Here is a 230,686-nt window from a genome sequence, read left to right on the forward strand (position 1 = left end):
TTGACGCAACTGCCAGAGATGAATTTGGATTAATTGAAAATCGTGGTTTTATCTACTTCATGCATTATTTGGAAGTGAAACCAAATAAACAATTGGAAATTAAAAAACCACACAAATTTCCTTACTACGGTATTAATGAAAAAGCAGATTTCAGCGCTCAAAACAATTCTGGTGCTTTAAAACTGACTACGACTTACAAAGGAAATCGCGCGAATTACATGCGTAAGTATTTTAAAAACACGAACAAAAGAGAAATCATCGACAGCTGGAATAATTTCTTGTTTTATACTTTAAATTATTCGAATGACCGAAATGGAACTGATATAAGAACCATTTTTCAAAATGCTGCAATTGATATTGTTAGCGATGATAAAAAATTGAACGAATTTACGATTCAATATAAAGCTTCTATTGAAAATCCTTATTTTGTTGATTCGCAAAAGAATCGTTTTTTAATGTATTTTGACCGAAATGTGGTAAAGAATAATGCGAGGGATTTTATGCACACAGACATTCCGTTCTGGCATAATTTTGATAATGAAAGATATGAAATCAATCTTCAAACTGATCAAAGAATAGATACAGAAGAGAAATTTACCATTCAAGAAAGTACGATCAATAATCCTTATTTTGATTTTACAAGCCGTAAAAAAGTAACCAAAAACGGAGCATCGATTGTGATTGATTTTAAGCCTTTAGTGAATTTAGAAATTCCTACTAATGATTTCGAAAAATTCAGAAATGATCATCACACCATCGCTGATAGTAATTTCGGAATTGGAATTGATATTATTGAACAAGGTTTTATGAATCTTATCAAATTCAATTTTAAGAAACGTCTTAAATAATTGTAATAAAAAAGGGGCTTATTTAATGCCCCTTTTATTTTATTATTTTGCCAATAATTCAAAATCAGATCTTAATTTAATATCTGCAGATGAAGCACCGATCATTACTTCAAAATCTCCTGGTTCAGTTCCCCATTCTAATTTATTATTGTAGAAAGAAAGTTTTTCTTTGTCAATTGTAAACTCGATAGTTTTAGATTCTCCAGCATTCAATTTTACTTTTTGAAAATCTTTTAATTCTAAAACTGGTCTTACCACAGATCCAAATTTATCTTTCAAATACAACTGTACGACTTCTTCTCCAGCTACTTTTCCGCTATTTTTCAATTGGAAAGAAACTTTAATTGTTTCGTTGTTTTTCATTTTAGTTGAAGATAATTTCAATCCTGAATAATCAAAAGTCGTATAACTCAATCCATATCCAAATGGGAATTTTGGAGAGTTTTTTAAATCGATATAAGCCGAAACATAGTTAAATGAATTCTCATCTTTAGCTGGTCTTCCTGTGCTGAAATGATTGTAATAAATTGGCACCTGTCCTACTTCTCTAGGAAAAGTCATTGGTAATTTCCCAGACGGATTATAATCTCCAAATAAAACATTTGCAATTGCGTTTCCAGCCTCAGAACCTAACCACCAAGTGTACATAATCGCAGGAACATTGTCTGCTGTCCAATTGAAAACCAAAGGTCTTCCAGCATTAATTAAAACTACAACTGGTTTTCCTGTTGCCTGAACCGCTTTGATCAAATCTTCTTGAACACCTGGCAAATGAATATCACTTCGGCTTTTTGCCTCACCGCTCATATCATGTCTTTCACCAACACTCAAAATAACAACATCAGCTTGTTTTGCCGTTGCAACAGCTTCTGCAAAACCATCTTTATTGTCGCCAGTAATTTCACAACCTTTTGCGTACAATAACTTTGTGTTTTTACCTACTTTGTTTTGAAGGCCATCCCATTGCGAAACTACCCATTTATCATAATTTACTTCTGGTAATTCTACAGCCCAAAATCCCATATTGGCTTTGTACTCTTTTACCATCGGACCAATAAAAGCAATTGTCTTTACACTTTTAGAAATTGGTAAAGTCTGTTTTTCATTCTTTAATAAAACGATACTTTTCTCTGCCATTTCGCGAGCTGCTTTTCTATGCTCTGGATTATTTAGTTCTTTTTCTTCACGTTTCCCATCCGAATATTTGTAAGGATCATCAAATAAACCTAACTCGAATTTCTTGCGAAGAATACGTCTTACAGCATCATCAACCAAATCAATAGAAACTCTGCCTTCTTTTACTAATTCTGCTAAATGTTTACGGTAGGCATTACTTTCCATATCCATATCACTTCCTGCAGTAATCGCTGAGTAAGCTGCTTCTTTCAAATCTTTTGAGTAACCGTGTGCTACCATTTCTCCGATTGATCCCCAATCTGAAACTACAAAACCTTGAAAGTTCCATTTTCCTTTTAAGATATCTCTTTGTAAATGTGCATTTCCAGTTGCAGGAATTCCGTTAATATCATTAAAAGAGTTCATAAAAGTTGCCGCACCAGCATCTAAAGCCGCTTTAAATGGAGGCAAATAGGTTTCTAAAAGCATTCTTTCACTCATATCTACAGAGTTGTAATCTCTTCCTCCAACTCCTGCTCCGTATGCTGCAAAGTGTTTTACGCAGGCCATAACGGAGTTTAAATCTCCTAATTTATTTCCTTGAAAACCTTTTACTCTCGCATAAGCAATTTTAGAACCTAGATAAGTATCTTCTCCTGCACCTTCCATTACACGTCCCCAACGTGGATCACGACCAATATCTACCATTGGTGCAAATGTCCAATGAATACCGCTTGCTGCTGCTTCTGTTGCCGCAACTCGCGCTCCTAATTCGATTGCAGCTAAATCCCAACTTGCTGCTTCTGCTAAAGGAAGTGGAAAAGTCGTTTTGTAACCATGAATAACATCTTGTCCGAATAACAACGGAATTTTAAGTCTTGACTGCATGGCCAATTCTTGGTATTGTCTGGTATATTTTGTTCCGATAACGTTTAGCATCGAACCAATTAAACCTTGTTTGATTTCGTTTTGTTTGTTCGGATTGATTGTAATTGGTCCAGTTGCCTGATTGTCGCCAGTATACTGATTTAGCTGACCAATTTTTTCTTCAATTGTCATTTTCTTCAATAGATCATTGACTTTCTGATCTATTGACTGTTGTGCCGACGCAAAGAGCGAAAGCATAAACAGTGTAATTGTGGTTACTTTTTTCATAGTTTAGGCTGTTTACCAAACGTAAGTAGCAACTGCACCTGCGTTTAGCGTAGTTGAAGTTTGTTGTTGATTGTATTTTATATTAAAAGTTTCTGCCGAAGCTCCGTCATTTTCTACAATTAAAACAGTTTGTCCTGATGGAGTTTTGAAGGCAACATTGTATAAGTTTCCTGAAATATTACTTGCAATTCGCACCGAACCTTCTGGAACAAATTTAGAAGCATGTCCGATAATATAATATCCTACTTCTCTTTTGATGTTTTGATTTTGATCAATCATCAAAGCACCTTTACAAGTTGAACATCCTCCTGGCGTGAAAGGTTTGTAAAACTCATCATTTGCTAATCCCCACGAAAGTGCATTTTTACTCCAATTTCGCATTGAACCAATTACCACATTTTTCACACTCCATTTTAAATCCGTTTCAAAATTGGTTCCTGTTCCTGTATATTGTTCCGTAAAATACAAATCTTTGTTTGAAAATGCATTATGAACTGTCGTTAAAGCACTAATGTCTCCTTCATATAAATGAAAAGCTGATCCACTCACAAACGGATTTGCTTTCGGATCTTTTAAAATCGTCAACGGATATTCTGGTTTGTTGCAATTGTGATCGTAAACAATGATTTTGGTTTTGATTCCTGCTTTCGCGAAAGCGGGACCTAAATTATTTCCAATAAAATCGGCTTGCTGTTCTGCCAACATCAGTAAGCTCGGATTATTTCCAGGATGTAACGGTTCGTTTTGAGGCGTAATGGCATCAATAACAATCCCGTGTGATTTCATCGCTTGAATGTATTTCACAAAATATTCGGCATAAACCTGATAGTATTTTGGTTGCAAACTTCCGCCTTTTGAACTTCCGTTATCTTTCATCCAAACGGGTGGCGACCACGGAGAACCCATTATTTTTATCTTCGGATTTATGGCTAAAATTTCTTTTAAAACCGGAATAACATCATTTAAATCTGGTCCAAGATTAAAATGTTCCAGATTTAAATCTGTTTGGCCTTCTGGCATATCATCATACGAAAAAACTTTTTCATTCAAATCTGATGCTCCAATACTAATTCTTATATAACTTAAACCAATTGCATCTTCTTTTCTAGAAAACAATTCCTGAAGCAGTGCTTCTCTTTTTGGCTTGTCTAGTTTTAAAATCGCTTGAGCACTTCCTCCGGTTAATGAAAATCCGAAACCTTCAATGGTTTGAAATTTCTCTGATGGATTTACTTCAATGGTTTGATTTGAATTTGTTTCTGAAGTAAAAACCAATTCAGGTTGTTTTTTAAGTTTCGAAGTTTCATCTGTAGTGGTGATCCAAGAAGAAACTTTTCCAGTATTTTTTACAGCATTTGTTGAAGATCCACAGTTGAACTGCATTGCAATTAAGGGCAGTAAAACCAGGATTTGAAGTTTTTTGTTGATGTTTTTCATTTTAATCTATTTCTATTAAAACAGGCAAATGATCCGAGGGATATTTTAAATCTTTTGAATCACTTAACACTGCATGTTTTTGAATTTTTAGACTGCTATTTTTTGAGACAAAAATGTAGTCTAGCAATAATGTTACAGGTTCATTGTGTTTGAAATCGTTGAAAGTTCCAGATGGACCAAAAGGTTTTTCTTTAGAAACATCTTTGGTATCATCCATTACTTTTTTGATTTCCATAATCTGTTTTGTGTCTGGTTCTGAGTTGAAATCACCCATTAAAAAAGCTGGATAATTTTTAGTGTTCAATGCTGCTATTTTAGAAAGAGCAAGCTGAACACCTTTTACTCTCGCCTCTTCTCCCATATGATCTAAGTGAAGATTGAAAACCCAAAATGTCTTTTTGGTTTTTAAATCTTTAAAAAGTCCGTACGTACAAACTCTATTGCAAGCAGCGTCCCAACCTCTAGAAACTTTTTCTGGGGTTTCAGATAACCAGAAAGTGTTGGATTGTTCGACTTTAAAACGGTCTTTTTTGTAATAAATCGTACACGCTTCACCTAATCCGTTTTCTTCTCTTCCTATTCCAAATCGGTCATAATTGGTCTGAGCCGATGCAATATCTAAAACTTGATTTGGCGTTGCTTCCTGCACTCCAAAAATATCCGGACTGTAAAATTTGATTTGACCATTAAAATAATCCTTTCGATTAGGCCAAGCATTTTCTCCATCTGATGCTACATCCAGACGAATGTTATACGTCATAATTTTTAGATTTTGACCATAAAATGAATTTCCTGCTAAAAGGAATACGAATGCTAAAACAAGTTTGTGTATCTTTTTCATGTTAAAAAATTTTAATCCGTAAAGCTACTGTTTCCGTGACTTCAGCGAAAAAAATCTATTTAAAACTTATGTTAATTATACACTCTCACATAATCAATTTCGTAAGTTGAAGTTTTAAAGTTTGGATCAACTGCTCCTCCAAAATTTCCACCCATGGCAAAATTTAGAATGATAAAAAACTTAGCATTAAATGGTGTTGTACTTGAGTTTTTGTAAGTGTAAAACAAATTATCATCTACATAAAACTTAATATTTTCTGCACTCCATTCTGCAGCATAAATATGATACGCCGTAGCTGAAGTTGGATTTGTAGTAGTTGCAGTATCAGGAGTATTTCCAGAACGACCTGGAGAATGCAAGGAGGAGTGAATTACATTTGGATTATTCCCTACTGATTCTAAAATATCAATTTCGCCACAGGCAGGCCATCCAACCGTATCCAGATTATCTCCCAAAAGCCAAAATGCAGGCCACGTTCCACCGCCAACAGGCAGTTTTGCACGAATTTCTGCTCTTCCGTATTTAAATGAAAATTTGCCTCGAGTAAGAATTCTTGCAGAAGTAAATTGACTTCCCATGTAGTCTTCTCTAATGGCTTTGATTTTTAAAATTCCGTTTTCGATAATGATGTTTTCAGGACGTTTGGTATAATATTCCAATTCATTATTCCCCCAACCGTCTCCTGTTCCTGTATTATAATCCCATTTATCAGGATTTGGTGCACCGTTAACATCAAACTCATCAGACCAGATTAGTTTTCTTGCTACGAAAATATTGACTTTTGTAGAAGCATATGTGTACTTTATTCCATTAAAAGCGGTTATATCTATAGTGTATTCTTTAGTTCCTGGCTGTGTAAACTCGTATGTAAAATCATTGGTTTTAAACTCTTTCGTTTCATTGTTCACAACTACTTTATATGATTTTGCATCGGCCGCTTTAATTGTTAGGCGTATTTTTCCGCTTCCGTCTCCATTTGGCATTTCGGCAGTTTTACCTAATATATCAACTTGAACAGAAACTTTATCAGGGGTTATTACCTCAGGATTATCGCTTGTATCGTTACTGCTGCTGCAAGATTGAAACACGAATAACAGAATTAAAGTAAAAATTCCTGCTCTATTTGCGAGATTGATCATTTTCATCTTTTTATTATTTAAGTGGTTTAGTTAATAAATTGAATATCAAGATAAATAATATTTCTTCTACTTTTTTGTTTTGAACCTAACAAAGTCAAAATCTTAAGATTTGAAATTGTTTACAAGTATCTATTTCCAAGTATAAGTTCCCACAGATCCGCCTTCAAGAGAAGTGGCAACCCATTTTCCATTAAATTTAATATTGAAAAATTCCGTTGTATTTCCGTCATTTTCAACAATTAAAACCTTTGAACCAGAAGGCGTTACAAAAGCCACGTTTTGCAAGTTTCCTCCAGAATTACTTTCAATTCTAACAGAACCCATAGGAACAAATTTTGAAGCGTGTGCGATGATATAATAGGCAACATTACGCTGAAAACTATCGCCAGAAGTTATGGTTATAGCTCCTTTACACGTTTCGCAACCACCAACTGTATGAGGACCAAAACTTGAATTATTTGCGACATTCCATTCTAATGCATTTTTACTATAATTTCTCATCGAACCGATAATTACATTTCGAAGATGCCATTTTAAATCACCTCCAAACTGACCTGTAGAGGAAGTCCATTGTTCTGTGAAATAGACATTTTTAGTTGGATATGAATTATAAACATTTGTCAATGCACTGATATCTCCTGCATACAAATGGAAAGCAGATCCGTCTACAAAAGGAAAAGCATCTGTATCTGCTAAAATTGCTTTTGGATAATTTGGATTATCACAATTATGATCATAAGCAATAATTTTTACATTTAGATTTGCTGCTTTAAATGCAGGTCCTAAACTCTTTTTAATAAAGGCTCCTTGATCTGCTGCAGACATATACATACTTGGGTTATTTCCGTCGTGAAGTGGTTCGTTTTGAGGAGTTACAGCATCGATTGTAATTCCTTCTGCTTTCATTTGCTGAATGTATTTTACAAAATATTTCGCATAAACGTCGTAATATTCTGCTTTCAGTTTTCCTCCTTTAAAACTGTTTACGTCTTTCATCCAAAGAGGTGCTGACCAAGGTGTAGCTAAAATCAAAATCTTCGGATTAATAACTAAGATTTCTTTTAACATCGCAATTAAATCTTTGTCTTTTTCTAAACTAAATTTTGCCAGATTTAGATCTGTTTCTCCTGTAGCAAGATCATTATAAGTAAAAGGTACGGCATTTAAATCTGAAGCTCCAATACTTATTCTGATATAATTTACTCCAATTGAATTTTCGCCAGAACCAAATAATTCCTGTAAAAGAGCTGTTCTTTTTGCTGGGTTTAATTGATTAATTACTTCGACACTTCCACCTGTTAATGTATAACCAAAACCATCAATAGTCTGGTATTTCTGAGATTCTTTAACCTCAATATTGCTATAAGTATTTGCTGTAGTGCCAAAACCTAATGTTCCCGATTGTTTGGCCAATAAAACGCTTTGATCTCCTTTTGTTAGCCAAAAATCCACATCGTTTGTAACCGTTACAGGAGGATTTACAACTGGTGGATCTACTGGAGGTTTTTCTACAGGATCACTTGAAGAAGAACACTTTACCTGAGCTAATACAGCTGCCATAAAGAGGAATGTTCTTATGGTATTTTTCAAATTTAATTTCATTTTCTGTGGTTTTTAGTTAGCAATAATTGTTCAAAAAACATTTTTTTTAATCAAAGCAAGAGAAGACTAATGTGGATGATTCAAATTAGTCCTCTTCTACACTTTACTACAAAATATTAATAAACAAGCGTTTGTATAGCTCGTGGCGGAATTTTAACGACTGCTTTTTCAGCTCCAATAATCAAATTATAAGTAAGCTCATTTGCAGATTGGTTCATTACAATTGTTGCCATTTTCCCATCGGTGTTTAAAAATGAAGTACTTAATAAAGCACTTTTGCTTACTGCAGTACTCACTCGAACAGCATTGAGACGAATGAATTTAGAAAAGTGTCCAATGTAATAATAAGACGGAGTGTAAATTAACTCTCCTGTCCTGGTATCTGCATGAATTGGTGCAAAACAAAAGTTCCCAACGTGATTTGGACCTCCATTTTGATCCAACAAAATATTCCAATCTGTCCAGGCAACCGTTCCGTTATTAAAATCGTTAATCATATTGATTCCGTAACGTTCTGCGTTACCCCAAAATTGATATTTTGCTGCATCAAATTTTTCGATACATCCTTCGGTAAACATTAACTTTTTATTCGGATAGGCCTCATTTACTTTGGCAACATTATCAAACATCGGCGCACCTCCTGACCATGTTTCGTACCAGTGAAATCCCATTCCCCAAACGTATTTTGATGCTTCCGGATCTGAGTAAATTACATTGGCACGGTAATTCATTAAATCACGGTTATGATCCCAAACGATAATTTTTTTATCTCCTAAGTTTTCTTTTTTCAAAGTTGGTCCAAGATAATTTTTGATGAAATCTCTTTCCGCTTCTGCTGTATAAATACAAGATTCCCAGGTTTGAACTGCCATTGGCTCATTTTGTGTAGAAGTTCCCCAAATTGGAATTCCTTCTTTTTCGTATGCCTTGATAAACTTCACATAAAAGTTTGCCCAGGTTTGATAGTATTCAGGAAGAAGTGTTCCGCCTTTTAATACATTTTTGTTGCTTTTCATAAAGGCATTTGGAGACCAAGGCGCCACATAAGTAGTCAGTTTTCCTCCAGCTTTTTGAATCGCTTGTTTTATTAACGGAATTCGGTATTGTCTGTCATGATCAATAGAAAAAGTTTTGAGTTCTTTGTCTCCTTCTTCTATATAAGAATAACTTCCACTACTAAAATCAGAACTTTGAATCGTTGTTCTTAGTATTGAATAACCAATTCCTTTTTGCTGATCATAATAAGCATTTAAAAATTCTGCCTGCTTTTCTTTTGAAAGTTTAGCAAATATTTCGGCACTTGCATCTGTAATGGCACCACCAATTCCCATAAAAGTCTGGAACTTTTTAGCAGGTTCTACAAATACAGAAGTCTCGGTTTCTAAAGGTTGTTTTGCTGCAGAAAAAGTTAAATTATCTGTTGATGTCAATCTTAACTTTGAGTTTTCTGCTGTGGTATAAACGGTTATTTTTTTACCATTGGTTGTAAATTCTTTTTTTGTTTTTGGCTGTTGCGCAAAAGTGGCAGCTGTAAACAAAAGGCATAAAATTTTTAGACTATTTTTTTTCATTTGCTTCCAATTATTATTGTTTTAATTGAAGTTTTTAGGAGAAAATCTAAACCTGATTTTTATCTTTTAAAGAATTTAAAAATAGCCCATACTCATAATGATTACGGGCTATTTTACAACCAAACTTAAACTTAAACTTAACTTAACTCTTTATTTTCCTCTGAATTCAATTTTTGAAACAGTAATTGGTTCGTTACCAGTCGCATTACAACCAGATCTAATTAAAAGATATATTTTTCCGCTTTCAGAAAATTTAACCACATTAGAAACTGTACCAGTAGCATCGTTTTTCACACATCCAATTCCAGATAATCTTCCAGAAAATTTTGATGTTCCGCAGCCATCCCAAGTACTTAATCCCATTACTTTATTGTCTTTATACTCAACACCTGGTTTTGGTACCGATTTACCAGCGTATACTTCAAAAAAAGTTTCTTTTAAACCGCTAGGACAAGAAACTGTCATATCGATAGTGTATTCTCTATCTTTTACAACATCAATTGCCTGATAAATTCCTTCTTGAGCCCATCCTCCAGGAGAATGAATCGTGGCACTGTTATTAGCATAAGACCAAAAAGCCGCTCCTGTTGCGCTTAAATTTGCGCTTATCCATTTTGCTTGATCAGCTGCAGTAGCAAAAGTTCCACCCTGAACTAAATTTCCTTTTGCAGGATCTGTCTGAGCAACAACTATTTCTTTAGAGGCTGTTGCCATAGTAGCACCAGCTCCAACTGCTGTATGTGTAATTGTATACTTTCCAGCATCAGGTAAAGAAATTATCTGATTCATTTTTCCAACTGAAGCACCATCTCCAGTATCCCATTTTGATAAGATTACTCCTTTTGTCTGCGCTGTTAAAAGATAGGTATTCATGGCTCCTTCAACTGGTGTGATGGTAAATGAAGGATCAATATCGGTAGCTGTAAGCGGATTTGTATCAACACTGTCATCACAGCTATTTAGTGTGCCTAATGCTAAAACTAGCATTAGGTATACACTCTTTCTTAAATTTATATTTAGATTCATTTTTTATGTTTTTGGTTAATTAGAATACTATTGATAATTAGGGTTTTGTTTCAATTTAGTACCGTTTAACTCTTTGAAAGGAATTGGAAAAATCTCATCTGTACCTGCATCAAAACCTCTGTCTGATAATGCTGCAGCAGCATCTCCCCATCTTACTAAGTCAAAGAATCTGTGTCCTTCTCCAGCCAATTCCATTCTACGCTCATTTTTAATAGCTGCCAATGTTACAGGAACAGAAGCAAGTCCAACTCTCGCTCTTACGGCATCTAATAATGCTTGTGCTCTTGCTCCAGATCCTAAAGCTTCTGCTTCCATTAAGTACGTATCTGCAAGTCTAATTACATAAGAGTTTTGTTTGTAATTCAACTCTGCAGCTCCTCCTCCAGTTCTTACATCAGATTGTCTTGGAAGGTATTTATTCAGGAAATAACCTGTATCCTGATAAGCTGGGATATAATCTGCTTTACCAGCTGCTTTTAAAGCTTTCAAATCAAAAATAGTGGCTTCAAATCTTGGGTCCGTTTTCATAGCATCATACAATTTCTGAGTTGCTACGTTAAATGCCCAACCTGCAGGAAGATCTGGTGCGTCAGATCCGTCAGGTCTTGAATAACCTCTTGGTCCAACCATAACATTTAAAGAGTTTCCTTCATCTTTACCTTGTCCCCAGAAACCCCAGTCAGAATTACCAGCACTACTATGAGATACTTCTAATATAGATTCTGCATTAAACTTGTTTGATGTTACCCATAAATCACTAAACTTAGGAAGCAATTTATTTCCGTATTGATTTGTTGCTCCTGGAGTACCATTTACTTCAGCTAAAACAGCTGCAGCTTCAGTCTTTTTGTTTTCAAACAAATAAACTTTTCCAAGAATTGCCTGAGCAGTTCCTTTGTTAAATCTTCCAGATTCTGTTTTTGCATCAAGCGTATTAGGCAAAGCCGGGATAGCCTCTAATAAATCTTTTTCTATTTGTGCATAAATTACCTCTGGTGCAACTTGTTCCGGATCATAGATAGTCTGAGTGTTTAAAGGAACCAAAACCAATGGAATATTCTTGAATAATCTTACCAGATTAAAATAATAAAATGCTCTTAGTGCTTTTGCTTCCGCAGTAAATCTTGCTCTTACATTATTATCCATAGTTGCGTCTGGAAGCTTAGAGATTAACATATTAGCTCTTGAAACACCTTGATAATGATCATCCCAGTAACTAGACGGAATACTAATTGATGTAAGGGAGTGTTTAGAAAAATTCTGGATTCCGTTTCCATCTGTTGCGCTACCACCTCCGGCATAAAAATCATCTGAACCTGCATTTAGCATAGCTACCAGATTTTCGAAACCACTAGTGTTTTTTCTTAATGGATCATAAACTCCAATTAACGCTGCATAACATTGCTGTTCGTTAGAAAAGTAGGTACTTGAATCGAATTGTCCTTTTGGATCAATGCTCACAAAATCTTCAGAACAAGCTCCTGCTAAAGCTGCCAGTGCTACGGCAAAGTATATATATTTAAATTTTATAGTTTTCATAATTCTTTTAATTTTTAAAATTGAACGTTAGCTCCTAACAGAATAGATCTTGCTTGTGGATAAACACCTTTATCTACACCGAAAACCTGACCTCCAATTTCTGGATCATAACCAGTATATTTTGTGAAAGTGATTAAATTTTCTCCAGTTACGTAAAAACGAATTCTGTCTGCTCCAATTTTAGATGATAATCCAGTTGGCATTGTATATCCAAGAGTAACCACTTTTAAACGTAAATAGTTTCCGTTTTCAAGGTAGAAATCAGACATATTACTGAAGTTTTTATTTGGATCGTTGTTAGTCAATCTAGGATAATCGTTTGAAGTTCCTTCTCCAACCCAACGTCCTAAAGCTTCTGTTTGATAGTTTGCTGTTAACATATCAAGTCTTCTTAATCCTTGGAAAATTTTGCTTCCTGCAGCACCTTGAGTAAATGCCATGAAATCAAAGTTTTTGTAGTCTAAGTTTACAGTAAAACCAAAAGTATATTTAGGGATGTTAGTTCCTAAGTATTGTTTATCTTCATCTGTAATAGCTCCATCTCCATTATTGTCTACCCAACGGAAATCACCTGGTCTTGCATTTGGTTGAATTAAACCGCCTGAAGCATTTTTGTAAGCTTGAACTTCTGCTTCATTTTGAAATATTCCAGCAGTTTTAAAACCGTAAAATTCATTGAATGAATGTCCAACCTGAGTTCTTGTTACTTGCCCCATAGATTGGAAACTAGCATCACCTGCTATAAAGTTTGTATTAGATCCTACGTAAGTAACTTCATTTTTCAAATAGGCAAAATTGGCATTAACTCCTAAATTAAAATCACCAAGTCTTTTCTTGTATCCTGCTTCAACCTCAAAACCACTGTTGTTCATATCAGCAATATTTGCGGCTGGTGCATCAACAACCCCGACGTAACCAGGAATAACAACATCTCTTAAGATTCCAGTAGTTCTCTTTTTATAATAGTCTAAAGTAAGCGTGAAGTCATTAAAAAGTTTAGCATCAAGACCAACGGTAGTTTGTGATGTTTCTTCCCATCCTAAATCTGCATTTGGTAAAGTAGAGTTTCCGTAACCTGTAGTAATTGATCCTTCATTTCCAACAGAGTAATTGTATCCTCCAACAACTAAACCTCTATATTTAAAATCCCAAATATTATCATTTCCTACAACTCCATAACCTCCACGAAGTTTTAAAGTATTAACGATATTGTTTTCTGTCCAGAATCCTTCTTTCGAAATTACCCATCCTAAAGAGAATGAAGGGAAAACTCCAAATTTTTTGTTTTCTCCAAATCTTGTTGAACCGTCACGACGAACAATTCCTGTAAATAGATATTTCTCTTTGTAATCGTAGTTCAAACGGAAAAATAAAGAGGATAACTTATGCTCAATTTTATCACTTGCTCTACTAACCATATCATCTTGCGGAAGGTTAAAATTCCATGAAGCATCTTTATAACTTGTAATTGGCAAACCGTAGAATGTAGTACCAATTGTTTTTCCAATGTTTTCTACATAAGCACCTTGTCCTACTAAAGCATTAATAGAGTGATCTCCAAACTTATTAGAATAATTAAGAGTGTTTTCTATATTCCATGCAAATGCCTTTTCATTATTCTGGCTGTAATTGTTTCTATCCGCTTTCATGTTTGGATTTAGGTAGAAAGTTGGAGTGAACATTTCATTACCCCAGTAAGCTAATTTACCTCCAAGTGTAGATCTTACTTTTAAATGACTTGTAATATTTGCTTCTAAATAAGCATTCCCTACAAAATCATCAGACCAGTTATAACCTCCTAATCTAGTTTGTGTATAAGCTAATGGATTTGTCATCTCCTGTTGCACAACCGGAGAAATACCGTAAGGATTTCCGTGAGAATCCAAAACAATATTTGCACTATTATAAAAACCAGATCCAATTACTGAAGGATCCGCAACTATTGGAGTAATAGGATCTAAGTTAATTGCAGAACTTAACACCCCACCAAATTCACTATTAATATTTCCAATATCCTGTGTTTTTTGATGAGTGTATCCAAACGTTTGTCCAAAAGTAAAGTAGTCAGAAATTTTGTGTGTTGAATTTAAACGGAAGTTTTTCTTTGTATAATTTGAAATATCCGTTGCAACGATACCTTCCTGATCCTGAACTCCAAAAGAAGCATAGAAAGTAGATTTTTCTCCACCACCGCTAAAACTTAATTCGTGTGTATATCTAAAAGCTGAATTGTTAAAAACTGCATCCTGCCAGTCTGTACCTTTACCATAAGAAGCTGGATTTGCATACTTTATAGCGCCTCCATCTGCAACAGACTTTTCATTCATAATTGTTGCATATTGACTTGCATTCAACAGGTTTAATTTTTTTGCCGGAGCTGCAATTCCTGCAAAACCACTATAATTCACAGAAATTTTTCCTGATTTCCCTTTTTTAGTAGTAACTAAAATAACTCCAGTTGCCGCACGAGTACCGTAAATTGCAGCAGAAGCAGCATCTTTAAGAACCTCGATAGATTCGATATCAGATTGGTTGATAAAACCAACAGCACCTGCGTCAATAGCAATTCCGTCAACAACCCATAAAGGATCATTTCCTCCTTCTCTAAAAGTAGTTATACCTCTAATACGCACCTTAGAAGCTGCACCAGGCTGTCCAGAAGTAGCTGCAATCGTAACACCGGCAACTCTACCTTGTAAAGCTTGTTCAACACGTCCGTTTGGCACTTTTTCAAGATCTGCCGATTTTACGCTAGAAATTGCACCAGTTACAACAGATTTCTTTTGTACACCATATCCAACCACTACAACCTCATTTAAAGATTGTGATTCTGGTTTTAATTGAATTGAGAGTTTTGTTCTTCCATTTACAGCTTCGTTTATTGTAGTGTAACCGATAAATGTAATGGTTAATGTTCCGTTTGAAGGTACTTGTATCTGAAACTTACCATCAAAATCGGAAGCTGTTGATTTAGTAGTACCTTTTAATAAAACTGTTGCGCCTGGAACAGGCATTCCATTTTCATCATTTATCATTCCATTTACTGTGACATCCTGAGCCACAGCTATAACCGAGAATAATAAAGATGAAATACAAAAAACAAGTAATTTTGTTAATTTCATTTTTCTAAAAATTTTGGTTAATTAATTAGTAATTTGATGCAATACTAAAACTAAAATTTCAGTTTTCACATTTAATAATCCATACAAAAACACATCAAAACAAAAATTTTAATATTATAAAAACACATCAAAAAAACAATAATTAACTGATTTTAAATAATTTAAAAAAACAAAAAGTAGTACTAAAGAAAAGTTAATTTTAAAAATAAACACTACATATAGTATATGTAGTAAAATAGTATTAAAAACACCTAAAACTACAACGTAATAGTAGCACCTATTCACACATAATGCTTTATTTTACAAATATTTACAAGTAAAAACAAGATAAAACTCGTAGAAAAATCTAAATAGAGAATATGATATTTTTAATCTCTTTTTTTTCATTATTATCAAAAAATTTAACACAAGAAAAATCTTATATTCGAAATTACCGTATTATTTTACTTATAAAATATAGTTATTAAACAGTAAAGTTTAAGTAGTTGTTCCATCCAAAATTGTCAAAAAACGACGTTCTTTACTAAAAGGAGGGTATATTTCATTTCAAATAGAATCAGACAATGAAAAGGAATTAAAATCCAAGCGAAGATAAAATAGTATCTATATGATGTCATAAGTTAGATTTCTAAGAAAAAGAAATCTTTAAGAAGAGGTATTTATGGAATAAAGAAACGAACAGCTAATAACACATTAAATTTTACTGTTAATTAGCTTTGTAGAGGCTAAAAACACCCAAAGTCATTTTTTTCTTTATTTGAATGGGAAAATTATATATTCAACAAAGATTATCGGACGAATTAAAACGGATCTAAAATGCTTCAAAATGTCTTAAAAAGAACCATACAAACACTATAAAGCCCCATATAACTGCGATTAAATATTTCTATTCATTAAAACACCTTAATACACGATGATAATTGATATAATACAAAAATAATAGCCCATAATCGAAATTATGGGCTATCCAGGCAATAAACTTAACTTAAACTAACCATAGTAGTTTAACCTTTATACTATTTTACTCTGTTATGGAGTAAAATAAAATGTTGGAGAAATCGAAAAAGGAATTTTTCAATCTTCCTTTTTCGAAATAACTAACACAAAATATTATTCAGGTTTAAAAATAAATGTCCAACCTGTTTTATTAGCATCATTATTACTTAAATGAAGAACTAGTCTAGTTTCAGTAAGCTCAATAACTTCATATATACCATCTGCATTACCTGCTTCATATCCTAACATTTTAGAATTGAAAATGGTTAGTAGTTTATTCTTAATATCTAGCTTAAAAGTACCTTTTGTAGGCGTAGCTGTTTTTGTTGCATAATGATTATAGTTTGCTGCTCCGTTAAGGTCAAAATGCATTTTTCCACTAACATCAACAGGCACTTTATCTCCAGAACCACCGGCATTCCACCAAGCTACATCCCATTTATCTTTACCTCCATTGGCAATGTCTGGAGACATATACCACCAAAGTCTACCATCTCCTCCAACACCATCAAAGACCCATGTTTTTCCAGCAGATGTGTTCTCACTTACTAAATCATACCAATCTTGATCTAAACGTGTATCAATCCTGTCGACCTGAACATCAATAGTCTTTGTAAAAAACGTAGCTCCTAAAGTTCCAACAAAAGTAAAAGTTGATTTACCTGGAATTGGATAAACAATAGTTGCCTCATTCGTTAGTGCTTTGTCTAAACCATAGTCCCAATAACCAGTAACTCCAGGTGTATTCATACTAAGCGTAATTTTATTACCTCCAGGAGGAGATTGAGTAGCTACTAATTCTACTCCAGCAATATCGGTTGAATCTACTAAATGTTGTTCATCTACAATTGGATCACATGCCGAAAAAATCAGCATAAAGACAGCAATTAGTAAATATTTTATATTATGAATTTTCATCTTTCTAAATTATTAATAGTTATTAAAATATTACCAACCTGGATTTTGATTGTAAACTCCATTTAATAGTCTAATTTCGGTTTCAGGAATCGGAACTAACCCTTTAGTTTCAGATCTGTATTTTACACTATAATTAGCGGTAACTCCAGAGTTTCTTACTTGAATTACATCATTAAAAGCAGTATCAACATCTCCCCAGCGAACAAGATCAAACCAGTGTAATCCTTCGAAAGCTAACTCGTACAAACGCTCTTTTTTAATATTATCAAGAGAATATCCAACTGGTCCTAGTTTTGCTCTAAGTCTTACTGCATTCATACCGTCTGGCGTTTTAGTAATTTCAGAATGCATTAATAATACATCTGCAAAACGCATGAAAATAAAATCTTGAGCATGCATTAACTGCATATCTGTAATTTTCCAATCATACATCTGAACAAACATTCCTACATTTGACCCTTTACCATTATCGTGCTGTAATGAAACATATTTTTTATTAAAATATCCCGTTTCATGATCTCCTTTATCTGGGGCATAACCACCTGTTCCTTGATCTGCTTTACCTACTTCAAGTATAGACCCTCTCTTTCTTGGATCGGCATCATCCCATCCTGTAAATAATTTTGGATTTACAGTACACCATCCCCAACCTTCTCCAAAAGGTGCTAATGAATTACCACGCAATGAATTAAACAGAGCAAGTCTATTAGTGTAACTCTGACCATTTGTCCAATCCCAGTTACCAAAAGAATATCTTTGCATAAACATCGTTTCAAAGTTTCCTGTTCCAAAAGTTGGTGTAGCACCATCTTGACCTACCCATGACAAACCTTCTGCAGCAGCCCAAGGCAATACATTGTCATTTTTTGCACTTTTATTTACATAAGAATATGGCCAAAGATTTCTAAAATCAGATGCTAGCTTATAACCACTATTATTAATACAATCATCTAAATAAGCTCCAACTTGTGTTGCCGTTAAAGCACCGCCTTCAACAAGAGGCAAATCTGTCGTTGCTTGCTTTTCGATGTTGCTCATGTAACCTGTATAAAATAAAAACACACGTCCCATATATGCTTCCGCAACCCATTTATTAGCATGACCGTATCTTGCAGTCGGAATACTTGTAAACGGTGTGGAAGGCATAGTTTCGATAGCTAGTTTTAAATCAGATGCAATTTGTGCGAATGTCTCACTATAAGTTGATCTAGCAACTAATCTATCTCCATCATATTTTATAACCAATGGCACTCCTCCAAAGAATTTTGCTAATCTGAAGTAAAAGAAAGCTCTCATAAACAAAGCTTCTCCAAGAGCTTGCTTTTTAAACTCATCTGCTTGTTGCGGTGTATCAAAATACTTAGAAAAATCTGCATCTGGAACTTTTTCGATAATGGCATTTGCTCTCGAAATTCCATTATACGATTGTCTCCACATATCACGATAGGTATCTTCAGCAGGATCTTCAAAATTATCTACCCATTTTGCAGATTTATCATCAGGACCTCCACCGCCAAACATCATATTATCCATCAAGTTTGCAGCTACTTGTTCTTCACTATGAACATTCGCTGTATAGATAGCATTGTAAATACCTGCCATTGCTTCGTTTATATCAGTAGGAGATTTATAAAAACTTTCTAAACTCTTTTCTGAAAGATTCTCCGTATCCAGCTCATCGTTACAACTATAGGCTGCAAAAATTACCGAAATTGCTATTATATATCTTAATTTTTTCATTGTCAATGTTTTAATATTAGAAATCAGCACTTAATCCAAACATTACTGTTCTAGATTGTGGATATAAACCTAAATCTACTCCCGAAGCCCATGAATAGTTTGTATTATCTCCTCCCCAACGCACTTCTGGATCCATACCATCATACTTCGTAAATGTGTATAAGTTATTTACAGCAACGTAGAATTTAAGATTTGAAATAAATTTAATGTCTTTCAATAATTCATTAAAATTGTAACCTACTGTTAAATTGTTAATTCTTAAATAATCAGCATTTTGCATGTAGATGTCAGAAATATAATTTGTATTTCTATTTGACACAGAACTTAAACGAGGCATTTTGTTTGAAGTTCCCTCTCCGTGCCAACGATCAAATACATCTGAAGTATAGTTTTGTTTTGGACTATCAGCAAATGATCTGTACGATTGCATTACCTGCATACCGTATTTTCCTGCCATTGTAGTGTTCAAATAAAAATTTTTGTACTCGAAATTTAATTGAATACCTAATTGGAAGTTCGCATTTGGATCTCCAAGAATTACTTTATCTTTTTCATCAATAACACCATCGTTATTTTGATCAACAAAACGAACATCTCCAGGACGTTGGTCACTAAAATATGGCTGACCTGTAGGCCCTACATAAGCATCTACTTCTTTTTGGTTTTGCAAAATTCCAGCTGTTTTGAAACCATAGAAAGATCCAATTGGATAACCTACTTGCGCTCTAGAAATTTCTGATGTTCCTTGTGATAAAACGTGAGGCAAACCATTAATTATACCATTTCCGTTATCAATCCTTGTAACTACATTTTTGTTGAAAGCACCACTTACAGTTACACCATATTTAAAATCTCCAACTTTATCTTTCCAAGTTAAAGAAAGTTCAAAACCTTTGTTCTCAATATCTCCTCCATTTTTGTAAGGATCATCGGCACCAGCAGTTCCTGGCAATTGCGCTTTAACAAGCCAGTCTCTAGTTGTTTTCTTATACCAGTCAAATGTTAACCCTAATCTTGAATTGAAGAAAGTCGCATCTAATCCTAAATCTAATTGTTCAGATGTTTCCCAGCTAACAGTTGGATTAGGTACTGATGCAGGATATGCAGTCTGGCCAGAAACTGGTTTAGTATCTCCAAAAAAGTAACCAGGGAAAGCATATTTAATACTAGATGTATAATAAAAAGCATAATCCGTATATTGGTTACCATTTTGTCCCCAGCTTGCTCTCAACTTTAAGAAATCAAGGTATTTTGAAGTACCCGCCATAAAATTCTCTTTGGTAATAACCCATCCAGCAGCAACTGATGGAAAGTTCCCATACTGATAGTTTTTGGCAAAATTAGAAGATCCGTCACGACGTATAACAGCAGAAAGAAGGTATTTTTCTTTATAATCGTACTGCGCACGTGCAAAATATGACATAATTGCGCCTCCACCAGCAGCTTTATCAAAACCAGTGGTATTAATATCTGCTATAGAACCTGGACTTTTAGTATTGTCTAAATAAGCATATTTTGGATCATTAGGAAACGACAAACCGTTTCTTGAGCCATAAATATTATTTTCAACAATTCTTTGCCATAGCTCTGTACCAATTACAGCGTTAATATTGTGATTCCCAAATTGTTTTTGATAGGCAAGAGTATTCGTCCAAGTTGAGTTTGCACCAAAATACTGAGATTGTGTTGCACCATCAACCGCATCATCATAAAGCACTCCTAAATGATATGTTGGGTTCATTGTTCTGTTATAACCAAACCACGAATCAATTCCGTAAACCGTCTTAAATCTTAAATTGGAAATTGGTTCAATCTCTACAAATACATTTCCAATAATTTTATGATCTTTTGGGTAATTGTAATTACTTCTGTAATACATTACTGCCAAAGGATTTGTCTGGTTTGTATTTAAACCGTCTAATGTAGGAGTAAATCCGTATTCGTTAATATTTCTATCAATTGATGTCTGCCAATAAGCTGGTTGCAATGGGTTTTGAGTCAAAGCATTATGCAAATCATTTCCATAAATATTTCCGTTAGAAACATCTCTTTTTTGAATATTCGTGTACGTTAAATTTTCTCCAATAGTAATGATATTATGACTTTCGTTCTTTTTCAAAACCATTTGTGTATTCAATCTTGTTGTTAATCTTTTGAATCCAGCATCTACTATGTTACCTCCAATAATTCCATCCTGATCAAAATAAGAAATACCAAATGAATACGTGATATCTTCAGATCCTCCAGTGATATTGATAGAGTGATTTACTATAGGAGCATCTTTTTTAGACATTTCATTTATCCAATTAGTTCCTGTCCAGCCATTTTGCAGCTTATTCCAAATTTCTTCTCCAAGCTGTGTTCCAGCTCCTGGATAATTTCTTTCTAACCAATCATTACTAGTCAACATTGCTTTCCAATTGTTTGGAGCAAGTCCATCGTTAACCCTTCCTTCATCCTGTATATACATATATTCTTGCGCATTTAATGGATCCAGATTTTTGTAGATGTTTTGAATTCCGAAATAAGAATCATAAGAAATTCTTGCGGGTCTTCCTTTACGTCCTTTAACAGTGGTTACCAAAACAACTCCATTTGCAGCTCTTGAACCATAAATCGCGGCAGATGCAGCATCCTTCAAAACGTCAATAGATTCAATATCTGAAGGGCTCAGATAATCGATATCTCCTACAGCAACACCATCCACAATATACAATGGATTTGAAGATCCAATGGTACCAATACCACGAATAACTACTTTTGTTCCAGCTCCCGGCGCACCATTATTTCGTGTAATACTAATACCTGGCGCAATACCTTGAAGTGCTTCCATTGCAGAACCTGTATTCAATTCTTGAAGTGTTTCTCCTTTTAAGTTTGTAGAAGCACCAGTAATCAAAGCTTTCTTTTGTGTACCATATCCGATAACAACGACTTCATTTAAATTTTGAGACACTGCCTTAAGAGAAATAGAATGTGTGGTTTTTCCTCCTACTGCCTCATTTAAAGTTTCAAAACCAACGAAACTAATTACTAAAGTTCCATTTGATGGAGCACTAATCTGAAACTTTCCATCAAAGTCAGAGGCTGTAGCTTTATTAGTCCCTTTTACTAAAATTGTTGCCCCTGGGACGGGCAATCCACTTTCGTCACTAATGGTTCCATTTACCGTAATATCCTGAGCGAATACAGTAACAGAAAACAGTAAAGACGAAATACAAAAAACAAGTAATTTTGTCAATTTCATTTTTCTAAAAATTTTGGTTAATTAATTAGTAATTCAATGCAATTATAATGTTAAATTTCAATAAGAAGGAATTAAAATTCCTTACAAAAACACTTCAAACTAAATTCTAATACACTACAAAAACACAACATTTTTTTCTTAATAACCTAATTTACTGATATTTAAAATTGACAAAAAATTGTTATAAAAATGTTAATTAAAAAAAACGTATATTACATTGGTTTATCAACAACTATAACGTTGTAAATTAAAAATAATTTAAAAAAACAGATTTATTGAGATTGAATAATCAACATTTTAAAGACATTATTAAGCATTTATACTAAAAATACATTTAAAATTTTATGAAATTCATAGTTAGACCTTTAATACTAATATTGCTATTTTTCATACAAAATTCAGGTTTTTCACAAGTAAAAAACATCGGAATTCCTGACATAAAAAACTATAAAAGATCAGAATACAAAGGAGGAACTCAAAACTGGAGTATTGATCAGGACAAAAACGGCAATATTTACTTTGCCAACAATAGTGGGTTAATACAATTTGATGGCTCAAATTGGCACAAATATTCGCTACCCAATAAATCAGAGATACGAAGTTTAAAAATAGATGCTCTAGGAAGAATATTTGTTGGCGGAAATAATGAATTTGGATATTTTAAAATCGACGAAAAAGGGATTTTACAATATCATTCTCTTTACAATCTTCTTAGCCCTATTGATAAAGAAAACATCAATCTAATCTGGAGAATTCACCTCTTTAATGGTGAAGTAATTTTTCAGTCTTTCTCAAAGGTATTTTTCCTTAAAGGCGAAAAAATTACCACTTTAAATGCTCCTCACAAATTTCAATTTTCATTTTTAGTAAATAAACGCCTTTATTTTCAGGATAAAACTTTGGGTGTATTGGAATACAAAAACAGAAGACTAACAGCTGTTGAAGGCACAACGGTTTTTAACGATAAAGAAATCTGGTCTCTTTTTCCTCTTCCGAATAATCGTTTATTGTATGCCACTCTGGAAAAAGGTCTTTTTGTAGCCGAAAAAGGGATTATAAAACCATGGGAAACCGAAGCAAACGACTTTGTAAAAAAGAATACTTCTCTGGGTGGTTCTATTATTAAAAATAAATTTATAGTTCTTAATTCCGTATTAGACGGAGCAATAATTTGCGATTTAAACGGAAAAATACTCCAACATTTAAACAGACAAAAAGGACTACAAAACAATACAATTCTAGCTTCATTTATAGACAATAAAAACAATATCTGGCTAGGACTTGACAATGGTATTACATTTATAAACGAGAACTCTCCTTTTTCTTACTTTGACTATAGTTATAATATAGGAACGGTTTACGCTTCAACAACATTTCAAGGTAATTTATACGTGGCTACAAATCAAGGACTGTTTTATCATCCTTGGGGAACAGCATTTAAAGACAGTCCGTTTACAAGAGTCGAAGGAACCATTTCTCAGGTTTGGAATATTCAGGTTTTAAACGATGTACTAATCTGTGCCAGTAATAGTGGAGCTTTAGTAATTGAGAAAAACAGAGTTTCTAAAATATTAGACAACAAAGGATATTTTGGATTCAAAAAAATCCCAAATCATCCAGATTATATTATAGGAGAAAGTTACAACGGATTTTCTGTTTTCAAAAAATCTGCGACCGGATATGACTATTTGCATCAAGTAAAAGGTTTTGATGAAACAACTAATAATTTTTCTGTAGAAATTGACGAGAACTACCTTTGGTTAAAGAAAAATCCTTTCTTATATCAGGTTAAATTATCTGATGATTTGAAAAGATTTGATTTTATGAAAAAACATGTCAACATCTCAGAAAAATTCAAAGGAATTAACAGTTTACAAAACATCAATAATAAGGTATATTTTCAGGTAAAAAACCATTTCTACAGATATTCCGTTGAACAAGAAACTTTTTTTGAAGATAAAAAGATTACAGCTTTGTTTAAAGGAATTCCAACCATAAATACTTTAATCGAAGATCCGTCAGGAAATTTATGGTATGCTTTTAATGAATCTTTGGGTGTTTTAGTCAAAAATAAAAATGGTGTTTACACTCGAAAACAATCCATATTTTCCAATTTAACAGGGAATTTGGTAAACAACTATATATCTGTTAATGCTATTGATCCTCAAAACATTTTTATAGGACTAACAGATCGATTAACACATTACAATTCGACTATACCGAATACATTTATGACCAAACCGAAAGCTTTCATTGAAAGTTTTTCATTTCCAGGCGACACTATTTTGACAGGTAATCTTGCTAATAAAACAGAATCCTACAGCTTACCCTATAAATATAATCGCGTAAAATTCACCTTTGCTTCACCAACATACGAAAATCAGGAAAACGTAATGTACTCTTATAAATTAGAGCCTTTTGAAGAAAACTGGCGCGGCTGGTCTTCAACGGCTATTAAAGAATACACCAATTTAAGAGAAGGAAGTTACGTGATGAAACTAAAAGTTAGAAATAGCTATGGAATAGAATCTAACATTAGTGAAGTCGAATTTACAGTTTCTCCGCCATGGTACAGACACTTTTTGGCTTATTTATTCTATCTCATTCTTATTCTTTTGGGAGCTTACTTGATTTCCGTTAGAATTAAATTAAAGATTAGAAAAAACAGGTATTACGAAACCATTGAACAGCGAAGATTATATCTTGAAAAGGAATCCAAAATCAGACACGAACAACACGATTTGGAAAAAGAGATTGAAAAATTAAAAAATGACAAGCTTCAAATTAAAATCTTAGCCAAAGACAAAGAACTAGTAAACAACTCCTTACAGGTTGTAAAAAAGAATAAAGTGTTAAACGGAATTATTCATAAATTAAAAGACATCGATACCAGCATATTAGACGATACTACCAAGTCAGAATTTAGTAAATTACACAAAAGTATTGTAAAGGAAGTTAATACAGACAAGAGTTGGAAAGATCTCGAAAAGCACATCAAAAACGTACATTTTGAGTTCTTAAAACGACTTAAAGGACAATACCCAACAATTTCTCCAAGAGAATTAGATTTGTCAACTTATCTATTAATGAATATGTCTACTAAAGAGATAGCCGAAATTATGAATATTTCAACTGGAGGAGTCGAATTGGCTCGTTACCGTTTAAGAAAGAAATTGGGTTTAAACAAAAAAGAGAACCTTATCGGATTTTTAATGACTATTTAAAAAAGAAGCCATTCAATAATGAATGGCTTCTTTTTTTTAAGAAATATATTCTAAAGTTCGTTCTAGAGCCATTCCTCTTGAACCTTTAATTAGAATAGTGTTTGAGTCAAAATTGAAAGTTTTAAGAAATGCTGCAAAGGCTTCAAAAGTTTCAAAGAATTTCACATTCCCTTTTGTTACCTGATTTGCATAAAAGTCTTTCCCTATTAAAAAGCATACAGCCTCATCCTGACCAGCCAAAGAATCAACTATTATTTTATGTTCGTAAAGACTTTCTTTTCCCAGTTCAAACATATCACCAAGAATCATAATCTTATTTTGGTTATCCAATTGCAGAAAATTAGAAATCGCCACAGCCATACTACTTGGATTCGCATTATAAGCATCTAAAATGATCTCATTTGAACCTTTTTGAAGCATCTGAGATCTATTGTTCGCAGGAATATAATTTTCAATAGCAAGTTTAATATCGCTTTCATTTACTTCAAAATATTTACCAATAGAAACAGCAGCATTTATATTATTTGCATTATACAATCCAATTAAATGTGACTCAATTCTGAAATTATCATAATTTATAGCAACAAACGGATTTGCACTTATGTCCTGAATATTCAAATCAGCACTTTCTTTTTTTACACCAAAAGTAAAAGACTTAATCCCTTTAGATTTTTCAATTTGAATAGCATCTTCGAGATTTACAAAAACAGTCTTTTTATTTGCAGCAAGATATTGATACATTTCGCTTTTTCCTGCAATTACACCTTCAACACCTCCAAAACCTTCTAAATGTGCTTTTCCGAAATTAGTGATATAACCAAAATCCGGCTGTGCAATTTGACACAAGAATTCAATTTCTTTCTGATGGTTTGCTCCCATTTCTACTATTCCGATTTCTGTGTCTTTTGTAAAAGAAAGTAAAGTCAACGGAACACCAATATGATTATTCAAGTTCCCAACAGTAGCTTTTGTTCTGAACTTCTTTGACAAGACCACATTAATCAACTCTTTTGTAGTTGTTTTTCCGTTACTTCCCGTTAAAGCAACAATGGGAAGCGCCAGATAAGAACGGTGAAATTTTGCCAGTTCCTGAAGTGTCTGCAAACTATTTTCAATCAAAATAGTCCTCTCATCAATATAGTATGACTCGTTATCAACAACAACAAATAATGCCCCTAAATCTAGAGCTTCTTTGGCAAATGTATTAGCGTCAAAATTCTCTCCTTTAATCGCAAAAAACATTGAATTCTTTTCAATCTTTCTGGTATCAATAGAAAGTGAACTGCATTTCAAAAATAAGTTATGAATGTCCTGAATATTCATTTATAAAATTTTAAATAGACCATAAAAATAGAAAAAAAAACAATAAAAAAATTCCAAATTCCAGACTGAATATTCAGCTTTTGGAATTTGGAATTTTCTTTATTAGAATTTCTAAACCTTAGTTTCTAGGTGATTTTCTTTTTTCAGCTTTTGAACCTACTCTAGACATTGCACATCTGAAACCAATGTAATCAGTTGCCATATCCTGAGGGAAGTATCTTCTTTGAGCTGGATCTAACCAATAAGCTCTGTCTCTCCATGAACCTCCTTTGTAAACTCTTACTTTATCATCGATTAAGGTAGTACGTTTACTAGAATTATCATACTTTCTGATCATTTTCCCTAAACTGTCTGTTGTTACATTATGTTTAGGAGAATTGTACATTGCCTGATCTGCTTTTGCACCTGATTCAGGATCTCCAAAGTCAAAATATCTTGAAGATTGTTTATCACCATCTCTGTAGTTGATATTATCACTTGTACTGAAATTTTGTCTTAAATAAGTTTCTTGCTCATCAACCGGAACCTGAGCAATTTCTCCAGGAAGGTTTCTTGCAATAACTTTACCGTTACTTAAAGTATCATACTTAATAGTAGCAGTTGTAACGATTTCAATTTTACCATCTTTACCAATTTTGTTTTTAGCGTACTGGTTTCCTCTATAGTAGTTGAAATCATTTGCTTCATTATCAATAATTGGTCTGTAAACGTCAGCTACCCATTCTGCAACGTTTCCGGCCATATCATATAATCCGAAATCGTTTGGAGCATAACTTTTCACAGCATTTGTAATATCTGCTCCATCATCTGACCAACCTGCAATTCCACCGTAATCACCGTTTCCTTGTTTAAAGTTAGCCAATTGATCACCTTTGTTTTTACGTTTGTTAGAACGTGTGTAATCTCCAGACCAAGGATATTTCTTTTGTCCTTTGTAGATATTGTATTCTCTTTGTCCAACGTCTGCAGCAGCAGCATATTCCCATTCTGCTTCAGTAGGAAGTCTGTACTCAGGTAAAATAATTCCAGAAGAACGTTGTGCATAAACATTTTTTTCTTCAGGAACTACACCATCTTTTCCAGCTTTTGGTCTTCTTCCGTTTGGATTTTTCTTTAATACGATTTCTTCACTACCTCCACGAGAAGTACTTGGAGACATTAAATAACCTTCAGTATTAAATGCATTTTCAGCATTAACATCGTTAGTTTTAGCTCCTTTTTGAAGGTATCCGTTTTTCTCTAAAACTGCCTCGTTTACACGGTCAGTTCTCCATTTACTAAATTCTACAGCTTGAATCCAGTTCACACCAACTACAGGATAGTTAGCATATGAAGGGTGTCTTAAATAGTTATTAGTCATCGTTTCGTTGTAACCTAAACGATTTCTCCATACAAGGGTATCTGGCGATGCTCCTTCGTAAATATTTTTGTAATTTTCTTCTGTTGGTGGAAAAACTTTTTTCAACCACTCTAGGTATTCTAAGTACATACCGTTCGTAACTTCGGTTTCATCCATATAGAATGACTGAACGTGTTGTTGAGTTGGTGTGTTATTCCAATCGTGCATAACATCATCCTGTACTTTACCCATAGTAAACGTACCTCCTTCAACAAAAACCAAACCAGGACCTGCCTGTTGTTTTTTACCTGCATTTCTGGCAGCAGTTCCATTCTGACTATCTACATCCCAGCCGGTTGCTCTAGAAGCATGGCTCGAACTCGATTTTTTGCTACAACTAGCCGTGCCCAACATCAATACCATTGACATCATTAATTGCAAGACTACAATTTTGTTTACTTTCATACTCATTCTTAGGTGATAAATTTAGGTGCTGCAATATAATAATTAACATTTAATTGGCAACATCTGTTCTAATAATTTTATTTAGCTGTTTTTTTTACCAGAAAATAACCTTTAGTTACGAACGCAAAAATATACTTTTTATTATTTACTGTAACATGAAATACTATATTTTTACTTACTAATTATTTTTTAATTAAATTTCGTTTTTTTAACCAATGAAACAGCTTGTTTTTATCTATTTCTTTTTGATTCCGATCCTCGCATTTTCCCAGTCAAATGGGGAGATTACACTCAATTGGCAGAACAAAAAAGAGACAAATTACGGCGAAAATAAAATCATAATTCCATACTTCACTGGAGGAAGTTTTCGCTTAGATATGACAAAAAAAAGCATAACATTATTAGAAAATTTAAACCTCTCCAACATCTCAGTCGGCAGCTCCGTACAAATTAACAATGCCGTTTATGAGCCAATTTCCAGATCTGACCTAGGTGATCTCGCGGTTGAAAGTATTCCAGAAAAACTAAATGAATCTTTAATAATAACCAATGCAAGAGACTTAAAGCACACTTTTCTTTCCTTAAATCCGATTATAAAAGAGGGAAATGGCTTTAAACGAATCAAATCTTTTTCTTACTTTATTAGTAACTCTACCGCTAGAAATACCAACAGTAGTATTTTTCAAAAAACAGCGGCCATTTCAAACTCTGTATTAGCATCAGGAGACTGGTATCGATTCTATATTCAGAAATCGGGCGTTTATAAAGTAACCCGATCATTTTTACAAAGTTTAGGATTTGATCCGTCAAAAGTTGACCCTAGAAGAATAAAAATATACGGAAACGGAGGAAGAATGCTTCCTTTGGCGAACAGCACTTATTACCCTGACGATTTAACAGAAAATGCAATTCAGATAATTGGAGAAAGTGATGGAATTTTCAACAATGAAGACTATATTCTTTTTTACGCTGAAGGAGTTGAAAACTGGAACTCTGAAAGCCAAACCAACTTAAATCTATACGACACTAAGTCCTATTATTATATTACAGCTTCGGGTGCAGGCGGAAAAAGAATTCCAAATTTTAATCAGCCAACCGCAAACAGCTCATTAGAACTAAACACGTTTGATGACTATCAATTCCATGAAATTGATCAAACCAATATTGTTCACCTCGGACGTCAATGGCTTGGAGAATCATTTGACATCAATCAGGAACAGGAATTCTCTTTTAGTTTCCCCAACCTTGACACAACTGTACCCGTAAAAATAGACGTAAACACAGCATCTGCAGCCTTTACCGCAACGTCTTTTTTAATTTCTGCTAATGGACAAAATATAGGAAACATAACCTATACTCCCTTACTAACAGACTCAGACATAAAATATAAAACCGACAACCTACCTTCTAACACAACATTTACAGGAACTGACAACATTAAAATCAAGATTACATACAATAATAATGGTGTTCCTGGATCAAAAGGTTACCTAGATTACATTAATCTAACTGCAAAACGAAAGCTTTTAGGAACTGGTAAACAATTTCTTTTTCAATATAATGATGCGGGTTCTGTTGCAGGAGTTGTAAACTACAATATTGGTAATGCTACAGGAATTTCTCAAGTTTGGGATATTACAGACCTATATAATGTATCAAAAATTGAAAATGCAAATCAGTCGACTTTTAGCTTTAAAGCCAATTTAGGAGAAATCAGAAAATACGTTGCAATCGACGCTTCCGATTACTATACTCCTTTAAAAGAAAACCAGTCAAAAATTGCAAATCAGAACTTAAAAGGAGCCATTTTTAGAAATAGCCAAAATGCTTTTCAAGACATAGATTATATTATTGTCACACCAAAATCTCTAGCTTCTCAGGCAGAAAGACTAGCCAACTTTCATCGAACAAATTCAAACCTAAACGTCAAAGTCGTTTCGCTCGAAAACATTTATCAGGAATTTTCTTCAGGAAAACAAGACATAGCAGGAATTAGAAATTTTGTAAAATATATTTACGAAAACGCCTCTTCCCCAGATAAAAGAATAAAATATTTAAATCTGTTTGGCGATGCTTCTTACGACTATAAAGACCGAATTCCTAACAACAGCAATATCGTACCTATATACCAATCTCTAACAAGCAATAGTGTAGGCGAAGCTGGATTTGCATCTGACGACTTTTATGGTCTTATGGATTCAAATGAAGGAATAGTAGGATTTCCTTTTAACGGGATTGATATTGCCGTTGGTCGTATGCTTGTTTCAGACAATGCACAAGCACAAGAAATGGTAAATAAAGTTTTAGAATACCATGATGCAAAATCATATGGAAACTGGAGAAACAATTTTGTTTTAGTAAGTGATGATTCCGACAAAGCCGGAGACGAAACGTTACAGTCACGCCAAAACACACTAGCCGATTTAATTGCATCTGAAAAGCCTTTTTTTAATATCGAAAAAATATTTCTCGACGCTTACACACAAGAAGCTTCAGCCGGAGGATCAAGATATCCAAAAGCCAGAACAGATTTCTTCAACGCTTTTGAAAAAGGCGCCTTAGTTTTTAATTATTTAGGGCACGGAGGAGAAGACGGATTAGCCAGTGAAAGAATTTGGGAAAAATCAGACAGCCAAAACCTAAACAATCAATATAAATACCCTTTATTCATAACCATTACATGTGAATTTTCAAGATTTGACGATCCTACCAGACCAACAGCTGGAGAATATGTATATTGGAATCCAAAAGGAGGTGCAATTTCGATGTTGACTACAATTAGAGAAATCGGCCAAATAAATGGTGAAAATTTTAATGATGTCTTAAACAAAAACCTTCTTTCGTACGGCTCCAACCAATATAATAGCATTGCAGAATCACTACGTATTTCAAAAAACGAAAAACCTAGTTCTGGCAGCAATGTTGTTACCTACATTGGCGACCCTGCATTAATGTTAGCAATTCCTAAACCAAAAATTAACCTAACAAAGGTGAATGATATTGTAATTTCGCAACCTATTCCAGATTTTAAATCATTATCAAAGATTAAAATCTCAGGAGAAATTACAGACGAAAACAATATACTTTTAAGCAATTATAACGGAGAACTAGCAACCGCTATTTTCGATAAAATGATTACCAATTCAACTTTAAATAATGACGGATTCAGTCCTCCTATACAATTCAAAACATTAGGAGAAACTATTTTCAGAGGAAACGCATCTGTTACAAATGGCCAGTTTGAATTCAGTTTTGTAGTTCCGAGAGATATTCGAATTCCGGTTGATAATGGTAAAATCAGTTTTTATTCTAAGAAAAATGCTTCTTTAGAAAACCAAACTGGTTACAATAATACCATCAAAATTGGAGGAATTAATGAAAATGCCCCTCAGGACAATATTAGTCCAAAAGTTAAGTTATATATGAACGACGAAACTTTTGTATCTGGAGGCATTACAAATGAATCTCCTTTCCTTTTAGCTTTTTTAGAAGACGAAAACGGAATTAATACAGCAAGTGGAATCGGGCATGATATTGTTGCTATTTTAGATGGAGACGTAAGTAATCCGTACATTTTGAATGATTATTATCAAACCAAATTAGACGATTACACCAACGGAAATTTACGTTTTCCGTTTAGAAATTTAGCTCCAGGATTGCACACTATAAGTTTTACTGCTTGGGATGTTTACAACAATCCTGTTACAAGCGAGATACAATTTACAGTTGTAGGTGACGAATCACTGACATTATCACATGTTCTTAACTATCCTAATCCTTTCTCTACTTACACACAATTTTGGTTTTCGCACAACAGACCTTACGAGCCTCTGGATGTACAAGTACAGGTGATGACCATTACTGGAAAAGTGGTCTGGACAAAAAATCAAACTATTACAACAGAAGGATTTTTGTCAAGAGAAATTACATGGGACGGAAAAGACGATTTTGGAGACAGAATCGGAAAAGGAGTGTATATTTACAAACTGACTGTAAAATCAAATTTAACAAATAAAAAAGCAGAAAAGTACGAAAAGCTTGTCATCCTATAATATTATATATATTTGCACCACCAAAAACTTAAGTCCCTTAAATGAAAAAACTATCACTTTTATTAATTTGCCTTTTTACCCTTTTTAACTTAAAGGCTCAGGAATCAAGACCAATAGTAACCGGAGTTCCTTTTCTGTTAGTTGCAGCAGATGCGAGAGCAGCAGGTTTAGGCGACCAAGGAGTTGCTACTTCTGCCGACGTATTTTCTCAACAATGGAACCCTGCAAAGTATGCCTTCTCAGAAGATGCACAAGGTCTTTCCATCAGTTACACACCTTATTTGACAGATCTTGCCAATGACATTTCCTTAGGTCAGGTAACGTATTATAACAAAATTAACGAACGAAGTGCTTTTGCCGGAAGTTTTCGTTATTTCGGTTTTGGAGGAATTGAATTAAGATACACTGGAGACCCAAACGAAGCAGTACGTACAGTTAATCCAAACGAATTTGCTTTAGACGGATCTTATTCACTAAAGTTAAGCGAAGAATTCTCTATGGCTGTTGGAGCACGTTTTATAAACTCAAATTTAAAAGTCGCATCTGAAGAAACTGACGCTTCGGCAGCAAACACATTCGCTGTTGATGTTGCTGCTTTTTATCAATCAGAAGAAATTGCTTATCAGGATTTCAACGGAAGATGGAGAGCAGGTATCAACCTTCAGAATATGGGGCCAAAAATCAAATATGACCATGACGATTTAAGCTCGAATTTCCTTCCTGCAAATTTAAGATTAGGAGCTGGATTTGAATTTATTTTTGACGACTACAACAAACTTGCCGTAAGTACAGAGTTCACAAAACTTTTAGTACCAACACCTCCAGGAATCCAAGCAGCTGTTGACGGAAATGGAGATGGAGATTTTAATGATCCCGAAGATATTACACAACAACAAGCCACAGACGCAGCTTACAACAATTATAGAAATATCGGCTGGGTTCCGGGAATGTTCAAATCTTTTGGAGATGCGCCAGGCGGATTTAAAGAAGAAATGAAAGAAGTAACCTATAGTCTTGCTGCAGAATATATGTACCAAGATGCATTTGCAATGCGTTTAGGATATTACCACGAAAGCATTGAAAAAGGAGCCAAACAGTTTTTCTCTTTAGGAGCAGGTTTTAAATACAACATCATGAAAATTGACGTATCTTACCTATTCTCGGCTTCGAAAATAAAAAACCCGTTGGAAAACACACTTCGTTTCTCTTTAACGTTTAACTTTGGAGACAAATACGAGACGTATTAAAAACAGAATAAAATAAAAATAACATAATCCAAATTCCGGCATAACTGGGATTTGGATTTTTTTTCCCTTAAAAAGAAATGAAAGAAATCAATATTACAACTTCATTTACGATATATGATAATTTAGGTGAACTTCCTGGTGAAATTCAAGATTTAATGAATCAGGCTATCGAAGTCAGAAAAAAAGCTTACGCACCTTATTCCAAATTCAGAGTTGGAGCTGCTTTACTTTTAGACAATGGAAAAGTTATTTCAGGGTCTAATCAGGAAAACGCAGCTTATCCATCGGGGCTTTGTGCAGAACGAACTGCGATTTTTTACGCTGGGAGTGCATATCCTGAGGCAAAAATTTTAAAAATGGCCATTACAGCCGCTTCGGATACTAATCAAACAACTGCTCCTATTCCACCTTGCGGATCTTGTCGACAATCGATTGCAGAATACGAAATAAAGCAAGACACCCCTATAGAAATCTATTTTATGGGTGAAATTGGAGAGGTTTACAAATCATCATCATTGAAAAATTTACTTCCATTGATGTTTGATAAAAAGTTCTTGTAAAAAAAAGCCAAAAAGTAGCGTTTAAATTTTACTTCTTAAATGTAATGTCTTATTTTTGCATCCCGACCTTTCGGGCGCAAATTTGTGGGAGGAAACTATTTTGCGTTACAGGCACAATAATCGATAACACAAACAACTTTAGCAAAAGAAAGAATTCAGATGAAAGAAGTTACAAAAGAGGTATATTTAAAGTGGTATGAAGACATGCTACTTTGGAGAAAGTTTGAAGACAAACTTGCAGCATTATACATCCAACAAAAAGTTAGAGGTTTTCTACACTTATATAATGGTCAAGAAGCTGTATTAGCAGGTGCATTGCACGCAATGGATTTGACCAAAGATAAAATGATTACTGCTTACAGAAACCACGTTCAGCCAATTGGTATGGGAGTTGATCCTAGAAACGTAATGGCAGAACTTTTAGGAAAAGCTACAGGAACTTCTAAAGGTATGGGAGGTTCTATGCACATTTTCTCTAAAGAACATGGCTTTTACGGAGGTCACGGAATCGTAGGTGCTCAAATTCCTGTGGGAGCTGGTATTGCTTTCGCAGACAAATATTTCAACACTGGTGGTGTTACTATGACTTACTTTGGTGATGGTGCTGCTAGACAAGGTTCTTTACACGAAGCTTTCAACATGGCGATGTTATGGAAACTTCCTGTAGTATTTATCGTTGAGAACAACGGTTATGCAATGGGAACTTCTGTAGAAAGAACTGCAAATCACACTGACATCTGGAAATTAGGTTTAGGTTACGAAATGCCTTGCGGACCTGTTGACGGAATGAACCCTGTAAAAGTTGCCGAAGCAATGCACGAAGCTATCGAAAGAGCACGTCGCGGAGATGGACCAACTTTCCTTGAAATGAAAACGTACCGTTACAGAGGACACTCTATGTCTGATGCACAATTATACCGTTCTAAAGAAGAGGTTGAAGAGTACAAAAAAATTGACCCAATTACTCAAGTTCTTGATGTAATTTTGGATCAAAAATATGCTACACAAGAAGAAATTGATGTAATTGACCAAAAAGTTAAAGACTTAGTTGAAGAGTGTGCGAAATTCGCTGAAGAATCTCCATACCCAGACTTACAACAATTATACGATGTAGTATACGCACAAGAAGACTATCCATTTACACCTCATAAACTATAACATCATGGCGATTAAAGTAACAATGCCTCGTTTGAGCGATACAATGACGGAAGGAACGGTAGCGACTTGGCTTAAAAAAGTAGGCGATAAAGTAAGCGAAGGAGATATCTTAGCTGAAATTGAAACAGACAAAGCAACAATGGAGTTCGAATCTTTTAACGAAGGAACTCTTTTACATATCGGAATTCAAGAAGGAGAAACTGCTCCTGTTGATTCATTATTAGCAATCATTGGTAAAGAAGGAGAAGATATTTCTGCTCTTTTAGCTGGTGGTGATGCTCCTGCTGCTGAAGCTCCAAAAGCGGATGCTCCTGCTGCTGAAGCAAAAACTGAAACTGCTGCTCCTGCAAAAGCAGCTGAATTACCAAAAGGAGTTATAGTAGTAACTATGCCTCGTTTAAGTGATACAATGACAGAAGGTACAGTAGCAACTTGGTTGAAAAAAGTGGGTGATACTGTAGCTGAAGGAGATATCTTAGCAGAAATTGAAACAGACAAAGCTACTATGGAGTTTGAGTCTTTCAATGCTGGTACATTATTATACATCGGAATTCAAGAAGGAAGTACTGCTCCAGTTGACAGCTTATTAGCGATCATCGGACCTGCAGGAACTGACATTTCTGGAGTTGCTGATAACTTTACTGCTGGAGGTGCTGCAACAGCAAGCGCTCCTGCTGCTGAAGAAACAAAAACTGCTCCTGCTGCTGAAAAAGCTCCAGAAGCTGCCGCTGAAACTTCAAACGGAAGAATTTTAGCTTCACCATTAGCTAAGAAAATTGCTTCTGACAAAGGAATCCAATTATCTCAAGTTAAAGGTTCTGGAGAAAACGGACGTATCGTAAAAAGCGATATCGAAAACTTTACTCCATCTGCTCAAGCACAAACTGCTGCTTCTGCACCAGCTGCTAAGCAAGAAGCATCTGCTCCTGCTGCTCCAAAAGTATTTGTTCCTGCTGGAGAAGTTTACACAGAAGAGATCAAAAATTCTCAGATGCGTAAAATCATTGCTAAACGTCTTGCTGAATCTTTATTCACAGCACCTCATTACAACTTAGTAATCGAAGTTAGCATGGACGAAGCTATGCAAGCTAGAGCTGCAATCAATAGCGTTCCAGATACAAAAGTATCTTTCAACGATATGGTAATTAAGGCTTGTGCATTAGCATTGAAAAAACATCCAAAAATCAACTCTCAGTGGAAAGAAGATGCTATCATCATCAATCACCACGTAAACATTGGTGTTGCTGTAGCTGTTGAAGACGGATTAGTAGTTCCTGTATTGAAATTTACTGACGCTATGAGTTTATCTCAAATTGGCGGAAGCGTAAGAGATCTTGCCGGAAGAGCTAAAAACAAAAAATTGGGACCACAAGAAATGGAAGGAAGCACATTTACAGTTTCTAACCTAGGTATGTTTGGTATCACTGAATTTAATTCAATCATCAACCAACCAAACTCTGCAATCCTTTCTGTAGGTGCAATTGTTGAGAAACCAGTAGTGAAAAACGGTCAAATCGTAGTTGGAAACACAATGATGTTATCATTAGCTTGTGACCACAGAACTATTGACGGTGCAACTGGAGCTCAGTTCTTACAAACATTAAAACAATACATCGAAAGTCCAGTTACAATGTTGGCGTAATCGTTGTTAATTTTATAATTAAATCCCGTTTTGTTTATTCAAAACGGGATTTTTTATTTAATTTTCATCCTCAAATTCAAAACCTCACAAAATGAAGAGACTAATCCTTCTCACTTTGTTTCTGACAGCAATTGCCTGCCAGAAAAAAGAACAAACCGAAAAAACCAACGCTGTTGTTGATGAACACAGTTATTCTAAACCAGAACTTGCTGTTGCAAAACATCTTGACCTTGACATTAAAGTCGATTTTGATACGCAAACTATTTCAGGAAAAGCATCTTGGACTATTGATAATATTGGCAAAGGAAATGAGATCATCTTTGACGAAAACACTTTAAATATTACAAAAGTAACTTTAGGTGATGACGAAAAAGAAACGAAATTCGAACTTGGAAAAGACACTGAATTTCACGGAAAGCCGATTCATATCACAATTGAGCCGAATACAACCAAAGTAAACATCTACTACAGCACAACTAAAGATGCAGTAGCTTTACAATGGTTAAAACCAGAACAAACAGCAGACAAAAAGAAACCGTTTTTATTCTCTCAAGGAGAAAGCATTTGGTCTCGTACTTGGATTCCGTGTCAGGATTCACCAAGCGTTCGTTTTACTTATAATGCAAAAGTTACGGTCCCTAAAGATTTATTGGCTGTAATGAGCGCTGTAAATCCGCAGAAGAAAAATGATACTGGAGTTTATACTTTCAAACAAGACAAAGCAATTCCGTCTTATTTAATGGCAATCGCTGTTGGAGATATCGAATTTCAAGCGATCGACAAAAGAACTGGAGTTTATGCAGAACCTTCAATGTTGAAAAAATCCGCTTACGAATTTGCTGAACTAGGAAAAATGGTTAATGCTGCTGAAAAACTATACGGACCATACCGTTGGGGACGTTACGATGTTTTGGTTTTACCTCCAAGTTTCCCTTATGGCGGAATGGAAAACCCAAACTTAACTTTCTTAACTCCAGGAGTAATTGCAGGAGATCGTTCTTTAACCAGCCTTTTAGCACATGAATTAGGCCACAGTTGGAGCGGAAATTTAGTTACAAACGCTACTTGGGATGATATTTGGTTAAACGAAGGTTTCACCACTTATGTAGAACATAGAATCGGAGAAGCAATTTTCGGAAAGAAAGAATTTGAAATGCAAAATGTTATCACAAACAAAGAATTGACTGATAATGTTGCAGAATATGGAAATACAAGTCCAGACACTAGATTAAAAGTTAGTTTGACTGGAAGAAATCCTGACGACGGAATTAGTATGATTCCTTACGTTAAAGGTTATGCTTTTTTAAGAGTTATTGAAAATGCCGTTGGAAGAGAGAAATTTGATCCGTTTATTAAAAACTACTTTGATTCTCACGCTTTCCAATCGATTACAACAGAAGATTTTGTAAAATATATTAATGAAAATTTAATTAAAGGCGATAAAACTTTAGCTGATAAAATCAAATTAGACGATTGGATTTACAAACCAGGAATTCCTTCAAACATTGTTCCTGTAAGTTCTGCCGATTTTGATGCGATTGATGCGATCCAAAAAAGCTGGAGAGAAACTGGCGTTGCAGGTTTGAGCAAAAAAATCACAACTACGGCAGAGAAACAGCATTTTATAGATCACCTTCCTACTGATATTACAGTTAAAGAAATGGACGCAATTGACAAAGAATTCAACTTTACTAAAGGTGGCAATTTCATTATCAAACGTCAATGGTTTGTTCAGGCTTTGATTCATCAGTACAAACCAGCTTATCCTGCAATTGAGCAGTTCTTAATCGGAATCAGTAGAACTGGATCTGTAATGATGCTTTATAAAGAAATGGTTAAAACGCCAGAAGGAAAAGTTTGGGCAAAACAGGTTTTTGAAAAAGCAAAATCTGGTTATCATGCTACGACTATTCAGGCTGTTGAGGGTGTTTTGAAATAATTTTTCTTAAAACATAATTTTTAAAAGAGGTTGTCTTTATGAAGACAACCTCTTTTTTATTATTGATAAGTCCCAGCGGGACGAAATATTTATAGAAATAATTAATTTCAATTCAAAAAAAAGCTCCAGCGGAGCGACACATCTAGTTATCTCGATTATAAATATGTCGCTCCGCTGGAGCTTTTTTAAATATCCTAGACAATTAATCTATAAATATTTCATTCCTCCGGAATTTTTATTCCTAAAAAACATCTTATGAAAACGAGTGCCCTAGCCCAGATTGAAGTGGAAAGCCCGGAGCTCAAAAGCCTGATTTTTCTTGCCAGAAAACAGCGACCAACGGAAGCTCGTTTTATGGCTTAGAAAAATCAGGCTTTTGTGCGAGGACTTGAAGCGGAAAGCTGGATTAGCTCCTGAAAATAAAGCGAGGGAAAATTGTCCATCACATAGCGTCAATCCTCCATGTTCTAAAATCTGTCATAGTTGCAACTTTGTAATGTCAAAAGACAACAACAAATAACAACTTTAAAAATTAAATAAAATGACACGATTAACAGCATTAAACCCAGAAGAAGCAACAGGAAAAACTAAAGATTTATTCAACGCTGTACAAGCAAAATTAGGCGTTGTTCCAAACATGATGAGAACAATGGGGAATTCTCCAGCAGTTTTGGAAGGATATTTGAACTTAAGCGGCGCTTTGAGCCACGGAAAATTAAGCGCAAAAACTGGTGAATTAATCGCCTTGGCAGTTTCTGAAAGCAATTCTTGTGATTATTGTTTAGCAGCGCACACTTTTATTGGAGAGAAATTAGTAAAAGCAGATCCAGCGGTTTTACACGCAGCGAGAACAGGAAATTCTACAGACGCTAAAACAGAAGCTATTTTACAATTGGCGAAAACTTTGATCAGCAAAAATGGTTTAGTAAATGATGAAGATGTAAACAAAGCTAAAAACGCTGGAGTTTCTGATGCAGAAATTGCCGAAACAGTTGCACATACAGCTTTGAACGTATTAACAAACTACTTCAACAATTTAGCTAATACTGAAATTGATTTTCCTGCAGTATAATTAAACAGCACTTTCACAATAACAAAAAACAATGTATAAAGATAGCTCCGAATTTATTTGAGAGCTATCTTTATATTTCCAAAAACCGACAATATGAGCTCGCAGAATGTTTTTACTTTAATAAACCCGCAGAATGGAAATTTAGCGTTTAAGATTCTTTCTTTTGATGATAACAGCCATTTTGATTATTTACAGCGTAATAATTATTACTCTTTAATTTGGGTTACAAAAGGAAAAGGCAAAGTAAAAGCCGATTTTGCAGAACATCATTTTGAAGAAAACTCACTTCTCGCCTTTTCGCCTTATCAGCCGTTTATGCTTTGTACAAACGAAGAAATTGAAGGAATTGCGATTCATTTTCATTCTGATTTTTATTGTATTCACATGCATCAAAAAGAGGTTTCTTGTAATGGCGTTTTGTTCAATAATATTTATCAGCCTCCTTACGTAAAAGTTACAGAACAAGCTTCACTAACTTTTAACATGGTTATTGACCAAATGAAAACGGAGATTCAAAATGCAGAGTTGGCGCAGTACGAGTTACTTATTTCGTATTTGAAAATCTTTTTAATTACAGCTTCTAGATTAAAAACGGAACAATTAGAAGAAATGAAATCGGTTCCAGATACCAAAGAACCTGTAATTCTTCAAAACTTAAAAGATGCGATTGAGCTGAATTTCAAAACCAAACATTCAGCTGGAAATTATGCTGATTTACTAAATATTTCGCCAAAAGCATTGGCCAAATTATCCAAGAATTATTTCAATAAAACTTTAACCGATTTGATTTCGGAACGAATTATTATTGAAGCTAAAAGAGAATTATACTTGACCAATAAAACGGTCAAAGAAATTGCTTATGAATTAGGTTATGATGACGAACATTATTTCAGTCGTTTCTTTAAAACCAATGCTGATGTTTCGCCACAAATTTATCGTGAAACTGTTGGGTTTGGAAAAATGGACGCTTAAATTAGTTTTCAGTCGCAGTTTTCAGTCGCAGTCACTAGTTACTGCAAACTGAGACTGCGACTGAAAACTACTTATTTTTCTCTTCGATCCATTTTGACATGTACATTGTACTTTTGTACGCGTGGTGTTGCAATAAATTGCCCATAAAATTATGAAGACGATGATTTTTAGAATCTGCTAAAAGTGAATTTACCAATAAAATCAATTGATTGGAATAATTGCTTTTTTGATAACATTTATTGATGATTGCAATTCCGTTTTTTTGAGATTGTTTCCAAAGATTTTCATCTTGATAAAGTGCAATTGCTTTTTTAGCAAATTCAGTTGGATTATCTTCAATAAAACCATTCCAAGGTAAATCTTCATGCATGGCTTCAGAACCAATTGAAGTAGTCGCGCTTGGTGTTCCGCACTGCATGGCTTCTAATAATTTACCTTTTAAACCTGCACCAAAACGAATTGGCGCTAGAACAATTCTTGATTTCTTTACAATTTCATTGGCATCTTCTGCTCTTCCCATAATGTAAAAACCATTTTTAGGCTGATGCAATTGCAATACTTTTTGAGACGGATATGCACCGTAAACTTCTAAAACCGCTTCTGGGAAATCTTTTTTTATGGAAGGCCAAATCGCTTCTTTTAAATGCTGAACGGTATTCCAATTGGGTTCATGTAGAAAGTTTCCGATGAAAACAAAGTTTTTCCTTTCGTCAAAAGAAGGCAAATTTAAAAGTTCTTCTTCCTTCATTTCATCAACTAAAAACGGGAGATAAAACAATAAATCTTCATTAGTTCTGAAAACATCTTTTAATACATTCATTTCAAATTCAGAAATAATCAGAGACAAATCACATCTTAAAATACTAGCGATTTCTCGTTTTGCCACTTCTTCAGACAATAAATCTTGAATTTCAAAAGTTCGGTTTTCTTTAAAAGCTTTTTGTCTTGCTGTTCTCAAACAATGCAAATCTTCTGTATCTAAAATTCGGATTGCTTTTGGGCACTTTTCGATTACTCGCCATCCGAATTGTTCTTCAATCATAAAACGATCAAATAGAACAACTTCAGGATTTAGCTCCAAAACAAAATCATCAAAACTAGAAGAGTTAAGCTCTATACTTTTTTTGATTACTCCAAACTCAGATAAATCAACCATAAAATCACTGTCTTGCGCGGCGCTGGCAAAAGTAATTTCGAATCCGTTTTGTTTAAAAATCGAAATCAATTGCATCATTCGTCCGCCCGCAGCAGAGGAATTCGGTTCTGGCCAGACAAAGCCAATAATTAAAAGTTTTTTTAGCCGTTCCATTTTATTTGGTTTCATTTTACAAAATAATACTTTTTTGAACGTTTTTGCACCATACTTACTGACTTTTGGTTGAAAAAAAAGACTAATTTTGCAGCATATAAAATTACCGTTGTCATGTTAGGATTAAAATTAGCTACAGACCCTCGTTGGGTAAATATTGTCGAATCAAACATCGAAGAAATTTTAACGGATCATGCTTGGTGCGAGCAAAAAGCGGCATCAAACGCGATCAGTATCGTGACGTATAATTCTGAATTGGAAGAATTAGTAACTGAAATGCTTGAAATTGCCAGAGAAGAATTAGAGCATTTTCAAATGGTTCATAACATTATAAAACAACGCGGACTTACCTTAGGCCGTGAAAGAAAAGATCATTACGTGAATGAGCTTTTTAAATTCATGAAAAAAGACGGAAGCCGACGCGACGCACTTTGCGATCGTTTGTTGTTTTCTGCCATGATCGAAGCGAGAAGTTGCGAGCGTTTTAAAGTGCTTTCTGAAAACATCCAAGATCAGGATTTAGCCAAATTTTACCGCGATTTAATGATTTCTGAAGCTGGACATTACACTACATTTTTAGGTTTCGCCAGAAAATACCAAGACAACATCGACATCGATAAACGATGGAAAGAATGGATTGAATATGAGGGCTCTATCATTACCAATTACGGTAAAAACGAAACCGTTCACGGATAAATTGCGCTCTTTTTCTATAGTTTTTACATCTAAATACCACACAACTCGTTATGCAAAAAGGCAAATCCAAATCAATCGTATTTAAAATTGCGAAGTATTTCGGAATAACTTTCGCTGTTATTTTAGGATTATTATTTTTAACGCCTATCGTCTTTGAAGATCAAATTAAAGAGCAAATCAAAAAAACCGCTAACGAAAGATTGAGCGCAGAATTGAATTATTCGGATGTTTCAGTTTCTTTTTTCCGTCATTTTCCTTCTCTTACTTTAACCTTAGACAATTTAAGCTTAAATGGTTCTGCGCCATATAAAAACGAAAAATTCATCACTGCCAAAGAGGTTTCTTTCGGAATAAATGTGGCGAGTTTGATTTTCAGTAAATCGGTAAAAATTGACCAGATTTATTTATCTGATTCTTTTATCAATGTAAAAGTGAATCCGAATGGAGAAGCGAATTACAATATTTACAAGTCACAAGAACAAGCTTCACAATCCAAAGACAGTTCTGATACGGCTTTAAAACTGGAACGAATTGAGATTTTAAACAGTAAAATTGTTTATGATGACAAATCGACAAAAGTTCATTTTGATGCTTACGGATTCAACTATTTAGGAAAAGGAGATTTGAATAAAGCCGTATTCGATTTATACTCAAAAGCTAAAATTGAGAAATTAAATATTGCTTATGAAGATGAACCGTATTTAATGAATAAAAAGATTGATGCCGATTTGATTACCAAAGTAAACATCAACTCGCTTTCGTTTTTCTTTCAGCAAAACAACTTAAAAATCAATCAGCTTTTGGTCGATTTTAAAGGGAAATTTGATATTTTGAAGGATGGTTATAATATGGATTTTGTGATCAAATCTGACAATAGTAATTTATATGATGTCTTTACAGCGTTTCCACCAAAATATATTACTTGGCTTTCTCAAACCGAATTAAAAGGAAAAACCGATCTGCTTTTTACTTTGAAAGGAAAATATATCACTTCACAAAACTTAGCGCCAGATCTGAATTTGGATATAAAAGTAAAAGATGGATTTGTGAATTATAACAAAAGTGCATTTCCCGTATCCAACTTAAATTTAGACATCAAAACAACGGTTCCTTCTCTGAACCCAGATTTAGTTATTGTTGATGCTAAAAACTTAGCTTTAAATATCAATCAAGATTATTTAAAATCGAAATTCTTGGTTAAAGGAATCAATACGCCAGACATTAATGCTGATTTTAAAGCAAAAATTGACTTAGAAAAATTGACTAAAGCACTTGGAATTCCTGATATTGAATTAAAAGGAGCTTTAGCTGGAGATTTAAAAGCAAACGGAATATTTGATAAAAAAAACAAACGTTTCCCAGTTACAAATGGAACTATCGACTTAGAAAACGGATATTTAAAAACACCTTACTATCCAAATCCGATTACTAATATTATCATTAAATCCAAAATTGAAAATCAAAAAGGAACTTTCGAAGATTTAAAAGTAAGCTTAAAACCAACTCAATTTACTTTTGAAGGAAAACCAGTTTTCGTGCAAGCTGATTTAAGCAATTTTGATGATTTAAATTATGATGTAAAAGCAAAAGGCGAATTGGACGTAAATAAAATTTACAAAGTTTTCTCTCAAAAAGGTCTTGATTTAGATGGTTTCATCAAAGCTGATTTAGCCTTAAAAGGAAAACAAAGCGATGCTGAAAAAGGAAACTACAGCAAATTAAACAATAAAGGAACTCTTGAATTGAGAAATATCGGAATTGCTTCTGAATATCTGCCTCAGAAGTTCATTATTAAGGAAGGTATTTTTAAGATCAATCAGGATAAAATGTCTTTCAATAATTTCTTGGCCGCTTACGGACAGTCTGATTTTAAAATGAATGGTTATTTACAAAATGTCATCAATTATGTTACGACAAATACAGGCGTTTTAAGAGGTTCTTTTAAAGTTACGGCGCGCTATATTAATGTTGATGAGTTTATGTCTAGTACAGACCCAAACACTTCTGTAACGCAAAACAACGAACCAAAACCAGAAACAAAAGCGACAGACAACAAACAAACAGGCGTTATCATTGTTCCAACAAACTTGAATTTACAATTGTTAGCAAATGCGCAAAAAGTAAATTTCGACAAACTAAACCTGCAAAACGCAACTGGGAATCTAAGCATGAAAAATGGAAAGTTAACCATGCAGAATACTGGTTTCGATTTAATTGGTTGCAAGGTTTCTATGAATGCCAATTACCAAGCGGTAACGCCTCAAAAAGCCAACTTTGATTATTCAATCAAAGCAAACGATTTTGATATTAAAAGAGCTTATAATGAAATAGAAGTTTTTAGAAAAATGGCGAGTGCTGCAGAAAAAGCGCAGGGAATTGTTTCTTTAGATTATCAATTAAAAGGCCGTTTAAACGGAAATATGGAGCCAGTTTATCCTTCGCTTGCAGGAGGCGGAATTCTTTCTGTAAAAGACGTCAAAGTAAGAGGTTTGAAAATGTTTAATGCCGTGAGCAAACAAACCAATTCGGAATCGATGAAAAACCCAGATCTTTCGAAAGTAGACATTAAAACAACCGTTAAAAACAATATTGTAACTGTAGAGCGATTTAAATTTAAGTTCGCAGGCTTTAGACCAAGAATCGAAGGAACATCAAGTCTTGACGGGAAATTAAATTTAAAAATGCGTTTGGGATTACCTCCTTTTGGAATCTTTGGAATTCCGTTAACCGTAACAGGAACTCAAGACAATCCTAAAGTAAAAGTAGGTCGTAAAACTGAAGATCTGGAAGAAACTAAGGATACGGATAATTAAATTTCAATTTTAAAAAATCCCAAATTCCATTATAAAAACAAAAAGCCGAAGCATAAGCTTCGGCTTTTTGTTTTTAAGCTCCATATAAGATTTTAGAAACATATAAAATCCCTTTAGCCAACAACCACAATAAAGCCGCTGCTCCCAAAAGTTTCCAAGCCCAAGCTTTACTTCTTTTCCAATCTGAGAAAAAAGAAAATACCTCAAAATATTTAATGCCTAAATACACACTTGTTCCTATCAGCGAGAACCAAACAATTTCGTTTAAATGATAACTAAAGCCGTACAAGAAAATCAAACTTAAAAAAAGTACGATAAGAAACTGCAGATAGTAATAATTCCTAAAATTATATCTGTAATTAAACTTTGAAGACAAAATCAAAAACGATATTAAAAGCAAAACTATTAACGCCGAAATAACATTATAAAAAAGAGGATTACTTTGAAGAATAAGCACAACAACAGCAGCAAGCGCAATAACAGTACATCCTCCTAAAGAATTTATTTCCCTATCTCTTTTATTATCTTTAAAAGGAAACAAAATTGGATATAAATATTTTTCTAAAGTGCGCCAAAAAGGTAAAGCATAAATTGTCGCAATTCCTGCTAATACAATTTCGTAATTATAAAACACATCTTGAGGAACTTTGCATAACACATACACAAGCGCAAATGTTACACATAATGCAGGTAGAGAAATCGTCTTTACGGCTTCCCAAGGACTCTCAGCCCAAAAATTATTTCCTACTTTAAAAATGTACTTCTTAATGAAATACTCTCTGGTAAAAACAGCTGTTGTCTGACTCCACAACAAGCACAATCCGACATGAATAACGACTGTACGAAGTACAAATTCTTCGATAGAAACTCCATAATAAACACAGAAAGCTCCAACTATCAGCAATTCATAAGTCAATAAAATTGGCGAAAACAAATACCTAAACAAAGGCGCAAAATGCTTAATTATGAAAGCAATCAATAAATTCCAATATCTTTTAAACAAAGCTACAATAGCACAAATAGCAATAAATGCCGACAAATAAAACATCCAATTGGTTAGCGATTGCGCTTCTATCCAGAATTGAATAGCTGAATTTTTAGGCGGATTATATACTATTTGAGAATTAGTAAAAACTTCTAAAGCTAATCGATCTCTTACTTTATCATCAAATTGTGGAAATTGATTTTTATGTTTCAACCAGAATTGTTCTGTTTCAAAACCATTCTTTTTAAGAACCGCCAATTCATACAAAATATTTTTCTGCTCTTCATTTAACAAACTCAAATAATTGTTAGCATTATCTGAAACAACTTTTGCATATGTACTGAAACAACACAGCAGTACAAGTAGTATTATTTTTTTCAACTTTTAATATTTTAGGACATAAAAACAAACGCAAGAAGTAAATATAAGTTTTTAAAGTCTTTCTAAAAATATAAAAAACAAAAAACCCGATCATTTCTGAACGGGTTTTTTATAAAAAGTAATCTATGATTATTATGCCTCGAATGGGATAATAGATACATAAGATTTGTTATCTCTTTTCTTTTGGAACTTAACAACTCCAGCAACTTTAGCATGTAAAGTGTGATCTTTACTGATGTAAACGTTTTCACCTGGATTGTGTTTTGAACCTCTTTGTCTAACGATGATGTTCCCAGCAATAGCAGCTTGTCCACCATAAATCTTAACGCCTAGACGTTTTGATTCTGATTCTCTACCATTCTTCGAACTACCGACACCTTTCTTGTGAGCCATGACGTATGAGTTTAAATATTGTTATTATTCTTTAGTAGCTTCTTTTTTTGCTTTTGGAGCTGCTTTTTTTGCTTTTGGAGCTTCTACTTCTTCAGTAGCTGCTTCTTCTGCTACAACTGCTTTTTTAGCTGCTGCTTTTTTAGTTCCTCCTGCTGCAGTAATACCTTCAATTACAATCTGTGTAAGATATTGTCTGTGACCATTTCTTTTTTTGTATCCTTTTCTTCTTTTCTTTTTGAAAACGATAACTTTATCACCTTTTAAGTGTTGTAACACTTTAGCTTCTACTGAAGCACCTTCTATAGCTGGGGCGCCTAAAGTTACATTTCCGTTATCATCTAATAAAAGAACTTTGTCAAAAGAAACTTTTGAACCTTCTTCATTAGCCAAACGGTGAACATAAACCTTTAAGTCTTTGCTTACTTTAAATTGTTGCCCTGCTATCTCTACGATTGCATACATACCAAATTGATTTATTGATTTTTAAGGTTGCAAATATACAACTAAAAATTTACTGTGCAATCCCTGAAAGCAAAAATATTTCATTCGCAAAAAACACTGTATATCAAGCACTTTTAAAACCAAAAACGCATTTATTTAAAGTAAAAGATTGTTAAAATATCACGTAATTGTAAACAAATCTGTTATTGATAATTAAAAAAAACTATTTTTGATGTAACTAAAATCAACTCTTGTGTACCTACTCTTGTTTGATATATAAAATTATTAATCTTTATGAAAAAATCAATAATGATGTTAAGTGCTGCATTAATGCTTGGCGGAGTAGCTCATGCTCAAAAAGTAGCTTTTGAAGAATACAATTTAGATAACGGTCTACATGTTATTTTACACAACGACCCTTCTGCTCCTGTTGTTATTACATCGGTAATGTATCATGTTGGATCAAAAGATGAACGCCCAGACAGAACTGGATTCGCTCACTTTTTTGAACACCTATTATTTGAAGGAACCCAAAATATCAAACGTGGCGAATGGATGAAAATCGTTACCGCAAATGGAGGAGTTAATAACGCCAACACATCTGATGACAGAACTTATTATTATGAAGTTTTTCCTTCCAACAGCCTAGAACTTGGTTTATGGATGGAATCTGAAAGATTAATGCATCCTATTATTAATAAAATTGGTGTTGACACCCAAAACGAAGTAGTCAAGGAAGAAAAAAGAATGCGTTACGACAACCAGCCGTACGGAAATATTCTTTCAGAAGTTAAAAAGAACATGTTCAAAAAACATCCTTACAGATGGACTACAATTGGTTCTATGCAAGATTTGGATGCCGCAACTTTAGAAGAATTTCAAGCTTTCAATAAAAAATTCTATACTCCAAACAATGCCGTTTTAGTAGTTGCAGGAGATTTTGAAAAAGCCAAAACCAAAGAATGGATTCAGAAATATTTTGGGCCGATTCCTAGAGGTGAAGAAGTTAAAAAACAAACTTTCGTAGAAGACCCGATCACGCAGCCAATTAAAGCGACTTATGAAGATCCGAATATTCAGATTCCAATGATTGTTGCTTCATATAGAACGCCTTCAATGAAAACCAGAGATGCTAGAGTTTTAGATTTAATTTCTTCTTATTTAAGTGATGGAAAAAGTTCTAAACTTTACAAAAAAATAGTTGATGACAAAAAAATGGCCCTGCAAATTGGTGCCGTAGGATTCAGTCAGGAAGATTACGGAACGTATATTTTATATGGTCTACCAATGGCTCCAAACACAACTGCCGATATTTTAAAAGAAATAGACGAAGAAATTGTAAAAATTCAAACCGATCTTATTTCTGAAAAAGATTACGAGAAATTACAAAACAAATTCGATAACAATTATGTAAATGCAAATTCTAGCGTAGAAGGAATTGCAGAAAATCTTGCGTCTTACTATTTACTTTATGGCGATGTAAATTTGATCAATACCGAAATCGACATTTACCACTCTATAACAAGAGAAGAAATTAGGGAAGTTGCCAAGAAGTATTTAAATCCTAATCAGCGCTTAATTTTAGATTATATTCCGACGCCTAAATCTCAAAACTAAGAATATCGAATCATGAAAAAAATATATACTTTTTTAATCCTTTTATTCCTAACTGGAATTATGCAAGCACAAGATCGTCCACAACCTAAACCAGGTAACGCCCCAGTAGTCAACATCAAAAAACCACAGACCTTTGTTTTAGCAAACGGAATGAAAGTTTTGATTGTTGAAAACCATAAATTGCCTCGAGTAAGTTTTACACTTACTTTAGACAACGCACCATTTACTGAAGGCAACAAAAAAGGAGTTGACGAATTAACAAGCAGTTTAATCGGAAACGGAACTAAAAAAACAACCAAAGAAGCCTTTAATGAGGAAATTGACTTTTACGGAGCTAACATCAATTTCACTTCTCAGGGCGCTTATGCGAGTTCTTTATCCAAATATTCTGGACGTGTTTTAGAACTTTTAGCAGAAGGTGCTTTACAGCCAAATTTCACACAAACAGAATTTGACAAGGAAAAAGCAAAACTTTTAGAAGGACTTAAAGCAGATGAAAAAAGCGTTCCAGCTATTTCAAATAGAGTTGTTGATGTTTTAGCTTTTGGGAAAAATCATCCAACTGGCGAATATCTTTCTGAAGAAACTGTAAAAAATGTTACGTTAGAAGATGTTCAAAACAACTATAAAACTTATTTCGTTCCAGAAAACGCGTATTTAGTAGTTATTGGAGATGTAAAGTTTAAAGACGTAAAAAAAGCTGTAGAAAAATTATTTAATGGATGGAAAAAACAAGCTGCACCAAAAAACACTTATCCTGATCCTGCCAATCCTTCAAAATTACAAATTGATTTTGTAGATGTTCCAAATGCAGTTCAATCTGAAATTTCACTAGTAAATACTGTGAATTTAAAAATGAGTGATCCTGACTTTTTCCCTGCTGTTATTGCAAATCAAATTTTAGGAGGTGATTTCAACAGTTATTTAAATATGAACTTGCGTGAACAACACGCATGGACTTACGGAGCAAATTCAAGTATTGGCAGCGGAAAATATGTAACTAAATTCAAAGCTTCTTCGGCAGTTAGAAATACTGTTACAGATAGTGCCGTTGTTCAATTTATTAAAGAAATCAAAAGAATTCGTACTGAAAGAGTCGATCCTGAAGTTCTAAGAAACGTAAAAGCCGGTTATATTGGAAGATTTGTTATGCAGGTAGAAAAACCTCAGGCTGTTGCACGTTATGCTTTAAACATTGAAACAGAAAAACTTCCTGCTGATTTTTACGAAAAATACATTCAAACGATCAACAATGTTACCGCAGATGATATTTACCGCGTAGCAAACAAATATTTCTTATTAGACAATATGCGTATTGTTATTGTTGGAAAAGGATCTGATGTTCTTTCTGGCTTAGAAAAACTACAAATTCCGATTTCATATTTCGACAAATATGGAAATCCTACTGAGAAACCTTCAACAAAAAAAGAAGCTCCAAAAGATCTTACAGCTAAAACTGTTTTTGAAAATTACATCAAAGCAATTGGTGGAGAAAAAGCAGTTAGTTCTGTAAAAACACTTTTTATGAACGGCACGACTTCTATACCACAAGCTCCTACTCCATTGACTTTTATTTCTAAATCAGATGCAAAAGGAAAAATGACAGTTTCGCTTTCAATGGGAACAATGACCTTAATGAAACAGGTGGTTAACGAAAAAGGTGCTTACGTAGAACAACAAGGACAAAGAAAAAACCTTGAAGGCGACGATTTAGCTGAAATGAAAGCTAATGCTGCTCCTTTTGAAGAATTGCAACTAGCAAAAAGAACCGATTTAAAAGTAGACGGAATTGCACCAATTAACGGAAGCGATGCTTATGTCATCAAAGATGGCAAAACAACCTATTATTACGATGTGAAATCAGGTTTAAAAACCGCTGAGTCCAAAGTTCGTGAACAAGGCGGAAAATCAGCAGAACAAATCACCAATTTTAATGACTATAAAGAAGTAAAAGGTGTTAAAGTTCCTTTTAATTTAGTTCAGAATGTTGGTTTTGAATTGGATATTAAAATGTCTGATGTAAAAATCAACGAAGGAGTTTCTGAAAAAGATTTTTTATAATCTAAGAAACTAAGGTTCTGAGATACTAAGATACTAAGTTTTTTTTACTCATAGGCTTTGTCAAAGTTTTAAACTTTGACAAAGCTTTTTTTTTATAAAGCATGTAAGACCGAGCAAAGCAGAAAACTATTTTACAAATAACTTATAACTTACAACTCATCACTCATAACCAAAAAATTACTTTTTCGCCGATAAATAAACTCCAATCAAAATAACGAACGCTCCAACAGATTGAATTGGCGTTAGAAATTCATTATCCAATAATCCCCAGAAAAAAGCAACAATCGGAATTAAATACGTTACTGATGTTGCAAACACAGGCGATGACATTTGAATCAATTTAAAGAAAAGAATGTTGGCTATTCCAGTCCCCAGAACACCTAATATCATGACAAAAAATATAGAATGTTGCGTTTCTACAAAATGTATTTTCTGGCTGATATCAGTTGTACTTAAAATAATCAATGCTGGCAAAAATAAAACTGCAAAATTTCCTGTTGTAATACTAACCGAATTCAAATCATGCAAATATTTCTTAATTAGATTTACGTTAATTGCATAACTAAGTGTTGCAATAACCACCAACAAAACATACAAATAATTTTCAGTTCCACTTGAAGAATCGCCACTTAAAACCAAAAGCAAGCAGCCTACAAGTCCCACAAAAACACCTAAAACTTGTCGTTTTTGAAACTGAATCCCAAAAGCTATAATTCCTAAAACTAAAGTATTTAAAGGCGTTAGAGAATTTAAAATAGCCACAATAGAACTATTTACTTGAGTTTCGGCAATAGCAAAAAGATAAGCTGGCATAAAAGTTCCAAAAAAGGAAGTAATAGCAACATATTTCCATTGGCGTTTAGAGATTTTCTTTAAACTATTAAAGCCAAAGATCAACAGAAAAAGCGCTGCAAAAATAATTCGGAACGATCCTACTTGAATAGCAGTCAAGCCAATTAGTCCTTTTTTTATTAAAATAAAAGAACTCCCCCAAATAAGAGAAAGAATCGCTAAGTAAATCCACTTTAACTGTTTTGTATCCATAAATTGTAATTTACTGCAAATTTGTAATTATTTTACGAACTGAGCGCGCTCTTTTTATTAATTTTGCAGGAAAGTAATTCGCAATTTAAAATTTATATATAATGAAAATTTCAAAAATCTTAATCGCCGCAACAATCGCTGGATTAGTATTTGTTGGGTGTAAAAAAGCAGAAGACAAAAGTCTTGAAGTTGTAAATGCTGAAAAAACCGCTCCAAAAGAACACAAACCAATCGCTGCTGAAAATCTTCAAACAGCAAGTTTCCAAATTGAAGGAATGACTTGCGCTATGGGATGTGCTAAAACAATCGAAGAAGAATTAGCAAATCTTGATGGAGTTGACAAAGCAACAGTCGATTTTGACAAAAAAACGGCAACAGTAAGTTTCGACAAAACAATCCAAAATCCTGAGTCTTTAACAAAAGTAGTTCAAGAAACTGGAGACGGAAAAACATATAAGGTTTCGAATTTTAAATCTTAATTGATTTTAATTATTGGAAAGGCGTTCAAATGAACGCCTTTCTTTGTTTAAAAAGTAGAATAAATGACATCTTACGGCAAAAATCCAATTATTCAGCAATTTCTAAAATACGGAAATCTCAGCAATGAAGCCGCAAAGGAAATTGATAGCAAAACAAACTTTTTTCTTAAAAAAAAGAATGAACATTTTTTAAGAGATGGTCAAATTTTATCCAGCTATTTTGTAATCACCAAAGGATTAATCCGTGCTTACTTCTATAGAAATCAAAAAGAAGTTAACACTTGGTTTGGAGAAGAAAACCAAATTTTTGGCTCTATATTGCCAATTTACGCCAATAAACCATCATTTGAAAACATAGAATTTCTCGAAGATTCAGAAATCTATTCTATTTCATCAAATGACCTGAATGATTTGTATCGCACTTATCCTGAATTAAATTTAATTGGAAGAAAAATAGCCGAAGAAGTCTGTATTATTCTTGAAGAAAGGGCGGTCTCTTTACATACAGAATCTGCCGCAGAACGTTACAAAACCCTCATAAGACTACAACCCAATCTTCTTAATCGTATCAACTTGGGACATATTGCATCTTACCTAGGAATCACTCAGGAAACATTAAGCCGAATCAGAAAGTACTAAATGATTTTGATCTACATCAAAAAATAATTCAAGACTAGAAAGTTACTTTGCATTTCAATATTAAATTATACAAAATGAATTGGATTGCTTTAGTTATCGCAGGAATTTTCGAAATTGGTTGGCCTTTAGGTCTGAAAATGGCTCAACAATCAAACAGTAATAAATTTGGATGGATATTTATCGCTGTCCTATCAATGGTTATAAGCGGAAGCTTATTATTTTATTCTCAAAAAACAATTCCTATTGGCACGGCTTATGCAGTTTGGACAGGAATCGGAGCTGTTGGAACACTATTCGTTGGGATACTATTCTTTGGTGATTCATCAAGCATTCTTAGACTTTTATCCGCCTTTCTAATCATTATCGGAATCATCGGTTTGAAATTATTCTAACTATTATTATAAAAAAAAGGAATCCAAATTGGATTCCTTTTTTTATTTATTTCCATTTCAACGTTTCCATCAAACGCTGCATATCGTTTTTAACATAACTCGCAGCAGGCATAATCGAGTCAAAATTTGGTTTTGCGTAAAAATACATCGAACCAATTAAAAAGTGTTTTGTACTGTCGGTAACGTAAAACTGAGAATTTGTCGCTGCATTTCCATCAACTTGATAAAACATTCCGTAAACCTTTTTTTGTGGATTTAAATACGGTTGTTCTAAAATATCATCTGCCTTAATTACGTGTTCGTACGTTAATTTTTGGGCATCACGCAATAACTTATCGATATTACCATTTACAGGCTTATAAGTCAAATAAATTGTTGCTTTCATTTTTGGATAAGTAATTGCAAAACTGCATTCTTTTTCTCCTTTAATAATAGCATCTTCATTCATTTCAAAAGCAAACGGACAAGTATTTTCAAAATTCACATATTTCGCTTCTGGATAATCTAATCGCAAAAAACTTGTTGGCTTTGGCAAGACATCATTTTTACAGCTTATAACCGTTAAAGCAAGTAAAATTGCTGCTATTGAAAGTATTCTATTAAACATTTTTATTTATTGTTACTTTTATTTGTTTTACGCGCTTTTTATCAACTGTTTCTACTGTAAACACACAGTTTTCAAAAGGCACTTTTTGATCTTTTTTCGGAAAATTACCTAAAATTTCCAGAATAAAACCCGCTAATGTTTCTGCTTCTCCTTTATGAGATTCAAAAACATCTTCATCCACATCTACAATTCTGTAGAAATCTTTGAGGTTTATTTTTCCTTCAAAAAGAAAATTATTATCATCAATTTGAGAGAAGTTTAAATTTTCATCATCAAACTCATCACTAATATCTCCAACTATTTCCTCAATAACATCTTCTAAAGAAACTAATCCAGAAGTTCCTCCATACTCATCAACCACAATAGCCAAATGACTTTTTAAACTTTGAAAATCCTTTAAAAGATTGTCCAGCTTTTTATTTTCAGGAACAAAGAAAGCTTCTCTAATCAAAGACGCCCAATCAAATTCTTCTTTATCAATATGAGGCAGTAAATCTTTTACGAAAAGAACCCCTTCAATTTGATCGATATTATCACGATAAACTGGAATTCTAGAAAAACCTGTTTCAATTATTTTTGGATAAATTTCAGCAAATGATTCTGATATTTCCAATGCAAAAATATCAATTCTCGGACTCATTACCTGCTTTGTATCGGTATTTCCAAAAGAAACAATTCCTTCCAAGATTTTTTGTTCTTCTGTAGAAGTTCCTTCAGAATCGGTTAATTCCAAAGCCTGAGAAAGCTGATTGATTGAAAAATTATTTTTTTGTTTCCCTAATTTATGCTGCAAATATATAGTAACCGCACGCATTGGCAAACTTACTGGAGAAAGTACTTTATCTAAAAATGCCAACGGATAAGCCACGCGTTTAGCAAAACGAATACTATTTCTGCTGGCGTAAACTTTAGGAAGCACTTCGCCAAACAATAAAATTAGAAAAGTAACTAAAACAACTTCTAATGTGAATTTGAAAGCTACTGAACTTACACTGGCAAAAATATTCTGCCCCATATAAGCAAACAAAATAACTACGCCAATGTTAAAAAAGTTATTTGCAACAAGTAATGTTGCCAAAAGCTTTTTAGGTTTATCTAATAAATTGGAAATAATTTTACCTTTTGCAAGATTATCGTTAAGAGTATCATCAATGTCCTGCTGCGATAAAGAAAAAAGAGCGACTTCAGCCCCAGAAACTATAGCTGAAAGAAATAACAAAATAAAAATTCCGACGAAACCAATAATTAAATTAGCGTCAAAATTGGTAGAAAAAAGTAAACTGGGCTCTGGGTCCAAATTGCATAAAATTAGTTAAACATCTCTTAGAAAGGCAGATCATTAATCGGAAGCCCTTCGTTAGGAGCATCAAAGTTAGTATTTTTTGTTGGTTCTGCCTCCTGATTTTGTTTGGTATGTGCAGTTTCTTTTTTGGTAGTCAGAAAAGTAAACTCTGTAACTTGAATCTCTGTCGTATATTTTGTAGTTCCGTCTTCGGCTTGCCATTGACGAGATTTTATTCTTCCTTCCACATAAATCTTATCTCCTTTAGAGAGATATTTTTCACAGATTTCTGCTGCTTTATTTCTAACAACCAAATTATGCCATTCTGTGGAAGTTATTTTTTCATTGGTCGTTTTATTGATGTATACCTCATTGGTAGCCAGCTGAAAACGTCCGATGCAGTTTCCTCCATCAAAATAATGCATCTTCACATCATCGCCTAAATGGCCAATAAGCATCACTTTATTTAATGTTCCGTTCATAGTTTTTGGTGGTATTTCTACCAAAGATACATTTTTTTAGCAATTTATTTCCTGCTTTTCTATAAAATTGTAAATCACAATAGGAAAAGGAAAAGTTTTTAATTTTTCGGCATCAACTCCATTTTCAATTTTTTCTTTCACTCTAATTTTCCAAAACTGTATATGTAGGTGCTGATGCGAAAGTTTGTGTACAATCGTAGATTCATTATAATCTTCTATACCTATAATAGTATATTGATTAAACATTTCTTCTTTGGTTATTTTTGAAACGGTTTCAAAATCTGCAATCGATAATGTTTCTAAAAGCGGAAACTCATATAAATTATGCCAGATTCCTTTTGCAGTTCTTTTCTGAATTAAAGTATTACCGTAAACATCTTCTAATATTAAATAATTAAAGAAGCGATTAGATACTTTTATTTTTTTAGACTTAACAGGAAGCTGACTAACTTTTCCTTTTTGTAATGCCGCACAACTGTTATTAAAATCGCAATTTGTACAATCTGGACTTTTAGGCACACATTGTAAGGCGCCAAACTCCATTATAGCCTGATTAAAAACTGCAGGATTATCTTTAGGCATTAACTCTTGAGCCAAAGCAGTAAATTCTTTTTTAGTTGCCGGCAGCGCAATGTCAGACTCTACATCAAAATATCTAGACAATACGCGAAACACATTTCCATCGACAACAGGAACCGCTTCATTATAAGAGAAAGAAGCAATTGCGGCTGCAGTATATTCACCAACTCCTTTTAGTTTTAAAAGTTCTTTATAAGAATCTGGAAAAACTCCATTTAAGTCATATGCAATATATTGAGCTGTTTTATGAAGATTTCGAGCTCTCGAATAATACCCTAAACCCTGCCAAAGTTTCAAAACTTGCTCTTCTGAGGCATCAGCTAAATCTTTTACAGTAGGAAATTCCTTGGTAAATGCAAAAAAATACGGCATTCCTTGCGCAACTCTTGTCTGCTGAAGCATAATTTCTGAGAGCCAAATATGGTACGGATCGACCGTTTTTCGCCAAGGTAAATCACGCTTGTTTTGTAAATACCATTTTATCAATATGTTAGAAAAATCCATTCGAAAATACTTAGAATACAAAAGTAAATGTTTATGTAATTAAAATTTAACGAATTAGCTTGATTAATTATTTTTTTAATTCCTATATTTGCAAACTCAAAAAAATAGTACACCATTTATAAAATAAAATAGGAAAGAAAATGACGAAAGCAGATATCGTAGCGAAGATTTCAGAGAAACTAGGTCTTGAAAAAGGAGACGTTCAAGCAACAGTAGAAACTTTTATGGAAGAAGTTAAAACTTCTTTAGAGACTGGAGACAATGTTTACCTAAGAGGTTTTGGTAGTTTTATCGTTAAAACTAGAGCTGAAAAAACTGGAAGAAACATTTCTAAAAACACTACAATTAAAATTCCAGCACACAACATTCCTGCGTTTAAACCTGCAAAAGTTTTTGTAGAAGGAGTTAAAACAAACAACGAAGCAAAATAATATTAATTAACATAAATCAGACACGATATGCCAAGTGGTAAAAAAAGAAAGAGACATAAGGTAGCTACTCACAAACGTAAGAAAAGAGCGAGAGCTAACCGTCACAAAAAGAAAAAGTAGTTTTAAACTACTTTTTTCTTTTTAAAAGTTCATTGAAATTGGAGTTTGATAGTCTCGTCACAGTTTAAAGTTTGCAGCCTAAAACTGCTTACTGCCACTGAAAACTGGCAACTAACTCCTCCGGGTAAATACCTGTTAAAAATATTGTTTAATCCATCTGTAGATAAGATTTTAGATTTTAGATTCCAGATTTTAGATTTTTATTAAGTCTATTCTCTTTTCTCTTTTCTCTATTTTCTGAAAAAACAGATAAAAATTTACAGTGTGAATAAAGAATTAATCATTAGATCTAGTTCTGAAGCCGTAGATTTTGCCTTATTAAAAGATGGAAAACTAATTGAATTACACAAAGAACAAGAAACAAGCAACTTTCAGGTTGGTGATATTTTTATTGCCAAAATCAGAAAACCAGTTGCTGGACTTAATGCTGCTTTTGTAAATGTAGGCTTTGAAAAAGATGCTTTTTTACATTATCACGATTTAGGTCCAAACTTAGCTTCCCAACTGAAATTCATAAAACTTGTAAGCGCAGGTAAAATAAAAGATTTCTCCCTAAAAACCTTTCAGTTTGAAAAAGAGATTGACAAAGATGGCATCATTACTGATATTTTAAGTGCCAATCAATCTGTCTTAGTCCAAGTTGTAAAAGAACCTATATCTACCAAAGGTCCAAGAATAAGCGCTGAGCTTTCACTGGCAGGAAGATTTATCGTTCTGGTTCCGTTTTCTGACCGTGTTTCTATTTCTCAAAAAATAGAAGACAAGAAAGAAAAAGACCGTTTAAAAAAACTTGTTCTATCGATCAAACCTAAAGGATTTGGTGTTATTGTTCGTACAGTAGCCGAAGGCAAAAATACAGCCGAATTAGAAAAAGATTTGCAGAACCTGCTTAGCAGATGGACTGCAATGTGTAAAAAATTACCAACTGCTCATCATCCGTCAAAAGTATTAGGAGAGCTTAATAGAGCTTCTTCAATATTAAGAGATGTATTTAATGATACCTTCAGCGGTATTCAAATAGATGATGAAGAGTTGTACCATCAAACGAAGGATTATCTGCAAGAAATTGCGCCTTCAAAACAATCGATTGTTAAGTTTTATCAATCAAATGACACTCCGATTTTTGAGAAATACAATATAGAGAGACAAATCAAAACTTCTTTTGGCCGAACTGTTTCCATGAGTAAAGGTGCTTATCTTATCATTGAACACACTGAAGCTCTTCACGTTATAGACGTAAATAGCGGAAACCGTTCTAACAAAGCAACCAACCAGGAAGATACAGCCATGGAAGTAAATATGATTGCCGCTGCAGAAATCGCAAGACAACTACGCTTGCGCGATATGGGCGGAATTATCGTAGTTGATTTTATCGATATGTCTAATCCAGAAAACAGGAAAGTTTTGTTCGACTTCTTGCGAGAAGAAATGAGCGACGATAAAGCAAAGCATAAAATATTACCGCCAAGTAAGTTTGGTTTGGTCCAGATTACAAGACAGCGCGTAAGACCAGAAGTTAATATTAAAACCAGAGAAGAAGATCCAAATAAAGTCAATGGTGAAATTGAAGCACCAATATTAATAATTGACAAGATCACCTCTGATTTAGAAAGACTTTTAAAAACCCACAATAAAGTTGTGCTTAACACACATCCGTTTGTGGCTGCATACCTCAGTAAAGGTTTTCCATCATTACGTTCAAAATGGTTTTTTGAACATAAGAAATGGGTGAAAATCATACCTCGTGACGCTTACACGTACTTAGAATATCATTTCTACGATAAAAAAGGAAATGTTATTTCAGAATAAAACAAAACCGCCTTTCGAAAGATTGGCGGTTTTTTTTATGTAAAAACAATAATAAAAATATTATTTTTCTTACTTTTGAAGGTTAAATAATATTATAATGCCTTTCAATATCTCTCAGCCAAATTTTAAAGTTTTACTTCCTATTGTTTTTGCTTTGTTTTTATATCACTCAAAAATGTCTGCTCAAAATGATACGATCTTTTTTGATAAAAACTGGAAAGTCGTCAATAAAGAAAACGCTCTATATTACCGAATTAAACCTCTAAGAATAAATACAAAAAAAGCTGTCGGCTACAAAATAGAAAACGTCGATTCTCTTTTTGTTATTAAAGATTATTATCTGGACAATAATCAGTTACAATTTCAAGGTTATTCAAGTGACTTTGACGCTAAATACTTATTCGGCAAAGCCGAATGGTTTAATGCTGATGGAAAAATAATTGATGCAAACAATTTTAATTATAACCAAAATAAGAATAGAGGATTCAAAATCCCTGAATCTAAATTACCAATTTTTTATCTGGATTATAAAATAGCCAACAAAAGTCTCTTAACAGGAGGCATAGAATTTTGCCTGTCTTGTGAAAAGGAAAACAAATTATTAATCGGAGCAGGTTTTGGAATTACAAATAGTTATAACGGAAATTATTACGGACTGCCTGATATACATTTATACTACAGCAAAGAACTTCTATTTATAAAAACAGGAAGCTCTCATAAAAATGCCTATGTATTAGGCGGACTTACCTTTTTAAATGTAATTGATTTAGGCATTGGTTACTCTTTTCCATATACAAATGAAAATACAGCTGTATTTAAAGGATTTACTACTGGAATTACTTTAAGATTTAATGGAGAATCTAAAAATGCTTATCAAAAATTTAATATTATCCAGTAAACTACTCTTTCAAAATCTTAACTTTTCTTCTCCTCCATAGAAAAAATAATAAAGAACTTAGGGAAGAAACAAAAGCGACAAAATAAATTGTATATAATACATATTTTGTACCTCCATTTCCCCTTAATCTAAAGCTTCTAAAGTCAAAAAAAACCATACTTGACAAAAGAAGACTTGCGAGATAACTTATAGAAACAAATAAGAGATATTTATATAAATTTGAAGAAAATTTATACCTCTCAAAAATTACCAACATTGATTTTATTGGAAATATAACTGTATAAAGAAAAGACCATAGAATCATAATTTTTTCAGTATTTCCTCCAACGAATATAAGTCCAAATAATGTATAATTATTAAACAATATTGATAGAACGAGAATTACTAAGTATACGTATATTACTTTCATGGTTTCAATATTTATTATTCTCTTACAATTTCAATTTTTCTTCTAATTTCGTTTCCAGAAGCATCCACAACTGTAATAAAATGCGTTCCTGTTGTTGGCGTAATTGGCAATTCATGGAACGTTTTGGTTGTGGCTTTATACACATCGTCAACATACCAAAATAGCTCTTTATCCCTTTCAGAATACGCTACTTTTAAAATTACTGGTTGCACGTTACTATTAAAATCCTTTGTTAAATAGATTTTACTATTTGCTTTGGGGTAAATAAAATCCATTGTTGTGGTTTGCGTTCCTTCGCAACCTTCTTTAAACGGTGGCAACGGTAGATATTCTATATGTTGGCTTTTGTAATACCACGCCATAACCGGAGGTAATACAAACCAGTTTTTAGTCACAATGTTATCGATATTTTCACAACTGCTGTTAACCTGAAACTGTTCTTTTTTATCTAAATGAATCGTTTTATGATACGGACAAACTTTCGTAGATTTTCCTTTTTTAGGAACCCATTGTTTGATTTTTGGGCAATTATCTTTTGCCAGATAACCGCTTAATCGACAAACCTCAACTTCTGCTAAATCATGGTACGGAGTATCAAACCATCTTTGTCTTGGCAATAAATTAAAAACATCAAATAAAATTGGTGCCGCGCTGGTAACTCCCGTTAGAGTTGGTCTTCCCTCGCCTGTTGCATTTCCAACCCAAACTCCAACTACATATCTGGAATTTGTTCCAATAGCCCAAGCATCTCTATTTCCGAAACTGGTTCCTGTTTTCCAAGCAATTTTAAGCGAACTGTCATAAAACTTCCAAGCTTCGTCTCCTTCAGGTCTGTTGACTTCTTCCATTGCATTGTAAGTCAGCCAAATTGAACCTGCGCCCAAAATATTCTTTTGGTTGGTTTCTGATCCAAAATCGGGTTTAAAATCATTTTTATAATTGAGTTCGGTAAATTCGTTTGTTCGGTATTGCCCTTTATTTTTTGTGTAATAATTGACCGTAGACGAAAGATTCGCATATGTTCGGCATAAATCCCACAAATTACTTTCTGCACCTCCTAAAATCAACGAAAGCCCGTAATGATCGGGTGTTTTATTGATATTCCTTAATTTGAATTTCTGCAGTTCTTCATAAAATTTATTTACGCTAAAATCCTGCAACATCAAAACGGCAGGAATATTTAACGAACGTGATAATGCGCGATGTGCAGGAACTGCTCCGTCAAAAGTCAGATTAAAGTTTTGAGGTGTATAACCCGAAATCTGTGTCGGAATATCAGCAATTAAAGTATTCGGAAGCAATTCGCCATCGTCTAACATAGCTCCGTACAAAAGCGGTTTTAATATACTTCCAGTACTCCTTGGCGCATCGATAATATCGACATCTTTTTGATGATCTGCATCGGCTGGAGAATTTCCAACATAACTCATTACATTTCTGTTTTGAACATCAATTACCAAAATCGCCAGATTGTGAACTTCATTTTGTTTGTATTGATTGTAATAATATCTCGCAATTTGATTGACTCTATTTTGCAGCGCATAATCAATTGTAGTTTTTACTCTTGTCCCTTCTTCATTTTTAGCGACTCTTTGAAGCAAATGCGGCGCGATTTGAGGCAGATCATATGGTTTTTGAGGTAATGGCTCTTCGATCGAAAGTTCGTATGTCTGCTTGTCGATTATGCCTTCTTGATGGAGTTTTAATAAAAGTCGGTTTCGTTTATTTAATAGTTTAATTTGATTTTTTCCTGGATAAATCAAACTTGGCGCATTCGGTAAAACAGCCAAAACTGCATTTTCTGCCCATGATAATTGATTAGATTGAACGCCGAAATAGCGCCATGAAGCCATTTCTAATCCCACAACGTTTCCTCCAAATGGCGCATGAGCTGCATACATTTCGAGAATTTCATTTTTAGAATAGCCTAACTCTAATCTGGTCGCGAGAATAATTTCTATTATTTTTTCGAAATAGGTTCTGTTTTTTCCTTTTCGTGATAATCGAATTACCTGTTGTGTCAAGGTGCTTCCGCCTCTCACTACTTTTCCTGCTTTTTTATTTTGCTTGAAAGCATTGATCATTGCACCTGGATTAAAACCGGGATGTTTATAAAAGTATTCGTCTTCAAAATAAACAATGCATTTTTTGAACTTATCAGGAACACTGTCTTGTTCTGGAAAACGCCATTGTCCGTCACGAGCAATTTTAGCCCCGAGAAGTTCTCCTTCTTTGCTTTCTATAACGGTTGAATAGGGTTCTTTGAATAATGTTCGAGGTATCGAAAAATAGTAAATCAGCAAGAGCAGAAATGCAATTGCTGATTTTATTTTGTTTTTTTTAATCCAGTTGAAAATGCGCTGGAGGAATGCTTTAATTTTATTTTTCAATGCTTGTTTTTTTTAACCGCAAAGACGCTAAGTAATGCGCAAAGTTCGCAAAGTTTTTTCTCTCGCAGATTCCGCAGATTTTAGAGATTTCTTTTATCTGCTTGATCTACAAAATCTGCGAGAGACTTTTTAATCATATTTTTTTTGCCACAGATTACACAGATTAGCACAGATTTCTAAAAATCTTTTTAATCCTTATAATCTGTGGCTATATTAAGTTGCTCTATTTTTTTCTCTCGCAGATTTCGCAGATTGTGCAGATTTATTTTTATCTGCTTGATCTGCAAAATCTGCGGGAGGCATTTTAATCATATTTTTTTGGCACAGATTATAAAGATTAGCACAGATTAAAAAAAATCCTTTTAATACTTATAATCTGTGGCTAACAACTTTATTTCACCACCTCAACCCAGAAGCCTTTTGTTCTTGCTAAGAATGTATTATCGTACATTGCTTCGCATTGTAATCCAGGCAGGTAATAATTTCCTAAATAGGATGCGTTTAACAGAATACGGAAAACTTTCGTTTCTCTTGCTTTCATTCCGAAATAGAAATTTGTTCTGTCGTCGCGGATATCTATATAATCTGCAATGTTGTTTACTGCATCTCCATAATCCGTGAAACGAGTATTTACGATCTCAAATCCTGAAGGCAAAATTTGCGATAACGCAACGTTTTGAACACTTTCACCTCTTTGGTTTTTAATGGTAACCTCAGCAACAAATTCAGTTCCTTGGTTGATTTTGGAAACATTGATCACACTTCCTTTTCTGTCTTTGAACACAATCGAAGCCGTAACATCGCTTTGAACGGCATTTTCTTGTCCGATTGGCAAAATTCCAGTGTTCAAGACGCGAACATAAACCGTATTTGTTTTATTGTTTTTAAGCGTAATACTGTTTGTACCAGAAGCAACAGACAAACTGCGATCTGCAACCGATTTTCCTGTGTTGATTGTTTCTCCTTTTCCGTTTTTACTAAACTGAATATTGATTCCTTTTGGACCGTTGCTCACTGCAAATTTCGACATTGCATATAAACAATAAGCCGTTGTCTGCGTGCTCATCCATTGATTTGCTGACATTTCCTTAGCTAATTTCGTTGCTGTTACAAATGCTTTTTGTTTTTGATCCAATAAAAGCATTGTTTCTAAAGCCATTGCTCTATTTCTTTCGCTTGAACCATAATAGTAATAGCTGTAACCATCTGAACTTCCGTCAATACTTGTTTTCAAGAATAAACTTTGCCCTGCTGATTTTTGACCTGCTAAAACATAAGCTGCAGCCAAACGAAGCATACTTTCATTCGAAATACCTTTTGTTTCTCTTAATCTGTTCATTGCAGATAAATCGGCATTTCCAGCTAAAGCCAAAGTATATAAACGATATGCCTGTGCTAAATCATTTCCGTATTTCGGTTCAAAACGCCATTGTTTCGCTTCTTTTTGCTGATACGACAGCCATTTTGATTTGAAGTTTATTGGTAATACATATCCTTTTTTCTCCGCTTCAATCAAGAAATGTCCAGCATAAGAAGTTCCCCAATCGTCTGCAATTGCATTTCCTTGCCAATACGGAAGACCGCCATTTGACAATTGGAAATTACCCAATCTGGCAATTCCAGCTGCAATATTTTTCTGAATCAGATCTTTGCGTTTTGCATCAATATCTGCCACATCGCCTAAATACAATTGTGGAAAAACTGATGAAGTCGTCTGCTCCACACATCCGTGAGGATACTGAATCAAGAATTGTAATCTTCCGTTCAAATTCATAGATGGCATTGACGAAACTTCCAGTCTTGCTTTGTTGCTTCCTGCAATTCCAAAAGTTTTCCATGAAATTGTTTTAGTACTATTTGGCGTCAAAACAACATCGGTAAAAGTACTCGTAACCGGATTCGGATTTGTCATATCAATTTCCACATCGTAAACTGATTTCTCGCTTCCGGATGTTGCAATTACCTGAACTTTTGCAATTCCAGTCGCAGATCCTACGACCAAATTAAAATACGCCATTTTCTCGTCTGGTTGCGCAAAATTCAAACTTTGAACTGCACTTCCCATTACTTTTAATCCGTTACTTGTTTTTACCTGAATCGAAACATTTTTAATTTTGTTTTCAGTCGCAAAAACCGTTACCGGAAGCGTTACTTTTTCTGATGGTGAAATTTTTCTTGGCAACGAAGCCAAAACCATTAATGGACTCTTAACTTGTGTTGCTTTTTCAACACTTCCGTAAGCGCTTGTTTTTGCATCGCCTGCCACAACCATTGTACGAACTGATCCAATATATTTTGGCAATTTTAATTGATGTGATTTTGTTTCTCCTTTTTCTAGTTTAAATGGTCCATAGTACAATACAACAGGTTTGAAACGGTTTGCTTTTTTAGCTTTTCCTCCGCCTAAATCCTGGTCACCACCAATACTGAAAATTTGGTTTATTTTTCCACCATAAGCGCCAATTACATCATCGTAAATATCCCAAGTTTTCACTCCTAAAGCTTCACGAACATAGAAACTATCCCAAGCATTTGGTGTTTTAAAACGAGTTAAATCTAAAAGCCCTTCATCGACAACTGCAATGGTATAGGTCATTTCTTTACCTGATTTTTCGCCCACTTTTACTGTAAATGGCTGTTCTGGTCTTAATACATCCGGCATATTAAGAGTTGGTGCCAAAATGGTATTTTTATCTACTACTTCGATTGGCACAATTCCATACATACGAATTGGTGAATCGTTTTTAGTTGAAGCATGAGGCTGTAATAATGTAATATTGAAATATACATTTGGTGCCATTTCTCCCGTAATTGGAATTTCAACTTTGGTTTCTCCTTTTTTAGTTTCTGCCCAAATAGTCTGCACTACTCTTGATCCGTTTTCTACAGAAATCAAAGCACGTCCGCCTTCACTTGAAGGGAAAGAAATCTGTGCTTTTTCTCCAACAGCATAGTTTTTCTTATCTGTTGAGAATACTAACATATTAGCCGTTGATGCATCTCTATTACGTGTTTTTCCAGACCAGATTGGCCAGTCGATATTTACTGTTAAAGATGTAGCGTGACCATCTTCCTGATCGGCAACACGAATTAAATAACGTCCCCATTCTTCATCTGCTAAGGCAAACTGGAAACTTCCTTTTCCGCTTGAATCTGTATTGATTACGAAAGTTTTGTATGAAGTCGTTGCATTCGACGAGTTATAATTCGATAAATTATCGCTTGAAGAATCCCACCACCATCTCCAATCTACTTTGTAAACTCGAACTTCAAGATTACGAACCGATTTTGGTCTTCCGTTTTCATCAACTGTTACGACATCAAAACGATTGTTTGCTCTTGTTTCAAGCATACTATATTTGTTCAACTCTGGCGTTTTAACTCCAACATAGGTTTTGTATGGAGAATAAGTAGTTGACATTACATCCGTACTGAAATCTCCGCCTTCTTCATACACTTTTGTAATGAATGAAGCGCGCAACATTCCCGGTGCCTGACCTTGTAATCTTGGCTGAATGTTTATTGAAGCTTTTCCGTTTTCGTTTAATTTTCCTGAGAAAACATTGATTTCTTCTGTACTGAATTGGCGTGCTAAATCATCAAAAGTATATTTTTCGTATCCTTTGAAAGTTGTGCCTTGCTGAGAGAATTTAGCCTGCATTTCTACATTCAAATTCTTTGCAATTGCCCCATGAAGCCAAGTTACTTCCAGATTATCTGTATTTGGATAAGATGCAGAAAGTGTTTTTCTGCTAAATGTATTTTTGATTTTCAAACGATTTGGTTTGATCGTTTCAATTTTAATACTCTTATAGAATTTCGCACCTCCAACGCTTACCATTGCTTCCCAGTTTCCTGTTGGCGCATCTTGGTTTGTCGGCACTGTAAAGGCATAATGATTGAGATCATTTGTTTTCTGAACGGTTTGATAAACTGTTTTTCCGTTTGGATCGTTTAATCGGAACTTAATTGGATGTGATTTCGGCAGTTTATTCGCTGCATCATTCAAAATAAATGATAAATACAAATTATCTCCAGGACGCCAAACGCCTCTTTCTCCGTAAATAAATCCTTTTAAACCTTTTTGTAAAGTCTCACCTGCAACATCAAAATTACTTACTGATAAAGAAAGTCCATCATCCAACTTCACGTAAGTCGATTGATCTCCTAAAGTAACAATCGCAAAATAAGCGAATTTGTCTAATTGGAAAGACGCAATTCCTTCACTGCTTGTTGCTTCAGAACCTATTTTCTGCTGTTGGAAATTGTACAATTCTACTCTTGCATTTGAAACTGGTTCTGTTGTAACAATATTATTTACAGCAAATAAATACGATTTATTTTCTCCTCTTTTAGCAATAACTCCTAAATCTGTAGCTAAAATATTAGTCGCAATTCTGGCATTGTAATAGTATGAACCTGTACAAGGATCTTGGCTTTCTCTCCAGTCATAATCGTCATAATAATAGTAATCGTCGTAAGAGTTTCCGCTGTAGTTTACATCATTTTCGTCCACTTCTTCTTCCTCGGCTTCATCTTCATTATTGTCTGAAGTTTCACATTTATAAAGCGAATATTTCTTCTTGTATACAAATTCCACTCTGTAAATTGCTCCTGGTTCTGGTTTTATAATTTTAGATAAATCTAAAGCATAGGTATTCCATTTTGAGAGATTTACAAGTGTGCTTTCTCTTAAATTTAGCGTTGTTTTCGCAATCGGCTGCGCGACTTTTTTAAGGTTTTGTCCTCCGTTTAATTCATTGTATTGAAGAAATTGCAGAATGTTGTTTTTATAAATCTTATACACTTTTACATCAACAGCACTCAGATTCACCGCTTCAAAATTCAGTTTTAAATTGTTTGAACTTGGCAGAATCGTTCCGTTTTTAATAAAACGAATATTGGGTTTGATCTGATCAAATGAGATTTTCTCGCTGTAATTGTTTTCCAGCTTTTTACCGTACTGGCTTTCGATTCCCTGAAAAACTTCCAATAATAATTCACCTGTAACAACTTGTTCCGGTTCTGCATCTGGTATATATTCAACGGCTTCTTCTACAACTGCAGCGGCAGAATCCACTGCAACGGCAGCTGAATCAACCACAACTGCAGCCGAATCTACTGCTACTGCAACAGGTTCTTCTACTGCTACTGCTATTGGCTCTTCTTTTTTAGGCGCATTTTGGTTTGTAAAATATACTTTAAGTAAGTTTCCTTGAGTAGAGAACTTAAGGTTATTAGTATTTTGAATCGAAACCAATCCAGCAAAATCCTGTCCTTTTTCTAAAGGTTCAGAGAAGTTAATTAAAACCTGCTGATTGTTTCCGTCTGGAACTTCCACTTTTATAACCTTAAATTCATTGATGCTGGTGATTGGGAAATCGATCTGACCTTTCTGATCGATATCAAAATCATTTCCGTCATAAATAATCTCCAAATTTGAAGCTTCTGATTGACGCTGAATACTGTCAATTATAAAATGAAATTCTTTACCTAAACTCGGATTTTTATCAAACTTAATTTTAAGGTCATTTCCATTATGTTTGGCCTTTACCAATTTAATAGCGGTTTCCAAATCAATATTGTCTGCCGTTTTTAATGTACAGTTTAAATACTGATATTCTTTACTATACGACTGAATGTCGGCTGTATTGATGGTAAAATCCTGTTTAACAGTTTTAACTGTAAAGTTGAATTTTGAAAGTTCCTTTTCTTTCTCTTTCGGAATCGCAGTCAGTTTATCTAAGTTTAAAGTCACTTGATATTCTGTTCCTGCTTTTAATTTTTTCTCTGGAATAAAAGCTAATGTATTGGTAGAAAGCGCTATTACTTTTCCGTGAACACTTGGCGAAATATCGAACAAATCATCATCTAATTCCTGATTGGGTTTCCAGTCGTTTTTATCGAATGCCAAAACCACACGAATATCAGAATCTGCCGAAACGATACCGCCTGTAAAACTGGTAATGTAGTCTTTAAATAAAGAAAAATCGGAATTAAAATCTGCAGCTGATTTGCGTCCGCAGGATTGAAAAATAAAAAACACAAAAAATACGAGAAATAGTCCTTTTGCTTTCACTTTTATCTGGAGTTAATTGGTTAACATTTTTTGAAATTTAATAGGTGTCTGCTTTAAGCCATAACAGCAAAACACAAATTAAATTATGATAAAAGTAAAATATTTTTGTAATCTTTTAAGAAGAAAATTCTTTAGCAATGATTATTTAACTTTTGTTGAAGTTTTATGTTATTGGATCAGAAAAATATAATATATTTCTCACTTTTAAAATTTGATTTCATGACACGTAATTCACAAACATATTCTACTGAAAATGAATTTATTATAAAGAACAAAAATGTAATTATTTATTTGCTGGGTGTAATATCCTTTTTTGTTTTGATTGCTTTTGCAGATTATTACGTTTTACCTACTTCAAAAACTAATGATATAATTACTCATTACGCTGTTCAGACATCGGGAAAATCCAGACAAAAGGTTTCTTATCATTATTTTACGCAAAAAGGATTTACTTTTTCTACTGCAAAAGAATTTATCGATGAAAATAATATTACAATTGAAAGTTCTTTATTTTTCAAATCTGTAACAAATGTAAAGTCTAAAACAAATGATTACACCTCTTTACTTTCTAGTAGCCTAAGCATTAATGGAATTCAATTTTATACTTGTCTTGTCCTCCTTGTTTCGCTAGGAATAAGTATTAGAATATTGCTTTCAAAAAAGGGGTTTTCGGAGAATACTTTTTACAATATTGTTTGTTTTAATTGCTTTATGATATTCTTATGCGCTTACATGGGCTATCTGTTTTAAGCCAAAATATTCGTAAAAAAGTATTTTAAAGTTCTGTTCCCAGTTTAGACAAAACTTTATCCATTTCAAGAAAGTGGCTTTCAGTATTTGAAGCATAAAAAACCTGATTATTGCTCATCACCACAATAACGTCATCATCTTGGTTCCCATAAAATTGGACTCCCTCAACCCATTGCCTAAAAGAAACTCCTTTGTTCGAAAAATTTTGAGCGATGAAATCCAATTCATTCGGCTCGATTTCATAAAATGTATCACAAGTAAAATCTAATGCAAATCCAGCTTGTAAATATGCCATTGCAGTAAAAAAGTCTTTTAAAGTTTCCGTTTCCAGATTCCAAGTCTTTTCATCATAACTCATATACACAGGCGGATTCGGTTTTGACAAATCGTCTTTATGAATTCCCCAAACACAAACTCGTTGATTTTCTGCATAAAAAATCAAATAATCTTCATGCTGAAAATGTTTAAAATCGTTTGGAGTATTTAAAGAATCTTGCGTTTGATTTAAATTCTGAATTTTACCCAATTCAGTATAATAATCAACAAAAACTTCTGGAAGTTGTCCGAAAATATTTTTAACTTCCTGAATTTCATCTTTTGCAAAACCATTTGATTCACTAATGTGAAATAGCTTTTTTATTGTTGAGAAGTCTGTCATGCTATTTTTATTTACGTCTTTCCAGAAAAAAACGTTTCATTAAATCGGCTGCTTCATTTGCCATTACACCAGAAACAACAGTTGTTTTAGGATGCAGTTTTGTTCCCATGTTTAGAAATCCGCGTTGTTCGTCACGTGCACCAAAAACGATTTTAGAAATCTGACTCCAATACAAAGCACCTGCACACATTTGGCAAGGTTCTAAAGTAACATACAGCGTACAATCTTTTAGATATTTCCCGCCAAGGAAATTAGCTGCTGCTGTTATAGACTGCATTTCGGCATGTGCCGTAACATCATTTAGTAGTTCGGTAAGGTTATGACTTCTCGCAATTACTTTGTCAGCCACAACAATTACAGCTCCAACAGGAATTTCGCCTTTTAAGTAGGCTTCTTCTGCTTCCTGCAGGGCTTTTTTCATAAAATATTCGTCGGTGAAAGGATTTTCCATAATTGCAAAAGTAAAACTTTACACATTATTATTTTTATTACATTTAAATTTTGAAATTCGAACATGGAAAAAAAACATAAAATAACCATAGCAGAACCTTGCCATGAAAACTGGGATCAGATGACACCAAATGAAAATGGGCGTTTCTGCATGAGCTGTTCTAAAACGGTTATTGATTTTACTTCTATGCTTCCTGAAGAAATTCAACATTTTTTCATTCAAAATAAAAATGAAAAGATTTGTGGTAGATTTAGAAAATCGCAATTAGAAAGTATTACTATCCAAATTCCTAATCGTGTTTTATATACGCAAACCCATTATCATAAAATATTTTTGTTGGCATTATTTATCACTATGGGAACTACGTTATTTAGCTGTGCTGATAATGAAGGAAATAAGATAACAATTGACAAAATAGAAGTTGTCGAAGATAGTGGGCCAAAAGATCTTACCAAACCTAATAACGACAAAAGTTTATCGCAAAAACCACCTTCCACTCTTCCATCATCTATCAGCGTAGAGACTATAAATGGCGGTACTGCAGAAGCTGTTGGATATTACCATGATGATTATTCTGGAACTGTTACTGGTTTACCTGCTATTGAAAACTTTGAAATATCATCTCCTGAATATCCTGGCGGATTTGAAAGATTTAATACCTACATTAAAAATGAATTTCAAATTCCTAAAAAAGCCAGACGAATTACGGGAGAAATTGAGGTTTCTTTTGTGGTAAATAAATTGGGAACTTTGGAGCAATTTAAAGTTTTTGACAATATTGGTCATGACGTTGGAGAAGAAATGATTCGGGTTTTAAAAAATTCAAAAGTAAAATGGATGCCCAAAATATTTAATGGAAAAGCAAGCCCTGACACTATTAGAATGAATATTGTTTTGCAAAAAGACAGTCTAAATACGGAAAGAAAAAACAGAAAAATTTCAAAAATAGTTTCAATTAATCTTGTCAACAAGAATGAGAAACTTGTTAGTCAAACCAACTAAATTAGAGCATGGAAAACAAATACAAAATAACGATTCCTGAACCCTGTCAAGAAAATTGGGATCAAATGGCTCCAAAAGACAATGGAAGATTTTGTTTGAGTTGTACTAAAACGGTTATTGACTTTACTTCGATGCTTCCTGAAGAAATTCAGCATTACTTCATTCAAAATCAAAATCAGAAAATTTGTGGCAGATTTAAAAAATCACAATTAGATCGTATTACGATTCAAATTCCAAATCGTGTTTTATATTCTCAGACAAACTATCACAAAATGTTTTTGCTGGCTTTGTTTGTTGCCATGGGAACAACTTTGTTTAGTTGTGCAGATAAAGAAGGAAACAAGAAAAAAATTGATCAAATCGAAATTGTTAATAATACTACTCAAAATCAAGATGAAGATGTTTCATCATGTTATGGGCATCAAATTGAATCTAAAAAACAAAAACGTGTCAAAGAAAATCCAAATAATTTTGTAATTGGAAAGTTAATAATGCCCAAAGAAGAACCTTTTAGGTATTCTACAATTTACAATTCAAATGATTTAGACATTTTACCCGCTCCAAAAGGTGGAATGAAAAAATTCTATGCTTATGTCTCTAAGAATTACACTTCTTCAAAAAAAGGAGAAATGTCTCTATTATTTGTTGTAGAAAAAGATGGTACTTTGACTAATTTTAAAGTTACTAAAAACACATCTGCAGAAAATGAAAAAGATATTATTAAGATTTTAGAATCTGCTCCTGAATGGATTCCAGGTAAATTCAAAAACAAAACTGTCCGATCATCTTACATTTTACCACTTTCATTTAAAAATTAATATGAATAATAAACATAAAATCACGATACCAAAACCTTGTCACGAAAACTGGGATCAAATGACTCCAAATGAAAATGGTCGCTTTTGTTTGAGCTGTTCTAAAACGGTTATTGATTTTACTGATATGCTTTCTGAAGACATTCAGCAGTTTTTTATTCAAAATAACAATCAAAAAGTTTGCGGAAGGTTTAGAAAATCGCAATTAGATTCTATTACAGTTCAAATTCCTGATCGTATTTTATATTCACAAACTAATTATCGTAAAATGTTCCTACTTGCTTTGTTTATTGCTATGGGAACAACCTTATTCAGCTGTGCAGATAAAGACGGTAAAAAGAAGAAAATTGAAAAAATAGAGGTTGTTACAAAAACTACATCAACTGAGCCTATTATGGTTGGAGAACCAGCAATTGACGAAAATGATACCATTCATAATGTTGTACCTCCGCCACCTCCACCAAAAGTCAATAAGGTTAAGTTTGTCAATCCTAAAGGAACGGATAAGTCTGTATGCGTTAAATCTGAGAAAACAAACAACAACAAAAAGCAGGTTGCCAAAGAACCTATCTATATCAATGGAGAAGTTGCCAGTTATGTTAATGCCGAATTTCCAGGAGGAATTGATCAGTTCTATACTTTTTTTTCGAAAGAATTTAAAACTCCTGAAGATCAATATCTCAAAAATTCTAAAATAAAAATTTCATTTGCAGTAGAAAAAGATGGTTCAATGTCGTACTTACAATCTGAACCTGCGATTGACAAGAGTTTAGAACAGGAAATCATAAGAGTTTTAAAAGCGTGTCCTAAATGGCAGCCAGGTTTATTAGATGGAAAAAAGACCAAAATGCAGTATTCATTACCAATAGCATTTTAATCTCCATAAAAAATAAATTTAAAACCGTAAATTTGCTTTTTACCTTGATAATGAAAAGCGATTTACTTTCTAACATATACAATCCAGCCGATTTACGTCTTTTAAAAGAAGAACAGCTTGCTCAAGTTGCTCAAGAATTACGTCAGTTTATTATTGATGTCGTTTCTGTAAAAGAAGGTCATTTAGGAGCGAGTTTAGGTGTTATAGAACTTACTATTGCCTTACATTATGTTTTTAATACTCCCGAAGATTTATTGGTTTGGGATGTTGGACATCAAGCTTACGGACATAAAATCCTGACCGAGAGACGAGAAATTTTTCATACCAACAGACAAATAGACGGAATTTCTGGTTTTCCAAAAAGAGGCGAAAGCATTTACGATACTTTTGGTGTTGGACATTCTTCTACATCTATTTCTGCTGCTTTAGGAATGGCAATTGCTTCTAAAATTAAAGGAGATTTTGAAAAAGAACATATTGCAGTCATCGGAGATGCTTCTATTGCGAGCGGAATGGCTTTTGAAGGTTTAAATCATGCAGGAGTTACCGACTCTAATTTATTGGTGATTTTAAATGATAACGCAATCGGAATTGATCCGAGTGTGGGCGCATTGAAAAAATATCTTACTGCTGTAAAAGAAGGTAAAAATCCGAGAAAAAACAACATGATCAAATCATTGAATTTTGATTATTCAGGTCCGATTGACGGACATGATTTTCCAACTTTAATTGCCGAATTAAATCGTTTAAAAAAGATAAAAGGTCCTAAATTTCTTCATATTGTAACAACAAAAGGAAAAGGATTGCAACAGGCAGAAGAAAATCAGGTGAAATATCATGCTCCTGGAAAATTTGATGCATTAACAGGTGAATTGCAATTAAAATCGGAGGAAAATCTTCCACCCAAATATCAGGACGTTTTTGGTTTAACGATTTTAGATTTAGCCCGAAAAAATGAAAAAATAATCGGAATCACGCCAGCGATGCCATCTGGAAGTTCATTAAAGTTTATGATGGATGAACTGCCAGAACGTGCTTTTGATGTTGGAATTGCCGAACAGCATGCCGTAACACTTGCCGCTGGAATGGCAACGCAGGGTATGATAGTGTATTGCAATATTTACTCGACTTTTTTACAGCGTGCTTACGATCAGGTTATTCATGACGTTGCTCTACAGGATTTACCCGTAATATTTTGTTTGGACAGAGCTGGTTTGGTTGGCGAAGACGGCGCAACACATCACGGCGTTTTTGATATTGCCTATCTGCGTTCTATTCCAAATATGATGATTTATGCACCTCTTAATGAAATTGAACTCCAAAATATTCTTTACACTGCTCAATTAGGATTACCTCATCCAATTGCAATTCGATATCCGAGAGGACGTGGCGTTTTACCCAATTGGGAAGTAGAAAATTTCGGACATTATGAAAAAATACAAATTGGTCAGGCAAAATGCTTAAAAGATGGTACGAAAATTGCTGTTCTGTCGGCCGGAACAATTGGAAATAATGTTATAGAAGCTCTGAAAGAATCAACTCATTCTGAAACCATTGCACATTATAACTTTAGCTTTATTAAACCACTAGACATCAATACATTAAAAACTATATTTTCTAACTTCGAAAACATTATTACAATTGAAGACGGAGTTAAAAAAGGCGGTTTTGGAAGTGCCGTTTTAGAATTTGCAGCATCAAATAATTTCAAAAATAATATTGAAATTTTAGGTATTCCAGATGAATTTATAGAGCACGGAACTGTAGCACAACTGCAACAATTATGTAATATTGACGTTAAAAGTCTAGTAAATCTTTTTTCTAACGGTTCAAAATAAGTATTTTGCGACACCAAAACAATTACCAAATGAAATTATTACGTTCAACCCTTTTACTATTTTTACTACTAAGTAATTCGACAATCTTCGCCCAAATTATACAAACCACTTTAAGTCCGAATCAAGTGCCTAAACCGCCCTCGAACTGGGCACAAAAGAACCAATTAGGTTTTGACATTTCAGAAATTGCTTTTGTCAACTGGAGTGCCGGGGGAACAAGTTCTATTTCAGGTTTATTTAAAGGGGAATTTGGTAGAACTTATACAAAGAAAAATCATAAATGGGTTAACGAACTTATTGTAAAATACGGTTTAAACAAACAAGACGGAACTGAATTAAGAAAAACAGACGACGCTCTTCAGTTTAACTCGACTTACGGGTTTAGAAAAGATACTGCATCAAACTGGTATTATTCTTCAAAATTAAACTTCAATACACAGTTTACCAACGGTTACAATTATCCAAATAGAGAGGTCGCAATCTCTAAACCTTTCGCACCAGCGTATATCTTTCTGGGAGCTGGAGCCGAGAATGCAAATAAGAAGAAAAATAGAGTTTTTTACTTCTCACCTATTACGTTAAAAACTACTTTAGTATTAGATCAATATCTTGCAAACCAAGGTTCTTTCGGGGTTAAGAAAGCGGTTTATGCGCCAGATCCGCTAGATCCTACACAACAAATATTAATTGAAGAAGGTCAAAAGGTAAAAGCCGAATTTGGTATTCTTTTTACAGCTTATATGAAAAACGAAATCTACAAAAACGTTTTTTATGAGAACAGATTAAGCTTGTATACCGATTATCTAAATAAATTCGGAAATGTCGATATTGATTATGATACTCGTTTAGACCTTGTGGTTAATGCTTATGTAAAAGCCAATATCGGAGTTCATTTAATTTATGATGATGATATTAAAACCAAAAAAGACGTTGTCGATCCAACAACTGGAAACAAAACGCAAGTAAACGACGGACCAAGAATGCAGTTACGACAAGTTCTTGGAGTTGGTCTTGTTTACGCTTTCAAATAAGAAAACAAAATTTACAGCCATAAAAAAAGCTTCTTTATTACTTAAGAAGCTTTTTTTATATTTTCAAGTGAATGTTTTAACGCTTTTTCTGTCCTTGAATTGTTTCGTACAATTCCAATGCATTTCCGTCTGTTAGTAAAGAAACATAATGGCAGATATGCAATAAACGTTCATACAAATTACCTTTATCTAAATGATGCTTTTCTGGCAACATTTTCAAAATTAGTTTATCGTAGTTTGAAGCCGTTCCTTCGTATTTATTATTGAATGCAGTAATAAATTTATCTAATAAAGTTTGAATGATTTGGTAACCAACAATTTCTTTCTCAATAACTTCACGACTTTGGTAGATTTTTTCAACACTCAATTTGATGATGTCATTCATCTGAGCTTTATATTTGCTTTTATCTGTTAAAGCATACGGGAATTTTCCAGCCAAAATTGCTTCTTCATTTTCAATAAAAACCTCTACAGCATCATTAATTAACGAACCAATAGCAAGCGCACGTAAATAGCTAATTCGGTCTTCTTTGGTTTCTAATGTTTTGTATTTGGCAACACCAATATTATCTTTTACCAATTTGATAAGATATTCTAAAGCATAATCTTCAGACACTAAACCTAGATTTATTCCGTCTTCAAAATCGATTATTGTATAGCAAATATCATCTGCTGCTTCGACTAAATATGCCAACGGATGTCTTTCAAAACCAATATCATCTCCAGATTTAGATATCATTCCCATATCTTTTGCTACTTCTTCAAAAAATAATTTATCTGTTTGAAAGAAACCATATTTTTTGTCAGAAATATCATTTGTTGGCTTTTTAGGAAGGCTTTCTTTTGGATATTTCATAAAAGCGCCTAAAGTAGCGTACGAAATACGAAGTCCGCCTTCAATTCCTGGACGACTTGCTGTAAGAACTGAAAAACCATTAGCATTTCCTTCAAAATCAATTAAATCCTGCCATTGTTTATCGGTAAGTTGATTTCTATATTTCTGTCCGTTTCCAATCGAAAAATATTCTCCTATCGCTTTTTCACCAGAATGTCCAAAAGGCGGATTTCCGATGTCGTGTGCCAATGAAGCAGCAGCAACAATAGCCCCGAAATCATTCATATGATAACCGTGAATTTCTTTTAGATAAGGATATTTTTCAATGATTTTTTTTCCAACCAAACGCCCAAGCGAACGCCCAACAACAGAAACTTCCAAACTGTGTGTTAATCTTGTATGTACGAAATCCGTTTTAGAAAGCGGAATAACTTGTGTTTTATCTTGTAAACTTCTAAAAGCAGAGGAAAATATAATTCGGTCATAATCTACTTCAAACCCCAAACGAGTATCATCTTGTTCTACACGTAATCTTTTGCTTGTATCTCCCTGACGTCTTAAGGATAAAAGTTGTTCCCAGTTCATTTTATTATTTTAAATTTCTGATTTTAGATTTTAGATTGAGAATCTAGACCTCAAAAATACGTTTTTATTTTAGGATAATATTCAATAAAAATAGGCCAAAGATAATTTGCTTTAAAAGATAAAATGATTTGTTTGCAACGATCCTTTATTATTTTTTGAAGCAGAAAATTTCGTTTTCAAAACACGTTCTGTCCCGTTATCCGTTATATCTTTTGTGGCAAACCCTGCCACAAAAGGATATCACTCCTACCGGGGCTAAACAAGAACTTTTAGTTTTCATAAAACCTTTAGCAAACAAAAAAGCGCTCCAATTGGAACGCTTTTTATTATTTACAAAATCTAAAATTAGAAATTCTTAGAAATTCCAATATTAACTGTTTTACCAAAATTGAAGCCAAAACTTTTCACATCTGGACCATCGTTATCAAAACTTAGTGATTCATATCCTAAACCTCCAATACTGAAGTTCAGACCAAATCCTTTTTTCATATTGATAAAAAGCGCTGGAGTAATTCCTGCATAAAACCCATCTGCCTTAATTGTCGAATTACCTGTTCCATCATCTGTTGTTGTTTTCTGATTTTGAAAACCAGCTCCTAAGTCCGCAAATACTGAAAAAGTCTCATTTAATGGCATTGTATAACGCACAAATGCACCAAATTTATTAGCATTTAATTTTGCTTCTCCATTACTGTTCTCATCTTGCTGTTTTGAAGAAGACAATGTAAATTCACCTCCAACAGTCCAGTTGTCATGAAACTGGTAACCCACTCTTGGAGAAAATTCAAAAGCATCAGTTTTAAATTTGACTACACCGTAATCAACGGTTTGAGAAGTGTAACCAACATTTCCACCAACTAAAACTGTTCCCTTTTGGGCATTTGCAAAGCCAAATACTGACAATGCAAGAATAAGTAGCATTTTTTTCATAATTGATTAGTGTTTAAATTTTATAGTTATTTACCAACAACGATGCCATCAAAAAACAAAAAAGTAAGTACAAACTTATATTTACAATTAATTAATGAAGCCAAAATGCGCTCTTAACAAATACGACTTTTATTACAAATTTTGATGCAGTTAAATTTACATACGCATAAAAAAAGCACCCCGATTGGAGTGCTTTCTGAAATTGAATTTATAAAACCAAGATTAGAAGTTTTTAGAAATCCCAATATTAAATGTTTTACCGAAATTGAAGTAGAACTTACTGTAATCCTCTCCATTATCATCGTAATTTAATGTTTCATATCCTAAACCACCAATACTGAAGTTAAGACCAAAACCTTTTTTCATGTTGATAAAAAGCGCTGGAGTTACATCTACATAAGCACCATCTCCTTTATATCTTACATAGTTATTAGCATTGATATACTCTTTGTTTTTTACAGTTTGGAAACCTGCTCCCATATCTGCAAAAACAGAAAAAGTTTGACTTAATGACTTAGTGTAACGTACAAAACCTCCTGTTCTAAATTTATTGTTTTTGTATTTTTCATCTGCATTATCAACATCAGTTGAGCTTAATGAAAGTTCTCCTCCAACTGTCCAGTTTTCGTGAAATTGGTAACCTACTTTAGGAGAGAAAGTAAAAGTACTTGCTTTTGCTTCACTAAATCTGAATTCTGATTTTTCAGAAGTGTAACCAATGTTTCCACCTACTAAGATTGTTCCTTTTTGTGCGTTTGCAAAACTGCAGATAGCCAAAGCAGCCATCACTAAAATTTTTTTCATGATTTGGGTTTATTTTTAATTTTAGCATTCCTTTAACAATAACAATGCCGTGAATCCAAGGGTTGTTAATTTTTTTTAGAAATACTTTAGAAGGCAAAATGTAGTAATCGAAACTATTTCTCGTTACTTTTGTAACAAATAAAAAGTCCATGTCGATAGAAGTAAACAGCATATCAAAAAGTTACGGAGAGCAAAAAGCTTTAAATGAAATTTCTTTTAAAATTGAGAAAGGAGAAATTGTAGGATTTCTTGGTCCGAACGGAGCCGGTAAATCTACCTTAATGAAAATTTTGACTACTTATTTACTTGCCGATAGTGGCTCAGCCCTTGTAAATGGCCACGATGTCATGACAAAGACTAAAGAAGTACAACGTTCGATTGGGTATTTACCAGAGCATAATCCGTTATATTTGGATTTGTATGTTCGTGAGTATTTGGCTTTTAATGCCGACGTTTATAACGTGCCAAAAACACGAATTGAAGAAGTAATTCAACTGACAGGACTGACACCCGAAAGCCATAAAAAGATTAGTCAGCTTTCTAAAGGATACCGCCAACGTGTTGGATTGGCAAATGCTTTACTTCATGATCCAGAAGTTTTAATTTTGGATGAACCAACTACAGGTCTGGATCCGAATCAGTTAATGGAAATTCGTAATGTGATTAAAAATGCAGGAAAAAATAAAACTGTTTTTTTATCTACACACATCATGCAGGAAGTCGAAGCTATCTGTGATCGTGTCATAATTATTGACAAAGGAGAGATTGTTGCAGACAACAAATTAGACCATTTGGTTAGCGCCGATAAAGAGCAAGTTATTGAAGTTGAGTTTGATTATAAAATAGAAGAACAACTTTTAGCGAAGTTGGAAAATATTTCTTCATACATTAATACACATGACATGACATGGGAACTGACTTTCATCACTGATAAAGACATGCGCCCAGCAATCTTTGATTTTGCAAATGAAAATGGTCTTAAAACTTTACAATTGAATCAGAAAAATAAAAACCTAGAGGCTGTTTTTAGAGAAATTACTAAATAAGTATTCGGTTTTTAGTTACTGTTTTCAGTTAGAAAAGCGGTTTGTTTTAAATAAAACAAACCGCTTTTTTGTTTTTTCTTTCTCCTTCTTTCCACTACAAATCAGCAAATTAAGGTTTTTTCCATAAAAATATTTTCTATTTTTATTTAGACTTGTTATAAATAGTGTTATATTTGGCAAATCAAATTTTAAATGCCACGGTATGTTACTTACACTCCAAACCTTAAAAAAAACCATTTCTGTTGTTTTAAATCAAGCAATAAATCTTCAAAAAAGGTTTTCAGATAAATTAGAACAAATTGTTCTGCAATAAATTCTAATTCGAAAAATGACCCGATTACATTCTAAACAAAATTTAGAATTTGCCAAATTACAAACAACATGAAAAATATTATAACATCCATTATGCTTGCTTTTTCGGTATATGGATTTTCACAAGAAAAAGAAAAAACAGACAGCATTGTCGAAACCGCTATAAACGCACTGGATGAAATTGTGATTACAAAAAAGAAAGTTTTATATACGCAAAAATCAGATCGTCTTGTTTTTAATGTAGAAAACAGTATTGTGTCTGAAGGTGGTACCGCACTAGATGTTCTATCGCGCGCGCCAGGCGTTGTTGTATCTCAGGATGGTGATTTATCGATTCGTGGACAACAAGGTGTTGCGGTAATGATAAATGGAAAACTAACGCAACTTTCTCAAAAAGAATTAGCTAATTATCTAAAAGCAACTACTTCTTCAAATATTAAACAAATAGAGGTTATTACCAATCCTTCTGCTAAATATGATGCAGCTGGAAAAGCCGGAATTATTAATATCATTTTAAAGAAACCAAATGCATCAGGTCTAAAAGGAACTGCTTTTACGAGCTATGGTAGAGGCCGAAAAAACAGAACCAACTCTGGTTTCAATTTAAATTACAATAAAGATAAATGGGGTGTTTTTGGAAATTACAGCTATACATTCCGTGGTGAAGAAGAGCATAAAGAATTCAACCAGATTCAGTTTACAGATCTTACACGTCAGGAAATTGCGAGCAAGAATCACCAAACTTCGATTACGGACGAACCTTTAACTTCTAATAATTTCAAAATTGGAACGCAGTACGAAGTTTCGCCAAAAACGAATTTGGAAGTTTATGTTGATGCTAAAATCGGACGTTATCAAAATATGGCCGATGGAACCAATACAGTATTTAACACTGCTAATCAGCCTATTTTTGATGCTTTGACTTATAACGACAGTAAAGAAAAGTGGTTTGATTATACGTATGCTTTTTCTGGAGTTCATAAATTTAATACCGAAGGTAAAAACATGACTTTCGATTTTGAATATGAAACTTCTAAATTCAGATCTAATCAGTTTCAAAGTGCTAACAATAGAATTAGTTCAACAATTGTAAATGATCGTCGCGGTTACATTCCGTCTCAGTTAAAAGTTTTTACAGGAAAGGTTGATTTTGTAAATCCTTTAAAAGAGAAACAATCTATAGAATGGGGTTTTAAAGGAAGCATTAAAAATAATGACAACCCTTCTGTTTACGAATATTATGATAACAATCAATGGTTAATCGATCTTAATTCGACGAATCATTTTGAATACAATGAACAGATTTATGCCGCTTATGTGAATTATAAATATCAGCTGGAAAAGCTAAACATTCAGGCTGGTTTAAGAACGGAATATACTGCGATTAACATTGATCAGAAAACGCTAAACGAAGAGCATAAAGATGATTATATGAAATGGTTTCCGAGTCTTTCTTTGAAGTACGAGTTTACAAACAACCATTCTGCCCACGCTTCATACAGTAAAAGAATCAACAGACCGAGTCAGTTCGATTTGAATCCGTTTCGTTTTTATGATGATTCCTTCAATTATTCGCAAGGAAATCCAAACTTGATTCCAGAGATTACTCACGCGATGGAAATTGGTTATGCCTGGAAAAGTAATTTTATGGCTTCTGTTTATTTTAACAGTACCAAAGATATTTTCACGGAAGTGTACAATTACAATCCCGACACGAATACAACGGTTACCACTCAAATAAATGTTGACAACTCATACAATTATGGAATCAACATTACGAATACAGCAGAATTTTACAAATGGTGGTCTGTGAATACTTTATTCAATGTTTTTGAAAACAAATTCATGGGAAATACATTAAACAGTAACACCATCGATCCAATAATGACTTTGAATGTAAGTGTTCAGAATTCATTTACGATAAGCGAAACATGGAAAGCGGAAGGAAATGCTCAATATCAATCAAAATCAAATCTTGGAGTTTATCAGAGAGATGGTTTCTTTGATTTCAGCATTGGAATTTCGAAACAAGTTTTAGCTAAAAAAGGAAACATCAAACTGAATTTTACCGATGTTTTCAATACCAATAATTTTTACATTAAGTCTGTAGTTGCGCAAACGAGTATTGACAAAAGATATGATCTGGACAATCGTATTGCGACAATTGCATTTACATACCGTATCTAAAAGTTCGTTCTTTAAATACCTTGTTTTTTGTTTTTTTTTGTGTTAGTTAAGAGCCTGTTCCTTCAAACAGGCTCTTCTTTTTTTGTTTGTTTTTTTAGCCACGAATTCACGAATTTTTCTAATTACAGAACCCCTTAAATTACTCTCTCTTTAAATTTCACATATACAAATTGTTATTTAACTATGGGACGCAATTAAACACATAATCATAAACATTTGAAATCCTTAAAAATTAAATCTTAATCTGTTTTAATATAAATATAACCTTTCGATTAAAACCATAAAAAAAGTCTTTTCAAAGCTTATCTCACTTTAAAAAGACTCTTCAAAAACAATTGTAATTCCTTAGTTTTTCTTTGTTTTTTTCTTTCTTCCCCACCAGATATAAAAACCTGTAATTGGTAAACTGGCACAGATTAAACTCGCTGTAAAATAGAGAATTTTCGTTGTTATACCACCAATTGCACCTACGTGAAGACTGTAATTGGAACGACTCATCCAATCGTGGAATTTTTCGTCGCCTATATATTTTCTTGAATTTGGAAGCAATTCTAAAGTTTTCTGATCAAAATATAAATCTCTCCAATTTCCGTTATGCATGTCGGTACAGGCGTAAAAATTATCTTTTGGTTCGTCTGGAAAATGAATGATGACAGCTTCGGTATTATGCTTTGCAATTTCGTTTCTAACTTTATTAAAGATAATATCCGCAGAAGTCAGCATATCATATTTAGGTTTTGAAAGCGTGTCTGGTTTTATTTCCGATACCACTTCTTTTTTGTTCTTTTCGTTAGAAAAACCTCCTGTAATCCAATAGGTACTTTCGCGCACCCAATGAAAACTCATAATTAAACCTGTCAACGCAATCAAAAAGGCTAAAAGCAGGGAGTAAAACCCTAAAACGTTATGAAGATCATAATTCAGTCTTTTAAATTTGGCATTCCATTTAATTTTAAAACTACTGTTGACGGTTGTTTTATTCCATTTTTTTGGAAACCATAAAATGATACCGCTTATTAATAAAAAGAAAAAGATTAAAGTTGCCCAAGATGTTACCGTTGTTCCTATTTCTCTTCCCAGCCAGATATAACGATGTCCTTCATCAATTTCATGGAAAAAATCTTCGTGATCAACCATTCCGGTAATTTTTCCATTATAAGGATTTACATAAATCAAAGAATCGGATTCTATATCCACTTTTATGGTTTTATCTAAACCGTTATACCATACTCCGTGAATTTCTTTTGTTGGCAGTTCTTTTTTAACTGCCGCATATATTTTAGAAGGTGGTAAAACTTTATCTGCACTTTGGGCTTCAACTTTAAGCCACGGAGATGTCATTTCTTTTATTTCGTGTTCAAAAACCAAAATGCAGCCTGTAATTCCCATTATAAAAACTACAATTCCAGAAGCCAATCCGAGCCATAAATGCAGCCAGGCATTGATCTTACTGAATCTGGATTTTCCTTTATTTGGAGGTTTGTTTAAACGTTTTTTTAAAATATTCATGCCATTTAATTTGTAAAAGCAAAATGGCCTGAGGATTACGTTAATAATACCTCAAGCCATTTTTTAATGTAAAAAATTAGTATGTAAGTTTACCAATTGCAGGTAAATAAAGACCTTCTTTGATAAGCGCTCCCGCTTTTGCTACACCTGTTGCAACATCGATTTGGTAAACACGTGCCTCATCACCTGTAACAAAACTTTTGTATGCTTTTCCATTTTCAAAAAATAAACTTCCAATTCCAAAAAACTCATCTCCACCGTGATCAGGCAAACCAGTCACAGCAAGAATAGTCTGATTTGCTAAATCTAAAATAGCAGACTTGAAAATTGTTTTTGTATTTAAGAAACTGTAAACTGCATTTGCAGCATCAACATCATTAGGAATATAAGAGATAAAAACTTTTTCTCCTCCTACTGGATAAGCTGCAAGAACTTTTCCTTTTAAAGTACTTTCTTCTAAATTGAAGAAGTAACCTGGATCAAACTTAGCATCTCCTTTTTTGATACGTAAAACTCCTGATTTAGCAGATGTAACAGGATATCCTCCCGCACGTGCATTCGAAGAAAATGTATAAATATCTCCAGATTCTGTTTGAACAATTCCAGTATTGGTATAATACATTCCAATTGAAGTTGTTCTAGTATCTTTAATTGTGGTAACATATTCTAAAGAAGGATATTTGTACACTCTTATTGTAGCATCGGACGATAATACTTTATTTGTTCCGTCTGTTACATCTTTAGTATAAACTGGAACAAAAAGTTTATCTCCTGATGTAGAAGCTCCAGTTGGCCAGTATAAAATCTTTTTATTCTCTGGGTTTACAGAGAAATCATTAAACTTACGTCCTTCTACAGAAACAGTTGCAGGATTGTAAATCATAAGTTCATAATCTGATGAACTTCCGTCCCAAGTTGCACCAATATTGATTAGTTTTTTATCATCTGTATAACCAGCGGCGTAAGAAGATTCGAAAGCTAGTTTACCATTTTGTACTAATTTCCCTGAGCTGTTAAGTTTAAAAGAAGCAGCCCCTTCATCATCTGTGCTCAAAGCAAAAAATGTATTTTCAATAGGAAAACAAGTTCCGTTTTGTTCGATTCCAACTCCTTTAGCACTGATTTCACCGGTCATTAACTGATCTGTAGAATTGAAATCAAGAATATACTGCGTATAATCGTCAAGCCAATAAGAAGCTACATATTTAGTACCGTTTACAGTTGGTTCTGTTTGTTCTGGTGAATCATCACTACTACACGAAAAAATAGAAAGTGACAGACAAGTCAAAGCAAAGCATTTTGCAAATTTGTTTACAAACATGATTTAAAGTATTAAGGGTTATTATTATTTTAATTATTGAAGAAAATATCTAAACTTAACTGAGAAGGAACGACCCGGTTTTTGAACCTTGAAATAGTCATAAACCTTTACATCGGTAATGTTTCTGCATTCGAAAGCCAGATTATATGTTCCGTTTAAGAAAGAATAAGCAATCATTGCATTTTGTGTAAACTGTTCCGGAATTGCCTTTTTGGTTTCTAAGCTTCCTAAAACTGGCCATGTCAGATAAAAATCGTCTATGTAGTTTGCACTTGCGTTTAGAGAAAGTCGGTCTCCTTTTGATTTGACATTTTTAAAGTTGAAAGTCAGATCGGCATTTCCAAAAAAGATCGGAACGTTTGGTAATTGCGCATTATACAAAGCATCCGGACTTGTTGTGCCAGTCTTAAATTTGTTCTTATTAAGACTTTTTTGGTAAGTACCATTTACTTCGAAAGTAAGAAGGTCTTTATATCCATATCTTAGCACTCCATCAATACCTGTTATTTGTACATTTTGAAGATTCTCAAAAACGGTTTTATCTCCGTCTTGTCTTTCTCTGATAAAATCTTTTGCCTGTCTATAGATCAAACTAGTTTCGGCACTAAAATGATTTTTGGTTTGTTGAGTCAGAAATGCCAATCCGAAATTTGCATTATCGCTGCTTTCTGGTTTCATTCCGATATTGCTGTTGATTGTTAATCCGTCACCCAGCATTTCCGTCGCTGATGGTAAACGGTAAGCATGTTCATAAGAAGCTTTTATCTGAAATTTGTCTGATAAATGATAAGCAGAACTCGCTCCATAACCATAATTGGTTGACGACGCAGATTGATTAATCGAATTCGAAACCATTTTGGTAGACAATTCATAGAGCTTCCCAAAAGCAGAAATTGCAAGTCGGTTATCTAAGCCACTAAAATTGTAACCAAAACCTAAAATACTTTTGTCAATGGTTGGCTCACCAAGATCAATAACTTTTGCAAATTCTTCGGTTGCCTTTCTTTTGTATGCCAGATAGGTATAATTTAAAGCTATAGAATGCTGATCATTCAGCTGATATTTTAAATTGGAAGTTAGTTGCGCATTTGTTTCATCGTATACATAAATCGTTTTATTGCCCAATTCTCCTTTGTCTCCTGCATTTGCAAACTGTCTGTAAACATAATTTCCTGTCCAATCGTAAACTCTCGAAGAAGTATCAATCGAACGGTTGTTTACCAGAGCGTAGGTAGAATTAACATTCAAAGACAAACCTTTGGTAAAAAGATTGTCTTTTTTGTATTTCAAGGAACTGATAAAACTTTCGCTATCCGTAAAAGCTTGTCCAACCACTTTCTGCATGGTTCTTCCTTGTTGGATTTCTTTCTTATTTCCTGCCATTGCAAAACCAACAAGTAAATAATCTGCGAAACTTTTATTCTTAAATCCAGCTTCGGCCATTATTGTTCCTGATTTATAAGCATCGTGAAAATGTCTATACTTCTGTTCAGGCAAAAACTTTGATGTATTTTTATCAACTATGCTTACATCAACTTTATAATCGTTATCGGAGTAATTCGCAAATGCATTAATGTTGGCGATAAAACCATCTCTTCCAGAAAATCTCGTATTAACAGCAGCTCTGTGCGTATTAAACGAACCATAACTGTACGAAGCATCAATGTAACGGTTTACATTTTTGTTGGTTACAATGTTTACTGCTCCACCCAATGCGTCGGCACCTAATTCTATTGGCACGACACCTTTGTAGACATCAATTCTTTCCGCCATATTCACGGGAATATTATTCAGCGTAAGCGCAGAACCGTAACTGTCCATAGGAACTCCGTCAAGGAAAAACTTAACCTGATTCCCCGAAAATCCATTCAAAGAAAAATTAAACGCAGAGCCCAATCCTCCATATTCACGAATACGAACTCCAGTTGTTTTATTCAATACCTGATTTAAATCTGCAGATGTATTGTATGTTTTTTTAAGATCTACTGCAGTGATATTATAGGCCTGTTCGCGAACACGTTGTACTTTAGATTTCCCAGTGACAGCCACTTCGTTTAAAGTCGCCATATCTTCCTCAATAGTAATATTCTCAATAGTTTTACTGCCTTGTTTTAAAACAATCGCTTTCTCTGTTGTTTTAAAACCCGTATAAGCAACCACCAATGTATAGTTTCCAGGTGCTGCGTTAAGTTTATATTCTCCCTTACTATTGGTTAGCGTTGCGTAAGGTGTTCCCTTCAGCGCAACCGAAACCCCTTCTTCTGGTTTTCCTGCATTTAAAATAACTCCGTTTAAGCTTGTATTGTTTTTTTGTGAATACCCTTGAAATGAAGTCAGCAGAATTGTAATCAAGAGCAATAATCTAGGTAGTTGCATTAGAATTTTTTGATTTTGAAAATTAAATTGCCACAAAATTAAAGGGTTCACAACGTTTTCCCAAATCTATTTTTAATTATTCTAAATAAGAATAATATTTAACTTTTAGAAGAAGAAATCAATAAAAAATATCTCGTTTCTTAATAAAGAATTAAGATTAAATTAATATTACCTTAAAATTTTTAATACAAAAAGTTAAAGATTTCTATATTTCTCTCCTAGAAATCAAAAAAAAGACATAAAAAAAGCCTGCTTATTAGTGTAGCAGGCTTTTAAAATATTGCGGTTGTAATGTTAGATTTCCATCTTCGAAATAATTTCTTTCATTTCTTTAATTACAATTTTTATGTCATTTTCAGTTGTTCTCCAATTTACAAACGAAGCTCGAATTCCTTTCTTATTTTGATAAAAAGTTGGGGTCATAAATACTTTTCCACTATCATTTAATTGAATTAGAAAGTCATTTACTTTGTCCTGATTTTCATTTCCTTTTAAAGTAAAACAAACATTGTTTAATCGAATTGGCGCCAAAAGTTCAAAATGTTCTTGTTCAATTAAAGCATTTCCGAAGTGAAGTGCCAATAATGTGCTTTTCTCAATAATATCACAAAAACCTTCTTTTCCGTAAGCCATCAAAGAAAACCAAACCGGCAATGCTCTCAAACGACGTGAGTTTTCTGGAACTACATTTAAATAATTAAAATTCTCCAAAGCATTTCCTAAGTAGGGCGCATTTGAATTCTGAAACGTTTCAATCTGTAGGTTTATATGTTCTTTTTTGATTAAATAAAAAGCACTTTCATAAGGAACATTCAACCATTTATGACAATCAATTGTAATGCTGTCTGCTCCTTCCCAACCTTCTACTAAATGTTTATATTTATCAGAAACAGCTGCAAAACCACCAAAAGCGCCATCAATATGCCACCAAAAATTGTGTTTTTCTTTTAGTTTAGAAATTGCTTTAAAATCATCGAAATCAGCTGTGTTTACAGTTCCTGCACTCGAAATCAAGATAAAAGGTTTTCCGTTTAAAGCTTTGATTTTTTCTTCCAGATCAGCAACATCCATTGCTTCTCGATTGCCTTCAATTGTTTTTACAACAGTGTAATTCTGACTTCCTATTCCTAACATCGATAATGATTTTATAGAAGAAGAATGAGGTGTTGCTGTGAGAATAGTAATGGTTTCTGAAATTCCGTTTTTAGCAAAATCTTTTCCAAATTGTTTTCCAAACCATTGTCTGGCAACTCCTAAAGAAGTAAAATTAGACATTGTCGCGCCAGTTACAAATCCGCCCATAAACGAATCTGGAAGTGCTAATAATTGAAGCAATAAATTAATCGTTTCAAATTCTATTAAAGCTGAATTTCCACCTTGTGCTGCTACAGATTGCGTGTTTTGGTCGTAAACCGATGCCAGCCAGTCACCTGCTACAGAAGCTGGCGTAGAACCTCCAGTTACAAATCCCCAATAACGTGGTCCTGGCGAAGAAACCAATAAAGGCTCTAATCTTTGTTTAAATTCTTCTAAAGCTCCCAACGAACCTAATCCAGTTTCATTTAATTCTTTCTTAAGTTCAGTAGAATACTTATTTGAAGTTGGAATGTTTTCCAGATTATTTAGAAAATTAATTCCCTGCTGTTTTGTTTTTTCTAAAATATTTTCAAAATCGTTTAGATCTTGTTGTAATATTGAATTCATAAGTGTGTTGTATTAATATTTTCACGCAGATAGCGTAGATAAAAGCATATTAAAAAATTTATTTTTTGTTTGAGAAAGTTACCACTTCGTTTTCTCGGAGAATCGTGAAACGAGCATCGATGAAATTACATCACCATTAGCATTTAACAAAGTTGCAATTGGGTCAACCAATGTTCCTAAAATCATCGCAACAGGTAAAGCTTGTTCCATTGGAAAACCATAAACCGTAATAGCTAAAACTTCTCCAATGTAACCGCCATTTGGGATTCCGCCTTCGACAATCGAAACAATTATTGTAATTCCAAGTGCCAAAAGAATAGTTGAAGGTTCTGTGAAATCTTTTCCAAACATGGCAAAAAGAAAAGTGATTTTTAAGATGGATGACATACTCGAACCATCTTTGTGCAAAGGCGCTCCAAGCGGAATTACGAGATTTCGAACATGCGCCGGAATTCCCATTTTTTGTGCCGCCTCCAGATTTGCAGGAATCGTAGCAATACTGCTGCAAGTCCCAATTGCAGTTAAAGAAGGCGTAATATTATTGCTCCAGAAAACTTTGAAAGCTCGTTTTCCACCAGCAACAAGCGCATACAAACTGAAAAATGTAAAGAAATAAAAGATACAAGCTGCATAATAAACCGCCATAGGTTTTGCATAAACGCCAAATAATTGAGGTCCGAAAATCCCAACTTGATAAGCAAAATAAGCTCCTAAACCTATTGGTGCAAATTTCATGATAATATTCAGCAATTGCTTCATGACTTCATTCCCAGAATCTAAAAAGCTTTTAAAAGCATTTCCTTTTTCTCCCGATTGCAAAGTCGCAAAACCAATTAAAAAAGAAAATATAATAAGCGCCAGCATACTTTTTCTGGACAATAATTCGAAGAAATCATTTGTCGTAACCAACTTTGCAATCTGATCGCCAACAGATCCTGATTCAATATTTTCAAACGGAACTTTCGCAACAGCAATATCTTGATGAATCGGAAAAAGATAAACCGCAAAAATCATGACGATGGCAGAAATCAAAAGCGTTGAGAGAAAAACCAAAACCATAATAAAAAACAGTTTCCCCAACTTTTCTTTCTGTTCCAAATTGGCAATTGAAGATCCAATTGTAAAAAAGATTAAAGGAATAATTGCTGTGAAAAGCAAATTCAGAAAAATATCTCCAATTGGTTTTATAACCAGAACTTTTTCTCCGAAAACTAACCCCAAAATACTCCCAACTATAATACCTCCTAGAAGTAAAAGTATACTGCTGTAACTTTGTAGAAAATTGATTTTTTTAGTTTCCATAAATTAAATAAAAACAAAGAGTGAAAGTATTCAAAAAGAGATTACGGAAATCGATCTGTTTTTTTTGCCACAGATTAAATGATTTCAAATGATTTTTAAATCTGTGTTAATCTGTGAAATCTGTGGCAAAAAATATAATAATTATTTCTCTAGAACAATTGTAGTAAAAGCTCTGTCAACCAATTCTCCAGTTTTACTTTTTACTTTTTCGCTCTGAGTTTCGGTGTAAACAATTTGAAAAGCAGTTTTTTCAATTAATTGCTGCGCTTTTGCGGTGCTGTAAAGCTCAAATTCAAATTGAGTAAACGGAAGCTTTTTCATAAAATCTTCTTCGGCAAATGTCAGACAGAAATTTCCATTTGCTTTTAAAACTCTGTAGATTTCCGAAAGTAATTCTTCTGGCTTTTGCCAAAAATAAATGGTATTTACTGTAAATATTTTATCGAAAGATTCATCTTCAAACGGAATTTCGTTTCCGTCATAAAGAGAAAAGAAAGCCTGTTTTTGAGAAACAAAATTCCTGTTGATTTGTCGTGCTTCCTGAAACATTAATTCAGACATTTCGAGTCCGTAATATTTTAGGTTTTCTGCTTGTTCAAAAAGAAATTCAACGTGGCCTGCGTTTCCGTGACCTAATTCTAGAATTTTATTCTCCTTTGAAATATTTAGATTTTGAATGGAATGTTTGGTCATATTGATATTCGTTTCGTTCATCATATTTCCCATTTCGATTCCTTTTTCTCCTGATGGATTTTTCAATTGTGAGGCTATGGCTTGTAATTCTTCTTTTTCCATGATGTGAAAATTTTAAAAGTTCTAAATTACACAATATCTCAATTCAAATTCCAAATTTTGAAAATCCAAATTCCATTTTTACAGACTATACTTGAATAACTTTGTCAAAGTTTTGAACTTTGACAAAGATTTTAGGCTTCATTCTCCACAATCTTGTCATTTCGACGGAGGAGAAATCTTCGTAAGTAGCTCCGCAAAGTTTTTCAATCTTTGTCGATTTAGCAACGGAGATTTCTCCTCCGTCGAAATGACAAACTGTGCTGACAACTTTGTCAAAGTTTAAAACTTTGACAAAGTTCTATACACGTAAATTTAAAAAACCTGACTAGCAATCTGACGAATATTCTCAGATTTACCCATTGAATAATAGTGTAAAAACGGAACTCCGGCTGCTTTTAATTCTAATGATTGCTGAATCGCCCATTCAATTCCAACCTGTTTGATTTCAGCGTTATTTTTGCATTTGTCTACCGCATCGATTAGATCTTCAGGCAAATCGATTCTGAAAATTTGTGGTAAAACCTGTAAATGTCTTTGAACAGCAATTGGCTTAATTCCAGGAATAATCGGAATTGTGATGCCCATTTCTCTTGCTTTTTCTACGAAAGCAAAATATTTAGCATTATCAAAAAACATCTGCGTTACTACGTAATCAGCACCAGCATCTACTTTTTCTTTTAATCTTTTTAAATCCGATTGTAAAGAAGGAGATTCTAAATGTTTCTCTGGATAACCTGCAACTCCAATACAGAAATCAGCTCTGTTATCAGTGTCGATTACTTCATGCAGATATTGTCCGCAGTTTAAATCTTTGATTTGTTTTACTAAATCAATTGCATAATGATTTCCACCTGCTTTTGGCACAAAAGACTGCTCGTCTTTCATAGCATCGCCACGAAGCGCCATTACGTTATTGATTCCTAAATAATGACAGTCAACCAGCACGTATTCCGTTTCTTCTTTAGTGAAACCACCGCAAAGTAAATGTGGCACCGTATCAACATTGTATTTATGTTTTATAGAAGCGCAAATCCCAAGCGTTCCTGGACGCATACGAGTCAGTTTTTTATCCAAAAGTCCGTTACCTTTATCAATATAAATGTACTCTTCACGAGAAGTCGTTACATCAATAAACGGCGGATTAAACTCCATTAACGGATCAATATTATCGTATAATTCCTGAATGTTTTTCCCCTTTTGAGGCGGAATAATTTCAAATGAGAATAATGTTTTTCCTTTGGCGTTTTCTATATGTTCTGTTACTTTCATTATTTGTTTTTTGTTTCAAAGTTCCAAGTTTCAGGTTTCAAGTTCTCTGCAGCAACTTGAAACTTTAAACATGAAACTAAAATAACTTTTGTTAATCTGCTATATTAGGGTTTAACCATTTCATTGCGTAATCAAGCGGTACATTTCGGCGTTTGGCGTAATCTGTAACCTGATCTTCTTTTATTTTTCCTAGACCGAAATATTTACTTTTCGGATTTCCAAAATAATATCCTGAAACCGAAGAAGCCGGCCACATCGCCATACTTTCAGTCAATTTTACTCCAATTTGTTTTTCAACATCAAGAAGTTTCCAGATTGTTGGTTTCTCCAAGTGATCCGGACAAGCTGGATAACCTGGAGCTGGGCGAATTCCTTTGTAACTTTCTTTAATCAATTCTTCGTTCGTTAACGCTTCTTCCGAATCGTAACCCCAGAAATCTTTACGCACTCTTTCGTGAAGATATTCGGCGAAAGCCTCAGCAAAACGATCTGCAAGTGCTTTAACCATAATTGAATTATAATCGTCTAAATTCTTTTCATATTCTGCTGCCCATTCATCTACACCAAAACCAGTTGTTACACAGAAAGCTCCCATGTAATCTTCGATTCCACTTTCTTTTGGCAAAATAAAATCGGCTAAAGCAGTATTTGGAGCACCTTTTGTTTTTTGTCCCTGCACACGAAGCGTCAAGAATTTCTCTAACACTTTTCCGTTTTCATCACGCAATTCGATATCGTCGTCATCAACCTGATTAGCAGGGAAGATTCCGTAAATACCTTTTGCTTTTAGTTTTTTCTCTTCTAAAATAACTTTTAACATTGCCTGAGCATCTGCAAAAACAGAAGTTGCTTCTTTACCCACAACCTCATCTGTTAAAATTGCTGGATATTTTCCGTGCAATTCCCAAGTCTGAAAGAATGGCGTCCAGTCAATGTACGGAACCAAGACATCTAATTCTACTTCAATAGTTTGTGCTCCAATTACTTTTGGTTTAACTGGAGTATATTCAGACCAATCCAATTGTAATTTATTTTTACGAGCTTCTTCAATCGTTAAGAAGTTTTTATCTCTAGAACGATTTAAGAACGTTTCTCTAAATGAATCGTATTCTGCACGAATATCTGCTGCATATATTTTTCGGTTATGATCTAACAAGTTTCCTGCAACAGTTACGGCTCTCGAAGCATCGTTTACGTGAATTACAGTTTCTCTGTATTGAGGTGCAATTTTCACGGCTGTATGCGCGCGCGAAGTCGTTGCCCCGCCAATCATAATCGGGATTTTAATATTTTGTTTGTCTAATTCTTTGGCCAAATACACCATTTCGTCAAGCGAAGGCGTAATCAGTCCGCTTAATCCGATAATGTCTACTTCATGTTCGATTGCCGCTGCAATGATTTTCTCCGGAGGAACCATTACACCTAAGTCTACAATCTCGTAATTGTTACAAGCCAAAACAACCGAAACAATGTTTTTTCCAATATCGTGAACGTCACCTTTTACAGTCGCCATCAGGATTTTTCCGTTTCCTTGTTTGTCGCCTGCTTGTTTGCTTGCTTCAATAAAAGGCAATAAATACGCCACCGCTTTTTTCATTACACGTGCCGATTTAACTACCTGAGGCAAGAACATTTTTCCGCTTCCGAACAAATCTCCTACGACATTCATTCCCGCCATTAAATTGATTTCGATAACTTCAATTGGTTTCGTTGCTGCTAAACGTGCCTCCTCAACATCTTCTTCAATAAAAGCATCGATTCCTTTTACCAACGAATGCGTAATTCTATCCTGAACCGATCCTAAACGCCATTCCTGAACCGCTTTTTCATCACTTTTTACTTCGCCTTTTACATTTTCTGCAAAATCTAAAAGTCTTTCTGTAGCATCGTCGCGTCTGTCTAGAATTACGTCTTCAACGTGTTCTAATAAGTCTTTCGGAATATCATCGTAAATCGTCAACATCTCAGGATTCACGATTCCCATCGTCATTCCTTCTTTAATCGCGTGGTATAAAAACACTGAGTGCATTGCTTCACGAACAACGTCATTTCCTCTAAACGAAAACGAAACGTTACTTACACCACCGCTAATATGCGCATGTGGCAAGTTTTCGCGAACCCATTTTGTTCCTCTAAAAAAGTCCAATGCATTCAGGCGGTGTTCTTCCATTCCTGTAGCTACTGGGAAAATGTTCAAATCGAAGATTATATCTTGTGGAGGGAAACCTACTTTGTTCACCAAAATATCATACGAACGCGCACAAATCTCTACACGACGATCGTAATTATCTGCCTGACCTACTTCGTCAAAAGCCATTACAATAGCGGCCGCACCGTAACGTTTGATTAATTTAGCGTGATGAATAAAGGCTTCTTCTCCTTCTTTTAACGAAATCGAGTTTACAACACTTTTTCCTTGTACTACTTTCAGACCCGCTTCGATGATTTCCCATTTCGAACTGTCGATCATAATCGGCACTCTCGAAATATCTGGTTCTGCAGCAATTAAGTTTAGGAATTTAGTCATGGCATTTACACCATCCAACATTCCCTCATCCATATTAATATCGATGATTTGTGCTCCTCCTTCTACCTGCTGTCTTGCAATATCAAGTGCCTCGTCATACTTCTCTTCCTTGATTAATCGAAGGAATTTTCGCGAACCCGTTACATTCGTACGCTCACCAACGTTTACAAAAACGCTTTCTGGCGTAATAATCAAAGGTTCTAATCCTGACAATACAAGGTCTCTTCTTTTTTCAGTCATTTTCTTTAAAGTTGCTAAGCTTCTGAGAGGCTTAGGTTCTAAGTTTTTTTATTCTTATTTCTTTCCTTCAAGATTTTCAAAACCTTTTAGGTATTTACGTTTATTATTTTGGGCGTGTCCCTCCGGGTCGGGCTATCCGTTACAAGTCCTCGTCTCGTCTTAAGACAAGACTGCGGGCTTTTCACTTCTATCCCTCACGCAGACTCGGTTTCAAGACACGTTTTGTGTTTCCGAATTTTTCAAATTCATTTCTATTTCCAACGGAATAAATTCCGTTGCTACAAAATATTTCGTTCCTACGGAACTTTTTAAAGAGCCATCGGCTCGAACTATTTTGTAGGGATGGATTTTAATCCATCCTTTAATTGAGATATTTACTTACAGGTTCTGTATATTGTTTCATTTGTTTCAAAAGTCTATTAGGATCACGCAATTCTTTAATTGAAACCTTTTCGCCATCAATCAAACCTCCTCCTCCATTAATTCCAATTTTAGAATCATCAAGGTTAATTTTCGTAATATATTTAAATTTTTGTTTAAACACTTCTAAATCACTCTCTGTAAAATCCCCTGTTGACAAACCATATGACCCTGGTGCAATCATGTGATTACTAGTACAAATTAAATCTCCATTAATAAAATTATCTTTATTTAATTCTTTTTTTTCAGTTCTATCTAGCAATGCAACACTATACAAATCATAATCTTCATGTCTAATCAGGACAATACCGTAATATATTCCTTCCTCTTCATATGAAAAACACTCTCCTACTTGCAATGATGACTTTGAAATTATTTCTTCTTTATCATCGTTATTACTATCATACTTTTGGTTATTCCTCTCAAATTTCTGATAAGCATATACAACAAGCAATACTAGCAAAATTGAAATTATTATAAAGTGTGTTTTCTTATTAACCATCTAATTTTACTTATTTTTATTTTCAGAACTATTATTCCAAAACCGGCGCCACTCTAGGCTTATAATCCTTCGCAACTTCTGCCATTAATCGAATATGATCTGGAGTTGTTCCACAACAACCACCAATGATATTGATTAAATTATCTTCTAAATATTCTTTGATAAATGCCTGAGTTTGTTCTGGTGTTTCATCGTATTGTCCAAACGCATTTGGCAATCCTGCATTTGGATGCGCTGAAACATTAAAGCTTGTGTTGTGCGCTAATGTTTTTAAATACGGTTTCAACAAATCGGCTCCTAAAGCGCAATTGAAACCAACACTCAATAACGGAATATGCGAAACTGAAATCAAAAACGCTTCAACCGTTTGTCCAGAAAGTGTTCTTCCTGAAGCATCGGTAATTGTTCCTGAAACCATGATCGGAATATCGATATTGCGTTCTTCTTTTACTTCTTCAATTGCAAAAAGTGCTGCTTTTGCGTTTAATGTATCGAAAATCGTTTCTACTAAAAGCAAATCGCAACCTCCGTCCATTAAAGCTTCTACTTGCTCTTTGTACGCAATTCGTAAATCATCAAAAGTTACGGCTCTGTAACCTGGATCGTTTACGTCTGGCGACATACTTGCTGTACGGTTTGTTGGTCCGATTGAACCGGCTACAAAACGTGGTTTTTCTGGATTTTTTGCTGTGAATTCGTCCGCAACTTCTCTCGCCAATTTAGCCGATTCGTAGTTTAATTCGTAAACCAAATCTTCCATGAAATAATCGGCCATACCGATTGTAGTTCCAGAGAATGTGTTGGTTTCTACGATATCAGCACCTGCATCAAAATAGGCAGCATGCACGGCACGAATGGCGTGTGGCTGTGTTAGGGATAATAAATCGTTATTTCCTTTTAACGGATGCGGGAAATCTTTGAAACGCTCGCCACGGAAATCTTCTTCTGAGAAGTTGTAACGCTGTAACATGGTTCCCATTGCTCCATCAAGGATTAGGATATTTTTCTTTATTGCTTCTTGTATAGACATTTCTCTTTTGCCGCTAAGGCACTAAGGCACAAAGCTTTTTTTAATTATAATTTTGAAGGCTCTATTTAAACCCGACAGGTTTTAAAAACCTGTCGGGTTTAGTCTTCGATATTTTGTTCACATTAATTCCAAAAGTGCGCTATTGCTGGCTCATTAGCCCCGATTGAGCCGGTATCCTCGTAGTGAAACGGAGAGATATAGGCGAAAGCGGGGACTATTGACTGCAAAAATGCGCCAATGATTCGCTCTTTACTAAAATTGCTTTCAGTAAGTTATTTATATGTTGTCTGGAAAAGTTTTGAGAAATACGAGAATGTATTTGTGTTATCTATCTTAAATACCGTGTGTTTACGGTAAAAAGTAGAATTTAGCACCTTCTTTATAGTAAAGGGTTGCTAAGGTTTCATCGGGTCTATCCCTCCGCCTTTCGTGATAACGAACAATAAATTTTAAGAACAGTGCAAAGGTATGAAATGGCAATACGATTTGCAAATGTTTTTTTGAGGTTCTGAGGTTCTAAGATGCTGAGTGACTAAGTTTTTCTTTTTTGGTTTTATTTTTTGAGAATACTTTCATTATTTTCCAATGTCGCTTTTCTTCTTGCTTGCTTTTGCAATCGGATTAAAATCTAAGCAAAGTTGTAACCAAAACTCTAAATCTTGCTTTTTTGTCCATGCATTTTCTGTTACGAAAATATAGTTCTTCATGGGTTTCTCAGCATTTGGCATTGCGAGTATATCATCTTTTTCTATTGCTTCAGCATAAGCTTTATCGTCAATTCTGCAAAGCAAAAGATTTTCATTCAATTTCTTATCCAGACGGGTTCCGCAGCACATTTTGTTGTCTACCATAAAGACAATTCCGCCAAACATTTTCTTCTCAAAAAAATCTGCTTCTTTGTACTGAAGAAATGTTCGGATTCTTTGTGCATTATTTTCGTCGTAAGCCATTTTTTTCTGCTTTATATTTTGAGAATCTTTTCATCACTTCTTCATGTTCTACAAATTCATTTGCATCTGCCTGTTGAAGTCCAATTTCGATTTCTTCTCTTTCTTCTTTTGATAAATTTTCAAACCAATCTTTCATATTAAATTATTTATAATATGTTATCTCAAAATTTTGAACCTGATTCAAATAGAAGTAATTTGTAATTAATTTTTCTAGAATATTTATTTTATCCTTTAATTCTTTTGCTCTTTCGTTTGCTTTTTTTCTATTAACATGAAGATCCTCCTGATAATATACATTTTGACTTTCTTCATCTTCCACAAATTGCATTATCGTTTTAATATATAATTCCTTCTGTTTTTGAAAATCATATTCCTTTTCATAATATTCTTTTCCTGTTGCTAATTGATAAATTGAATATTCTGCAGAAGCATTTAATCTTTTATATTGATGACCAAAATAAGTTCCACCGTAATTCAATTGCCAGTAAATACTATTAATTGTCTGATATAAGTTAATTAATGTTTCTCTTTCTTTTTTAAACTTTTTTTCTCCATTTTTTTGTTTAAGATAATAAGCATATAACAAACAAAACTGATCTTCACCTGCCTCGCTACTAAAAGTTATACTTTGCTCTTTTCCATTTTGATCAATATAATTTTCCCATAATTTAATTGAACATGCTTCTTCTGGACTTGCAGGAAATTCAGCTTTCAATACTGGGAAAAGTTTTTCAATTCTATTCAACTCATTTTTTGAAAATAGCAAAGAATCATATTCTTCTGCATGAATAACTACCTTTTTCTTTTCAAGTTTAGGATCATCATAAAGATGCGGCAGGCATTGACTTTTAATATTATCTGCTTGTTTTATCTTTTTTATTGGTTCTTGTTTCTTTTTTTCACAACCAAACAATAAAACCAACAAAGAAAACAGTAAAAGTAATGAGTTTTTCATGTATGTATATAGTCGAATTTAATCCAATAAAGATATAGAATTACTCATTTCATTTTTAAGTTTTTATAAACAAAAAAAGCCCAAACTTTAAAAGTTTGGGCTTTACTATATTTAAAAATCTCAGCACCTTAGTCCCTTAGAACCTCAGCACCTCAGACTAAACAATTGCTTTAACAACTGCCTTCGGCGCCTCTTTACGAGTTCCGTCGAAACCGTCTACTCCTGATACTGTTGTATATTTCAATACATATTTTTTACCTGGATTAACGATTGAGTAAGCAGCCTGACACATTAAAGTTGCTTCGTGGAAACCACAAAGAATTAATTTTAATTTTCCAGGGTATGTGTTGATGTCACCAATAGCGAAGATTCCAGGAATGTTGGTCTGATAATCTAATGCATTGTTTACTTTAATGGCATTTTTCTCGATTTCTAGTCCCCAGTCTCCAATTGGACCTAATTTTGGCGTTAATCCGAAAAGTGGAATGAAATAGTCGCAGTCGATTTTGCGGTGTGCTCCGTTTTCTTCGATATCTAATGATTCTACATGTTCAGCGCCATTGATTCCGATAACTTCTGCTGGAGTGATTAATTTGATTTTTCCAGCTGATTTTAATTCCTGTACTTTTTCTACAGAATCTAAAGCTCCTCTAAATTCATTTCTACGGTGAATTAAAGTTACTTCTGAAGCTACGTTTGCTAAGAAAATTGACCAGTCTAATGCTGAATCTCCTCCTCCTGCAATAACAACTCTTTTATCTCTGAATTTCTCAGGATTTTTGATGAAGTATTTTACTCCTTTATCTTCATAAAACTCGATATCTTCGATAAGTGGTTTACGAGGCTCGAAACTTCCTAAACCTCCAGCGATTGCGATAACCGGCGCGTGGAATTTAGTTCCTTTATTTGAAGTTACGATGAAACTTCCGTCTTCTTGCTTATCGATTGTTTCTGCACGTTCTCCTAAAGTAAAACCTGGCTCAAATTGTTTAATTTGCTCCATTAGTCCGTCTACAAGATCTCCGGCTAAAACTTCTGGGAATCCAGGAATATCATAAATTGGCTTCTTAGGATATAATTCTGAAAGTTGTCCACCTGGTTGTGGTAAAGCATCTAAGATGTGACATTTCAATTTTAATAATCCTGCCTCGAAAACGGCAAATAAACCTGTTGGTCCTGCTCCAATTATAAGTATATCTGTTTTAATCATTATGGTGTTGTTTATAATCATTCTTAATAACGCAAAGAAACGAATAAATCCTTGTACTTTCAATGATTTTTATCATTAATTTCTTTCCGAAACTTTTTTACTCTTTATTTTTTAATGAAGAAGTGATTTCATTCATTCGTTTAACCTTCTCTTCAAAATTGCCTTTTAGCGTTTTTCGGTATTCGTTCAGATTCTCAACCATTTGATTGATATCTTCCGGAATTACTTCTTCGAAAAACTCTCTAAGCCTTTTGGCCGTTGTCGGCGATTTTCCGTTGGTCGAAATGGCAATTTTCACATTTCCTTTTGTTACGATACCGCCCAAATAATAATCACATAAATCTGGCGTATCGGCTATATTGCAAATCAAATAACGCTTTCTGGCTAAATCGTATACTTTTTTATTTACTTCTAAATTGTCCGTACACGCAATTACCATATGGCGCTTTTTGAGCATTTTCTTTTTAAACTTCGATTTTGTCAATTTTATCGAAGGATGCTTTTCTGCCAGAATTTTTATTTCTAAATGAAATTCTTTTGCTACTACCTCAACATTTGCATTCGGACTTGACTTTAACAAGAAAGAAAGCTTTTCCAGACCTACATTTCCTCCGCCTACAATTAGAACATTTAAATTGTGAAGCTTTAGAAATATTGGATATAATTCGTTTTGTTCCATTTTAATTTATTTTCATCCAATCAAAATTAAACGTTTTTATTGAATCGGATAACCAATCAGATGTTCCTAACGGAACATTTTTATTTGGAAACATTATTTTTTCTACCGACGATTTGTTCCTAACGGAACATTTCTTGAAACCGTCTTATTTTTTGTGCCAATGAATTGTTCCTGACGGAACAATTTTAAATCGATCATTTTTTACCAACGAATTGGTTCTGACGGAACATTTTATCCAACTCCTTTTTTTGACAAAATTCTTCGTAAAATCCTTTTAATTTATGGCTTTCGCGAACCACTTCGCCTAAAACGATAATGGCTGGAGAACCTAATTCTTTTTCTTTTACGATTTCCAGAATCGAATCGACTGTTCCTACACCCACTTTTTCTTCTGCTGTTGTTCCATTTTGAATGATGGCAACTGGCAGATTTCCTTTGTTTTCTTTTTGAAACAAATCGATAATCTGAGGCAGTTTGTGCATTCCCATCAGGATTACAACTGTTGCAGAAGATTGCGCTGCCAAAGCTACATCTGAAGATAATTTTCTGTCGGATGTTGTACCTGTAATCGCCCAAAAGCTTTCTGAAACCCCTCTTTTGGTAATCGAAATTCCCTGACTTGCGGGAACTGCGACTACAGATGAAATTCCAGGAACTACAATCGTTTCAATTCCGAAACTTTCTGCGTATTCTATTTCTTCGCTTCCTCTTCCAAAAATAAACGGATCTCCACCTTTTAATCGAACCACATTTCCATACGTCAGTGCATTATCGACAATCAACTGATTGATTTGATCTTGCGTGTAAGCATGGTTTCCAATTCTTTTTCCAACAAAAATCTTGATGGCGTTTTTTGGTGCGTAATCTAGAATTTCTTCGTTGGCCAAGGCGTCGTATAAAACCACATTAGCTTCAGCCAGTGCTTTTACAGCTTTCAGCGTCAATAATTCGGGATCGCCCGGACCTGCACCGACTAAAGTTATTTTTGGTTTTATATTAAGCATTTGCTAATTCTTGTGCTCTGAATGTTTCGATTTTATCAAAGAAAACAATGGCTTGCGCGATGTAATCTTTAGCGAAAGCTTCAGATGGTTCATTTTTATTGATTTGGTAAACCAAATCTTTAAAAGTTGAATTCAATTCGATTTTATTCGTATCAATAAAAACAGTGTCAAACAAATCAACGATTCCTGCGTGGTGGTTTGTTTTTTGGTTTTCAGATAATAACAAAGCTTTTGCTCCATTTACAAATCCTGCATAAGCGTGATAAATGGCGTCTGACCATTTTTTCTCGTCGAAAGATTCTTGAGCCAAAATCAATTTCTCTTTAGCTTCAAACAATAAAGTCGCTACTAAATCGATCACAACACCAGCACATTCTCCAACTCCAACTGCTTTTACGTAATTATCTGCGTTACCCCAATCTACAAAATCAGCTTCTGTTAGATTCGTTACATCAGATAATGGTTTTAAGATTTCGTAGAAGTATTTCTCTCCTTTTAAATCATAATAGTTTAGGAATTTTTCTCCATTCGCATTAGCGTCAAAATCATTTAAGATGGTACGCAAAGCTTCTGGTCCTCTACGGCTAGGAATTTTGATTACTTTATCAGCAAAACGTCCTTCTCCGTTTCCTAATCTTCCTCCACCCAATAAAACTTGTAAAGCCGGAGCTACTAATTTTCCTGAGTTAATAGACATTCCTTGGAAACCAATTGCTGACATATTATGCTGTCCGCAAGCATTCATACAACCTGAAATTTTAATTTCGATTTCGCGGTTGTTTAAATATTGAGGATATTCTGCGCTTAAAACTCTTTCTAATTCTTCGGCAATACCAGTACTGCTCGCAATCCCCAAGTTGCAAGTATCGGTTCCTGGACATGCCGTAATATCTCCAACTGAATTATATCCTAAATGAACAAAGTCTAATTTGGCTAATTCTTGATAAAAGAAAGGAAGATTTTCCTCTTTTACGTGACGTATTACAATATTTTGACGCAATGAAAAACGTAATTCGTTTGCTGCGTAATTTTTAATTAAATCTGCTAATAATCTCGCTTTATCAGTATAAAAATCTCCTAATAAAACTTTGATTCCGATAGCGTAATATCCTGCTTGCTTTTGTGCAATTACATTCGATTTTCTCCAAGCTTCATAAGCTGCTGAATCTTCGATTGTAACTTGTGGCACTTCCAAAACTGGTTCTGCAATCGGACCGTCAAAAGCAGTTGTATCAATTTCGTATGTTTCAAAAGCGATTGCTTTTTTCTCTTTTTCAACCAAATCAAGGAAAACATCTCTTCCCATTTCTTTGATTAAGAATTTCATACGCGCTTTCATTCTTTTTGCACGTTCACCGTATCTATCGAAAATACGAATGATTCCTTCTGCTGTTGGAATGATTTCGTTAACCGGAATAAACTCAGAAAGTAATTCTGCATGCGCTGGCTGAGATCCTAAACCTCCTCCAAAAACAACTTTAAATCCTTTTTGTCCGTCTTTGATTTTCGGAATAAATCCTAAATCGTGTAAATAACTCAAAGCCGTATCTTCATCTGAAGAAGAGAACGAAATTTTGAATTTACGTCCCATTTCCTGACAGATTGGATTTCTTAATAAGTATTGAAACAAACCGTGTGCATAAGGCGAAACATCAAATGGTTCGTTTACATCTACACCAGCTAATTCGCTTCCTGTGATATTTCTAACGGTATTTCCACAAGCTTCACGCAACGTAATATCGTCTTTTGCCAATTCTGACCAAAGTTCAGGCGTTCTATCTAAACTCACATAGTGAATCTGAATATCCTGACGAGTTGTAATGTGCAAACGTCCAGTAGAATATTTATCTGAAACTTCCGTAATTCTTCTCAATTGCTCGCTGGTCACTTTACCATAAGGCAATTTGATACGAATCATCTGAACGCCTTCCTGACGTTGACCGTAGATACCACGCGCTAAACGAAGGCTACGAAAACGCTCATCATCAATTTTTCCTCCACGGAATAAGTGAATCTTTTTTTCTAATTCGATAATCTCCTTCTGAACTACCGGATTTTCTATTTCTGTTCTAAAACTTTCCATTTTGTCTTTAGTTGTTGGTTGTTAGTTGTTGGTTGTTGGTTTGCTGGCAGATTAACTATCAACCAAAAAACATCAACTATCAACTAGCGAATGAATCCTACTCCTGCTGTTGTGTTCGTTGCTGTATCAATTAAGATAAAAGCTCCGTTTGATTTGTTTTCGTTATAAGCGTCAAAATATAAAGGCTTGCTTAATTTGATGCTTACTTCTCCAATTTCGTTTATCGCTAATTGAGAAGCTTCTGTTGTTCCTGAATAATCAGTTGCAATCGTGTTTTTAATGCTCTCTACTTTTGCTAAAACTCTGTTCGTATTGTGTTGTACTAAATATTTAGTTCCTGGAACCAGTTTTTTACTATCCATCCAGCAAACTGTCGTTGTAATATCTTTTTCAATTCTTGGAAGTTCGTCTGATTTTACAATCATATCCCCTCTCGTAACATTGATATCATTTTCTAATTCGATTGTCACTGATGAACCTGCAGAAGCTTCGTCAAATGATTTATCGAAGAAGTGAATTTTGGTAACTTTTGATTCTGTTAAAGAAGGAAGAACCGTTACAGCATCTCCAACTTTAATTGAATTTCCGTATAATTTTCCAGCGTAACCTCTGAAATCGTGGTATTCTTCAGTTTTTGGACGAATGACAGTTTGAACTGGGAAACGTGCTTTTCCTGGCTCGTAAACATCATGAGAATGTAATCCTTCTAAATGTTCTAAAACTGTTTGTCCGTTGTACCAAGGCATATTTTCAGATTTGTCAACAACGTTTCCACCGTTGATTGCACTTAACGGGATGTAACTTACGTTTTGTTCTTTAAAAGTACTTTTTGCATTTAATGCCTCAAAATCAGCTTTGATTTTATTGAAAACTTCTTCTGAGTAATCTACTAAGTCCATTTTATTGATGGCAACAATTACTTCTTTTACTCTCAATAAATTATTGATGAAAAAGTGACGATACGTTTGCTCAATAACTCCTTTTCTAGCATCGATCAAAATGATAGAAACCTGAGAAGTTGAAGCTCCTGTAACCATGTTTCTTGTATATTCTACGTGCCCCGGAGTATCGGCAATAATGTAACTTTTCTTTGCAGTCGAGAAATAAATATGCGCAACGTCAATCGTGATTCCTTGCTCTCTTTCTGCTACTAACCCGTCAGTTGCCAAAGAGAAATCCAAATAATCGTATCCTTTTTGTTTACTGCTTTTTTCGATTGCCTCAATTTTATCTGTAGTCAATGATTTTGTATCGTACAATAATCTTCCGATCAAAGTACTTTTTCCGTCATCTACACTTCCTGCTGTTGCTATTTTTAAAACGTCCATTCTGTAATATTTTGTTTCAGGTTTAAAGTTTCAGGTTTCATGTTCTCGCGAAACTTAAATCTGTATGTTTTTGTTTTCTTGATTTTTACTTTTAATAGTTTCTGAATTGCATTAACAATTAACAATTCATCATTAACAATTATTAAAAGTATCCTTGTTGTTTTCTTTTCTCCATTGCAGCTTCAGAACGTTTGTCGTCGATTCTGGCACCTCTTTCAGAAATTGTTGATGATCTGATTTCGCCAACCACTTCTTCGATTGTTGCTGCATAAGATTCAACAGCTGCTGTACAACTCATATCTCCAACGGTTCTGAAGCGAACAATTCTTTCTTCGATTTGTTCGTCTTCTTCTTGGTACACAAAAGGAGAATGCGACCAGATTAAACCGTCTCTCAAAAAAACTTTTCTTTTATGTGAGAAATAGATTGATGGAATCTCGATTTGCTCTTTTTCGATATAACTCCAAACATCTAATTCTGTCCAGTTCGAAATTGGGAAAACACGAACGTTTTGACCATTTTCAATTTTTCCGTTTAAGATATCAAACAATTCAGGTCTCTGATTTTTTTCGTCCCATTGTCCAAAATCATCACGAACTGAGAAAATACGTTCTTTTGCTCTTGCTTTTTCTTCATCACGACGCGCACCGCCAATACAAGCATCAAATTTGAATTCTTCAATTGCATCCAAAAGTGTCGTAGTCTGTAAGCTGTTACGGCTTGAATATTTTCCAGTTTCTTCAACTACTTTTCCTTCATCAATAGCGTCCTGAACATTACGAACGATCAATTCTAAACCTAATTCTTCTACCAATTTATCTCTGAAAGCGATTGTCTCAGGGAAATTGTGTCCCGTATCAACGTGTAATAGAGGAAACGGAATCTTAGCAGGGAAAAATGCTTTTTGCGCTAAACGCACCAATGTAATAGAATCTTTTCCTCCTGAGAAAAGTAAAACCGGTTTGTCAAACTGTGAAATTACTTCTCTGAAAATGTATATCGCTTCACTCTCTAAAGCGTTTGTTTTTAATACTGAACTCATTGTGTTTTTGTTTGATATTTTATTTGTTTCAAGTTTTAGGTTTCAGGTTCCAAATTGTTACCTCATCTAAAAATCTCCACTTCTTTATTCTATAATCTATATTCTATTCTCTACAGAGTCTTGCCTCTTGCTTCTTTCTTCTAAAAAATCTACTCTTTTTTAGCGCTGTGTAAACCACATTCTTTATGGCTTGATTCCCACCACCATCTTCCGGCTCTGATGTCTTCACCTGGAAAAATTGCTCTTGTACAAGGCGCGCATCCAATACTTACGAAACCTTGTTTGTGTAAAGCATTTTGAGGAACATTATTTTCAGAAAGATACGTTTCAACTTCTTCTAAAGTCCATTTTAATAACGGATTAAATTTGATGATTTCGAAACCTCCGTCGTATTCAAACAAACTTAAATCTTGTCTGTTTTCTGATTGTTCTGCTCTTAAACCTGTAATCCAAACTGAATTTCCTGCTAAAGCTTTTCTCAACGGAACCACTTTTCGAATAAAACAACATTCTTTTCTGTTTTCAACTGAATCGTAAAAGCTGTTCGGACCTTTTGTTTTCAGTAAATTCTCAACTGAAGCCGCTTCTGGAAAAAACACTTCGATTGGTCTTTTGTATTTTTTTAATGTTTTATGAAAAACATCGTAAGTTTCCTGAAACAATCTTCCTGTATCTAAAGTAAATACCGTAATATCAGTATTACTTTTTGCAATAAAATCAGTAATTACCTGATCTTCCTGACCGAAAGACGTAGAAAAAATCACTTTTCCTGGAAATTCTTTTGCTAAAAAAACTAAGGTTTCGTCAAGCGAAAAGTCTTTTGTTTTTTCTAATAATTCTTGTACAATACTCGCACTCATAATCTTTATTCCTTTCTAAAATTATCTTTTACAATAATTTAGATAATGTTTTTAAACTCAATACTATAATTAGAATTCCAACCGCAACCATCATTGGTTTTCTTTTGATTTTATTCACCAAAAATGCTGCTACTGGTGCTGAAATAACTCCTCCTAAAATCAATCCTATAATAATCTGCCAGCCGTGAATTCCTCCAAAAAGCATGAATGTGATTCCACTTGCAAACGAAATTGCAAACTCTGCCGCATTCACAGATCCTATTGTATATTTCGGATTTCTTCCTCTTCCTAATAATGTGGAAGTCACAATTGGCCCCCAGCCTCCTCCTCCAACAGAATCCATAAAACCTCCAAACACTGCCAAAATGCCTAGTTTTTTGGTTTTCTTTTTCTCTACATTTTTTCTAAGAGCTTTTCTGATGATTACAACCGCCAGAATAATCATGTAAACCGCAATAAATGGCTTGATAATATCTCCATCAATTACATCAGATAATAAATAAGCTCCTGTAATCGATCCTAAAACTCCAGGAATCAATAGATGTTTTACCAATTTTTTATTGATATTACCAAAGCGATGGTGCGAAAGCGCCGATGCTCCAGTTGTAAACATCTCTGAAACGTGAACTGCCGTACTACTCAAAACTGGCGAAACTCCATAAGCCAATAAAAATGATGTAGAAGTTGCTCCATATCCCATTCCTAAAGCGCCATCTACTAATTGTGCAAAAACACCAATTAAGAAAAACACTAAAAGGTTTTCATCAAATCCCTGAACAAAACCATCCCACGAAAACTCAGCGTGATGATTATAAATTAATGTAACTGCCAAACCTAACAACAAAACAACAGGTATTACAACCCACAATTTTTCTTTTAGTAAAGAATCACTCTTTACTATAGCGCTGTCTAACTTAAGTTCATTTCCCATATTTTTAAGAATTGTTTTTGTTCTTAAAAATCCATTACCCTATCGGCTTAGTAGATTACTTTGCAAAAGTACTATATATTTCGAAATATCAAAACAATATATTTACTTTTTTACACAAGCTATCCTCTTATAAACCAAGATAAAAGACATTTAAAAAAGAATTAGTGATTATTTTAACAAATTAAATGTTGCGACTTACTATTTTAACAACACACTCCAATTTTGTGATTCACAAAAATAAGCATTTAATCTCTACCAAATCTATAGGATAATTATAAAATTGTTATTATTTTAGCGCCAAATATTTTTTCATGGATTTTCAGATTGGTCTTGTAATAGCAGGTTTAGTAGTTGGATTTATTGTTGGGTTAACTGGTGTAGGTGGAGGTTCTTTAATGACTCCAATTTTATTGTATTTTGGTATTCCACCAACAAAAGCCGTTGGAACCGATTTGCTTTATGCCGCATTTACAAAAGCCGGAGGAGTATTTGTTCACAACAAAAAAGGAAATATCAATTGGAAAATTACAGGCTGGCTGACTCTAGGAAGTGTTCCCGCAGCTCTTGCAACTTTATGGATTTTAAACAGCATTAAAACTGATGTTGAAACAATAAATACTGTTATTAAACAAAGTTTAGGCTGGGCTTTGCTGTTTACTTCGGTAGCCATTATATTCAAAAAGAAGCTTTTGAATTTTTCTCAAAAACACGCAGGAGATAAATTCCACAATGAAAGTACCACTCAAAATATGCTGACAATTGGAATTGGAGTTTTATTAGGAGCAACCGTAACTTTAACTTCTATTGGAGCGGGAGCACTAGGAACAGTAACTTTATTTTTCCTTTATCCGCTTTTACCAACTCCTCGTTTGGTTGGAACCGAAATTGCGCACGCTGTGCCCTTAACTTTAGTTGCAGGTCTTGGTCATGCTTCAATGGGAAATTTAGACCTAGGATTATTGGGTCAGTTATTAATGGGATCGCTTCCTGGAATCTATATGGGAAGTATGTTAAGTGGAAAAGTGCCAGATCAATTCCTTAGAAATGCAATTGCCGTAATGCTTTTCATGGCTGGATATAAATTGATATTTTGATATAAATTTTTAAACCATATAAGTCATATAAGTTCATTTTAGACTGCGCAAAGCTTGATTAAATGAACTTATATGACTTATATGGTTTATTTTTTTTAGAATGCAATATCTGCTAAAGAATTACTTTCTAATATTTTAAGTGTATTATCACGAACTTCTGTCATTAAACGTCTTGCTGCACAAGTTGTTTCATCATCGCAGTCATCGCATCTTTCGTAAAAATTATGACTCGCACAAGGTAGCAACGCAATTGGCCCTTCTAAAATTCGATAGACTTTTGCCATGCTAATATCTTTCGGATCTTTAATTAAATAATAACCGCCACCTTTTCCTTTTTTTGCACCAAGAAAACCTGAGTTTCTAAGCAACAACAAAATACTTTCTAGAAATTTGATTGAAATATGTTCGCTTTTTGCTATTTCAGCTATTTGTACCGGTTCATTATTCTCTCTTCGCGCTAAATAGGTTAAAGCTTTTATTCCGTATTTTGTTTTCTTTGAAAGCATCTCTAGATTTTAGATTGTAGATTGCAGATTTTAGATTATTCCTAAAATAAACAAGCTTCATATTATTCTGCAACAAAAATAGACTTTTTAAATGAGAATAACATCTAAATTCTACTTAATCTATCTTATTTAAAAAACACCTTGTTTTTGAAGCATAAAAAAGACGATTTTCAATAGTAAACAATACTATCAAAAATCGTCTTATTAAATCGAAAATTGAAATATATAATTAAGCTAATGCTTGTTTTAAATCTGCAATTACATCTTCAACAGTTTCTAAGCCTACAGAAACACGAACCAAACCTTGCGTGATTCCTACTGCCAATTGATCTTCTTCAGATAATTTGCTGTGTGTTGTAGAAGCTGGATGTGTAACAATTGTTTTTACATCGCCAATATTTGCAGAAAGCGAACATAATTTAATCTTGTCTAAAAATTTCCTTCCAGCTTCAAGACCACCTTTAATTTCGATCGCAATGATATTACCACCTAAACGCATTTGTTTTTTGGCAATTTCATATTTTGGATGCGATTTCAAGAAAGGATATTTCACGCTTTGCACATTCGGATGACTTTCTAAAAATTCAGCCACTTTTAAAGCATTTTCACAATGCTTGTCTACGCGAACTGCCAAAGTTTCTAAACTTTTTGACAAAACCCATGCATTAAACGGCGACATTGCTGGGCCTGTATTTCTTGAAAACAAATATATTTTACGAATCAATTCTGCTTCTCCAACTGCAACTCCTCCCAAAACTCGACCTTGTCCGTCCATTAATTTTGTTGCTGAATGAACAACAATATGCGCTCCATATTTTATAGGCTGTTGAATATATGGTGTTGCAAAACAGTTATCTATGATTAAAATCAGATTGTGTTTTTTTGCAATTTGCCCCAACAATTCCAAATCAATTACATCTACACCAGGATTTGTAGGCGTTTCTGCATAAAGAATTTTAGTGTTTGGTTTAATGAAACTTTCAATTGTTTCTGGTTGATTGATATCAAAATAAGAAGTTTCAATTTTCCATTTTGGGAAATATGTCATGAACAAAGCATGCGTTGACCCAAAAACACTTCCAGCCGAAACAATATGATCACCTGATTCTAATAATGCGGCAAACGTAGAATAGATTGCAGCCATTCCTGTTGCAAATGCATAACCTGCTTCTGCACCTTCCATTGCACAAACTTTATCAACAAATTCTGTTGTATTTGGATTACTGAAACGAGAGTAAATATTACGAACTTTTTCTTCTGTAAAAGAAGCTCTCATATCCTCTGCATCTTCAAATATAAAACTTGAAGATAGGTACAAAGGAGTGGAATGTTCTTGAAATTGTGTTTTTTCTAAATGTGTTCTAATGGCTTGTGTTTCAAAACCAAATTCTTCTGTATTCATTGTGTTGTTTTTTTGTTTTAACACGAATTGCACTAATTGGCACAAATTCGATTTTATTTTTAAAATTTCACAAAGATTCGCAAACAGAAACATGGAGTTTCGCTAAGAATCGAAGTGGATTTTATTATTGGTTAAGTCAAAAGAATTATCTAATTGACTCATTTTCCAATTTTACAAAGCTTCTTTGTTTAAAACCACTTTGTATTTAATCGTTGCTGTTGGTTCAACCGTTTTGGCTACTGAGCAATATTTCTCAAAAGAAAGTTGTGCTGCTTTTTTTGCTTTTTCCGGATTAATTTCTCCTTCTAAATAAAAAACCACATCGATTTCTTTGAAAGGTTTTGCTTCTCCAACCTGAACACGAAGTCCTTCAACCTCAGCATCAAATGAAGTGATCTCCTGACGTTGTTTTTTCAAAATTGAAATCATATCGATAGCGCTGCATCCTGCAACTCCCATTAACACTAATTCCATTGGACTTGCACCTAAATCACTTCCGCCAAATTCGGCTCTGCTGTCAACGTCAACTATATGTCCGCGCTCATTTTTTACTTTGAAATGAAATGCGTCGTTTACTCTGTTTAAAGTTACTTTCATGGTATTTATTCCTAGTTATTTGTCTTTTTTATCTAATTTATTCCAATATTCTAAAACTTGTTTTTTAGATTCTGCATCTAAAGACTTAAAATTATCAGAGAATTTATCTTTTTTAAAATCATCAGAAACACTAGCTTCTATGGTGTAAAATTGATCTTTCTGCGAAAAGATTAAATGAACTGACTGCTGTTTAAAATCTGCATCATAAAGTCCGTAAATGAAAAGAGCATCAACACTTTTGTCTTTATTATAATCTCCAAAGGCTTTTCTGCTTCCCCATGCCGAAATAATTCCATTATGATCTACTTCTAAAATAGATTTCACCATCCATTTACCATTCACTTTTGTAAATCTTTGAAAATACATTTTGTCAGGAATTGCATTCTTTTCAATTTTAGAAAAGATAAACACATTATCCTCATTTCCAACAGAACTAACCTCATCTATTTGAATCGCTCTAACTCCTTTATAAGGAAAAACTTCCTGTGTATAACTGTCTTTATTTCTAATAACATTGGAAATCTGAGCAGTCAAAATATTTGAAAACAATAGTAAAATGAAGATCTTTTTCATACTTTATATTTAATTATTAAAATGTAAAGTTAAGATTTTTCTTTCTTCCTATTTGTCGTAAAAACAGCTTTTATCCTTTATCAGACAATCTCAAAATATCTCCGAAAACTCCTCTTGCCGTTACTGCAGAACCTGCACCCGCTCCTTGAATAACAATTGGACGATCTCCGTACGATTCTGTGTAAATTTCGAAGAAAGAATCAGATCCTTTTAATCCACCAAGTGCTGTGTCTGATGGAACTGAAACTAATTTTACTTCTAAATTCCCTTTATCATTCTGCAAATCTCCAGACAATTCACCTATGTATCTCAACACGTGATTTGGCTGTTGTTCTGCTTTTATTTTAGCATAAATTGGATCGAATTCTTTTAATTTCGTCAAGAAATCGGCTGCGCTTCCTTCACGTAAATGTTCTGGAATTAGATTCTGAATTGAGATTTCTTCAAACTCATTTTGTAAATCTAATTCTCTAGCTAAAATTAATAATTTTCTTCCAACATCATTTCCACATAAATCCTCACGCGGATCTGGTTCTGTATATCCGTTATCAATTGCTTCTTGCAAGATTTCGCTGAAAGGCGCCTCTTTTGCAGAGAAATTATTAAATAAATAACTCAATGTTCCTGAGAAAACTCCTTTAATTTTAGTGATGTTTTCACCTGAAAGATGCAACAATTTAATAGTATCAATTAACGGCAATCCTGCACCAACATTGGTTTCGTATAAATAATTCTTTTGGTTTTCTTCTAAAGCACTTCTCAATTCTTTATAAAAACCATAACTTAAAGTATTGGCTACTTTATTCGAAGAAATCAAGTCGAAACTGTTTTCTACAAGTGGAATATAATTTTCTACAAAACTTGCACTTGCTGTATTATCTACTGCAATTAAGTTTTCTAAATGATTCTCATTCGCATAAGCTATAATATCCTGAATGGTATACGCTTCGCCTTTTGTTTCAAGCTCGTTTTTCCAGTTATTAGTAACGCCGTATTTGTTTAAAAGCACTTTTTTAGAATTGGCAATCGCAAAAACATTCAACTTAATACCTTTACGATTTTCAATAGCTGCAGACGATTCCAAGATTTGATTAATCAAAGTTCCTCCAACCAATCCGTGGCCGATAATGGCAATATTGATCTTTTTAGAAACTCCGAAAATTTCTCCGTGAATAACATTTAAAGCTTTATTCAATTCTGATTTCTTCACAACCAAACTCACGTTTTTACCCGTAACGGTGTTGTTGAATAAAATCGGAACAATTTTATTTCGAATTAAAGCAGTATAAGGTTTATGGAAAGTACTCAAATCCTGACCGATAATCGAAATTACCGATACATTATCTGTAACCGTAATTTGATTAACGTCTTTAGAATAAAAGTCATTTTCGAATTCTTTTTCTAATTCCACAACCGCAGTTGTCGCTTTATCAGTTGCAACCACCAATCCGATTCCTCTTTCTGAAGAACCTTGAGAAATGATACTAACACTGATATTATGATCGCCCATTACTTTAAAAATACGAGCATCAACTCCCGCTTTTCCAAGTAATCCGCGTCCTTCAAGATTTACAAGAGAAACATTTTCTAAAACAGAAAGCGTTTTAATTCCTTCTTTAGAAGAATCTGAAGTAATTAAAGTTCCGCGATTTTCGTGGTTGAAAGTATTTAAAATTCGCAACGGAATATTCTTTTCTAACAAAGGAATAATCGTTTTGGCATGAAGAATCGTTGCGCCAAAATTTGCCAGCTCATTTGCTTCATTAAACGATAAATATTCGATTTTCTTAGCATCTGCCACCAAATCAGGATTTGCAGTGTAGATTCCGTCTACGTGCGTGAAGTTTTGTAATTCCTCAGCATTTAAATAATTGGCGATTAACGAAGCGGTATAGTTACTGCCATTTCTACCTAAAGTAGTTGTGTCGTTGTTGTTATTAGATCCAATGAAACCTGTAACTATATTAACCGTTTCTCCGTTATGTTCTTTAAAATAATTGACTACATTTTTCTTTGAAAGCTGCTCTAAAGGCTGTGCATCACCAAATTTAGAATCGGTTTTCAATAAATCTCTTGTATCTACAAAATTGGCTGGAATTCCTTTTTCTAACAAAATAGCTGTCAATAATTTAGCCGAAAGCAATTCTCCTTTAGACAAAATCTGATCTTTGATTTTTTTGCTATAATCACCAATCAAGCTTACGCCTTCAAAAAGTTTGTCTAAGACATTAAATTCTTCAGACAAATCAACTTGTGGATAATCTGAGATTTGATATTTTTTAAAATTTTCCAATAATTCTTTATAGCTGCCATTTTTTGCAGCAATGCTTAAGATAAATTCCAATTCGTCTGTTGCATTTCCTCGTGCAGAAACTACAACGGCAATTTTTTCACCTTGATTTACTTTATCAGCAATTATAGAAACAACTTTGTTAAGTCCTTCTCCGTTTGCTAATGATTTACCTCCAAATTTTAATACTTTCATTTTATTTCTTTATTGTTTCTGCCTTAAAAATGTCGGCAAGTAAATGATCTAATTGTTTGTACTCGATTAAAAAAGCGTCATGTCCGTGAACTGAGACAATCTCGCTATAGAAAACATTGTTTTTAAACTTCTTCAAATCTTCGTAGGTTTCTACGTTTTCTTTTGCTGTAAAAAACAAATCCGAATTGATTCCGACGATATGAATTGAAGCTTTTGTTTGAGACATTAAGTTTTCAAAACTTTCACTATTTCTAGTAATATCAATTGTTTTAAGCAACTGATTCATTAATTTATAAGAAGACAATTGGAATCTTTTTTGCAATTTTTTTCCGTGATGCGCCAACCAACTTTCAATATTAAAAATCAGCAAATCTTGATTGATCGTTCGCTGAAATTTTTCTTTGAATGATTCTGGCGAACGGTAACACAACATCGCGTGAATTCTTGCATCTTCGATTGGTTTTGAAGAATTATTCAAGATCTGCTCTTGCAAAAAGCAATTAGCAATAAGCCAGTCAGTAGATTTCCAGTCGCTCGCAATCGGAATAAGGTTTTCTGTAATATTTGGTGCCAATGCTAAAATTTCCCAAGCAATTCCACCACCAACTGAACCTCCGATAATCGCAAAAAGTTTTTCGATTTGTAAAGCTTTAATTCCTTCAATAAAGATTCTCGCAATATCTCTCGCTGTAAAATCAAGATAATTTTCGATCAAGAAAGAATTTGTTCCATTTCCAGGAATATCAAAGGCCAAAACGGTATAAACAGTAGTATCGATGGTTTTACCTTCGCCAATCAAGTCATTCCACCAGCCATTTTCGCCAGTAACTTGCGAATTTCCAGTTAAAGCATGATTAACCAAAACAATAGGTGCGCTGTGCAAAGGTTGCCCTGCCAACGTAAAACTTAATGGTATAGAATGATAAGTTGCACCACTTTCTGTGATGAAATCTTGAATTATAATGGGATTTGGTATATTTTCCAATTTCAAATCTGTTGTATTATTGATTTGTATATGGAAATATTAGAAAGAAAAACTAGGTTTAACTAGAAAAAATCTTGTTGTTATCTTTCCACGTTTGGCGTGGTAGAATGTAGCACCTTCTTCGTTTTACCAAAGGGTTGCTAAGGCTTCATCGGGTCTAATCCCTCGTCCTTTCTTTATAACATTTCAATACGTGTTTGAACTTAACGGTGCAAATTAACTACTAATTTCTCTAACAAACAAATTTATTCTAAAACTGTTTGTTAAATTTCTGAGACTTACTTTAGCAAAAACTATTATACGCAAAAATTTACCGAACAAAAATGCCCAGTAAAATTAAGCAGGTTTTAACCTAGTTTATGTCACTTCTCAATTTAGATGAAAAGCGTTTCATTTTCTTTTGAATACATCAAAAACAATAAAGAATTCGGTACATTTTTGATTGTACTTTTATCTGCCTCTGTCATTCCGAATCTTGGATGAGCCAATTCATTTGTTGGCGGCGGATTGTTGTTTTTTGTCCTTCTGTTTTTCAATTTAGAAATTTTTTCTGCTAAGTAGTTCAATGTGCTCATGATATTAAGTTTTAGTTCAGTTTGCGTTTTATAATCTTTATTTATTTTTTATGTTTTCGTTAAATCGTTTAGAAGAATAAAAAAACCCTTTTGGTTTTTTAGATACCAAAAGGGTTTAAGCTTTTAAACTCATTTATACTTTTAGTATCAACAGACCTTCACGCAAATAAGCGCGACAGCGAACATCTTGTTCATCTGTAAGGATTTATACATCTGTGATTTATATTGTGTTTTTAAATTCTGCATTTTCATTAAATTAAAAAGCCTCCTAAATATTTTTTAGGAGGCTCTTACTATATTATTATTGTATTCTTACAATTTTTCTAAGCAATAGACACTCCCGCCTCGGTCTTAACCGAAATGGCACAAAACATTTTGTTGACTTTTAAGTTCATTTGATTTCTAGTAGTTTTTGGGTACAACAAATATGCAACTATTTTTTTTATTACACAAATGAAATTCAGGAATTTAATTACAAAATTCGCTAAAATTGTATTTTTTAACGACAAAAAACATCTTACAAAAAAAATTAGAGTAAAAAACCTACAAAAAACATCATTTTCTTTCTAAATTTCGCTTGACAAATCAGTTTATCAAAGAACTTTACCGCAATCTTTTTCTTTTTTTCGGGAAAATCTAAAGCCAAACGGCTTCTTTATCTCTAATCTTTTCCGAAATTTTCAGAATATCAGTTATTATTCCTCTCGAAATTGCCTGCTTGCAGGGTGGCGCACTCTGAATTACAATTGGAACATTGGCATACGATTTTGTATAAATTTCAAAAATGGTGTCGGAACCTTTCAATTGTCCAATGGCAGAATCTACAGGTTCCGAAATCAGTTTGACTTCTAGAGTTCCTTTTTCTACATCAAACTCACCGACATAACGCAACACATGATTTTCTGCCTGTGTTATTTTTGCAATTTTAAAAGCCTTATCGATTGCATCTTTGTTTAGTACACCATTCTTTTCTAAATGCTCTTCTGTTATAAATGGTTTGATTGTAATGTCGGAAAGTTCAAAATCTTTTCCTATTTCTCTTGCTAAGATTAGAAGCTTTCGTGCAGTATCATTCCCAGACAAATCTTCTTTAAAAGTAGATTTCATTAAACCTAAAAGACTCGCATCTTTTAAAACCGATGAAAACGAAACCTCTTCTGATGAAAATCGATTAAAAACATAACTTAAATTATCAGAGAAAACACCTCGAATTTTCGTGATTTTTTCTCCCGAATAATATAAATCTCTTAAAGTCTGCAAAACTGGAATTCCGGTATCGACCGAGGTTTCATACAGAAATTCTTTGTCGTATTTTTTCAGATTTTGTCTCAGTCCTTTATACAAATCAATCGGAAGTGTATTGGCTTTTTTGTTAACCGCCACGATATTAAATCCGTTTTCAATCAACGTATTATAATGTTTTACCAATTCGTCACTTGCTGTGGCATCTACCGCAATTAAGTTTTCGAATTCATTTTCTTTAGCAAACTCAACAATATCTTCCACTTTAAAAGGAACCGCCAATTGTCTAAAATTGGTTTCCCAAGAATAACCTACACCTTCTTTCTCAAAAAAAGCAACCGTCGAATTGGTTATAATCGGAAAATGAAAATCGACATTTCTACTTTCAAGAAAAAACTCCTGACTTTCAATAATCTGATTAATCAAAGTGCTTCCGATATTTCCAATTCCGAAAAGGACAATGTTTATTTTAAGCTTTGACATAATTTCTATTTTTTTTTGAACCATATAAGTGATATAAGTTCATTTAATTCTTTTGTTACAATTTAGATAGATAGAAATATATCTTTATGAACTTACATGACTTATATGGTTTAAATTTTTATAAAGATGTTTTTCATAAAAAATTACCTTTAGCAAAACCACTCGCTAAAGGCAATTTTTCAAACAAAAAACAAAAAAACCTAATTCTTATTGATGCTGAACTGAGAAAGCGAAATGCTCTCAAAAACAGCTTGTAGATCTGCAATTAAATCTTCGATATCTTCAATTCCTACAGAAAGACGAATCAAATCTTTTGAAACTCCTGTTTCTATTTGTTCTTCATCTGTTAATTGCTGGTGTGTTGTACTTGCTGGGTGAATAATCAGTGATTTTGTATCACCAATATTAGCCAGCAGAGAGAATAATTTAGTATCGTCTACTACTTTTTTCGCAGCGTCAAAACCTCCTTTTAATCCGAAAGTGATAATACCGCTTTGTCCTTCTGGTAGATATTCTTTAGCTAAATCATGATATTTACTTGATTTTAGACCTGGATAATTTACCCAAACTACCTCATCTTGTTTCTCTAACCATTCGGCCAGAGCCAAAGCATTTTCACTATGTTTCTTAATTCGGATTGGCAGCGTTTCTAACCCTTGAATAATCTGAAAAGCATTAAATGGACTCAAAGCAGAACCAAAATCACGCAGACCTTCAATTCGGGCTTTCGCTATAAAAGCTGCATTTCCTAAAGCTTCGTGATATACTAATCCGTGGTATCCTGCAGATGGCTCGGTAAATTCAGGAAATTTACCGTTTGCCCAGTCAAAGTTTCCAGCATCAATGATAACGCCTCCTAATGAAGTTCCGTTTCCAGCGATATATTTAGTTAAGGAGTGAATTACAATATCGGCACCATATTTAATTGGGTTTAATAAATAAGGTGTCGCAACTGTATTGTCTACTATAAATGGCACTTTGAATGCTTTGGCTTCTGCCGAAATTCCTTTTAAATCCAATACATCTAATTTTGGGTTTCCAAGAGATTCCACAAAAAACGCTCTCGTATTTTCTTTAGCAGCTTTAGTGAAATTTTCCGGTTTTGAAGGATCAACAAAAGTGGTTGTGATTCCTAATCGTGGTAAAGTAACTTTTAGCAGGTTGTAAGTTCCGCCATACAAACTGTTTGACGCTACAATATGATCTCCAGCTTTTAGCAAAGTCAATAATGTTGTAGAAATTGCCGATGCTCCAGAAGCCGTTACAACCGCTCCAATTCCACCTTCCAATGCTGCCAGTCGCTGTTCTAAAACGTCATTTGTTGGGTTATTCAATCTTGTGTAAATAAATCCAGCTTCTGCAAGACCAAATAAATTGGCTGCATGATCGGCGTTATTAAATACGTATGATGATGTCTGATAAATTGGTACCGCTCTTGTTCCTGAATTTTTAGTAACATCGTGTCCTGCGTGTAGTGCGTTGGTTGCAAATTTTTGTGTACTCATGATTTCTTAGTTTTTTTAATATTGTTAATACGTTATATATTGTAATTTGATTTTTAAAATTGAATTTAGATTTAAGCAAAAAATTCTTCTGCTTCTTCTAGTTCATACATTTGAAGTAACAGTGATTTTTGATTCGCACTTTGCTCCTCGTTTATTCTTATCACTTCTCTTGCGATTTCTTCTGATGTAGTATTGTTGTTTTGAGAATTGTTTCTCAATAAATATTCTATTGCGATTGAATTTAATGTTTTCATGATTTTAATTTTAAATGAATTGAAATAAAAAAGCCCTTTCGGATGGCGACCAAAAGGGCTATAGTTTAACTATAACAAAGATTGTACTCTTTCACTTCTGGCAACAGCAATGCGGGATGCACATTTGCATCATTTTACAACACATTATATTTCCTTTTGCTATTGCTTTCATTTTGTATTAATCTTATTTTTTTAAACTCGACTATTTCTATAGAGTAAAAGTAGTAAATATTTTTAAACCACCAAATTAAAAATCGAAATTTTGTATTATTTTTTTTAAAATTTCTTTCAAGCCTTTTAAATAAAGGCTTGAAAGAGTTTCTATTAATTAGAATTTAAAGCTCAAACGAGCAAAACCAAATCTTCCGTTTAATCCGAACTGAGAAACTGCTCTTGAATAAGCAAACTGATTCGCATTACTCAAATCTGTACTCGGTGCCGGAGATAATGTCGGAGTTGTGTTTGTAAATGCAGGAGTTGACGGATTATTTCTATCTGGATAAACATCTCCTATATTATTAAAACCTATTGTTGCTCTAAAGTGCTCGTTAATCTGATATCCGAAAGATAAATCGGTAACCAATTTTGCACTGTATTCTGGATGCTCGTATACAGAAGAAAATCCGTCCAAGTTAACATCTGTCGCCCCTGGATCTGTTACTTTTCCAAAATAGCTGTTTCTTAAATAAATATCCAATTTTTTAATACTGAAAGTAGTCATTAAATTGGCTTTTAATTTCGGAATTGCTTCTTCTAAATAAACGCGGCTTGATTCTGGGAAAAATGAATAAATATAAGGATCTCCACCTGCATCAACTATCGATTTTGGTACATGTAAATCTCCCACTCTTTTGGTTTCATTAAAACTTAATGCAAAATCATTTCTGATGACAAAATCCTGAATTACATCATATTTTTGAGAAATCACCAAGTCAATTCCTTTTGTTTCAGAATCAATTCCGTTGGTCCAGAACGAAGCTCTTTCCACTCCTTTTAAATCAAATGCTTGTTGAAATAAAGTCAATGCTTCTGCCTGTTCTGGTGAAGTCGCAGCTCCAATCTGTGCATCGGTTGGTCTTGAGTATTGTCCAGAAAGTACAATTCGATCATTGATTCTTGTAAAATAAGCATCTGTTGCAATAGTTATGTTGGCTTCAGGAATTTTAAATGTAAATCCTGTACTGATGCTTTTTGATTTTTCTGGTTTTAAACTTTCAATTCCAATACTTTTTGCTGCTTGTGAATCATTAGTAAAATAGCCAACTTGATATGGAGAACCGTTTATAAACTGAGTTGAACTTGCTTCAAAATATCTTTGTTGTAATGAAGGTGCTCTAAAACCTGTTTGTCCAGAAATTCTCCAATTGATATTGTCATTTAATTTTAAAAGCGAAGCCAATTTGAAAGTAACTGTATTTCCAAAGTCTGAATAGTTTTCATAACGAGCCGCTCCGTTGATCAACCATTTTTCTGTTGCATTCAATTCTAAATCAACATATGCTGCACCACTTTTTCTATCTCTTTCTTTTGCATCTGAAGGTTGAAAACCAGAGAATCCTTGTGCTCCTGCTCCGCGTTTGTTTCCAAAAAAGTCTGTAACAATCAAAGGCGAATTACTTGGAAGAATTCCTGAAACTAAATCTCCGTTTACATCATACAATCCGTAAGAAGCTTCTTCACCTGCTTTAATCTGGTAATTTTCATATCTAAATTCACCTCCAAAAGCTACGTTTAATCCAGAAAGAACATCTAGTTTTTTACTGAAATCTAAATTGGTTGTACTTTGCAAAAATGAAACTTTTCCTGCATCAAAACTAAAAGGAGAATTGGTTCCTAAAGTTGCATTAATGGTATTGTTTACATCATAATTAAAGGAGTTAGTTCCTAAATTGGTACTTAAATCAGTATCAAATCCGAACAATTCTGTTGTTACACCAACTGCGGCAGAAGCATCTAAAATTTTAGATTCTATTTCTGGTAAAAATCCGTTTTGATACACTTGCGTGAAAGTTCCAGAGCCATTTGGTAATCTATTGAAAGCATATGATTCTCCGTTTCTATAAGATACTCCACCAAAAGAATACAAAGATGTAGTTTCCGTTAAAGGATATTTAGCATTGTAATATGCCTGTCCTGACGCCAGTTCTGACTGACCGACACTCATATTATAATCACTTCTCTGTTGACCTCTATAAGCCAATTCATTATTCGTTACATCAAAATTCAAAGCGGTCTGCATTTGTGCAATCGTTGTTGCAGACGAAATAGCATTTTGCTGTGCCGTTGTAAAATAACCTACTTGTGGCGCATATTGTTTTAATGATGATAAAATTTGCGCTGAATTTGAAGTCGTATTAATATTACTGAATAAAGAGTTGATTTCAACACCATTTTGTGCTGCCCTGTTTTCAACTGCATTATAAGCATTAAAAATTCCGTTACTTCTAATTCCTGCTCTACTTGTCGCTTGTCTTGTTACGGCACTACCTGTAACATTCAAATAACTCCCTGGTTTTCCTAAAGAAGTTCCGTAGTTTAAATCTACCTGAACAGTTTGTCCGTCGGCTCCTCCTTTAAAATTATTTGAACCTGAAGATAAATTAGTTCCGTACTGAATTCCTCCAGTTAGAAAATTAGCATTCTTTTTCAACACAATATTGATCACACCTGCAATCGCATCAGAACCATATTGTGCCGCTGCTCCATCTCTTAAAACTTCAATTCTCTCAATTGCAAAAGACGGAATTGCATTTAAATCTGTTCCAACAGATCCTCTTCCTGGTGATCCGTTTATGTTTACTAGAGAACTTGTATGTCTTCTTTTTCCGTTTACTAAAATTAAAACCTGATCTGGTCCTAATCCTCTTAATTGTGCAGGATCAACGTGATCTGTTGCATCTGCTGTCGAAGTTGCGTTACTCGTAAAAGATGGCGCAACATAATTTAAAATCTGGGTTACGCTGGTTTGTGGCGCTCCTTTGGTTATTTCAGTTACATTAAAAACATCAACCGGAACTGGTACATCTGTTTTTACTCTGTTTTTACTTCTTGATCCAATAATAGTAACTTCAGACAGTTCATTGTTTTTTAAACTATCCTGCTCTTTCTTATTATCCTGAGCATAAAGTCCTGAAAATGTCACAAGACCTAAAACGATTAGTACATTTTTCTTCATTTCTTTTACTGATTAATTAGGTTTTTAGGTTTTAGAAAAAATCTTACAGCTTTTAATTGTAGTCAAAAAAAAAACCTCCGCAATCTGCAGAGGTTCTATTTATATATTTTTGAAAAAAAAATTACAATAGCGTCTCTGCGGAGAACTCCGGCATCTTACAAGACATCATATTGTTAACTGTAAATTTCATGTGTTTTTGTTATTTTAACGAGGCAAATGTCTGAACTATTTTTGAATCAGCCAAACAAAAACCAAAATATTTTCTATTACCCTATCAAAATAGTATGTTATTGTTAAATTTCTCTCATAAAAAATAAAAAAAGTTGAACTTTGATTTGCAAATCAAAATGGTTTCATACCTTTGCACCCGAAACAGAGGAAAAATTTGAACTGATTGCAACCTCTTCATAATGAAATGGTTTCGTTATGAATGCTGAAAGATTCATTTCAGTAGTAAAAAATGCTAAAGCAGGAACTCTCCTTTAGCCCTTTTTAGCAATTCTTTTTCCCGCTTAATTTTAAATTAAAACATTATTATTAAATTATTATGGCTTATTTATTTACGTCAGAATCTGTTAGTGAAGGGCATCCAGACAAAGTTGCAGATCAAATTTCGGATGCATTAATTGACAACTTTTTGGCATTTGACGCTGATTCTAAAGTAGCTTGTGAAACATTAGTTACAACTGGTCAGGTTATTTTAGCAGGTGAAGTAAAATCGAATACTTATCTTGATGTACAGCAAATTGCACGTGAAGTAATCCGTAAAATTGGATATACTAAAAGTGAATATATGTTTGAAGCGAATTCTTGTGGAATTCTTTCTGCAATTCACGAACAATCTGCAGACATTAGCCAAGGTGTTGACAGAGCTAAGCCAGAAGAGCAAGGTGCTGGTGATCAAGGAATGATGTTTGGTTACGCTACAAACGAAACTGAAAACTACATGCCATTGGCATTAGATTTATCTCATAAATTATTACAAGAGTTAGCAATTTTAAGACGTGAAAACAAAGAAATCACTTATTTACGTCCAGATGCTAAATCTCAAGTAACGTTAGAATACAGCGATGATAACAAACCAACTCGTATTGACGCGATTGTTATCTCTACACAACACGATGATTTTGATGAAGAAGCTACGATGTTAGCTAAAATCAAAAAAGATATCGTTGAAATCTTAATTCCTAGAATTATCGCTAAAAATCCTGAGCACGCTCATTTATTTAACGATAAAATCAACTACCACATTAACCCAACAGGAAAATTCGTTATTGGAGGACCTCACGGAGATACTGGTTTAACAGGAAGAAAAATTATCGTGGATACTTACGGCGGAAAAGGTGCTCACGGTGGTGGTGCATTCTCTGGAAAAGATCCAAGTAAAGTAGACAGAAGTGCTGCTTATGCAACTCGTCATATCGCTAAAAACTTAGTTGCTGCTGGTGTTGCTGACGAAATCTTAGTTCAGGTTTCTTACGCAATTGGAGTTGCTGAGCCAATGGGAATCTTCATTGAAACTTACGGAACTTCTAAAGTAAACTTAACTAACGGTGAAATCGCTAAAAAAGTAGAAGCTATCTTTGATATGCGTCCTTACTTTATCGAGCAACGTTTAAAATTAAGAAACCCTATTTACAGCGAAACTGCTGCTTACGGACACATGGGACGTAAACCAGAAACGGTTACTAAAACTTTCTCTGCTCCAGGTGGAAACGAAAAATCAGTTACTGTTGAATTGTTTACATGGGAAAAACTTGATTTTGTTGACCAAGTAAAAGCTGCATTCGGATTATAATTCAATCTGAATTTCTAAATACAAAAAAGGCTGTCTATTCATTTAGACAGCCTTTTTTATTTCTTTTTAATTATAAAGTTAATATGTTCCGTTACTCATTTTAGTTAATACTTCTTTTATACTTGATGCGGTTTCTTCATCAACAGTATCATTTAAATATTTCACGGCCAATTTCTGCATTTCGATTGCTTTTTGTTTTTGTCCGTCTTTATAATACAATTGTGCTAATGTATCTAAATAATAAGGGCTGTTTTTAGTAAGCACTAAACTGTATTCAGACCATTTAATAGCATCTTTTAAATAATTTGCATTCATAGGATTTTCTACAACAGTCCATGCCGCATTATTACAAAGATCTGAATGGTAATATTTAAAAGAGTTCCATCCGTCATACGAATAACTTGAGCTGGAATCTAGTGTAGAAAAAATAGCATCCAATTTTTCTATCGGACTTCCACCTGCAAGAGTAGAATCGAAATAGGTGCTAAACTCTTTTAGGTACGTTGCATTTGAGCCATCATTCTCTGTAATTTGACCTAGATAACTAAAATAATTTCTATAAGCATCAAAATTTCCTTTTCCAGAATCAATGATTCTTTTATAAAGTGAATTCACTTTTTCTTTGTTTATTTCTCCAGAAACTCCATCTTGTGAAGCATACAGATTTTGTTGCAATGCATCTGAAATTTCAGAAATTGGATTCCCAATACTATGAAGTTCTCCTTCCTTGGTATTAAATCCAGATCGCATATTTTCAATTTCATCTGAATGTTTCAAAACATAATCGATTGCCAAGAAATCAGTATCGTTTAGGATTCTATCTGTATTAAAAAGCTGTTTTGTAAATCCTTGATTTTTGATTTCTTTCAAAATCGTTTCAACCAAATACATATTTACACTTTTATCTTTTTGATGCGACTCGATTAGTTTTTTCCAAGTTTGCGCTACTTCTTTTTGATTTAAATCAGTTTTGGTAATAACAAATTCAGTCGAGTTAACATCCTCTACTGTGTAAGCCGAATCATAATCATAAGTAGCTTCTAATGTTGCCCCTTTGTTAAATGCAGTAATCAAATCTGTATCTGATGTTTTTTTGTTTTTTAAAGCAGTATCTATAGAAAGAAAAGCATTTGCTCTTTGAAGTTTTCTATAAAGATCATCGTAGTAAGAAAAATGATATTGTTGTGTCGCTAAATCTGATTTTGCTATAGCCAACTGTTTTCCTTCTCCATTTAAAATAATGATTCTTGGATCGTCGTTGATATTATTGTTTTTAAGCCACTTTTTGTCGTCTGATCCTGCCAAATAAAAATTATAAATATCATAAAGAGCATTGTACGAATCGTACATATTGTATCCTGTCTGTGTTTCTTGTTCTTTTAAAAAAGCACCAAAGTTTTCTTTGATTGACTTGTTTTTACTATCAACTACTACAACCAAAAATTTATTGCTGGCTTTTTTTGTCGATTCAATTGCTTTTTTAAGATTGTCTTCAACTTTTAATTTGAAATTATAACCAGAACTATAGACTGGAGGCGCTGTTACTACAGCTGCACTATCAACTGCGACTGCTTCTCCATAATCATAACTTGAAGCATCTTTTCCTGAATAAGTCCAATTGACAATAGACTTCGTTTCTAGTGGACGAACTTTGGAATCTTTTTTAGCTGGCTGCGGATCTTTAGCATTAGTAAAAATCAAAGGATTTAAACCTGATTGTTCTGAAATTTTTAACTCATTTGTCGTTCTGTCAAAAAATCCGGTAATTTTCAAATCTCCTAAAACTGCCAGTTCATAAGTAATGGTTACTTCCGAAGCATCTTTAGGAATTGCATATTTAAAAACAGTACTTTCTGCTCCGTATTCTTCATACACTAAATACAGAAAGTCGGCTTTTTCAATTTCAAAATCTAAATCAACTTTAGAATAATCTGGATCAACTTTGGTTTTAATATCTGAAATTCTTTGATATTTAACATCCTCTTTCCCGTTTTGAGTTCCAATATAGAAAGCATAGTAAGCAGGATCTTTGAAGTTTACTTTTATACTTTTAGCTTTTTTATCGACTTTAAAAGAAAGATCAAAATTGGTTTGTGCTTCTGTATTTTTAGCAAATAACAAAGAATCGCCTTTTACCTCATAATCTCCCGAATAGAATACCAATTCGTATTTATTGTCGTCTAATAAATTTAATTTGATTTTCTGACCTTTATTTTTAGATAGATAAGTTCCTTTTTCGATGCCATTTGTCTGAGATGAAACGGTTAATATTCCAAAAAACAATAGCATTAAACTCCAAATAAAATTGCGCATAATTAAAATTTTGGTTTATAATTAAAACACAAAGATATCTGATTCTTTCGGAACTAAAGTTTAAAAAACCATCAATATGTAATTAAAATACTATAAATTATATTTCATTGAAAAGATAATATAACGTGGCTGAACTGTATATTGAGAAACTCTTGTAGAGAATTGCGTAAAATTATCGTCGTTAAGATATCTTGTATTCAATAAATTAGTTGCTGATACTTTGTACTCCCATTTACTGTTTTTCTTCTGATAAATTAAACTCGCACTTAAGAAATCATATTCATTATCGACTGATTTATCTCCGTTATAATAATGATAGAATTCATATTCAGAAACAAAAGAAAAACTATCTAAGAAATAATAATCTAGTTTTGCAAAAGGTTTGTCTGTGTAAAAAGTTGAACCGCTGTATTTATTAACTAAAAGATTGTATCCAAATTCGATATTCGGCAAATTTTTATAATTCGTTGAAGCTCTAACTGTATAACTCTGAACAAAACTTTCTGTCGTTCTTAAGTCTTCATTTTGAATGTTATTAAACTTTGACCAGTTCAGACTTGCATTAACTGAGGCTTTATAATTTTTTAAAAACGAACGTCCGTAAGCTCCCATTCCTGAGAAAGTTTCATCAGCTAAATTAGAATTGTATGGAACTGAAAACTGATTAACCCCATCAAAATCAGCTTTTGTTTTAATAGCATCCACTTTTCTGGTATAGGTTGCATTCGCAAAAATATTTTCAAAATTGAACATATTATATTTGAAATAACGAAGCGAATGTACTTGTGAGGTTGCATTTTCTAAATAACGATTTCCACGAAACAAACTGCTATAATTAGACAAAACATAACCTTCTGCTAATTGATTAATATCTGTAAAATCATTCGTTAAAGAGAAATTATATGTTAATGTTTCTGATTTTTTGATTTGATATAAAGCAAAGAAATCCGGCAGCACTTTTACAAAATTCTGAGAATAATCGGTTCCCAATTGTCCGTTTGTCATTTGGTAAGTATGCACACTTACACCAGGCGTTAAAGTAAATTTCCCTGTTAGAATTTTATAATGGAAACCTAAAAAGGCATCATTAAACCTATAATCTACATCATTGTTATTTGAGGAATCAGTCAAATCGTTTCTTGTTCCGTCATCCAACATCTGAAAAATGTGTGAATTGAAATTTTGATACGAATAGGTATTCCCTACAGTAATATTGATATTGCTTTTTGGCGTTACCATATAATAGTAATCCAATTTAGCATCCAATTTATTAGTTTTCACAAAACGGTTCTGATTGTAATCATTTCGATTTTGTCCAGAATTATATCCTGTCAAAAAATCATCACTAAAAGGTTGTGTGCGCAGATTAGCGTTATAAAAAGGATTTTCATCCTGATACAAATGCTGCATTTCAAAAGCAAAAATATTTTTAGTGCTTTGTGTATAATATAAATTCAGATTCTGATTTATAGAAGTTGGATCTTGTTTTTTTGTTGTAAAAATAGTTTCTGAAGTAGCCTGATTGGTTACAATCGATTCACGCAACAAATCTGAATATTCTTCTTGTTTTGTCAATTTGGTTAAGATATCATAATCAAACTGAAATTTATCACTTGGTTTATACGTTGAACTTAATTTAAAAAGTCCCAAATTATTCTTCTGATTTGTATTTTCATCACGTTTATCTTGATCTCCAGAACCCAAATACGTAGTCTGTGATTTGGTTTCCAATTCTGTTTTTGAAGTCGAAAGAATTCCGAAACCGCTTAAATTCCATGATTTATTGACTGAATAAGCGAAGTTTGTAGCACCAAATTTGGTCTCAATTTCTTTAGCTCGATTATTTCGAAGCAACGAAATTCCTAAATCATTTGAAGAAACATTAAAACTACTTCCTCCTTTTTTCATCATATTTTTGAATCCGCCAGTAAACTTAAAATAATCCTGCGCCGTTAAAGGCAATTCACCAATATTATTAAAATTGGTAATTACGTTAATACTGTATTTTGGACTATAATAAAACAACTTGGGATTAATAATATAACGGCTGTCCAATTCTGCAACTCCAATTCCTGCAGTAACATCTCCAAACCAAAAGTTCTTTTTACCCTCTTTCAGCTTAATATTCATAGCCACATTATCCTGATCGTTTTCCAAACCTTTTAGTGCGCTTACTTCGTTATAATTTCGCAATACCTGAATTTTATCAATAGCATCTGCTGGAATATTTTTAACCCCTAATTTAGTATCTCCATCAAAAAAATCCTTTCCTTCCACCATTAATTTGCTCACTTTTTTGCCTTCTACTTCAATTTCTCCGTCGGCATTTACCTCAACTCCTGGAAGTTTTTTCAGTACATCTTCCAGCTTTTTCTCCGTTCCAGATTTAAAAGAATCAGCATTGTAAACGATTGTATCTCCTTTGATAGAAACTGGCATTTCGCGTACAATTTCCACGCCTTCCAATTCGATTCCGGCACCATCTAAAACAACATTCTGAGTAATGTTTTCTGTTTTTGTGGTTACGGCAACATCTTTAGATTTCATTCCAAGATAACTTACTTTAATAGTATAAGAAGTATTCGGTTTTAAAGTCAACTGAAATTTTCCTTTATCATTGGTAATTCCGTAAGAATCCATTGCTTTTGTACCATTGTTGATAGCCATAATGTTGGCCATTTCCAACGGATTTTTCTGTTCATCCTGAATAAAACCATCAAAACGGACACTTTGAGAAAAGCATATAGAAGTAAAAAATAAGGCAAAAATAAAAAGTATTCTATTCATTATGAGAATATTGGAATTTGGAATTTAGATATTTGTAAACTTTGGAAGTTTTATCTTCCCATTGGAGGAGGCCCGCCTGCACGTCCTCGATTCATCTCTCTAAATTCTTCCATTTTCTTAATCACTGTTTCGTCATATTCTTTCTGAGAAATTACTTTTCCCTTTTTAGAAGGTTTAATTTCTGCTCTATCTTTAGGATTTAAAACTACTTTTGAACACAAAATAGTGGTTGTTCCATCATTAATTTCCAGAATTAAACCTGGAAGTCCCCAATAATTTTCAGGTCCTTGATTAACCGGAATTTCTGGTGTATACCAAGCTGTTACTACGATTTCTTTTGGTATTTCAAAATTGTCTGTAAAATTGGTTTTGGTATCTCCAGATGTTTTTTTGGCTTCATCCTTTTTATCATCATTATTTTTAGGCCTGAAGTTTCTAAAATCGGTTTTGCTCGCTTGCTTTACTGCTGTAGCTTTGTAACAATTATAACCTCCAATTTGCTTGGTTTCCTGTTCCATCTTCCAGTTTAATTTTGGCAGAGAATCCACAACCAAAAACTCTTTACCCATAAATTCTTTATCAACCGTATACGATTTTGCTTTTACATCTTTATAAAAAGTTCCTCCGCCTCCCGTTAATGAACCAAACATGACGCGAAAACCTCCTTGTTGTCCAGGAGTTTCCAATTTTTCTTCTTCTTTGTAAATAGATGCCGATTTGTCGAAATTTAAAATAAATGTTTTTTCAAGCATTTTTTTCATGCGTTCTTCCATGCTTTTCTGCATTTCGGGCGTTATATCTCTATTGCCACGCATTCCTTCAAACTTTGGCGCTTGTGTTTTTGACTCGTAAACAGCCATTCCCTGAAAATCTTTTTGAGCTTGGATCTGAGAACCAACAAGCATCAATGTCATATAAAAAAGTATCTTTCTCATTGTATTTTCTTTAAAAGTGAGTAAGCTGGAAAAAACTTACATTCAAATGTATTATTTATTTTAAAATCCTAAAAATTAAATATATTAATGCGTGCAGCAAATAGACAGAACAGCCTATTTTTTAGACTATTAGAATTAAGAAAGGTTTAAAAGGTAAAATTGAACTTCTAATGCCCGTTTTTTTGTAATTTGGTCTTCTTGAAAATCAATTTCTAATGCGTAAAATAGTGCAAAAATTATTATTCTTTTTATTCATCTTCTGTACTGCAAATGCAATATCTGCACAGGATTCTGGTATAAATCCGACAATAATTTCTCATTATAAAAATGACGCTGATGAATTTTTAAGTTACGATTCTTTTGGCTATTCGTACCAGATAAAAAACAATGTTTTCAGTAAAACGAAAGGGAATGAACTTTTTGAATATAAAAATGTATCGTTAGGAAATATTACCAAAGTTGATTTACAGAATCCGTTAAAAATGGTTTTGTTTTATGAAGATTTCAACAGTGTTGTTTTATTAGACAATCAATTGAATAAAATCACCGAAATTAATTTTTCGCAAAGTACAACACCTATTGTAACAGATGCAATCGGAATGTCAACACAAAATCAGTTATGGCTTTACAACACTTTAAACCAACAGATTGGTCTTTTTGATTATTTAAAAAATGAATATAAAACTGTTTCAATTCCTTTAACCGAACCGATCAAATATTACCAAACCGATTTCAATACCTTTAATTGGATCGACAAAAATAATAATTGGTTTTCTTGCGACATTTTTGGAAAAATCACTTCATTGGGTAAAATTCCCGATTTTGACAAAATTCAAATGATCAACAACAGTCAATATATTTTCAGTAAGAACAATTTTTTGTACTTTAAAGGGTTTAATAAAGCAAATTCTGATGTAATTTCTGAGATTAAAATTTTAGAAAAAACCTTTAACAATTTTTATTACAAAGACCAAATTTTATCTATTTTTACATCAACAGATATATCCAATTATAAAATCGTAACACCGTAATGCACATAGCAATAGCAGGAAACATAGGCGCAGGAAAAACCACTCTGACCAAATTATTAGCCAAACATTTTAAATGGGAACCTCATTATGAAGATGTAGTTGATAATCCTTATCTGGATGATTTTTACCATCAAATGGAACGCTGGTCGTTTAATCTTCAGATTTATTTCCTAAACAGCCGTTTTCGTCAAGTGCAGCAAATTCGCCAAAGCGGAAAAAAAATCATTCAGGACAGAACGATTTATGAAGATGCTTATATTTTCGCTCCCAATTTGTATTCAATGGGATTAATGACAAGCCGTGATTTTGAAAATTATACTTCTTTATTTGAATTAATGGAATCTTTGGTAAAACCACCAGATTTATTGATTTACCTAAGAAGTTCTATTCCGAATTTAGTAGGGCAAATTCACAAACGCGGACGTGAGTACGAAAACTCTATTTCTATCGATTATTTAAGCCGTTTGAACGAAAGATACGAAGCTTGGATTCAGACTTACACTAAAGGACGTTTATTAATCATTGATGTAGATAACATCAATTTTGTAGACAATCCAGAAGATTTAGGAGATATTATCAATAGAATTGATGCTGAGTTGAACGGACTGTTTTAAAACACAGATTTCACGAATTTACAAAAAATACAAAAAAGCCTCTAAAATAATTTTAGAGGCTTTTCTTTTTGAAGCTTTTTCAAAGTTTAAAACTTTGAAAAAGCTCTATTATTTAGCTGCTTCAACTTTTGCTAAAACTTCTTCTTCGGTTCCTTCGAAAACTTCTGTTGTTGTTTTGCCATTTTCAGTTTTAGTAACAGTTCCTGTAGTTTTTCCGTTTATATTTTTAACCTCAACTTTCACGGATTGACTTTCTGTATGAGCATATTTTCCATTTGCATCAAAGTGTGCCAGACATTTTGCTGTTTCTTCGGGAGAACAACCTTTCTCTTTACACATCTTAATACATTCTTCTTTTGTCATTCCAGACATATCTCCGCATTTAGAAAGGCCGCTCGCATGCATTTCTGTTTTAGCGCAGCAAGAAGCTTTTCCAGCAATGTCTGACGGAGCATGACCTTCACCCAAAATCGGAGCAATTACCAATCCAATCAAACAAGTTAACTTGATCAAAATATTCATTGAAGGTCCAGAAGTATCTTTAAACGGATCCCCAACAGTATCTCCGGTTACGGCTGCTTTATGTGCATCTGAACCTTTATAAGTCATTTCTCCGTTAATCATTACTCCTGCTTCGAAAGATTTTTTAGCATTATCCCAAGCACCTCCAGCATTGTTCTGGAAAACTGCCCAAAGTACTCCAGAAACGGTAACTCCTGCCATATATCCTCCTAACATTTCAGCAATAAGCTGATTGTTGTCTGCGTAAACCAATTTCCCAATAATGACAATCAAAATTGGAAATCCAATAGTTAAAATTCCTGGAAGCATCATTTCGCGCAAAGCGGCTTTTGTGGAAATTTCAACACATTTTCCGTATTCTGGTTTTCCAGTTCCTTCCATAATTCCGGCAATTTCTTTAAACTGACGGCGAACTTCGTAAACCATATCCATTGCGGCTTTTCCAACAGAATTCATTGCAAGAGCTGAGAAAACTACTGGAATCATTCCTCCAACAAATAACATAGCCAAAACTGGTGCTTTGAAAATATTAATTCCGTCAATTCCTGTGAAAGTTACATAAGCAGCAAATAAAGCTAATGAAGTTAAAGCTGCAGAAGCAATTGCAAAACCTTTTCCTGTTGCTGCTGTAGTATTTCCTACTGAATCTAAAATATCAGTTCTAGTACGAACTTCTTTTGGCAATTCACTCATTTCTGCAATTCCTCCAGCATTATCAGAAATTGGTCCGAAAGCATCAATTGCCAATTGCATTGCTGTTGTTGCCATCATTGCTGAAGCCGCCAATGCTACTCCATAAAATCCTGCTAAAGCATACGAAATCCAAATTGCTACAGCAAATAACAATACGGTTGGAAATGTAGAAATCATTCCTGTTGCCAAACCTGCAATAACGTTGGTTCCTGCACCTGTAGAAGATTTTTGAACAATCGCCAAAACTGGTTTTGTTCCTAATCCTGTATAATATTCTGTCACCGATGAAATTGCTCCACCAACTACCAATCCGACCAATGTTGCATAAAAAACACGCATTGATGAAATGGCTTTTGAACCTTCTCCAAAGAAAGTCATCTGCATGGTTTCTGGAAGCATATGTTTTACTAAGAAGAAACAAGCTACAGCCGTTAATATAATTGAAACCCAGTTCCCTATATTTAATGCTTTTTGTACTTGGGCTTCTCTTGCATTATCATCTGAGATTTTTACTAATGTTGTCCCGATAATAGAAAATAAGATTCCGAAACCTGCAATTGCCATTGGAAGCAAAATTGGCCCAATTCCGCCGAAAGCATCATTTATACTTCCTCCCATATCTTTTATCACATAGTTTCCAAGAACCATTGCTGCTAAAACCGTTGCGACATAAGATCCGAATAAATCGGCTCCCATACCGGCAACATCCCCTACGTTATCGCCCACGTTATCTGCAATTGTTGCTGGATTACGCGGATCATCTTCTGGGATTCCAGCTTCAACTTTACCTACTAAATCGGCACCAACATCGGCTGCTTTGGTATAAATTCCGCCTCCTACTCTGGCAAACAAAGCGATAGATTCTGCACCTAATGAAAATCCTGCAAGAGTTTCTAAAACAACCGTCATCGTATCGGTATCTTTCCAAACTCCATCAGAAAATAAATTAAAAAAGATTATAAAAAAAGCTGTCAATCCTAAAACTGCCAGCCCTGCAACACCTAATCCCATTACAGTTCCACCGCCAAAAGAAACTTTTAATGCCTGTGGTAAACTTGTACGCGCTGCTTGAGTAGTTCTAACGTTTGTTTTAGTTGCTATTTTCATTCCGATATTTCCAGCATAAGCCGAAAATAAAGCACCAAAAATAAATGCAATTACGATTAATAAATGTGTTTTTACACCTGGAATAAAAGTAATTCCTGCCAAGGCTAAACTGGCAATAATTACGAATATAGTTAATAGTTTATATTCGGCTTTGAGGAAGGCCAAGGCTCCTTCGTAGATGTAATCTGAAATCTCTTTCATCTTGCCATCTCCAGCATCTTGTTTTAAAACCCAAGTCCTTTTTATTCCCATGAAAAGTAATCCTAAAACTGCCATAACAATTGGCAGGTAAATCATAAATGCATTCATAATTATTAATGGTTTTGGTTAATAGTCAACAATCTAACTAAAACGAATTTAAACAAAAAAGCAATACTCCTGACGGCAGTATTGCTTTTTTTATATTAGAATGCGGTTAAAATTATTTAATGCTAAATAATCCTGCTGGTTTATTTTCAATGTCATCAAAACGTTTTGTACACTCAGCGATAATATCGTAAGCTTCTTTTACGTCTCCCCATCCTTCTACATCTACTTTTTTGTTTTCAAGGTCTTTGTAAACTTGGAAAAAGTGCTCAATTTCTTTTACTAAGTGTGGGTTAATATCAGAAAGATCGTTTAAAGAATTCCAGATTGGATCTGAAACTGGTACACAAATAATTTTCTCGTCTGGTCCTTTATCATCTGCCATGTGGAATACACCGATTGGTTTAACTTCCATAACACATCCAGGAAAAGTTGGCTCGTTTACCAAAACTAATACGTCAAGAGGATCACCGTCTAAAGCTAAAGTTTCTGGAATAAATCCGTAATCAGCCGGGTACATCATTGAAGAGAATAACATTCTGTCGAAACGCATTCTTTTAATTTCAAAATCGTATTCGTATTTATTTCTGCTTCCTCTTGGTATTTCGATTAATACATCGAAAGTCGTTAATTTGTCTGCGGTCATTTTCGTTTTTTAATGTTTCTATAATTTCGGTTGCAAAAATAACTAAACAATCCCTTTTTACAATAAAAAAAGTACATTAATCTATGCATTTTATCCATAAATTAATGTACTTTCTAAGTTATATAACAGAGAGTTAATAAAAGGTTTTACAAATTAACATCTTCAATCAGTTCATCGCTCAAAATACCAGAGCAAATTTCTCTAACTTCTCCTGTCATCCTGATATTAAAATCAGCATCAACATTTATTTTTAATGTTCCGCCCTGCATTTTAATCGTTATATTTTCGTCTACTAAACCTTTCTTTTTCAACACACTTGCCACTGCACAAGACGAACTTCCTGATGCAAGTGTAAATCCTGCTCCTCTTTCCCAAATTAAAACTTCAACTTCATTTCGGTTTATTACTTTGGCAAACTGAACATTGATTCTGTTTGGAAACATTTTATGATTTTCTAAAAATGGTCCAAACTGTTTTATTTCTTCGATATTTAAATCTTCTTTAAGAATAACACAATGCGGATTTCCAACAGAAACACAATTAACATCAAAAGATTTACCATTTGCCTCAATTGTAATGTTATCAACTTCTGGAGTTTCAAATTTTGTTGGAATAAGATCTGATTTGAAAATTGCCTGTCCCATATCGACAGTTATAATTTTCGCTTTATTACTTATCGTTTCTTCAATGGTCGCTTTTACGATTCCACCTTTTGTTTCAACAGTAAATTCATTTTTAGTTATTATTCCGTAATCAAAAACGTATTTACAAAATATACGAAGTCCATTACCGCTTTTCTCAGCTTCAGAACCGTCTGGATTAAAGATTTGCAAACCAATATCAGCACGATTAGAATCAACTAAAAGAAGAATACCGTCAGAACCTATTCCGAAATTTACATTACAGATTCTTGTTATCGCTTTTTGACTAAGTTCGAAAGCAATATTCTTGCTGTCTAGTACTATATACTCATTTCCTAATCCGTGAGTTTTTACAAAGAAATTCTTGTTCATTTGTTTCATTATATTTTATTAATCTGACTAGAAATAGAATCCAAAAGATCCTTTTACAGCAAATTTGTGAGCGTCTGGCATGTCTAAATAATTTCCTCTCCAAGAGAAATCAATACGGAATACTTTGAATATATTTCCAATTCCAGCGTGGTATTCATAATACACTTTTTCTGGAGCATTATAAGGCAATCCAGAAGCATTAATAGCGCGATTAGCATCGGAAATAGTTCCGTGAACGGCTCTAACTCCAATAAACTCTCTCCAATTTAATTTTCTCATAAATGGAATTCTAGCGAATAATCTTCCACCAAAATCATGATTCCATTGCAAAGTAGTATATTGATCGGTTACGAATTCGTAGAAATTCAAGTTACTAAATGTATTTTCAATTGTAAAATACGTTTGGTTACCCGGAATTACACTCATTAATCCCAACGGAATTGTTCCAAAAGTTTTACCTGTTTCAACAATAATATTTGATCTTCCTAAAGGTCCAATTATAATTGGTTGTTTATAAAAAACTTGAATCTTTTCATAAGCAAAATCACTATCCAGAACTCCTTTTAATCCATAACTGAAATTCACAAAGAAATGACTGAACGGACTATCCACTAAATCTCTTTCTACACCATAACCAATTGTTTTACGATTTGGCATATATTCAAACTGAATATTAGCTTCAGATTGTTTCACATCACTTTTGATAACTCCCATTGGATTGGCGGCAGTTGGCAACGTGGTGTAATAATCTAAACTAAAAGTCTTAGAAGCCGATTCTAATGTTCGATAAGAGAATCCTGCAGAAACAATAAAATTCTTCTTCGCCTCCATTTCAACTGAAAGGTTACTTAAATTAATGTTCGTTAATTTTCCGTTACTTCCTGTTGTAAACAATGCAGACGATGCAAAACTTCTCCCTAAAACATCATTTGTAGTCGTTAAACTCGCTCCAATTTGCTCAATATCACGTCTATTTCCTCCAGAAATAATGACACGGTTTTTCTTGTCCACCATCCATTTTCCAGAAACGCCATATTTGAATTTACTATCATCAAATCCGTAAGCCGTATAAGCTTGAATACGCCATGGATCATTTGGTCCAAAATAGGTTCTTCCTCCTACTCTTAGTCGTAAACCTTCAACTTCATTATATCCAAAAGTAGAATAAATAGGACCGTAGTCGAAGTTCTTAAATTCGACATAACCACTTCCTAAAATGGAGACGAGATTGTACAACTGCTTAAATCGCTTGACGGTCTGCAGTGTGTCGAGCATTTTATAAATACCTGCTTCGTCTTTATTTAATTTCTCGAAACGATTTTCTTCCCAGAACTCAGGCGGTCGCTCATAGACCGCATTGTCTATAAAATTGACTTCTTCTTTATAAAATTTCTCTGGTTTTTGAATATTGAATTTATGATTGCGATACAAAGTCGTTCGCTTTCCATAAACTCCTTTTGATTTTTCTTTTTTGTTTAAAGCAAAATCAGACATCATATAATCACGTGTCAGAAGGAAAATAGAATCATTTTCTACTTCAAATTCCTGCTCAATATAAATGTCTTTTACCCAGTTAATATTTGCACTTTTGGTAACGCCCATATTAATTTTTTTGATGGCAAAAGTGGTATCGTTTACCCAAAAATCTCCTTTAAAAGTCAATTCGTTTTTACGTCTTGGATAAAAAACAATATTAAAACACCATTTTTTGTCGATGTACGCACTGTCTTTCAGGACATAATTGTAAACATCAATCCCTGTTTTTGAAAGCGGACTTGTAAAACTTTTATCGAAAAACTTTAGGTGATTATCATAGATATTATAATCTGAATAAAGATCTTTTACAAAGGCTAAAATTTGCTGATTACCCTGAAAACCAGACATTTTATTCCCAGTAAGATTTTCTTTTACTTTCTTTATTTTATTATCACCGTAAACATCATAAACCGATTCGTTGATAAAAATTGGCAAGTATGTTTTTCCCGTAACATCTGAAGTATCAACATGATTAAAAACAAACTCCATTCCTTTGAAAAGTTTGTTTTTCATGAAGGCACTATCAATAGTGTTCATATCAAACTCTACCTTTTCATACTTCTGCATTTCATATTGATTGAATTGGTAAAGTCCATTTTTACGTTTTCTTTCCCAAATTTTCCTCAAAATATCCAGTGCCGGATTATTCTTTTTAGAAGTTTTTCCGGTATAAATTACAACCTCATTAAGAGCTTCGGCTTCGCCTAAAACAATTTTAAAATTATAATTAACTGCTTTGTCCAAAGGCACTTCCTTATCTGAAAATCCTGCAGAACTTACGATCAAAGCGGTATAAGTATTTGGAGATTCTAGATAAAAACGTCCGTCTTCGTTAGAAACGATTCCAGTATTAGAACCTTTAAAAACAACATTTGCAAAAGGTATAGGCTGATTTGATTTGTCTAAGACAATTCCACTCACTTTAGTTTGTGCAGTAGCAAGAGCCGCAAATGCGAATACAAAAAATACGCTGAGTAAAACTAATCTTTTCATTGTCTAGGCAAAAAAAAAACTTCATCAATTAACTATGAATGATGAAGTTTTGTGAGTATTTTAAATGTGTATTATTTGTATAATACTTTTTTAACTGCTTTTACTACATCACCTGCATTTGGCAACCAGTCTTTAAGCAATACTGGAGAGTAAGGTGCAGGAGTATCTGCAGTTGTAATACGTTGAATTGGCGCATCAAGGAAGTCGAAAGCTTGTTCTTGAACGATATAAGAAATTTCAGAAGAAAGGCTGGCAACTGGCCAAGCTTCCTCAAGAATCACTAAACGGTTTGTTTTTTTAACCGATTTTAAGATTGCATCTTTATCCATTGGACGAACTGTTCTTAAATCGATAATTTCACAAGAAATTCCTTCTTTAGCTAATTCATCAGCAGCAATAAAAGCTTCTTTGATGATTTTTCCGAAAGAAACAATAGTTACATCTGTTCCTTCACGTTTAACATCAGCAACCCCAATTGGAATTGTGTATTCTCCATCTGGCACTTCACCTTTGTCACCGTACATTTGCTCAGACTCCATGAAGATTACAGGGTCATTATCACGAATTGCAGATTTTAAAAGTCCTTTTGCATCGTAAGGAGTTGAAGGAACAATAACTTTAAGACCTGGAGTGTTAGCAAACCAGTTTTCTAAAGCTTGTGAGTGAGTAGCTCCTAATTGACCAGCAGAAGCTGTTGGCCCACGGAAAACGATAGGCACATTAAACTGTCCACCTGTCATTTGACGCATTTTAGCAGCGTTATTAATAATTTGATCAATACCAACTAAACAGAAGTTGAATGTCATATATTCTACAATAGGGCGGTTTCCGTTCATTGCCGAACCTACAGCAATTCCCGAAAATCCAAGCTCAGCAATTGGAGTATCGATTACTCTTTTTTCACCAAACTCAGCAAGCATTCCTTTTGAAGCTTTGTAAGCTCCGTTGTATTCTGCAACCTCTTCTCCCATTAAATATATGGATTCATCGCGACGCATTTCTTCGCTCATCGCTTCGCAAATGGCCTCTCTAAATTGTATTGTTCTCATATTTTATATTGTATGTTGAATTTTCTGAAGAGCAAAAATAAATATTTTAAATAACTTAAAAGCATAAATTGAATTTAAAATCGCATGAACTGTTGCACATCTTTCGCTTTTAACTTTTTTAAGTTTATTGTGATATTTACGAAATCGATATAATAACGTATAAATAACACTTATTTCATCACAAATATTTTTTAGACAAACTTTGGTCTATTTGTTGAAATTCTTATTCTATCCAAAATCCATTCATAGAACGCAAAAAACGAAAAGTTAGTATTTTTGTTACAAAATTTAAATCTTTACCTAGGTTGCAAATATTGCAAAATTCCTAACAATCAGGCGAAATGACTATTTTTTCATTTTTAAATCCCGACAAAAGCCTTCCAAAACCATACAATCTGCGAAATCGTAATAGTTTTAAAAAATATTATGCATGCATAGTATAATTATTCCAAATTAAATTCTAAATTTGTAGAAGCATATTATAAATTCAAAATATATACTTATGAAAATACTAGTTTGCATCAGCCATGTGCCTGATACTACTTCTAAAATTAACTTTACCAACGGCGATTCAGAATTTGATACAGCCGGTGTACAATATGTAATTAACCCTAACGACGAATTTGGATTGACTCGTGCAATCTGGTTTCAAGAACAACAAGGAGCAAACGTAACTGTTGTAAACGTTGGAGGTCCTGATACTGAACCAACTTTGCGTAAAGCATTGGCTATTGGTGCAAACGAAGCAATTCGTGTAAACGCAAATCCAACTGATGGATTTTTTGTTGCAAAACAATTGGCAGAAGTAATTAAAAATGGAGGTTACGATCTTGTAATTGCTGGAAAAGAATCTTTAGATTATAACGGAGGAATGGTTCCAGGAATGATTGCTGGAATTTTAGGTTCTAACTTCTTAAACTCTTGTACAGCTTTAACTGTTGACGGAAACAATGTAAAAGCAGTTAGAGAAATCGACGGTGGAAAAGAAACTGTGAGCACTACACTTCCATTAATTATTGGAGCTCAAAAAGGTCTTGTTGAAGAAAAAGACCTTCGTATTCCTAACATGAGAGGAATTATGACAGCAAGAACTAAAGCTTTAACTATCCTTGAGCCAGTTGATGCCCCAGTAAATACAAAAGCGGTAAAATTTGAAAAACCAGCTCCAAAATCGGCAGTAAAATTAGTTTCTGCAGATAATTTAGATGAGTTAATCAATTTATTACATAACGAAGCGAAAGTAATCTAGTAATCAGTTTTCAGTCGTTGTTTTCAGTTTTCAGTACTAACCTGAAACTTGAAACCTGAGACTAATAACCTCTAAACAAAAAAATCATGTCAATATTAATATATGCAGAATCTGCAGAAGGAAAATTTAAAAAAGTAGCTTTCGAATTAGCTTCTTACGCCAAAAAAGTAGCCGAAAGTTTAGGAACAACTGTTACTGCTTTAACAGTAAACATCAGTGATGTAAGCGAGTTAGGCAAATACGGAGTGGATAAAGTTTTAAAAGTAACCAACGATAAATTAGCTGGTTTTACAGCTAAAGCTTACGCTGATGTAATCAAACAAGCTGCTGAAAAAGAAGGAACAAAAGTAGTTTTACTTTCTTCTACAACAGATAGTATTTACCTTTCATCATTAGTTGCCGTAGCTTTAAATGCAGGTTTCGCTTCAAATGTTGTAGGATTACCTGTTAGTACTTCACCATTCCAGGTAAAAAGAAATGCTTTTTCAAACAAGGCTTTCAATATTACTGAAATCGCTACAGATGTAAAAGTTCTTGGTTTGGCTAAAAACTCTTATGGAATTTTTGAAAGTGCAGGAGCTGCAACAGCAGAAGATTTCAACCCAACTATCGGAGACAATGATTTTGGTGTAAAAGTAGAATCTGTAGAAAAAGTTTCTGGAAAAGTTTCTATCGCTGATGCTGATATCGTAGTTTCTGGCGGACGTGGATTAAAAGGTCCTGAAAACTGGGGACTAATTGAAAATTTAGCTGAAGTTTTAGGTGCTGCAACAGCATGTTCTAAACCTGTTTCAGATTTAGGATGGAGACCTCACAGCGAACACGTTGGGCAAACAGGAAAACCAGTTGCAACTAACTTGTACATTGCTGTAGGTATTTCAGGAGCGATCCAACATATTGCTGGAATCAACTCTTCAAAAGTAAAAGTGGTAATCAATAATGACCCAGAAGCTCCTTTCTTCAAAGTTGCTGATTACGGAATTGTTGGAGACGCTTTCGAAATTGTACCACAATTAACAGAGAAATTAAAAGCTTTCAAAGCTCAGCATTCTTAATTTAAAATTCTCTCTAAAAATATAGCTGCCTAAAAACAAGATAATCGTATCTTTGTTTTAAGGCAGCTTTTTTGTTCCATATTTTTTGACTAAAATTGCACCTTTATTTTTTAATCAAAAAAAGCATAAAACTGTGGTCTTAACTACCACTTTTACAAACATATATGAGTCTAGTAAAATTATCTATAAAAGGAATTTCATACAGCCAAACTCAAAATGGCGCTTATGCCTTAATTCTGAATGAAGTTGATGGTGAAAGAAAATTACCTATTGTTATTGGCGCTTTTGAAGCTCAATCGATAGCTATTGCCTTAGAAAAAGAAATAAAACCACCTCGTCCGTTAACTCACGATTTGTTCAAAAACTTTGCAGAAAGATTTGACATAGTAGTAAAACAGGTCATCATTCACAAACTTGTTGATGGTGTTTTTTACTCTAGTTTAATTTGCGAAAGAGACAAAATCGAAGAAATAATCGATGCCCGAACTTCTGATGCAATTGCATTGGCACTTCGTTTCAATGCACCGATTTTTACTTATAAAAACATCTTAGATAAAGCCGGAATTTATTTAAAATCAAATACGGCCGATACCGATCAGGGCGCTCAAGAAATCGACGATGTACTTTCTAATCCGGAGACTTTTGGACACGAAGAAGAAACCAATCAATCTGGTGATGTTTATGCAAAGCACACTTTGCAGGAACTTAACGATCTTTTAGATCAGGCCGTTTCTCAGGAAGATTACGAAAAAGCAGCCAAAATTAGAGACGAAATCTCAAGAAGATAAATTCAATGTTTAATCGTTGAACCGTTTATTCGTTAAATCGATTAAACAATTAAACGAATAACCGAATAAACAAACAAATGAAACAATATTTAGATTTAGTAAAACACGTTTTAGAAAACGGAAATCAAAAAGGAGACCGTACTGGAACTGGAACTAAAAGCGTTTTCGGTTATCAGATGCGTTTTGATTTAAGTGAAGGTTTCCCGATGGTTACGACTAAAAAGCTACATTTAAAATCAATCATTTACGAATTACTTTGGTTTTTAAAGGGAGATACCAATATTAAATATCTTCAGGAAAACGGAGTGAAAATTTGGGATGAATGGGCAGATTCAAATGGTGATTTAGGGCCAGTTTATGGACATCAATGGAGAAACTGGAATAGCGAAGAAATTGATCAGATTTCTGAATTAATTACGGAATTAAAAACGAATCCGAACAGTCGTAGAATGTTGGTTTCTGCATGGAATCCTTCAGTTTTACCAGATACTAAAAAGTCTTTTGAAGAAAATGTAGCTAATAATAAAGCTGCATTGCCTCCATGTCACGCCTTTTTTCAGTTTTATGTTGCTGCTCCAGATTTAGAAAAAGGAGAAACAAAAGGAAAATTATCTTGTCAATTATACCAAAGAAGCGCTGATATATTTTTAGGCGTTCCTTTTAATATTGCTTCTTATGCTTTATTAACCATGATGATTGCTCAGGTTTGCGATTTAGAAGCTGGTGAATTTATTCACACTTTTGGTGATGCTCATATTTACAACAATCATTTTGAGCAATTAGAACTGCAATTGACACGTGAACCAAAACCATTACCAAAAATGATTTTAAATCCTGAGATTAAAAACATTTTTGATTTTGATTTCAATGACTTTACACTCGTAGATTACGATCCGCATCCTGCCATAAAAGGAAGTGTCGCTGTATAATTATAAAAAAATCCGCTTAAAATTTAAGCGGATTTTTTTATACAACTAAAACACTATTTTCACTTCCGGCATAATCATTCCATTTGTAAAAATCGGCTTCTGGATCGTTCACATAAATTCCGTCGATTACATACTTAAACTCGTAAATCGCGTCTTTAACCAAATCATAAGTAGCTTTAAAAGTTCCGTTTTTTAACTTACTTAAAGTTCCTTCTGAAGGATTCCAGTTGTTGAAATCGCCTACGACTGCTGCCGAATCAGCGTCTTTAGCATCAATAGAAAATGTAACTTTAACAACAGGCTTTGTTTTGATAAATTGTTTCTTCAAAGACATAACTATTTAGTTTTTAGATTTATACATCTAAAATTAAATAAAATAGATCAAACCCTCACTACATTGCTAACCGATTTATCATAATACCAAAAACAGCACACTATTTTAGTTATATCTGTAATTTATAGCATCTAAAATTTTGCTTTTCAAATTCTTAGCTCAATTTAAGCCAAATAATCCATCTTCAAAATATTGACTTTCAAAAATAAATTTTAACTTTATGATCTCATTTTTATCTTATGGAAAAAGAAGTACACGAACAATACGAATACGCTAGACGCCGATTGAGACAAAAAAAAGTCCTATACCTACATTTTGTTCTTTTCCTTTTAGGAAGTTTATTTTTATTTGTTGCTAATAGATTTTTTGGGTTTGGAGAAGGTACTACTCAAAATTGGTGTATCTGGGGCATTACGATTTGGCTTTTTCTTTTTATTCTTCATTTTATAAAAGTGTACATTACCGACCGTTTTATGAATAAAAAATGGGAAAGAGAACAAATTGACCGATTAGTGGCTTTACAGCAAAAAAGAATCAGTCAGCTTGAATCTTCTATTAATGAAGAGAGTGAAAATAAAATTTAGTTAAGCATACCATGATTATAATGATAGCGGCTGCAGCCGAAAATAATGCGCTTGGAAAAAACAACGAATTGGTGTGGCATCTCCCAAATGATTTTAAAAGATTTAAATCACTTACTACAGGTCATCATATTATTATGGGAAGAAAAACTTTTGAGAGTTTCCCAAAACCACTACCTAATCGTGTTCACATTGTAATTTCACGTCAGGAAAATTATCATCCAGAAGGATGTATTGTTGTCGACAGTATAGAAAAGGCACTTGCAGCATGCCCTGAAAATGATGATAGCTACATTATCGGTGGTGGTGAGATTTACAATCTAGGCCTTCCATTTACAGATATAATAGAATTAACAAAAGTTCATCACACTTTTGAAGCAGATGCTTTTTTTCCAAAAATCAATAAAAACGAATGGCTTTTGGTAGAATCTGAAGAAAACTATAAAGATGAAAAGCATCTTTATGATTATACCTATGAAACTTACATTAGAAAATAAATAAAAAACATCCTCTTTTAGGGAGGATGTTTTTAAAATAATTGGTCTTTTGATCTGACTCGCTCAAGAAATCGTTTTTGTTTAAAAATCACTAATGTTAGAAACATTGGTAATAACTGAATAACATTTTATGTTATTTGAGACATAAAATCTCAAAACGCCTTTAATAACAAATACCACTAAGATATTAAAGGCAGAAAATTAAAATTTCCAAAAACAAATTTAATCCTAAGAACGTATTTTGCACTATTAATTAGTATTTCCCCCCAAGAACAATACTTACAAAACTTTTTCAAGAACAAATGAAATTACAAGCGCAAAAAAAGCAACCATCTGTTTAAGTCATCGCAATAATACCAATCATTAAAACTTTAATCATTTTTACTTTAGCAAAGTTGCTCATATTAGGGTAATTACACAATACCAAGTTTTAGGGATATTGCCAAAATACCTAGATTTAGGGATGTCTGAATGTTGCAGTAATTCATTCTCAAACAAATCCTTCAAAACATTTATTTTACAAATCAAAAAACTCAATTACAGTTAATCTAGATTGTTTATATTTGCCTAAATAAAAAAAATGTCTGAAAAAATAACTCCGTATAAAGACTCTTCACTAGGTAAAAAAGAGCAGGTAACCCAAATGTTTGACACCATTTCCGGGAATTACGACAATTTAAATCGTGTAATTTCATTTGGTATTGATGTTAAATGGCGTAAAAAAGTATTAAAAATAGTATCAGACAAAAAACCAAAGGTTATTCTTGATATCGCAACAGGAACTGGTGATTTAGCCATTTTATTAGCACAAACTAATGCTGAAAAAATTATTGGCCTAGATATTTCAGCTGGAATGCTGGAAGTGGGAAAAAAGAAAGTTCAAGAAAAAAATCTTTCTAACACCATTGAATTAGTTTTAGGAGATTCTGAAAACATGCCTTTTGAAGACAATTACTTTGACGCTATCACTGTTGGCTTTGGAGTTAGAAACTTTGAAAATCTTGAAAAAGGTTTTGCAGAAATCTTAAGAGTCTTGAAACCAAATGGTGTTTTCGTTATATTAGAAACTTCCGTTCCAGATAAATTTCCTTATAAACAAGGTTACAATTTTTACAGCAAAAATATACTTCCATTAATTGGAAAATTATTTTCTAAAGATAACGACGCTTATGGCTATTTATCTGAATCGGCTGCTGCTTTTCCGTATGGAGAAGCCTTAAACAATATTTTGAGAAAAACTGGGTTTATAGATGTTGTGGCAATGCCGCAAACTTTTGGTGTCGCAACGATTTATTCTGCATCTAAAAAATAGTATGAAAAAAGCTGTAATCTTAATTTTATTAGTCTTAACAACAAAAGGACACTCGCAATTTGCTAAAAATATGTTTAGCAAAGATCCTATTATTAACCTTGAAAACTGGCAAAAGCAGCGTGTCTATTTTGGCTATTTTTTAGGTTTTAATAGTTTTGACTTTAAGTTTGATTACAAAACTCCCGTACAAAATGATATTCAGGTAAAAAAAACTACCGGTTTTAACGTAGGAGTTGTAGCCGATTTAAGACTACAGGAATACATTAATCTTCGTTTTGAACCGGGATTGTATTACACAAAACGCGACCTTTATTATCCAGGTATAGGAAATTTGGAAAGTGACTATTTGAGAGAAGTAAACAGTACCTATATTCACTTTCCTTTATTATTAAAATTTTCTGCTTTACGTACCGGAAATGTTCGCCCATATTTAGTTGGCGGTATGTCAACTACTTTAAACTTGTCCAGTAATGCGAAATCTCCTGATGATAACTGGCAACAGAAATTTAGAGTTAAACAATGGACCGCAGCATACGAAGTAGGTTTTGGAATCGATATTTTTACCGAATATTTTATTTTTTCTCCTTCTGTAAGAGGTATGTTCGGTATTACTAATGAGATAATTCGCGATAATGTTACCGCAGAACATCCGATTAGCCCTTACACTGACAATATCGATTCTATGAAATCCAGAGCAATTTTAGTAAATTTCACTTTTCATTAAAACAAAATCTTAACTATTTCGTTTAAATTCACTAAGAATAATTGCTGTCGCAGTAGCTACATTTAAACTTTCCGTTTTTTGAAGCTCTCCGAATCTTGGAATTGTAAGACGAGAAGTCACTATTTTCTCAATCTCTTCAGAAATACCATTGGCTTCATTACCCATAATAATGATTCCATCTTGCGGTAATTGAGAATGATAAATATTAGCTCCGTCCATGAACGTTCCAAAAACAGGTAGTTTAGTTTGAGCAAGAAAAGTTTTTAAGTCAATATAATTTACATTTACTCTGGTAATCGAGCCCATTGTTGCCTGCACTACTTTCGGATTGTAGATGTCTACCGTTTCTTTAGAACAAATTACTTGTTTGATACCAAACCAATCGCAAAGACGCAAAATGGTTCCTAAATTTCCGGGATCTCTAATATCGTCTAAAGCCAAAATCAGACCTGAATCGGTTATTTTGTTTTCGGCTGGCATTTTAAAAACTGCCAAACAAGAATTTGGAGTCGATAAAGCACTTATTTTTTTTAGTTCTTGCTCATTAATTAGAGTTCGTTTTGAAGCTTGAACTGTTTCAAAATCATTCAGTGTGGTGTATAAATGTTCTAATTCAAAATTGGATTGCAGCAATTCTTGAATTACTTTTACTCCTTCAGCAAAAAATAATTGATTTGCAAAACGCTGCTTTTTTTGATGTAAACTCGAGATAAGTTTTATTTGGTTTTTACTAACCATAAAATAATGTACTTTTGAATTAAATATTAAAAAACACTTGAAAAATAATTCCACAAAAATAATAGCATTTCTTCTAATTGCAATATTAATTTGCGCTTGTAATGCCGTAAAAAGAGTTCCCGATGGAAAAAATCTTCTTGTAAAAAATAATATTTTGGTAAACGGAAAGTCAACAAATGACGAAACGGCATCTAATCAAATGTATCAAAAACCTAATGGGACACTGTTAGGCTACAAACTTCGATTAAATTTATACAATTTAGCCAATTTAAATCCAGATTCTACTTATCAGGCGAAATTCAAAAATAATCCTGGCAAGTATGAGCGCATGTCTAAACTATTGTCTGCAAAACAAGTTGATCGTTTGGGACAATCTTTTTATTACAAAGGAATTCATGAATTTTTAAAAAATACTGGAGAAGCTCCTGTGATTATTGATACCGCCAGAACTAAAAAGTCGTTATTGCGCTTAAAATACTATTATTTCAATAATGGTTTTTTTAATGTTAAAACCGATTACACTATAGATACGGTTGGATTTAAAAGAGCAGCAATCAATTACAACATTACAACAGGCCCTGCTTATAAACTAGACACTATCAGTACTAATATCCTGACTCCAGCCTTAGATTCATTGTATAAAACCAACAATGAACCTTCAGTATTAAAATCTGGAAGTCAATACAAAACTACGGATTTTGAAGAAGAGAAAAATCGTATTACGACATATTTCAGAAATCATGGCGCATACTATTTTCAGCCAACTTATGTAACATTTGACATTGATACAATTGGCAAAAAAGCCAAAGCCAATGTAACTTTAAACATTAGCAATAATGTGATTCAGGGAAGAGATTCGAGTAGAACAGAACCTTTTAAGCTATACAAGATTAGTGATGTAAATATTTATACAGACTATTCTGCCGCAAACTCAAAGAAAAAACCAACTGACAGCACAACTTACAACAACTTTAATCTTTACAGTTTCAACAAATTAAAGTACAAACCTAGAGCAATCACAGATGCTATTTTTATCACCAAAGGAAGCACTTTTGCTGATTTTAGAACAACCCTTTCTTCGCGATATTTAAACAACTTAAAGATTTTCAACTATCCATCAATACAATATGAAGTTGACAAAAGAGATTCTACAGCACAATCTCTTATTGCCAATGTTTATTTAACTCCACGAAAAAAATACAGCTTTGGGGCAACCTTTGACGTAACCCATTCTAATATTCAGGATTTCGGAATTGGAGCTAGTGTTTCCCAAACTATCCGAAATGTATTTAATCGTGCCGAAACTTTGGAGATTTCTGCCCGATTGAATATTGGTTCATCCAGAGATATGGCCAATCCAAACAATAATTTCTTCAATGTCTCGGAATATGGTTTGGATATGAAATTGAATTTTCCAAGGATTTTACTTCCATTTGGAACAGAAAAAATTATTCCTAAAAGTATGATTCCTTATACCTCGGTAACTTCAGGTTTTTCTAAACAAAGAAACATTGGTTTGGACAAAGAAAACTTTACGGGTGGTATTTCTTACAACTGGACACCTAAACGTTATAACACTGCAAAACTGGAATTGCTGAACGCTCAGTTTGTTCGTAATTTAAATCCGGATAATTATTTTAGAGTTTATACTTCGTCTTATAATGACTTGAATAATATTGGAAAAGATTACAATACAAACGAAGAATACTGGGGAGATACTCCTGAAGAACGAGCTAAAGAAAACTTAAGTATACCAAAGGGAACAACAGGTTTTACAAATGATGTTTTGACTGACAACACTACTTTAAGGCCTGGCGATGCAAAATATCAAGAAGTTTCAAGTATTGAAGAAAGAAGAATACGTTTGACGGAAAATGACTTTATTCTGGCAACTAGTTACACCTTCACTAAAACAACAAAAAAAGACTTAGCCGATAATAATTTCTATCAATTTAGAACTAAAATTGAATCAGCAGGAACGTTATTAACCCTCGTATCTGAGATCGGAAATCTTCCAAAAAACAATAGAGGGAATTACGAAATTTTTAATTTGGAATATTCCGAATATCTTAAAACTGAGTTTGATTACATTAAACACTGGGATTTCGGAAAAGAAAAAGTATTGGCCGTTCGAACTTTCTTTGGAATTGCAGTTCCTTTTGGAAATTCAAACTACATTCCTTTTTCACGAAGTTATTATTCGGGAGGTTCCAATGACAACCGTGGCTGGCAACCTTATTCTTTAGGACCAGGAAGTACAAATGCAATAAACGACTTTAATGAGGCCAATATGAAAATCGCTGCAAGTGCCGAATTTCGCTTCAAAATTTTTGGAGATGTTAAGGGAGCCATCTTTGCAGATGCCGGAAATATCTGGAATGTACTCGATAATGTGGTAGATCCGAAAGCAAAATTTGACAACTTAAACGATTTAGAAGAAATTGCTTTAGGCACAGGATTTGGTTTACGATACGATTTAAGCTTTTTTGTTATTCGTTTAGATTTAGGCTTTAAGACCTATAATCCGGCGCATGACAAGGGAGACAGATGGTTTAAAGAATACAATTTTGGGCACTCGGTTTTAAATTTTGGAATAAATTATCCGTTCTAATGCTAATTAATTCTTATTTTTGCAACCTAAAAACTAAAAACAACTATAAAAAAAATTACAATGGCACACAACATTAAACCAGGAGTAGCTACAGGAGATCAAGTACAAGAGATCTTTAATTATGCTAAAGAGAAAGGTTTTGCCCTTCCGGCAGTAAACGTTACTGGATCAAGCACAATTAATGGAGTTCTTGAAACTGCAGCAAAACTAAACGCGCCAGTTATCATTCAATTTTCTAACGGTGGAGCACAATTCAACGCTGGAAAAGGATTATCAAATGCAGGTGAAAAAGCAGCAATCGCGGGAGGAATCGCAGGAGCAAAACATATTCACACTTTGGCAGAAGCTTACGGTGCAACTGTAATTTTACACACTGACCACTGCGCAAAAAAACTTTTACCTTGGATTGATGGTTTATTAGATGCTTCTGAAAAACACTTCGCAGAAACAGGAAAACCATTATTCAGTTCTCACATGATCGATTTGTCTGAGGAGCCAATCGAAGAAAACATCGAGATCTGTAAAGAATATTTAGCTAGAATGAGCAAAATGGGCATGACATTGGAAATCGAGCTTGGTATTACAGGTGGAGAAGAAGATGGTGTTGACAACTCTGATGTTGACAGCTCAAAATTATATACACAACCAGAAGAAGTAGCTTACGCTTACGAAGAATTATCTAAAGTGAGCCCTAAATTTACAATTGCTGCTGCTTTCGGAAACGTTCACGGTGTTTACAAACCAGGAAACGTAAAATTAACTCCAAAAATCTTAAAAAATTCTCAGGATTTCGTACAAAACAAATTCAACACAGGACACAATCCAGTTGATTTCGTATTCCACGGAGGTTCAGGTTCTACACTTGAAGAAATCAGAGAAGGAATTAGCTACGGAGTTATCAAAATGAACATTGATACAGATTTACAGTTCGCATATACTGAAGGAATCCGTGACTATATGGTTAAAAATTTAGATTATTTAAAATCTCAAATTGGTAACCCAGAAGGTGCTGATGCTCCAAACAAAAAATACTATGACCCAAGAAGATGGGTACGTGAAAGTGAAGTAACATTCAACGCAAGATTGGAGCAAGCTTTTGCAGACTTAAATAACGTGAATACACTATAATTTTTAGATATCTGATTTTAGATTTTAGATTTCTTTCTGGAATCTAAAATCTAAAGTCTAAAATCTTAAATCTTAAATTTTAAAAAATGGCTTGGTTTAAAAGACAAGAAAAAGGGATTACAACCGCTACAGAAGACAAGATGGACGTTCCGAAAGGATTGTGGTACAAATCTCCTACTGGAAAAATTATTGATGCTGACGAATTAGCGAGAAATTTATTCGTTAGTCCTGAAGATGATTTTCATGTTCGAATTGGAAGCGCAACCTATTTTGAAATTTTATTCGACAACAACGAATTTGTTGAGTTAGATAAAAACATGACTTCTAAAGATCCTTTGCACTTTGTGGATACAAAAAAATATGCAGAGCGTTTGAAAGATGTAATGGAAAAAACTCACCTTAAAGACGCTGTACGTACGGGAGTAGGAAAATCTAAAGGAAGAGAACTTGTAATCTGCTGTATGGATTTTGCTTTTATTGGTGGATCTATGGGAGCAGTTGTAGGGGAAAAAATTGCTAGAGGTATTGATCATGCGATCAAAAACAAATTGCCTTTTGTAATGATTTCTAAATCTGGCGGAGCTCGTATGATGGAAGCTGCTTATTCGTTAATGCAATTAGCAAAAACTTCTGTAAAACTAGCTCAATTAGCTGAAGCTAAATTACCTTACATCTCTCTTTGTACAGACCCAACAACTGGAGGAACAACTGCATCATACGCTATGTTAGGAGACATCAATATCTCTGAGCCAGGCGCATTGATTGGTTTTGCTGGTCCACGTGTTGTACGTGACACTACAGGAAAAGATTTACCTGAAGGTTTCCAAACTGCTGAGTTCTTATTAGAGCACGGTTTCTTAGACTTTATCACGCCAAGAAAAGAATTGAAAGATAAGATTAACTTATACATCGATTTGATTCAAAACAATGATATTCGATAGTTTTAAAACTATTTAAAATAGAAAATCCCAAGAAAATTGCTTCTTGGGATTTTTTTATATCTTTATTTTAAATCTGATTCTTTATGGCTAGAATTTTTATTGGTTTTATGATTTGTTTTCTTCTTTTGAATTGTGCTAAGAAAAAAGAAAAGATTGTTATTAAAAATAAACCATATATCATTTCTTATGAGGATAAAAAACTTCAAAACTATATTGATTCTTTAAAAGAAAGTAAAAGTAATTTCGTTGCATTTCCTCGAAAAGGTTTTTACGGAGAACATCAGCTTATTATTGATAAAAAGGGTGATTTTTATTTTTATCAAAAAGAATACTTTATGGCACTTTGCAGTTATGGCAGCGAAAACGACACTCTACCGCATTTTCTAGGTTTAAAACCAAAAGACATTGTTAGAATTCCTCAAAAAAACTTAACTGATTTTCTTTCTGAAAATATTCTCAAAAAAGAAAAAAACAGACAAATATTAATTATTGCTTCTCAAAAAGATACCATTACAAATACTTCCTTTTTCGAGTTTTTAAATACTAAAAATATTGGAACTTATTTCATAAGAAGAACTACTCAAGAAGAAGATACGGTTATAAAATATAAAAACAACGACAGTAAACATATCTATTACTATCCTGACTCTATCAAATGGGATAAAACAAGAATAAAACTTCCTAAAAAATTAAGCTAAAGTCTTTTTATTACTTAAAAATATATCTAGCTAAAGCTGGAGGCAATTCATTATAAAAAACCTTAGAATCTTAGTCTCTCAGAACCTTAGCAACTTCAAAAATCTACATTCCCGTTCTAATAGCCTCAACTGGATCTAAATTTGCTGCTGAAATTGCTGGTAAAATTCCAGAAATCAATCCGATTAATGCAGCCAAACTTGTTCCTAAAATTATATTTCCTAGACTGAGAACAAATTCAAAATCGAGCAATTTTGTTAAAGCGAATGCAATTCCCCAGACCATCAATAAACCGATAATCCCACCAATAACGGATAGAATTACCGCTTCGAATAAAAATTGAAACAAGATAAATTTATTTTTCGCTCCTAAAGACTTCTGGATTCCGATAAGATTGGTTCTTTCTTTAACCGAAACAAACATAATATTGGCAATTCCAAAACCTCCAACCAAAAGAGAAAATCCGCTGATGATCCAGCCTACCACATTCATCTGCCCTATAATTCCGTCAATAAAATCAGTAAATCCAGAAAGTACATTAATAAAAAAATTATCCATCTCTCCTGCTTTCATACCTCGAATTACTCTTAATTTTTGAGCAACTTCTGCCTTGTAAGCATCCATATCGACACCTTTTACCGGTTTTAAAACAATTACAGGTGTCATCGAATCACTGTCGCCGTACATTCTCCTTAAAAAATTAGCAGGAAGATAAACAGAAGTATCATTACTATCTCCAAAAAATCCAGCTCCTTGTTTCGCCATTACCCCAATAACAGTAAATCGTTGTCCATATAAACGGATATTTTTCCCCAACGGATCTGTTGAACCGAAAAGCCCATCAGCAATATCATATCCAAGCACAATAACTGGCGTCCCTGAATTAGATTCTGATTCATTGTAAAATCTTCCTTTATCAAAACTCAATCCGTCGATATCTACCATTTCGCTTGATGCTGGAACAATATTAACATCACTAACGGTTTTAGAATCGTATTTTAAAGTTTCTCTGTTTACAAAAAGCTGATACCCCACCTGATCTGTATTATTCAAAGAGTTTTTCAAGGCAACATACTCATCATATTTCACATTTGGAAACTGTTCTCTTTTCCATTGTGGAATTCCAGACGGTCCAAAACTGAATTTCATTAAATAAATCGTATTTTTATCTAAGCTGCTCAAATCTTTGGAGATTTTTTTGTCTAAAGAATCAACAGCAGCCAAAACAGCAATAATTGAAAAAATACCAATTGTTACACCAAGCAGTGACAACAACGTACGTAATTTATTATTTCGCAAAGCATTGATGGCAAAGCTGAGGCTTTCTTTTAATAATCTTAAATAAACAAGCATATTTTAGTATTTTTCAATAAAGTAAAATTCAATAATTAAATTTCAAAAACCTAATAAAAGTTAACTTACTCATCAGTAGATTTTTTTAGCATTTTGTTACACTAATTTTCTTTAATATAATATATAAAAAAACTACTTTTGCAGTCTCAAAATCATAACTACACAATGAGCACAACAAAAAAAATACAATCGGCATTAATTTCTGTTTTTTCTAAAGATGGATTAGAACCAATTGTTAGAAAATTACACGAACAAAATGTAACACTTTATTCAACTGGAGGAACTGAAGATTTCATCAAAAACCTTGGTATTCCAGTAGTTCCTGTTGAAGATATCACTTCTTTCCCTGAAATTCTTGGTGGAAGAGTAAAAACATTACACCCAAAAATCTTTGGTGGTATTTTGAACCGTCAAGATAACGAAAGTGATGTTCAGCAAATGAAAGAATTTGATATTCCTCAAATCGATTTAGTAATTGTTGATTTATATCCTTTTGAAAAAACAGTTGCTTCTGGTGCAAGTGAACAAGATATTATTGAAAAAATTGACATCGGTGGAATTTCATTAATTCGTGCTGGTGCAAAAAACTTCAAAGACACTGTAATTGTTGCTTCTGTTAACGAGTACAGCTTGCTTTTAGATTTGATTACAGAGCAAGACGGAAGCACAACTCTTGAAAACAGAAGATTGTTTGCTACTAAAGCTTTCCACGTTTCATCTCACTATGATGGAGCTATTTTTAATTATTTCAATACAGACGAGACTATTTACAAAGAAAGTATTGCAAACGGTCAAGTTTTAAGATACGGTGAAAACCCACACCAAAAAGGATTCTTCTTTGGAGATTTTGACGCAATGTTCAAAAAAGTTCACGGAAAAGAATTATCATACAACAACTTGTTAGATGTTGATGCTGCTGTTAACTTAATTGCTGAGTTTAAAACTGACGGACCAACGTTCGCGATTTTAAAACACAACAATGCTTGCGGATTGGCTTCTAGAAAAACAATTAGCGAGGCTTATTTAGCTGCTTTGGCTTGTGATCCAACTTCTGCTTTTGGCGGAGTGTTAATTTCTAACACAAAAATTGATTTAGAAACAGCACAAGAAATCAACAAATTATTCTGTGAAGTAGTTATCGCTCCATCTTATGATGACGAGGCTATCAACGTTTTACAAGAGAAAAAGAACAGAATTATTCTAGTTCAAAATGAAGTTGAATTACCAGCTCGTCAAGTAAGAACTTGTCTTAATGGTTTGTTAATTCAAGACAGAAATAATATTACGGATAATAAAGAGCATTTAAAAACCGTTACAATTACAGAACCTACTGCTCAAGAGATCGAAGATTTGATCTTTGCTTCTAAAATCTGCAAGAATACAAAATCAAACACTATTGTATTTGCTAAAAACGGAACATTGATTTCTTCTGGTACAGGTCAGACTTCAAGAGTTGACGCTTTAATTCAAGCTGTTGACAAAGCAAAAGCTTTTGGATTTGATTTGAACGGAGCTTCTATGGCAAGTGATGCATTTTTCCCATTTCCGGACTGTGTTGAATTAGCTAAAAAAGCAGGAATTACAGCAGTAATTCAGCCGGGAGGTTCGATAAAAGACGAATTAAGTATAAATTATTGCAATGAAAATAATCTTGCAATGGTATTTACAGGAACTCGTCATTTTAAACATTAATTTGTTTAACTTTGTTCAAAATAATTTATAACATTTTAAACCCCTAAAAAACTTATGGGATTTTTTGATTTCATGACCGAGGATATTGCAATAGACCTTGGTACCGCAAACACTTTGATCATTCATAATGATAAAGTTGTTATTGACAGCCCCTCTATCGTAGCACGCGACAGAGTTTCAGGCAAAATCATCGCTGTTGGTAAAGAAGCCAACATGATGCAAGGTAAAACGCATGAAAATATCAAGACCATAAGGCCTTTGAAAGATGGTGTAATTGCCGATTTTGATGCTTCGGAAAAAATGATCAATATGTTCATTAAAAGTATTCCTGCATTAAAAAAGAGAATGTTTACTCCAGCTTTAAGAATGGTAGTTTGTATTCCTTCTGGAATTACTGAGGTTGAAATGCGTGCAGTAAAAGAATCTTGTGAGAGAGTTAACGGAAAAGAAGTTTACCTAATTCACGAACCAATGGCCGCTGCAATCGGTATTGGAATCGACATTATGCAACCAAAAGGTAACATGATTGTGGATATCGGAGGTGGTACAACTGAAATCGCTGTTATCGCATTAGGTGGAATTGTTTGTGATAAATCTGTAAAAATTGCGGGTGACGTTTTCACAAATGACATCGTGTATTACATGCGTACACAACACAACCTTTTCGTAGGAGAAAGTACTGCTGAAAAAATTAAAATTCAAATTGGAGCGGCTATCGAAGATTTAGATGGACCACCAGAAGATATGTCAGTTCAGGGTAGAGATTTGCTTACGGGTAAACCAAAACAAGTAGATGTTTCTTACCGTGAAATCGCAAAAGCGTTAGACAAATCTATTCAGCGTATTGAGGATGCTGTTATGGAAACATTATCTCAAACTCCTCCTGAGTTAGCTGCCGATATCTACAACACAGGTATCTATTTAGCAGGTGGTGGATCTATGTTGAGAGGTCTTGACAAACGTATTTCTCAAAAAACAGATTTACCTGTTTATATTGCAGAAGATCCTTTAAGAGCTGTTGTTCGCGGTACAGGAATGGCTCTAAAAAACATTGCAAAATTTAAAAGTATCTTAATCAAATAAGATTCAAAATAACAATCAATTTACTTTTATGAGGATCAAGTTTTCAATATTTGATCCTCGTAAAACTTGAAATCATAAAGCATATCCTGAAACAAAATAACCAGACAAGAAATGCAGCAAATATTTAATTTCCTTATAAGAAACAGTAATCGATTGCTGTTTTTGCTGCTTTTAGGTATTTCGTTAGGACTCACAGTTCAATCACATTCCTATCACAGAAGCAAGGTAATCAGTTCTGCTAATTTTTTAAGCGGTGGTGTTTACGAAAGAATCAATCGTGTTAACGAATATTTGAATTTAAGAGCAGAAAACGACGAACTTGTACTTGAGAACGCAAGATTAAAAAGTCTTTTATTCAATAAAGAAGACACTACAAAACCACCTACACCTGATAGTATTAAAGGTGTAAAACCTTCAGATATAATTGTATCTAAAGTAATTCATAATTCATACAACACTCACGAGAATTATATCACTTTAAACTCTGGAAGCAAAGACGGAGTTACACAAGATATGGGAGTTATCAATAGTTTAGGAATTGTCGGAGTTATCGATAATACATCTCCAAACTACTCAACAGTTGTTAGTATTTTGAATATGAAGTCGCATATCAATGCGAAAATCAAAAAATCAAATCATTTTGGTTCTTTAACATGGAACGGAAAAAGTACAGGATATGTACAATTAGAAGACGTTCCTAGATTAGCTTCAATTAGAAAAGGTGATACCATTGTAACCGGTGGTCAATCTGTTATTTTCCCTGAAGGAATTAATATTGGAACGGTTGATATTGTATACAAAAAAGAAGGTACAAGTTTTTATGTTATAAAAGTAAAACTGTTTAATGATATGACCAATTTAGGACATGTTTACATCATTAAAAGTAAAGGGAGAGAAGAACTTATTAATTTAGAAAACAAAAGCAAAGAGAAAGATGAATAGCGCTTTGTTGGTAAATATTTTTCGATTTATTATGCTGCTGGCAGTTCAGATTGTTATTTTCAACAATATGAACTTCTTAGGCTACATAAGTCCTTTTCCGTATATCTTGTACATTATGTTGTACCCTGTAAATAGCAATAAAGCAGGTTTAATCTTATCGAGCTTTTTACTTGGACTAATGATGGATATGTTCTGTAATTCTGGAGGAATACATGCAACGGCTTGTGTTGTTTTAGCTTATTACAGGCCTTATATCTTTAAGTTTTCTTTTGGACTGAGTTACGAATATCAAACCATAAAACTAAACGATTCTTTAACACCAGAGCGATTTTCATTTATACTCGTTTCGGTTTTAATGCACCACATTGTATTATTTGTTCTTGAAGCATTTCAATTCAAATTTATCTGGGACATTTTACTCCGAACCTTATTTAGCTCAATTTTTACCATAATCACCTCCATAATAATAATTTATCTTATTAAGCCCAATAAACGATGAGAAAAGTTCTGCTGCCCACTATAATTATTATTGCAGCATCTTTGCTAGTGATCAGGATCTTTTATCTGCAGATTATCGATGATTCCTTCAAACTGAAATCTGAAAACAATGCGATAAAAAAAGTTTATGACTACCCTGAAAGAGGCTACATCTACGATAGAAACGGGAAACTTCTTGTTGCTAATCAGGCTTCTTATGACATTATGGTTATTCCTAGAGAGGTAAAAAAAGATTTAAATATTACGGAATTCTGTACGCTTTTAAATATTACTCCAGAAGACTATCATAAACGTATTGAAAAAGCAAAAGTCTACAGTCCGCGACTTCCATCTGTTTTCTTATCGCAGTTGAACAAAAATGAATTTGCTGCCTTTCAAGAAAAACTTAGAAAATACGAAGGCTTCTATTTCCAAAAAAGATCACTTCGTGATTATGAGGCAGATTATGGCGCAAATGTTTTTGGTTCTATTAGACAGGCCGACGAACGTTTGATAGCAACAAATCCATATTACAACAGTGGAGATTTAGTTGGAGTACAAGGCGTAGAACAAAGCTACGAAGAAGTTTTACGTGGAATAAAGGGTGTAAAATACATTCAGAAAGATAAATATAACCGAGAAATTGGCCCTTATAAAGAAGGAAAATATGACACTATTGCAGTTGCAGGAGAAGACATCAATATAACTATTGACGCTGCTCTTCAAAGATATGGTGAAGAATTAATGATTAATAAGAGAGGAGGAATTGTAGCTATTGAACCTAAATCTGGAGAGATTCTTGCTTTAGTCACGGCTCCATCATATGATCCCGGAATTTTAGTTGGTCGTCAAAGATCTAAAAACTACACGCTTTTATATCACGATTCTATTGCAAAACCATTGTACGACAGAGGTCTTTTAGCAGAGTACCCTCCAGGTTCTCCTTTTAAAATTTTAACAGGATTGGTTGCGCTCCAAGAAGGTGTTGTAAACGAACAAACAACTTTTATGTGTCATCACGGTTTTAGTTATGGTGGTGGTCGTTTTATGAAATGTCACGGTTTTGGACCACATCAGCTTCATAACGGAATTTACAATTCTTGTAACACTTACTTTGGCCAGGCCTATATGTTGACAATCAACAAATATTCTGACCCAGGAAAAGCGGTAGATGTTTGGAGTGATCACGTAAAAAGTTTTGGTTTAGGACAATTTATGGGGTACGACTTGCCTACTGGAAAAAGAGGTAACATTCCGACTTCAAAAACCTATAAAAGAATTTATCCTAACGGAGGATGGAGAAGCTCAACAATTGTATCGAACGCAATTGGTCAGGGTGAGGTTCTAATGACACCTATCCAGTTGGCCAATATGATGGCAACTGTTGCTAACCAAGGATATTATTATACTCCTCACATCATCAAAAAGATTGAAGGAGAAAAGATCGACGAAAAGTTCACTACAAAACATGTGACCACTATTGATCAAAAATATTTCCCGCCCGTTATCAGCGGCTTGTTTGATGTTTACAACAAAGGTACAGCACATGCTCTTCGAGTTGAAGGAATTGATATTTGCGGAAAAACAGGAACAGCAGAGAATTACGCTAAAATAAACGGTAAAAGAGAAAAACTTAAAGACCACTCTATATTTGTGGCTTTTGCACCAAAAGACAATCCAAAAATTGCAATTGCAGTTATGATTGAAAATGGAGGTTTTGGAGCAACTGTTGCTGGACCAATCGCAAGTTTGATGATTGAAAAATACTTGAGAAAGAAAATCACTAGAACTGATTTGGAAATAAGAGTATTAAACAAAAGTTTGCTTCCAGAATATGCTAAATTAGGCGGACTAACTGATGCAAGCAAAATTGAATCTGTACCAAAAGATTCTGTACTGCAAGCCAAAATTATAAAGCCAAAAGCACCAGTTACAACAGCACCAAAAACTGAAGTCAAAAAAACAGCAGTAGACACTACTAAGAAAAACTAAGAAAGATTATTTCAAATGAAAAATCAGAGTGTAAAAAATAATATTGATTGGATAAGTGTCTTTATCTACATTGCGCTGGTAACTTTAGGTTGGCTGAATATCTATTCGTCGTCTTTATTATCAACCGATGGAACCTACCAAAAACAACTTATTTTTATTGGATGTACAGTTCCATTAATCTTTGTTGTGCTTTTTGTTGATGGTAAGTTTTATGAAAAATACGCCAGTATAATCTTTGGTGTTGCTTTATTATCACTAGCAGGATTATTTCTCTTCGGAAAAACAATTGCCGGACAACGATGCTGGTATGCAATAGGAAGCTTCACCTTACAGCCATCAGAATTTGCAAAAGCAGCAACGTCTTTGGCTTTGGCTAAATATTTAAGTGATACACAAATCAACTTAAAAGAAACCAACAGACAGATTCAGGCCTTAGCTATTATGCTATTACCCGTAATGCTTATTTTACCGCAACCAGACCCTGGAAGTGCCTTGATTTATAGTGCTTTTATTTTAGTATTATACAGAGAAGGATTGCCTTCTTGGTACGTTTGGACCGCTTTTATAACCATTGTACTTTTTGTACTTACATTGGTTTTAGAACCTTATGTCGTTATTTTAATTGCTTTTGCAATTCTAACTATTATCCATTTCAAAGGCCGTGTTGTTGACCGTAATTTATTACTTAGCGCAATCTTATTAGCCTTAATTTCAGGATTTGTCTTTTCTGTAGATTACGTATTTGATAACGTCTTCAAACAACACCACAGAGACCGTTTCAACATTTTATTAGGTAAAACAGTGGACATGAAAGGGATTGGATACAACACCAATCAATCTGAAATTGCTATCGGATCTGGAGGATGGATAGGAAAAGGTTTTCTGGAAGGAACACAAACTAAAGGAGGATTCGTTCCTGAACAACATACCGATTACATCTTTACGACTGTTGGTGAAGAATGGGGATTTGCCGGTTCGTTTACTGTAATTTTACTTTTTGTTGCATTATTATTAAGAGTAATTTATTTAGCCGAAAGACAGAAAACAAAATTTAGCCGAGTCTACGGATATTGTGTTTCTGCCATTCTCTTTATACACTTCTTTGTAAACATTGCCATGGTAATTGGAATTTTCCCAACAATTGGAGTTCCTCTGCCCTTCTTTTCTTATGGAGGTTCTGGACTATGGGGATTTACGATATTGTTGTTTATTTTCCTTAAAATGGACGCTAATAAAGTGAATGAATGGTAAAATCTAAATAGTTAAATTTTAAATTTTAAATTCCAATATAAATAAAGTGCACTAACTGAGATAAGGTTTTACTCAAACTTTAAGTACAACTTATCACCTTATTAAGTTCATATAAATCCATAAAAAAATCCGAAGTTTTAGCTTCGGATTTTTTATGCTCTTTAATTAATTATATCTGTTCGTTTGGTCTCTTTTTTAAAAGCTTCACCAAGACTGGGAAAGTTGATATAATAATGATAATTATAATAATGTATTCAATATGTTTCTTTAAATCTATTCCTTGTTTCAGAAAGACACCATACAAATAATGTCCTGCGAAGATTAAAATGAATGACCAAAGAAAAGAACTCAAAATATTGTAAAACATAAACTTCTTTTTGTCCATTGAAACAATTCCTGCAACTATTGGAGCGAATGTTCTAAAGATTGGAAGGAATCTAGCGTAGATAATTGCTTTTCCACCATACTTCTCAAAGAAATCTTTTGACTGAAGTAGGTATTTTTTCTTAAACCAAAAAGAATCTTCTTTTTTAAACAAATAATAACCACTTTTTGCACCAAACCAATAACCTGTCATGTTTCCTAAAACTCCCATTATTGCAACAGCAGTAGAAAGTAAAAATACATTTATAAAATCATTAGGAATGGATACTACATTTTCCATTAAATCGCGACTGTAAATACCTGCTAAAAATAGTAAACTGTCTCCAGGCAAAAAGAATCCTGCGAAAAGTCCTGTTTCAGCAAATACTATAAACAGCACAATAAATAACCCAATCTGAATACCTCCAACACTTAAAGTAATATAAAATTCAGGGTTTATTAACTGGGTCCAATCAAATTTATTCATACAAGGGGAGTTGGTTATCTTTATAAGTTGGTGAAAGTAACAATAATTTAGCTTAACCACAATAAAATGCGGTATTTTAAACATAAATTAACTATTAAAAAAAGCCCAAACTAACGCTTGGGCTTAAGTAATAATTATTCTCTTACATACTTACAACAGCTATGCAGATTTTCGTAATCTTCATTTGTTGCTTTAACATCCTTAGTATCATGACCAACCTTTGCAACTGCTTTATTTAAATCCAAAGGAGATGATTTTTCTTCATTCATAACTACAGAAAGTTGATGAGAACTCACATCCCAAGTTGCCATTTTTACTCCCGGAACAGCAAAAGCCGCTTTTTCAATTCGTTTTTTGCATTGCTCACAGTTACCATTTACTTCTGTTGTATATTTTAGGTTTTTATTCTTTTTAGTTTGAGCTTGTGCCGAAAATCCAAAAAGAGCTATCATTACTACTAATAAAACTAATTTGTTCATCTTATTTATATTTAATTATTAATTGAAATTGTTATTGTTGTTTGATATTATAATTACGTATTTACTTAATCTTAAATCTTAATCCTGCATAATACATCTGACCAAAAATTGGCGCATATGCTACAGATGCATCAAAATTAGGTCCAAAAGGATTTTCTGCTCCTAAAATTGCTTTTTCTTGTTTGTAATTTCCAATATTCTCTCCTCCTATGTAAACTTCAAAAACAGAAGAAAAAACGCGAGTTACTTGTGCATTCATGACAGCATAAGCTGGTGAAAAATCTGGAAATCGATCTCCTTCAGGATTTGAAGCTGTATAAGGCAATTGTTGTTTTCCTGACCAATTGTATGTAAAGTCAAATTTCCATTGTTTGTCATCATCAGTTAAATTGGTTTCGTACTCTAAATTCCCTAAGAAACGATGCTTCGCCTGAAGCGGACGCTGAAATGAACCTCTTAAATAATCGGTTTGAATGTCATAATATTTATATGCTGTTCTCAAATTTAAATTACGAGCCAATTCATAATTAAACTCTACCTGAAGACTGTTTGCAAAAGAGCTTCCTTTCAAGTCATAAAACAATACTTGTTGAGGGCTTTGCATTACATCTACTACAGCCTGATTTTGAAAATCGGTTCTATAAAAGTCGAAACCTGCATCGGCATTTTTATTAAAAATTTTAAATTTCTGAGAGAAACTAATTCCATAGTTCCAAGCAATTTCTGGGTTTAATCCATATACTTTTCCGCTATAATCAAGAATTGAAAAATTTCTTGAACTTGCAAAAAGCTGTTGATTTTCAGCAAAAATATTAGCTGTACGTTTTCCTCTTCCTGCAGAAAAACGAATAACACCATTTTTCCAAGGATTATATCTCATGTGTAATCTTGGAGTAACAAAAAAACCTAATCGGTTGTGATTGTCTACTCTTCCTCCTAAAATCAAACTAAAATTATCGGTATTATCATAAGTATATTCAAAAAATGCTCCAACTGAGTTGTCAATTCTACTGTAATCTGTCACATTTACAAATTCCTGATACTGATCGTAAGTAAAGTTCAAACCAGTTGTAAACTTATGCATGGTATTGCTGATGATCGAATTGAAAATCAAATTAGAATAAAAACTGTTTTGTTTGATATCATACTGATTTAAACCAAAATAAGAATCTTGTCGGTGTGTATTAAAAGCATTTTGAAAACCAATACTTTGATACGGCATATCTTTAAATACATAACCGATTTTCGTAGAAACATCAAATCGTTCTGTATTGATTTCTGAACCCCAGAAATTTGTAGTTCCGCGATCACGATCTTTATCAAAATCAAGTTCTCCAGTTTGCTTTTTATCATTCATATATCTGAAATTGATAAAACTAACCAAACCACTTTCCGGATTATAATATTGATAGCGATTTAAAACATTGATTTGTTTTCCTAACGGATTATCCAGAAAACCATCATTATTCATGTCGTTCTTTGCGACACGCGCATTTCCATGAACAAATAAACTGGTTGCCCATTTGTCTGATAGTTTTTTATTGAAATGAGTGTTTAATTCAAAACGAGAATCAGTTGAACCGTAAGCATTCAAGAAGAAAGGAATATCGCTTAAAGGTTTCAAAAGCTCTGTATTGATCTGCCCCGAAATACTTTCGTAACCATTTATAACACTTCCCGCTCCTTTGGTAATCTGAACACTTTCTATCCAGGTTCCAGGCGTAAAAGACAAACCATAAGCTTGAGAAGCTCCACGAACAGAAGGAATATTTTCTTCTGTAATCATTAAATAAGGACTGGTCAAACCAAGCATTTTGATTTGTTTGGTTCCTGTTAAAGCGTCAGAGAAATTGACGTCGATTGATGGATTGGTCTCAAAACTTTCTGCCAGATTACAGCAGGCCGCTTTAAGCAATTCTTTACTTGTTATTACAGATGTATTGGATGTTAATGTATAGGATTTTTTAATTCCTTTTTGCTTTTTATTGATTTTTACTTCTTCTAAATCTTCTTGTGAAAACATAGAAACAGAAAGCAAAAATGCTGCAAAAAGCATTATATTTTTTTGCATAAAAAATGATTTTAATGTTGAATAGAATTACATTCTTGCTCATTGTTCAAAACGAAGAACAATGAAAAATGTAAACACAAAGCCTTAACTAAGACTTGTATTTTATCTTAAAAACATTAAAATCAGGAATAGAAAATATACTGATGGTATAATTTGAATAAGGGGGGCGCATTCGCATCGGCATAATACGAAAGAACTTCTTTCTTTTTAAAACCTGGAAGTTCTAAAAAGACTAAAGGTTTGTAATCTTGAATAGTCGCCGGGAAAGCAAATTGAAAGAAAAAGAATTTGATTGTTGCATCGTCTGATTTCTTTTCGAAATGAACAACTTTATCTTTACAACAAGAATTCTTTTTTTCTTTAGAACCGCAACATTTTTTTTCAATTACTGGTTCTACTGTAGTATTTAACGAAATGGAAGCAATTTTTCCTCCACAATAATGCACATCAAAAGCAAACCCAATATTGGAAACCAATAATAGGAACGCCAAAAACAGTCCTGTGCACTTCTTTAAATTCATACTGCAAAACTATTCAAAAACAATCGATAAAAAAACCAAAATAAATGTTATTTTTTAGTTTTTTGGAGCTGATAGTAAAATCCTGGAATAAACAACAGCACAAGAATTGGCTGAATGATGAATCTTCTCACATAAAAAAGAAGCCAACTTGCATTTGGAGAAAATTCCAGAATTACAAAAAACAATCCTAAAAGTACTACCAGAAAAAAAAGGTACACAAACAGACTGAATTTTAAAATATCCTTATTTCTAAATAAGACGTAAATCAACAACAGAGATAAAACCGAATTAAGAAAATAACGAAAAAAAAGTCCAAAAAAGAGTTTTAAACTATCATATTCAGGATATGGTAGATTCGTAAAATCATCCTTGAAGTAGTTTAAAAAAGGATCATAAAACAATTCCGTTTCGAAACTCCTAATTAGAGCAAAGCCCATTATTACAAGAACCGCAACAAAAATCTGAAGTTTATTTTCTTTTAAATTATTTAGCATATCTCGAAAATCTATTGACCCAAAAAATCCATAAAATAAAGACATATCCGTAAATAATCAACGGAAAAACAACTCCATGAAGGAAATGATTTTGTTCTGGAAAATTAAACAAGAGAACGGTCAACAACGCAATTCTTACTATATTCAAAACATACAGAGACAAAATTCCAAAAATCATAAACAGAACAGTTTGTTTTAGTTTTCCTGAAAATGCTGCAACAAAAGAAACAAAAAGAATCATGATACTCACAACATTACATCCCTCTGTTATACTTGCCAGATTTTTACCATTGAAAATAATTTCCATCCAAGGATTTCTAGTACTTTTCTGAATGATGACATCATAATTAAAAAGCTTTAGTAATTGGTCTACGTTTCTGCTTACAACTACCGTTATACTGTCAAGATCATTACCTTCATAACTATTTAAATAATAATTGTAAAGCAATGTCAACACAATATACGTCAAGAAAAAGATCCCTACGAAAATTAAAAATGGTTTAAACTGGACTAAATATTTCTTCAAGAGATTTTTTTTTCAAATTTATGTATTTTTTGAGTTTAGCTTTAAATACTTTTGTATAAAATTTCACATCATGACATTTCAAGAGTTACAACCAAAGATAAGCAGTATTATTACTGACAATGAAACAAATAGAGACGAAAAATTATTAGCAGTTTGTCAGCTGTTAAATCAAAATATAGAATATTACAACTGGGTTGGTTTCTATTTTGCAAATCACGATACCAAAACTTTACATCTTGGTCCTTATGTAGGTGCAGAAACAGATCATACTGTAATTCCTTTTGGAAAAGGAATTTGCGGTCAGGTAGCAGAAAGCAATGCTAATTTTGTGGTTCCAGATGTTAAGGCTCAGGACAATTATATCGCATGCAGCCTTACTGTTAAATCTGAAATCGTAGTACCTCTTTTTGTTAACGGAGTAAATATTGGCCAGATTGATATTGACAGTCACGTTATTGATCCGTTTACAGAAGCTGACGAAAGATTCCTTGAATTCGTAAATCAAGAAGTTGCGAAATTATTCTAGAAACCCTATTTTTAGTATAAAAAATAGACCAGAATGAAAATAAACATTTACACATTACTTCTTGTTATAGTTTCTTCTGGTCTTTCTGCACAAATTAATATGGTCTCGAAAAAGATTTTTCTTGACTCATTAAATCGTGAAACCACTCCTACAAACTATAGTTATGCAAGAGTAATAACCAATTATTCTCAAAAAAGTGCCCGATACGTTATTACCGATTTCTACAAAAACGGAAGAAAGAAAATGACTGGCGCTACTCTCGACAGAGATATCCTGAAAAAGGACGGAGAATTTATTTGCTATTATAAAAACGGAGCAAAAGAATCTGTTATTGATTATTCTGATGATCATAAATCGGGAAAAGAAATTACTTGGTACGAAAACCAAAGTAAAAAGTGTGAGAAACAGAATTCCTGGGATCCAAAAACCAAAAAATCACAAAGCCTTGTTCTGAATTGCTGGAACGAAGATAAAACTCAAACCGTAACTGATGGAAATGGAGAATATGAGGAATCAGACCAATTTATCACTCAAAAAGGAGAAATAAAAAATGGTTTAAAACAAGGCGTATGGCTTGGAAATGATAAAATTCGAAAAACCACTTTTAGTGACAACTATGACAAAGGAGTTTTAGTTTCGGGAACAAGTGTAGACGAAAATAACATCAAATTTTCTTATTCTTCTTTAGGCGAAAAACAGTCAGGAAAAAAGACACCAAAATCAAAATAAACATTCTCCATTTGTTAATATAAAGGCTTTGTTAATTTGTATTAAAAATATTACTTTGGCGTAATTTTATTTCCAATCCTCTATGAAACAAATTTTACGTCTTTTATTTTTTATTTTAATTTCTGTGAAAGCATTTTCACAACACGAATCAAACACTAATAAGTTGATTTACCTAGATTCTATGTGGAATCCAAGTACTCAGGAAAATTATAAATACACCCGACTTATAGAAGATTACTACTCTAATAAAGAATCTTATACTTATAAAGACTATTACAAATCAGGAAAGTTAAAATTTATTGCCGTCACTTTAAACAGAGATGTTATGATAAATGAGGGACAAGTAGTTTCTTATTATGAAAATGGGAATAAAAAATATACTGTCAATTATGTAAAAGATAAAAAATCAGGAAGGGAATACAACTGGTACGAAAATGGAAATATAAAATCTGAGATTGATTTTTCTGAAGATAAAAAAGCGAGAGAAGAAGGTAAAATTAATAACTTTTGGAATCCAGAAAAAGAACGAATTGTTGCAGATGGAAATGGATATTATTCTGATAAAAGCGAAAACAGTGAACAATCTGGTCAAATAAAAAATGGTGTACCAGACGGCACTTGGACTGGTAAGGATTTTAAGAAAAAATCAAGTTTTATTGAAATGTATAAAAATGGTGAATTAGTTTCAGGTGTCACTACCGATTCTTTAAATACAAAACATTCGTACGGCACAAAATACCTTAGACCAAGTCCTAAAAATGGAATAAATTCATTCTACAGCTATGTTGGGAAGTCAATGCGTATTCCTTTTGAAGCCAGAAAAGTTTCTGGAAAAATATACATGACCTTTATAGTAGATGAAGAAGGAAATCTAATGGACCCAAAAGTATTAAAAGGCGTTGGTTATGGCATCGATGAAAATGCAATACAATTGATTAAAGAAGCCCAAAAATGGAATCCTGGAAAGATAAGAGGCATTCCTGTTAGAGCACTTTATAAATTACCAATAACAATAATGGCAAAATAAGACGCAATAAAATTTATTTTTCCAAAAAAAAGTTTTAATTTTGCACCCGTCTTACAAAAGTTGTATTGACATACATAAAAATCATTAAAATAATATTGGAATGTATTTAACTAAAGAAAAGAAAGAAGAGATTTTCGCACAACACGGTGGTGCAACAAACACTGGAAGCGCAGAAGGTCAAATTGCATTGTTCACTTACAGAATTTCTCACTTAACTGAACACTTGAAAAAAAATCGTCACGATTACAACACTGAGCGTTCTCTTGTACTATTAGTAGGTAAAAGAAGAGCTTTGTTGGATTACTTGAAAAAGAAAGAGATCAACAGATATCGTGAGATTATCAAAGTATTGAATATCAGAAAATAATCAATATAGAAAAGAGGTGCGAAAGTGCCTCTTTTTGTTTTTACATTACACGCATACTATTACAAGAAAAAAAGTTTGGTTTTTCATTGGGTTTTAGATAACAACAACTACACACAACAACAACTACAACACAACTAAAACCCATTGTATAATCAAAAAGGAAAAAATTTATGATTCCACAATTATTTGTAGAAAAAATCGATTTAGGTGATGGCAGAAGCATCACAATCGAGACAGGACGTTTAGCAAAACAAGCTGATGGTTCTGTAGTAGTTAGAATGGGCGACACTATGATTCTTGCAACAGCAGTTTCAGCTCGCACATCAAACCCAGGCGTTGATTTCTTACCATTAACGGTAGATTACCGCGAAAAATTCGCAGCAGCAGGTCGTTTTCCTGGAGGTTTCTTTAAAAGAGAAGCACGTCCAAGCGACAGCGAAGTATTGACAATGAGATTAGTTGACCGTGTATTGCGTCCGCTTTTCCCAGACGATTACCATGCTGAAACTCAAGTTATGATTCAGTTAATGTCTCACGACGAAACTGTTATGCCAGATGCTTTAGCTGGTTTAGCGGCTTCTGCAGCATTAGCAGTTTCAGACATTCCATTTTACAACTTGATTTCTGAAGTACGTGTTGCACGTATAGACGGAAAATTAGTAATCAACCCAAGTAGAGAAGAATTAGAAAAATCAGACATCGATATGATGATTGGAGCTTCTATGGATTCTGTTGCAATGGTTGAAGGTGAGATGAAAGAAATTTCAGAAGCTGAAATGATCGAAGCTATTAAATTTGCTCACGAGGCTATCAAAGTTCAAATTCAGGCACAATACCGTTTACAAGAAGCTTTTGGTAAAAAAGAAATTCGTACTTACGAAGGTGAAAAAGAAAACGAAGAAATTTACAAAAAAGTAAAAGAAGCGGCTTACGATAAAATTTATGCTATTGCAAAAGTTGGATCAGCTAAACACGAAAGAGGTGCTGCATTTGCTGAAGTAAAAGAAGAAGTAAAAGCTTTATTTACTGAAGAAGAATTAGCTGCTGACGGTGATTTAGTTTCTAAATATTTCTACAAAACAAACAAAGAAGCTGTTCGTAATGTAGTTTTAGAATTAGGCGTTCGTTTAGATGGTAGAAAAACTACAGACATCAGACCAATCTGGTGCGAAACGGATTATTTACCAAGAGTTCACGGATCTTCTTTATTTACACGTGGAGAAACTCAAGCTTTGGCTACAGTAACTTTAGGAACTTCTAGAGAAGCAAACCAAATCGATTCTCCATCAGAGCAAGGTGAAGAGAAATTCTACTTACACTATAACTTCCCTCCTTTCTCTACTGGTGAAGCAAAACCATTAAGAGGAACTTCAAGAAGAGAAGTTGGTCACGGTAACTTAGCTCAAAGAGCATTAAAAAATATGATTCCTGCTGATTGTCCTTACACAATCCGTGTTGTTTCTGAGGTATTAGAATCTAACGGTTCTTCTTCTATGGCAACAGTTTGTGCTGGAACAATGGCCCTTATGGACGCTGGAGTTCAAATGGTAAAACCAGTTTCTGGTATTGCTATGGGATTGATTACTGATGGTGAGAAATTTGCTGTATTGTCTGACATCTTAGGAGATGAAGATCACTTAGGAGATATGGACTTTAAAGTAACTGGAACTGCTGACGGAATTACTGCTTGTCAAATGGACATCAAAATTGATGGTTTACGTTATGACATTATGGAGCAAGCTTTATCTCAAGCACGTGACGGACGTTTACACATTTTAGGTAAATTAACTGAAACTATCGCTGCACCAAGAGCAGACGTTAAAGCTCACGCACCAAAAATCATTACAAGAACAATTCCTGGAAACTTTATTGGAGCATTAATCGGACCTGGTGGAAAAGTAATTCAAGAATTACAAAAAGCTACTGGAACAACTATCGTAATCAATGAAGTTGACGAACAAGGAGTTGTTGAAATTTTAGGAACTGATCCAGAAGGAATCAAAACTGTATTGGCTAAAATTGACGCTTTAACTTTCAAACCTCAAATGGGAGAAGCTTACGAAGTTAAAGTAATTAAGATGCTTGATTTTGGAGCTGTTGTAGAATATACTGCTGCACCAGGAAACGAAGTATTGCTTCACGTATCTGAATTGGCTTGGGAACGTACTGAAAACGTTGCTGACGTAGTTAAAATGGGAGATGTTTTCCAAGTGAAATACTTAGGAATCGATCCTAAAACTAAAAAAGAAAAAGTGTCTAAAAAAGCACTTGTTCCAAGACCTCCACGTGAGGAGAAAAAAGAGTAATCAGATCTTAGTTTACTAAAGGTTTATTCATAGAAAACCCCAACTCATTTATTTGAGTTGGGGTTTTTCGTTTTATATTAACTTTCAGGATTACCCATTTTATGAAGATGTTTAAAATGAGAAAACATCATTTCTAACAAGGTTTTATGATGATAGGGTTGCTTAAACTCTTTTGTTGTTTCTTCGATTATTGAATTTATTTCACTGTAATTAGTATGGCATACATTAGGAAAAAGATGATGCGCTGCATGACAATTTGAACCACCACTTAGAAATCTAGCCCAGCCTTTATCTGCATTCCAATCACAGCTAGTATGAAGCTGATGAACCGCCCAAGTATGTTCGAGAAACTCTCCTTCAGGCTGAGGATAATCTGCACCATCAAAAAAATGTGTTCCAACCAACATAATAATAAACACCATCGATGTAAAAGCGCTAGCAGTAAAATAACTCCAAACTATAAAACTCCATTCAAAATGAGAAAATAAAATGGGAAGAATTAAAACCAGAGAAAAATAAAATATCTTATAGAATAGAAATCTAAAATACAACTCTACTTTTGGAACACCTCGCTTCATCCAATTATATTCGTTTGAAAATAAATATACCCAATCACTCATAAAAACAGAATGCAGCAAAGTGAACATGTAAACAAAAGGTGCATAATAAGCTTGATATCTATGCATGGGTTTCCAAGAATGTGTTGGTCCCAATCTCAAGAAAGGATTCTTGTCAATATCGACATCGCTTCCTTCTACATTTGCATATAAATGATGCGAACGTATATGTCTTAAACCCCACAACATTGGATCAATACCAACAGTGAGAAAACTAAGAAAATGCAGAACTGAGTTTGCTTTTTTATTTTTGAATGCAGTATTATGTGAAGCATCATGGCCAAAACTGAATCCTATCAACAATCCTGATAACTGAAAGACAACATACAACAGCCAAAAGCTCATTTTATTTATAGAATTCGAAAAAAGTGCAAGGTATGATAGATAACAAACAAGTGTCCAAAACAATCCTTTAAACCAAAATCGGGCATCTCCATAAGAAATAATTTTACCCTGAAGTTGTTCATAAACTCGCTGTTTCAATGTAGAGAAAAAGAGTTTTTCCTCCTCAGATTTACTGAAATATTTAGCTTTCATAAAAAATGTCTTTTTAAAATTACAAGACAAACCTATTGCAATTATCGCAGTTGAATTTGTGTAAAGCAATAAAGATTTTTATTAAATTTGTGATTATCGCAAATCATGAAAACACAAGAATTATTCTTAAAGGCAATCAGAAACAAAATCGCTAAGTCTGTTTCTTTAATAGATGAAATAGCTGCTGTATTAGAAATCAGTTATGATGCTTCACATCGAAGGATTTCTCAAAAAAGTAAATTTTCGATAGACGAAACTGTCAAACTTGCACATCATTATAATATTTCTTTAGATAAATTATTTTCTAAACAAGAAAAAGTAATTGTCGAAAAAACTATTGAGATTACAACAATGAAAGACATGTTGCTCTATTTTAAATCATCGGCAGAGCAAATCGAAATATTGACAAAAAATACTGGCACCACTTTATTTTATTCTGCCAAGGATATTCCATTATTTTACTTTATGGATGGAACAATTTTATCCAAATTCAAAGCATTTGTCTGGTTGAATCTTTTGAATAATGAACAAAAAAAAGTTTCGTTTGAAAACTTCGTCATAGAAGAATCTTTCTCTGAATACATGCAGAAATTAAAAAAAGTCTACGAAAATACTATTGTAAACGAGATTTGGAATGACACCACTATAAATAGCAGCTTACAGCAAATACTCTATTTTTATGAAGCTGGTTTACTCAAATTAAATAGTGCAAATGCTTTATTGAAAGACTTGAAACGAATTATCAATGTAATTCAGGAAAAATGCAATAATCCTTCTAATAATTTTTCGATTTATTATAACGAGCTTATTTTACTGAACAACAACATGCTTATTGAGACAGAAGAGAGATTAACTATGTTTGTTCCCTACACTCTCTTGGGGTATTTTATAACTGATAATGAAGAAAGTTGTAAAAATGTTCATCAGTTTTTTAAGCAGCAGATTATCAATTCGAAACCTTTGAGACAATCCGGCATCAAGGAACAAAATCTTTTCTTTAATCGAACTATTCGAAAAATAGAGTATTATGCCGAAAAAATAAACTCTCAGGTAGATTTACATTTTTAATTAATCAAACAAAAGTACCGCTTTCATTGAGCTTTGGGCTGATTTTGATTTTCCTTTAAGTAAGTTCAAATTTCTTAATTCTTACTTACACCCCAAAAAAACAAAAATAATCCGCACTATTTATTTAAAAATATAAAAAAAATATCACAATTTAACAATCCCGCGTTTTATTTATAACCTTTTTTTAATACTTTTGAAATCAATCAACCAAAAAACAAACTAATCATATTCCCTTGAAAAATTACCAAAAACAAATCATTTATCTTTCAATATTCACGGGCTTTTTCAACATATCGCACTTACATTCCCAATCTGTTGAAAAATCATCATTGTACGATTACTTCGATGAAGCCGTAGGAAAAGACAACTTAAATATCAATAACGGAATCGTTCATAGCGAACCTTTTCGTCCTTTGGCTGGCAAAAACAGGTATTATCTTGACGAGTTCAATCTTGAAGACATCAGCTATGAAGGTCAGATTTATACCAAAGTAAATCTGAAATACGACATTCTGCTAGATCAGGTTATCTACAAACAAAACGGATCATCGGAAAACTTACCGATTAACTTAATTACAGAAAAAGTCGATTATTTCTTTATTAAGAATAAAAAATTCGTCAATCTTAAAGACGAGTCAATAAAATTTCCTTCTACTATAAAAGGAATTTACGAAGAAGCTTATGTTGGCGACAATGTTTCTCTCTATATTAAACATTCTAAAGAAAAAGTAAAATCACTACAAGCCGATCTCATTCACTACAATTTCATTTACAAAATAAACTACATCTTAAAATACAATAACTTTTTCTATAAGGTTGAAACAGAAAGGGATTTTAAGAAGATTTTTCCAAATTATAAAAAAGAAATAAACAGTTTTTATAGTACTGACAAGAAATTAGAACGTTCCAATAAAGCGCAATTCATGGAAAATCTAACGAAACAAATCAATGGTCTTTTAAAAAAAAGTTCTAATTAAATGAAAAAAATTACTCTTATTCTATTTTTAATAACCTTTCAACAAATCATACATTCTCAAATTATTAGCGACAAAATATCGGTTGAATTTAAGAATGCTAATTTAAAAACTGCTGTTCAGGATATTGAAAAAGTGTCTTACTATAAGTTTTTCTTTGATGAAAAATGGTTTGAAAACGACAGTACTTCTATAAATAAAAAATACAAAGAAGTAAGAATTGCAGAAGTTCTTGAAGAGGTTTTTCAAAATACAAGTTTTAACTTTTACATTTCTGACAACAAGGTTATTGTCACAAACAATAGTATAATTTACAGCCAGTTACCTGATGATTATTTTGGAATTCCTCTTGAAAGAGATGAAAATGGACAAACAACAACTCCGATATTTTATCAGCAATACGACTCTATAAAAAAGACAAATTCGCGAAATCCTAACAAGAATATTAGAGATCTTGTTCTGATTGGTAAAGAAGTTAAAAATCAAAAAAAGAAACCTACTTATACCTTATCGGGCTTTATACGAGGCGGAAAAAACAATTCTGCACTTGCCAATATTATTGTAAAAGTACCCAATTCTGAATTTACTGCTTCAACAGACAAAAAAGGATATTACAGCTTGCAGGTTCCTGGAGGTTTAAACGTTATTGAAACTGAGAGTTTCTCATACAATAAAGTGACCAAAAACATCATGGTTTATAATGATGGCTCATTAAACTTTTCATTAACAGACAACATAAATCAACTGGATGAAGTATTAATCAAAACCAATAAAAGCAAAAGTGCTAAATCTGCTATAACAGGCGTTACTACTATTGATGCTGAAGGAATTAAAAATGTTCCGTTGGTACTTGGAGAACGTGACATTCTTAAAGTTGCCTTAACGATGCCTGGAATAAAAACAGCAGGAGAAGGTTCTGCCGGATTTAATGTAAGAGGAGGAAAAGAAGATCAGAATCTATTTTTATTAGATCATGCAACTTTATACAACCCATCTCATTTCTTTGGTTTTTTTACTGCATTAAATCCGTATACAACCAAAAAAGTTGACATCTACAAAGGAAGTATTCCTGCCGAATTTGGAGGAAGACTTTCATCTGTTTTTGATATTTCATCTAAAAGTGGAAATGTAAACGAATTTCAGGGAGAAGGTGGTATTGGGCCTGTAACGAGTAATTTAATGCTTTCTGCTCCTGTTGTTAAAGGGAAATCAAGCTTAATTTTTGGAGGACGAGCAACGTACTCAGATTATATTTTAAAAAGTTTAGATGACGAAAATCTAAAAAACAGTCAGGCTTCTTTTTACGATTTCATTCTTAAATACAATCATAAAATAAACGCCAATAATGACATTGAGTCTACTCTATATTACAGTCATGATAAATTTAGCGTTTCTTCAGACTCGTTGTATAAATACAGCAACAGATTAGCAACATTAAAATGGAACCATACTTTTAATGACAAAAATAAAGGCTCTTTAATCGTAACAAATAGTGAATACAAGTTTAATATCGATTACGAATCTGAAGGAATAAATAATTTTGATTTTGGGTATAAAATCGACGAGACGCAGGCAATGCTAAAGATGATTTATCTATTCAATTCGAAACATAAATTCAGTTACGGTATTTCTACAAAACTGTATGCTGTAGATCCAGGATATTTAAATCCGAAAAATCCGCAGTCTTCATTGGTCCCAGTTGATATTCAAACCGAAAGAGGCTTAGAATCTGCTGCATATGTTGGTGATAATTTTAAAATAAGCGATAAATTTCTTCTCGATTTTGGTTTGCGATATTCCTATTTCGCTGCTTTAGGAAAATCTACTCAGAGAATTTATGAAGAAAATTTACCCATTAGCGATGCCACAGTAATTGACACCAAAACGTATGGCAACAATGAAACCATCAAAAGCTACGGCGGATTTGAACCAAGAATTGCTGCCAGATATTTTATTACTGATGATTTTTCTGTGAGAGCGAGTTATGACAAAACCTTTCAATACATTCACTTATTGTCTAATAATACAACACAATCTCCGACCGATATCTGGAAATTATCAGATTTGAATGTTAAACCAGAAAATGCGCAACAAGTTTCTTTAGGTCTTTACCAAAACTTAAAAAATGGGGATGTTGAGCTTAGTTTAGAAGGATATTACAAAAGATCTAAAAACATTCTGGATTACAAAGTTGGTGCTGAATTATTACTTAACGAAAATATTGAAACCGAACTTTTACAAGGAGAAGGGAAAGCTTACGGTATAGAGGTTTTACTAAAGAAACAAGTAGGAAAATTGAACGGTTGGATTGGTTACACTTATTCAAGATCTTTAATCAAACTTAACAGTCAGTTTCAGCAGGAAAAAGTAAATGACGGAAAATATTTTGCTTCTAATTTTGATAAACCACACGACTTTAGCGCTGTATTAAACTACAGAATTACAAAACGTTACAGTTTTTCAAGTAACTTTGCTTATCAGACAGGAAGACCAATTACATATCCTATTGGAAGATATGATTATGGCAACGAGCAATATACTGTATACAGTGATCGTAACAAATTTAGAATCCCTGATTATTTTAGACTAGACCTTGGTTTGAACATTGAAGGAAATCACAAAATCAAGAAGTTAGCTCATAGTTTTTGGAATATTTCGGTTTATAATGTTTTAGGAAGAAACAACCCTTATTCTGTGTTTTTTATTACTGACAAAGGACAAATCAAAGCCTACAAAACATCTATTTTCGCTATTCCAATTCCAAGTATTACTTACAATTTCAAGTTTTAAAACCATGAAAAAATACATATATAAAATCTCTTTATTTTTAATTCTGACATTTGCTATTAGCAGTTGTACTGAACAATACCTTTTTCAGAACACGGATTTTGAAAGTGCGCTTGTAGTTGAGGGAACCATAACAAACGAATTTAAAAATCAAGTTATCAGACTTTCACAAGTCTATCAGCTCGAGGAAAATGGGCCAAGAATGGAAAAAGGCGCCAATGTGTTTATTTTAGACGATCAGGGAAACGAATATCAGTTTGCAGAAAAAGATACTGTTTACGAATCTATAACACCTTTTAAGCCAGAACCCGGAAGAAAATATCAATTAAAAATTAGAACCAGCGAAGGTAAAAACTACACTTCTGACGAACAGGTTTTAACAACTGAAACTAAAATTGATAATGTAACGGCTACTGTTGAAAATATTAATGGTCAGAGAGGTGTGCAAATCAATATAAACAGTTTTGACCCTAGTAATACTTCAAAATATTATAGATACGAGTATACCGAAACCTATAAAATTATAGCACCTGTATGGGATTCCAGAGAAGCAGTTATGGAAAACACCCCTGGCATTCCAGCAAATCCTATAGATGGGATTCCAGAAGTTCCTCCTGGAGAAAAAATTGTAGTAAGACCTAGAAACCGAGAAACTAAAACTTGTTATTCTACCAAAAAATCAGACTATATTATTTTAAACAATACCAATAGCCTTAGTGAAGATCGCGTACACTTTCCTGTTCGTTTCATAAGCGATCAAAGCTATATAATCTCGCATCGATACAGCATTTTCGTCAGACAATATGTTCAAAATTTAGCTGCCTATACGTATTACAAAACTTTGAAAGATTTATCTACTACAGGAGGTATCCTTTCACCAAAACAACCTGGATTCTTTTATGGAAATATAAAATCTGTAGAAAATCCTTCAGAAAAAGTGATTGGTTTCTTTGAAGTTTCTGCAGTTTCTTCAGAAAGAATTTTCTTTAATTATGTTGATTTATTTCCAAACGAAAGGCTTCCGCCATACTATGAAACAGATTGTGACATTAGAAACTTTGTAGATTGCGAAGGATTTCCTCCTTGTAACGGACCACAGTTGCGCGGAATAATAAGATCCCGAGAATTAGTATTAGTATCTACTAATTATACTGATCAATACGGAATGGTAAAACCTCCTTGTGGTGACTGCACTACATTTTCGTCTAATATAGTTCCTCCTTTTTGGATAGATTAATCTTTATAAATTCAATGAAACACGTTTCTATACCTATTCAGACTACTATTCTCAACAGAATCAAACAGTTGATTCTGTTGAGTTTTCTGTTCATTCAAAATGGTTTGGTTTTTGCCCAGAATTCACTAAACAAAAACACTGCACCAGATATCTCAACCCAAGAAACAATTTTTCTGCACGCCAATACGACTACTTTTTTGACGGGAGAAACATTATTCTTTAAGTTATATTGCCTAAACCCGCTAAACAACAAAACAAGCCAAGTTAGTAAAATTGCCTATGTTGAATTTGTAAACAGCGATAAAACGTCTATTCAAAAAAATAAAGTTTACCTAGATAATGGAATAGGAAGTGGTGACTATTTTATACCTACAACCTTAAAAACTGGGAATTACAAAATTATCGCATACACAAAATGGATGTTAAACAATGTTCATTCGCAAAAGCATGAAATAGACATTTTTATTATAAATCCGTTTCAGACTCAAGAGGAAAACGACAATATCACATTTGATCTCTCTAATCCACAGAAAACAGCTGCAACTGTTGCAACGACGAACTCCAATTTAGGAAACGACAAAAGAATCGATCTTGAATTTGATAAAGAAAGTTATTATACCAGAGAAAAAGTAAATTTAAAACTAAAAACTCTAACAGAAGCAACAGAAAGAGGAAGCTATTCTGTTTCAATTCGAAAAACGGATCAAATTCCGACATTAAAGCAATTGACTTCTCCGGAATTTACTAAAAAATCTGCCGAAGCCTATGTTAACACTCCTAATACTTTTGACAATATTCCCGAAATAAGATCTGAATTAATTACCGGTTATATTACATCAAGTACCAACGGAGATTTAAGCAACAAATCGATCGCTTTATCATTGCCAGGAAAAGAATATGTATTGAAGATTGTTAAGACTAATTCTCAGGGGAAATTCGCATTTTTATTAGATCAATTTCCAAATTTCCCAAATGCTATAGTACAGGTAATTGATGAAAAAAGAAGTGAATACACTGTTCATTTAGATGGTTTTCCAAAGTTTGATACTTCTCCTTTGCAATTTACATCAAAACTTAATTTATCACCAGAATTAAGAAAAGATATAGAAGAAAGATCAACTGCAAGTCAAATTCAAAATGCTTACTATCAAATAAAGAAAGACAGCTTGGTTACTGAGGCCGTTATGAATCCTTTCTTTACGACTATCGAAAAATCGTATGTATTAGATGATTACACTAGATTTCCTACTTTAAAAGAAAACATTGTTGAAGTTATTGTTGAACTTTATTATAGAAGAGAAAATGGTAAATATCAGCTGCACATTAGAAATAATCAAAAAGATTTAATGATTTACGGACCGCCATTAGTGCTTGTTGATGGGCTTTTAATTCAGGATCCAAGCGATCTTTTCGATTACAATATGGCAAATGTCAGCAGAGTCAGTTTAATCACCGAACCTTATGTTTACGGTCCAAATTTATATGGCGGATTAATTAGCTTTGAAACCAAAGACAATGAATTTTCTACAAATTATGCCAGAAAATATCTAAAAACAATGGAGATTCAACGTCCTAATCCTGAGAAAATCTATAATAATCCTGATTATGCAGCAGGCAATAAATTACAAAGAATTCCAGATTACAGATATCAGTTGTTATGGAAACCTAACATCAAATTAGACACAAAAGAGGATAGCTTATCTTTTTACACATCTGATTTAAAAGGAAATTTTGAAGTTGTTCTGGAAGGTTTTACAGATAATGGGCAACCTGTTTATGTTTCAAAAAACATTACAGTAAAATAAAACCTGTTTGTGGTGACTGTACAAAGTTTTCGTCTAATATTGTTCCTCGGTTTGGATAGATTAATTCTTTAAAATGCATGGAATGCATGCTTCAACAAGAGTTAAATTACATAAAAAACTAAAGGTATTTTTATACTTTATTTAAAGAAAAAAAATACCTTTAGTCTTCCAAAAATAAATTTTAACTCTCAAACCATCATTATGGCTTATACCGTTTTACAAAACACAAGAATTAATACCGGAGATTTCATTTTCGAACACCCTGAAACTGTTACTTATCCCGTACCTCCATTAGTTTCAGCTAAATTTTATACGCCAGAAGGAGGACCGCTTACTTTAAAAATCAGTGCTACTTTATATATAAACTCTGAAGATCCAAATAATCCAACTGTTGAAGAACCTACAGAAATAGGAACTACTTTACAGATGTTTTTTGACTACGATTTCTCTGAAGAAACTCCGGAGAGTTGTGATGTTTGGTATGTTGAAGTTGACTACACTTCTGAAACCGTTAAAAATATCACTGAAGTTCTTTCTTTCTTAAAAGATATTGACCCTGAAACTTCAAGAGGAACTGAGACAAAAGTCACAACTCCATAAAATTCAAATAAACTGTAATCATCAATAAAATAATGTAAAAAGGTATAAAACACCTATATTTCATTGATGATTTCAATATCAAAATAAACATCTGAATGTCTAAAAACAGTTTTTTAATATTTTTAGCACTGTTAATTTTTCCGATTTTTCTTTTTTCACAAAATAAAAATTGTGAAGAAGTTATAAAAACTAAAATTAAACTAAAATCTCTTGAACACAAGTCTGAAGATAATTTCAGGAAAGCTCAATATTTTTATACTACAAAAAATTGGGATTCTACTTTAGTTTATTCGATGAAACAATTAAGCGCTACAAAAAAAACAGATCTAACAGATTACTGTCACTTATTAAGAGGTCTTAGTTTTAGACAATTAAAATTATTTAAGGAAGCCGATAAAGAGTTTTTATTAATCTCCAAAAAATTCGTTTTCTATAATTATATCGATAACTACTTAGCTTGCAACTATATTGATTTAAAGGAATTTAAAAAAGCCATTCTTCATTTTCAAAAAGTACTTGAACCTTCAACAGAAAATAACGATTGCTATATATATAGTGTTTATGGCAATCTTGGCATCTGTTATCTTCATTTAAATCAATTTGATAAAGCGGAGTATTATTTATTAAAAAATTCAGAAATATTAAAAAACAGTAAGGATACACTGCCGCTTATAAATTCTTATTTTAATATTGCTTCTTTGTATTATGAACAATATAAAGATGCTCAAGCCATTCCCTATTTTGAAAATGCTTATAAATTATCAAAACAAGTTAAAGATCTCGATACCAAAAGAGTAGCTGCTAAAAACATGGCCGTTGTAGAAGAAAATAGAGGCAATTTTAAGGTAGCTCTAACTTATCGAAAAGAATCTGAACAATGGAAAGATTCTTTGAATAACCAAAGTAAAGTTTGGGCTGTTGCCGATTTTGAGAAAAAATTTGCCGTTGCTCAAAAACAAAAGGAAATTAAGGTTCTTCAGGTTGAAAATAAACTAAAAAATACTCAACGTAATGGATTCTTTTTTACTGCAATTGGGTTATTATTACTTTTAACCGGTGGTGTTTATGTGTATGCTCAGAAAGTTAAAAGCTCAAAAATCATATTGCTTCAAAAAAACAAGCTGGATGAACTTAATGCCACAAAAGATCAATTATTTTCTATTGTAAGCCATGATTTAAGATCTTCTGTAAATGCTTTAAAAACAAGCAATGCAAAATTGTCTTCTACCTTAGAAACCAAAAATTACGAGGAACTAAATCAATTAATTGTACAAAATAGTGGTATTGCAAATAGCGCTTATAGTTTGCTGGATAACTTATTACATTGGGCTATGTTGCAAACCAAACAATTATATTTTCAAAAAGAATCTGTACACTTATATTCTATCGTACAACAAATTGAGTATAATTATAAACCATTGCTACTGGACAAAGGAATTTCATTCGAAAATTCGGTTTCAAAAAATATTTTTATCTTCGTAGATCTTGATTCGGTAAAAATTGTGCTTCGGAATCTATTGGACAATGCTATTAAATTTTCTAACGAAAATGGAAAAATAAGCATTTATTCAGAAAACGATACTAATGCTTCTTGTCAATTAATAATTCAGGACGACGGAATCGGAATGAAACCGGAAACTATTGAAGCATTACTTTCTGATAGCGAATTACTTTCTAAAAAAAGCAATTCTGAAACCATAGGAACTGGTTTAGGATTACAATTGTGTAAGCAAATGGTCAGGAAAAATGATGGTCAATTAGCCATAGAAAGCAATTTAAACAAAGGAACAAAAATGATTCTGACTTTTCCAAAAACAGCAAACAATGGATAATATTCATGTTTTAATCATTGAAGATACACCAGAGCAAAGTGATGCCTTAAGTAAGGTATTGCTAGAAAACAACTTTACTGTTGTTGGAGTTGCCAGAAACTTTACCGATGCCTTAAAACTTTTTTACGAAAATACTATCGATATTATTATTATTGATGTTTTTTTAGATGGAAAACCGGACGGAATTACCTTTGCAGAATCGATTAATATTATTCCTAACGCTTCAAAACCCTTTGTTTTTCTGACGAGCTCACAGGACCGCCAGATATTTGAACGCGCAAAACTTACAAAGCCTTTTAGTTTCCTAATGAAACCATTTAATGAGCTTGAAATTCTGTACGCTATAGAAATGGCCGTAGAGAAGTTTTATGCACAGACAAATGTATTCTTGAGTGAAGAACAAGATACTGTAATCAGCAATGATTTTTTATTTATAAAAAAGAAAAACGCCTTAAAAAAAGTATCTTTAAGCGACATTCTGTACATTGAAGTTGAAGAACGTTACTGTAACATTATTACCGAAAAAGAAAAATTTGTCATTTTAATTTCACTAACTAAAATCAGTGATTTATTAGATAAAAATAAATTCATCAGAACACATCGCAATACAATCGTCAATTCAGATAAAATTGAAGAAATAATTCTAGCCGATAATCTTATTGTTTTAAAAGGAAATCATAAAATAAACCTTAGTGATACTTATAAAGATTTTATAAAAAAAATCAATATTTTATCTTAACAAACCTCTAAAATCCTCTTTAAACAAAGGGGATTTTTCTATTAAAGACGAAATTTCTGTCCTTCTCATTTTAAAAAAAGATTTCATGACATGAAAAAAGGCACTCATGACATTTTTTGATTCTTCAACAAAAATCGAAATTACTTTTACAACCGAAACAAATAAAATAATAGTAGATGAGAATCGAATTAATTAGCCAACCCGATATGAAACTTTTAACTCTCGCAAAAAAAATAATTAACAATCCTTGGATTGGAGTTACGATCTCATTAGTAGCTATTATTATTTCTTTATATAAAATTCTGGATGATATAACAGTAATGAGATTTGAATATATTGTATTAGCACTTGCATTTCCGATTTACATAAAATCGCTCAAAAAGATATTTGACGATATCTTAGATACTTCTGAAGATTACTTGGATTAAGATTTTTGCCCCCATTTTAATCAAGCAATTGCAACCTGAGGCACGCTTGTTAAAAACCCCAATTCAATATTCTGAATTGGGTTTTTAATTTTTTTACTATTTCAAACGCAACCTTTTCAGCTTTACAAGACTATTAATTAGAAACCTAGTTAAAAAGTCGTCAAAATGAAAAATTTCACACTAAAAACTGTTGCATCAATACTTCTGCTTTTTACAATTTTACTTTCTGGATGCGCTTTTGAAGATAACCTTCATAATGAAATCGCACTTGATTCTGGCAAAGCCGGAGCTCCAATTAAAAAAGACTCTGAACTTTATCAAACCTTACAAAAGACAACCGCTCAGGAAACAGCAGAACAGGGAGAAGAACCACCATGTGTTGAGTTTATTTATCCGTTAAATTTAAGATTGTATGATGCGAATCTGAACATCATTGGCATAAGAAACATAAACAGCGACGCACAATTTAGTACCGTTTTAGAAAACCTTCCAAGTGATCAATCGTTGAGTATCAGCTACCCTATTACTACAACTTTGGCAGATAACACAAAATACGCTGTAAACAATAATGCCGAATTAAGTATTGCTCTTAAAAATTGTACAAGAGATGATATCATTCAATATTGCAATAATACATTTGCCCCTCCTACTGAAAATCCCACAAAATTTTTCTGGAGAGTAAAATATGCTGAGACCAATGATAATACTTATTTCAGTGGTAAATTTTCAATAAATCCAGGTAGCAGTTTAGTTTTCTATTACAATAATAAAGAATACAATGGTTCTTGGTTCTTTTTATTTGTTGACGATAAAATCCATTTAAATATAAAACTGGAAGGCGATTCACAAATTGCAAAATACTGGAGTTTTGATCAGGAAATTGAAATGGAAGGGACTAATATTTTGATAAAAACGCTTCCTAAAAACATAAATCTTGAAATTATGTTTATTCCTCAAAAAGTATATAATATTGGTGATTTTGGACCTTCAAATGGAATTGTTTTTTATGACAAAGGTGAATATAGTTTTGGATGGCGCTATATTGAAGTTGCTGCAAAGGATTTAAAAGATTCTGAATGGGGATGCTCTAATTCATCTATAATCAATGCACGAAATACAGAATTGGGAAGCGGTTATTACAACACCGCCCAAATAGTAAATTATCATGATAATCTGGTAAATTATTATTTAAACCCTTCCGTTTGCAATAGCACAAATAACGGAACCGTTTTGGCAAAAGATGCTACAAAATACACTCAAAACTTTTACAATGATTGGTTTTTACCTTCTATTGATGAATTAGAGCTTATCTATAAAAATCTTTATTTAAAAAATCTGGGAGAACTAACCGATTTTAACTATTGGACTTCTACCGAAACAGATAAAAATTCAGTACGCACAATTAATTTTAAGACGGGAGAAAAAAACACAACGTCAAAAGTACCTGAAAAAAACACAGTCAAAGCCAGAGCAATAAGATACTTTTAAATATCAAAAATAAGAACATTGTATTTCATATATTTAAGAACCATAAACCACTGATTTTTTTGAATTTAGACCAGCTCATAAAAGGTTGCATCAGGCAAAACCGAAAATCACAAGAAGAACTTTATAATCTCTATTATAAAAATCTTTTTGTGATAAGTCTAAAATATTGCCAAAATGAGCTGGAAGCAGAAGACAATCTCCATGATACCTTTATTGAAATATTTATCAACATCAAAAAATTCAAAAATACAGGAAGCTTTGAAGGCTGGATGAAAAGAATTTTAATCAATAAAGCGATCAGCAGATACAAAAATTCTTTTTTTCTTACCTCTATTAAAGATGATAATCTACCAGAAATCACAATTAATGATTCTGAAATAGATTATCCAATAGAATATCTGTTATCATTAATACAAGAATTGCCCCATCAATATCGGTTAATTTTTAATCTCTATGAACTTGACGAATACAGTCACAAAGAAATTGCCGAAATGCTTTCTATAAGCGAAGGCACATCAAAATCTAATTTACATAGAGCAAAATTAATTTTAAAAGAAAAGATCACTTCAACAAAGTCGTTCCATAACTACCAAGCAAACCATGGAAAATAGAAAAGAAATAGGTAAAATATTTAAAGACAAATTAGAGCTTTTGGACAAAAGTCCGAGCAATAATGTATGGACTTCAATTGAAAGCGATTTAAACAAGAAAAGAAAAAGACGTCTTTTGTTCTGGCTTATTCCCAGTATATTACTAATAGGACTTGCTACTTCTGTATTCTTTTTAGAATTAAAACAAAATGAAGATAAACCATTGCATTTTGAAAAAAACAAAACCGTTACCGAGCAATCAAATACAATAAATGACAAGCAACAGTCTTTGGAAATTAAAAACGAGACATCGCAAGATTCTGTAAATAAGATTATTTCAACAAATAAGTCAATTGCAAAAAAAACAATTGGGAACTCAACTGAAACCAAAACAACAATTAAAAAAAGCAGAACCGAAAAACTAATCAAACAATCTTCAAAATTAGTAGCCACAACAGACGAATATGAAGAATATGAAGTGGTAAAAAAATATAAAGTAATCATTAGAAAAAATAAAACCGTAACAACTTCTAAAAAGCCTAATCATTCTTCAGAAAAACCAGAGAATGCTTCAAAAAAAGCAAATAATATTACTAAAAAAACATCTGTAATTTCTAAAAAATCAAGTACTAAAACGGGAATTAAAAACCCAAAAAAGAACATTTCAAAAACCAAAAATAAGAAATCGACTATTCAAAAAAGACAGGATGATTCTGTTATTTTTAAACAAAACGAGCCGATTAAAACTGAGAATTCAGAAAATAACAAACCCAAAACAGAGAGAGAAATTTTAGAAGATTCAGAAAATCCTAAAACAATTAAACAAGACAGCATAATTGCTAAACAGGAGAAAAAAACAACTCCTAAAAGAGAATATATTAAAAGAGAATATCCGGAACAAACAAAGGAAAATGAACCTGAATATTCCGTTTCAGTTTTCTATGGGCCAGCTATTTTTGGCTCCTTTTCAGGGAAATCAACGATAAATGAGTCTTTTGATGATGTTTCAAAAAGCCATCCTATAACTTCTCATTACGGATTTTACTTCAAAACTATGTACGGAAAATATGGTTTCAAGGCAGGATTTTCTAAAATAAATTTAAAAATATCCAATCATTTGAACAGCCAATCTCCTATCAATTACGAGAATATGGTTTTGAGCAATAATGATATTTATAATGTTATGGCAAATGATGAAGATATTCGATTAGTCCAAAAAATATCCTATTATGAAATTCCTTTAGAATTCAATTATGCAATTAAGAAAGATGAAACTCCATACGGAATTGAAGCTTTTAGCGGATTCAGTGTTCTGATCTCAGATGCAAATCAACTTTATCTTTCTTCAAATAATTTGAAAAACGAAGCAATTGGTTCTACTGAGAATTTAAATAAAATGAATTTATCATTAAATTTAGGAATGGGATTCTTTTATAAATTAAATGACAAATTCCAATTAGATTTTAATCCAATTCTTAAATATTATCTAACCCCTTTTAAAGATTACAGTTCACTAAAACCCTATAGTTTCTCGATTCAATCTGGGGTAACATATAAATTTTAAAAAAAATAATTATTTTTTGTAACTTTTTCGATACTCCTTACGTATAACCATTTGTACACTTTAAAAAATAGGGAGACACAACATGAGACAACTTAAAATCACCAAGCAGGTAACTAATCGTGAAACTGCATCGTTAGATAAATATCTACAAGAAATTGGAAAAGTTGACCTAATTACCGCTGATGAAGAGGTAGAATTAGCACAAAGAATAAAGGCTGGTGATCAAAGAGCTTTAGAAAAACTAACAAAAGCCAACCTACGTTTCGTAGTATCTGTGGCTAAACAATATCAAAATCAAGGATTAACTCTTCCGGATTTAATTAATGAAGGAAACTTAGGTTTAATTAAAGCAGCACAACGTTTTGATGAAACTCGTGGTTTCAAATTCATTTCTTACGCTGTATGGTGGATTCGTCAATCGATTCTTCAAGCATTAGCTGAACAATCTCGTATTGTACGTTTACCATTAAACAAAATTGGTTCTATCAATAAAATCAACAAAATGTATGCGTTATTAGAGCAATCTAACGAGCGTCCGCCTTCTGCTGAAGAAATTGCAAAAGAACTTGATATGACTGTTAACGACGTAAAAGAGTCTATGAAAAACTCTGGACGTCACCTATCTATGGATGCTCCACTTGTTGAAGGAGAAGATTCTAACCTTTATGACGTATTACGTTCTGGCGAATCTCCAAATCCAGATAGAGAATTAATTCACGAATCTCTTCGTACTGAAATCGAACGTTCTTTAGAAACATTAACTCCAAGAGAGGCAGATGTTGTACGTTTGTATTTTGGACTTGGCGACCAACACCCAATGACTCTTGAAGAAATTGGTGAAACTTTCGACCTAACTCGTGAGCGTGTTCGTCAGATTAAAGAAAAAGCAATCCGTCGATTGAAACACACTTCTAGAAGTAAAATCCTTAAAACTTACTTAGGATAACAATATTAAATTTCAAATTTTTAATCCCGAAACTTCGGGACCAAATTCCAAGTAACAATTGGAATTTGGTAATTTTAAAATTGGAATTTTACCCCAAACAACAGTTTGATTGACTGTTCGTTTTTTGATTGATGATTGAAACTCCGGCTGATTACCGGAGTTTTTTATTTTTTAGCCTAAAGAGTTTTCTATCGCAAAGAGCGCAAAGAATTACGCTAAGTTCTCAATCTAAGAAAAAATGCTCGCAAAGTCGCAGAGTCGCAAAGTTTATTACTCTTTGCGACTCTGCGACTTTGCGAGATTCTTTAAAAAAACTTTGTGTGCTTTGCGTAATTCTTTGCGCTCTTTGCGGTTAAATTTCAATCCCAGTTAAAAAAAATTATCTTTGTAAAAAAACAACACACACTACACAATGAAAAATACATTTATTGCTCCTTCTGTTCTTGCTGCAGATTTTGCTAACCTACAGCGCGATGTTGAAATGATTAATAACAGCCAAGCTGATTGGTTTCATATCGATATTATGGATGGAGTTTTTGTACCGAATATCTCTTTTGGAATGCCGGTTTTAGAAGCTATTTCAAAACATGCAAAAAAATATATCGATGTACATTTAATGATTATCGATCCAGATCGTTACATCAAAACTTTTGCTGATCTTGGCGCAAATGGACTAACGGTACACTATGAAGCTTGTACACACTTACAAAGAACACTTCAAGCAATAAAAGCTGAAGGAATGAAAGCTGGCGTTGCTATGAATCCGCATACTAATGTTGATTTATTAGAAGATGTTATCAATGACATTGATGTTGTTTGCATTATGAGCGTAAATCCAGGATTTGGCGGTCAATCATTTATCGAAAACACTTACGACAAAGTAAAGAAACTAAAAGCTTTAATTACACGTAAAAATGCTTCAACACTAATCGAAATTGACGGTGGTGTAACAAGCAAAAATGCCAAACAATTAGTAGAAGCTGGAGCAGATGTTCTAGTTGCAGGAAGCTTTGTTTTTAAAGCCGAGAATCCAACACAAACCATTGCCGAGTTAAAAACTCTTACTAGTTTTTAATTTTATATCTAAAAACATAAAATCAAAAAGTCCTAAAAATAATTTTAGGACTTTTTGATTTATCATACTATACTAATTTTACTTAGGCTCAATCCAATATGGATTTGCCTTAAGCTCTTCAACAATATATTGAATAACTTTTTGTGCCTTTACACTATTCCCAAATTTATCTAAAGGAGGCGAAATAACCGCAATTCCAAATTTACCTGGACATACTGCTAGCATTCCTCCGCCAACACCACTTTTTGCAGGAAGGCCCGAATTAAACAACCAAATACCTGAATTGTCATAGAGTCCTGCAGTCGCCATTACTGGCAACGTATACATTACTGTAGATTGACTTACCACTTTTTTCTTAGTAACCGGATTAACTCCACCATTTGCAAGTGTGACAGCCATTGTTGCTAAATCTTTTGCATTAACATTCAATGCGCATTGTTTCGTATAAATATCCGTAGCCTGAACAGGATCAAAGTACATTCTGCCATAAGCTAACAATAAATGCGCAATAGCCTGATTACGCAAATTATCTCCAGCCTCACTAATATAAACAGGACGATTTATGGAAAGTTGCCTTCCTGCAAAGTCGCTTTGGATTTTCATAATTTCTCTCCATTTTGCTACAGAGTCATTACCTCGAACAAGGCTTGTTGCTGCGATAGCACCAGGATTTACAAGAGGGTTAATTTTATCTCCTTTATGCATTTCTACTGCAACAATAGAATTAAAAGGCAATCCTGTCGCATCTACACCTATTTTATCTTGCAAAACTAAAGGCCCTTGTTCTTCAATTATTTTGGCCATTGTAAACACTTTCGATATACTCTGTATAGAGACCATCGAAGTTATATCACCTTTAGTATACACCTTTCCGTCTGTAGTGATAAGTGCAATTCCAAAAATATTAGGATCAACATTGGCTAATTCTTTTATATAGTCAGCGTTTTTTCCTTCTTTTAAATCTTTAAATTTATTAAAGGCATTAGTAAGGACACTTTCTATATTTTGCTTTGTTAAAATTGTTTGAGAGTAACCTTGATGTGTGATGAAAACGATCATCAGAACAACAAAAAACATTTGTTGCTTTATTCTAAGAAAAATGTAAGACATGATATTTTTGGTTTAAAATTAGTCTTTTAAACAGGCAAATAAAAATTACCTTTTATTTTTCATGGCAATACATTCTTTTCAATACACTTACAGCGTAGATAATCAATATACTATTTAAATTAAAAATTTTTATCGCTTTTCAAATTTTTTAGATTTGGGAAGAAATCAATTCCTGTCATTTTTTCCAAAGTTTCAATTGAAACAACGAAATCGTAAATTGACTTATCGCTTTTTTCATTTGGAACCAAAAATGCAATTGCTTTGTGCTCTTTTCCCGATTTGGCTAAAACAATTTTATAGAAATATTTAGGAACAGCAACTTTTTCTGTTCCTATTTTTTTGTCCGTATCTTTCGCAATTCCGCCAGTTACGACATAAATATCATTGTATTTTCCTGCCCAATAACGAGTCTTCTGCTCTATTCTATTCCAGATTCCGGCATTAAATTCTTTTTTCTGAGGCGAAATGTTTGAAGTGTAAAAAGTATCATTATAAGCACCTTTATTAAATTCCATATCTCCTGCTGGGCAAAGATGTCCTTTATCATATCCTGAATTTTTATAATTTCTCCAATCTGCAGAACCTGTTGTTACTTTTGGATCTTCAATAAAGTAAGGCCTTTTATAATCGTTGTTTTTCAGGAATTCTTTTTTAAGTTCATAAGCCACCCATTCTGCCTGTTCAAACTTTTCATTGTACGATAAAGTATAATATTGATGTTTTACAATCTGTTTGGTTGTCGAAGTAGGAAGATAAGCCACAGTGTACAAAGAGTCTGTAGTATTTGAGTTTCCTTTAAAAGAAATCACTTCATTATTACTTATTTTTTCATTGATTTCTACATTTTCTTTTTTACAAGAAAGCAATGCAAAACTCATCAAAATCAAACTTAAACAACCTTTCATAATTCTATTTTTATTGAGATAAACTTACAAAAAAACGCTCCATAAATTCAAAATTTATAGAGCGTTTTTAAACAAATTAAATTCATTTCGAACTTAAGACTTCACTAGTTTATCCTTTTTCATTTTAGGAGAAACATTGTTATTTTTCACCAATCCTTTTGGCTGTAAATCATCTAAAACATTTAAAGCTTCTTCTACATAAACGTCTTTAGATAATGCCTGATGCCAAGCATCTCTTTTTTCTTTTAAAGAAGCATCTGCTTTTGTTTCAGCTTCTTCATAAGGAAGAGACTTGAAAATCAGATTGTTTTTGTAATCTGAGATTGGTTTATATTTTTTCCCTTCGTTTTCAACTTGCTCTTGAGTTTGTTTGAAACTATTAATGTTCAAGCTGTAAACGTTTTCTTTATTCTTAACATCAATCCATTTTGCGTTATCGTCAATCAATTTGAATTGAGCATTTTGAGCAATTCTGTTTTTACTATTATTAATAGCTCTAGTAAAATTTTCATTAGAAGTCCAAGTGCTATAATCAGCTGGATCGATTTTATCCCAAGGCATTGCGTTGTCGATATCTCTCTCACCCATTTTTAAGTAAGCATAACGATCTGGCATCACAACATCACTATGAACACCTTCTAATTGCGTAGAACCACCATTGATTCTATAGAATTTTTGTCCAGTAATTTTCAATGCTCCAAGATCTCCGTAATTAGCATTACGAACAAATTGATTCAAATCTAATACATTTTGAACAGTACCTTTACCGTAAGTTTGTTTACTTCCGATAATTACACCACGTTTGTAATCCTGAATTGCAGCCGCTAAAATCTCAGATGCCGAAGCAGAAAAACTGTTTACCATGATAACTAATGGTCCGTCCCATTCGATTTTTTTATCTTTATCGTATAAAACTTCTTTCTTTTTACCAGCAGATTTTACTTGAACAATTGGTCCTTCTTCAATAAACAAACCAGCAATATCAACTACTGTAGAAAGAGATCCTCCACCATCATCACGAACGTCAAGAACAATTCCGTTAATGTTTTCTTTTTTCAGTCTTTCTACTTCAAGAGCAATATCTTTTCCGGCGTCACGTCCGTCTTTGTTTTCAAAATCGATATAAAATTTAGGAAGATAAATTACTCCATATTTTAAACCATTTTTCTCTACAATACTAGACTTCGCATATGTTTCTTCGATTTCAACAACATCTCTGATAATTGAAATTACTTTGATGCTTCCGTCCACTTTTTTCACTGTCAGTTTAACTTCAGTTCCTTTGTGTCCTTTAATTTTCTTTACCACATCATCTAGACGCATTCCAACAACATCAACAGGCTCTTCATTTCCTTGAGCAACTTTCAGGATTAAATCTCCTGCTTCTAATTGTTTTCCTTTCCATGCAGGACCTCCTGAAATCAACTCGTCAATTTGAGTGAAATCATTTTTCTTAGTCAAACGAGCTCCAATACCTTCTAATTTACCACTGATATTTACATCAAAACGATCTTTTTCTTCAGGTGCAAAATAGCTAGTATGAGGATCAAAACGTGTCATAATTGAATTCAAATACACTGAAAACCAGTATTCTCTATTCAAATCTTTAATTACACTAAAATTATCATCTAACGATTTTAAAGAGCTTTCACGTGTTTCTTTTTCTAAGGTTTCAAAAGATTTTTCTTTGTAAGCAGCATCTTTTTTCTTCTTTTCGTCTTCAATTTTTTGTTTTGTTACAAGAGAAGAAAGGGTAGATAATTTAATTTGTTTTCTCCATCTTTCATTAATCTCATTCAAGTTTTTAGCATACGGAATTTTCTCGTAATCAGCATCAAAAGTCTCATCAACATTATAGTTAAATGGCTGTGCTAAAATCGTTTTGTAACGTTTTTTACTTTCTTCCATACGTTTCATCAATCTTGTATAAGTCAGGTTGAAAAACGTGATATCCTTGTTCAAAAATTGATCGTCAAGCATTAATTCATATTGCTTAAACTCGTCAATATCAGACTGCAGGAAGAATCTTTTAGAAGGATCTAATGCCTCGATGTAATCTTTAAAAATTCCTTTCGAGAATTCATCATTTATTTCTGCTGGACTGTAATGTCCTTTTTCAATAACAAATGCTAGTAATTCTAAAAGTGTCTTGTCTCTATTCGGATCCGGGTCGATTGTCCTATCAGCATTCATCTTAAATGCAAATAATGTAAGCGATAAGCACAATACGGCTATGAGTATCTTATAATTTCTTTTCATAAACTTTATAATAGCATTCATCAATTTTTTTATCTAAGTTACGTTAAAAACTATGCCACGAGAGCTAACGTCACGATAATTTTTTGTTAAAGATATAAAAATGTTTAATTCGCAAAAAAGTTCTTTACCTTAGTTGACAAATTTTGCAATATTTGTGACGTATCATGCATAAACAGTCACTTTATTTGTTTTTAAAATCTTACAATTGTTAAAATTACACATAATACCTATAAAATGAAAATCCAAAAACCTTTAATATTAGTAACCAACGACGACGGTATCTTGGCTCCCGGAATCAGAGCTCTCATAAGCGTTATGGAAACAATCGGCGATGTAATTGTTGTTGCTCCAGATAAACCTCAAAGTGCTATGGGTCATGCCATAACAATCAATAATACTTTATTTCTAGATAAAATTTCCAAAGATGGTGACGCTATTGCAGAATACAGCTGTTCTGGAACTCCGGTTGATTGTGTAAAACTGGCAGTAAACGAAATCTTAAAACGCAAGCCTGATTTGTGTGTTTCGGGCATCAATCACGGTTCTAATTCTTCTATCAATGTTATTTATTCTGGAACAATGAGCGCTGCAGTTGAAGCTGGAATTGAAGGCATTCAATCTATTGGTTTTTCTCTATTAGATTTTGACTGGAATGCTGACTTTGAACAGATTAAATCATTTGTCAAAAAAATCACTTTAGAAACTCTCGAAAACAAACTACCTCCAGGGGTTGTTTTAAATGTCAATTTTCCAAAATTAAAAGAATCAGAAATCAAAGGAATTAAAGTTTGTCGTCAGGCGAAAGCCTATTACGCTCAAAAATTTGATAAAAGACAAACTCCTTTCGGGAAAGATTATTACTGGCTTGCAGGAAAATTTGTAAACGAAGATAAAGGCGAAGATACTGACGAATGGGCGCTAGAAAACGGATATGTTTCTGTCGTTCCTGTTCAGTTTGATCTTACTGCCCATCACTCTATTCAACAACTTAATACTTGGAAATTAAATGATTAAAGAAATAGGAATCGGTTTTTTAATTGGAATTTTTACTGCGCTTTTAGGCAGTTATTTGTTTATTACTTTTTTTACCACTTTTGATATTTCATCTGGTGTTCAAATCATCAGAAAAAATGGTTACATGGGAAAAATCATCACTCTGGGGACACTTTTAGATCTTGCTGTTTTCACCATTCTTTTAAAAAGAAATAAAGAATTCATGGCTCGCGGCGTAATTTTAGCGGTGATTGTACTAGCAATTTCTACATTAATTGTTTAAAATATTATCTTTGCTCATATCCCTATTTAATGGGATACAACTTTAGCACATTTTCAAAAAAACCATCATGAAATACTACATCATTGCAGGTGAAGCCTCTGGAGATTTACACGGTTCTAACTTAATGAAAGCATTATATGTCGAAGATCCTCAGGCAGAAATTCGTTTTTGGGGAGGTGACTTAATGCAAAAGGCTGGCGGAACTCTTGTAAAACATTACCGTGATCTTGCTTTCATGGGATTTATTGAAGTGGTTTTTAACTTAAAAACCATTTTAAACAATATTAAAATCTGTAAAAAAGACATTACGGAGTTTAAACCCGATGTTATCATTTTTATTGATTACCCTGGTTTTAATATGCGAATTGCTAAATGGGCAAAAGAATTAGGCTATAAAACGCATTACTATATTTCTCCTCAAATTTGGGCTTGGAAAGAAAATCGCATTAAAGCAATTAAGCAAGATGTGGATAAAATGTTTGTTATTCTTCCTTTCGAAAAAAGCTTTTATGAGGATAAACACCATTTTCCAGTAGATTTTGTCGGACATCCTCTAATTGATGCTATCCAGAATCAGCCCGCATTTGATGAAGCTTCATTTAGAAAAGAAAATAATCTAGGCGAAAAACCAATTATTGCTGTTTTACCAGGAAGCCGTAAACAGGAAATCACTAAAATGCTAAGCGTAATGTTAAGTGTTGTTGATGATTTTCAAGATTATGAATTTGTCATTGCCGGCGCACCGAGTCAGGATTTCGAATTTTATCAGCAGTTTTTAAAAAATAAAAACATTGCATTTGTTTCGAACAAAACATACAATCTATTGCGTTCAGCAACAGCTGCACTTGTTACGTCTGGAACCGCTACGCTTGAAACTGCTCTTTTTAAAGTACCAGAAGTGGTTTGTTATAAAGGAAGCGAAGTTTCGTATCAAATTGCCAAACGCATTATTACTTTAAAATATATTTCTCTCGTAAATTTAATTATGGATCAGGAAGTGGTAACCGAATTGATTCAGGGAGAATGTAACAAAAAACGAATTAAAGAAGAACTTCAAAAATTATTAGAACCTAACTATCGCAATAAAGTGCTACAAAATTACGATATATTAGAACAGAAATTAGGCGGAGTTGGCGCAAGTAAAAAAACAGCCGAACTGATTGTTGCTGATTTGAAAGAATAATTTAAAAATTGAGTTTTGAAAAAAGTTATAATTTTTCTGCTTTTAGCCGTTGCTTTTACTTCTTGTAAATCGACTTCAACGGCTGTAAGCAAAAGCGAATCAAAAAAAGAAAACAGAAACCTGGTTAATAATTTAATCGAAAAAGCAACCGACAATATTGGCATTCGCTACAAAGCTGGAGGAACTACAAAAAATGGTTTTGATTGTTCTGGTTTAGTTTACACAACTTTTGAAAGTGAAAACATACCCCTTCCGAGAAGTTCTTTTGAACAGGCTAAAATTGGAAAAGTAATCCCTTTAAACGATGCTAAAAAAGGGGATTTGATTTTTTTTAAAACCAATAAAAGCAGACAAATTAATCACGTTGGTTTAATAACAGAAGTCAATTCTGACGAAGTTAAATTTGTACACTCTTCTACCTCAAAAGGTGTCATTATTTCCTCTACAAAAGAGGCTTACTACAAAAATTCTTTCGAGCAAGTCAATCGGGTTGTTCATTAAAAACAATTTTAACTATTTTTCTTACAAATATTTAATACTTTTAGAACATGAAAGTATTAGATTTTCCTTTAGTTAAAATTACCGTTTCCTTTATACTAGGAGTTATAGCATCTTACTACATCCATTTTTCCATATCACTGATAGCCTTCCTATTAGTATTATTTTCGACATTATTTTGCTTGAGCTATTATTGGAATTTAAGGAACTCTAAAAAATACGTTTTATTTGGTTTCACTGTATATTTGCTTTCTTTTATTCTGGGCATTTTAACTCTTTTAAGCCATACCGAAAATCTGCAGAAAGACAATTACACCCAATATAAATCTGCATTTGAAAAACCACAATCTGTCGTTTTATTACTTCGTGAAAAACTAAAAAGCAACGACTATAGTGACCGTTATATTGCTCATATAAAAAGTATTTCAGGGAAAAATTATAGCGGAAAAATAATTATCAATGTTCAAAAAGATAGTAGCAAAAATGCTTTAGTAATTGGAAACATTATTAAGATTGAAACTACTTTACAACACAATAAATCAGCTAAAAACCCGAACCAATTTGACTATAATACCTATTTGGCCAATAAACAAATCTATGCTCAGATCTATTGTCAAAAAAAGGATATTTCAGTTCGTAAAACTATTCAAAAAGACATTTGGTATTACTGCGGAAAATTACACTCCAGAATAATTTCGAACCTTGAAAAATCAAATTTTAGCAAATCAGAAATGAATGTTGCACTTGCCTTAATTCTAGGACAACAGCAAGAAATTTCACAAGATATTATTCAGGATTATCAATATTCAGGAGCCACTCATATCTTATCTGTATCGGGTTTACATGTGGGTTTTATCATGCTTTTCATCACTTTTATTTTAAAACCAATTCCAAACACAAAAAGAGGATCTTTAATCAAACTCACCTCTATTCTGATTTCTTTGGCTGGATTTGCCATTATTTCTGGACTTTCTCCGTCAGTTTTAAGATCTGTCGTTATGTTTTCTTTTCTAGCAATTGGAAATCATTTACGCAGAAACGGAAACATTTACCATACCTTACTGGTTTCAATACTTTTAATCTTACTTTTCGAACCTTATTTTCTATTTGATGTCGGTTTTCAATTAAGTTATTTAGCATTGTTTTTTATTCTATGGCTTCAGCCCCTTCTTAAAAATATCTACAAACCAAAGAATAAAATAACACTTTATATCTGGGAAGCATTAACGGTTTCTTTTGCTGCACAAATCGGTACTTTACCATTGTGTTTGTTCTATTTTCATCAGTTTCCCGGTTTATTTTTTGTGACTAATATTATCATACTTCCTGTTTTGTCTTTTATTATGATTGCTGGAATTATCGTGATGCTCATTGCTATTTTTACCAGTCCGCCTTTAATTATAACAATGATTTTTGAAAAAAGTATCTATTTATTAAATCTAATGATTCATGGTGTAGCTTCTATTGAATCATTTGTAATTAGAGACATAAGTTTCAATTCTTATTACTTATTCACTTTTTACTTCCTTATAATTTCCTCTATTGTATGGCTAAAAAAGCCGAATTATAGCAAACTCGTTTTTATGTTTAGTTCTATAATTTTAGTCCAATTATCATTTATACTGACTAAAATTCAAAAAGAAAACGAAAGGGAATTAATTGTTTACAACGAAAAGAATAACACACTTATCTCTCAACGTACAGGAAGTAAAATTGTTTTGTTTACAAGAGATACCGTTTTAGAAAAAAACTCTAAAAACAGAAACATCAACCCTTATCTTGTGGGAAATTCGATTGTACTAACTAGAGTCGAAAAGACAAAGAACTTACTTTATTTTAAAAATAAAAAAATCCTAATTATCGACAGTACTGCAATTTGTCCTTTTAAACCAAAACCCGATATTTTAATCTTAACTCAAACACCAAAAATAAATTTGGACAGATTACTACAAAACATTCATCCTAAAATCATAATTTGTGATGGATCAAATGCAAATTCAATTCAAAACCTCTGGAAAAACAGTTGTACGAAAAAAAATATCCCTTTTCATTCTACAACTGAAAAGGGATATTATAAACTATAAATATTTTGTTATTCCGGATTTAAAATCAAATTTGAGGCTGAAATCCAAGATTTAACTCCAGACATATATGATAGTAGTCCCAGTTTGTTAAAATTGGTTTTCCCTTTTCTAACACTTACTTCAGAGAAGCACACTTGAGGAATTTCTTCGATACCAAAAGCATTTTTTAATCTTAAGTTTTGCTCTTTCGCGATATCTGTAAGCGATTGATCTGAAAGATCAAGTTTTACCAAAATAACATTTTTACGAGACCATTCTTCAAAATCTCTTGAAGAAAAAATTTCATTCTGAAGCTGAGGATTTACTCCCTGACCTGTAAAGAAAATTAGTAACGGTTTTCTTTTTTCTGTACTTGCAGTAACGGCATCATTGATATCTGTTCTCCAGATAATATTCTGTGCACTGACAAAAAATGAACTAAAAAAAAGTAGTAGGATAAGTAGTTTTTGAAGCATAATATTGGGTTTAGGTTAAGTTAATAAAACTAAAATAGTATAAAAACTGAACGAAACGAATTATTTAATGAATTAATAACACCTCTCTAAACATTAAAATCAAATTAATAATAATCGGAAATATTTTTAATAAATGTTAAAAAAACACTAATAAAAAAAATCAATTCTCTACTTGAATTTTAACGAAAAAAAATCCCTTTCTGCAAAGCAAAAAGGGATCAAAAAAAAATTAAAATAAAAGTTAAAATGTACTTGTTATTCTACTGGATGTAAAATCGTATTTGATTCTGCAATCCAAGCTTTAGCTCCTCCAGGTTTATAGGCAATTTTTCCTAAAGCACTGAAAGTCGTTTTGTTCTTTCTAACTGATGCCATTGCAAAACACACTTCTGGAAGATCCTGAACTCCAAAAGCATTTTTCAGCTTTACGTTTTGCTCACGATCACTATCAGAAGCATTCATGTCAGATAGATCTAATTTTACTAAGATCACATTGTCACGTGACCAAACAGCAAAATCTGGGGTTTTAAAAATTTCGTTTTGAAGATTGTCTGGTACACCTGAGGCAGTGAATAAAATCAACATTGGTTTTTTTTGGTCGTTGCTTATCGCAATAGCATCAGTCATGCTTGTTCGCCATGCCAAGCTTTGCGCTTGCATCATAAATGAACCTAAAAAAAACAGTAGGATAAGTAGTTTTTTAGTCATATAATTTGGTTTTGGTTAGATTAGCATCACGAAATTAACATTATATTTTAATTTTCCAATTTTTATAAGCCTAAAAAATACATTATGTGTTTTTTTAATGATAATAAAATATAAAATACGTAAAAACACCTAGATCGATTGAAAACTTTTTCTTACGAAACAAAAAAAGCCTCTCACGATCTGTGAGAGGCTTTGTATTATTTTATATTTATAATTTATGATTTCTTTGGATGCACAATTCCTTCAGCAACCGTAAGCCAAGCAGAAGGTCCGCCCGCAACATATCCTGTTTTACCAAGACCTTTAAAATTCACTCTTCCGTCTTTAGATTCTGCACTTGTAAAGAAAACAGTTGGAAATCCTTGGATTCCAAAAGCTTGCTGCAATTCTAAATTTTGATTTTTAAGTTCCGGAGTCTGAGGAACCGCTCTTGGATAATCCAACTCTACCAAAACAACATTAGTAGATGCCCATTTTTTGAATTCTTCTGTCTTAAGAACTTCGTTCTGTAAACGAATACACCAACCACACCAATCACTTCCTGTAAAAAACATCAACATAGGTTTTTGTTCTTTATTACTCACCGTGATCGCTTCTCTAACATCTGTATACCATTTTAACTCTTGTGCCTGAAGATTCGCAGCACCAATTAAAAACAAAGCAATAAGTAGTATTTTTTTCATAATGGGGAAATTTTGACAAATTTATGCAAAAACTAATTACGATATAATTATTTAACTTCTTGCATTAATTTTTTAATCAAAGGAGAAATCACAATTAAAATAATACCCGCAATAAGCGAATAAATAGCCAACTGATAATATCCTTCTGTATAAGATTGTAACTTAGACAATAATGTATCTCCCGTATTTGATCTCGAAATCTCTGCTCCTAATTTACCCGCGAATAATTGCCCAAAAGCTGCTGCCAAAAACCACAATCCCATCATCATTCCAAACAATCGTTTTGGAGATAATTTTGTAATAATAGACATTCCAATTGGTCCTAAACAAAGCTCACCAATTGTAGTCACTAAATAGGCAAACGTAAACACATTTAAAGAAGCTATTCCTTGAGCATTTGCAAAAAATTTGGTTAAATAGAAAATATAGAAAGATGCCGCTAAGAACAAAAATCCGATTCCAAATTTGATTAAAGTATTAGGCTCAATTTTTCTTTTTCCCATCCAAATCCATAATAAACCAATCAGCGGACTTAAAACAACCACGAAGAAAGTGTTCGAACTATTGTTGATAATATTTGGATCAATATTAAAAAACAACAATTTATTATCTAAATTATCTTTCGCAAAAAGAGACAATGACCCTCCACTCTGTTCATAAATTGCATTAAATAAAAGATAGAAAAAAACGAACAAAAATGCTGCAAAGAGCTTTTTCTGCAGTTTCACATCCCCTAGTTTATACAATTCATAAGCAAAATACAAAACAGCAACAATACCAATCGTATACATGAAATAATCAGTATAATCGGTATTTTTAACCATGATATAAATTAGAGGAATACTCAAAAGAGAAAGTCCATATACTGCAATTTCGCGAACTTTTCTTTTACTTGAATCTAGGTTCAACAAAGGAGAATCTCCAATTGGTCCTAAATATTTTTTAGTCATTAAAAAAGTAACCAATCCTAAAAACATTACAATTGCAGCAGACAAGAAACATAATTGCCAAGAGTAGTACTTTCCTAAATAAACACACAAAGCACCCCCAAGAAGTCCTCCAACGTTTATTCCAGCATAAAACATTCCATAACCGGCATCTCTTCTTCCGTCATCTTCTTTATACAATTCTCCAACCATTGAAGAAACATTTGGTTTAAAAAAACCTGTTCCAATAATTGAAAAAGCAATTCCATAGTAAAACAAATCATGAGGAGCAATTGCAATTAAAAGATTCCCAAGAATCATTACAATCGCACCAAAGAATAAAGACTTTTTAAAACCTAAAACTTTATCTGCAAAAATACCACCAATAAAAGTAAAAGCATAAACAAAAGCCTGAATAGCTCCGTATTGTAAATTAGCATGATCCTCTTTCAAAAAAAGCTGATCTACCATAAAAATTGTAAGTACGCCTCGCATTCCATAAAAGCAAAAACGTTCCCACATTTCAACAAAAAACAAGTACCACAATTGCTTTGGGTACTTGCCTTCAAAATTTTGAATTTCTTCGAGAGTAATATTCTTTTCCATTTTTATCTAACTCCGTGCATTAATTTCTTTAACAATGGCGTTAAAGCAAATAATAAAATTGCTGCAATACCAGTTAAAACAACAAATACCATAAAGAATTCGTATAAGTTGTGGATTTCAAATCCTGCAAAAATTGGATTTTGAGCACTAATTTGATGATGATCCAACAAAGCAACTTGCTCTGCCGTTGGAGTTATTTTTTTATCTAAAATAGCTTGAAGATCGATTCCTAATTCTTTTGCTTTTGCAAATTTGTCTCCAGTTGCAGGTAAGATAGAACCTAAAGTTCCTCCTAGAGCATAACCAGAAGCATTAGACAAAAAGAATACTCCGTACAACAATGAAGCGAAACGTTTTGGAGATAATTTACCAACCAATGACAATCCGATTGGAGATAAACATAACTCAGCACATGTATTTAAGAAATATAATAAGATTAACCATTTAACTAACAACAAACCAGAAGTTCCGATATAAGAAACCTGAGTTGCAATCATAAAGAAACTGATCGAAATTACGACTAATCCAACAGCTAATTTTACTGGAGAAATTGGCTCTTTTCCTTTAGCTCTTAAAGTATCCCAAAGAACACTAAACGGAACTGCCAAAAGCACAACGAATAATCCGTTAAAAATCTGAACCATTGATGGTGGCATCGCCCATCCAAAGAAATGTCTGTCTGTTTGGTTATCTGCAATAAAAGTCAAAGATGAACCTGCTTGCTCAAACGCTGCCCAGAAGAAAATAATAAAGAATGATACAATGTAAATTACAAAAATTCTATCTCTTTCAATCTTAGTTAAAGAAGTATCAGATATAATTAATCCTGCTAACGCCAAACCACTTGAATAAATCAAAGTGTAAATTAAATTCTGCCCTACAACATAATGGAAAAAGAATCCTAAAGCGATAAATGCAATTCCTGCAATTGCCAAAGCTTTACCAGAAAAGTTTGCTTGTTGCGCTTCTCCTTCTTCAAAATCTGAAGCATCATTTTTAGATGGAAGTCCTCCTAATGGTTTTCCTTCTGGAGAAACAACATATTTATTTTTCAAAAAGTAAAAAAGAACTGTTCCTAACAACATTGCAACAGAAGCTGCCAAGAATCCCCATCTGAAAGCGTGGATATCTCTAATTCCTCCTGCATCTTTAACATCTCCTAATAATGGACAAATTGATTGTCCAAGAAAAGCTCCGATGTTAATTCCCATATAGAAAATCGTAAATGCACTGTCTAATTTTGTTTTTTCTTGTTTTGGATACAAACTTCCAACCATACTAGAAATGTTTGGTTTAAAGAATCCGTTACCAAAAACAATTACACCCAATGCCGAATACATGATGGTTTTTGCTAATCCTAAGTTAGATTCAAAAACACTTCCACTTGTAAACAAAAGCAATTGTCCAATAGCCATCAACAATCCTCCTAATAAGATACAATTTCTGTTTCCTAAATAACGATCGGCTACAAAACCTCCCAACATTGGAGTCAAATAACAAAGACCAAGAAAACCTCCGTAAATCAACGAAGCTTCTTCTTCTTTCATTAATAATGAATTTACAAGAAATAAAGTCAATAAAGCTCGCATTCCATAAAAATTGAACCGCTCCCACATCTCAGTTCCAAACAATACCCAAAGTCCTTTTGGATGCGCAGTTTTTACTTGATTTTCCCCCATATTATTCGATTATTTAATTAAGTTTTAAAGTTTTAGATTATAGATTTTCCTTGATAAAATTAGTCATTTTATTGTAAAGCTGAATTCTTGTTTTTCCACCGTAAATACCATGATTTTTATCTGGATAAATTTGAGAATCAAATTGTTTATTAGCCTGAATTAGGGCCTCCATCATCTGCATTGAATTTTGAACGTGAACATTATCATCACCAGAACCATGAATCAATAAAAATTTACCTTTTAATTTATCAACGTGGTTGATTGGTGAATTTTGATCGTATCCGCTTGCATTTTCTTGTGGAGTCTGCATATATCTTTCCGTGTAAACACTGTCATAAAATCTCCAGTTTGTTACCGGAGCAACAGCGATTGCCATTTTGAAAACATCATTTCCTTGAAAAATACAGTTAGAAGCCATAAATCCTCCATAACTCCATCCGAAAATTCCAATTCTTGAAGCATCAACATACGGATAAGAGCCAATAACTTTAGCCGCATCAATTTGATCTTCTACTTCATATTTCCCTAATTCTTTTTGAGTCACTTTTTTGAAATCTGCTCCTTTAAAACCAGTTCCTCTTCCATCAACACAAGCTACAATATAACCTTGTTGCGTAAGAGACAAGAACCAATAATCATCAGAATTATTCCAATCATTATTCACTTGTTGTGATCCTGGACCAGAATACTGATACATAAAAACTGGATATTTTTTAGACGGATCAAAATCTTTTGGTTTTAAAATCCATGCATTTAACTCATTTCCTTTTGCCGTTTTTAAAACAATAAATTCTTTTGCTGGCAAGTTATAGTCTTTCAATTTATCAGCAAGTGCCTGATTGTTTTCTATAACCTGAATTTCTTTTCCTGTTTTAGACTCATTCAAAGTATAAGTTGTAGGCACTAAATTACTTGAGAAAGTTGTAATGAAATATTGGAAGTTTGGACTGAAAGTTGCCGCACTTGTTCCCACTTTTTTAGTTAAACGAGTTTTGTTTTTTCCGTCTAAACCAACTCTGTAAATATCTCTATTGATAGAACCATTTTCTGTAGATTGGTAGAAAATAGTTTTTGTTTTTTCGTCGAAACCGTAGTAAGAAACAACTTCCCAGTTTCCTTTTGTAACTTGATTTTTAAGTTTTCCTGTTTTATCATACAAATAGATATGATTGAAACCGTCTTTTTCGCTAGTCCAAATAAAACTATTGTCTTTTAAGAAAGTTAAATTATCTGTTACATCTACGTATGCTTTGTCTTTCTCATTCAAAACAACTTTTGCAACCGCAGTATTTCCATCAACAAACAATAAATCCAAGTTGTCTTGGTGACGATTTAAGACTTGTGCAGAAAGTACATTTGCATCATTTGTCCATTGTAATCTCGCAATATAAAAATCATTATATTTTCCTAAATCTACTTTTTTAGTTGCTCCAGCCGCTACATCATATATATGTAATGAAACTTCTGAGTTTTTCTCTCCTGCTTTAGGATATTTGAAAGTTTCGATTGTTGGATATAAATCTTTATGAAACATTGACATTGAAAACTCTGGAACCTGGCTTTCATCAAAACGAATATAGGCTACTTTTTTACTGTCTTTGCTCCAATCAAAAGCACGAACAAAAGCAAATTCTTCTTCATAAACCCAGTCTGTAATACCATTAATTATAGCATTCTTTTTTCCGTCTGTTGTAATTGGAGTAGATTTTTTAGAAGCAATATCATATACATATAAATTGTTCTCTCTTGCGTAAGCTATTTTTGAACCATCAGGAGAAAAAGTAGGCTCTTGAATTTGAAAATCAAAAAGTTTTGTCAATGATTTTGATGTGATATCATATAAATAATAATCTGCAGTAAAAGAACGACGGAAAATCTGATTTGTATGGCATGCAATTAAAATTTTCTTTTCAGATGTATCAAAAATATAGCTGTCAATTCCTTCTGAAAGTGCTGGGTGATTTTTTGTATCAATTAAATTAGAAACCTTTTTTAAAGTTGCAAAATCATATAAATCAATCTGCATGCTTCTGCTTGCTCTATCAACATTCAATACAGTATATTGGTCTGTATTTTTCAAAGATTGTAATTCATCCATTCCTTTTGCTCGAAAAGCACCTCCGTAAATATTTTCGATAGTGATTTTTTGTTGACCAAAAACGGTCGCAACTAGAAATAAAAGTATTACAGTAATTTTACTTGTACTCATTACAATTAATTTAAATATAAAAAAGAGCCCAATTTTAGTAAAAAAAATAAACATAATACACATTTTAAGTGTTAAATGTTAAAAAAAATAACGATTGCGTACTTCTCATTTTTGAAATACATTTTAAACAAAACTCTTAAAATGGTATATTTGCAGCAACATTATTATTTAATATACTGAGAATGAACAACGCTGTTGCCGGATTTTCTAAATTATCCAAAAAAGAAAAAATTAACTGGATTGCAAATGAATATTTTTCTAACCCCGAAGAGGCGAAAAATATTATAAGAAATTACTGGAATTCAGACGAAAAGCTTCAGCAATTGCATGATGAATTTATTGAAAACACCATTACAAACCTTTATATCCCACTTGGAGTCGCTCCCAACTTTTTAATCAACGGAAAATACAAAACTATTCCGATGGCAATTGAGGAGAGTTCGGTGGTTGCCGCAGCCTCTAAAGCAGCAAAATATTGGTCTACAAGAGGTGGTTTTAAGACAACAATTATCAATACCGAAAAAATAGGTCAGGTTCATTTTATTTACAGTGGAGATGCCGAAAAACTAAAAAGCTTTTTTGACGAAATAAAACCTAAATTCTTTTCAGAAACACAAAACATCACCAAGAATATGCAACAACGCGGCGGTGGTATTTTAGATGTTAAATTAAAAGACAAAAGAAGTTTACTTGAAAACTATTATCAGCTACATGCTACTTTTGAAACGAAAGACAGCATGGGAGCCAATTTCATAAATTCTTGCTTAGAACAATTTGCTACTACTTTAAAAGAAGAAGCTCAAAATTCTGATTTATGTCAAAATGATGAAAAACTCGAAGTCATTATGAGTATTTTATCTAATTATGTTCCAAACTGTTTGGTTAGAGCTGAAGTTTCTTGTCCAGTTGAAGAATTGACAGAAAAACATATTACAAACCCACAGGATTTTGCTGAACGTTTTGTGCAAGCTGTTCAGATTGCCGAAGTTGAACCTTTTAGAGCTGTCACCCATAATAAAGGTATAATGAATGGTGTTGATGCCGTAATTCTGGCAACCGGAAACGATTTTAGAGCTGTAGAAGCTGGTGTTCATGCCTATGCTTCTAAAAACGGACAATACGCTAGTTTATCTCACGCCAGAATCGAAAACGGAATTTTCACTTTCTGGCTTGAAATTCCATTGGCATTAGGAACAGTTGGCGGTCTAACTTCTTTACATCCTTTGGTAAAATTATGTTTAGATATTTTGGAGAAACCTTCTGCTCAGGAATTAATGGAAATTGTTGCCGTTGCAGGTTTAGCACAAAATTTTGCCGCATTACGATCTCTTACGACAACCGGAATTCAGGAAGGTCATATGAAAATGCACCTTAACAACATCATTAATCAATTTGAAGCTACCGATGAAGAGCGTCATTTAATTAAAACGCATTTCAAAAAAACAGCTGTTTCTCACAGCGCTGTGGTAGATTTTATTGAGAACTTAAGAAAATAAACAATCCCGTAAATTCCAATATTTTAAATTGCTTCGCCAATTCGCTATCACTCGGGTCCAAATTTCAATGTTGGAATTGAAAATATTGGAATTGAAATTTTAGAATAATATGTCAACAACTTTTTACAGTAACGGAAAACTTTTTATTGCAGGAGAATATCTCGTTTTAGATGGAGCAGAAGCTTTTGCGCTGCCAACAAAATTTGGTCAGGATTTAGTTATTGAAGATCTTGAAAACAATCAAATCGAATGGAAAAGCTATGATTCTGATAAGCATTTATGGTTCGAAGAAATTTTTTCATTTGACGAAGTTAAAAAAGGTTCAGACTCGCAAGTCGATACTGTAAAATCTACTTTAATCAATATTTTGCATGAAGCTTACAAACTTAATCCAAAATTCATTGACAATTCCAGTGGTTACAAAGTAAGTACTCATTTAAGTTTTCCAAGAAATTGGGGTCTGGGAACTTCTTCTACACTAATCAATAATATTGCACAATGGGCAGAGGTTAATGCTTTTACATTATTGAATAATAGTTTCGGAGGAAGCGGTTATGACATTGCCTGCGCACAGAACAATACTCCGGTTTTGTATCAAATAAAAGACAATCTTGTCAAACAGGTTGAATTTAATCCTGATTTTAAAGATCATATTTACTTTGTTTATTTAAATAAAAAGCAAAATAGCAAATCTGCGATTTATGCTTACAACAACAATAAAAACCATCATTTGGCTCAAAGTGTTGCTGAAAACAATAAAATCACACATGCCATTCTCAACGCAAAAACCTTAAAAGAATTCGCATCGGCGGTACAAAAACACGAAATTCACCTGAGTAATATTCTAGAAATGCAAACCATAAAAGAGGCTGTTTTTCCAGATTTTAATGGTGTAATTAAAAGTCTTGGTGCGTGGGGAGGCGATTTTGTAATGGTCGTTTCTAAAGAAAATCCAACAGAGTATTTTATCAAAAAAGGATATGAAACGATCTTAAGCTATCAAGAAATGATTTTATAATAAAATCCGCAATGAAATTAGAAATTAATCTTCTTCTTTTTAGCCGGTTTTATATCTAAACGCCTTACTGTCTGATCTTGTTCGTTTGATTCTATTAGTCTGTTATGCAAACGTTCAGCCATTTTTTCAATGCTGTTTGTAATAGAATCATAAACAAGTTCCATTCGGCGGTGTTTTTCTTCTTTTACAGCTCTTAAAACATCTTCAACAAAAAACTTGTCGTATTTCTCTGCTACAGAATCGCGAGTATTCGTTAACCTAATAACGTAATCGTTACTTAAGATCGTAACTTTAAAATGCTGTTCGTCGTTACTCAAATAATATTTCCCACCCAATTCATCCACATTGATGTCGGTGCTGCTCACTTTTAAAAGCTCTGAAATAATCCCAAAAATATGACTTTCTATTTTGGTATACACTCTCGGCTTCTTTCTAAAAAATTTAAAAGTAGTAAACATTAAATATCTGATTATTAAAGCGAATTTTGTTTCTGGCGCAATTCGTCGGTTTTTTTATGCTGAAAAATACCGTTAAACGAGAAAAGCGAGCAAATTAACTGCAATAATTTGAATATCACAAATTTTTTAGATTAAATCTCTACTTTACCTACAGACTATCAAAAAATTAACTAAAAAATATTACAAAATAGAATTGTATAATTCAATAAAAAAAGAAACCCGAAACATCAAAAGACGTTTCGGGTTTTTATATTTTAAACTACTTGTTCTTAGTAATTGAACTGTAATCTGTTATCTTCAATTTTCGCATTGTTTTTCAATGCTGGCAACACTCTTCCTGCATCATTTGCGCTTTGAGCTTTTACTTTCTCTACATAAGCAGCGTGATTAGCAATTCCAGGAGCTTTTACTGTTTTAATGTTTTTTACCACATAAACTCCAGTATTTCCTTCAATTGGAGCAGAGATTTTATTAGCAGTTAAAGCAAATGCAGTACCTACAACTTTTGGCTCTTGTCCAACACCTCCAGGTAAAACCGGATTGTCTAAAGTTACATCAGCAGCTTGTTGAACAGCAACTCCAGCAGCTTTTGCAACTGCCTCAATGCTTGATCCTGTCATTTTAGCTTTTAAAAGTTCCGCTTTCTTCTTGTTTTTTAAGATTGGTTCAACATAAGGTCTTGCCATATCTACAGAAACTAAACCTGATTCATTTTCTCCTTTATACTGAGCAATAACGTGTCCGATGTTTGCAATTTCAAAACGTTTAACATCTCCTTTTCCAGTTTCTTTGTCAAATGCCCATCTTACAATGTTACGTTGATTTCCTAATGGACCAAACGCTTCATCCATAGCTTTAGCATTTACTACTGGAGCAACTTTTAAACCTAATTCTTTAGCTGAAGCATTGAAATCTTTATCAGCAGCTTGCATTTCGAATTTAGTAGCTAAAGTAAATACTTTATCAGACGTAGCTTCAGAAGGCTCAATTTTTTGAGCGATTGTAGCTAAACGAATTCCGTCTTGTTTGTCAGTAATTTTGATTACGTGAAATCCAAAAGGAGTTTCAACTAAACCAACTTTTCCAATTCCGTTATTGAATACAAAATCATTGAATGGTTTTACCATTTGACCTTGACCAAAATATCCTAAATCACCACCTTGTTGTGCAGATGAATCATCAGAACTTGTGAAAGCCAACATCATAAAACTATCTGGATTTGCTTGAACTTGAGCTAAAATTTCTTCCGCTTTAGCTTTAGCTTCCTCTTTTGTTCTTTTTTCTTTTTGGTTTGGAGTTTGAGATCCTTCATAACCAATTAAGATATGGCTTGCTTTTGCATTAACACCAGCTTTAAATCCTAAAGATTTAGAAATTGCATAGTATCTTCCGTAAACATATGGCCCGTAAATTGCTCCAGCAGGTAAGCTGAATAATTTATCAGCGTCTACAGCTGGAAGGTTATTTTTAGCAACATAAGTTGAATCGTAAGGAACATCAGAATTTGAATTTACAAATTCAGCGATGTTTGTTGCATTTTTAAATCCTGGTAATGTATCGTTTTTACCTGTTTTTGCATTGTAAACAACACTTCCTGATAATAAAGCCGTCAATTTAGCTTTAATTTCAGCCTCATCTTCTTTAGAAGCTTTATCTTCAACTAAAACGTATTGAATTTCACGAGTTGCATCCGCTTTGAATTTTTTCTCGTTTTTCTTCATATAATCAACAATATCAGAATCAGAGATTTTTACCTCACTATCTTTGATAGAAGAATAAGGAGCTGCAGCATAAGCAAAGTTTACTTTGTTAGCTTCCATTTCATACTTTAATTTTCCTTCACTAGCAGTTGTGTAAAGGCCAGACTTAATTAAAGTATTATATATTTGAAATTTAGCATTTAATTCTGCGTCTTTTTCTTTTTCAGCAATATATTGTTTTGCTTCTGGATTAGAGCTGAAGTAATCTTTAAATTTAGCTTCATCAAAAATACCTGCTGCGTTTAAAAACATTGGATTTTTACCAATATTTGGATCTGATTTTAAAACTTCAAGTAAGTGTTTTTGACCAACTCTCAACCCTAATTTATCAAATTGAGATGACAATAAAGCGATTGAAACTTCTTGATCCCAAACTCTGTTTGCAGCTTCAGTGGAAGTTATACCTTGTCCACTTTTTTCAAGATTACTAACTTTAATTCTAAAGTCTTCAAATGAAATATCTTTTCCGTCGATGCTTCCTACATCTTTTGAACTTTGACTAAATGTTCCTTTACCGATTAGATCTTGTATTATAAATGCAAATAATGCAAGTGCAATAACTCCTATCAATAAAGCGGAACGCTGTCTAATTTTTGCTAAAACTGCCATTTTATTATCGTTAATTTTATATTCAGTTTGCGAAAATACAATTATCTAGTTAATAACAATACAACTAGCGTTTTATTTTACACATTTTTTTTCATTAATTTAAAAAATCAATCTTTAATTGTCAATTTGACTAGTTCTATTTTCTTATTTGAAGCCTCTTTTATAAAAAAATGATACTTATCTATTACAATTTTATCTCCTTTTTGTGGGATTTCTTTGGTATGATTGACAATAAAACCTCCTAATGTACCATACGAATCTTCTTCTGGAATCATTAATTTATAGGTTTCATTTAAATATTCCACATCTAATCGTGTCGAAAACAGATATTTTCCCTCGCTTATTACTTCTTCAATTAATTCTTCATCCAAATCGTGTTCGTCTTCGATTTCTCCAAAAAGTTCTTCCACTATATCTTCAATGGTAATAATTCCGGAAGTTCCTCCATATTCATCCAAAACGACCGCAACATTTTTACGTTTTTTTATCAATAAGTTCAAAACATCTTTGATCAAAATGGTCTCGGGAACAAATTCAACAGTCATCAACACTGATTTAATCGTCGAAGGTTTTTTGAACAAATCAAACGAATGGACATATCCCACAATATCGTCTAAAGAATTTTGGCTTATGATGATTTTAGAATATCCTGTTTCAATAAACATTGCCTTAAGATCGTCGACAGTATCAAAAAGATCCATATCCACAATTTCAGTTCGGGGTGTCATAATATCACGCGCCTTTACAGCTGAAAATTCTAATGCATTCTGAAAAATCTGGATCTCAGAATCGACTTCTTCGTCTTCTTCAACCGTACTCATTTGTTCGGTAATATAATTTCCGAGTTCAATTCTGCTAAAGAGATGAATCTGACTTCCTTGACTTTTAAGAAATTTACTCAAAACAAAATCAGCAATCCAAATAAAGAAGGACGAGATGTAGTAAAATAATCGGTAAAATAAATACGCCGGAAGCGCCAAAATCTTAATTAATGAATTGGCATAAATCTGAAAAAACACTTTTGGAAAAAACTCCGAAGTCAACAAAACAATAAAAGTTGCCAAAAGAGTCTGAATGAGAATATCCCACCAATCCGTAAAAGCCAAACCAAAATGAGTCATCCAATTTAAAATCAGATCACCCATAAAAAAACCGTAAATCACCAAAGCTACATTATTACCAATCAACATGGCAGCAATAAATTTGGATGGATTTTCGGTAAGTTTAGTCAAGATTCGAGACAAGAAATCGTCTTGTTTCTTTTCTATTTCAAGGTAAATTTTGTTTGCGGAAATAAAAGCTATTTCCATTCCGGAAAAAAAGGCTGCTAGTATTAAACATATTATTATAATACTAATTTCCATTTTTATTGGTTTTTGTTACGATTATTTTGCTTATTGATGAATCGTCTCCTAAAGAAAAACATAAAAGCCGACATTCCTGCAATTACAAAGTAGAAAGGATAACTTTCGTCACCTTCGTTAAGTTTCACTATAGCATCGTAAGTAAAAAATAGTGCTATAACAATGTAAACGTATTGTGTATATTTTAAATATCCCATAATCTTATTATTCTTCGTCTGATTCAATTTCACCGCTTATTCGCTGTGAATTTATCACTTTAAAATCTTTACTAAAATCTATTCCCTGACCATGGGAAACACCTTTTGCATCTGTCAGTTTAAATTTTCTCTCGGTATAAAACCATTCATTTTTCTGATCAAAATACAATTGCTCAGTTTCTAAAACCTGACCTGCTTCTGAGGTAATTTTCACCTTTCCAATCAGATCGATTATTTGTGTAGACTTATACGAAACCGCATAATTCGCTTTTACAAAAGTACGTTTTTGTTTTTTATCATATAAAGTAACATCTATTCCTTTTGGGAATTCTGTAAAAGGAAAATCAAGATTAGAATAGTCCAACATTTTTGGACTTATCAACACGCCTGTTATACGTCCAGAGTCGGTATACTTAATATTAATTGTATCTGCATCACTTCCTGGAACAAACTCAGAGAAGTTAATTTTCTGAACTTCTTTAAAATTACTTTCGCATCCAAAAAATAGTGTCACAGCAAAAACTGTGACAACTAGCAGACTATATCTCTTTGGTAAATTCATTTGCCAAATGTAGTAAATTGTAATGAGCTTAGAAAAGATAAAATATTATGTTTATTGGAATCTACTCTTCACGAACCATTTGTCGTTGAAAGAGAAACTCAAACTAAAATTCACGTAATTTTCTTGTACTAAATTAGAAGAAACAGTACCACGTTTACCAAATTCAATTCCAAAATTCACATTGGAGTAAGAACCCGGAACAGGAATTCCAGCTCCAAGACTCAATCCGATATCTTTAATTGATTCGTTATTCACTATCAAACCAATTTTTTCATATTTCAAACCTGCTCTATAAGTAATTCTGCTCATATAACTTGTAAAAGAGTTATAATTAGGCAAGTAATATCCACCAACAGCATATTTTGAATAACTTTCATAACTAACATTCTCAGCAGAATTATAGTAATTTGCCAATTGCCCAGCTCCCTGGAAAGTCATATTTGCTCCAACAAGCCATTTTCTTGCCTCTCCAAGACCTAATCCAATACTTAATTTATTAGGAAGTCTTAAATCAGTTGAATTTGTTGGATATGCATAAGGATCCGGATCACCTTGAACCGAAATTACTCTAGTATTATCTGAGCTCAAATTACTAGCAAATGAATAACTCAAACTAGAAAACAAACTCATTTTCTTATATACTTTTTTCTGATACATTGTACCTATACTAAAAGCCATTCCTGATATTTCAGAAGTATTTACCTCTGCTGTACCATTGTCAACTCCTGTAATCGCTTCAACGCTTGTTGTCGTGATTTTTCCAAAGTTATATTGGGCATCTACACCAATATTCCAACCCTTTGTGATTTTATAACCTAATCCGAAGTATACTTTATTTACCCCTCCTTTTCCATCAAGCTGTGAACTAGTTGCTCCTTCTGTTGCCGAATTATCAGTACGAATTTTGTATCCTACAGAAGTAACAGGTATTAAACCAAATGAAGCACCAAATTTCCCCATCGGAATTCCTAATGCTAAATAATCAAAAGTAGTACGCTGTGCCTTTTCTGACTGAGAACTTGTTTTTAAATTAGAAGTCGCAAATGTTCCTCCAACCGTAAAAGTCGTTTGCATTAAGCTGGCGTAACTTGCCGGATTTTCTAAATTTAAGTGAATCGAATCCTGCTCAACCGCAACCCCTGCCATCATTCTGTTTTCAAGTGTTCCCTTGAATCTCACATCTCCTATTCCGAAAAAAGAATAAGGCGAAGCAGTACCTTGTTGAGCGAATGAAACGAACGATATAAGCAAACAAGCGCTTATTAATACTTTTTTAATCATTGTCGATTTTATATTGATATGTTTGGTTCAAACTCTCCAGAAGGAAATTTGAATTGGCAAATATGGTATTTTTTAATCGTTTAGCCAAAAAATCTGCATCGCCACCCGTTAAAATTATGATAAAATTTGAAAAGTCCCCGCGATAATCATCGATAAAACCGTCAATCTCATAGACGAAACCGTTGACAACTCCAGAATGTATGGCTTGTGCGGTTGAGTTTCCGATATAATCATCAGGTGCCTCTAAGGTCAGTAACGGCAGTCTGGCCGTAAAATTATGTAAAGATTCATAACGCAAACGAAGTCCTGGAGAGATCGCTCCTCCTAAATAATTGTCATTTTCGTCGATAAAATCGTAGGTAATGCAGGTTCCTGCATCAATAACCAATCTGTTTTGTTTTGGAAATTGAAGGGTTGCGCCAGCCGCCAAAATCATACGATCTATCCCCAAAGTTTTTGGAGTTGCATATTTATTATGAAACGGAAAAACATCTTCGTGTGTAAAAAAATGAACTCGAAGTTGTTTTTCGAATGTCAAAAAGGATTGTTTTTCGATATTTCCAACCGAAGCAACGACCAAATCGGAACAATCTGGAAACTCATTTAAAATTTTTTTTATTTTTTCTTCAAGCTCTGTTTTCTCAAAAATAAAATTCTTCAGAGCAGTATTCCCCTCAAAGACAGACGCTTTAATTCGGGTGTTTCCAACATCAATAGTTAAAACCATTTTCCTTTTTTGTTTCTGCGAAGATACGAATTGATTTTTTTTCTAAAATGTTTTGGAGAAACGGAAAATGATTCTATCTTTGCACCCGCAATACGCACAAAACGGTACCTTAGCTCAGATGGTAGAGCAATGGACTGAAAATCCATGTGTCCCTGGTTCGATCCCTGGAGGTACCACCAAAACCCGAATATTTCTATTCGGGTTTTTTGTTTTTTATACTTTTTTGGTTTAGCCGCACATTTCTACAACTTTCAGAAACTAAAATTTAAGAATTTTTGCGTTTTTTCTCTGGCCTTTTTATGGTTATATTTTTATAATAATTAAGTTCCATTATACTAAAGATTTCTTGAATTGAATTGATGTTAGTATCAGATGTTTTTATCTCATAGGGATGAGTAAATGGAGAATAATATTGAGTCTTCATTTCATTATTACATCTTACAACTAATACATACAAAGTACTATGACCATGGACTCTCTCGCACTTCTGATAATAACTTCCTTTTTCTAAAACTTCTGAAACAAACCTTAATTTCTTTTTATCTGCCTCAGAAAAGCCAATATCTTCGGTAAATTTTTCTGTTTTTATTAAAGCTTTAAAAACCTTCATCAAAATCAACTATAAAAAATCTATTAGCTCCACTACCCTCTTCCCACTTATAAAGTAGAATTCCATTTTTTACTTTTGTAAAATCTGCAAATTGACTTTTATAAAAAACAGAGTCTTTCATAAAATCTATGTATCGCCCTTGAAGAATTTCCGAAGGCGTCAAAATTGCTTCGCATTTGTTTTCATCAGAATTTCTTTTTACTTGACCTTGCCCAATCGCAAAAATCAAACAAAGAAATAGTATAAAAGCTTGCTTCATATAGTTACATAAATGGAATACTTCAAATATAAATTAGATTTTCACAACTTTAAACTTCTAAAAAAGGAAAAAATGTAAAGGCTCACAAAGCTAAAAACAACTTTATGAACCTTGCGTAATTTTTGCGCTCTTTGCGGTTAAACCCTTTTTTACTTCAAAACCAAAAGTCAACAAATTAATAGTTTTTGTTAAAAAAGTATTGACTGAATAAAAAAATATCTTATATATTCGTAAAACTATATTTTTACCTTTCAATTATTAACAAGATCTCAAAGCAGTTTTATGAGCAAAACTTCTACTAAGGGCATTTGGAAAGTAATTTCGGCCTCTTCTATGGGTACCATGATCGAGTGGTATGACTTTTACATCTTCGGCAGTCTAGCCGTTGTAATTTCTACAAAATTTTTCCCCAGTGATAATCCAACCGCAGCGTTTTTATCCACTTTAGCCACTTTTGCGGCTGGATTTGTAGTGCGTCCTTTTGGAGCCTTATTCTTTGGAAGACTTGGAGATATTATTGGCCGTAAATATACTTTTATGGCTACCTTATTATTAATGGGAGGTTCTACTTTTTTAATTGGATGTATTCCGAGCTACGAAACAATTGGTTTTCTTGCTCCTTTATTGGTTTTAATTTTACGATTACTTCAAGGACTTGCTCTTGGAGGCGAATATGGTGGCGCTGCAACTTATGTAGCAGAACATGCTCCAGCCGGACAAAAAGGTTATTGGACTTCTTGGATTCAAACTACGGCTACGGTTGGTTTGTTTATTTCATTAATGGTTATTCTTGCTACTAAAAGTATGCTTTCTCCAGAAGCTTTTGATTTATGGGGATGGCGTGTTCCTTTCTGGGTTTCCGTTGCCATGGTCGGTGTTTCTTACTTGATTCGAAAAAACATGGACGAATCTCCTGTTTTTGCGAAAGCTAAAAAGGAAGGAACGACAAGTACAAATCCTTTAAAAGAGAGTTTTGGAAACCGATATAATTTAAAGTTTGTTTTATTGGCTTTATTTGGAGCGACAATGGGACAGGGAGTTGTCTGGTATACAGGGCAATTTTATGCGATGAGTTTTATGAAAACGGTTATGAATGTTGATTCTTCTCAGGTAGATGAATTATTAGGAATTGCACTTTTGATTGGAACTCCATTTTTTATTATTTTCGGATGGCTAAGTGACAAAATTGGACGTAAATATATTATGATGCTAGGAATGTTGCTGGCTATACTATCATACAGACCCATTTATAAGGCAATGTATGAAACAACAGACATTAGCAAGAAAACCGAAATTATTGAAAATCCTACCGTTTTAACTGAAAACACTGCTGATGGAGGCTCTGTAACTACCATTCAAAAAAAATATACTGATGATACATCCGTAGTGGAGAAAAAAACGTACATAGGCAAAAAAGATGCTCAAACCAGCATTTCAGTAACAATTAATTCAAGTGATAAATGGACTTTAATCTTCTTCGTTTTTATACAAGTACTATTTGTAACGATGGTGTATGGTCCGATTGCCGCTTTCTTAGTCGAAATGTTTCCAACCAAAATTAGATATACTTCTATGTCATTACCTTACCATGTTGGAAACGGAATTTTTGGAGGTTTACTTCCTGCTATTTCTACTTATTTTGTATCTCACGCCAAAACAGCTGGCAAAACCGATTTTTATCTTGACGGATTATGGTATCCTATTATTATTGCAGGAATCTGCTTTGTAATTGGAATGATTTATATTGACAACAAAAACGAAACTACTCACCTTTAAAATTTAAAAAATGAACAAAATCAAACAAGTTTTAGGGGCTTTATGGATTGCTTTAGCAGCGGCGGCGGCTTATTTCTGTGTATTTGAATTTGGCTTACCTAAACTACTTTCTGAACAACAAGACGATTTGGTATTTGGTGCAATTATTCTCTTCATACTAACTCCTCTTATTGTTATGGGCTTAGGAACATTTGGGTATTATTCGCTTATTGGAGAATACAATAAAAAGAAATAAAGAAAAACAATCTGCAAAAATTAGAAAAGGGCTGACTGCAAACATGCAGAACAGCCCTTGTCGTTACTAACCTAACCAAATTTTTAATCTGTAAAGATTTATTTTTACGTTTATCTTTTAATAAACTTCATGATTTGAGTTTTATGATTTTCATCTGAAGCTTTCACGATATACAATCCCGTTTGTAATTCACTTACACCAAATTGAAAATCTGAAGAAGCATTAGCATTAAAACTTTTCACCAATTGTCCAGAAACTGAATAAATCTGAACTTTTGTAAAACCTGCATTTAAAGTAAAATAATCACTAACTGGATTTGGATACAGACTAACTGAATTTCCCTTTTCAAAATCGTCTATTGCCAAATTCGCAACCTTATTTCCGTAAATTCGATATTCTCCTGCTGGCAGATTTACTGTTGCATTTACATCTGTTACAGCAATAGTTGTATTATCCATTAAATTGTACCAAGTTCCTGCATACGGAAAACCTGTTGCTACATTTTGTCCTGTAGTATCAAAATTTGCTAAAATTAAAACGTCTTTTAACTGTTCTGAAGTTAAGCTGCTATTTGTTATTTTGATGTTTACTGTTAATGAATTCGTATTTGGAATTGTTGCAGTTCCTGAAAAAACGGGTTCTGTTTTTTTAAGCGTAATCATCTTTGCCCAATCGTTATAGATTTTATTACGATTAGAGTTTCCTAACCAATTATTCACCCACTGAGGCTGTGGTTTTGTATCTAATTTACAGTCTCCACCAGTCGCATCGGTATCTGTATTTACTGTATTATCATTACAAGTAAAAATAGAACTCTCCCAACCTAGTTCTCCAAAATGCCAAATCATTTTTGGCCCCGGAACTAATAATGAAACCGCTCCAATGGCTGACATTCTTGATAAAGCAGTATTTAATGTTTTTACATTATAAGTACCATTTACAGCTCCGTATTGTATATTTTTATACATCAAACGTTCTTCGTCATGACTTTCGGCATAACCTATTAAACGATTTGCTGCAAAACCTCTGTTTGAACTTAACATTTTTGAAATATTGCTATCAGAAGCATATCCCATCGATAATTGATTGTAAGGATTTGTCATTTTCCCCCACATCATAATTCCTTTGCTTGGTGTTTCAGAAACTTTATAATCGGCCCATTGTTTTTCTTCGGCGTCGGTTCCTAAATGCTCAAAAATGGTATAATGTGTAGGATCTAAACTCCAAGAATAATCAGCATATTTTTTCAAAACATCTACTCTGTCTTGCTGATAAGCATCGGTGCATGCATTATCTGAAGCTGTACAAGCTTGAGTAAATCCTTTTGTCAAATCCCATCTGAAACCGTCAATTTTATATTCCTGAATCCATTGTTTGATTACTCTTTCTACATAATATTGTGTTTTGGCAGACTGATGATTAAAATCTTCCCCGACATTATAACTGTGTTTAGCCACTGTATTAAAATATGGATTCTCAGTTGTTGGCGAACCAAAACCATCTCCATCAGGATCATTCATCCACATTCTCACCATCGGATTTCTTCCAAAAGCATGATTTAATGCAACATCAAGAATTACTGCTATTCCGTTTTGGTGACACAAATCGATAAATTCTTTTAATTTATCTGATGTTCCGTAAAATTTGTCTAATGCCATATGAAAGGAAGTATTGTACCCCCAACTTTCATTGCCTTCAAATTCCATAACTGGCATCAATTCGATTGCATTTATTTTAAGATTTTTAAAATAATCTATTTTATCTATTAAACTCTGATAACTTCTACCTGCATCAAAATCACGAACTAAAACCTCATAAACTACTAACTTTTCTTTTTCAGGTTTTACAAAATTGGTAACCTGCCAATTATAAGGAGTTTGTCCTGTTTTCAAAACTGTCACTTCAAAATTCTGTCCCGCTGGATAAACCGGCATATTTGGGTATTTTACCGAAGGAATAGAAGAATCATCATAAGGAGACAAAACCAAAGTCGAATACGGATCTGCTGTTTTCACCATTTTAGGAGAATTAGCTATTGGCGCATTAGCTACAACCCAATATTGATAAGTATTATTTGCACCAGAAACCAATCCTGTCAATTCTAACCAGAATTTACCCGAAACTGGATCTTTTTTCATTGCATAAGCAGATGTTGGCTGCCAATTGTTGAAACTTCCAGCAACATAAACGAAATCTTTTAATGGTGCATCTAAAACCAAAGTTGCTTTTGTAACATCGCTAGAATTATAATTGATTCCGTCAACCAAACCCGTTGGCATCGCCTGCGAAACCGTATTTGGATTTACAACAACTGTAAACTTTTTAGAAATTGTAGTGGTTCCCTGAGTCACTATCAACTCATAATTTTGATTTCCTGTTATATTAGTATGATTATAAGAATAGCTGGAAGTACTTGCATTTGTATTTATTGTTATTCCGTTTGATTTTAAAGTATAGCTAGCAACTCCATTTGTATTTGTTGCAGCAATATTAAAACCAGAACCCGAAGAAATAATTGAAGTACTGTTTTCAACTGGTGAAGTTAACGAAACCTGAAAAGACCCAACTTCAACCACAATATCTTGTGATTGTTTACTACCCGTTCCGTCTTTAGCTTTGATTAGAAATCCAATTCTTCCGATTCCATTTCTATTAAAATATACAGAAGGAGTAAATGATTTTGTATAAGTATCTGTTCCTGCATTATAAGTAAATTTGGCTGCTTCATTTGATGCGGTCCATGAACCGTTTGAAGGAGAATCCATTTGGCTCGTATCATTTACATCATAAGACCATGACCAAAGATAAAGTGCATTTCCTGTTACACCCCAAGTACTTTCATTAATAGAACTTCCATTAATCGTAATCGTTATAGGCGTGGTGTCTTCAAATGTTGATGGATTTATGGAGTAAGTCACTGTCTGCACTTGGGCAAAAACAGTTACTGCCATCAACAAAAAAATTGATAGTAAAGTTTTTTTCATAATCAGTGTGGTTATTTGATTAGTTAGTTTGATTAAAAAAGGGCTATCAGCAGATAGCCCTTTTTTGTAAAGAAATTAGAAACTAGTCTAATGTTATTTTTTTAGCACCGTTGTCGATAGTTAAAACTCGTGGTCCTGTTGGCCCTGTATATTTAAAGTTATTATCACCATCACCAGCATTTACTAATTCATCGTCGATAGTGTAACCTAAACTTGAGTAGTGCGTATAATTGTTACTCTTATCCCAGTTACCATTACTTGTAAAGTTATTTCCTAAGAACTCTCTAAAAGCTTCTCCACTTTTAAGAACAACTGTTACTCGGTATACATCTGTTTTTCCAACAACTAATGGAAACTCAGTTTCTGCATCACCATCCCAAGTCCATCCACCTGGAGTTGCAGCACCCACTAACCAGTGAGATGACGCTAACGGAACGTGGTAAGGAGTAGCTTTAAATGTATAGAAGTTTGAATATTGCGCTTCAGCTCCAATTCCAACAGTAGATTTAATACGGATATCAACACTGTTTTCTTCTTTTTCTATAAAACCACCATTTACTAAAGCAGAATTTAATTCAGCAACCGTTAAAGCTTTATAGCGTGCAGTTGTAGTAGTTACAGCAATTGGTGCAGCAAATTTAGTTCCTGCTTTTGCTACTTCAATCGTGTAGTTTACTACAGTTGGAGTACCATCATATTTAGCATCATCCCAAACTACAGTTGTAGCAACATTGTTTTCTGTTTCTTTAGAAAGAACAATATTAAAGTCATTTTGTGGTGTTAACAAAACCGGCTCAGTAACCGGATTAATTACTGGTCTGTTCTCCACATCATCTGCATTACACGACACCGCTAAAACGCTAATGAATGCAACTAAAATTTTATATGTATTTTTCATTTTCTTAATTTTTATAAGGTTAGTTAGTATCCTGGATTTTGTTTTAAAGTTGGATTAGCTTGAATAGCTGTTGATGGAATTGGCATTAGATCTCTAAATGAGTCTGTAGAACTACCATTTTTAACTCCACCTTTCCATTGCCAAAGTTTAGATCCTCCTGTGAATTTTCCAAAACGAATCAAATCTGTTCTTCTGTGGCACTCCCAAAACAACTCTCTTGCTCTTTCATCTAAAATAAAATCTAATGTAAATTCTGATGTCGTAACAATTCCAGCGCCAGCTCTTACTCTAATTTTATTTACAAGCTCTAATGCTGTTGCAACGTTTCCTGAAGCAGCTCCTCTAAGTGTAGCCTCTGCATACATCAAATACACGTCTGAAAGTCTGTACATAGGGAAATCTGTATCTGGAATATCAGTTCTTTGAGCTGCTGTTCCGTCAGAATTTAAATTAGAGTACTTCGTAACTGCATAACCGTTTGTGAAAACACTTGCATCTGTAACATCCAAAGTTTGGCCATTTGTATAGAAAGTACCTCTTTTATCTCCTGAAGCATCTGTATCTGGAAATAATTTAACAAACTCTGGTCTGGTTCTTATACCAGCCCATCCTCCATTCATTCCTTGTTTACCAGCATCCATACTACCTCCAATAGAAGCATGAAGAATAAAGCTCATTCCTCCACCTGTTGCTCTAATTTGATTACCATCTCCAATAACTGGGAAAATAACTTCTGTCTGAGCTCCATTTCTGTCATTATTTGCTGCAAATAAATAGTTGTAAGGAACATTTGCAAAAGTATAACCAGAACCTGTTATAATATCATTACAAACAACTGCTGCGTCATTGAATCTCTCTGTTCCGGTATAAACTTTTGAGTTAAGATAGATTTGTGCCAACAAGAATTTTGCAGCAGTTTTATCTACTCTTCCGTACTCATTTGTCTTTGAAGCTGCTAAACCAGCATCGATATCTTTCAATTCAGATTCTACATAAGCAAAAACTTCTGCTCTTGTTTTTTGTTCAGGATAGAACAAACCAACAGGATCTTTTTCGGTAGTAATTGGCACATTTCCAAACAAGTCCATTAAATTATAGTATGAAAAAGCTCTTAAAAATCGAGCTTCAGCTCTAAAAGTTGCAATCTCAGCTTTCAAACTTGAATCAAAACCTCTTTCAGTTAATTTTTCATCAGTAGTTTGTCTCAAGAATTCATTCGCCACACTAATTTCATAAAAAGCTCTTGAAAAAATTCCGTACAAAAACTGATTACTAGGGCTCCATCTTTGCATATTTAATGCAGGCAAACCATCATCATTCCAAGCTACGATAGCTTCATCAGTCGGAAATTCCTGTGTAACAAACATTAGCCTTAAGTAACTGCTAAAATCACCACCAAGCCCCTGGATATCCGGAGTACCATCACCATCATTACCTCCTACATACAATCCTGCATATAATTTTGCCAGAACTTGTTTGTACGATGTCGGATCTTTGAAAAAGTCATCAGAAAGAAATTCATCATCATCCTTTGGCGTAACATTTAGATCGTCTGTACACGAGGTAAGCGTCATACTTAATCCTAATACTAATAGGAGAAAATAAGATATATATTTAAATGATATTTTCATTTTGTTTATTTTTAAATTTAATTTTCAATCTACTATTAGAAATTCGCGTTTACCCCAAACAAAAATGTTCTCGGTCTTGGATACACATTATTGTCTATACCATTAAATTTCTCAGGATCCAAACCATTGTATTTAGTCAAAACAAAAACATTTTGAACTCCAGCAGTAAATCTCAGTGAAGCAGCTTTTAATAATGTTTTATCAAAAGTGTACCCCAATACAATGTTATCTAACTTGATGAAAGAAGCATCTTTTACATAATAATCTGAATAGTTACGTTGTGTACCATTTGAATTACTTTCTGTAGTAAAACCTGTATTATAGTAATCTGCACTAACATTAGACAAATCAGACTGTCTTCTTAAACCAGCTTCTGCATAACCTAAATTAGAACTTACGTTGTCGTAGATATAGTTATTTAAACTTGCTCTCCAATTCATTGTAAAGTCAAACTTTTTGTAGTTTAAAGTTGAAAACAATCCAAAAGTATAATCTGCAGTTGGTTTGTGGAATTTGTAACGATCTGCATCAGTTATAACTCCATCACCATTTCTGTCAGCAAAAGCGCCCTGAATTGGTCTTTTGTTAGCATCGTATAATTGCTCAAATACAAAGAATGAATTTGGAGCATACCCTTCTGAATGAATCAAAACCTGATTTCCTGATCCTCCAGCAATTACATCTCCCGTAATATATCCTTGGAATCCTGGAACAGAAACTCCTAAATCAGAAATTTTCTGATCAATGTACGTTGCATTAACTGCAACATTCCATGTTAAATTATCATTCTTAATAATATCAGACTGAAGGTTAAACTCGATACCTTTAGTTCTTACACTTCCTACGTTATTATATCCTTTATTTCTGATATTTGCTCCATCTGGAACTGGAATCTCAGCCAAAAGGTCACTTGATTTTTTATCGAAATAGTTTACAGTACCTGTAATTCTATCATTAAGGAATCCGAAATCAATACCAAAGTTCATCTCCGCAAGTTCTTCCCATTTAATGTCCGGATTGTATCCTTCTGGTCTTGCAGCTCTGTAAACCACACCATCAAACAGATATTGTGTATTGATCGTTCCTAAAGTTACCCTTCTTAAGTAGTCATATTGTGGTCCAATATCCTGTTGTCCAGTTGTACCGTAACCTGCTCTTAATTTTAAGCTTGAAAGAGTTTCATTTCCTTTTAAGAATGATTCTTCAGCAATATTCCATGCTAAAGCAGCTCCAGCAAAATTACCCCATCTGTTTTCTTTAGAGAATCTTGAAGTTCCGTCTCTTCTGTAATTTACAGTAAGTAAATATCTACTGTCATATCCTAAATTTACACGTCCAAAAAACGATTGTAAATTAACGTCCGGATCTGTAGTAACGTCTTCTTTTGGATTAGGCTCTCTAGTTTGACCAGAATCATAACCTTCTCTCTCAAACATTTGGTAGTTGTATCCTGCTGTTGCATCAATTTTAAATTTCCCTACATCTTTAGTATAGTTAAAATAAGCATTCAGGTTTTTATTCTGACGACTATCTGTATAATGAGTATATCCACCATAATTTACCCAGTCTCCTTTATCAAATAGATTTGGCTGATATCCTAAAGCACTTAGTGAACTAACCTCAGTAAAACCATTACTATTAAATTTATCTATACCTGCTTCTACAACAGCTCTTAAATCTTCAAAGAAATGAAGTTTATAATCTAATCTAATATTACCCCATTTTCTTGTAGAAGTAGCTCTTCTATTATCTTGGTTTAATCTTGCTACAGGGTTTCTTGCTGGTAACAACGGAAGGTTACCAGTTGGCTCTAACCATTCGAAATATCCTCCATAACGAGAATTTGCATCGTAAACTGGTTGCGTTGGATCAAATCCGATTGCACTTCCTATGACTCCTCCTTCATCCTGAAATTGATTTTTACCAAAAGCAATATTACCACTGATATCAATTTTTAAATGATTATCAAATAAAACAGGATTTAACGATAACGATGTCGTAGTTCTTTCAAAAGAAGTATTTCTTAGGATTCCAGGATTATCAACATTTCCTACAGATAATCTTACTGGAAGTTTATTGAATAAAGAACCACTAACCGAAATATTATTATTGGTTGTCAACGCTGTATGAAAGATTTCATCCTGCCAGTTTGTATTTGCTGTACCCAACAAAGCTTTTTGTGCAGCTGTTCCTTTTTCGTTAACAAATGCACGATATTGATCTGCACTCATTACATCTACAGTATTGGCAACAGTATTAATACCAACTTGAGAACTAAAGTTTACTTTTACACTACCTTTAGATCCTTTTTTAGTTGTAATTACAATTACACCATTTGCTGCACGAGAACCATAAATTGCTGCAGCAGAAGCATCTTTCAAGACTGTAAATGATTCGATATCGTTTGGATCAATTGTAGAAAGAATACTTGTTGACCCATTAGGAACCGCATTACTCATTGGTAAACCATCAATTACAATTAAAGGCTCGTTTGAAGCACTTAAAGAAGATCCTCCACGAATTCTAATATCTGCTTTAGCTCCTGGCGCTCCTCCTCCAACAACATTAACACCAGAAATACGACCGCTAATTAAGCTTTCTGGAGTTACGTTAATTCCTTTATTAAATTCTTTAGCTGAAATTTGAGAAACAGAACCTGTTGCGTCTTTTTTCTTAACAGTTCCATAACCTACCTGAACCACAACTTCTTTAAGTTGATTCGTATCTTCTTCTAACGATACAGCTAAGTTTTTTTGACCATTAAACACTATAGTCGATGTTTTGTATCCAATAAATGAAACCAGAATTTTGTCTCCATTTTTTAGATTTGGCAATTGAAATTTACCATCAAAATCAGTAGAGGTACCTCCAACAGCACCTTGTACGTTTACATTTACTCCCGGTATTGGCTGACCCGTGGCAAGATCAGTTACTGTTCCACTTAAAGTGCTTTGAGCGAACACAGTAAACGGAAGCAGTAGGAATAAAAATAACAACTTTTTGTAAATTGTTTTCATACTTTTTGTTTAAATTAGTTTGAGTTTGTGAATGTTAGTTAAGTCTTTAATTTTACTTCGAATTTCAAAATTATGAATTTATTAACATGCTCAACCAGAGACAATTTTTATTGCTTTACGAAAACGTGGTAGTGTTGAAAACTTTCTATTTTTTGTAATC

General features: G+C 33.3%; 180 protein-coding genes, 1 tRNA gene and 2 riboswitches (1 of these 183 cut by a window edge). Of the genes, 79 read left to right on the forward strand and 102 right to left on the reverse strand.

The window, feature by feature from the left end; genetic code table 11:
- A protein-coding gene (locus NQQ59_RS12175; protein ID WP_144215541.1) for a hypothetical protein crosses the window boundary here: on the forward strand, positions 1–848 show its 3' portion. It extends 1,174 nt beyond the left edge of the window; the window shows 848 of its 2,022 coding nt (coding positions 1,175–2,022); its start codon lies beyond the left edge, outside the window; the stop codon is at positions 846–848.
- Positions 849–890: 42 nt separating this feature from the next.
- Here the strand turns inward: NQQ59_RS12175 and NQQ59_RS12180 are convergent, their stop codons facing one another.
- From NQQ59_RS12180 to NQQ59_RS12235, 12 genes are all read right to left on the reverse strand, one after another.
- A complete protein-coding gene (locus NQQ59_RS12180) occupies positions 891–3,119 on the reverse strand; it encodes a glycoside hydrolase family 3 N-terminal domain-containing protein (protein WP_144215542.1) in 2,229 nt (742 codons plus the stop codon).
- A 12-nt stretch (positions 3,120–3,131) separates the two neighbouring features.
- Positions 3,132–4,556 carry a glycoside hydrolase family 30 protein gene (locus NQQ59_RS12185; RefSeq protein ID WP_144215543.1) on the reverse strand — a complete coding sequence of 475 codons (1,425 nt, stop codon included), beginning with the start codon at positions 4,554–4,556 and terminating at the stop codon, positions 3,132–3,134.
- 1 nt (position 4,557) lies between these two features.
- Entirely contained in the window at positions 4,558–5,397 is an 840-nt protein-coding gene (locus NQQ59_RS12190) for an endonuclease/exonuclease/phosphatase family protein (protein ID WP_144215544.1), read from the reverse strand.
- A 71-nt stretch (positions 5,398–5,468) separates the two neighbouring features.
- Positions 5,469–6,542 carry a glycoside hydrolase family 16 protein gene (locus tag NQQ59_RS12195; RefSeq protein WP_144215545.1) on the reverse strand — a complete coding sequence of 358 codons (1,074 nt, stop codon included), beginning with the start codon at positions 6,540–6,542 and terminating at the stop codon, positions 5,469–5,471.
- Positions 6,543–6,665: 123 nt separating this feature from the next.
- Positions 6,666–8,138, reverse strand: a complete 1,473-nt coding sequence (locus NQQ59_RS12200; RefSeq protein ID WP_144215546.1) for a glycoside hydrolase family 30 protein — start codon at positions 8,136–8,138, stop codon at positions 6,666–6,668.
- Positions 8,139–8,254: 116 nt separating this feature from the next.
- The gene (locus tag NQQ59_RS12205; protein ID WP_144215547.1) at positions 8,255–9,709 is read right to left on the reverse strand and encodes a glycoside hydrolase family 30 protein; all 1,455 of its coding nucleotides are present in this window, start codon (positions 9,707–9,709) and stop codon (positions 8,255–8,257) included.
- Between the two features lie 150 nt (positions 9,710–9,859).
- Positions 9,860–10,735, reverse strand: a complete 876-nt coding sequence (locus NQQ59_RS12210; protein ID WP_144215548.1) for a hypothetical protein — start codon at positions 10,733–10,735, stop codon at positions 9,860–9,862.
- 27 nt (positions 10,736–10,762) lie between these two features.
- The gene (locus NQQ59_RS12215) at positions 10,763–12,274 is read right to left on the reverse strand and encodes a RagB/SusD family nutrient uptake outer membrane protein (protein ID WP_144215549.1); all 1,512 of its coding nucleotides are present in this window, start codon (positions 12,272–12,274) and stop codon (positions 10,763–10,765) included.
- Positions 12,275–12,288: 14 nt separating this feature from the next.
- Entirely contained in the window at positions 12,289–15,396 is a 3,108-nt protein-coding gene (locus NQQ59_RS12220; protein ID WP_144215550.1) for a SusC/RagA family TonB-linked outer membrane protein, read from the reverse strand.
- Positions 15,397–16,506: 1,110 nt separating this feature from the next.
- On the reverse strand, positions 16,507–17,310 hold the full coding sequence (locus NQQ59_RS12225) for a hypothetical protein (RefSeq protein ID WP_144215551.1): 804 nt from the start codon (positions 17,308–17,310) through the stop codon (positions 16,507–16,509).
- A gap of 30 nt (positions 17,311–17,340) precedes the next feature.
- A complete protein-coding gene (locus NQQ59_RS12230) occupies positions 17,341–19,050 on the reverse strand; it encodes a RagB/SusD family nutrient uptake outer membrane protein (protein WP_144215552.1) in 1,710 nt (569 codons plus the stop codon).
- 16 nt (positions 19,051–19,066) lie between these two features.
- Entirely contained in the window at positions 19,067–22,297 is a 3,231-nt protein-coding gene (locus NQQ59_RS12235) for a SusC/RagA family TonB-linked outer membrane protein (protein ID WP_144215553.1), read from the reverse strand.
- A 344-nt stretch (positions 22,298–22,641) separates the two neighbouring features.
- On the opposite strand from NQQ59_RS12235, the gene NQQ59_RS12240 reads away from it, so the two are divergent.
- Positions 22,642–25,521, forward strand: a complete 2,880-nt coding sequence (locus NQQ59_RS12240) for a helix-turn-helix and ligand-binding sensor domain-containing protein (RefSeq protein WP_144215554.1) — start codon at positions 22,642–22,644, stop codon at positions 25,519–25,521.
- Between the two features lie 36 nt (positions 25,522–25,557).
- Here NQQ59_RS12240 and NQQ59_RS12245 read toward each other — a convergent pair whose 3' ends face one another.
- Together NQQ59_RS12245 and gldJ are read right to left on the reverse strand one after the other, a co-directional pair.
- Positions 25,558–26,844 (reverse strand): UDP-N-acetylmuramoyl-tripeptide--D-alanyl-D-alanine ligase, encoded by a 1,287-nt coding sequence (locus NQQ59_RS12245; RefSeq protein ID WP_144215555.1) that lies wholly within the window; start codon positions 26,842–26,844, stop codon positions 25,558–25,560.
- A gap of 118 nt (positions 26,845–26,962) precedes the next feature.
- Positions 26,963–28,648, reverse strand: coding sequence for a gliding motility lipoprotein GldJ (gene gldJ, locus NQQ59_RS12250; protein WP_144219777.1), 1,686 nt, complete (start codon positions 28,646–28,648; stop codon positions 26,963–26,965).
- Between the two features lie 215 nt (positions 28,649–28,863).
- On the opposite strand from gldJ, the gene porU reads away from it, so the two are divergent.
- From porU to NQQ59_RS12290, 8 genes are all read left to right on the forward strand, one after another.
- Positions 28,864–32,700, forward strand: a complete 3,837-nt coding sequence (gene porU, locus NQQ59_RS12255; protein ID WP_144215556.1) for a type IX secretion system sortase PorU — start codon at positions 28,864–28,866, stop codon at positions 32,698–32,700.
- Between the two features lie 41 nt (positions 32,701–32,741).
- On the forward strand, positions 32,742–33,947 hold the full coding sequence (porV, locus tag NQQ59_RS12260; protein WP_144215557.1) for a type IX secretion system outer membrane channel protein PorV: 1,206 nt from the start codon (positions 32,742–32,744) through the stop codon (positions 33,945–33,947).
- A 77-nt stretch (positions 33,948–34,024) separates the two neighbouring features.
- The gene (gene cdd, locus NQQ59_RS12265) at positions 34,025–34,507 is read left to right on the forward strand and encodes a cytidine deaminase (RefSeq protein WP_144215558.1); all 483 of its coding nucleotides are present in this window, start codon (positions 34,025–34,027) and stop codon (positions 34,505–34,507) included.
- A gap of 159 nt (positions 34,508–34,666) precedes the next feature.
- Positions 34,667–35,665, forward strand: a complete 999-nt coding sequence (gene pdhA / locus NQQ59_RS12270) for a pyruvate dehydrogenase (acetyl-transferring) E1 component subunit alpha (protein ID WP_144215559.1) — start codon at positions 34,667–34,669, stop codon at positions 35,663–35,665.
- A 4-nt stretch (positions 35,666–35,669) separates the two neighbouring features.
- The gene (locus NQQ59_RS12275; RefSeq protein WP_144215560.1) at positions 35,670–37,307 is read left to right on the forward strand and encodes a pyruvate dehydrogenase complex dihydrolipoamide acetyltransferase; all 1,638 of its coding nucleotides are present in this window, start codon (positions 35,670–35,672) and stop codon (positions 37,305–37,307) included.
- Positions 37,308–37,398: 91 nt separating this feature from the next.
- Positions 37,399–39,246, forward strand: a complete 1,848-nt coding sequence (locus NQQ59_RS12280) for a hydrolase/aminopeptidase (protein WP_144215561.1) — start codon at positions 37,399–37,401, stop codon at positions 39,244–39,246.
- Between the two features lie 541 nt (positions 39,247–39,787).
- Complete coding sequence (locus NQQ59_RS12285; RefSeq protein WP_144215562.1) at positions 39,788–40,318, forward strand: carboxymuconolactone decarboxylase family protein; 531 nt, start codon at positions 39,788–39,790, stop codon at positions 40,316–40,318.
- A 93-nt stretch (positions 40,319–40,411) separates the two neighbouring features.
- Complete coding sequence (locus tag NQQ59_RS12290; RefSeq protein ID WP_144215563.1) at positions 40,412–41,290, forward strand: helix-turn-helix domain-containing protein; 879 nt, start codon at positions 40,412–40,414, stop codon at positions 41,288–41,290.
- Positions 41,291–41,357: 67 nt separating this feature from the next.
- Here the strand turns inward: NQQ59_RS12290 and NQQ59_RS12295 are convergent, their stop codons facing one another.
- Positions 41,358–42,599, reverse strand: a complete 1,242-nt coding sequence (locus NQQ59_RS12295; RefSeq protein ID WP_144215564.1) for a glycosyltransferase — start codon at positions 42,597–42,599, stop codon at positions 41,358–41,360.
- 114 nt (positions 42,600–42,713) lie between these two features.
- On the opposite strand from NQQ59_RS12295, the gene miaE reads away from it, so the two are divergent.
- Both miaE and NQQ59_RS12305 read left to right on the forward strand, forming a co-directional pair.
- On the forward strand, positions 42,714–43,295 hold the full coding sequence (gene miaE / locus NQQ59_RS12300) for a tRNA-(ms[2]io[6]A)-hydroxylase (RefSeq protein WP_144215565.1): 582 nt from the start codon (positions 42,714–42,716) through the stop codon (positions 43,293–43,295).
- 50 nt (positions 43,296–43,345) lie between these two features.
- Positions 43,346–46,108, forward strand: coding sequence for an AsmA-like C-terminal region-containing protein (locus NQQ59_RS12305; RefSeq protein WP_144215566.1), 2,763 nt, complete (start codon positions 43,346–43,348; stop codon positions 46,106–46,108).
- 73 nt (positions 46,109–46,181) lie between these two features.
- Here NQQ59_RS12305 and NQQ59_RS12310 read toward each other — a convergent pair whose 3' ends face one another.
- From NQQ59_RS12310 to rplU, 3 genes are all read right to left on the reverse strand, one after another.
- Positions 46,182–47,474 carry a hypothetical protein gene (locus tag NQQ59_RS12310; RefSeq protein ID WP_257698246.1) on the reverse strand — a complete coding sequence of 431 codons (1,293 nt, stop codon included), beginning with the start codon at positions 47,472–47,474 and terminating at the stop codon, positions 46,182–46,184.
- A 132-nt stretch (positions 47,475–47,606) separates the two neighbouring features.
- Entirely contained in the window at positions 47,607–47,867 is a 261-nt protein-coding gene (gene rpmA / locus NQQ59_RS12315; RefSeq protein WP_111367867.1) for a 50S ribosomal protein L27, read from the reverse strand.
- Positions 47,868–47,891: 24 nt separating this feature from the next.
- Positions 47,892–48,329, reverse strand: a complete 438-nt coding sequence (rplU, locus tag NQQ59_RS12320; RefSeq protein WP_073412831.1) for a 50S ribosomal protein L21 — start codon at positions 48,327–48,329, stop codon at positions 47,892–47,894.
- A 273-nt stretch (positions 48,330–48,602) separates the two neighbouring features.
- On the opposite strand from rplU, the gene NQQ59_RS12325 reads away from it, so the two are divergent.
- Both NQQ59_RS12325 and NQQ59_RS12330 read left to right on the forward strand, forming a co-directional pair.
- Complete coding sequence (locus tag NQQ59_RS12325) at positions 48,603–49,925, forward strand: M16 family metallopeptidase (RefSeq protein WP_144215567.1); 1,323 nt, start codon at positions 48,603–48,605, stop codon at positions 49,923–49,925.
- 12 nt (positions 49,926–49,937) lie between these two features.
- A complete protein-coding gene (locus NQQ59_RS12330) occupies positions 49,938–51,986 on the forward strand; it encodes a M16 family metallopeptidase (protein ID WP_186296592.1) in 2,049 nt (682 codons plus the stop codon).
- A 177-nt stretch (positions 51,987–52,163) separates the two neighbouring features.
- On the opposite strand, the gene NQQ59_RS12335 is transcribed toward NQQ59_RS12330, so the two are convergent.
- Positions 52,164–53,030 (reverse strand): DMT family transporter, encoded by an 867-nt coding sequence (locus NQQ59_RS12335; protein ID WP_144215568.1) that lies wholly within the window; start codon positions 53,028–53,030, stop codon positions 52,164–52,166.
- A 101-nt stretch (positions 53,031–53,131) separates the two neighbouring features.
- Here NQQ59_RS12335 and NQQ59_RS12340 point away from each other — a divergent pair, with 101 nt between their 5' ends.
- The 3 genes from NQQ59_RS12340 (at position 53,132) to NQQ59_RS12350 (ending at position 54,540) form a co-directional block, all read left to right on the forward strand.
- Positions 53,132–53,509: a heavy-metal-associated domain-containing protein gene (locus NQQ59_RS12340; protein WP_144215569.1), complete on the forward strand. Its 378-nt coding sequence runs from the start codon at positions 53,132–53,134 to the stop codon at positions 53,507–53,509.
- Positions 53,510–53,572: 63 nt separating this feature from the next.
- Positions 53,573–54,148: a Crp/Fnr family transcriptional regulator gene (locus NQQ59_RS12345; RefSeq protein ID WP_144215570.1), complete on the forward strand. Its 576-nt coding sequence runs from the start codon at positions 53,573–53,575 to the stop codon at positions 54,146–54,148.
- A 74-nt stretch (positions 54,149–54,222) separates the two neighbouring features.
- Entirely contained in the window at positions 54,223–54,540 is a 318-nt protein-coding gene (locus tag NQQ59_RS12350) for a DMT family transporter (protein ID WP_144215571.1), read from the forward strand.
- 46 nt (positions 54,541–54,586) lie between these two features.
- Here NQQ59_RS12350 and gldD read toward each other — a convergent pair whose 3' ends face one another.
- From gldD to mutY, 4 genes are read right to left on the reverse strand one after another with little or no spacing between them, the layout of a single operon-like run.
- Positions 54,587–55,147: a gliding motility lipoprotein GldD gene (gene gldD, locus NQQ59_RS12355; RefSeq protein WP_144215572.1), complete on the reverse strand. Its 561-nt coding sequence runs from the start codon at positions 55,145–55,147 to the stop codon at positions 54,587–54,589.
- The gene (locus tag NQQ59_RS12360; protein ID WP_144215573.1) at positions 55,140–56,444 is read right to left on the reverse strand and encodes a gliding motility-associated protein GldE; all 1,305 of its coding nucleotides are present in this window, start codon (positions 56,442–56,444) and stop codon (positions 55,140–55,142) included. Before NQQ59_RS12360 ends, gldD begins: the two co-directional genes overlap by 8 nt.
- Before the next feature lie 26 nt (positions 56,445–56,470).
- Positions 56,471–56,911: a single-stranded DNA-binding protein gene (locus tag NQQ59_RS12365; protein WP_144219780.1), complete on the reverse strand. Its 441-nt coding sequence runs from the start codon at positions 56,909–56,911 to the stop codon at positions 56,471–56,473.
- Between the two features lie 36 nt (positions 56,912–56,947).
- On the reverse strand, positions 56,948–57,994 hold the full coding sequence (gene mutY, locus NQQ59_RS12370) for an A/G-specific adenine glycosylase (RefSeq protein ID WP_144215574.1): 1,047 nt from the start codon (positions 57,992–57,994) through the stop codon (positions 56,948–56,950).
- A 140-nt stretch (positions 57,995–58,134) separates the two neighbouring features.
- On the opposite strand from mutY, the gene NQQ59_RS12375 reads away from it, so the two are divergent.
- The 3 genes from NQQ59_RS12375 to NQQ59_RS12385 all read left to right on the forward strand — a co-directional run bounded on the left by NQQ59_RS12375 (position 58,135) and on the right by NQQ59_RS12385 (position 61,252).
- The gene (locus NQQ59_RS12375) at positions 58,135–58,425 is read left to right on the forward strand and encodes an HU family DNA-binding protein (protein WP_007805026.1); all 291 of its coding nucleotides are present in this window, start codon (positions 58,135–58,137) and stop codon (positions 58,423–58,425) included.
- 384 nt (positions 58,426–58,809) lie between these two features.
- Positions 58,810–60,354, forward strand: coding sequence for an Rne/Rng family ribonuclease (locus tag NQQ59_RS12380; protein WP_144215575.1), 1,545 nt, complete (start codon positions 58,810–58,812; stop codon positions 60,352–60,354).
- 97 nt (positions 60,355–60,451) lie between these two features.
- Positions 60,452–61,252 carry a hypothetical protein gene (locus NQQ59_RS12385; RefSeq protein ID WP_144215576.1) on the forward strand — a complete coding sequence of 267 codons (801 nt, stop codon included), beginning with the start codon at positions 60,452–60,454 and terminating at the stop codon, positions 61,250–61,252.
- Positions 61,253–61,675: 423 nt separating this feature from the next.
- On the opposite strand, the gene pbpC is transcribed toward NQQ59_RS12385, so the two are convergent.
- Positions 61,676–64,051, reverse strand: coding sequence for a penicillin-binding protein 1C (pbpC, locus tag NQQ59_RS12390; protein WP_144215577.1), 2,376 nt, complete (start codon positions 64,049–64,051; stop codon positions 61,676–61,678).
- A gap of 391 nt (positions 64,052–64,442) precedes the next feature.
- On the reverse strand, positions 64,443–70,130 hold the full coding sequence (locus tag NQQ59_RS12395; RefSeq protein WP_144215578.1) for an alpha-2-macroglobulin family protein: 5,688 nt from the start codon (positions 70,128–70,130) through the stop codon (positions 64,443–64,445).
- A gap of 219 nt (positions 70,131–70,349) precedes the next feature.
- Here NQQ59_RS12395 and NQQ59_RS12400 point away from each other — a divergent pair, with 219 nt between their 5' ends.
- Positions 70,350–70,880 (forward strand): hypothetical protein, encoded by a 531-nt coding sequence (locus NQQ59_RS12400; protein ID WP_144215579.1) that lies wholly within the window; start codon positions 70,350–70,352, stop codon positions 70,878–70,880.
- 25 nt (positions 70,881–70,905) lie between these two features.
- On the opposite strand, the gene NQQ59_RS12405 is transcribed toward NQQ59_RS12400, so the two are convergent.
- Both NQQ59_RS12405 and NQQ59_RS12410 read right to left on the reverse strand, forming a co-directional pair.
- Positions 70,906–71,538: a hypothetical protein gene (locus NQQ59_RS12405; protein WP_144215580.1), complete on the reverse strand. Its 633-nt coding sequence runs from the start codon at positions 71,536–71,538 to the stop codon at positions 70,906–70,908.
- A 7-nt stretch (positions 71,539–71,545) separates the two neighbouring features.
- The gene (locus NQQ59_RS12410; protein WP_125722166.1) at positions 71,546–71,989 is read right to left on the reverse strand and encodes a nucleoside deaminase; all 444 of its coding nucleotides are present in this window, start codon (positions 71,987–71,989) and stop codon (positions 71,546–71,548) included.
- A 63-nt stretch (positions 71,990–72,052) separates the two neighbouring features.
- On the opposite strand from NQQ59_RS12410, the gene NQQ59_RS12415 reads away from it, so the two are divergent.
- From NQQ59_RS12415 to NQQ59_RS12435, 5 genes are read left to right on the forward strand one after another with little or no spacing between them, the layout of a single operon-like run.
- Entirely contained in the window at positions 72,053–72,991 is a 939-nt protein-coding gene (locus NQQ59_RS12415) for an energy transducer TonB (protein ID WP_144215581.1), read from the forward strand.
- A gap of 8 nt (positions 72,992–72,999) precedes the next feature.
- On the forward strand, positions 73,000–73,809 hold the full coding sequence (locus NQQ59_RS12420) for a hypothetical protein (RefSeq protein ID WP_144215582.1): 810 nt from the start codon (positions 73,000–73,002) through the stop codon (positions 73,807–73,809).
- Position 73,810: 1 nt separating this feature from the next.
- Complete coding sequence (locus tag NQQ59_RS12425; RefSeq protein ID WP_144215583.1) at positions 73,811–74,683, forward strand: energy transducer TonB; 873 nt, start codon at positions 73,811–73,813, stop codon at positions 74,681–74,683.
- A 50-nt stretch (positions 74,684–74,733) separates the two neighbouring features.
- Positions 74,734–76,521 (forward strand): 1-deoxy-D-xylulose-5-phosphate synthase, encoded by a 1,788-nt coding sequence (locus NQQ59_RS12430; RefSeq protein WP_144219781.1) that lies wholly within the window; start codon positions 74,734–74,736, stop codon positions 76,519–76,521.
- A 29-nt stretch (positions 76,522–76,550) separates the two neighbouring features.
- The gene (locus NQQ59_RS12435) at positions 76,551–77,552 is read left to right on the forward strand and encodes a DUF3078 domain-containing protein (protein WP_144215584.1); all 1,002 of its coding nucleotides are present in this window, start codon (positions 76,551–76,553) and stop codon (positions 77,550–77,552) included.
- A gap of 76 nt (positions 77,553–77,628) precedes the next feature.
- Here NQQ59_RS12435 and NQQ59_RS12440 read toward each other — a convergent pair whose 3' ends face one another.
- The 3 genes from NQQ59_RS12440 to NQQ59_RS12450 all read right to left on the reverse strand — a co-directional run bounded on the left by NQQ59_RS12440 (position 77,629) and on the right by NQQ59_RS12450 (position 80,706).
- Entirely contained in the window at positions 77,629–78,972 is a 1,344-nt protein-coding gene (locus tag NQQ59_RS12440; RefSeq protein WP_144215585.1) for a deoxyguanosinetriphosphate triphosphohydrolase, read from the reverse strand.
- A gap of 345 nt (positions 78,973–79,317) precedes the next feature.
- Positions 79,318–79,902 (reverse strand): outer membrane beta-barrel protein, encoded by a 585-nt coding sequence (locus NQQ59_RS12445; protein WP_144215586.1) that lies wholly within the window; start codon positions 79,900–79,902, stop codon positions 79,318–79,320.
- A gap of 222 nt (positions 79,903–80,124) precedes the next feature.
- On the reverse strand, positions 80,125–80,706 hold the full coding sequence (locus tag NQQ59_RS12450; protein ID WP_144215587.1) for an outer membrane beta-barrel protein: 582 nt from the start codon (positions 80,704–80,706) through the stop codon (positions 80,125–80,127).
- A 149-nt stretch (positions 80,707–80,855) separates the two neighbouring features.
- Here NQQ59_RS12450 and gldA point away from each other — a divergent pair, with 149 nt between their 5' ends.
- Together gldA and NQQ59_RS12460 are read left to right on the forward strand one after the other, a co-directional pair.
- Positions 80,856–81,752 (forward strand): gliding motility-associated ABC transporter ATP-binding subunit GldA, encoded by an 897-nt coding sequence (gldA, locus tag NQQ59_RS12455; RefSeq protein ID WP_144215588.1) that lies wholly within the window; start codon positions 80,856–80,858, stop codon positions 81,750–81,752.
- Positions 81,753–82,133: 381 nt separating this feature from the next.
- Complete coding sequence (locus NQQ59_RS12460; RefSeq protein WP_144215589.1) at positions 82,134–84,251, forward strand: outer membrane beta-barrel family protein; 2,118 nt, start codon at positions 82,134–82,136, stop codon at positions 84,249–84,251.
- Between the two features lie 345 nt (positions 84,252–84,596).
- Here NQQ59_RS12460 and NQQ59_RS12465 read toward each other — a convergent pair whose 3' ends face one another.
- The 21 genes from NQQ59_RS12465 to NQQ59_RS12565 form a co-directional block, all read right to left on the reverse strand.
- On the reverse strand, positions 84,597–85,760 hold the full coding sequence (locus NQQ59_RS12465) for a PepSY-associated TM helix domain-containing protein (protein ID WP_144215590.1): 1,164 nt from the start codon (positions 85,758–85,760) through the stop codon (positions 84,597–84,599).
- Between the two features lie 76 nt (positions 85,761–85,836).
- On the reverse strand, positions 85,837–87,081 hold the full coding sequence (locus NQQ59_RS12470) for a DUF4374 domain-containing protein (protein WP_144215591.1): 1,245 nt from the start codon (positions 87,079–87,081) through the stop codon (positions 85,837–85,839).
- 33 nt (positions 87,082–87,114) lie between these two features.
- Positions 87,115–89,457, reverse strand: a complete 2,343-nt coding sequence (locus NQQ59_RS12475) for a TonB-dependent receptor (protein ID WP_257698247.1) — start codon at positions 89,455–89,457, stop codon at positions 87,115–87,117.
- 294 nt (positions 89,458–89,751) lie between these two features.
- Entirely contained in the window at positions 89,752–91,161 is a 1,410-nt protein-coding gene (locus tag NQQ59_RS12480) for a pyridoxal phosphate-dependent decarboxylase family protein (RefSeq protein ID WP_144215592.1), read from the reverse strand.
- A 78-nt stretch (positions 91,162–91,239) separates the two neighbouring features.
- Positions 91,240–92,463, reverse strand: a complete 1,224-nt coding sequence (locus NQQ59_RS12485) for a dicarboxylate/amino acid:cation symporter (RefSeq protein ID WP_144215593.1) — start codon at positions 92,461–92,463, stop codon at positions 91,240–91,242.
- 141 nt (positions 92,464–92,604) lie between these two features.
- Positions 92,605–93,258 carry a class I SAM-dependent methyltransferase gene (locus NQQ59_RS12490; protein ID WP_144215594.1) on the reverse strand — a complete coding sequence of 218 codons (654 nt, stop codon included), beginning with the start codon at positions 93,256–93,258 and terminating at the stop codon, positions 92,605–92,607.
- A 312-nt stretch (positions 93,259–93,570) separates the two neighbouring features.
- Positions 93,571–94,527 carry a methylenetetrahydrofolate reductase [NAD(P)H] gene (gene metF, locus NQQ59_RS12495; protein ID WP_144215595.1) on the reverse strand — a complete coding sequence of 319 codons (957 nt, stop codon included), beginning with the start codon at positions 94,525–94,527 and terminating at the stop codon, positions 93,571–93,573.
- Between the two features lie 91 nt (positions 94,528–94,618).
- Positions 94,619–97,294, reverse strand: coding sequence for a methionine synthase (gene metH / locus NQQ59_RS12500; protein WP_144215596.1), 2,676 nt, complete (start codon positions 97,292–97,294; stop codon positions 94,619–94,621).
- Between the two features lie 361 nt (positions 97,295–97,655).
- On the reverse strand, positions 97,656–98,216 hold the full coding sequence (locus NQQ59_RS12505) for a hypothetical protein (RefSeq protein ID WP_144215597.1): 561 nt from the start codon (positions 98,214–98,216) through the stop codon (positions 97,656–97,658).
- Positions 98,217–98,247: 31 nt separating this feature from the next.
- A complete protein-coding gene (locus NQQ59_RS12510; protein ID WP_144215598.1) occupies positions 98,248–99,246 on the reverse strand; it encodes a homocysteine S-methyltransferase family protein in 999 nt (332 codons plus the stop codon).
- A gap of 321 nt (positions 99,247–99,567) precedes the next feature.
- A riboswitch (SAM riboswitch) is annotated at positions 99,568–99,685 on the reverse strand.
- A gap of 136 nt (positions 99,686–99,821) precedes the next feature.
- Complete coding sequence (locus NQQ59_RS12515) at positions 99,822–100,196, reverse strand: TfoX/Sxy family protein (RefSeq protein WP_144215599.1); 375 nt, start codon at positions 100,194–100,196, stop codon at positions 99,822–99,824.
- Positions 100,177–100,332 (reverse strand): hypothetical protein, encoded by a 156-nt coding sequence (locus NQQ59_RS12520; RefSeq protein ID WP_186296593.1) that lies wholly within the window; start codon positions 100,330–100,332, stop codon positions 100,177–100,179. Before NQQ59_RS12520 ends, NQQ59_RS12515 begins: the two co-directional genes overlap by 20 nt.
- A gap of 6 nt (positions 100,333–100,338) precedes the next feature.
- Complete coding sequence (locus NQQ59_RS12525; RefSeq protein WP_257698248.1) at positions 100,339–101,151, reverse strand: hypothetical protein; 813 nt, start codon at positions 101,149–101,151, stop codon at positions 100,339–100,341.
- Between the two features lie 157 nt (positions 101,152–101,308).
- Positions 101,309–102,361: an NAD(P)/FAD-dependent oxidoreductase gene (locus tag NQQ59_RS12530; RefSeq protein ID WP_144215601.1), complete on the reverse strand. Its 1,053-nt coding sequence runs from the start codon at positions 102,359–102,361 to the stop codon at positions 101,309–101,311.
- A gap of 97 nt (positions 102,362–102,458) precedes the next feature.
- A complete protein-coding gene (locus NQQ59_RS12535; RefSeq protein ID WP_144215602.1) occupies positions 102,459–103,040 on the reverse strand; it encodes a precorrin-2 dehydrogenase/sirohydrochlorin ferrochelatase family protein in 582 nt (193 codons plus the stop codon).
- Positions 103,041–103,234: 194 nt separating this feature from the next.
- On the reverse strand, positions 103,235–104,044 hold the full coding sequence (cobA, locus tag NQQ59_RS12540; protein ID WP_144215603.1) for a uroporphyrinogen-III C-methyltransferase: 810 nt from the start codon (positions 104,042–104,044) through the stop codon (positions 103,235–103,237).
- On the reverse strand, positions 104,037–106,127 hold the full coding sequence (locus tag NQQ59_RS12545) for a HEPN domain-containing protein (RefSeq protein WP_144215604.1): 2,091 nt from the start codon (positions 106,125–106,127) through the stop codon (positions 104,037–104,039). Before NQQ59_RS12545 ends, cobA begins: the two co-directional genes overlap by 8 nt.
- 83 nt (positions 106,128–106,210) lie before the next feature.
- The gene (locus NQQ59_RS12550; protein ID WP_144215605.1) at positions 106,211–107,455 is read right to left on the reverse strand and encodes a sulfate adenylyltransferase subunit 1; all 1,245 of its coding nucleotides are present in this window, start codon (positions 107,453–107,455) and stop codon (positions 106,211–106,213) included.
- Between the two features lie 142 nt (positions 107,456–107,597).
- Positions 107,598–108,515: a sulfate adenylyltransferase subunit CysD gene (gene cysD / locus NQQ59_RS12555; RefSeq protein ID WP_288251371.1), complete on the reverse strand. Its 918-nt coding sequence runs from the start codon at positions 108,513–108,515 to the stop codon at positions 107,598–107,600.
- 131 nt (positions 108,516–108,646) lie between these two features.
- Positions 108,647–109,357 (reverse strand): phosphoadenylyl-sulfate reductase, encoded by a 711-nt coding sequence (locus NQQ59_RS12560; RefSeq protein WP_144215606.1) that lies wholly within the window; start codon positions 109,355–109,357, stop codon positions 108,647–108,649.
- A gap of 28 nt (positions 109,358–109,385) precedes the next feature.
- Positions 109,386–110,288, reverse strand: a complete 903-nt coding sequence (locus NQQ59_RS12565; RefSeq protein WP_144215607.1) for a sulfite exporter TauE/SafE family protein — start codon at positions 110,286–110,288, stop codon at positions 109,386–109,388.
- A 311-nt stretch (positions 110,289–110,599) separates the two neighbouring features.
- On the opposite strand from NQQ59_RS12565, the gene NQQ59_RS12570 reads away from it, so the two are divergent.
- Positions 110,600–111,382 (forward strand): sulfite exporter TauE/SafE family protein, encoded by a 783-nt coding sequence (locus NQQ59_RS12570; protein WP_144215608.1) that lies wholly within the window; start codon positions 110,600–110,602, stop codon positions 111,380–111,382.
- 95 nt (positions 111,383–111,477) lie between these two features.
- On the opposite strand, the gene NQQ59_RS12575 is transcribed toward NQQ59_RS12570, so the two are convergent.
- The 11 genes from NQQ59_RS12575 to NQQ59_RS12625 all read right to left on the reverse strand — a co-directional run bounded on the left by NQQ59_RS12575 (position 111,478) and on the right by NQQ59_RS12625 (position 125,164).
- Positions 111,478–111,888, reverse strand: a complete 411-nt coding sequence (locus NQQ59_RS12575; protein WP_125722103.1) for an RrF2 family transcriptional regulator — start codon at positions 111,886–111,888, stop codon at positions 111,478–111,480.
- A 229-nt stretch (positions 111,889–112,117) separates the two neighbouring features.
- Positions 112,118–113,290: a trans-sulfuration enzyme family protein gene (locus NQQ59_RS12580; RefSeq protein ID WP_144215609.1), complete on the reverse strand. Its 1,173-nt coding sequence runs from the start codon at positions 113,288–113,290 to the stop codon at positions 112,118–112,120.
- Between the two features lie 171 nt (positions 113,291–113,461).
- Positions 113,462–113,887, reverse strand: a complete 426-nt coding sequence (locus NQQ59_RS12585) for an OsmC family protein (protein ID WP_144215610.1) — start codon at positions 113,885–113,887, stop codon at positions 113,462–113,464.
- A gap of 15 nt (positions 113,888–113,902) precedes the next feature.
- Positions 113,903–114,460: a hypothetical protein gene (locus NQQ59_RS12590; protein ID WP_144215611.1), complete on the reverse strand. Its 558-nt coding sequence runs from the start codon at positions 114,458–114,460 to the stop codon at positions 113,903–113,905.
- Positions 114,461–114,530: 70 nt separating this feature from the next.
- Positions 114,531–116,945 carry a bifunctional aspartate kinase/homoserine dehydrogenase I gene (gene thrA / locus NQQ59_RS12595; RefSeq protein ID WP_144215612.1) on the reverse strand — a complete coding sequence of 805 codons (2,415 nt, stop codon included), beginning with the start codon at positions 116,943–116,945 and terminating at the stop codon, positions 114,531–114,533.
- Position 116,946: 1 nt separating this feature from the next.
- On the reverse strand, positions 116,947–117,930 hold the full coding sequence (locus tag NQQ59_RS25370) for an alpha/beta fold hydrolase (RefSeq protein ID WP_257698251.1): 984 nt from the start codon (positions 117,928–117,930) through the stop codon (positions 116,947–116,949).
- Positions 117,931–118,007: 77 nt separating this feature from the next.
- Positions 118,008–118,115: riboswitch (SAM riboswitch) on the reverse strand.
- Positions 118,116–118,304: 189 nt separating this feature from the next.
- A complete protein-coding gene (locus NQQ59_RS12605) occupies positions 118,305–118,505 on the reverse strand; it encodes a hypothetical protein (protein ID WP_144215614.1) in 201 nt (66 codons plus the stop codon).
- 636 nt (positions 118,506–119,141) lie between these two features.
- A complete protein-coding gene (locus NQQ59_RS12610; RefSeq protein ID WP_144215615.1) occupies positions 119,142–120,230 on the reverse strand; it encodes a homoserine dehydrogenase family protein in 1,089 nt (362 codons plus the stop codon).
- 200 nt (positions 120,231–120,430) lie between these two features.
- Entirely contained in the window at positions 120,431–121,735 is a 1,305-nt protein-coding gene (locus tag NQQ59_RS12615) for an O-acetylhomoserine aminocarboxypropyltransferase/cysteine synthase family protein (protein WP_144215616.1), read from the reverse strand.
- A gap of 71 nt (positions 121,736–121,806) precedes the next feature.
- The gene (locus NQQ59_RS12620) at positions 121,807–121,989 is read right to left on the reverse strand and encodes a hypothetical protein (protein WP_144215617.1); all 183 of its coding nucleotides are present in this window, start codon (positions 121,987–121,989) and stop codon (positions 121,807–121,809) included.
- Between the two features lie 328 nt (positions 121,990–122,317).
- A complete protein-coding gene (locus NQQ59_RS12625; RefSeq protein ID WP_144215618.1) occupies positions 122,318–125,164 on the reverse strand; it encodes a TonB-dependent receptor plug domain-containing protein in 2,847 nt (948 codons plus the stop codon).
- A 547-nt stretch (positions 125,165–125,711) separates the two neighbouring features.
- Between NQQ59_RS12625 and metK the strand changes: the two genes are divergently transcribed.
- Entirely contained in the window at positions 125,712–126,962 is a 1,251-nt protein-coding gene (gene metK / locus NQQ59_RS12630) for a methionine adenosyltransferase (protein ID WP_144215619.1), read from the forward strand.
- 78 nt (positions 126,963–127,040) lie between these two features.
- On the opposite strand, the gene NQQ59_RS12635 is transcribed toward metK, so the two are convergent.
- The 3 genes from NQQ59_RS12635 to NQQ59_RS12645 all read right to left on the reverse strand — a co-directional run bounded on the left by NQQ59_RS12635 (position 127,041) and on the right by NQQ59_RS12645 (position 132,997).
- A complete protein-coding gene (locus tag NQQ59_RS12635; RefSeq protein ID WP_144215620.1) occupies positions 127,041–129,275 on the reverse strand; it encodes a hypothetical protein in 2,235 nt (744 codons plus the stop codon).
- 90 nt (positions 129,276–129,365) lie between these two features.
- Positions 129,366–132,062 carry a carboxypeptidase-like regulatory domain-containing protein gene (locus tag NQQ59_RS12640; RefSeq protein WP_144215621.1) on the reverse strand — a complete coding sequence of 899 codons (2,697 nt, stop codon included), beginning with the start codon at positions 132,060–132,062 and terminating at the stop codon, positions 129,366–129,368.
- A 50-nt stretch (positions 132,063–132,112) separates the two neighbouring features.
- A complete protein-coding gene (locus NQQ59_RS12645; protein WP_144215622.1) occupies positions 132,113–132,997 on the reverse strand; it encodes a GLPGLI family protein in 885 nt (294 codons plus the stop codon).
- A gap of 215 nt (positions 132,998–133,212) precedes the next feature.
- Between NQQ59_RS12645 and NQQ59_RS12650 the strand changes: the two genes are divergently transcribed.
- Together NQQ59_RS12650 and NQQ59_RS12655 are read left to right on the forward strand one after the other, a co-directional pair.
- Positions 133,213–134,028, forward strand: coding sequence for a hypothetical protein (locus NQQ59_RS12650; protein ID WP_144215623.1), 816 nt, complete (start codon positions 133,213–133,215; stop codon positions 134,026–134,028).
- On the forward strand, positions 134,028–134,642 hold the full coding sequence (locus tag NQQ59_RS12655; protein ID WP_144215624.1) for a deoxynucleoside kinase: 615 nt from the start codon (positions 134,028–134,030) through the stop codon (positions 134,640–134,642). Before NQQ59_RS12650 ends, NQQ59_RS12655 begins: the two co-directional genes overlap by 1 nt.
- Before the next feature lie 108 nt (positions 134,643–134,750).
- Here the strand turns inward: NQQ59_RS12655 and NQQ59_RS12660 are convergent, their stop codons facing one another.
- From NQQ59_RS12660 to NQQ59_RS12680, 5 genes are all read right to left on the reverse strand, one after another.
- A complete protein-coding gene (locus tag NQQ59_RS12660) occupies positions 134,751–137,273 on the reverse strand; it encodes a sodium-translocating pyrophosphatase (RefSeq protein WP_144215625.1) in 2,523 nt (840 codons plus the stop codon).
- Between the two features lie 112 nt (positions 137,274–137,385).
- Complete coding sequence (locus NQQ59_RS12665) at positions 137,386–137,916, reverse strand: inorganic diphosphatase (protein WP_111288276.1); 531 nt, start codon at positions 137,914–137,916, stop codon at positions 137,386–137,388.
- A 146-nt stretch (positions 137,917–138,062) separates the two neighbouring features.
- Complete coding sequence (gene dapF, locus NQQ59_RS12670; RefSeq protein ID WP_144215626.1) at positions 138,063–138,929, reverse strand: diaminopimelate epimerase; 867 nt, start codon at positions 138,927–138,929, stop codon at positions 138,063–138,065.
- 27 nt (positions 138,930–138,956) lie between these two features.
- Positions 138,957–141,458 carry a DUF5686 and carboxypeptidase-like regulatory domain-containing protein gene (locus NQQ59_RS12675; protein ID WP_144215627.1) on the reverse strand — a complete coding sequence of 834 codons (2,502 nt, stop codon included), beginning with the start codon at positions 141,456–141,458 and terminating at the stop codon, positions 138,957–138,959.
- Between the two features lie 71 nt (positions 141,459–141,529).
- Complete coding sequence (locus NQQ59_RS12680; protein ID WP_109191633.1) at positions 141,530–142,507, reverse strand: pyruvate dehydrogenase complex E1 component subunit beta; 978 nt, start codon at positions 142,505–142,507, stop codon at positions 141,530–141,532.
- A gap of 502 nt (positions 142,508–143,009) precedes the next feature.
- On the opposite strand from NQQ59_RS12680, the gene NQQ59_RS12685 reads away from it, so the two are divergent.
- From NQQ59_RS12685 to NQQ59_RS12700, 4 genes are all read left to right on the forward strand, one after another.
- Positions 143,010–143,756, forward strand: a complete 747-nt coding sequence (locus NQQ59_RS12685) for an electron transfer flavoprotein subunit beta/FixA family protein (RefSeq protein WP_144215628.1) — start codon at positions 143,010–143,012, stop codon at positions 143,754–143,756.
- A gap of 86 nt (positions 143,757–143,842) precedes the next feature.
- Positions 143,843–144,811, forward strand: coding sequence for an electron transfer flavoprotein subunit alpha/FixB family protein (locus tag NQQ59_RS12690; protein ID WP_144215629.1), 969 nt, complete (start codon positions 143,843–143,845; stop codon positions 144,809–144,811).
- Positions 144,812–144,975: 164 nt separating this feature from the next.
- On the forward strand, positions 144,976–145,599 hold the full coding sequence (locus NQQ59_RS12695) for a bifunctional nuclease family protein (protein ID WP_144215630.1): 624 nt from the start codon (positions 144,976–144,978) through the stop codon (positions 145,597–145,599).
- A gap of 77 nt (positions 145,600–145,676) precedes the next feature.
- Positions 145,677–146,528 carry a thymidylate synthase gene (locus NQQ59_RS12700; protein WP_144215631.1) on the forward strand — a complete coding sequence of 284 codons (852 nt, stop codon included), beginning with the start codon at positions 145,677–145,679 and terminating at the stop codon, positions 146,526–146,528.
- Between the two features lie 37 nt (positions 146,529–146,565).
- Here the strand turns inward: NQQ59_RS12700 and NQQ59_RS12705 are convergent, their stop codons facing one another.
- Positions 146,566–146,862 (reverse strand): isoamylase early set domain-containing protein, encoded by a 297-nt coding sequence (locus NQQ59_RS12705; RefSeq protein WP_144215632.1) that lies wholly within the window; start codon positions 146,860–146,862, stop codon positions 146,566–146,568.
- 239 nt (positions 146,863–147,101) lie between these two features.
- On the opposite strand from NQQ59_RS12705, the gene NQQ59_RS12710 reads away from it, so the two are divergent.
- The 4 genes from NQQ59_RS12710 to porT all read left to right on the forward strand — a co-directional run bounded on the left by NQQ59_RS12710 (position 147,102) and on the right by porT (position 149,976).
- Positions 147,102–147,446, forward strand: coding sequence for a 2TM domain-containing protein (locus NQQ59_RS12710; protein WP_144215633.1), 345 nt, complete (start codon positions 147,102–147,104; stop codon positions 147,444–147,446).
- Positions 147,447–147,457: 11 nt separating this feature from the next.
- On the forward strand, positions 147,458–147,940 hold the full coding sequence (locus tag NQQ59_RS12715) for a dihydrofolate reductase (protein ID WP_144215634.1): 483 nt from the start codon (positions 147,458–147,460) through the stop codon (positions 147,938–147,940).
- Between the two features lie 580 nt (positions 147,941–148,520).
- Positions 148,521–149,252, forward strand: coding sequence for a bifunctional demethylmenaquinone methyltransferase/2-methoxy-6-polyprenyl-1,4-benzoquinol methylase UbiE (gene ubiE / locus NQQ59_RS12720; RefSeq protein WP_144215635.1), 732 nt, complete (start codon positions 148,521–148,523; stop codon positions 149,250–149,252).
- A 1-nt stretch (position 149,253) separates the two neighbouring features.
- Positions 149,254–149,976, forward strand: coding sequence for a type IX secretion/gliding motility protein PorT/SprT (porT, locus tag NQQ59_RS12725; RefSeq protein WP_144215636.1), 723 nt, complete (start codon positions 149,254–149,256; stop codon positions 149,974–149,976).
- Between the two features lie 9 nt (positions 149,977–149,985).
- On the opposite strand, the gene NQQ59_RS12730 is transcribed toward porT, so the two are convergent.
- Positions 149,986–150,714, reverse strand: a complete 729-nt coding sequence (locus NQQ59_RS12730) for a TrmH family RNA methyltransferase (RefSeq protein WP_144215637.1) — start codon at positions 150,712–150,714, stop codon at positions 149,986–149,988.
- Positions 150,715–150,751: 37 nt separating this feature from the next.
- Between NQQ59_RS12730 and tamL the strand changes: the two genes are divergently transcribed.
- From tamL to NQQ59_RS12750, 4 genes are all read left to right on the forward strand, one after another.
- The gene (tamL, locus tag NQQ59_RS12735) at positions 150,752–153,325 is read left to right on the forward strand and encodes a translocation and assembly module lipoprotein TamL (RefSeq protein WP_144215638.1); all 2,574 of its coding nucleotides are present in this window, start codon (positions 150,752–150,754) and stop codon (positions 153,323–153,325) included.
- A gap of 60 nt (positions 153,326–153,385) precedes the next feature.
- Positions 153,386–154,453: a class II fructose-bisphosphate aldolase gene (fbaA, locus tag NQQ59_RS12740; protein WP_035645669.1), complete on the forward strand. Its 1,068-nt coding sequence runs from the start codon at positions 153,386–153,388 to the stop codon at positions 154,451–154,453.
- Positions 154,454–154,539: 86 nt separating this feature from the next.
- Entirely contained in the window at positions 154,540–155,394 is an 855-nt protein-coding gene (gene accD, locus NQQ59_RS12745; RefSeq protein ID WP_026728501.1) for an acetyl-CoA carboxylase, carboxyltransferase subunit beta, read from the forward strand.
- Positions 155,395–155,477: 83 nt separating this feature from the next.
- On the forward strand, positions 155,478–156,092 hold the full coding sequence (locus tag NQQ59_RS12750) for a hypothetical protein (RefSeq protein WP_144215639.1): 615 nt from the start codon (positions 155,478–155,480) through the stop codon (positions 156,090–156,092).
- Between the two features lie 103 nt (positions 156,093–156,195).
- On the opposite strand, the gene NQQ59_RS12755 is transcribed toward NQQ59_RS12750, so the two are convergent.
- A complete protein-coding gene (locus NQQ59_RS12755; protein WP_144215640.1) occupies positions 156,196–157,443 on the reverse strand; it encodes an ABC transporter permease in 1,248 nt (415 codons plus the stop codon).
- Positions 157,444–157,608: 165 nt separating this feature from the next.
- Between NQQ59_RS12755 and purH the strand changes: the two genes are divergently transcribed.
- From purH to rodA, 6 genes are all read left to right on the forward strand, one after another.
- On the forward strand, positions 157,609–159,135 hold the full coding sequence (gene purH, locus NQQ59_RS12760; protein ID WP_144215641.1) for a bifunctional phosphoribosylaminoimidazolecarboxamide formyltransferase/IMP cyclohydrolase: 1,527 nt from the start codon (positions 157,609–157,611) through the stop codon (positions 159,133–159,135).
- Positions 159,136–159,189: 54 nt separating this feature from the next.
- Entirely contained in the window at positions 159,190–160,218 is a 1,029-nt protein-coding gene (locus tag NQQ59_RS12765; protein WP_008466528.1) for a rod shape-determining protein, read from the forward strand.
- Between the two features lie 111 nt (positions 160,219–160,329).
- Entirely contained in the window at positions 160,330–161,160 is an 831-nt protein-coding gene (gene mreC / locus NQQ59_RS12770; RefSeq protein WP_144215642.1) for a rod shape-determining protein MreC, read from the forward strand.
- Positions 161,153–161,659: a rod shape-determining protein MreD gene (locus NQQ59_RS12775; protein WP_144215643.1), complete on the forward strand. Its 507-nt coding sequence runs from the start codon at positions 161,153–161,155 to the stop codon at positions 161,657–161,659. Before mreC ends, NQQ59_RS12775 begins: the two co-directional genes overlap by 8 nt.
- Positions 161,656–163,629 carry a penicillin-binding protein 2 gene (gene mrdA / locus NQQ59_RS12780; protein ID WP_144215644.1) on the forward strand — a complete coding sequence of 658 codons (1,974 nt, stop codon included), beginning with the start codon at positions 161,656–161,658 and terminating at the stop codon, positions 163,627–163,629. The genes NQQ59_RS12775 and mrdA overlap by 4 nt, the downstream gene beginning before the upstream one ends.
- Before the next feature lie 15 nt (positions 163,630–163,644).
- Positions 163,645–164,880: a rod shape-determining protein RodA gene (gene rodA / locus NQQ59_RS12785; RefSeq protein WP_144215645.1), complete on the forward strand. Its 1,236-nt coding sequence runs from the start codon at positions 163,645–163,647 to the stop codon at positions 164,878–164,880.
- 169 nt (positions 164,881–165,049) lie between these two features.
- On the opposite strand, the gene NQQ59_RS12790 is transcribed toward rodA, so the two are convergent.
- The 6 genes from NQQ59_RS12790 to xrtF all read right to left on the reverse strand — a co-directional run bounded on the left by NQQ59_RS12790 (position 165,050) and on the right by xrtF (position 169,821).
- Complete coding sequence (locus NQQ59_RS12790) at positions 165,050–165,730, reverse strand: DedA family protein (RefSeq protein ID WP_144215646.1); 681 nt, start codon at positions 165,728–165,730, stop codon at positions 165,050–165,052.
- A gap of 134 nt (positions 165,731–165,864) precedes the next feature.
- On the reverse strand, positions 165,865–166,209 hold the full coding sequence (locus NQQ59_RS12795; protein ID WP_144215647.1) for a heavy-metal-associated domain-containing protein: 345 nt from the start codon (positions 166,207–166,209) through the stop codon (positions 165,865–165,867).
- 61 nt (positions 166,210–166,270) lie between these two features.
- Complete coding sequence (locus NQQ59_RS12800) at positions 166,271–168,280, reverse strand: TonB-dependent receptor plug domain-containing protein (RefSeq protein WP_144215648.1); 2,010 nt, start codon at positions 168,278–168,280, stop codon at positions 166,271–166,273.
- A 122-nt stretch (positions 168,281–168,402) separates the two neighbouring features.
- A complete protein-coding gene (locus NQQ59_RS12805; protein WP_144215649.1) occupies positions 168,403–168,801 on the reverse strand; it encodes an HYC_CC_PP family protein in 399 nt (132 codons plus the stop codon).
- A 47-nt stretch (positions 168,802–168,848) separates the two neighbouring features.
- The gene (locus NQQ59_RS12810; protein WP_144215650.1) at positions 168,849–169,295 is read right to left on the reverse strand and encodes an exosortase F system-associated membrane protein; all 447 of its coding nucleotides are present in this window, start codon (positions 169,293–169,295) and stop codon (positions 168,849–168,851) included.
- Positions 169,285–169,821 (reverse strand): exosortase family protein XrtF, encoded by a 537-nt coding sequence (xrtF, locus tag NQQ59_RS12815; RefSeq protein WP_144215651.1) that lies wholly within the window; start codon positions 169,819–169,821, stop codon positions 169,285–169,287. Before xrtF ends, NQQ59_RS12810 begins: the two co-directional genes overlap by 11 nt.
- Before the next feature lie 70 nt (positions 169,822–169,891).
- On the opposite strand from xrtF, the gene NQQ59_RS12820 reads away from it, so the two are divergent.
- From NQQ59_RS12820 to NQQ59_RS12840, 5 genes are all read left to right on the forward strand, one after another.
- On the forward strand, positions 169,892–170,347 hold the full coding sequence (locus tag NQQ59_RS12820) for a GAF domain-containing protein (RefSeq protein WP_144215652.1): 456 nt from the start codon (positions 169,892–169,894) through the stop codon (positions 170,345–170,347).
- Between the two features lie 33 nt (positions 170,348–170,380).
- Entirely contained in the window at positions 170,381–171,076 is a 696-nt protein-coding gene (locus NQQ59_RS12825) for a toxin-antitoxin system YwqK family antitoxin (RefSeq protein WP_144215653.1), read from the forward strand.
- A gap of 82 nt (positions 171,077–171,158) precedes the next feature.
- A complete protein-coding gene (locus NQQ59_RS12830; protein WP_144215654.1) occupies positions 171,159–172,103 on the forward strand; it encodes an energy transducer TonB in 945 nt (314 codons plus the stop codon).
- Positions 172,104–172,203: 100 nt separating this feature from the next.
- Positions 172,204–172,470 (forward strand): 30S ribosomal protein S15, encoded by a 267-nt coding sequence (gene rpsO / locus NQQ59_RS12835; protein ID WP_007804772.1) that lies wholly within the window; start codon positions 172,204–172,206, stop codon positions 172,468–172,470.
- Between the two features lie 170 nt (positions 172,471–172,640).
- Positions 172,641–174,776, forward strand: coding sequence for a polyribonucleotide nucleotidyltransferase (locus NQQ59_RS12840; RefSeq protein ID WP_144215655.1), 2,136 nt, complete (start codon positions 172,641–172,643; stop codon positions 174,774–174,776).
- Between the two features lie 77 nt (positions 174,777–174,853).
- On the opposite strand, the gene NQQ59_RS12845 is transcribed toward NQQ59_RS12840, so the two are convergent.
- A complete protein-coding gene (locus NQQ59_RS12845; protein WP_144215656.1) occupies positions 174,854–175,930 on the reverse strand; it encodes a fatty acid desaturase family protein in 1,077 nt (358 codons plus the stop codon).
- A 105-nt stretch (positions 175,931–176,035) separates the two neighbouring features.
- Here NQQ59_RS12845 and NQQ59_RS12850 point away from each other — a divergent pair, with 105 nt between their 5' ends.
- The 14 genes from NQQ59_RS12850 (at position 176,036) to rpe (ending at position 193,063) form a co-directional block, all read left to right on the forward strand.
- On the forward strand, positions 176,036–176,998 hold the full coding sequence (locus NQQ59_RS12850; protein ID WP_144215657.1) for a helix-turn-helix domain-containing protein: 963 nt from the start codon (positions 176,036–176,038) through the stop codon (positions 176,996–176,998).
- 329 nt (positions 176,999–177,327) lie between these two features.
- Positions 177,328–177,975, forward strand: a complete 648-nt coding sequence (locus tag NQQ59_RS12855) for a hypothetical protein (protein ID WP_144221533.1) — start codon at positions 177,328–177,330, stop codon at positions 177,973–177,975.
- Positions 177,976–180,762, forward strand: a complete 2,787-nt coding sequence (locus NQQ59_RS12860) for a TonB-dependent receptor (RefSeq protein WP_144215659.1) — start codon at positions 177,976–177,978, stop codon at positions 180,760–180,762. It abuts the gene before it with no gap.
- 4 nt (positions 180,763–180,766) lie between these two features.
- Positions 180,767–181,996: a DUF4249 domain-containing protein gene (locus tag NQQ59_RS12865; protein ID WP_144215660.1), complete on the forward strand. Its 1,230-nt coding sequence runs from the start codon at positions 180,767–180,769 to the stop codon at positions 181,994–181,996.
- Between the two features lie 14 nt (positions 181,997–182,010).
- Positions 182,011–183,801, forward strand: a complete 1,791-nt coding sequence (locus tag NQQ59_RS12870; protein ID WP_144215661.1) for a hypothetical protein — start codon at positions 182,011–182,013, stop codon at positions 183,799–183,801.
- A 201-nt stretch (positions 183,802–184,002) separates the two neighbouring features.
- Positions 184,003–184,401, forward strand: coding sequence for a hypothetical protein (locus tag NQQ59_RS12875; protein WP_144215662.1), 399 nt, complete (start codon positions 184,003–184,005; stop codon positions 184,399–184,401).
- A gap of 293 nt (positions 184,402–184,694) precedes the next feature.
- The gene (locus NQQ59_RS12880; protein ID WP_257698259.1) at positions 184,695–186,233 is read left to right on the forward strand and encodes a tetratricopeptide repeat-containing sensor histidine kinase; all 1,539 of its coding nucleotides are present in this window, start codon (positions 184,695–184,697) and stop codon (positions 186,231–186,233) included.
- Positions 186,226–186,972 carry a LytR/AlgR family response regulator transcription factor gene (locus NQQ59_RS12885; protein ID WP_144215664.1) on the forward strand — a complete coding sequence of 249 codons (747 nt, stop codon included), beginning with the start codon at positions 186,226–186,228 and terminating at the stop codon, positions 186,970–186,972. The genes NQQ59_RS12880 and NQQ59_RS12885 overlap by 8 nt, the downstream gene beginning before the upstream one ends.
- A 176-nt stretch (positions 186,973–187,148) precedes the next feature.
- On the forward strand, positions 187,149–187,400 hold the full coding sequence (locus NQQ59_RS12890) for a hypothetical protein (RefSeq protein ID WP_144215665.1): 252 nt from the start codon (positions 187,149–187,151) through the stop codon (positions 187,398–187,400).
- Positions 187,401–187,565: 165 nt separating this feature from the next.
- Positions 187,566–188,888: a DUF1566 domain-containing protein gene (locus tag NQQ59_RS12895; protein WP_144215666.1), complete on the forward strand. Its 1,323-nt coding sequence runs from the start codon at positions 187,566–187,568 to the stop codon at positions 188,886–188,888.
- Between the two features lie 59 nt (positions 188,889–188,947).
- Positions 188,948–189,499, forward strand: a complete 552-nt coding sequence (locus NQQ59_RS12900; RefSeq protein WP_144215667.1) for an RNA polymerase sigma factor — start codon at positions 188,948–188,950, stop codon at positions 189,497–189,499.
- Complete coding sequence (locus NQQ59_RS12905; RefSeq protein WP_144215668.1) at positions 189,489–191,042, forward strand: hypothetical protein; 1,554 nt, start codon at positions 189,489–189,491, stop codon at positions 191,040–191,042. Before NQQ59_RS12900 ends, NQQ59_RS12905 begins: the two co-directional genes overlap by 11 nt.
- A gap of 82 nt (positions 191,043–191,124) precedes the next feature.
- On the forward strand, positions 191,125–191,988 hold the full coding sequence (locus tag NQQ59_RS12910) for a sigma-70 family RNA polymerase sigma factor (protein WP_007804760.1): 864 nt from the start codon (positions 191,125–191,127) through the stop codon (positions 191,986–191,988).
- A gap of 412 nt (positions 191,989–192,400) precedes the next feature.
- Positions 192,401–193,063 (forward strand): ribulose-phosphate 3-epimerase, encoded by a 663-nt coding sequence (rpe, locus tag NQQ59_RS12915; RefSeq protein ID WP_144215669.1) that lies wholly within the window; start codon positions 192,401–192,403, stop codon positions 193,061–193,063.
- Between the two features lie 78 nt (positions 193,064–193,141).
- Here the strand turns inward: rpe and glsA are convergent, their stop codons facing one another.
- From glsA to NQQ59_RS12930, 3 genes are all read right to left on the reverse strand, one after another.
- Positions 193,142–194,122 (reverse strand): glutaminase A, encoded by a 981-nt coding sequence (glsA, locus tag NQQ59_RS12920; protein WP_222104917.1) that lies wholly within the window; start codon positions 194,120–194,122, stop codon positions 193,142–193,144.
- A 170-nt stretch (positions 194,123–194,292) separates the two neighbouring features.
- Positions 194,293–195,078, reverse strand: a complete 786-nt coding sequence (locus tag NQQ59_RS12925; protein ID WP_144215670.1) for a DNA/RNA non-specific endonuclease — start codon at positions 195,076–195,078, stop codon at positions 194,293–194,295.
- A 93-nt stretch (positions 195,079–195,171) separates the two neighbouring features.
- The gene (locus tag NQQ59_RS12930; RefSeq protein WP_144215671.1) at positions 195,172–197,358 is read right to left on the reverse strand and encodes a carboxy terminal-processing peptidase; all 2,187 of its coding nucleotides are present in this window, start codon (positions 197,356–197,358) and stop codon (positions 195,172–195,174) included.
- Positions 197,359–197,571: 213 nt separating this feature from the next.
- On the opposite strand from NQQ59_RS12930, the gene surE reads away from it, so the two are divergent.
- The 5 genes from surE to NQQ59_RS12955 all read left to right on the forward strand — a co-directional run bounded on the left by surE (position 197,572) and on the right by NQQ59_RS12955 (position 202,378).
- Positions 197,572–198,351, forward strand: coding sequence for a 5'/3'-nucleotidase SurE (gene surE, locus NQQ59_RS12935; protein ID WP_186296594.1), 780 nt, complete (start codon positions 197,572–197,574; stop codon positions 198,349–198,351).
- A complete protein-coding gene (locus tag NQQ59_RS12940) occupies positions 198,344–198,613 on the forward strand; it encodes a hypothetical protein (RefSeq protein WP_144215672.1) in 270 nt (89 codons plus the stop codon). The genes surE and NQQ59_RS12940 overlap by 8 nt, the downstream gene beginning before the upstream one ends.
- A gap of 67 nt (positions 198,614–198,680) precedes the next feature.
- On the forward strand, positions 198,681–199,796 hold the full coding sequence (gene lpxB / locus NQQ59_RS12945) for a lipid-A-disaccharide synthase (protein ID WP_144215673.1): 1,116 nt from the start codon (positions 198,681–198,683) through the stop codon (positions 199,794–199,796).
- A 15-nt stretch (positions 199,797–199,811) separates the two neighbouring features.
- Positions 199,812–200,297, forward strand: a complete 486-nt coding sequence (locus NQQ59_RS12950; protein ID WP_144215674.1) for a C40 family peptidase — start codon at positions 199,812–199,814, stop codon at positions 200,295–200,297.
- Positions 200,298–200,344: 47 nt separating this feature from the next.
- Positions 200,345–202,378: a ComEC/Rec2 family competence protein gene (locus tag NQQ59_RS12955; RefSeq protein WP_144215675.1), complete on the forward strand. Its 2,034-nt coding sequence runs from the start codon at positions 200,345–200,347 to the stop codon at positions 202,376–202,378.
- An 8-nt stretch (positions 202,379–202,386) separates the two neighbouring features.
- Here the strand turns inward: NQQ59_RS12955 and NQQ59_RS12960 are convergent, their stop codons facing one another.
- The 6 genes from NQQ59_RS12960 to NQQ59_RS12985 form a co-directional block, all read right to left on the reverse strand.
- Complete coding sequence (locus tag NQQ59_RS12960) at positions 202,387–202,833, reverse strand: thioredoxin domain-containing protein (protein WP_144215676.1); 447 nt, start codon at positions 202,831–202,833, stop codon at positions 202,387–202,389.
- Positions 202,834–203,088: 255 nt separating this feature from the next.
- Positions 203,089–203,541, reverse strand: a complete 453-nt coding sequence (locus NQQ59_RS12965) for a thioredoxin domain-containing protein (RefSeq protein ID WP_144215677.1) — start codon at positions 203,539–203,541, stop codon at positions 203,089–203,091.
- 215 nt (positions 203,542–203,756) lie between these two features.
- Complete coding sequence (locus NQQ59_RS12970; RefSeq protein ID WP_144215678.1) at positions 203,757–204,224, reverse strand: thioredoxin family protein; 468 nt, start codon at positions 204,222–204,224, stop codon at positions 203,757–203,759.
- Between the two features lie 47 nt (positions 204,225–204,271).
- A complete protein-coding gene (locus tag NQQ59_RS12975; RefSeq protein ID WP_144215679.1) occupies positions 204,272–205,756 on the reverse strand; it encodes a peptide MFS transporter in 1,485 nt (494 codons plus the stop codon).
- A gap of 2 nt (positions 205,757–205,758) precedes the next feature.
- Positions 205,759–207,435 carry a peptide MFS transporter gene (locus NQQ59_RS12980; RefSeq protein ID WP_144215680.1) on the reverse strand — a complete coding sequence of 559 codons (1,677 nt, stop codon included), beginning with the start codon at positions 207,433–207,435 and terminating at the stop codon, positions 205,759–205,761.
- A gap of 37 nt (positions 207,436–207,472) precedes the next feature.
- Positions 207,473–209,644, reverse strand: a complete 2,172-nt coding sequence (locus NQQ59_RS12985) for a S9 family peptidase (protein WP_144215681.1) — start codon at positions 209,642–209,644, stop codon at positions 207,473–207,475.
- Between the two features lie 182 nt (positions 209,645–209,826).
- Here NQQ59_RS12985 and NQQ59_RS12990 point away from each other — a divergent pair, with 182 nt between their 5' ends.
- Positions 209,827–211,140, forward strand: coding sequence for a hydroxymethylglutaryl-CoA reductase, degradative (locus NQQ59_RS12990; protein ID WP_144215682.1), 1,314 nt, complete (start codon positions 209,827–209,829; stop codon positions 211,138–211,140).
- 109 nt (positions 211,141–211,249) lie between these two features.
- Positions 211,250–212,158, forward strand: coding sequence for a GYDIA family GHMP kinase (locus NQQ59_RS12995; RefSeq protein WP_144215683.1), 909 nt, complete (start codon positions 211,250–211,252; stop codon positions 212,156–212,158).
- Positions 212,159–212,175: 17 nt separating this feature from the next.
- On the opposite strand, the gene NQQ59_RS13000 is transcribed toward NQQ59_RS12995, so the two are convergent.
- The 7 genes from NQQ59_RS13000 to NQQ59_RS13030 all read right to left on the reverse strand — a co-directional run bounded on the left by NQQ59_RS13000 (position 212,176) and on the right by NQQ59_RS13030 (position 219,116).
- On the reverse strand, positions 212,176–212,577 hold the full coding sequence (locus NQQ59_RS13000; protein ID WP_257698264.1) for a hypothetical protein: 402 nt from the start codon (positions 212,575–212,577) through the stop codon (positions 212,176–212,178).
- A 308-nt stretch (positions 212,578–212,885) separates the two neighbouring features.
- Complete coding sequence (locus NQQ59_RS13005; RefSeq protein ID WP_144215685.1) at positions 212,886–214,985, reverse strand: peptidylprolyl isomerase; 2,100 nt, start codon at positions 214,983–214,985, stop codon at positions 212,886–212,888.
- Positions 214,986–215,092: 107 nt separating this feature from the next.
- A complete protein-coding gene (locus NQQ59_RS13010) occupies positions 215,093–216,349 on the reverse strand; it encodes a hemolysin family protein (protein ID WP_144215686.1) in 1,257 nt (418 codons plus the stop codon).
- Positions 216,350–216,351: 2 nt separating this feature from the next.
- On the reverse strand, positions 216,352–216,546 hold the full coding sequence (locus NQQ59_RS13015) for a hypothetical protein (protein ID WP_144215687.1): 195 nt from the start codon (positions 216,544–216,546) through the stop codon (positions 216,352–216,354).
- 7 nt (positions 216,547–216,553) lie between these two features.
- The gene (lptC, locus tag NQQ59_RS13020) at positions 216,554–217,108 is read right to left on the reverse strand and encodes an LPS export ABC transporter periplasmic protein LptC (RefSeq protein WP_144215688.1); all 555 of its coding nucleotides are present in this window, start codon (positions 217,106–217,108) and stop codon (positions 216,554–216,556) included.
- Between the two features lie 51 nt (positions 217,109–217,159).
- A complete protein-coding gene (locus NQQ59_RS13025) occupies positions 217,160–218,389 on the reverse strand; it encodes a hypothetical protein (RefSeq protein ID WP_144215689.1) in 1,230 nt (409 codons plus the stop codon).
- Positions 218,382–219,116: a type III pantothenate kinase gene (locus NQQ59_RS13030; RefSeq protein ID WP_144215690.1), complete on the reverse strand. Its 735-nt coding sequence runs from the start codon at positions 219,114–219,116 to the stop codon at positions 218,382–218,384. Before NQQ59_RS13030 ends, NQQ59_RS13025 begins: the two co-directional genes overlap by 8 nt.
- Positions 219,117–219,219: 103 nt before the next feature.
- Between NQQ59_RS13030 and NQQ59_RS13035 the strand changes: the two genes are divergently transcribed.
- Positions 219,220–219,295: transfer RNA gene (locus NQQ59_RS13035), tRNA-Phe, on the forward strand.
- 86 nt (positions 219,296–219,381) lie between these two features.
- Here the strand turns inward: NQQ59_RS13035 and NQQ59_RS13040 are convergent.
- Both NQQ59_RS13040 and NQQ59_RS13045 read right to left on the reverse strand, forming a co-directional pair.
- A complete protein-coding gene (locus NQQ59_RS13040; RefSeq protein ID WP_144215691.1) occupies positions 219,382–219,726 on the reverse strand; it encodes a hypothetical protein in 345 nt (114 codons plus the stop codon).
- The gene (locus tag NQQ59_RS13045) at positions 219,713–219,985 is read right to left on the reverse strand and encodes a hypothetical protein (RefSeq protein WP_144215692.1); all 273 of its coding nucleotides are present in this window, start codon (positions 219,983–219,985) and stop codon (positions 219,713–219,715) included. Before NQQ59_RS13045 ends, NQQ59_RS13040 begins: the two co-directional genes overlap by 14 nt.
- Positions 219,986–220,267: 282 nt before the next feature.
- On the opposite strand from NQQ59_RS13045, the gene NQQ59_RS13050 reads away from it, so the two are divergent.
- Both NQQ59_RS13050 and NQQ59_RS13055 read left to right on the forward strand, forming a co-directional pair.
- Positions 220,268–221,761, forward strand: a complete 1,494-nt coding sequence (locus NQQ59_RS13050) for an MFS transporter (protein WP_144215693.1) — start codon at positions 220,268–220,270, stop codon at positions 221,759–221,761.
- Positions 221,762–221,771: 10 nt separating this feature from the next.
- Complete coding sequence (locus NQQ59_RS13055; protein WP_144215694.1) at positions 221,772–221,996, forward strand: DUF6814 family protein; 225 nt, start codon at positions 221,772–221,774, stop codon at positions 221,994–221,996.
- Between the two features lie 110 nt (positions 221,997–222,106).
- Here NQQ59_RS13055 and NQQ59_RS13060 read toward each other — a convergent pair whose 3' ends face one another.
- The 4 genes from NQQ59_RS13060 to NQQ59_RS13075 form a co-directional block, all read right to left on the reverse strand.
- On the reverse strand, positions 222,107–224,980 hold the full coding sequence (locus NQQ59_RS13060; RefSeq protein ID WP_144215695.1) for an alpha-amylase family glycosyl hydrolase: 2,874 nt from the start codon (positions 224,978–224,980) through the stop codon (positions 222,107–222,109).
- An 82-nt stretch (positions 224,981–225,062) separates the two neighbouring features.
- Positions 225,063–225,878, reverse strand: a complete 816-nt coding sequence (locus tag NQQ59_RS13065) for a SusE domain-containing protein (RefSeq protein WP_144215696.1) — start codon at positions 225,876–225,878, stop codon at positions 225,063–225,065.
- A 23-nt stretch (positions 225,879–225,901) separates the two neighbouring features.
- Positions 225,902–227,509: a RagB/SusD family nutrient uptake outer membrane protein gene (locus tag NQQ59_RS13070; protein WP_144215697.1), complete on the reverse strand. Its 1,608-nt coding sequence runs from the start codon at positions 227,507–227,509 to the stop codon at positions 225,902–225,904.
- 35 nt (positions 227,510–227,544) lie between these two features.
- Complete coding sequence (locus NQQ59_RS13075; RefSeq protein ID WP_144215698.1) at positions 227,545–230,526, reverse strand: SusC/RagA family TonB-linked outer membrane protein; 2,982 nt, start codon at positions 230,524–230,526, stop codon at positions 227,545–227,547.
- Positions 230,527–230,686 lie beyond the last annotated feature (160 nt).

It is taken from the genome of Flavobacterium panacis, assembly GCF_024649945.1.
GTDB lineage: Bacteria > Bacteroidota > Bacteroidia > Flavobacteriales > Flavobacteriaceae > Flavobacterium > Flavobacterium panacis.

What these genes read in the sequence shown, in the direction of transcription:
- NQQ59_RS12180 (WP_144215542.1), bottom strand. Translation starts at nt 3,119, where the DNA reads ATGAAAAAAGTAACCACAATTACACTGTTTATGCTTTCGCTCTTTGCG.
- NQQ59_RS12185 (WP_144215543.1), bottom strand. Translation starts at nt 4,556, where the DNA reads ATGAAAAACATCAACAAAAAACTTCAAATCCTGGTTTTACTGCCCTTA.
- NQQ59_RS12190 (WP_144215544.1), bottom strand. Translation starts at nt 5,397, where the DNA reads ATGAAAAAGATACACAAACTTGTTTTAGCATTCGTATTCCTTTTAGCA.
- NQQ59_RS12195 (WP_144215545.1), bottom strand. Translation starts at nt 6,542, where the DNA reads ATGAAAATGATCAATCTCGCAAATAGAGCAGGAATTTTTACTTTAATT.
- NQQ59_RS12200 (WP_144215546.1), bottom strand. Translation starts at nt 8,138, where the DNA reads ATGAAATTAAATTTGAAAAATACCATAAGAACATTCCTCTTTATGGCA.
- NQQ59_RS12205 (WP_144215547.1), bottom strand. Translation starts at nt 9,709, where the DNA reads ATGAAAAAAAATAGTCTAAAAATTTTATGCCTTTTGTTTACAGCTGCC.
- NQQ59_RS12210 (WP_144215548.1), bottom strand. Translation starts at nt 10,735, where the DNA reads ATGAATCTAAATATAAATTTAAGAAAGAGTGTATACCTAATGCTAGTT.
- NQQ59_RS12215 (WP_144215549.1), bottom strand. Translation starts at nt 12,274, where the DNA reads ATGAAAACTATAAAATTTAAATATATATACTTTGCCGTAGCACTGGCA.
- NQQ59_RS12220 (WP_144215550.1), bottom strand. Translation starts at nt 15,396, where the DNA reads ATGAAATTAACAAAATTACTTGTTTTTTGTATTTCATCTTTATTATTC.
- NQQ59_RS12225 (WP_144215551.1), bottom strand. Translation starts at nt 17,310, where the DNA reads ATGAAAATTCATAATATAAAATATTTACTAATTGCTGTCTTTATGCTG.
- NQQ59_RS12230 (WP_144215552.1), bottom strand. Translation starts at nt 19,050, where the DNA reads ATGAAAAAATTAAGATATATAATAGCAATTTCGGTAATTTTTGCAGCC.
- NQQ59_RS12235 (WP_144215553.1), bottom strand. Translation starts at nt 22,297, where the DNA reads ATGAAATTGACAAAATTACTTGTTTTTTGTATTTCGTCTTTACTGTTT.
- NQQ59_RS12240 (WP_144215554.1), top strand. Translation starts at nt 22,642, where the DNA reads ATGAAATTCATAGTTAGACCTTTAATACTAATATTGCTATTTTTCATA.
- NQQ59_RS12245 (WP_144215555.1), bottom strand. Translation starts at nt 26,844, where the DNA reads ATGAATATTCAGGACATTCATAACTTATTTTTGAAATGCAGTTCACTT.
- gldJ (WP_144219777.1), bottom strand. Translation starts at nt 28,648, where the DNA reads ATGAAAGTAAACAAAATTGTAGTCTTGCAATTAATGATGTCAATGGTA.
- porU (WP_144215556.1), top strand. Translation starts at nt 28,864, where the DNA reads ATGAAACAGCTTGTTTTTATCTATTTCTTTTTGATTCCGATCCTCGCA.
- porV (WP_144215557.1), top strand. Translation starts at nt 32,742, where the DNA reads ATGAAAAAACTATCACTTTTATTAATTTGCCTTTTTACCCTTTTTAAC.
- cdd (WP_144215558.1), top strand. Translation starts at nt 34,025, where the DNA reads ATGAAAGAAATCAATATTACAACTTCATTTACGATATATGATAATTTA.
- pdhA (WP_144215559.1), top strand. Translation starts at nt 34,667, where the DNA reads ATGAAAGAAGTTACAAAAGAGGTATATTTAAAGTGGTATGAAGACATG.
- NQQ59_RS12275 (WP_144215560.1), top strand. Translation starts at nt 35,670, where the DNA reads ATGGCGATTAAAGTAACAATGCCTCGTTTGAGCGATACAATGACGGAA.
- NQQ59_RS12280 (WP_144215561.1), top strand. Translation starts at nt 37,399, where the DNA reads ATGAAGAGACTAATCCTTCTCACTTTGTTTCTGACAGCAATTGCCTGC.
- NQQ59_RS12285 (WP_144215562.1), top strand. Translation starts at nt 39,788, where the DNA reads ATGACACGATTAACAGCATTAAACCCAGAAGAAGCAACAGGAAAAACT.
- NQQ59_RS12290 (WP_144215563.1), top strand. Translation starts at nt 40,412, where the DNA reads ATGAGCTCGCAGAATGTTTTTACTTTAATAAACCCGCAGAATGGAAAT.
- NQQ59_RS12295 (WP_144215564.1), bottom strand. Translation starts at nt 42,599, where the DNA reads ATGGAACGGCTAAAAAAACTTTTAATTATTGGCTTTGTCTGGCCAGAA.
- miaE (WP_144215565.1), top strand. Translation starts at nt 42,714, where the DNA reads ATGTTAGGATTAAAATTAGCTACAGACCCTCGTTGGGTAAATATTGTC.
- NQQ59_RS12305 (WP_144215566.1), top strand. Translation starts at nt 43,346, where the DNA reads ATGCAAAAAGGCAAATCCAAATCAATCGTATTTAAAATTGCGAAGTAT.
- rpmA (WP_111367867.1), bottom strand. Translation starts at nt 47,867, where the DNA reads ATGGCTCACAAGAAAGGTGTCGGTAGTTCGAAGAATGGTAGAGAATCA.
- rplU (WP_073412831.1), bottom strand. Translation starts at nt 48,329, where the DNA reads ATGTATGCAATCGTAGAGATAGCAGGGCAACAATTTAAAGTAAGCAAA.
- NQQ59_RS12325 (WP_144215567.1), top strand. Translation starts at nt 48,603, where the DNA reads ATGAAAAAATCAATAATGATGTTAAGTGCTGCATTAATGCTTGGCGGA.
- NQQ59_RS12330 (WP_186296592.1), top strand. Translation starts at nt 49,938, where the DNA reads ATGAAAAAAATATATACTTTTTTAATCCTTTTATTCCTAACTGGAATT.
- NQQ59_RS12335 (WP_144215568.1), bottom strand. Translation starts at nt 53,030, where the DNA reads ATGGATACAAAACAGTTAAAGTGGATTTACTTAGCGATTCTTTCTCTT.
- NQQ59_RS12340 (WP_144215569.1), top strand. Translation starts at nt 53,132, where the DNA reads ATGAAAATTTCAAAAATCTTAATCGCCGCAACAATCGCTGGATTAGTA.
- NQQ59_RS12345 (WP_144215570.1), top strand. Translation starts at nt 53,573, where the DNA reads ATGACATCTTACGGCAAAAATCCAATTATTCAGCAATTTCTAAAATAC.
- NQQ59_RS12350 (WP_144215571.1), top strand. Translation starts at nt 54,223, where the DNA reads ATGAATTGGATTGCTTTAGTTATCGCAGGAATTTTCGAAATTGGTTGG.
- gldD (WP_144215572.1), bottom strand. Translation starts at nt 55,147, where the DNA reads ATGTTTAATAGAATACTTTCAATAGCAGCAATTTTACTTGCTTTAACG.
- NQQ59_RS12365 (WP_144219780.1), bottom strand. Translation starts at nt 56,911, where the DNA reads ATGAACGGAACATTAAATAAAGTGATGCTTATTGGCCATTTAGGCGAT.
- mutY (WP_144215574.1), bottom strand. Translation starts at nt 57,994, where the DNA reads ATGGATTTTTCTAACATATTGATAAAATGGTATTTACAAAACAAGCGT.
- NQQ59_RS12375 (WP_007805026.1), top strand. Translation starts at nt 58,135, where the DNA reads ATGACGAAAGCAGATATCGTAGCGAAGATTTCAGAGAAACTAGGTCTT.
- NQQ59_RS12385 (WP_144215576.1), top strand. Translation starts at nt 60,452, where the DNA reads ATGCCTTTCAATATCTCTCAGCCAAATTTTAAAGTTTTACTTCCTATT.
- NQQ59_RS12400 (WP_144215579.1), top strand. Translation starts at nt 70,350, where the DNA reads ATGACACGTAATTCACAAACATATTCTACTGAAAATGAATTTATTATA.
- NQQ59_RS12405 (WP_144215580.1), bottom strand. Translation starts at nt 71,538, where the DNA reads ATGACAGACTTCTCAACAATAAAAAAGCTATTTCACATTAGTGAATCA.
- NQQ59_RS12410 (WP_125722166.1), bottom strand. Translation starts at nt 71,989, where the DNA reads ATGGAAAATCCTTTCACCGACGAATATTTTATGAAAAAAGCCCTGCAG.
- NQQ59_RS12415 (WP_144215581.1), top strand. Translation starts at nt 72,053, where the DNA reads ATGGAAAAAAAACATAAAATAACCATAGCAGAACCTTGCCATGAAAAC.
- NQQ59_RS12420 (WP_144215582.1), top strand. Translation starts at nt 73,000, where the DNA reads ATGGAAAACAAATACAAAATAACGATTCCTGAACCCTGTCAAGAAAAT.
- NQQ59_RS12425 (WP_144215583.1), top strand. Translation starts at nt 73,811, where the DNA reads ATGAATAATAAACATAAAATCACGATACCAAAACCTTGTCACGAAAAC.
- NQQ59_RS12430 (WP_144219781.1), top strand. Translation starts at nt 74,734, where the DNA reads ATGAAAAGCGATTTACTTTCTAACATATACAATCCAGCCGATTTACGT.
- NQQ59_RS12435 (WP_144215584.1), top strand. Translation starts at nt 76,551, where the DNA reads ATGAAATTATTACGTTCAACCCTTTTACTATTTTTACTACTAAGTAAT.
- NQQ59_RS12440 (WP_144215585.1), bottom strand. Translation starts at nt 78,972, where the DNA reads ATGAACTGGGAACAACTTTTATCCTTAAGACGTCAGGGAGATACAAGC.
- NQQ59_RS12445 (WP_144215586.1), bottom strand. Translation starts at nt 79,902, where the DNA reads ATGAAAAAAATGCTACTTATTCTTGCATTGTCAGTATTTGGCTTTGCA.
- NQQ59_RS12450 (WP_144215587.1), bottom strand. Translation starts at nt 80,706, where the DNA reads ATGAAAAAAATTTTAGTGATGGCTGCTTTGGCTATCTGCAGTTTTGCA.
- gldA (WP_144215588.1), top strand. Translation starts at nt 80,856, where the DNA reads ATGTCGATAGAAGTAAACAGCATATCAAAAAGTTACGGAGAGCAAAAA.
- NQQ59_RS12460 (WP_144215589.1), top strand. Translation starts at nt 82,134, where the DNA reads ATGAAAAATATTATAACATCCATTATGCTTGCTTTTTCGGTATATGGA.
- NQQ59_RS12465 (WP_144215590.1), bottom strand. Translation starts at nt 85,760, where the DNA reads ATGAATATTTTAAAAAAACGTTTAAACAAACCTCCAAATAAAGGAAAA.
- NQQ59_RS12470 (WP_144215591.1), bottom strand. Translation starts at nt 87,081, where the DNA reads ATGTTTGTAAACAAATTTGCAAAATGCTTTGCTTTGACTTGTCTGTCA.
- NQQ59_RS12475 (WP_257698247.1), bottom strand. Translation starts at nt 89,457, where the DNA reads ATGCAACTACCTAGATTATTGCTCTTGATTACAATTCTGCTGACTTCA.
- NQQ59_RS12480 (WP_144215592.1), bottom strand. Translation starts at nt 91,161, where the DNA reads ATGAATTCAATATTACAACAAGATCTAAACGATTTTGAAAATATTTTA.
- NQQ59_RS12485 (WP_144215593.1), bottom strand. Translation starts at nt 92,463, where the DNA reads ATGGAAACTAAAAAAATCAATTTTCTACAAAGTTACAGCAGTATACTT.
- NQQ59_RS12490 (WP_144215594.1), bottom strand. Translation starts at nt 93,258, where the DNA reads ATGGAAAAAGAAGAATTACAAGCCATAGCCTCACAATTGAAAAATCCA.
- metF (WP_144215595.1), bottom strand. Translation starts at nt 94,527, where the DNA reads ATGAAAGTAACAGAACATATAGAAAACGCCAAAGGAAAAACATTATTC.
- metH (WP_144215596.1), bottom strand. Translation starts at nt 97,294, where the DNA reads ATGACTGAAAAAAGAAGAGACCTTGTATTGTCAGGATTAGAACCTTTG.
- NQQ59_RS12505 (WP_144215597.1), bottom strand. Translation starts at nt 98,216, where the DNA reads ATGGTTAATAAGAAAACACACTTTATAATAATTTCAATTTTGCTAGTA.
- NQQ59_RS12510 (WP_144215598.1), bottom strand. Translation starts at nt 99,246, where the DNA reads ATGTCTATACAAGAAGCAATAAAGAAAAATATCCTAATCCTTGATGGA.
- NQQ59_RS12515 (WP_144215599.1), bottom strand. Translation starts at nt 100,196, where the DNA reads ATGGCTTACGACGAAAATAATGCACAAAGAATCCGAACATTTCTTCAG.
- NQQ59_RS12520 (WP_186296593.1), bottom strand. Translation starts at nt 100,332, where the DNA reads ATGAAAGATTGGTTTGAAAATTTATCAAAAGAAGAAAGAGAAGAAATC.
- NQQ59_RS12525 (WP_257698248.1), bottom strand. Translation starts at nt 101,151, where the DNA reads ATGAAAAACTCATTACTTTTACTGTTTTCTTTGTTGGTTTTATTGTTT.
- NQQ59_RS12530 (WP_144215601.1), bottom strand. Translation starts at nt 102,361, where the DNA reads ATGATTAAAACAGATATACTTATAATTGGAGCAGGACCAACAGGTTTA.
- NQQ59_RS12535 (WP_144215602.1), bottom strand. Translation starts at nt 103,040, where the DNA reads ATGGAACAAAACGAATTATATCCAATATTTCTAAAGCTTCACAATTTA.
- cobA (WP_144215603.1), bottom strand. Translation starts at nt 104,044, where the DNA reads ATGCTTAATATAAAACCAAAAATAACTTTAGTCGGTGCAGGTCCGGGC.
- NQQ59_RS12545 (WP_144215604.1), bottom strand. Translation starts at nt 106,127, where the DNA reads ATGGAAAGTTTTAGAACAGAAATAGAAAATCCGGTAGTTCAGAAGGAG.
- NQQ59_RS12550 (WP_144215605.1), bottom strand. Translation starts at nt 107,455, where the DNA reads ATGGACGTTTTAAAAATAGCAACAGCAGGAAGTGTAGATGACGGAAAA.
- NQQ59_RS12560 (WP_144215606.1), bottom strand. Translation starts at nt 109,357, where the DNA reads ATGAGTGCGAGTATTGTACAAGAATTATTAGAAAAAACAAAAGACTTT.
- NQQ59_RS12565 (WP_144215607.1), bottom strand. Translation starts at nt 110,288, where the DNA reads ATGGGAAATGAACTTAAGTTAGACAGCGCTATAGTAAAGAGTGATTCT.
- NQQ59_RS12570 (WP_144215608.1), top strand. Translation starts at nt 110,600, where the DNA reads ATGGATTTTCAGATTGGTCTTGTAATAGCAGGTTTAGTAGTTGGATTT.
- NQQ59_RS12575 (WP_125722103.1), bottom strand. Translation starts at nt 111,888, where the DNA reads ATGCTTTCAAAGAAAACAAAATACGGAATAAAAGCTTTAACCTATTTA.
- NQQ59_RS12580 (WP_144215609.1), bottom strand. Translation starts at nt 113,290, where the DNA reads ATGAATACAGAAGAATTTGGTTTTGAAACACAAGCCATTAGAACACAT.
- NQQ59_RS12585 (WP_144215610.1), bottom strand. Translation starts at nt 113,887, where the DNA reads ATGAAAGTAACTTTAAACAGAGTAAACGACGCATTTCATTTCAAAGTA.
- NQQ59_RS12590 (WP_144215611.1), bottom strand. Translation starts at nt 114,460, where the DNA reads ATGAAAAAGATCTTCATTTTACTATTGTTTTCAAATATTTTGACTGCT.
- thrA (WP_144215612.1), bottom strand. Translation starts at nt 116,945, where the DNA reads ATGAAAGTATTAAAATTTGGAGGTAAATCATTAGCAAACGGAGAAGGA.
- NQQ59_RS12605 (WP_144215614.1), bottom strand. Translation starts at nt 118,505, where the DNA reads ATGAGCACATTGAACTACTTAGCAGAAAAAATTTCTAAATTGAAAAAC.
- NQQ59_RS12610 (WP_144215615.1), bottom strand. Translation starts at nt 120,230, where the DNA reads ATGTCAAAGCTTAAAATAAACATTGTCCTTTTCGGAATTGGAAATATC.
- NQQ59_RS12615 (WP_144215616.1), bottom strand. Translation starts at nt 121,735, where the DNA reads ATGAGTACACAAAAATTTGCAACCAACGCACTACACGCAGGACACGAT.
- NQQ59_RS12620 (WP_144215617.1), bottom strand. Translation starts at nt 121,989, where the DNA reads ATGAAAACATTAAATTCAATCGCAATAGAATATTTATTGAGAAACAAT.
- NQQ59_RS12625 (WP_144215618.1), bottom strand. Translation starts at nt 125,164, where the DNA reads ATGAAGAAAAATGTACTAATCGTTTTAGGTCTTGTGACATTTTCAGGA.
- metK (WP_144215619.1), top strand. Translation starts at nt 125,712, where the DNA reads ATGGCTTATTTATTTACGTCAGAATCTGTTAGTGAAGGGCATCCAGAC.
- NQQ59_RS12635 (WP_144215620.1), bottom strand. Translation starts at nt 129,275, where the DNA reads ATGCGCAATTTTATTTGGAGTTTAATGCTATTGTTTTTTGGAATATTA.
- NQQ59_RS12640 (WP_144215621.1), bottom strand. Translation starts at nt 132,062, where the DNA reads ATGAATAGAATACTTTTTATTTTTGCCTTATTTTTTACTTCTATATGC.
- NQQ59_RS12645 (WP_144215622.1), bottom strand. Translation starts at nt 132,997, where the DNA reads ATGAGAAAGATACTTTTTTATATGACATTGATGCTTGTTGGTTCTCAG.
- NQQ59_RS12650 (WP_144215623.1), top strand. Translation starts at nt 133,213, where the DNA reads ATGCGTAAAATAGTGCAAAAATTATTATTCTTTTTATTCATCTTCTGT.
- NQQ59_RS12655 (WP_144215624.1), top strand. Translation starts at nt 134,028, where the DNA reads ATGCACATAGCAATAGCAGGAAACATAGGCGCAGGAAAAACCACTCTG.
- NQQ59_RS12660 (WP_144215625.1), bottom strand. Translation starts at nt 137,273, where the DNA reads ATGAATGCATTTATGATTTACCTGCCAATTGTTATGGCAGTTTTAGGA.
- NQQ59_RS12665 (WP_111288276.1), bottom strand. Translation starts at nt 137,916, where the DNA reads ATGACCGCAGACAAATTAACGACTTTCGATGTATTAATCGAAATACCA.
- dapF (WP_144215626.1), bottom strand. Translation starts at nt 138,929, where the DNA reads ATGAACAAGAATTTCTTTGTAAAAACTCACGGATTAGGAAATGAGTAT.
- NQQ59_RS12675 (WP_144215627.1), bottom strand. Translation starts at nt 141,458, where the DNA reads ATGAAAAGATTAGTTTTACTCAGCGTATTTTTTGTATTCGCATTTGCG.
- NQQ59_RS12680 (WP_109191633.1), bottom strand. Translation starts at nt 142,507, where the DNA reads ATGAGAACAATACAATTTAGAGAGGCCATTTGCGAAGCGATGAGCGAA.
- NQQ59_RS12685 (WP_144215628.1), top strand. Translation starts at nt 143,010, where the DNA reads ATGAAAATACTAGTTTGCATCAGCCATGTGCCTGATACTACTTCTAAA.
- NQQ59_RS12690 (WP_144215629.1), top strand. Translation starts at nt 143,843, where the DNA reads ATGTCAATATTAATATATGCAGAATCTGCAGAAGGAAAATTTAAAAAA.
- NQQ59_RS12695 (WP_144215630.1), top strand. Translation starts at nt 144,976, where the DNA reads ATGAGTCTAGTAAAATTATCTATAAAAGGAATTTCATACAGCCAAACT.
- NQQ59_RS12700 (WP_144215631.1), top strand. Translation starts at nt 145,677, where the DNA reads ATGAAACAATATTTAGATTTAGTAAAACACGTTTTAGAAAACGGAAAT.
- NQQ59_RS12705 (WP_144215632.1), bottom strand. Translation starts at nt 146,862, where the DNA reads ATGTCTTTGAAGAAACAATTTATCAAAACAAAGCCTGTTGTTAAAGTT.
- NQQ59_RS12710 (WP_144215633.1), top strand. Translation starts at nt 147,102, where the DNA reads ATGGAAAAAGAAGTACACGAACAATACGAATACGCTAGACGCCGATTG.
- NQQ59_RS12715 (WP_144215634.1), top strand. Translation starts at nt 147,458, where the DNA reads ATGATTATAATGATAGCGGCTGCAGCCGAAAATAATGCGCTTGGAAAA.
- ubiE (WP_144215635.1), top strand. Translation starts at nt 148,521, where the DNA reads ATGTCTGAAAAAATAACTCCGTATAAAGACTCTTCACTAGGTAAAAAA.
- porT (WP_144215636.1), top strand. Translation starts at nt 149,254, where the DNA reads ATGAAAAAAGCTGTAATCTTAATTTTATTAGTCTTAACAACAAAAGGA.
- NQQ59_RS12730 (WP_144215637.1), bottom strand. Translation starts at nt 150,714, where the DNA reads ATGGTTAGTAAAAACCAAATAAAACTTATCTCGAGTTTACATCAAAAA.
- fbaA (WP_035645669.1), top strand. Translation starts at nt 153,386, where the DNA reads ATGGCACACAACATTAAACCAGGAGTAGCTACAGGAGATCAAGTACAA.
- accD (WP_026728501.1), top strand. Translation starts at nt 154,540, where the DNA reads ATGGCTTGGTTTAAAAGACAAGAAAAAGGGATTACAACCGCTACAGAA.
- NQQ59_RS12750 (WP_144215639.1), top strand. Translation starts at nt 155,478, where the DNA reads ATGGCTAGAATTTTTATTGGTTTTATGATTTGTTTTCTTCTTTTGAAT.
- NQQ59_RS12755 (WP_144215640.1), bottom strand. Translation starts at nt 157,443, where the DNA reads ATGCTTGTTTATTTAAGATTATTAAAAGAAAGCCTCAGCTTTGCCATC.
- purH (WP_144215641.1), top strand. Translation starts at nt 157,609, where the DNA reads ATGAGCACAACAAAAAAAATACAATCGGCATTAATTTCTGTTTTTTCT.
- NQQ59_RS12765 (WP_008466528.1), top strand. Translation starts at nt 159,190, where the DNA reads ATGGGATTTTTTGATTTCATGACCGAGGATATTGCAATAGACCTTGGT.
- mreC (WP_144215642.1), top strand. Translation starts at nt 160,330, where the DNA reads ATGCAGCAAATATTTAATTTCCTTATAAGAAACAGTAATCGATTGCTG.
- NQQ59_RS12775 (WP_144215643.1), top strand. Translation starts at nt 161,153, where the DNA reads ATGAATAGCGCTTTGTTGGTAAATATTTTTCGATTTATTATGCTGCTG.
- mrdA (WP_144215644.1), top strand. Translation starts at nt 161,656, where the DNA reads ATGAGAAAAGTTCTGCTGCCCACTATAATTATTATTGCAGCATCTTTG.
- rodA (WP_144215645.1), top strand. Translation starts at nt 163,645, where the DNA reads ATGAAAAATCAGAGTGTAAAAAATAATATTGATTGGATAAGTGTCTTT.
- NQQ59_RS12790 (WP_144215646.1), bottom strand. Translation starts at nt 165,730, where the DNA reads ATGAATAAATTTGATTGGACCCAGTTAATAAACCCTGAATTTTATATT.
- NQQ59_RS12795 (WP_144215647.1), bottom strand. Translation starts at nt 166,209, where the DNA reads ATGAACAAATTAGTTTTATTAGTAGTAATGATAGCTCTTTTTGGATTT.
- NQQ59_RS12800 (WP_144215648.1), bottom strand. Translation starts at nt 168,280, where the DNA reads ATGCAAAAAAATATAATGCTTTTTGCAGCATTTTTGCTTTCTGTTTCT.
- NQQ59_RS12805 (WP_144215649.1), bottom strand. Translation starts at nt 168,801, where the DNA reads ATGAATTTAAAGAAGTGCACAGGACTGTTTTTGGCGTTCCTATTATTG.
- NQQ59_RS12810 (WP_144215650.1), bottom strand. Translation starts at nt 169,295, where the DNA reads ATGCTAAATAATTTAAAAGAAAATAAACTTCAGATTTTTGTTGCGGTT.
- NQQ59_RS12820 (WP_144215652.1), top strand. Translation starts at nt 169,892, where the DNA reads ATGACATTTCAAGAGTTACAACCAAAGATAAGCAGTATTATTACTGAC.
- NQQ59_RS12825 (WP_144215653.1), top strand. Translation starts at nt 170,381, where the DNA reads ATGAAAATAAACATTTACACATTACTTCTTGTTATAGTTTCTTCTGGT.
- NQQ59_RS12830 (WP_144215654.1), top strand. Translation starts at nt 171,159, where the DNA reads ATGAAACAAATTTTACGTCTTTTATTTTTTATTTTAATTTCTGTGAAA.
- rpsO (WP_007804772.1), top strand. Translation starts at nt 172,204, where the DNA reads ATGTATTTAACTAAAGAAAAGAAAGAAGAGATTTTCGCACAACACGGT.
- NQQ59_RS12840 (WP_144215655.1), top strand. Translation starts at nt 172,641, where the DNA reads ATGATTCCACAATTATTTGTAGAAAAAATCGATTTAGGTGATGGCAGA.
- NQQ59_RS12845 (WP_144215656.1), bottom strand. Translation starts at nt 175,930, where the DNA reads ATGAAAGCTAAATATTTCAGTAAATCTGAGGAGGAAAAACTCTTTTTC.
- NQQ59_RS12850 (WP_144215657.1), top strand. Translation starts at nt 176,036, where the DNA reads ATGAAAACACAAGAATTATTCTTAAAGGCAATCAGAAACAAAATCGCT.
- NQQ59_RS12860 (WP_144215659.1), top strand. Translation starts at nt 177,976, where the DNA reads ATGAAAAAAATTACTCTTATTCTATTTTTAATAACCTTTCAACAAATC.
- NQQ59_RS12865 (WP_144215660.1), top strand. Translation starts at nt 180,767, where the DNA reads ATGAAAAAATACATATATAAAATCTCTTTATTTTTAATTCTGACATTT.
- NQQ59_RS12870 (WP_144215661.1), top strand. Translation starts at nt 182,011, where the DNA reads ATGAAACACGTTTCTATACCTATTCAGACTACTATTCTCAACAGAATC.
- NQQ59_RS12875 (WP_144215662.1), top strand. Translation starts at nt 184,003, where the DNA reads ATGGCTTATACCGTTTTACAAAACACAAGAATTAATACCGGAGATTTC.
- NQQ59_RS12880 (WP_257698259.1), top strand. Translation starts at nt 184,695, where the DNA reads ATGAAACAATTAAGCGCTACAAAAAAAACAGATCTAACAGATTACTGT.
- NQQ59_RS12885 (WP_144215664.1), top strand. Translation starts at nt 186,226, where the DNA reads ATGGATAATATTCATGTTTTAATCATTGAAGATACACCAGAGCAAAGT.
- NQQ59_RS12890 (WP_144215665.1), top strand. Translation starts at nt 187,149, where the DNA reads ATGAGAATCGAATTAATTAGCCAACCCGATATGAAACTTTTAACTCTC.
- NQQ59_RS12895 (WP_144215666.1), top strand. Translation starts at nt 187,566, where the DNA reads ATGAAAAATTTCACACTAAAAACTGTTGCATCAATACTTCTGCTTTTT.
- NQQ59_RS12905 (WP_144215668.1), top strand. Translation starts at nt 189,489, where the DNA reads ATGGAAAATAGAAAAGAAATAGGTAAAATATTTAAAGACAAATTAGAG.
- NQQ59_RS12910 (WP_007804760.1), top strand. Translation starts at nt 191,125, where the DNA reads ATGAGACAACTTAAAATCACCAAGCAGGTAACTAATCGTGAAACTGCA.
- rpe (WP_144215669.1), top strand. Translation starts at nt 192,401, where the DNA reads ATGAAAAATACATTTATTGCTCCTTCTGTTCTTGCTGCAGATTTTGCT.
- glsA (WP_222104917.1), bottom strand. Translation starts at nt 194,122, where the DNA reads ATGATCGTTTTCATCACACATCAAGGTTACTCTCAAACAATTTTAACA.
- NQQ59_RS12925 (WP_144215670.1), bottom strand. Translation starts at nt 195,078, where the DNA reads ATGAAAGGTTGTTTAAGTTTGATTTTGATGAGTTTTGCATTGCTTTCT.
- NQQ59_RS12930 (WP_144215671.1), bottom strand. Translation starts at nt 197,358, where the DNA reads ATGAATGCTATTATAAAGTTTATGAAAAGAAATTATAAGATACTCATA.
- surE (WP_186296594.1), top strand. Translation starts at nt 197,572, where the DNA reads ATGAAAATCCAAAAACCTTTAATATTAGTAACCAACGACGACGGTATC.
- NQQ59_RS12940 (WP_144215672.1), top strand. Translation starts at nt 198,344, where the DNA reads ATGATTAAAGAAATAGGAATCGGTTTTTTAATTGGAATTTTTACTGCG.
- lpxB (WP_144215673.1), top strand. Translation starts at nt 198,681, where the DNA reads ATGAAATACTACATCATTGCAGGTGAAGCCTCTGGAGATTTACACGGT.
- NQQ59_RS12955 (WP_144215675.1), top strand. Translation starts at nt 200,345, where the DNA reads ATGAAAGTATTAGATTTTCCTTTAGTTAAAATTACCGTTTCCTTTATA.
- NQQ59_RS12960 (WP_144215676.1), bottom strand. Translation starts at nt 202,833, where the DNA reads ATGCTTCAAAAACTACTTATCCTACTACTTTTTTTTAGTTCATTTTTT.
- NQQ59_RS12965 (WP_144215677.1), bottom strand. Translation starts at nt 203,541, where the DNA reads ATGACTAAAAAACTACTTATCCTACTGTTTTTTTTAGGTTCATTTATG.
- NQQ59_RS12970 (WP_144215678.1), bottom strand. Translation starts at nt 204,224, where the DNA reads ATGAAAAAAATACTACTTATTGCTTTGTTTTTAATTGGTGCTGCGAAT.
- NQQ59_RS12975 (WP_144215679.1), bottom strand. Translation starts at nt 205,756, where the DNA reads ATGGAAAAGAATATTACTCTCGAAGAAATTCAAAATTTTGAAGGCAAG.
- NQQ59_RS12980 (WP_144215680.1), bottom strand. Translation starts at nt 207,435, where the DNA reads ATGGGGGAAAATCAAGTAAAAACTGCGCATCCAAAAGGACTTTGGGTA.
- NQQ59_RS12985 (WP_144215681.1), bottom strand. Translation starts at nt 209,644, where the DNA reads ATGAGTACAAGTAAAATTACTGTAATACTTTTATTTCTAGTTGCGACC.
- NQQ59_RS12990 (WP_144215682.1), top strand. Translation starts at nt 209,827, where the DNA reads ATGAACAACGCTGTTGCCGGATTTTCTAAATTATCCAAAAAAGAAAAA.
- NQQ59_RS12995 (WP_144215683.1), top strand. Translation starts at nt 211,250, where the DNA reads ATGTCAACAACTTTTTACAGTAACGGAAAACTTTTTATTGCAGGAGAA.
- NQQ59_RS13005 (WP_144215685.1), bottom strand. Translation starts at nt 214,985, where the DNA reads ATGGCAGTTTTAGCAAAAATTAGACAGCGTTCCGCTTTATTGATAGGA.
- NQQ59_RS13010 (WP_144215686.1), bottom strand. Translation starts at nt 216,349, where the DNA reads ATGGAAATTAGTATTATAATAATATGTTTAATACTAGCAGCCTTTTTT.
- NQQ59_RS13015 (WP_144215687.1), bottom strand. Translation starts at nt 216,546, where the DNA reads ATGGGATATTTAAAATATACACAATACGTTTACATTGTTATAGCACTA.
- lptC (WP_144215688.1), bottom strand. Translation starts at nt 217,108, where the DNA reads ATGAATTTACCAAAGAGATATAGTCTGCTAGTTGTCACAGTTTTTGCT.
- NQQ59_RS13025 (WP_144215689.1), bottom strand. Translation starts at nt 218,389, where the DNA reads ATGATTAAAAAAGTATTAATAAGCGCTTGTTTGCTTATATCGTTCGTT.
- NQQ59_RS13030 (WP_144215690.1), bottom strand. Translation starts at nt 219,116, where the DNA reads ATGGTTTTAACTATTGATGTTGGAAACACCCGAATTAAAGCGTCTGTC.
- NQQ59_RS13040 (WP_144215691.1), bottom strand. Translation starts at nt 219,726, where the DNA reads ATGAAGGTTTTTAAAGCTTTAATAAAAACAGAAAAATTTACCGAAGAT.
- NQQ59_RS13045 (WP_144215692.1), bottom strand. Translation starts at nt 219,985, where the DNA reads ATGAAGCAAGCTTTTATACTATTTCTTTGTTTGATTTTTGCGATTGGG.
- NQQ59_RS13050 (WP_144215693.1), top strand. Translation starts at nt 220,268, where the DNA reads ATGAGCAAAACTTCTACTAAGGGCATTTGGAAAGTAATTTCGGCCTCT.
- NQQ59_RS13055 (WP_144215694.1), top strand. Translation starts at nt 221,772, where the DNA reads ATGAACAAAATCAAACAAGTTTTAGGGGCTTTATGGATTGCTTTAGCA.
- NQQ59_RS13060 (WP_144215695.1), bottom strand. Translation starts at nt 224,980, where the DNA reads ATGAAAAAAACTTTACTATCAATTTTTTTGTTGATGGCAGTAACTGTT.
- NQQ59_RS13065 (WP_144215696.1), bottom strand. Translation starts at nt 225,878, where the DNA reads ATGAAAAATACATATAAAATTTTAGTTGCATTCATTAGCGTTTTAGCG.
- NQQ59_RS13070 (WP_144215697.1), bottom strand. Translation starts at nt 227,509, where the DNA reads ATGAAAATATCATTTAAATATATATCTTATTTTCTCCTATTAGTATTA.
- NQQ59_RS13075 (WP_144215698.1), bottom strand. Translation starts at nt 230,526, where the DNA reads ATGAAAACAATTTACAAAAAGTTGTTATTTTTATTCCTACTGCTTCCG.